Source organism: Pseudomonas sp. TSRC2-2, assembly GCF_049897785.1.
Taxonomy (GTDB): domain Bacteria; phylum Pseudomonadota; class Gammaproteobacteria; order Pseudomonadales; family Pseudomonadaceae; genus Aquipseudomonas.
This window is the reverse complement of sequence record NZ_JAFCWZ010000006.1, coordinates 57,672-284,644: the sequence shown is the minus strand read 5'-3', so window position 1 is coordinate 284,644 and position 226,973 is coordinate 57,672. Positions and strand designations below refer to the sequence as shown.

The 226,973-nt window shown below is 54.9% G+C and carries 214 protein-coding genes and 24 pseudogenes (1 of these 238 only partly in view); 110 read left to right on the top strand and 128 right to left on the bottom strand.

From position 1 onward, the window contains the following. Both ACP7D9_RS14555 and ACP7D9_RS14550 read left to right on the top strand, forming a co-directional pair. Positions 1-51: the end of a type II toxin-antitoxin system YafQ family toxin gene (locus tag ACP7D9_RS14555; RefSeq protein WP_011282522.1), read on the top strand. Its footprint begins 231 nt before the window's first position; only the last 51 of its 282 coding nucleotides appear in the window; its start codon lies off the left edge, out of view; it ends in the stop codon at positions 49-51. Positions 52-267: 216 nt separating this feature from the next. Beyond that, a complete protein-coding gene (locus ACP7D9_RS14550) occupies positions 268-552 on the top strand; it encodes a hypothetical protein (RefSeq protein ID WP_425311902.1) in 285 nt (94 codons plus the stop codon). A 55-nt stretch (positions 553-607) separates the two neighbouring features. Here the strand turns inward: ACP7D9_RS14550 and ACP7D9_RS14545 are convergent, their stop codons facing one another. Both ACP7D9_RS14545 and ACP7D9_RS14540 read right to left on the bottom strand, forming a co-directional pair. After that, on the bottom strand, positions 608-1,312 hold the full coding sequence (locus ACP7D9_RS14545) for a methyl-accepting chemotaxis protein (RefSeq protein ID WP_370588167.1): 705 nt from the start codon (positions 1,310-1,312) through the stop codon (positions 608-610). 228 nt (positions 1,313-1,540) lie between these two features. Continuing rightward, positions 1,541-1,651: pseudogene (locus ACP7D9_RS14540) on the bottom strand (hypothetical protein); the annotation flags it as partial. A 1,596-nt stretch (positions 1,652-3,247) separates the two neighbouring features. Between ACP7D9_RS14540 and ACP7D9_RS14535 the strand changes: the two are divergent. The 3 genes from ACP7D9_RS14535 to ACP7D9_RS14525 are packed head-to-tail and all read left to right on the top strand — an operon-like array spanning position 3,248 to position 5,349. Beyond that, positions 3,248-3,460: an NTP-binding protein gene (locus ACP7D9_RS14535; RefSeq protein WP_024015044.1), complete on the top strand. Its 213-nt coding sequence runs from the start codon at positions 3,248-3,250 to the stop codon at positions 3,458-3,460. After that, positions 3,457-4,674 carry a TniQ family protein gene (locus tag ACP7D9_RS14530; RefSeq protein ID WP_003465063.1) on the top strand — a complete coding sequence of 406 codons (1,218 nt, stop codon included), beginning with the start codon at positions 3,457-3,459 and terminating at the stop codon, positions 4,672-4,674. Before ACP7D9_RS14535 ends, ACP7D9_RS14530 begins: the two co-directional genes overlap by 4 nt. 60 nt (positions 4,675-4,734) lie before the next feature. Then, entirely contained in the window at positions 4,735-5,349 is a 615-nt protein-coding gene (locus tag ACP7D9_RS14525; RefSeq protein ID WP_000904941.1) for a recombinase family protein, read from the top strand. A gap of 52 nt (positions 5,350-5,401) precedes the next feature. Here ACP7D9_RS14525 and merE read toward each other — a convergent pair whose 3' ends face one another. Genes merE through merT form a run of 6 tightly spaced genes read right to left on the bottom strand, consistent with a single transcriptional unit; the run spans position 5,402 to position 8,549 of the window. Then, entirely contained in the window at positions 5,402-5,638 is a 237-nt protein-coding gene (gene merE / locus ACP7D9_RS14520; protein WP_001087809.1) for a broad-spectrum mercury transporter MerE, read from the bottom strand. After that, positions 5,635-6,000, bottom strand: a complete 366-nt coding sequence (gene merD / locus ACP7D9_RS14515) for a mercury resistance co-regulator MerD (protein WP_003465059.1) — start codon at positions 5,998-6,000, stop codon at positions 5,635-5,637. The genes merE and merD overlap by 4 nt, the downstream gene beginning before the upstream one ends. A gap of 16 nt (positions 6,001-6,016) precedes the next feature. Next, entirely contained in the window at positions 6,017-7,663 is a 1,647-nt protein-coding gene (merA, locus tag ACP7D9_RS14510; protein ID WP_000136268.1) for a mercury(II) reductase, read from the bottom strand. Continuing rightward, positions 7,660-7,905 (bottom strand): mercury resistance system transport protein MerF, encoded by a 246-nt coding sequence (gene merF, locus ACP7D9_RS14505; protein ID WP_000654684.1) that lies wholly within the window; start codon positions 7,903-7,905, stop codon positions 7,660-7,662. The genes merA and merF overlap by 4 nt, the downstream gene beginning before the upstream one ends. A gap of 2 nt (positions 7,906-7,907) precedes the next feature. Beyond that, entirely contained in the window at positions 7,908-8,183 is a 276-nt protein-coding gene (merP, locus tag ACP7D9_RS14500; protein WP_000735441.1) for a mercury resistance system periplasmic binding protein MerP, read from the bottom strand. A gap of 15 nt (positions 8,184-8,198) precedes the next feature. Further along, positions 8,199-8,549 (bottom strand): mercuric ion transporter MerT, encoded by a 351-nt coding sequence (merT, locus tag ACP7D9_RS14495; RefSeq protein WP_001294667.1) that lies wholly within the window; start codon positions 8,547-8,549, stop codon positions 8,199-8,201. 71 nt (positions 8,550-8,620) lie between these two features. On the opposite strand from merT, the gene merR reads away from it, so the two are divergent. The 4 genes from merR (at position 8,621) to ACP7D9_RS14475 (ending at position 12,450) form a co-directional block, all read left to right on the top strand. Beyond that, entirely contained in the window at positions 8,621-9,055 is a 435-nt protein-coding gene (merR, locus tag ACP7D9_RS14490) for an Hg(II)-responsive transcriptional regulator (RefSeq protein WP_000429838.1), read from the top strand. A gap of 216 nt (positions 9,056-9,271) precedes the next feature. Next, on the top strand, positions 9,272-9,847 hold the full coding sequence (locus tag ACP7D9_RS14485) for a recombinase family protein (protein WP_033902375.1): 576 nt from the start codon (positions 9,272-9,274) through the stop codon (positions 9,845-9,847). 4 nt (positions 9,848-9,851) lie between these two features. Beyond that, positions 9,852-11,489 (top strand): DDE-type integrase/transposase/recombinase, encoded by a 1,638-nt coding sequence (locus ACP7D9_RS14480; RefSeq protein ID WP_200876640.1) that lies wholly within the window; start codon positions 9,852-9,854, stop codon positions 11,487-11,489. Continuing rightward, positions 11,479-12,450, top strand: a complete 972-nt coding sequence (locus ACP7D9_RS14475) for an ExeA family protein (protein WP_024015038.1) — start codon at positions 11,479-11,481, stop codon at positions 12,448-12,450. The genes ACP7D9_RS14480 and ACP7D9_RS14475 overlap by 11 nt, the downstream gene beginning before the upstream one ends. Before the next feature lie 173 nt (positions 12,451-12,623). On the opposite strand, the pseudogene ACP7D9_RS14470 reads toward ACP7D9_RS14475, so the two are convergent. Further along, positions 12,624-13,343: pseudogene (locus ACP7D9_RS14470) on the bottom strand (chromate transporter); the annotation flags it as partial. A 381-nt stretch (positions 13,344-13,724) separates the two neighbouring features. Between ACP7D9_RS14470 and ACP7D9_RS14465 the strand changes: the two are divergent. Beyond that, positions 13,725-14,111: pseudogene (locus tag ACP7D9_RS14465) on the top strand (Tn3 family transposase); the annotation flags it as partial. 87 nt (positions 14,112-14,198) lie between these two features. On the opposite strand, the gene ACP7D9_RS14460 reads toward ACP7D9_RS14465, so the two are convergent. Then, positions 14,199-14,951 (bottom strand): hypothetical protein, encoded by a 753-nt coding sequence (locus tag ACP7D9_RS14460; protein ID WP_426158160.1) that lies wholly within the window; start codon positions 14,949-14,951, stop codon positions 14,199-14,201. Between the two features lie 59 nt (positions 14,952-15,010). Further along, positions 15,011-15,988 (bottom strand): DNA replication terminus site-binding protein, encoded by a 978-nt coding sequence (locus tag ACP7D9_RS14455; protein WP_426158158.1) that lies wholly within the window; start codon positions 15,986-15,988, stop codon positions 15,011-15,013. Positions 15,989-16,738: 750 nt separating this feature from the next. Here ACP7D9_RS14455 and ACP7D9_RS14450 point away from each other — a divergent pair. Both ACP7D9_RS14450 and ACP7D9_RS14445 read left to right on the top strand, forming a co-directional pair. Further along, positions 16,739-17,665, top strand: a complete 927-nt coding sequence (locus ACP7D9_RS14450; protein ID WP_426158156.1) for a hypothetical protein — start codon at positions 16,739-16,741, stop codon at positions 17,663-17,665. Continuing rightward, the gene (locus ACP7D9_RS14445) at positions 17,658-18,143 is read left to right on the top strand and encodes a hypothetical protein (RefSeq protein ID WP_426158155.1); all 486 of its coding nucleotides are present in this window, start codon (positions 17,658-17,660) and stop codon (positions 18,141-18,143) included. Before ACP7D9_RS14450 ends, ACP7D9_RS14445 begins: the two co-directional genes overlap by 8 nt. Positions 18,144-19,010: 867 nt before the next feature. Here the strand turns inward: ACP7D9_RS14445 and trfA are convergent. The 8 genes from trfA to ACP7D9_RS14405 all read right to left on the bottom strand — a co-directional run bounded on the left by trfA (position 19,011) and on the right by ACP7D9_RS14405 (position 28,190). Further along, a complete protein-coding gene (gene trfA, locus ACP7D9_RS14440) occupies positions 19,011-20,126 on the bottom strand; it encodes a plasmid replication initiator TrfA (protein ID WP_426158154.1) in 1,116 nt (371 codons plus the stop codon). 10 nt (positions 20,127-20,136) lie between these two features. Beyond that, positions 20,137-21,108, bottom strand: a complete 972-nt coding sequence (locus tag ACP7D9_RS14435; RefSeq protein WP_426158153.1) for a ParB/RepB/Spo0J family partition protein — start codon at positions 21,106-21,108, stop codon at positions 20,137-20,139. Further along, positions 21,108-21,914: a ParA family protein gene (locus tag ACP7D9_RS14430; RefSeq protein ID WP_426158152.1), complete on the bottom strand. Its 807-nt coding sequence runs from the start codon at positions 21,912-21,914 to the stop codon at positions 21,108-21,110. Before ACP7D9_RS14430 ends, ACP7D9_RS14435 begins: the two co-directional genes overlap by 1 nt. Positions 21,915-24,483: 2,569 nt before the next feature. Beyond that, positions 24,484-25,920 (bottom strand): 3'-5' exonuclease, encoded by a 1,437-nt coding sequence (locus ACP7D9_RS14425; RefSeq protein WP_426158150.1) that lies wholly within the window; start codon positions 25,918-25,920, stop codon positions 24,484-24,486. Position 25,921: 1 nt separating this feature from the next. After that, on the bottom strand, positions 25,922-26,695 hold the full coding sequence (locus tag ACP7D9_RS14420) for a FlhC family transcriptional regulator (RefSeq protein ID WP_426158148.1): 774 nt from the start codon (positions 26,693-26,695) through the stop codon (positions 25,922-25,924). A 10-nt stretch (positions 26,696-26,705) separates the two neighbouring features. After that, positions 26,706-27,131 (bottom strand): hypothetical protein, encoded by a 426-nt coding sequence (locus ACP7D9_RS14415; protein ID WP_426158146.1) that lies wholly within the window; start codon positions 27,129-27,131, stop codon positions 26,706-26,708. Next, positions 27,121-27,630 (bottom strand): hypothetical protein, encoded by a 510-nt coding sequence (locus ACP7D9_RS14410; RefSeq protein ID WP_426158144.1) that lies wholly within the window; start codon positions 27,628-27,630, stop codon positions 27,121-27,123. The genes ACP7D9_RS14415 and ACP7D9_RS14410 overlap by 11 nt, the downstream gene beginning before the upstream one ends. Positions 27,631-27,632: 2 nt before the next feature. Then, positions 27,633-28,190, bottom strand: a complete 558-nt coding sequence (locus ACP7D9_RS14405) for a transglycosylase SLT domain-containing protein (protein WP_426158142.1) — start codon at positions 28,188-28,190, stop codon at positions 27,633-27,635. A 447-nt stretch (positions 28,191-28,637) separates the two neighbouring features. Between ACP7D9_RS14405 and ACP7D9_RS14400 the strand changes: the two genes are divergently transcribed. After that, a complete protein-coding gene (locus tag ACP7D9_RS14400; protein WP_426158140.1) occupies positions 28,638-29,330 on the top strand; it encodes a LexA family transcriptional regulator in 693 nt (230 codons plus the stop codon). Between the two features lie 34 nt (positions 29,331-29,364). Here ACP7D9_RS14400 and ACP7D9_RS14395 read toward each other — a convergent pair whose 3' ends face one another. Continuing rightward, positions 29,365-29,868 (bottom strand): hypothetical protein, encoded by a 504-nt coding sequence (locus tag ACP7D9_RS14395; RefSeq protein ID WP_426158138.1) that lies wholly within the window; start codon positions 29,866-29,868, stop codon positions 29,365-29,367. Between the two features lie 10 nt (positions 29,869-29,878). Continuing rightward, positions 29,879-30,889 carry a ParM/StbA family protein gene (locus tag ACP7D9_RS14390; RefSeq protein ID WP_426158136.1) on the bottom strand — a complete coding sequence of 337 codons (1,011 nt, stop codon included), beginning with the start codon at positions 30,887-30,889 and terminating at the stop codon, positions 29,879-29,881. Positions 30,890-31,476: 587 nt separating this feature from the next. Between ACP7D9_RS14390 and mobI the strand changes: the two genes are divergently transcribed. Both mobI and ACP7D9_RS14380 read left to right on the top strand, forming a co-directional pair. Next, on the top strand, positions 31,477-31,944 hold the full coding sequence (gene mobI / locus ACP7D9_RS14385) for a conjugative transfer protein MobI(A/C) (RefSeq protein ID WP_282317797.1): 468 nt from the start codon (positions 31,477-31,479) through the stop codon (positions 31,942-31,944). A gap of 61 nt (positions 31,945-32,005) precedes the next feature. Further along, positions 32,006-32,329 (top strand): hypothetical protein, encoded by a 324-nt coding sequence (locus ACP7D9_RS14380; protein ID WP_282317796.1) that lies wholly within the window; start codon positions 32,006-32,008, stop codon positions 32,327-32,329. Positions 32,330-32,408: 79 nt separating this feature from the next. On the opposite strand, the gene ACP7D9_RS14375 is transcribed toward ACP7D9_RS14380, so the two are convergent. Together ACP7D9_RS14375 and ACP7D9_RS14370 are read right to left on the bottom strand one after the other, a co-directional pair. After that, entirely contained in the window at positions 32,409-33,680 is a 1,272-nt protein-coding gene (locus tag ACP7D9_RS14375) for a Y-family DNA polymerase (RefSeq protein WP_426158133.1), read from the bottom strand. After that, positions 33,677-34,153, bottom strand: coding sequence for a LexA family protein (locus ACP7D9_RS14370; protein ID WP_426158131.1), 477 nt, complete (start codon positions 34,151-34,153; stop codon positions 33,677-33,679). Before ACP7D9_RS14370 ends, ACP7D9_RS14375 begins: the two co-directional genes overlap by 4 nt. A gap of 268 nt (positions 34,154-34,421) precedes the next feature. Here ACP7D9_RS14370 and ACP7D9_RS14365 point away from each other — a divergent pair, with 268 nt between their 5' ends. Continuing rightward, the gene (locus ACP7D9_RS14365) at positions 34,422-37,664 is read left to right on the top strand and encodes an AAA domain-containing protein (protein ID WP_426158129.1); all 3,243 of its coding nucleotides are present in this window, start codon (positions 34,422-34,424) and stop codon (positions 37,662-37,664) included. A 137-nt stretch (positions 37,665-37,801) separates the two neighbouring features. On the opposite strand, the gene ACP7D9_RS14360 is transcribed toward ACP7D9_RS14365, so the two are convergent. Further along, a complete protein-coding gene (locus ACP7D9_RS14360; protein ID WP_426158127.1) occupies positions 37,802-38,923 on the bottom strand; it encodes a hypothetical protein in 1,122 nt (373 codons plus the stop codon). 556 nt (positions 38,924-39,479) lie between these two features. Here ACP7D9_RS14360 and ACP7D9_RS14355 point away from each other — a divergent pair. The 3 genes and pseudogenes from ACP7D9_RS14355 (at position 39,480) to ACP7D9_RS14345 (ending at position 43,877) form a co-directional block, all read left to right on the top strand. Further along, positions 39,480-41,189 carry an SEC-C metal-binding domain-containing protein gene (locus ACP7D9_RS14355; protein ID WP_426158125.1) on the top strand — a complete coding sequence of 570 codons (1,710 nt, stop codon included), beginning with the start codon at positions 39,480-39,482 and terminating at the stop codon, positions 41,187-41,189. 171 nt (positions 41,190-41,360) lie between these two features. Next, positions 41,361-42,018, top strand: a pseudogene (locus tag ACP7D9_RS14350) (SOS response-associated peptidase). 131 nt (positions 42,019-42,149) lie between these two features. Beyond that, on the top strand, positions 42,150-43,877 hold the full coding sequence (locus ACP7D9_RS14345) for an ATP-binding protein (protein WP_426158123.1): 1,728 nt from the start codon (positions 42,150-42,152) through the stop codon (positions 43,875-43,877). On the opposite strand, the gene ACP7D9_RS14340 is transcribed toward ACP7D9_RS14345, so the two are convergent. From ACP7D9_RS14340 to ACP7D9_RS14310, 7 genes are all read right to left on the bottom strand, one after another. Continuing rightward, positions 43,855-44,097: a hypothetical protein gene (locus tag ACP7D9_RS14340; protein ID WP_426158121.1), complete on the bottom strand. Its 243-nt coding sequence runs from the start codon at positions 44,095-44,097 to the stop codon at positions 43,855-43,857. The genes ACP7D9_RS14345 and ACP7D9_RS14340 overlap by 23 nt on opposite strands. A 308-nt stretch (positions 44,098-44,405) precedes the next feature. Further along, on the bottom strand, positions 44,406-45,824 hold the full coding sequence (locus ACP7D9_RS14335; protein ID WP_426158119.1) for a hypothetical protein: 1,419 nt from the start codon (positions 45,822-45,824) through the stop codon (positions 44,406-44,408). Positions 45,825-46,239: 415 nt separating this feature from the next. Beyond that, on the bottom strand, positions 46,240-46,464 hold the full coding sequence (locus ACP7D9_RS14330; RefSeq protein WP_426158117.1) for a hypothetical protein: 225 nt from the start codon (positions 46,462-46,464) through the stop codon (positions 46,240-46,242). A gap of 131 nt (positions 46,465-46,595) precedes the next feature. Then, positions 46,596-47,006 (bottom strand): hypothetical protein, encoded by a 411-nt coding sequence (locus ACP7D9_RS14325; RefSeq protein ID WP_426158115.1) that lies wholly within the window; start codon positions 47,004-47,006, stop codon positions 46,596-46,598. A 342-nt stretch (positions 47,007-47,348) separates the two neighbouring features. Further along, positions 47,349-47,579, bottom strand: a complete 231-nt coding sequence (locus ACP7D9_RS14320; RefSeq protein WP_426158113.1) for a hypothetical protein — start codon at positions 47,577-47,579, stop codon at positions 47,349-47,351. A 10-nt stretch (positions 47,580-47,589) separates the two neighbouring features. Next, entirely contained in the window at positions 47,590-47,781 is a 192-nt protein-coding gene (locus ACP7D9_RS14315; protein WP_426158111.1) for a hypothetical protein, read from the bottom strand. Between the two features lie 116 nt (positions 47,782-47,897). Then, positions 47,898-48,230, bottom strand: a complete 333-nt coding sequence (locus ACP7D9_RS14310) for a hypothetical protein (RefSeq protein WP_426158109.1) — start codon at positions 48,228-48,230, stop codon at positions 47,898-47,900. Positions 48,231-48,422: 192 nt separating this feature from the next. Here ACP7D9_RS14310 and ACP7D9_RS14305 point away from each other — a divergent pair, with 192 nt between their 5' ends. From ACP7D9_RS14305 to ACP7D9_RS14285, 5 genes are all read left to right on the top strand, one after another. Next, positions 48,423-49,244: a GIY-YIG nuclease family protein gene (locus ACP7D9_RS14305; RefSeq protein WP_426158107.1), complete on the top strand. Its 822-nt coding sequence runs from the start codon at positions 48,423-48,425 to the stop codon at positions 49,242-49,244. A gap of 438 nt (positions 49,245-49,682) precedes the next feature. Then, a complete protein-coding gene (locus tag ACP7D9_RS14300; RefSeq protein ID WP_426158105.1) occupies positions 49,683-51,389 on the top strand; it encodes a DUF4942 domain-containing protein in 1,707 nt (568 codons plus the stop codon). A gap of 138 nt (positions 51,390-51,527) precedes the next feature. Further along, positions 51,528-51,830 carry a hypothetical protein gene (locus tag ACP7D9_RS14295; RefSeq protein ID WP_426158103.1) on the top strand — a complete coding sequence of 101 codons (303 nt, stop codon included), beginning with the start codon at positions 51,528-51,530 and terminating at the stop codon, positions 51,828-51,830. Between the two features lie 355 nt (positions 51,831-52,185). Then, complete coding sequence (dsr1, locus tag ACP7D9_RS14290; protein WP_426158101.1) at positions 52,186-55,965, top strand: anti-phage defense-associated sirtuin Dsr1; 3,780 nt, start codon at positions 52,186-52,188, stop codon at positions 55,963-55,965. An 81-nt stretch (positions 55,966-56,046) separates the two neighbouring features. Next, positions 56,047-57,102 carry a tetratricopeptide repeat protein gene (locus ACP7D9_RS14285; RefSeq protein ID WP_426158099.1) on the top strand — a complete coding sequence of 352 codons (1,056 nt, stop codon included), beginning with the start codon at positions 56,047-56,049 and terminating at the stop codon, positions 57,100-57,102. A gap of 41 nt (positions 57,103-57,143) precedes the next feature. Here ACP7D9_RS14285 and ACP7D9_RS14280 read toward each other — a convergent pair whose 3' ends face one another. After that, a complete protein-coding gene (locus ACP7D9_RS14280) occupies positions 57,144-57,416 on the bottom strand; it encodes a hypothetical protein (protein ID WP_426158097.1) in 273 nt (90 codons plus the stop codon). A 116-nt stretch (positions 57,417-57,532) separates the two neighbouring features. On the opposite strand from ACP7D9_RS14280, the gene ACP7D9_RS14275 reads away from it, so the two are divergent. Further along, a complete protein-coding gene (locus ACP7D9_RS14275; RefSeq protein ID WP_426158095.1) occupies positions 57,533-58,126 on the top strand; it encodes a GNAT family N-acetyltransferase in 594 nt (197 codons plus the stop codon). Between the two features lie 50 nt (positions 58,127-58,176). Here ACP7D9_RS14275 and ACP7D9_RS14270 read toward each other — a convergent pair whose 3' ends face one another. Together ACP7D9_RS14270 and ACP7D9_RS14265 are read right to left on the bottom strand one after the other, a co-directional pair. Further along, positions 58,177-58,872 carry a hypothetical protein gene (locus ACP7D9_RS14270; RefSeq protein WP_397480349.1) on the bottom strand — a complete coding sequence of 232 codons (696 nt, stop codon included), beginning with the start codon at positions 58,870-58,872 and terminating at the stop codon, positions 58,177-58,179. 36 nt (positions 58,873-58,908) lie between these two features. After that, complete coding sequence (locus ACP7D9_RS14265; protein ID WP_426158093.1) at positions 58,909-59,208, bottom strand: hypothetical protein; 300 nt, start codon at positions 59,206-59,208, stop codon at positions 58,909-58,911. A gap of 300 nt (positions 59,209-59,508) precedes the next feature. Between ACP7D9_RS14265 and ACP7D9_RS14260 the strand changes: the two genes are divergently transcribed. The 3 genes from ACP7D9_RS14260 to ACP7D9_RS14250 all read left to right on the top strand — a co-directional run bounded on the left by ACP7D9_RS14260 (position 59,509) and on the right by ACP7D9_RS14250 (position 63,022). Further along, entirely contained in the window at positions 59,509-59,961 is a 453-nt protein-coding gene (locus ACP7D9_RS14260) for a hypothetical protein (protein WP_426158091.1), read from the top strand. A gap of 141 nt (positions 59,962-60,102) precedes the next feature. Then, complete coding sequence (locus ACP7D9_RS14255) at positions 60,103-61,260, top strand: Ig-like domain-containing protein (RefSeq protein WP_426158089.1); 1,158 nt, start codon at positions 60,103-60,105, stop codon at positions 61,258-61,260. A 1,219-nt stretch (positions 61,261-62,479) separates the two neighbouring features. Next, positions 62,480-63,022, top strand: a complete 543-nt coding sequence (locus ACP7D9_RS14250) for a hypothetical protein (protein ID WP_426158087.1) — start codon at positions 62,480-62,482, stop codon at positions 63,020-63,022. Positions 63,023-63,669: 647 nt separating this feature from the next. On the opposite strand, the gene ACP7D9_RS14245 is transcribed toward ACP7D9_RS14250, so the two are convergent. The 3 genes from ACP7D9_RS14245 to ACP7D9_RS14235 all read right to left on the bottom strand — a co-directional run bounded on the left by ACP7D9_RS14245 (position 63,670) and on the right by ACP7D9_RS14235 (position 67,634). Then, a complete protein-coding gene (locus ACP7D9_RS14245; RefSeq protein WP_426158085.1) occupies positions 63,670-64,686 on the bottom strand; it encodes a hypothetical protein in 1,017 nt (338 codons plus the stop codon). Between the two features lie 510 nt (positions 64,687-65,196). After that, positions 65,197-67,023, bottom strand: a complete 1,827-nt coding sequence (locus ACP7D9_RS14240) for a phosphoadenosine phosphosulfate reductase family protein (RefSeq protein WP_426158083.1) — start codon at positions 67,021-67,023, stop codon at positions 65,197-65,199. Between the two features lie 140 nt (positions 67,024-67,163). Beyond that, positions 67,164-67,634 (bottom strand): hypothetical protein, encoded by a 471-nt coding sequence (locus tag ACP7D9_RS14235; protein WP_426158081.1) that lies wholly within the window; start codon positions 67,632-67,634, stop codon positions 67,164-67,166. Between the two features lie 207 nt (positions 67,635-67,841). Between ACP7D9_RS14235 and ACP7D9_RS14230 the strand changes: the two genes are divergently transcribed. Then, entirely contained in the window at positions 67,842-68,780 is a 939-nt protein-coding gene (locus tag ACP7D9_RS14230; protein ID WP_426158079.1) for a restriction endonuclease, read from the top strand. 144 nt (positions 68,781-68,924) lie between these two features. On the opposite strand, the gene ACP7D9_RS14225 is transcribed toward ACP7D9_RS14230, so the two are convergent. The 4 genes from ACP7D9_RS14225 to ACP7D9_RS14210 all read right to left on the bottom strand — a co-directional run bounded on the left by ACP7D9_RS14225 (position 68,925) and on the right by ACP7D9_RS14210 (position 70,505). After that, positions 68,925-69,161: a hypothetical protein gene (locus tag ACP7D9_RS14225; RefSeq protein ID WP_426158077.1), complete on the bottom strand. Its 237-nt coding sequence runs from the start codon at positions 69,159-69,161 to the stop codon at positions 68,925-68,927. 151 nt (positions 69,162-69,312) lie between these two features. Next, positions 69,313-69,627, bottom strand: coding sequence for a hypothetical protein (locus ACP7D9_RS14220; protein ID WP_426158075.1), 315 nt, complete (start codon positions 69,625-69,627; stop codon positions 69,313-69,315). 106 nt (positions 69,628-69,733) lie between these two features. Then, complete coding sequence (locus ACP7D9_RS14215) at positions 69,734-70,051, bottom strand: hypothetical protein (protein WP_426158073.1); 318 nt, start codon at positions 70,049-70,051, stop codon at positions 69,734-69,736. Then, a complete protein-coding gene (locus tag ACP7D9_RS14210) occupies positions 70,017-70,505 on the bottom strand; it encodes a hypothetical protein (protein ID WP_426158071.1) in 489 nt (162 codons plus the stop codon). The genes ACP7D9_RS14215 and ACP7D9_RS14210 overlap by 35 nt, the downstream gene beginning before the upstream one ends. A gap of 236 nt (positions 70,506-70,741) precedes the next feature. On the opposite strand from ACP7D9_RS14210, the gene ACP7D9_RS14205 reads away from it, so the two are divergent. After that, positions 70,742-71,884 (top strand): hypothetical protein, encoded by a 1,143-nt coding sequence (locus ACP7D9_RS14205; RefSeq protein ID WP_426158069.1) that lies wholly within the window; start codon positions 70,742-70,744, stop codon positions 71,882-71,884. A gap of 180 nt (positions 71,885-72,064) precedes the next feature. Here the strand turns inward: ACP7D9_RS14205 and ACP7D9_RS14200 are convergent, their stop codons facing one another. The 5 genes from ACP7D9_RS14200 to ACP7D9_RS14180 form a co-directional block, all read right to left on the bottom strand. Beyond that, positions 72,065-72,403 carry an Arc family DNA-binding protein gene (locus ACP7D9_RS14200; RefSeq protein ID WP_426158067.1) on the bottom strand — a complete coding sequence of 113 codons (339 nt, stop codon included), beginning with the start codon at positions 72,401-72,403 and terminating at the stop codon, positions 72,065-72,067. 58 nt (positions 72,404-72,461) lie between these two features. Then, the gene (locus ACP7D9_RS14195) at positions 72,462-72,770 is read right to left on the bottom strand and encodes a hypothetical protein (protein WP_426158065.1); all 309 of its coding nucleotides are present in this window, start codon (positions 72,768-72,770) and stop codon (positions 72,462-72,464) included. 168 nt (positions 72,771-72,938) lie between these two features. Then, positions 72,939-73,451, bottom strand: coding sequence for an Arc family DNA-binding protein (locus ACP7D9_RS14190; protein ID WP_426158063.1), 513 nt, complete (start codon positions 73,449-73,451; stop codon positions 72,939-72,941). A 147-nt stretch (positions 73,452-73,598) separates the two neighbouring features. Then, on the bottom strand, positions 73,599-73,781 hold the full coding sequence (locus ACP7D9_RS14185) for a hypothetical protein (RefSeq protein WP_426158061.1): 183 nt from the start codon (positions 73,779-73,781) through the stop codon (positions 73,599-73,601). Between the two features lie 122 nt (positions 73,782-73,903). Continuing rightward, a complete protein-coding gene (locus tag ACP7D9_RS14180; protein ID WP_426158059.1) occupies positions 73,904-74,830 on the bottom strand; it encodes a hypothetical protein in 927 nt (308 codons plus the stop codon). Positions 74,831-74,942: 112 nt separating this feature from the next. Here ACP7D9_RS14180 and ACP7D9_RS14175 point away from each other — a divergent pair, with 112 nt between their 5' ends. Together ACP7D9_RS14175 and ACP7D9_RS14170 are read left to right on the top strand one after the other, a co-directional pair. After that, positions 74,943-75,542: a hypothetical protein gene (locus ACP7D9_RS14175; RefSeq protein WP_426158057.1), complete on the top strand. Its 600-nt coding sequence runs from the start codon at positions 74,943-74,945 to the stop codon at positions 75,540-75,542. 165 nt (positions 75,543-75,707) lie between these two features. Continuing rightward, the gene (locus tag ACP7D9_RS14170; RefSeq protein ID WP_426158055.1) at positions 75,708-75,944 is read left to right on the top strand and encodes a hypothetical protein; all 237 of its coding nucleotides are present in this window, start codon (positions 75,708-75,710) and stop codon (positions 75,942-75,944) included. A gap of 136 nt (positions 75,945-76,080) precedes the next feature. On the opposite strand, the gene ACP7D9_RS14165 is transcribed toward ACP7D9_RS14170, so the two are convergent. The 5 genes from ACP7D9_RS14165 to sppA form a co-directional block, all read right to left on the bottom strand. Further along, positions 76,081-77,784: a DNA cytosine methyltransferase gene (locus ACP7D9_RS14165; protein WP_426158053.1), complete on the bottom strand. Its 1,704-nt coding sequence runs from the start codon at positions 77,782-77,784 to the stop codon at positions 76,081-76,083. Positions 77,785-78,303: 519 nt separating this feature from the next. Beyond that, positions 78,304-78,606, bottom strand: a complete 303-nt coding sequence (locus ACP7D9_RS14160; RefSeq protein ID WP_426158051.1) for a hypothetical protein — start codon at positions 78,604-78,606, stop codon at positions 78,304-78,306. Between the two features lie 95 nt (positions 78,607-78,701). Beyond that, positions 78,702-79,436 carry a hypothetical protein gene (locus ACP7D9_RS14155; RefSeq protein WP_426158049.1) on the bottom strand — a complete coding sequence of 245 codons (735 nt, stop codon included), beginning with the start codon at positions 79,434-79,436 and terminating at the stop codon, positions 78,702-78,704. Positions 79,437-79,444: 8 nt separating this feature from the next. Beyond that, positions 79,445-79,759 (bottom strand): hypothetical protein, encoded by a 315-nt coding sequence (locus ACP7D9_RS14150; protein ID WP_426158047.1) that lies wholly within the window; start codon positions 79,757-79,759, stop codon positions 79,445-79,447. Positions 79,760-79,816: 57 nt separating this feature from the next. Further along, positions 79,817-80,755 (bottom strand): signal peptide peptidase SppA, encoded by a 939-nt coding sequence (sppA, locus tag ACP7D9_RS14145; RefSeq protein ID WP_426158045.1) that lies wholly within the window; start codon positions 80,753-80,755, stop codon positions 79,817-79,819. 281 nt (positions 80,756-81,036) lie between these two features. Here sppA and dnaB (ACP7D9_RS14140) point away from each other — a divergent pair, with 281 nt between their 5' ends. Then, on the top strand, positions 81,037-82,542 hold the full coding sequence (gene dnaB, locus ACP7D9_RS14140) for a replicative DNA helicase (protein WP_426158043.1): 1,506 nt from the start codon (positions 81,037-81,039) through the stop codon (positions 82,540-82,542). A 382-nt stretch (positions 82,543-82,924) separates the two neighbouring features. Here dnaB (ACP7D9_RS14140) and ACP7D9_RS14135 read toward each other — a convergent pair whose 3' ends face one another. The 8 genes from ACP7D9_RS14135 to ACP7D9_RS14100 all read right to left on the bottom strand — a co-directional run bounded on the left by ACP7D9_RS14135 (position 82,925) and on the right by ACP7D9_RS14100 (position 91,737). Continuing rightward, positions 82,925-83,302, bottom strand: a complete 378-nt coding sequence (locus tag ACP7D9_RS14135; RefSeq protein ID WP_426158041.1) for a hypothetical protein — start codon at positions 83,300-83,302, stop codon at positions 82,925-82,927. Positions 83,303-83,359: 57 nt separating this feature from the next. After that, complete coding sequence (locus ACP7D9_RS14130; protein WP_426158039.1) at positions 83,360-83,668, bottom strand: hypothetical protein; 309 nt, start codon at positions 83,666-83,668, stop codon at positions 83,360-83,362. Between the two features lie 325 nt (positions 83,669-83,993). Beyond that, positions 83,994-84,647: an antitoxin Xre/MbcA/ParS toxin-binding domain-containing protein gene (locus ACP7D9_RS14125; RefSeq protein WP_082069125.1), complete on the bottom strand. Its 654-nt coding sequence runs from the start codon at positions 84,645-84,647 to the stop codon at positions 83,994-83,996. Positions 84,648-85,056: 409 nt separating this feature from the next. After that, positions 85,057-85,407: a copper-binding protein gene (locus ACP7D9_RS14120; RefSeq protein WP_045058206.1), complete on the bottom strand. Its 351-nt coding sequence runs from the start codon at positions 85,405-85,407 to the stop codon at positions 85,057-85,059. Then, the gene (locus ACP7D9_RS14115) at positions 85,404-88,562 is read right to left on the bottom strand and encodes an efflux RND transporter permease subunit (protein WP_115146705.1); all 3,159 of its coding nucleotides are present in this window, start codon (positions 88,560-88,562) and stop codon (positions 85,404-85,406) included. Before ACP7D9_RS14115 ends, ACP7D9_RS14120 begins: the two co-directional genes overlap by 4 nt. Continuing rightward, a complete protein-coding gene (locus tag ACP7D9_RS14110) occupies positions 88,559-90,043 on the bottom strand; it encodes an efflux RND transporter periplasmic adaptor subunit (RefSeq protein ID WP_184336318.1) in 1,485 nt (494 codons plus the stop codon). The genes ACP7D9_RS14115 and ACP7D9_RS14110 overlap by 4 nt, the downstream gene beginning before the upstream one ends. Next, entirely contained in the window at positions 90,040-91,296 is a 1,257-nt protein-coding gene (locus ACP7D9_RS14105) for a TolC family protein (protein ID WP_090470168.1), read from the bottom strand. The genes ACP7D9_RS14110 and ACP7D9_RS14105 overlap by 4 nt, the downstream gene beginning before the upstream one ends. A gap of 99 nt (positions 91,297-91,395) precedes the next feature. After that, positions 91,396-91,737, bottom strand: a complete 342-nt coding sequence (locus ACP7D9_RS14100; protein ID WP_045058202.1) for a hypothetical protein — start codon at positions 91,735-91,737, stop codon at positions 91,396-91,398. A 361-nt stretch (positions 91,738-92,098) separates the two neighbouring features. Here ACP7D9_RS14100 and ACP7D9_RS14095 point away from each other — a divergent pair, with 361 nt between their 5' ends. The 4 genes from ACP7D9_RS14095 (at position 92,099) to ACP7D9_RS14080 (ending at position 96,584) form a co-directional block, all read left to right on the top strand. After that, positions 92,099-94,453 carry a heavy metal translocating P-type ATPase gene (locus ACP7D9_RS14095; RefSeq protein ID WP_426158035.1) on the top strand — a complete coding sequence of 785 codons (2,355 nt, stop codon included), beginning with the start codon at positions 92,099-92,101 and terminating at the stop codon, positions 94,451-94,453. A gap of 30 nt (positions 94,454-94,483) precedes the next feature. Beyond that, on the top strand, positions 94,484-94,900 hold the full coding sequence (locus tag ACP7D9_RS14090; RefSeq protein WP_311770672.1) for a zf-TFIIB domain-containing protein: 417 nt from the start codon (positions 94,484-94,486) through the stop codon (positions 94,898-94,900). A gap of 181 nt (positions 94,901-95,081) precedes the next feature. Continuing rightward, the gene (locus tag ACP7D9_RS14085) at positions 95,082-95,996 is read left to right on the top strand and encodes a cation diffusion facilitator family transporter (RefSeq protein ID WP_045058199.1); all 915 of its coding nucleotides are present in this window, start codon (positions 95,082-95,084) and stop codon (positions 95,994-95,996) included. Between the two features lie 72 nt (positions 95,997-96,068). Then, a complete protein-coding gene (locus ACP7D9_RS14080; protein ID WP_184336317.1) occupies positions 96,069-96,584 on the top strand; it encodes an ATP-dependent zinc protease family protein in 516 nt (171 codons plus the stop codon). A 249-nt stretch (positions 96,585-96,833) separates the two neighbouring features. Here the strand turns inward: ACP7D9_RS14080 and ACP7D9_RS14075 are convergent, their stop codons facing one another. Further along, on the bottom strand, positions 96,834-98,534 hold the full coding sequence (locus ACP7D9_RS14075; protein ID WP_045057964.1) for a phosphoethanolamine transferase: 1,701 nt from the start codon (positions 98,532-98,534) through the stop codon (positions 96,834-96,836). Between the two features lie 194 nt (positions 98,535-98,728). Then, positions 98,729-99,499 carry a hypothetical protein gene (locus ACP7D9_RS14070; protein WP_184336316.1) on the bottom strand — a complete coding sequence of 257 codons (771 nt, stop codon included), beginning with the start codon at positions 99,497-99,499 and terminating at the stop codon, positions 98,729-98,731. A 599-nt stretch (positions 99,500-100,098) separates the two neighbouring features. Between ACP7D9_RS14070 and ACP7D9_RS14065 the strand changes: the two genes are divergently transcribed. Further along, entirely contained in the window at positions 100,099-100,776 is a 678-nt protein-coding gene (locus ACP7D9_RS14065) for a heavy metal response regulator transcription factor (RefSeq protein WP_090470194.1), read from the top strand. Positions 100,777-101,061: 285 nt separating this feature from the next. Continuing rightward, positions 101,062-101,394: a DUF2790 domain-containing protein gene (locus ACP7D9_RS14060; RefSeq protein ID WP_045061364.1), complete on the top strand. Its 333-nt coding sequence runs from the start codon at positions 101,062-101,064 to the stop codon at positions 101,392-101,394. Positions 101,395-101,435: 41 nt separating this feature from the next. Here ACP7D9_RS14060 and ACP7D9_RS14055 read toward each other — a convergent pair whose 3' ends face one another. The 4 genes from ACP7D9_RS14055 to ACP7D9_RS14040 form a co-directional block, all read right to left on the bottom strand. After that, positions 101,436-102,848, bottom strand: coding sequence for a heavy metal sensor histidine kinase (locus tag ACP7D9_RS14055; RefSeq protein ID WP_115146708.1), 1,413 nt, complete (start codon positions 102,846-102,848; stop codon positions 101,436-101,438). After that, a complete protein-coding gene (locus ACP7D9_RS14050; protein ID WP_045061362.1) occupies positions 102,845-103,519 on the bottom strand; it encodes a heavy metal response regulator transcription factor in 675 nt (224 codons plus the stop codon). Before ACP7D9_RS14050 ends, ACP7D9_RS14055 begins: the two co-directional genes overlap by 4 nt. Positions 103,520-104,002: 483 nt before the next feature. After that, positions 104,003-105,430, bottom strand: a complete 1,428-nt coding sequence (locus tag ACP7D9_RS14045; RefSeq protein WP_045061361.1) for a heavy metal sensor histidine kinase — start codon at positions 105,428-105,430, stop codon at positions 104,003-104,005. Continuing rightward, positions 105,427-106,101 carry a heavy metal response regulator transcription factor gene (locus ACP7D9_RS14040; protein ID WP_045061360.1) on the bottom strand — a complete coding sequence of 225 codons (675 nt, stop codon included), beginning with the start codon at positions 106,099-106,101 and terminating at the stop codon, positions 105,427-105,429. The genes ACP7D9_RS14045 and ACP7D9_RS14040 overlap by 4 nt, the downstream gene beginning before the upstream one ends. Before the next feature lie 365 nt (positions 106,102-106,466). Here ACP7D9_RS14040 and ACP7D9_RS14035 point away from each other — a divergent pair, with 365 nt between their 5' ends. The 5 genes from ACP7D9_RS14035 (at position 106,467) to ACP7D9_RS14015 (ending at position 113,087) form a co-directional block, all read left to right on the top strand. Beyond that, positions 106,467-107,753 (top strand): TolC family protein, encoded by a 1,287-nt coding sequence (locus tag ACP7D9_RS14035; RefSeq protein WP_184336315.1) that lies wholly within the window; start codon positions 106,467-106,469, stop codon positions 107,751-107,753. Positions 107,754-107,841: 88 nt separating this feature from the next. Beyond that, positions 107,842-109,071 carry an efflux RND transporter periplasmic adaptor subunit gene (locus ACP7D9_RS14030; RefSeq protein WP_184336314.1) on the top strand — a complete coding sequence of 410 codons (1,230 nt, stop codon included), beginning with the start codon at positions 107,842-107,844 and terminating at the stop codon, positions 109,069-109,071. Between the two features lie 26 nt (positions 109,072-109,097). Next, positions 109,098-112,271: a CusA/CzcA family heavy metal efflux RND transporter gene (locus ACP7D9_RS14025; RefSeq protein WP_045061358.1), complete on the top strand. Its 3,174-nt coding sequence runs from the start codon at positions 109,098-109,100 to the stop codon at positions 112,269-112,271. Between the two features lie 143 nt (positions 112,272-112,414). Continuing rightward, positions 112,415-112,612, top strand: a complete 198-nt coding sequence (locus ACP7D9_RS14020) for a co-regulatory protein PtrA N-terminal domain-containing protein (RefSeq protein WP_017341679.1) — start codon at positions 112,415-112,417, stop codon at positions 112,610-112,612. A gap of 142 nt (positions 112,613-112,754) precedes the next feature. Next, the gene (locus ACP7D9_RS14015; protein ID WP_017341680.1) at positions 112,755-113,087 is read left to right on the top strand and encodes a DUF2790 domain-containing protein; all 333 of its coding nucleotides are present in this window, start codon (positions 112,755-112,757) and stop codon (positions 113,085-113,087) included. Positions 113,088-113,464: 377 nt separating this feature from the next. On the opposite strand, the gene ACP7D9_RS14010 is transcribed toward ACP7D9_RS14015, so the two are convergent. The 10 genes and pseudogenes from ACP7D9_RS14010 to ACP7D9_RS13965 form a co-directional block, all read right to left on the bottom strand. Beyond that, the gene (locus ACP7D9_RS14010; protein WP_045061357.1) at positions 113,465-114,790 is read right to left on the bottom strand and encodes an OprD family porin; all 1,326 of its coding nucleotides are present in this window, start codon (positions 114,788-114,790) and stop codon (positions 113,465-113,467) included. Between the two features lie 712 nt (positions 114,791-115,502). After that, positions 115,503-115,805, bottom strand: a complete 303-nt coding sequence (locus ACP7D9_RS14005; protein WP_045061356.1) for a hypothetical protein — start codon at positions 115,803-115,805, stop codon at positions 115,503-115,505. A gap of 375 nt (positions 115,806-116,180) precedes the next feature. Next, complete coding sequence (locus tag ACP7D9_RS14000) at positions 116,181-117,443, bottom strand: hypothetical protein (protein ID WP_115146710.1); 1,263 nt, start codon at positions 117,441-117,443, stop codon at positions 116,181-116,183. A gap of 2 nt (positions 117,444-117,445) precedes the next feature. Beyond that, positions 117,446-118,579, bottom strand: coding sequence for a nucleoid-associated protein (locus tag ACP7D9_RS13995; protein ID WP_045060514.1), 1,134 nt, complete (start codon positions 118,577-118,579; stop codon positions 117,446-117,448). Positions 118,580-118,863: 284 nt separating this feature from the next. After that, positions 118,864-119,115: a BPSL0761 family protein gene (locus ACP7D9_RS13990; RefSeq protein WP_409339150.1), complete on the bottom strand. Its 252-nt coding sequence runs from the start codon at positions 119,113-119,115 to the stop codon at positions 118,864-118,866. Positions 119,116-119,404: 289 nt separating this feature from the next. Continuing rightward, positions 119,405-119,797: a DUF6957 family protein gene (locus ACP7D9_RS13985; RefSeq protein ID WP_404942396.1), complete on the bottom strand. Its 393-nt coding sequence runs from the start codon at positions 119,795-119,797 to the stop codon at positions 119,405-119,407. Positions 119,798-119,901: 104 nt separating this feature from the next. Continuing rightward, a pseudogene (gene tnpC, locus ACP7D9_RS13980) lies at positions 119,902-121,449 on the bottom strand (IS66 family transposase). A gap of 62 nt (positions 121,450-121,511) precedes the next feature. Further along, positions 121,512-121,847: an IS66 family insertion sequence element accessory protein TnpB gene (gene tnpB / locus ACP7D9_RS13975; RefSeq protein ID WP_045062372.1), complete on the bottom strand. Its 336-nt coding sequence runs from the start codon at positions 121,845-121,847 to the stop codon at positions 121,512-121,514. Then, positions 121,844-122,161: an IS66-like element accessory protein TnpA gene (tnpA, locus tag ACP7D9_RS13970; RefSeq protein ID WP_082069254.1), complete on the bottom strand. Its 318-nt coding sequence runs from the start codon at positions 122,159-122,161 to the stop codon at positions 121,844-121,846. The genes tnpB and tnpA overlap by 4 nt, the downstream gene beginning before the upstream one ends. 152 nt (positions 122,162-122,313) lie before the next feature. Beyond that, positions 122,314-123,186 carry a sterol desaturase family protein gene (locus tag ACP7D9_RS13965; RefSeq protein ID WP_019816994.1) on the bottom strand — a complete coding sequence of 291 codons (873 nt, stop codon included), beginning with the start codon at positions 123,184-123,186 and terminating at the stop codon, positions 122,314-122,316. Between the two features lie 158 nt (positions 123,187-123,344). Between ACP7D9_RS13965 and ACP7D9_RS13960 the strand changes: the two genes are divergently transcribed. Next, complete coding sequence (locus ACP7D9_RS13960) at positions 123,345-124,238, top strand: cation transporter (RefSeq protein ID WP_032872266.1); 894 nt, start codon at positions 123,345-123,347, stop codon at positions 124,236-124,238. A gap of 56 nt (positions 124,239-124,294) precedes the next feature. On the opposite strand, the gene ACP7D9_RS13955 is transcribed toward ACP7D9_RS13960, so the two are convergent. From ACP7D9_RS13955 to ACP7D9_RS13945, 3 genes are all read right to left on the bottom strand, one after another. Beyond that, entirely contained in the window at positions 124,295-124,888 is a 594-nt protein-coding gene (locus tag ACP7D9_RS13955) for a helix-turn-helix transcriptional regulator (RefSeq protein WP_225568928.1), read from the bottom strand. A gap of 143 nt (positions 124,889-125,031) precedes the next feature. Next, a complete protein-coding gene (lspA, locus tag ACP7D9_RS13950; RefSeq protein ID WP_019816991.1) occupies positions 125,032-125,535 on the bottom strand; it encodes a signal peptidase II in 504 nt (167 codons plus the stop codon). A gap of 130 nt (positions 125,536-125,665) precedes the next feature. Then, complete coding sequence (locus tag ACP7D9_RS13945) at positions 125,666-127,738, bottom strand: heavy metal translocating P-type ATPase (protein WP_232392676.1); 2,073 nt, start codon at positions 127,736-127,738, stop codon at positions 125,666-125,668. A gap of 913 nt (positions 127,739-128,651) precedes the next feature. Here ACP7D9_RS13945 and ACP7D9_RS13940 point away from each other — a divergent pair. Continuing rightward, entirely contained in the window at positions 128,652-129,059 is a 408-nt protein-coding gene (locus ACP7D9_RS13940; protein WP_019816989.1) for a MerR family transcriptional regulator, read from the top strand. A 290-nt stretch (positions 129,060-129,349) separates the two neighbouring features. On the opposite strand, the pseudogene ACP7D9_RS13935 reads toward ACP7D9_RS13940, so the two are convergent. The 5 genes and pseudogenes from ACP7D9_RS13935 to ACP7D9_RS13915 form a co-directional block, all read right to left on the bottom strand. Beyond that, a pseudogene (locus tag ACP7D9_RS13935) lies at positions 129,350-129,573 on the bottom strand (hypothetical protein); the annotation flags it as partial. A 73-nt stretch (positions 129,574-129,646) separates the two neighbouring features. Further along, positions 129,647-130,585 carry a copper homeostasis membrane protein CopD gene (gene copD, locus ACP7D9_RS13930; protein WP_019816987.1) on the bottom strand — a complete coding sequence of 313 codons (939 nt, stop codon included), beginning with the start codon at positions 130,583-130,585 and terminating at the stop codon, positions 129,647-129,649. Between the two features lie 3 nt (positions 130,586-130,588). Next, on the bottom strand, positions 130,589-130,972 hold the full coding sequence (copC, locus tag ACP7D9_RS13925) for a copper homeostasis periplasmic binding protein CopC (protein ID WP_024014909.1): 384 nt from the start codon (positions 130,970-130,972) through the stop codon (positions 130,589-130,591). 359 nt (positions 130,973-131,331) lie between these two features. Beyond that, positions 131,332-132,720 (bottom strand): heavy metal sensor histidine kinase, encoded by a 1,389-nt coding sequence (locus ACP7D9_RS13920; RefSeq protein WP_019816985.1) that lies wholly within the window; start codon positions 132,718-132,720, stop codon positions 131,332-131,334. Beyond that, positions 132,720-133,406, bottom strand: a complete 687-nt coding sequence (locus ACP7D9_RS13915; RefSeq protein WP_019816984.1) for a heavy metal response regulator transcription factor — start codon at positions 133,404-133,406, stop codon at positions 132,720-132,722. Before ACP7D9_RS13915 ends, ACP7D9_RS13920 begins: the two co-directional genes overlap by 1 nt. A gap of 204 nt (positions 133,407-133,610) precedes the next feature. Here ACP7D9_RS13915 and ACP7D9_RS13910 point away from each other — a divergent pair, with 204 nt between their 5' ends. The 3 genes from ACP7D9_RS13910 (at position 133,611) to ACP7D9_RS13900 (ending at position 137,193) form a co-directional block, all read left to right on the top strand. Then, entirely contained in the window at positions 133,611-133,964 is a 354-nt protein-coding gene (locus tag ACP7D9_RS13910) for a co-regulatory protein PtrA N-terminal domain-containing protein (protein ID WP_024014911.1), read from the top strand. Between the two features lie 157 nt (positions 133,965-134,121). Then, complete coding sequence (locus ACP7D9_RS13905; protein WP_019816982.1) at positions 134,122-134,655, top strand: cupredoxin domain-containing protein; 534 nt, start codon at positions 134,122-134,124, stop codon at positions 134,653-134,655. A 180-nt stretch (positions 134,656-134,835) separates the two neighbouring features. Further along, the gene (locus ACP7D9_RS13900) at positions 134,836-137,193 is read left to right on the top strand and encodes a heavy metal translocating P-type ATPase (protein ID WP_024014913.1); all 2,358 of its coding nucleotides are present in this window, start codon (positions 134,836-134,838) and stop codon (positions 137,191-137,193) included. A 20-nt stretch (positions 137,194-137,213) separates the two neighbouring features. Here the strand turns inward: ACP7D9_RS13900 and ACP7D9_RS13895 are convergent, their stop codons facing one another. The 4 genes from ACP7D9_RS13895 to ACP7D9_RS13880 are packed head-to-tail and all read right to left on the bottom strand — an operon-like array spanning position 137,214 to position 139,056. Continuing rightward, positions 137,214-137,414, bottom strand: a complete 201-nt coding sequence (locus ACP7D9_RS13895) for a DUF1289 domain-containing protein (protein ID WP_019816980.1) — start codon at positions 137,412-137,414, stop codon at positions 137,214-137,216. Positions 137,415-137,416: 2 nt separating this feature from the next. After that, the gene (locus ACP7D9_RS13890) at positions 137,417-137,788 is read right to left on the bottom strand and encodes a hypothetical protein (RefSeq protein WP_045061253.1); all 372 of its coding nucleotides are present in this window, start codon (positions 137,786-137,788) and stop codon (positions 137,417-137,419) included. 39 nt (positions 137,789-137,827) lie between these two features. Then, positions 137,828-138,760: a CDF family Co(II)/Ni(II) efflux transporter DmeF gene (gene dmeF / locus ACP7D9_RS13885; RefSeq protein WP_019816891.1), complete on the bottom strand. Its 933-nt coding sequence runs from the start codon at positions 138,758-138,760 to the stop codon at positions 137,828-137,830. 20 nt (positions 138,761-138,780) lie between these two features. Next, on the bottom strand, positions 138,781-139,056 hold the full coding sequence (locus ACP7D9_RS13880) for a metal/formaldehyde-sensitive transcriptional repressor (RefSeq protein ID WP_019816892.1): 276 nt from the start codon (positions 139,054-139,056) through the stop codon (positions 138,781-138,783). Between the two features lie 361 nt (positions 139,057-139,417). On the opposite strand from ACP7D9_RS13880, the gene ACP7D9_RS13875 reads away from it, so the two are divergent. Continuing rightward, positions 139,418-139,618: a heavy-metal-associated domain-containing protein gene (locus ACP7D9_RS13875; RefSeq protein WP_019816893.1), complete on the top strand. Its 201-nt coding sequence runs from the start codon at positions 139,418-139,420 to the stop codon at positions 139,616-139,618. Positions 139,619-139,728: 110 nt separating this feature from the next. Here the strand turns inward: ACP7D9_RS13875 and flgB are convergent, their stop codons facing one another. After that, the gene (gene flgB, locus ACP7D9_RS13870) at positions 139,729-140,142 is read right to left on the bottom strand and encodes a flagellar basal body rod protein FlgB (RefSeq protein ID WP_019816894.1); all 414 of its coding nucleotides are present in this window, start codon (positions 140,140-140,142) and stop codon (positions 139,729-139,731) included. A 383-nt stretch (positions 140,143-140,525) separates the two neighbouring features. Here flgB and ACP7D9_RS13865 point away from each other — a divergent pair, with 383 nt between their 5' ends. From ACP7D9_RS13865 to ACP7D9_RS13840, 6 genes and pseudogenes are all read left to right on the top strand, one after another. Beyond that, positions 140,526-140,732, top strand: coding sequence for a co-regulatory protein PtrA N-terminal domain-containing protein (locus ACP7D9_RS13865; RefSeq protein WP_019816895.1), 207 nt, complete (start codon positions 140,526-140,528; stop codon positions 140,730-140,732). 177 nt (positions 140,733-140,909) lie between these two features. Next, a complete protein-coding gene (locus ACP7D9_RS13860) occupies positions 140,910-142,886 on the top strand; it encodes a copper resistance system multicopper oxidase (protein WP_019816896.1) in 1,977 nt (658 codons plus the stop codon). A 12-nt stretch (positions 142,887-142,898) separates the two neighbouring features. Beyond that, entirely contained in the window at positions 142,899-143,147 is a 249-nt protein-coding gene (locus ACP7D9_RS13855; protein ID WP_131670796.1) for a hypothetical protein, read from the top strand. Next, positions 143,119-144,093: a copper resistance protein B gene (locus ACP7D9_RS13850; protein ID WP_019816897.1), complete on the top strand. Its 975-nt coding sequence runs from the start codon at positions 143,119-143,121 to the stop codon at positions 144,091-144,093. The genes ACP7D9_RS13855 and ACP7D9_RS13850 overlap by 29 nt, the downstream gene beginning before the upstream one ends. Before the next feature lie 9 nt (positions 144,094-144,102). After that, positions 144,103-144,906, top strand: a pseudogene (locus ACP7D9_RS13845) (c-type cytochrome). Beyond that, on the top strand, positions 144,896-145,363 hold the full coding sequence (locus ACP7D9_RS13840) for a DUF411 domain-containing protein (protein WP_032872163.1): 468 nt from the start codon (positions 144,896-144,898) through the stop codon (positions 145,361-145,363). The pseudogene ACP7D9_RS13845 and the gene ACP7D9_RS13840 overlap by 11 nt, the downstream one beginning before the upstream one ends. A gap of 303 nt (positions 145,364-145,666) precedes the next feature. On the opposite strand, the gene ACP7D9_RS13835 is transcribed toward ACP7D9_RS13840, so the two are convergent. From ACP7D9_RS13835 to ACP7D9_RS13815, 5 genes are all read right to left on the bottom strand, one after another. Then, entirely contained in the window at positions 145,667-145,999 is a 333-nt protein-coding gene (locus ACP7D9_RS13835; protein ID WP_032872197.1) for a DUF2790 domain-containing protein, read from the bottom strand. A 187-nt stretch (positions 146,000-146,186) separates the two neighbouring features. Next, positions 146,187-147,818, bottom strand: coding sequence for a TniQ family protein (locus ACP7D9_RS13830; RefSeq protein ID WP_225568932.1), 1,632 nt, complete (start codon positions 147,816-147,818; stop codon positions 146,187-146,189). A gap of 378 nt (positions 147,819-148,196) precedes the next feature. After that, a complete protein-coding gene (locus tag ACP7D9_RS13825; protein ID WP_082060923.1) occupies positions 148,197-149,864 on the bottom strand; it encodes a TnsD family Tn7-like transposition protein in 1,668 nt (555 codons plus the stop codon). Positions 149,865-149,881: 17 nt separating this feature from the next. Continuing rightward, a complete protein-coding gene (locus tag ACP7D9_RS13820) occupies positions 149,882-151,342 on the bottom strand; it encodes an ATP-binding protein (RefSeq protein ID WP_019816907.1) in 1,461 nt (486 codons plus the stop codon). Further along, positions 151,339-153,507, bottom strand: a complete 2,169-nt coding sequence (locus ACP7D9_RS13815; RefSeq protein WP_045061251.1) for a Mu transposase C-terminal domain-containing protein — start codon at positions 153,505-153,507, stop codon at positions 151,339-151,341. The genes ACP7D9_RS13820 and ACP7D9_RS13815 overlap by 4 nt, the downstream gene beginning before the upstream one ends. Positions 153,508-153,761: 254 nt before the next feature. Between ACP7D9_RS13815 and ACP7D9_RS13810 the strand changes: the two are divergent. Beyond that, positions 153,762-154,615, top strand: a pseudogene (locus tag ACP7D9_RS13810) (IS5 family transposase). Here the strand turns inward: ACP7D9_RS13810 and ACP7D9_RS13805 are convergent. The 12 genes and pseudogenes from ACP7D9_RS13805 to ACP7D9_RS13750 all read right to left on the bottom strand — a co-directional run. Further along, positions 154,589-155,281 (bottom strand): annotated as a pseudogene (locus tag ACP7D9_RS13805) (TnsA endonuclease N-terminal domain-containing protein); the annotation flags it as partial. The pseudogenes ACP7D9_RS13810 and ACP7D9_RS13805 sit on opposite strands and share 27 nt — an antisense overlap. A 350-nt stretch (positions 155,282-155,631) precedes the next feature. Continuing rightward, positions 155,632-155,868 (bottom strand): hypothetical protein, encoded by a 237-nt coding sequence (locus ACP7D9_RS13800; protein ID WP_426158015.1) that lies wholly within the window; start codon positions 155,866-155,868, stop codon positions 155,632-155,634. A 225-nt stretch (positions 155,869-156,093) separates the two neighbouring features. Further along, the gene (locus tag ACP7D9_RS13795) at positions 156,094-156,867 is read right to left on the bottom strand and encodes a TIR domain-containing protein (RefSeq protein WP_426158013.1); all 774 of its coding nucleotides are present in this window, start codon (positions 156,865-156,867) and stop codon (positions 156,094-156,096) included. A gap of 141 nt (positions 156,868-157,008) precedes the next feature. Then, positions 157,009-157,284: a hypothetical protein gene (locus tag ACP7D9_RS13790; RefSeq protein ID WP_213547618.1), complete on the bottom strand. Its 276-nt coding sequence runs from the start codon at positions 157,282-157,284 to the stop codon at positions 157,009-157,011. 173 nt (positions 157,285-157,457) lie between these two features. Next, complete coding sequence (locus tag ACP7D9_RS13785) at positions 157,458-157,964, bottom strand: hypothetical protein (RefSeq protein WP_078828249.1); 507 nt, start codon at positions 157,962-157,964, stop codon at positions 157,458-157,460. 57 nt (positions 157,965-158,021) lie between these two features. Then, positions 158,022-158,654 (bottom strand): hypothetical protein, encoded by a 633-nt coding sequence (locus ACP7D9_RS13780; protein ID WP_078828250.1) that lies wholly within the window; start codon positions 158,652-158,654, stop codon positions 158,022-158,024. 189 nt (positions 158,655-158,843) lie between these two features. Beyond that, positions 158,844-159,062, bottom strand: coding sequence for a hypothetical protein (locus tag ACP7D9_RS13775; protein ID WP_078828251.1), 219 nt, complete (start codon positions 159,060-159,062; stop codon positions 158,844-158,846). Positions 159,063-159,285: 223 nt separating this feature from the next. After that, a complete protein-coding gene (locus ACP7D9_RS13770; RefSeq protein WP_078828252.1) occupies positions 159,286-159,615 on the bottom strand; it encodes a hypothetical protein in 330 nt (109 codons plus the stop codon). A gap of 94 nt (positions 159,616-159,709) precedes the next feature. Further along, positions 159,710-160,282 (bottom strand): hypothetical protein, encoded by a 573-nt coding sequence (locus tag ACP7D9_RS13765; RefSeq protein WP_426158009.1) that lies wholly within the window; start codon positions 160,280-160,282, stop codon positions 159,710-159,712. A 15-nt stretch (positions 160,283-160,297) separates the two neighbouring features. Next, positions 160,298-160,750: a hypothetical protein gene (locus tag ACP7D9_RS13760; RefSeq protein ID WP_426158007.1), complete on the bottom strand. Its 453-nt coding sequence runs from the start codon at positions 160,748-160,750 to the stop codon at positions 160,298-160,300. 342 nt (positions 160,751-161,092) lie between these two features. Continuing rightward, positions 161,093-161,932, bottom strand: a complete 840-nt coding sequence (locus ACP7D9_RS13755; protein WP_426158005.1) for an abortive infection family protein — start codon at positions 161,930-161,932, stop codon at positions 161,093-161,095. A 105-nt stretch (positions 161,933-162,037) separates the two neighbouring features. Then, positions 162,038-162,604 (bottom strand): tyrosine-type recombinase/integrase, encoded by a 567-nt coding sequence (locus ACP7D9_RS13750; protein WP_426158003.1) that lies wholly within the window; start codon positions 162,602-162,604, stop codon positions 162,038-162,040. Between the two features lie 166 nt (positions 162,605-162,770). Here ACP7D9_RS13750 and ACP7D9_RS13745 point away from each other — a divergent pair, with 166 nt between their 5' ends. The 7 genes from ACP7D9_RS13745 (at position 162,771) to ACP7D9_RS13715 (ending at position 168,462) form a co-directional block, all read left to right on the top strand. Beyond that, complete coding sequence (locus ACP7D9_RS13745; RefSeq protein ID WP_426158001.1) at positions 162,771-163,472, top strand: GNAT family N-acetyltransferase; 702 nt, start codon at positions 162,771-162,773, stop codon at positions 163,470-163,472. Between the two features lie 318 nt (positions 163,473-163,790). Continuing rightward, positions 163,791-165,188, top strand: coding sequence for a replicative DNA helicase (gene dnaB / locus ACP7D9_RS13740; RefSeq protein WP_426157999.1), 1,398 nt, complete (start codon positions 163,791-163,793; stop codon positions 165,186-165,188). 278 nt (positions 165,189-165,466) lie between these two features. Beyond that, entirely contained in the window at positions 165,467-165,652 is a 186-nt protein-coding gene (locus ACP7D9_RS13735) for a hypothetical protein (protein ID WP_426157997.1), read from the top strand. Between the two features lie 2 nt (positions 165,653-165,654). Further along, entirely contained in the window at positions 165,655-166,086 is a 432-nt protein-coding gene (locus tag ACP7D9_RS13730; RefSeq protein ID WP_426158337.1) for a hypothetical protein, read from the top strand. Positions 166,087-166,316: 230 nt separating this feature from the next. Continuing rightward, positions 166,317-167,285 carry a non-homologous end-joining DNA ligase gene (gene ligD / locus ACP7D9_RS13725; RefSeq protein ID WP_426157995.1) on the top strand — a complete coding sequence of 323 codons (969 nt, stop codon included), beginning with the start codon at positions 166,317-166,319 and terminating at the stop codon, positions 167,283-167,285. Positions 167,286-167,321: 36 nt separating this feature from the next. Next, positions 167,322-167,594: a hypothetical protein gene (locus ACP7D9_RS13720; protein WP_426157993.1), complete on the top strand. Its 273-nt coding sequence runs from the start codon at positions 167,322-167,324 to the stop codon at positions 167,592-167,594. 361 nt (positions 167,595-167,955) lie between these two features. After that, positions 167,956-168,462, top strand: coding sequence for a metallophosphoesterase family protein (locus tag ACP7D9_RS13715; RefSeq protein ID WP_426157991.1), 507 nt, complete (start codon positions 167,956-167,958; stop codon positions 168,460-168,462). A gap of 708 nt (positions 168,463-169,170) precedes the next feature. On the opposite strand, the pseudogene ACP7D9_RS13710 reads toward ACP7D9_RS13715, so the two are convergent. After that, positions 169,171-169,455: pseudogene (locus ACP7D9_RS13710) on the bottom strand (reverse transcriptase domain-containing protein); the annotation flags it as partial. 337 nt (positions 169,456-169,792) lie between these two features. Here ACP7D9_RS13710 and ACP7D9_RS13705 point away from each other — a divergent pair. Further along, entirely contained in the window at positions 169,793-171,556 is a 1,764-nt protein-coding gene (locus ACP7D9_RS13705; protein WP_256557689.1) for a recombinase family protein, read from the top strand. A gap of 169 nt (positions 171,557-171,725) precedes the next feature. After that, positions 171,726-172,506 (top strand): annotated as a pseudogene (locus tag ACP7D9_RS13700) (histidine kinase dimerization/phospho-acceptor domain-containing protein). Between the two features lie 157 nt (positions 172,507-172,663). On the opposite strand, the pseudogene ACP7D9_RS13695 reads toward ACP7D9_RS13700, so the two are convergent. Next, a pseudogene (locus tag ACP7D9_RS13695) lies at positions 172,664-172,912 on the bottom strand (EAL domain-containing protein); the annotation flags it as partial. Between the two features lies 1 nt (position 172,913). On the opposite strand from ACP7D9_RS13695, the pseudogene ACP7D9_RS13690 reads away from it, so the two are divergent. The 14 genes and pseudogenes from ACP7D9_RS13690 to ACP7D9_RS13625 form a co-directional block, all read left to right on the top strand. Then, positions 172,914-173,108 (top strand): annotated as a pseudogene (locus tag ACP7D9_RS13690) (EAL domain-containing protein); the annotation flags it as partial. Positions 173,109-173,270: 162 nt separating this feature from the next. Beyond that, a complete protein-coding gene (locus tag ACP7D9_RS13685) occupies positions 173,271-176,270 on the top strand; it encodes a molybdopterin cofactor-binding domain-containing protein (RefSeq protein ID WP_213553383.1) in 3,000 nt (999 codons plus the stop codon). After that, on the top strand, positions 176,267-177,073 hold the full coding sequence (locus ACP7D9_RS13680) for an FAD binding domain-containing protein (protein ID WP_017737798.1): 807 nt from the start codon (positions 176,267-176,269) through the stop codon (positions 177,071-177,073). The genes ACP7D9_RS13685 and ACP7D9_RS13680 overlap by 4 nt, the downstream gene beginning before the upstream one ends. Before the next feature lie 2 nt (positions 177,074-177,075). Then, positions 177,076-177,576, top strand: a complete 501-nt coding sequence (locus ACP7D9_RS13675; RefSeq protein ID WP_008060977.1) for a (2Fe-2S)-binding protein — start codon at positions 177,076-177,078, stop codon at positions 177,574-177,576. Positions 177,577-177,581: 5 nt separating this feature from the next. Then, a complete protein-coding gene (locus ACP7D9_RS13670) occupies positions 177,582-179,120 on the top strand; it encodes an AMP-binding protein (RefSeq protein WP_069556810.1) in 1,539 nt (512 codons plus the stop codon). A 19-nt stretch (positions 179,121-179,139) separates the two neighbouring features. Further along, positions 179,140-179,943 (top strand): enoyl-CoA hydratase/isomerase family protein, encoded by an 804-nt coding sequence (locus ACP7D9_RS13665; RefSeq protein WP_052229556.1) that lies wholly within the window; start codon positions 179,140-179,142, stop codon positions 179,941-179,943. Between the two features lie 194 nt (positions 179,944-180,137). Next, a complete protein-coding gene (locus ACP7D9_RS13660) occupies positions 180,138-181,556 on the top strand; it encodes a sodium:solute symporter family protein (RefSeq protein ID WP_426157987.1) in 1,419 nt (472 codons plus the stop codon). Positions 181,557-181,631: 75 nt separating this feature from the next. Continuing rightward, complete coding sequence (locus tag ACP7D9_RS13655; RefSeq protein WP_426157985.1) at positions 181,632-183,065, top strand: UbiD family decarboxylase; 1,434 nt, start codon at positions 181,632-181,634, stop codon at positions 183,063-183,065. A 77-nt stretch (positions 183,066-183,142) separates the two neighbouring features. Further along, positions 183,143-184,504, top strand: coding sequence for an MFS transporter (locus ACP7D9_RS13650; protein WP_426157983.1), 1,362 nt, complete (start codon positions 183,143-183,145; stop codon positions 184,502-184,504). Between the two features lie 11 nt (positions 184,505-184,515). Further along, a complete protein-coding gene (locus ACP7D9_RS13645; protein ID WP_017737792.1) occupies positions 184,516-185,274 on the top strand; it encodes an SDR family NAD(P)-dependent oxidoreductase in 759 nt (252 codons plus the stop codon). Between the two features lie 49 nt (positions 185,275-185,323). After that, positions 185,324-186,112: a fatty acid hydroxylase family protein gene (locus ACP7D9_RS13640; protein WP_426157981.1), complete on the top strand. Its 789-nt coding sequence runs from the start codon at positions 185,324-185,326 to the stop codon at positions 186,110-186,112. 71 nt (positions 186,113-186,183) lie between these two features. Continuing rightward, entirely contained in the window at positions 186,184-187,626 is a 1,443-nt protein-coding gene (locus ACP7D9_RS13635; RefSeq protein ID WP_017737790.1) for an aldehyde dehydrogenase family protein, read from the top strand. A gap of 20 nt (positions 187,627-187,646) precedes the next feature. Further along, on the top strand, positions 187,647-188,600 hold the full coding sequence (locus ACP7D9_RS13630; protein ID WP_426157978.1) for a LysR family transcriptional regulator: 954 nt from the start codon (positions 187,647-187,649) through the stop codon (positions 188,598-188,600). Further along, positions 188,584-189,207, top strand: a complete 624-nt coding sequence (locus ACP7D9_RS13625; protein WP_426157976.1) for a UbiX family flavin prenyltransferase — start codon at positions 188,584-188,586, stop codon at positions 189,205-189,207. Before ACP7D9_RS13630 ends, ACP7D9_RS13625 begins: the two co-directional genes overlap by 17 nt. Positions 189,208-189,223: 16 nt before the next feature. Here the strand turns inward: ACP7D9_RS13625 and ACP7D9_RS13620 are convergent, their stop codons facing one another. Continuing rightward, positions 189,224-190,003 carry an alpha/beta fold hydrolase gene (locus tag ACP7D9_RS13620; RefSeq protein ID WP_017737787.1) on the bottom strand — a complete coding sequence of 260 codons (780 nt, stop codon included), beginning with the start codon at positions 190,001-190,003 and terminating at the stop codon, positions 189,224-189,226. Positions 190,004-190,093: 90 nt separating this feature from the next. Here ACP7D9_RS13620 and ACP7D9_RS13615 point away from each other — a divergent pair, with 90 nt between their 5' ends. Together ACP7D9_RS13615 and ACP7D9_RS13610 are read left to right on the top strand one after the other, a co-directional pair. Next, positions 190,094-191,065 (top strand): XdhC family protein, encoded by a 972-nt coding sequence (locus ACP7D9_RS13615; protein WP_017737786.1) that lies wholly within the window; start codon positions 190,094-190,096, stop codon positions 191,063-191,065. Positions 191,066-191,251: 186 nt separating this feature from the next. Continuing rightward, positions 191,252-192,106: a helix-turn-helix transcriptional regulator gene (locus ACP7D9_RS13610; protein WP_426157973.1), complete on the top strand. Its 855-nt coding sequence runs from the start codon at positions 191,252-191,254 to the stop codon at positions 192,104-192,106. 104 nt (positions 192,107-192,210) lie between these two features. Here ACP7D9_RS13610 and ACP7D9_RS13605 read toward each other — a convergent pair whose 3' ends face one another. Both ACP7D9_RS13605 and ACP7D9_RS13600 read right to left on the bottom strand, forming a co-directional pair. Continuing rightward, positions 192,211-192,501, bottom strand: coding sequence for a DUF6388 family protein (locus ACP7D9_RS13605; RefSeq protein WP_213553364.1), 291 nt, complete (start codon positions 192,499-192,501; stop codon positions 192,211-192,213). A gap of 70 nt (positions 192,502-192,571) precedes the next feature. Then, positions 192,572-192,973 carry an SPOR domain-containing protein gene (locus ACP7D9_RS13600; protein WP_080758726.1) on the bottom strand — a complete coding sequence of 134 codons (402 nt, stop codon included), beginning with the start codon at positions 192,971-192,973 and terminating at the stop codon, positions 192,572-192,574. An 846-nt stretch (positions 192,974-193,819) separates the two neighbouring features. On the opposite strand from ACP7D9_RS13600, the gene ACP7D9_RS13595 reads away from it, so the two are divergent. After that, the gene (locus ACP7D9_RS13595) at positions 193,820-195,127 is read left to right on the top strand and encodes an OprD family porin (RefSeq protein WP_069556833.1); all 1,308 of its coding nucleotides are present in this window, start codon (positions 193,820-193,822) and stop codon (positions 195,125-195,127) included. A gap of 152 nt (positions 195,128-195,279) precedes the next feature. Here ACP7D9_RS13595 and ACP7D9_RS13590 read toward each other — a convergent pair whose 3' ends face one another. The 3 genes from ACP7D9_RS13590 to ACP7D9_RS13580 form a co-directional block, all read right to left on the bottom strand. Then, on the bottom strand, positions 195,280-196,299 hold the full coding sequence (locus ACP7D9_RS13590) for a zinc-binding alcohol dehydrogenase family protein (RefSeq protein WP_213553363.1): 1,020 nt from the start codon (positions 196,297-196,299) through the stop codon (positions 195,280-195,282). Positions 196,300-196,309: 10 nt separating this feature from the next. Next, positions 196,310-196,681, bottom strand: coding sequence for a putative quinol monooxygenase (locus ACP7D9_RS13585; RefSeq protein WP_260455480.1), 372 nt, complete (start codon positions 196,679-196,681; stop codon positions 196,310-196,312). A gap of 106 nt (positions 196,682-196,787) precedes the next feature. Next, the gene (locus tag ACP7D9_RS13580; protein ID WP_213553362.1) at positions 196,788-197,879 is read right to left on the bottom strand and encodes an NADH:flavin oxidoreductase/NADH oxidase; all 1,092 of its coding nucleotides are present in this window, start codon (positions 197,877-197,879) and stop codon (positions 196,788-196,790) included. 85 nt (positions 197,880-197,964) lie between these two features. Between ACP7D9_RS13580 and ACP7D9_RS13575 the strand changes: the two genes are divergently transcribed. Then, positions 197,965-198,279: an ArsR/SmtB family transcription factor gene (locus ACP7D9_RS13575; protein WP_017737778.1), complete on the top strand. Its 315-nt coding sequence runs from the start codon at positions 197,965-197,967 to the stop codon at positions 198,277-198,279. Positions 198,280-198,309: 30 nt separating this feature from the next. On the opposite strand, the gene ACP7D9_RS13570 is transcribed toward ACP7D9_RS13575, so the two are convergent. Further along, the gene (locus ACP7D9_RS13570) at positions 198,310-199,218 is read right to left on the bottom strand and encodes a LysR family transcriptional regulator (protein ID WP_034113320.1); all 909 of its coding nucleotides are present in this window, start codon (positions 199,216-199,218) and stop codon (positions 198,310-198,312) included. Positions 199,219-199,340: 122 nt separating this feature from the next. Here ACP7D9_RS13570 and ACP7D9_RS13565 point away from each other — a divergent pair, with 122 nt between their 5' ends. The 3 genes and pseudogenes from ACP7D9_RS13565 to ACP7D9_RS13555 all read left to right on the top strand — a co-directional run bounded on the left by ACP7D9_RS13565 (position 199,341) and on the right by ACP7D9_RS13555 (position 201,040). Next, complete coding sequence (locus ACP7D9_RS13565; protein WP_017737776.1) at positions 199,341-200,084, top strand: SDR family oxidoreductase; 744 nt, start codon at positions 199,341-199,343, stop codon at positions 200,082-200,084. A 67-nt stretch (positions 200,085-200,151) separates the two neighbouring features. Beyond that, a pseudogene (locus ACP7D9_RS13560) lies at positions 200,152-200,577 on the top strand (LysR family transcriptional regulator); the annotation flags it as partial. A 142-nt stretch (positions 200,578-200,719) separates the two neighbouring features. Further along, positions 200,720-201,040, top strand: coding sequence for a hypothetical protein (locus ACP7D9_RS13555; protein WP_256557692.1), 321 nt, complete (start codon positions 200,720-200,722; stop codon positions 201,038-201,040). A gap of 278 nt (positions 201,041-201,318) precedes the next feature. Here ACP7D9_RS13555 and ACP7D9_RS13550 read toward each other — a convergent pair. The 5 genes and pseudogenes from ACP7D9_RS13550 to ACP7D9_RS13530 form a co-directional block, all read right to left on the bottom strand. Continuing rightward, positions 201,319-202,239 (bottom strand): annotated as a pseudogene (locus tag ACP7D9_RS13550) (Mu transposase domain-containing protein); the annotation flags it as partial. 6 nt (positions 202,240-202,245) lie between these two features. Continuing rightward, positions 202,246-202,638 (bottom strand): annotated as a pseudogene (locus ACP7D9_RS13545) (amidohydrolase family protein); the annotation flags it as partial. An 81-nt stretch (positions 202,639-202,719) separates the two neighbouring features. Further along, entirely contained in the window at positions 202,720-203,028 is a 309-nt protein-coding gene (locus ACP7D9_RS13540; protein ID WP_426157969.1) for a hypothetical protein, read from the bottom strand. 351 nt (positions 203,029-203,379) lie between these two features. After that, a complete protein-coding gene (locus tag ACP7D9_RS13535) occupies positions 203,380-203,808 on the bottom strand; it encodes a hypothetical protein (protein ID WP_426157967.1) in 429 nt (142 codons plus the stop codon). Between the two features lie 515 nt (positions 203,809-204,323). Beyond that, complete coding sequence (locus ACP7D9_RS13530) at positions 204,324-205,229, bottom strand: LysR family transcriptional regulator (RefSeq protein WP_213553358.1); 906 nt, start codon at positions 205,227-205,229, stop codon at positions 204,324-204,326. A 157-nt stretch (positions 205,230-205,386) separates the two neighbouring features. On the opposite strand from ACP7D9_RS13530, the gene ACP7D9_RS13525 reads away from it, so the two are divergent. The 4 genes and pseudogenes from ACP7D9_RS13525 (at position 205,387) to ACP7D9_RS13510 (ending at position 208,449) form a co-directional block, all read left to right on the top strand. Then, positions 205,387-206,496, top strand: coding sequence for an S-(hydroxymethyl)glutathione dehydrogenase/class III alcohol dehydrogenase (locus ACP7D9_RS13525; RefSeq protein ID WP_110675892.1), 1,110 nt, complete (start codon positions 205,387-205,389; stop codon positions 206,494-206,496). A 43-nt stretch (positions 206,497-206,539) separates the two neighbouring features. Then, positions 206,540-206,938, top strand: coding sequence for a VOC family protein (locus tag ACP7D9_RS13520; RefSeq protein WP_110675894.1), 399 nt, complete (start codon positions 206,540-206,542; stop codon positions 206,936-206,938). A gap of 181 nt (positions 206,939-207,119) precedes the next feature. Beyond that, complete coding sequence (locus ACP7D9_RS13515) at positions 207,120-207,590, top strand: DUF3422 family protein (protein ID WP_256598373.1); 471 nt, start codon at positions 207,120-207,122, stop codon at positions 207,588-207,590. A gap of 79 nt (positions 207,591-207,669) precedes the next feature. Next, positions 207,670-208,449 (top strand): annotated as a pseudogene (locus tag ACP7D9_RS13510) (DUF3422 family protein). Positions 208,450-208,646: 197 nt separating this feature from the next. Here ACP7D9_RS13510 and ACP7D9_RS13505 read toward each other — a convergent pair. The 4 genes and pseudogenes from ACP7D9_RS13505 to ACP7D9_RS13490 all read right to left on the bottom strand — a co-directional run. Then, positions 208,647-208,766 (bottom strand): thioredoxin domain-containing protein, encoded by a 120-nt coding sequence (locus tag ACP7D9_RS13505; protein WP_256558072.1) that lies wholly within the window; start codon positions 208,764-208,766, stop codon positions 208,647-208,649. Between the two features lie 147 nt (positions 208,767-208,913). Continuing rightward, a complete protein-coding gene (locus ACP7D9_RS13500) occupies positions 208,914-209,126 on the bottom strand; it encodes a redoxin domain-containing protein (protein WP_256558075.1) in 213 nt (70 codons plus the stop codon). Positions 209,127-209,136: 10 nt separating this feature from the next. Next, positions 209,137-209,310 (bottom strand): hypothetical protein, encoded by a 174-nt coding sequence (locus ACP7D9_RS13495; protein WP_426158345.1) that lies wholly within the window; start codon positions 209,308-209,310, stop codon positions 209,137-209,139. A 36-nt stretch (positions 209,311-209,346) separates the two neighbouring features. Continuing rightward, positions 209,347-209,656 (bottom strand): annotated as a pseudogene (locus ACP7D9_RS13490) (TolC family protein); the annotation flags it as partial. Positions 209,657-209,834: 178 nt separating this feature from the next. Here ACP7D9_RS13490 and ACP7D9_RS13485 point away from each other — a divergent pair. Beyond that, a complete protein-coding gene (locus ACP7D9_RS13485) occupies positions 209,835-210,137 on the top strand; it encodes an antibiotic biosynthesis monooxygenase (RefSeq protein WP_213553356.1) in 303 nt (100 codons plus the stop codon). Between the two features lie 454 nt (positions 210,138-210,591). Then, positions 210,592-213,255, top strand: a complete 2,664-nt coding sequence (locus ACP7D9_RS13480) for an excinuclease ABC subunit A (RefSeq protein ID WP_426157964.1) — start codon at positions 210,592-210,594, stop codon at positions 213,253-213,255. Between the two features lie 128 nt (positions 213,256-213,383). Here the strand turns inward: ACP7D9_RS13480 and ACP7D9_RS13475 are convergent. Beyond that, positions 213,384-213,601: pseudogene (locus ACP7D9_RS13475) on the bottom strand (alpha-hydroxy-acid oxidizing protein); the annotation flags it as partial. Between the two features lie 231 nt (positions 213,602-213,832). Here ACP7D9_RS13475 and ACP7D9_RS13470 point away from each other — a divergent pair. Continuing rightward, positions 213,833-214,135, top strand: a pseudogene (locus tag ACP7D9_RS13470) (transposase); the annotation flags it as partial. A 122-nt stretch (positions 214,136-214,257) separates the two neighbouring features. On the opposite strand, the gene gloA reads toward ACP7D9_RS13470, so the two are convergent. Further along, positions 214,258-214,653 (bottom strand): lactoylglutathione lyase, encoded by a 396-nt coding sequence (gene gloA / locus ACP7D9_RS13465; protein ID WP_069558853.1) that lies wholly within the window; start codon positions 214,651-214,653, stop codon positions 214,258-214,260. Positions 214,654-214,871: 218 nt separating this feature from the next. Here gloA and ACP7D9_RS13460 point away from each other — a divergent pair, with 218 nt between their 5' ends. The 8 genes and pseudogenes from ACP7D9_RS13460 (at position 214,872) to ACP7D9_RS13425 (ending at position 218,851) form a co-directional block, all read left to right on the top strand. Further along, positions 214,872-215,732 (top strand): LysR family transcriptional regulator, encoded by an 861-nt coding sequence (locus tag ACP7D9_RS13460; RefSeq protein ID WP_069558848.1) that lies wholly within the window; start codon positions 214,872-214,874, stop codon positions 215,730-215,732. Positions 215,733-215,830: 98 nt separating this feature from the next. After that, entirely contained in the window at positions 215,831-216,028 is a 198-nt protein-coding gene (locus ACP7D9_RS13455) for a hypothetical protein (RefSeq protein WP_426158343.1), read from the top strand. 134 nt (positions 216,029-216,162) lie between these two features. Further along, positions 216,163-216,612 (top strand): Hsp20/alpha crystallin family protein, encoded by a 450-nt coding sequence (locus ACP7D9_RS13450; protein ID WP_426157961.1) that lies wholly within the window; start codon positions 216,163-216,165, stop codon positions 216,610-216,612. 120 nt (positions 216,613-216,732) lie between these two features. Continuing rightward, positions 216,733-216,999 carry an Hsp20/alpha crystallin family protein gene (locus ACP7D9_RS13445; protein WP_426157959.1) on the top strand — a complete coding sequence of 89 codons (267 nt, stop codon included), beginning with the start codon at positions 216,733-216,735 and terminating at the stop codon, positions 216,997-216,999. Between the two features lie 27 nt (positions 217,000-217,026). Continuing rightward, positions 217,027-217,179, top strand: coding sequence for a hypothetical protein (locus ACP7D9_RS13440; protein WP_426157957.1), 153 nt, complete (start codon positions 217,027-217,029; stop codon positions 217,177-217,179). Positions 217,180-217,260: 81 nt separating this feature from the next. After that, positions 217,261-217,308 (top strand): annotated as a pseudogene (locus tag ACP7D9_RS13435) (hypothetical protein); the annotation flags it as partial. Positions 217,309-217,324: 16 nt separating this feature from the next. Continuing rightward, on the top strand, positions 217,325-217,531 hold the full coding sequence (locus tag ACP7D9_RS13430; RefSeq protein WP_332261907.1) for an Hsp20/alpha crystallin family protein: 207 nt from the start codon (positions 217,325-217,327) through the stop codon (positions 217,529-217,531). A 498-nt stretch (positions 217,532-218,029) separates the two neighbouring features. Beyond that, a complete protein-coding gene (locus ACP7D9_RS13425) occupies positions 218,030-218,851 on the top strand; it encodes a CmcJ/NvfI family oxidoreductase (RefSeq protein ID WP_069558846.1) in 822 nt (273 codons plus the stop codon). An 87-nt stretch (positions 218,852-218,938) separates the two neighbouring features. Here the strand turns inward: ACP7D9_RS13425 and ACP7D9_RS13420 are convergent, their stop codons facing one another. After that, a complete protein-coding gene (locus tag ACP7D9_RS13420; RefSeq protein WP_256558068.1) occupies positions 218,939-219,193 on the bottom strand; it encodes a DsbA family protein in 255 nt (84 codons plus the stop codon). Between ACP7D9_RS13420 and tnpC (ACP7D9_RS13415) the strand changes: the two are divergent. The 5 genes and pseudogenes from tnpC (ACP7D9_RS13415) to ACP7D9_RS13395 form a co-directional block, all read left to right on the top strand. Beyond that, positions 219,174-220,322, top strand: a pseudogene (gene tnpC / locus ACP7D9_RS13415) (IS66 family transposase); the annotation flags it as partial. The gene ACP7D9_RS13420 and the pseudogene tnpC (ACP7D9_RS13415) sit on opposite strands and share 20 nt — an antisense overlap. A 387-nt stretch (positions 220,323-220,709) precedes the next feature. After that, on the top strand, positions 220,710-220,967 hold the full coding sequence (locus ACP7D9_RS13410) for a DUF6555 family protein (RefSeq protein ID WP_426157954.1): 258 nt from the start codon (positions 220,710-220,712) through the stop codon (positions 220,965-220,967). Positions 220,968-221,209: 242 nt separating this feature from the next. Then, positions 221,210-222,657: pseudogene (locus tag ACP7D9_RS13405) on the top strand (TrkH family potassium uptake protein). A gap of 285 nt (positions 222,658-222,942) precedes the next feature. Then, positions 222,943-223,476 carry a DUF488 family protein gene (locus ACP7D9_RS13400; RefSeq protein ID WP_426157952.1) on the top strand — a complete coding sequence of 178 codons (534 nt, stop codon included), beginning with the start codon at positions 222,943-222,945 and terminating at the stop codon, positions 223,474-223,476. A 163-nt stretch (positions 223,477-223,639) separates the two neighbouring features. Continuing rightward, a pseudogene (locus ACP7D9_RS13395) lies at positions 223,640-223,930 on the top strand (hypothetical protein). Between the two features lie 252 nt (positions 223,931-224,182). On the opposite strand, the gene ACP7D9_RS13390 reads toward ACP7D9_RS13395, so the two are convergent. Beyond that, complete coding sequence (locus ACP7D9_RS13390; protein WP_426157950.1) at positions 224,183-224,593, bottom strand: VOC family protein; 411 nt, start codon at positions 224,591-224,593, stop codon at positions 224,183-224,185. A gap of 131 nt (positions 224,594-224,724) precedes the next feature. Here ACP7D9_RS13390 and ACP7D9_RS13385 point away from each other — a divergent pair, with 131 nt between their 5' ends. Next, positions 224,725-224,901: a cytochrome d ubiquinol oxidase subunit II gene (locus tag ACP7D9_RS13385; protein WP_256557789.1), complete on the top strand. Its 177-nt coding sequence runs from the start codon at positions 224,725-224,727 to the stop codon at positions 224,899-224,901. Positions 224,902-225,091: 190 nt separating this feature from the next. On the opposite strand, the gene ACP7D9_RS13380 is transcribed toward ACP7D9_RS13385, so the two are convergent. Continuing rightward, positions 225,092-225,340 carry a hypothetical protein gene (locus ACP7D9_RS13380; protein WP_069557634.1) on the bottom strand — a complete coding sequence of 83 codons (249 nt, stop codon included), beginning with the start codon at positions 225,338-225,340 and terminating at the stop codon, positions 225,092-225,094. Positions 225,341-225,532: 192 nt separating this feature from the next. Between ACP7D9_RS13380 and ACP7D9_RS13375 the strand changes: the two genes are divergently transcribed. Next, the gene (locus ACP7D9_RS13375) at positions 225,533-226,558 is read left to right on the top strand and encodes a chemotaxis protein CheB (protein ID WP_426157948.1); all 1,026 of its coding nucleotides are present in this window, start codon (positions 225,533-225,535) and stop codon (positions 226,556-226,558) included. Positions 226,559-226,618: 60 nt separating this feature from the next. Next, entirely contained in the window at positions 226,619-226,873 is a 255-nt protein-coding gene (locus tag ACP7D9_RS13370; RefSeq protein WP_083263078.1) for a DUF1652 domain-containing protein, read from the top strand. Positions 226,874-226,973 lie beyond the last annotated feature (100 nt).

Genomic DNA, 226,973 nt, shown 5'->3' with positions numbered 1-226,973 from the left:
GCCGTGCTGCAACTCGTGCGTCTCGGATCGCATAGCGAGCTTGGCCTGTAACGCCGGGGTCTGCCCAGGACAAGGAAAGAAGCTACATGACAATCAGCATCACCGACGACGATTGGAACGAACTGACTCCCGAGAGTTTCGATACCACCGCACTGCTGCGGGCAGTCGATGCCGTGGACGAGCTGCGCGGCGATTGAGTGACAACGCAGACGGCGGGCCTCCGCAACTGCGCACCGACCTGTTGAAGCTGCATCAACTGGCGATGAGGTGATCCAGGTGCGGATTCGAGAGCACGTCATCGCCACCAATGACATGCGTCTGTTCGGTCTGCACCTACTGGGGCAGGCGTCGCTGCGCATGGAGCAAGCGCTGTGGCCAGAAGAATATGAGCGGATGACCCGCGAGGTCGAAGAAGCTCTCCGTGAGGCCGACGACCCCAACGCCAAGTCGTACACCCACGAGAAGTCATGCAGGCGATGCAGGAACGAATCGACCAAGCACGAGACAAGCCATGTTGATCGGCCCTGCCCCAACTCCCTCGAACTCGGATGAGTCGGACCTAGCAACGTGGTGACACCGATCATCTAGGGCCGGAGCAGAGCCTGTGTCAGCCCGCGAGGCGGTGCGTCACTTCGCTGAGCTGGGCCGACAGCGTATGCAGGTTCTGGCTGGCTGCCTCGGTACGCTCGACATTGTCCTGGTTGGTGGTGGCGATGGCGGTAATTTCGGTCAGATTGCGCGAGATATCTTCCGCCACGGACGTCTGCTCTTCGGCAGCGGTAGCGATCTGACGGTTCATGTCGCGGATCGCTTCGACTTCTTGGGTGATGCGCTGAAGCATGCTGCCCGCTTCCGTAACCTGTTCGACACCTTCGTTGCTGCGGGTTTGTCCATTTTCAATCGCACGCACCGCATCCACCGCGCCGGTCTGCACCGTGTCGATAATCTGATGAATTTCAGCGGTGGAGTCGGCGGTGCGCCTGGCCAGCGTGCGCACCTCGTCGGCAACGACGGCAAACCCGCGTCCGGCATCGCCCGCGCGGGCGGCTTCGATGGCTGCGTTTAGCGCCAGCAGATTGGTCTGGTCGGCGATGCCGCGAATAACTTCCAGCACCTTGCCAATGCGACCGCTATCGGTCTCCAGACGGCGTATTACCTCGGCGGTGTTGCTGATCTCGCCGCGCATGTGGGTAATGGTCTGGATAGTCGAACGCATCATGGTCTCACCCTGCTGCGCCGAATGATCGGCCGCATCCGCTGCACGCGCGGCTTCGGCGGCGTGACGGGCGACTTCCTGCGCCGTAGCGGACATTTCATGCATGGCGGTAGCGACCTGATCGGTGCGCGAGAACTGCTCGCGAGTGCCTTGGCCCATCAGTGCGGCGATGGCGCTCAATTCACCACTGGCGCTGTCCAGGTCCGAGGTGTTGCGTTGCAGGAGGGTGAACGTATCGGCAAGGAAGTCACGCAGGATATTCGCGGCAACTGCCAGACGTCCCAATTCGTCAGCACGGGACGCATCGACGCGCTGTGCAAAGTCGCCCTGGCTGAGCTTGGCGATGTGGTCGATCAGGTGACGGATGGGGGCGATCAGATTGCGGTTTACCAACCATAGGCTGAGCAAGGCGATGAAAACGCCAGCGGCTAGCATTACCAACGAGCCGACGACTATTTTACGATCTGCGGCTTCGCTGATGGTTTCCGAACGATGCAGCGCCGAATCGCGCTGCTGGATGACCAAACCACTGAGCTGTTCGCTGGTGGCACGGTCGATGCCTTGAACCGCCTCGTCGCCGGCGAATGGATCGTTTCCGCCGGCGATGTAGGCCGCACGGCCCGCGCGGTAGGCGGCGCCGAGGCGCCGGTGCTCCTCGTGCAGGTCGCGGAGCTGCTTTGACAGGGCAGGGTTGTGCTCGCTTCGCTCAACGAGTCTGCCCAGGATGTCCTGGACCTTTCGTTCCTGGTTCTCGAAGCTTTGCCAGTACTTGCTCAAGGCTTCAGGTGATTTGCCACGCAGCAAGACGTTCTTCCACTCCTGCACCTGCACTTTGAATTCCACGTTGGCTTCGTCGATCAGGCGCGACGTTTCGATCGGACCCTTGAGTAGTTGTTGATACTTGGAAATGTCATCCGACAAGAAGGAAAAACTGGCGAAGGCGATCAGCAATATCACCAACAGGCTGCCGCCGATCAGTGTGAGCAGCTGAGCGCGCAGGGATTTTTTCAAGAGCATCTGGGCGGTCTCGTATCGAAAGGGGGGCGCTTGAGTCATACGCAAGATTGAGCGAGCGGTCAGCCAAATGACCGTTCGTTCGCCCCCTTATGTCGGCGTACCGCTGCGATACTTGAACGCTTTCAGACCAGACGCAGATGGTTGTCCCAGAGCCCTGCCGGCAATTGCAGCGCGGTGCTGACGAAGCCCCCGCTGGCGGGGTCGACCGTTAGGACAAGATGTCCGATCCGCGCTCATCGAAGCCTCCGCGCCTGGCCGGGGCACTTCTACCCGTGTGTTCGCGCAGTTGCGACAGCCAACCCGCAGGGAGTTTTTGCGGTTCATCCGCGTGGCTTGAGGAGACCAAGTTTCCGTCGCGGTCAAATAAGCTCATGCGCTTGAAAACCGGGTCCTCGGCGAGCATTCGCGCGGCTCGTCTCTGGTTTGGCCTTAAGCTACCGGCGCCCCTATCTGCCTGGTCTGCACTCTTTACTATACCGAACGACGAATGTCAGATCGAGCGCTCGGCGATCGGGAATATTTTTCGCCAAGCAAGGGCTACGCATGTCGCGAGATTCCAGCGCCTACGACTGGTGTTTAGAGTCGGCCAATACTCCTGTCCGGCCGGTCAGCCATGCGTCCTTGAGTCGTCGTGAATCCTGGCGGGATCGGACCTGGGCCCACAACCGTTCCCACCGAACATTTTCCCCGCCGGCGAGCGGCTTTCTCGCGCAACAAATTGTTCGGAGCTCAAGGTCCTTCTCTACGTTTCGGCTGCATTGGCAGTGCGTTCGGCCCTCACCCGCCGATCGGCTCACAACAAGGACGCGATGGGCGCGACCATGAATCCGAAAGGAGAACACCATGGCCATCATCGGCATCTTTACCACCTCTAAAGACGGGGCTAGTTGCAGTTAATGTGAGTAGGGAACGATGGAATGCAAGCCGGCGCGGCTGAATGCAAGCTCGCTCGCAAATAATCTGAGCCAGACGGCTCCGTCAGTCGCAGTTAATCTGAGCCGGAAATTGCGCTGATTGCGAGCACGGCCGTTTTCGATTGCAAGCCGGTACAGCTACCTGCTCACCCGGAGCGAAGGCACCATCGGCGAGCTTGCACATCTGCTGGTGGCGGCGGCCGTCGCCGCCGTGGAGAGTGGCGAGGAAGCGATCAACCACCGCACGCTCAGCATGGCCGACTACATCGGCCCCAGTGAGCGGCGGCGACAGTTCGAGCGGGAACTGATGTGAAGTCCGCGCCGCGCTGGCCGCTGCATCCGGCACCCAAGGAAGGCGAAGCCCTGTCCTCATGGCTCAACCGGGTCGCCGCCTGCTACCAGATGGACGTGCACGAGCTGCTGGCCCACGATCTTGGTCACAGCCAACTTGATGACCTGGATACCGCACCATCCTTGTCGTTGCTGACGGCGCTCTGCCAGCGCAGTGGCGTCGAGCTGGAGCGGTTGCGCAGCATGAGTCTTGCAGGCTGGGTGCCGTGGCTGCTCGACAGTCTCGACGATTCGGTACCAGCAGCCTTGGAAACCTATACATTCCAATGCGCGGTGCTCCTGCCCAAGCGCACCCGCAAGGTGCGGTCCATCACTCGCTGGCGTGCCTGGCTACCGAGCCAGACGATTCGCCGGGCGTGTCCGCAGTGTCTGAACGATCCAACGAATCAAGCTGTGCTACTCGTCTGGCAGCTCCCCTTGATGCTGAGCTGCCCGCAGCATGGCTGCTGGCTGGAGTCCTACTGGGGCATGCCCGGCCGGTATCTTCAGTGGGAAATCGCCGATGCTGCGCCGCGCCCTGCCGATGACGCAATCGCCTGCATGGACCGGCGCACCTGGCAGGCGCTGACGACGGGTTTTGTGGAGCTGCCGCGTCGGCGTGTCCACGCCGGCTTGTGGTTCCGGCTGCTGCGCACCCTGCTTGATGAGCTGAACACGCCGCTCTCGCACTGCGGCAGTTGCTCGGCGAGCATCCGCCATGTCTGGGAGCGCTGCGGCCATCCGCTGCGCGCCGGGCAGAGTCTGTGGCGTCCCTACGAGATTCTGGCCCCGGCGGTGCAGTGGCAGATGCTGGAGGCGGCGGCCACCGCCATCACGCTGATCGAGTCAAAGGCGCTGATCCCGCGCGGGGAACAGGCCGCGCTGTTTCAGACGGAGCCGCACACTGGTTTCACCAACGGCCTGCCGGCGAAGGTGCCGAAGCCGGAACCCATCAACCACTGGCAACGAGCAGCCCAGGCCATCGATGAGGCCATCATTGAAGCGCGACACAACCCGGAGACGGCCCGCTTGCTGTTCACACTGGCGTCCTACGGGCGACGCGACCCCGAATCCCTGGAACGTTTGCGCGCCACGTTCACCAAGGAGGGCATCCCGCCGGAGTTTTTGTCACATTACGAGCCTGAATGGCCGTTTGCAGGTCTTAGACTAAATGACGGGTTAAGTGACAGTTTTTGACGGCGAGAACTTTCTGGCTCACACTGTCACATAATCGAACGTATATGTGACAGGTACGACATGCTGATAGGCTACATGCGGGTATCGAAGGCGGACGGCTCCCAGGCTACCGATTTGCAGCGCGACGCGCTGATTGCCGCCGGGGTCGATCCAGTACATCTTTACGAGGACCAGGCATCCGGCATGCGCGAGGATCGGCCCGGCTTGACGAGCTGCCTGAAGGCGTTGCGAACTGGCGACACACTGGTCGTGTGGAAACTGGATCGGCTCGGACGCGACCTGCGACATCTCATCAACACCGTGCACGACCTGACTGGGCGCGGCATCGGCTTGAAGGTATTAACCGGGCACGGCGCGGCCATCGACACCACGACCGCCGCCGGCAAGCTGGTCTTTGGCATCTTCGCCGCCCTGGCCGAGTTCGAGCGCGAGTTGATCGCGGAGCGCACGATTGCCGGCCTAGCCTCGGCCCGCGCGCGCGGGCGGAAAGGCGGCCGGCCGTTCAAGATGACCGCCGCCAAGCTGCGGCTGGCGATGGCGGCAATGGGTCAGCCAGAGACCAAGGTCGGCGACCTGTGCCAGGAACTTGGCGTCACGCGGCAGACCCTGTATCGGCATGTTTCACCCAAGGGTGAGCTACGTCCAGATGGCGAGAAGCTACTCAGCCGAATTTGATGCCGGCATGAGGCAACGTAGCGACAGCGTGGTTTGTCTCAATGGGAAGCGCTCATGATCGATCTTTGAAGGCCCGCAGCAGTCGTGTCACAGACAGGACGAACAAACCGGTCAGCGTGAGGGCTGCGATACCCCAGTACTCTCCGATGAACGCGCCGGCCGTCGTGCCGGCCAGCACAATGGCGAGAATCGGCAAATGGCAGGGACAGGTGAGCACGGCCAGCGCGCCCCACAGGTAGCCGGTGATCGGTTTGTGCGTCTCGGACGGCAAGCGCTCGGGGCTGTTCATGGCAGACTCTCCGCGTGCTGTGCCGGCTCGGTCGGCATGGTGGCCAACTGCACCTCCAGATCGGCCAACGCTTCGCGCCGACGCTCGACGAACTGGCGCAGAACGGCAAGCTGCGCGGCCGCTTCATCGCCGTCCGCAGCATCCAGCGCCCGGCACAGCCGCGCCAGCGCGTCCAGGCCGATGCCCGCCTCGAAGGCCGCCCGCACGAAGCACAGCCGTTGCAAGGCGGCATCATCGAACAGGCCATAGCCGCCCGGGGTGCACGCCACCGGACGCAGCAATCCGCGCAGCAGGTAGTCGCGCACGATATGCACGCTCACCCCGGCATCAAGGGCCAGCCGGGACACGGTGTAGGCGCTCATTGAAAACCTCCTTTTTTTATCCAGCGCAGCAGGAAAGCTGCTTCACGTCCTTGTTGAAGGTCTGCGCCGCAAGCTTCAACCCCTCGACCATTGTCAGGTAGGGGAACAACTGGTCGGCCAGTTCCTGCACCGTCATGCGGTTGCGGATGGCGAGCACCGCCGTCTGGATCAGTTCGCCCGCTTCCGGGGCCACCGCCTGCACGCCGATGAGCCGTCCGCTACCTTCCTCGATGACCAGCTTGATGAAGCCGCGTGTGTCGAAGTTGGCAAGCGCTCGCGGAACGTTGTCGAGTGTCAGCGTGCGACTGTCGGTCTCGATGCCATCGTGGTGCGCTTCCGCCTCGCTGTAGCCCACGGTGGCGACTTGCGGGTCGGTGAACACCACTGCCGGCATCGCGGTCAGATTGAGGGCTGCGTCGCCGCCGGTCATGTTGATCGCGGCACGGGTGCCGGCGGCCGCTGCCACGTAGACGAACTGCGGCTGGTCGGTGCAGTCGCCGGCCGCGTAGATGTTCGGGTTGCTCGTGCGCATGCCTTGGTCGATAACGATGGCCCCTTGCGCATTGACAGTGACCCCCGCCGCGTCCAGCGCGAGGCTGCGCGTATTCGGTGCCCGACCGGTGGCAACCAGCAACTTGTCAGCGCGCAATTCACCGTGTCCGGTGGTCAGCACGAATTCGCCGTTCACATGGGCGACCTGGCTGGCTTGCGTGTGCTCCAGCACCTCGATGCCCTCGGCGCGGAAAGCGGCTGTCACGGCCTCGCCGATGGCCGGGTCTTCCCGGAAGAACAAGGTGCTGCGTGCCAGGATCGTGACCTGGCTGCCGAGCCGGGCAAAGGCTTGCGCCAGTTCCAACGCCACCACCGACGAACCGATCACGGCCAGGCGTGCGGGAATGGTGTCGCTGACAAGCGCTTCGGTGGAAGTCCAGTAGGGTGACTCTTTCAGGCCCGGAATCGGCGGCACGGCCGGACTGGCACCGGTGGCGACCAGGCAGCGGTCGAACGTTACCTCGCGCTCGCCACCCTCGTTCAAACGGACGACCAGGCTCTGGTCGTCCTTGAAACGCGCTTCACCGTGCAAAACGGTGATGGCTGGATTGCCGTCCAGGATGCCTTCGTATTTGGCGTGCCGCAGTTCATCGACACGGGCCTGCTGCTGGGCCAGCAGTTTGCTGCGGTCAATCGCAGGCACAGTTGCCGCAATACCGCCGTCGAACGGACTTTCCCGGCGCAGATGGGCAATATGGGCAGCGCGGATCATGATCTTGGACGGCACACAGCCGATATTGACGCAGGTGCCGCCGATGGTGCCGCGTTCGATCAGCGTGACCGTCGCGCCTTGCTCGACGGCCTTCAGCGCCGCCGCCATCGCGGCCCCGCCGCTGCCAATGATGGCGATATGCAAACCGGCGCCCTCAAGTGCATCACGGATTTTTGGTTCATCTTTGAAATCACCAACCCGGATCGAGCCTTGATAACCCAATGCGGCGATGGCGGCCAGCAGTTGGTTGTGGCTCACGGCGGTGTCTGCCATGACTTGCGCGCGGCTTTCTGGATAGGACACCACAGCGGCATTCACGCCGGGAATCTTTTCCAAAGCATCTTTGACATGGGTGGCGCAGGATGTGCAGGTCATGCCATTCACGGTGATTTCGGTCATTTTTTTACTCCATTGAATTTCGGGGTGCAGCAGGCATCGGCTTGGCGTTTTCGTTGGATGGCGTAGATGGTCAAGCCGATGAAAATCGCCAGCGCAGGCAGCAGCACATAGTCCAGATAGCCGGTCAGCGCGGACAAGCCGACCACACCGAGCAAAATGACCAGAACAGGGGTGAAGCAACACAGCGCCACGAGGGTTGTGCCAATGATGCTGACCCGCAGCAGTGTCTTCGGGTCTTTCATGATCAGTTCTTGACTGATGATGGGTAGCCCGCATCCTCGGTAGCCTTGGTCAGTTTCTGCACGCTGGTCTTGGCATCATCGAAGGTGACCACCGCTTCGCGCGTCTCGAAGGTCACGTCAACTTTACTGACGCCATCGACCTTGGAAATCGCCTTCTTGACAGTGATCGGACAGGCCGAGCAGGTCATGCCCGGTACGGACAGCGTAACGGTCTGGGTGGCGGCCCACACGGGGGCAACAACGGCAGCGAGGGCAAGGGCGGAAAGCAGCTTTTTCATGGTGAACTCCTGTGATCAATAGAAAAATGGCACGACGTAGGGAAATCCGAGCGCGACCAAAACCAGCACGGCCACGCCCCAGAAAATGAGCTTGTAAGTAGCTCGCACTTGGGGAATCGCGCAAACCTCACCCGGTTTGCAGGCGGCTGACGGCCGGTAGATGCGCCGCCAGGCGAAGAACAACGCCACCAGCGCCACGCCGATAAAGATGGGGCGATAGGGTTCCAACACCGTCAAGTTGCCGATCCAAGCGCCGCTGAACCCCAAGGCGATCAGAACCAGCGGCCCGAGGCAGCAAGCCGAGGCGAGGATGGCGGCCAGCCCGCCAGTGAAGAGCGCGCCGCGCCCGTTTTGAGGTTCAGACATACGTTTGTCCTTTCGAATCTGAATTGGATAGCTTAAGCTTACTTCCGTAGTTATGTACGGAGTCAAGCGATATGGAAAACAATTTGGAGAACCTGACCATTGGCGTTTTCGCCAGGACGGCCGGGGTCAATGTGGAGACCATCCGGTTCTATCAGCGCAAGGGCTTGCTCCCGGAACCGGACAAGCCTTACGGCAGCATTCGCCGCTATGGCGAGACGGATGTAACGCGGGTGCGCTTCGTGAAATCAGCCCAGCGGTTGGGCTTCAGCCTGGATGAGATCGCCGAGCTGCTGCGGCTGGAGGATGGCACCCATTGCGAGGAAGCCAGCAGCCTGGCCGAGCACAAGCTCAAGGACGTGCGCGAGAGGATGGCTGACCTGGCGCGCATGGAGGCCGTGCTGTCTGATTTGGTGTGCGCCTGCCATGCGCGGAAGGGGAACGTTTCCTGCCCGCTGATTGCGTCACTGCAAGGGAAGAAAGAACCGCGCAGTGCGGACGCGGTGTAGCCCGAGGGAACTACGCCTTAGCGTGCTTTATTTTCCGTTTTCTGAGGCGACTCCAACGTCAGAAAAGACCGTGCGGTCGACTTTTGATATTTCGTGCTGTCGCCTTCTGAAAGTGACACAATTCCCACGCAAACCCGCATCGTTGGCATCCAACTACAGTCTCCATCTTTCAGTATCCGACTACACTGAACTATCGCTGAATAGTTGGACAACGCCATGTTGATTGGATATGCCCGCGTCTCGACCGACGACCAACTCCTCGATCTGCAACGCGATGCTCTGGCGAAGATCGGCTGCGAGCGGGTGTTCGAGGATACCGCCAGCGGTGCCAAGGCTGAGCGGGTTGGCTTGACCGCTTTGCTGGCCACGCTACGCCGTGACGACACCGTGGTGATTTGGCGCCTGGATCGCCTCGGCCGCTCGCTGAAGGATCTGATCCGGCTGGTTGAGCAATTGGACGCCGCCGGCGTCGGCTTGCGCAGCTTGCAGGAAAACATCGACACCGCCTCGATTGGTGGCCGCCTGGTGTTTCACCTGTTCGGTGCCTTGGCCGAGTTCGAACGCAACCTAATCCGCGAGCGCACCCAAGCCGGCTTATCCGCTGCACGGGCGCGAGGCCGCAAGGGCGGACGCAAGAAACGGCTCGACCCGGCCAAGCAGGAGCTTGCCCTGCGCCTCTACCATGAGCGGAAACATACCGTGGCGGAAATCTGTCGGATGATGGGCATCGGCCGCTCGACGCTCTACAACTATCTCACCGAGGCCGAGCGTGATGCCCAGCGGGCGGCGTAAAGCCATCCCGACCGATTCGCTGATGCAGTTGCGGCAGCGGCTCGACCGTCTGCCCAAGAAAAGCCCGGAACGGATTACTCAGGTGGCCGCGATAGCCGAGTTGTACGGCGTGTCCCCAAGCACCGTATACCGGGCGCTGAACCTCATCCATAAACCCCACGCGGCTCACCGCGCCGACCATGGTAAGCCGCGGGTATTGCAGCAGGCCGAGCTGGAGCGCTACTGCGAGCTAATTGCCGCGCTGAAACTGCGCACCACCAACAAACAAGGGCGGCACCTATCTACCCGCCGTGCCATCGAGCTGCTGGAGGGCTATGGGGTGGAAACCGAGCAAGGCTTGGTCAAGGCGCCCAAAGGGGTTCTGACCCGCAGCACGGTGAACGAGTACCTAAGCCGCTGGCACCTGGACCAGTCGCGGCTGTTGCGGCAACCACCGGCCACCCGCTTTCAGGCTGCGCACAGCAATGACTGCTGGCAGTTCGACCTGTCGCCCTCCGACCTCAAGCACATCGATAAGCCGGACTGGATCGATCCGGCTAGGGGCATGCCGACGCTGATGCTGTTCAGCGTGGTGGATGACCGCAGCGGAGTGGCCTATCAGGAGTACCACTGTGTATATGGCGAGGACGCGGAGTCAGCGCTGCGCTTCCTGTTCAACGCCATGACGCTGAAGGCGGACCCGACTTTTCCCTTCCAAGGCCGCCCGAAGATGATCTACCTGGACAACGGCCCGGTGGCCAAACGCCGAGTATTCCAGAACGTCATGCAGGCGCTGGACATCGAATGGCAGACACACATCCCGGCCGGCAAGGATGGCACCCGCACCACGGCTCGCTCGAAAGGCAAAGTGGAGCGCCCCTTCCGCACGGTGAAGGAAGCCCACGAGACGCTGTATCACTTCCACAAACCGGAAACCGAAGCGCAGGCCAATGAGTGGCTGCTGCGTTATCTGGTGCGCACCTACAACGTGCAGGATCATCGCTCCGAACCGCATTCGCGGATTGAGGACTGGCTGGCCAACCTGCCCGTCGAGGGCCTGCGCGAAATGTGCACCTGGGAACAGTTTTGCCGCTTTGCCCGCGAGCCGGAACGACGCAAGGTCGGCGTCGATGCCCGCGTCACCATCGACGGCACGGCCTACGAGGTGGAGCCCGACATGGCGGGCGAAACCGTGGTGTTGCTCTGGGGCTTGTTCGATGACGAACTCTATGCCGAGTTCGAGGGGGAGCGCTTCGGACCTTACTACCCCGTCTCCGGGCCAATTCCCCTACATCGTTACCGCGCCTTCAAACGCGGCAAGGCGGATGAGCGCTCTGATCGCATCCGCTTGCTAGCCGGCCAGCTTGGCCTGCCTATCGCCGCATTGGCTGGCGACGATGTGCGACTCACACCCTCTATTATTCCGACGGCACTGCCACGCCAACCCTTCGATGCCGAGGCGCACGAATACCGGTTTCCCAATGCCATCGCCGCCAAGCTCGCCATTGCCGATGACCTAGCGCAGCCGTTGGCTAAGCTCTCTCCCGACGATCAAGCCTTCATCCATCAGGTGCTGAGCGAAACCCTGACACGCCGCATTGTCTTGGAGCGCGTGCGGGGCTACTTCCGCCATAAGAAAACAGGAGAAGAACATGCGGGCTGAAGTAATGCAGCACTACGGACTGGCGTTGCCACTGAACCAGGCCGGCTATTTTGAAACCGCCCACCATCAGCAGTTGATCAAGGACATCAAGGGGGCGATCTTCGAAGGACGGCTGATTGCACTGTGCGGCGTCATCGGCAGCGGCAAGACCGTAATGCTGCGCCGGCTTCAACAAGCGATGGAAGAGGAAAAGAAGATCACGGTCTCCAAGTCTCTCGCCATTGAAAAGCACAGCATCAAGCTGGCCACTTTCATCGCAGCGCTCTTCTATGACCTCTCCACCGAGAAGCAGGTACGCATCCCCACCCAGGGCGAAAAGCGTGAGCGTGACCTACGCGAGTTGGTGAGGAAGAACAAGCGCCCGGTCGCCCTGTTCGTCGATGAGGCCCATGACCTCAACGGCCATACCCTGACCGGTCTTAAGCGTCTGATGGAGCTGGTGGAGGACGGTGACGGGCGGCTGTCGATCGTGTTGGCCGGGCATCCCAAGCTGCGTAACGACCTGCGCCGACCGACGATGGAGGAAATCGGCTACCGCACCGACATCTTCTCGCTCGATGGCATTGCTGGCAGTCAGCGGGAATACATTCAGTGGCTGCTGGAAACCTGCACTGCGGGGAAGGTCGAACCCGAGTCGATTCTGACCGAAGACGCGATCGACCTACTCGCCACTAAACTGCGCACGCCACTGCAAATCCAACTGCACCTCAGCCTGGCACTGGAAGCCGGCTACCTGACCGGCGAGAAACCCGTTTCGGCGGAACTCGTGCAATCGGTGCTGTCGCGCCAACTGGATGATCTGGAGCCAACCCTCACTCGTCACGGCTACCGCATCAAGGATCTAGTGGAGCAATTCGATGCCAAACCCACCGAAATCAAGGCTCTGTTCAGTAATGCGCTAGACCCGGCGCGGGCGGTTGAGTTACGTGACAAGATGCTGGCAGCGGGCTTGCCTATCTGAGTCCTGTCATTTGCAAATAATGCAGGCTGGCGACGATGGAATGCAGGTCGGCGCGGATCAATGCAGGCTCATTCGCAGTTAATGCTGGTTTGCCGGGCCGGTCAGTCGCAGTTAATTCCGGTCGAAAATCGTATTGATTGCAGGTCGGGACGTTTTTAAATGCAGGCCGCTACAACTAGTGACCCCACACGATAGAAGGCGTCCACTACCACCATCGTTGGACTTGGCAGCAATTTTGCCAAGATCGGTAGGCCAATCAGCAGGGCAAAAAATAACGATAGCCAAAGTGCGCCGGCCCGGTGACTGACCGTGATAGGTAGTGGGTCGTGCTCAACAGTATGTGCTGGCTTGAACAATAGTCGGCCTATGATGCCTGCGGCAGCAATCACACCAACCTGCCCCCACGCGGACGGTACGAGCAGGACAGCACAGGCGGCAATCGCCATTATTGTGACTCTCAGCCCATCCGTACACAGGTTGCGCGCCATGCCCCATACCGCTTGGGCGACTACGGCAACGGCCACCACTTTTAGGCCATGCAACGCGCCCGGCGAAACGGAATCCCCATAGTTGGAAATGCCCAGCGCGAACAGGATTAAAGCTACGGCCGAAGGCAGCGTAAAGCCTGTCCAAGCAGCCAGCGCCCCGCTATATCCAGCCCGTGATAGCCCCAACGCTATGCCGACCTGGCTGCTTGCTGGGCCTGGAAGAAATTGGCACAGCGCCACTAAATCAGCATAGCTGCGTTCAGACAACCAGCGCCGTCGTGTGACGAACTCGTCACGGAAATAGCCTAAGTGCACGATGGGGCCGCCGAAGGAGGTCAATCCAAGTCGTAGAAAAATAAGAAAAACCGACCATGGGCTGCGGTCATCGGTGGAGGTATTAGTCATGCGTTGGCCTACCTGATTTTCCACAGATTAATCCATAATAATCGAACTTCGATAACGAAATTCGATTTTATAGCTGCCCAAAACGACTGGAGTACCGTGCAATTCGTACTGGGTGTCGCAATGCAAGTAATCGATGTTGTGCTAGCCGCTGGTTTTGTCTGCTAGCACAGTTCATTAGCAAAACACGCTTGGCCTTAGCGTACGATTTTTTCCGTTTTCTCTATTGCCCCCCTCCTGGTCACTCCGAATGCAAATAACTGGTCAAGAATGCAGCCGGCTGGTCAATAACGGCGCCAATGGGTGGTCAAGTTGCGCAATGGTTTTATCGAGTCGGATGCCTGGGAAGAGGGCTCTGAACGGAGCTAGTCGGGCTTACGTTGGTTTTTGGTTCCATTGCTCCCCAAACCCCAACTGCGCCGCCGCGTGCATGCTGGACTGAACAAGGGTGAAGCGCGCAACTCCCTGGCCAGGGCGGTGTTCTTTAACCGCCTCGGCGAGATCAGGGATCGGAGCTTCGAGCAGCAGCGCTACCGGGCCAGCGGCCTGAACCTGGTGACGGCCGCCATTGTGTTGTGGAACACGGTGTACCTGGAGCGCGCCACTCAGGGGTTGGTCGAGGTCGGCAAGCCGGTGAACGGTGAGTTGCTGCAATACCTGTCGCCGCTGGGCTGGGAACACATCAACCTGACCGGCGATTACGTCTGGCGGCAGAGCCGCAGGCTGGAGGACGGGAAGTTCAGGCCGCTACGGTTGCCCGGAAAACCTTAGCGTACGATTTTTTCCGAATTCTGCGGGCTCCCCTAAATAGAACCCTTGATACTAAAAAAACCGGCTATGAAAGCCGGTTTTTTATTGTCAAGACAATCTGTCAATTGGCTCGCTCATATCGTTGCCAGTCGTCACCTTGTAGTAGTTGAATTCTTCTGCACGTAGTCCTTCCACTGGCTGGTATTCCTCGGGGAACAACTCGCCCCCGGTAGGACCATTTTTTGTATCGAACAGACTTAGAAACGACCCAGCCATGAAGGCGATTGCGCCTGCAAGCAAAAGAAGAAACCCGACATTAGGTGCGAACAGTGTGTTCAGCACACAGAAGGCTACAAGAGCACCAATCGTGTAAACCGGAACCCTCGTGCCGGCGTTACTGCTGTGTGTCAGGTGCAATGCTCCCGATGTAACGATCAGTGCCAGAGCGCCATAGGCAAACATCTCGTAACCCAAGGTCATGACTTTAGTGCTACCTACCAGCACGCCGGCGAACGCCAGTGCGATCGTCACCAAGTGCTTGAGCGTCCACAGTCCACCAGCAGTACGAATGCCCTCCTCCACCGCCCACAGTTTCTGGATGGGTGCAGGCAGTTGTGGCCGTTGCGCCAGTTCTGCAATGAGATCAACCACGTTTACGGCGTAGGCTGCATCAGCTTGCGAAGGGTAGCTTTTGCCGGCTACCTGGCGTAATGCGCTGATAGCGCGTCCAAAGTCGGCAGGAGCCTTGCGCAATGCATCCACGTTGAAGCAGAACAGATCGATCGTTTCTGGCGGCAGGCCCATGTAGCGTTCAACCAGTGATTCAGCACGTTTGACTTCTGACTCAATGATCATCTTCATTGCGAATTCTCCTTTCGACTGAATACATCCTACCGCACCTGCTGTAGATGCAACCCCTGTCACTGGCTTGTGTAAGTCTGCCCGGCCAAGCGATAAGTGGATGCGACTCCCTCCTCCGGACTCTGGCGATCAATGTCCTTCTTCTGGACAGGCTTGCTCTTGGCGGTAGGTAAGTACATGTCTCGCCCCTGCAGAACCTCCTGACGCGCCTTTTCGTCCTGTCGCTTGGCACGCCTTGCACTGCGGTCGAATGACTTCAGTGGCTTGATCGTAGGTCCTCGATCGCTAGCCAGCACAAACACCGGAAGATTGGCTTTGATCATTGCGTCCCATCGGCTGCTTTCGGAAAACCAAAGCATGCAGCGTGGGTGGGGAGCGACCATTTTGTGTTTGATAAGGATGTCATCGTCCGAAAGATGAACAATAGAGTTGAGGTCAAAATACTCCGGGGTTTGCTCCACCGGAATGTCCTCGGCGCCGGCGCGGATCTCTGCCTTGGCCTCGAGCTGAGCGCGGATCTTGCTGACGGTCACTCGCTCGTTGCCAGGTGAGTGACCAGCCCACGTAAAGGTAATTTGGCGTGGGGCTCCGTCGAACGCGTGTACGGATCGCTTCAGCTGGTTGGTATTGAAGCTCGCCCCCAGTGCACGCCGCATAATCCGCGGCCGCATCTCCGGCGTCAGGTTCTGCTCAATTCGCACCATCTCTATGGCGTCGACCAGGTTCTGTTTGCATGCGTTGATCGCAAGTACCTGATCGAGCACCGAGGTGGCCACCGTGAAATAGCCAGGCAGGCGCATGACTGTGCCCGGGGCCTGTCCTATGTCGCGTTCGAAAGTCCCGATCGCATCGATGGCCATCTTGATGGCATCAGCTCCAGTAACCCTCTCCACCAGCAAAATGTCTGGCGTTTTCTGCTCGTTCAGCAACGGCAACACATACACCACACCGTCGACCACCTGTGTCGGCCACGTTCGGTTGAATGCCTCGATGGCTGCCGTCAGTGTTTGGTGCGCAATCTGGATTCGTTCGTACATAGGACCCCCTATACATGAGCTCACATTATACCACCCCTGCATGGCTTCATCTATTTACAAACCAAACCCTACTACCGCGTTCCTCCCCCACTACCTCACCGAAGACTTACCCTCACCTTCATCTACCTTCCCTTTACCTTCCTCTTACCTTCCATCGCGCTTCGCGCGGGCCGATCAGGATAGGGGTCGCGCCCTGCGCCTGCTTTTGCGGTTTCAAGGCTCAGCGGAGCTCCTGGGAGGTGCGCGGCGTGCTTCGCATTTAGGTGTAGGGACAGGAAGGTCGCAGAATGGTCCCTTTAGCATATGCAGGGGTGGTATAAATTCGCTTCTTTGTCGCTTTATTGTCGACCTTTTGTTTTCGCGTTTTGAAGAGTCGAGTCTGTTTATGCCAGCCGCTATCGGCCGGGCCGTCCCTGTGTACTTCAGAGTTCCAGGTGACGTTGCCGGCGGCCATTTCCAAGGCTGAACCTGAACGTCCAAAACGGTGGCCGCAACGTCCGAGCCTCCTAGAACCTCTCGCAGATCGAGCCGAAAAATTGGCAGGGATGAGTTAGGGGCTGGTTCTGTTTATTACTGACTGTCGCTGACAACCATGGGGATCGTGGCCACTGCTCTCGGCCAAGTGTTCAGTGTTTTAACGGCCTAAGTGAGCGACTGTCTCAAGTCAGAAAAACCAATTGCAATGTATGTTTGTTTGTTTGTTTGTTACTAGTTACAATCAAAAGAACATTCATTGCAAGGTGTCTCGTTGTGCGCGAATCCCCTATCTCAAATCAAGACATCGTCGACGCTGGCAATTCCATTCTCGCGACTGGGCGCGCGGTGAATGGGTATTCGCTGCGTAACGCAATTGGCAGTGGCCGGGCCGATAGGCTGATGCGGATCTGGACAGAACACTTAGAGCTGAACGGCTCGTCTGCTGCTGGGACCATTAGCATTCCAGCTCGCGCACAAGCATTGATCTCTAGCTACGTTAAACGGACGGAAGCCTCGGTTAACCAGTTGCTGCAGGAATTGGCAGTTGTGCTGAACGAAGCCACTCAGTCCGCCGTTCTAGAGGAAATTGAGTCCTTGAAAGCGTCGCTTGAACAACAGCGCAATGCTTTGCTTGATGCGGATTTGCTGATCGATCGACTCGAGCAGACAAACAACGATCTTGAGAACCAAGTTCTTGTCGAAAAAGACAACTGCGACCAGGTACGTACTGCCCTAGCGAAATTGGAGGATCAGGCTCGGAAAGATTCTTCTGCCCTGGATGCGTTGAACAGCCAGCTTGAAGAGGCTCAAGAACAGGTCTCCTCTCTTCGTGTGTCGCTTGAAGATGAGAAATCGTTGTTGGGGCGCACTCGTGATGAAGTTTTAACGTTGGAGGAACGTGTATTCGGCCTAGTGGAGAAAGCGAAGCAGCAGGACTCGGCGTTGCTCGATGCGCGACGGGATTCTCAAGCGTCGAGGGAGCGTGAAGCCACTGTTAACGGACAGATCCTGCAGCTTCAACGCGATCGCGATGTGGATCTCGAAATAATAACCAGGTTACGGCTTGAAGTAGGTACCGCGTCTACCAGAGCTAGCCAATTTGAGGCCGAGGCCAATGCGTATAAGGAACAACTGGCTCAGCTGAATGATCGAGTTGGTGGCCTGCTCTCCACAGCTGGTCCCGGTGCTTCCCATGAATGAGGCGAACTACCAAGGCTTTAATGTTTACGCTACCTCCTGTGCTCTCAAATTTGAGATTGCCACAAATGCTGGTGGGGAGACTGTCCTGAGTATCGATGGCGCCAACAAAGCCGGCGCTGAATTCGATTGGGGTAACAAGCTAATTTTTCAGGTCACACCTAGAGAAACAACCTTGTTTCTCTGCGCGGTAATGGGCCTGGTTCCTACGTTCGAAGCGTCGAACCATGGTAAAAGCCGATCTAAATCTTTGACTTTGCAGAACCAGCTCGACAAAGGTGTTCTTCTGTTGAAGATGCAGGCGCCTCGCCGATCGGTCATGGTGCCAATTACCCCTGACAAGGTCTTCGAATTGGGCTGTTTGACAATGCGGGTGCTTTCCATCCAAGTCGGACTTGACCCCGGTACCTGCCTCTCAATGCTTCGCGCTACTGCTGCGCGCTTCTATCATTCCAAAGCAAAAGTTTCTGATCCTGGTTAAGAGCGGTTAGAAACCTGTTAGAAGCGGTTAAGGGTATGAGAAACGTGCCTGAAGCCCATGATTTACAAGGCTTTCCGGCAAATACTTAAAACCTCACCATGAGGTTTTTTTACCTGACTATCAGGTAAAGCTACCTCACTAAGAGGTAACAGTACCTCACTATGAGGTACGTCGGCTCTTTACCCTTTATTTAGCTTTAAATACAGTCTGTAAGTCATTGATATTTAATGAGATTCATAGACCATTGGATAATCTGACTATGGAGTAATCCTGCCTGATTATGGGGTATCTTTTTGGCTCGGCTCCGCTCCACAACCTAACCTATTGATAAATAAGGATAAATCCATCTATGGGCCGCTTTGACCCAACTGGAGATCCAACTTCTCAGGGGCACCTGATTTAGGAGTAAAAAAGTTCACCATGCTAAGCCTTCCTTCCTGTCCAGAGTGGCTAATTTGACCCGGTTGTAGGGTTTCCAAAGCGCCACTAGGGCCTATTTCAAGGGCTTGCAGAGCATTTCATTCTTTTTTCGTAGCGACGTTCTGAGCAGTGTTTTGACACTTTTCTCCGTTTTTTACTCCTTGGTGAGTTTCTGTGCCGCTCTATTTTGGTGGATCTACCTCTTAATCAGGTGGTGCTCAGGCTCATCTTTACTCCTTAGTCAGCATTATCCGGTTCAGGTGGGAACCTGTCCCAGCCTGCGGACAGAGCCAATATCAACCGAGCGCCGGCATTCATGGTCGACCGTCCAAGCAATTGGTAGTGCATCTCTCTGGTGATCAGCGGCCCTGGTGGGGAATGAAAACGTTACCCTCCCCTCCTACTTCTGCGCTCAGGGCGAGGTGATCTACAGGCACAAAAAACCCCCTAAGCGGGGGTCTTGGTATTTGTCTTGTTTCTCACGACAGTCACCTTGCCTGATCTGTCACAACTAGCCTCTTTTAAGAAGCCCACTGCAACGAGTTCGTTCAAGGCTTCCTTGACCATCTGTCTCGCTTTGCCTTGTGTAGAGACGCGCGATCCAGCGTGCTTTATCAGCGTGTCAACGTTCAGAGCATATGGCTCACTGTGCGAGGCATAGAAACCATGCAGCCATTTGGCTAGGTTTCCAGGCAATGCCATTCGCTGCTCCCATTCAATCCTGGTGCTATAAAAGCCCCCACCAAACAAGGTGGCGATCTCAGGTTCCAACTCCACGATCCATTCCTCATCAGCGCGTTTTCCAGCGACGTCAAAGTCATCACTGTATTCAAACTTTCTGACAAGAGAGAGAACAACACCGCGGCCAAGGCGTTCCGAGTGAAACTGAACCCCAGTTGTTTTCAGTCTGGTCAGGATCGTCATGAGCCTGACAGTGTGTTTCACGCCGTATGGCCACTGGAGGTCTTTTTTCATCTGAGCTGGGCTGAAACGAATAGGCGTCCCTAGTTCCTGAAGCCGCGCAAGATGAAGAACTTGCAGCCAAACGTCTAAGTCGTCTTGGCGTAGCTCCTCCCCCGTATAGATCACACGGGAATTGCCATAACTGGAAATCTCAACTGATTTGAGTTGTTCGCGTTTAACGTTTCGATTTCGAGCGGTGAACAGTGCGCATCGAAGCGCCTCGTTCGGAGCTTCTCGAAGTTCTTCTGCCCATTTGCCCAATCGCTTATCGGCGTTCTCTTTTGCTTCCTTGGCTCGTTGTTGTGCGGCCTTTAAGCCATCGCCTCGTCGTGTGGCAGGGGCAACTGCAGACTTTAAGTTTTCGGAGTGAGGTTTTGCCGCTTTACCCGATCCGTTGGTCGCATCACCAGCCTCCTGCTCTTGTTCGTCTTGAGCATCATCTTTGAGAGATGCGGCTTTCTTAGCTGCTTCGGCCCGCTCTCTTGCTGCTTTTATGCCATAACCTGGCTTTGATTGAGGTGTACCACCCTCCTCCTCTGCACCGCCCTGAGTGGCGAAGAGATCACCATTTCTGGGCCGTTCCGATTTGGTGTCGTTCACACTTGGACCCCTATGCCGATTTAAGGCTTTTCAGAAACTCTTCAAGCTTTTCAAGCTGCTCGTCAGAGAACTGCGAGCGTACCAGTTTCAGCTCGTAGAAATTTTTGCTTTTCTTCGCATGCCCGAGCTTGACTTCCCCGCTCTTGATTTCGGTACCAGCCATCGTTTGAGTGCTTTGCGGAAATTTTTTCTCAAGCGACCGAGCCAGATTCTTTATAGGCGCACCGCTGCTCAGAGCAGCCTGAATGATAGAGATGAGTGCTTTTTCCAAAGCCTCTAATGAGGTTCCAGACTCAACCTTCTCCTTAATAAACTTTACGGTTTTCTCGGCACTTGCAGCTGTGATCAGTGAAGGTTTTTTATCAAGAAGAGTATTCACCGCCTCAGGAAGGCTTTCGAACGCCATCATACGATAGTAGGTAGATTGCGTCAGTCCGAACTCTTGGTGCGTTGTACTTAGGCTTCCAAATTCAGCTTTGTGCCTGATGATCGCCCGTGATTTTTCAAAATCACATAAGTCTTTTCGACCAAGGTTTTCAACAATTCCCCTTACCGAACTTTCTTGGTCAGTGATGTTGACGACGTGGGCCAAGATGCGGGTCTTACCCAAAAGCTTATGCGCTTTAACCCTGCGTTCACCTGATACGAGCTCATAACGGTTACCTTTTAATCGAACCTCAATGGGAACCAACAAACCTTGTTCATCGATCAGTTTGGCAAGTTCCTCAATGCCATCAAAGTCTTTCCTTGGTTGCCATGGGTTGGGGTCTATTATTGAAAGGTCTATGGGGCGTGCCGCCCAGTATTCCGTTTCCGAAATACCGGTGTTTTCAATAATCAACTTATGATTCGAGAAATTTTCTTGCAGTGTGCCTGCAAGCCTTTCATTAATCCCTGGGCGGCGCGTCTTCGTCTCTTTGCCGCCTGTCGCCTTGCCAGTTTTCTGGGTTGGTTTCGGAGTGGTTTCGGTTTGTGCGCTCATTATCTAGAGCCCCCTGTTCTTTCGGCAACGTAGGAAGCAAGTTCCCCATATTGTTTCGTAACTTTGTTATTGCGATCAAGCATCCGCAAACTACTGCTTATTGCAATGGACTGATTCACTTTGCTTGTTTGAGAAATTTTAACTGGACAGACAGTTCCGAACATTGCAATCGCATCGCGCTCATTTTCTTGGCACAAGGTCAGCCGCGAATCATGTTTAACCAACAAAGCTCCAAGAAAACTTAACTCGGGATTGATTTTTTTAATTCTATTGATTCGCTCCTGGAGGTCGGCAAGTCCGTATAGCCCATATGCTGCACCCGATTCAACGGGAATAATGTAATGCGTCGCTGCAGCGAGTGCATTCATCGTGAGAAGCCCAAGATTAGGTGGGCAATCCAAAATGATGTAGTCGACCACGCCCATTAATGGAGCAATTCGGGCTTTCAAAACTTCGTTAGGTCTAGGATCTTCCTGTTTAATCATATCAGGCACAGTTTCGAGACTAAGAGATCCGTAGATCAGACTTACGCCTTCAATTTGTGTGTTCTCAAAGATAAACGCGCTGATGCTTGATGCCGGATTCAATAGCAGTTCAGCGAGGTTATGAGTGACCTTCGCTGGATGATCAGGTCCGATATGCTTTGACGCGTTTGCTTGCGGATCCATATCGATTAGCACGACGGTATTGGCCTCGTTGAGCTGTGCCAGATGATCTGCAAGGTTAATCGATGTGGTTGTTTTGGTGACGCCGCCCTTATGGTTGGCAATGGCAATGATCTTTGTTTTAACGACACGGTCTGCCATTTTTTACTCCTAATGAAAGATCTCAGGTTTACTACCTGTTCATACATCGTCATTGGCATTATGCAACATTACGTCGTCTGTGTTGTGGGGAAACGTCTTTTTTTTGGTGGTATCGTTTATGTTCAGCTCTCATTTTCCTAATCGTAACCAACGAGCATCTATTGGTTCGACTCGCTCTACCTTCTTCAGCCCCTGTGAAGTATGGTCCGATAGGTATCAACAGTCCGCTCATTCCCACGGTGGGAATGGATTGGAGTGTTGCAAGGCGCTGATTCCCATTGTCTTCTAGCACCCGTTGCATCTGCGTAATGTCGGAATCACCCTAACCGAGTCCCAACCTAGGTTAGTGATTCGCTTTCGGGCAACCGAAATCGTTGTGCTCGCGTTAGTACTGAAGCTCTTAGTCGCTCGGTGCCATCTGGTTGTGGGTTGATGAGTGCCTCTTTTCTTGTGCGTAGCATGCGATAGCCGGGTTACGATGCGAACGCTAAGCCTCACGGTTGGGCTGAAGCCCTCTACTATCTCAAGTTCATTCCCACAGTGGGAATCGATTTTGATCATGCTAGATGATGGCTCATACCCATTTGGTTAGGTTGCCCGGATGCCCCCTCCCCCCGCACAAAGGCCATGTATGTGTGGCGAGGCCCCTACTCTTGCGCATTGTCATAGTGGGAATTGAGCGGGTTATTAAGCAATTCTTGTGGCTGATCGCTCCCTTTAGGTGAGGCGATAACCGCCGGCATCAGGTACCGTGAATAGGTGATTGTCTCTTGACTAAATCATTGGGCATTCCCACGGTGGGAATCCATATTTCCAATTGTACCTGTGATGAAGTCGCCCTCCTCCAAGGATCTAAGTGCCTGAGCCCGCATCGTGGCCAGGAACTGGTGGCGGGCTCAACCCTTGCGTATTCCCATGGTGGAAATTGAGCAGGTTGATGAGGGTACCTGGATAGCAGATCTCTCCCTTTAGGTGAGGCCGGTAACGGGCGGCATCAGGTACCGTGGATAGGTGTTATTCGTCAGACCCAACTCTTGGGCATTCCCACGGTGGGAATCCATATTTCCAATTGGACCTGTGATGAAGTCGCCCTCCTCCAAGGACCTAAGTGCCTGAGCCCGCATCGTGCCTAGGAACTGGTGGCGAGCTCCACCCTTGCGTATTCCCATGGTGGAAATTGAGCAGGTTGATGAGGGTACCTGAATAGCAGATCTCTCCCTTTAGGTGAGGCCGGTAACCGGCGGCATCAGGTACCGTGGATAGGTGTTATTCGTCAGACCCAACCCTTGGGCATTCCCACGGTGGGAATACACTTTTCCATCGTCGGATCTGCGATGAAGTAGCGTTCCTCTCCCTGGGATCTATCTGGCGGCGACCTCGCACTAGAGCCAGGAACTAGTGGCGAGCCCGTTCCTTTCTTCCCATGGTGGAGATTGAGACCTGGGATGCAGATCGCCGCTCTAATGGGAGGCAGGTGACAGCGACGACATATACCGTGGATTGATGTTAGTCACCGACCCAACCTTCTGGCATTCCCACGGTGGGAATTGAGCTTTTCATCGCCATACCATCGATGTTGCGCGCACCTCTCAGGGAGCAGACTGGCTGACCCCAACCGTTCCAAGAATTTGCTGCGTGATATGCCAGTGCTCATTCCCATGGTGGGAATTGAGCTGGTCAGGAGCCTCCTAGATGGATGTCTCGCTCCTCTTGAGATAGAAAAGAAGTAATCGGCGGCGACAGTGGATTGGCTTGGCTTGGCTTGACCTGGAGCTATTCGTGATACTCAAACTTCGGGCATTACCACGGTGGGAATCGAGCTCTTTAATCGCCGTAACTGTAATGAAGGCGCGCGCCTTCAGGGATCAGGCAGACAGCGACCGGAACCTTCGTCTAGTAATTGTGGAGTGATCATCCAGTCAATGCTCATTCCCATGATGGGAATAGCTCTGGTCTAAGAGCAGACCTGGGATGCGATCTCAGGGCGCCCCTTCATAGTGGTCAGGTAATCGGGCAGCGGGCAGCAACTGAGCACGTCGCCAGCACCAGACCCTGCTTGAAGTGCTGTCGCAAGCGCGTTTATGTGGACGTGCAAAGGTTAGATCTGGCCAGCCGCGTTGGGCGTAGACCTGTGGCGCTCGCTAGCTGAAAAAGTTAGCACTATCCAACTCTCTCCCATGGCGGGAGCCGTTTATTCCGGAAGGAGAGGGTATGGCTTAAATTCTCTAAGTTGCACAGCCGGCGATGACAGGTGAGGTGGGGCGAAGTGCAATTGGAAAGGGCGACATCGGAATTTTCAGCGAACTGTATAAAGGTACAGCATGGATGATGCGTAGTGATGCTGGGCTTTCAGACTACGTACTCAGGTTTGAGTAAATCACTATCGAGCGACAAACGGACGACAAAACTCGTTTCGGATACTCGGGCCTGAACAGTAACGAGTTAGGGCCACTTTAATGGTCGACAATAGTGCGACATTCGGCTGACTATCGTCATAGGTTTTGACCTGAGACTTGAGGACAATAAAAAGCCCGCAACAAGCGGGCCTTTGACGGGGGAGGGGAGGGGGTCAAAACCGTATTTCCGAGACCTGAAGCTCAACAGTCTGCTTTGCCCTCGTAGTGGCGACATACAGTAGATTCAGCTCTTCGTCTAACTGGGCAATTCCCCGGCGTTTAGCGGTAGCTAGGCTATGATCGAAGTCATCTCGGACAACGACATTCAGAAATTCCCTGCCTTTTGCCTTGTGACAGGTTGTCAGCGTGATTCGTCCTCTATTCGATTGCCCTCGGCCAGCCAGCACTCGCAAGAGATCGTCCTCCCGCAGTTCGTAATCTCTTGCGAGATAGTAGATCTGAGCTATTTCTGTATCTGGATGGCCTGAAGCCCATTCAGCGAGTTCGTCGTGAGTTTTAAACGAGGAAAGCGCTGGGTGTTTTGCTTCTCTGGGCGAGTCTCTCATCAATGCAAAAACGGATTCAGCTTTGTCGCGAATATCTAAGGTATCGCCGACGATTGAAAATGATTCCCCAAGATCCTTTAGGGTTAAGGCATCTCGTATTAACGCTGTATTCGTGCGGAAAATGCGTGTGTGCTCATCGCTTGCCGCAATTGGCCCAACTCTTGAAGATTTTCCTGCGAGGCCCCGAAGTTTTATTGGAGGAGGGGACGATTTGCACTCCAATATGCGGTTCGCCAATTCGGCAATATGAGGGCCAAACCGAAAGGACAGAGTTAAGGGGAACTCACGGCCGGGAACCTTCAGCATAGCGTCCTGAGAGCCGCGAAATGCAAAGATCTGTTGTCCGGCATCTCCAACGTACGAGGCACGCTTAGCGAACGCCAGGCAGGAGAGCATGACATCTGATGCGTCCTGAGCCTCATCGAGGAACAACTGGTCGAAATGTGCAAGGCCTGGACATCCCTGCAGGTGCCAATCCTTGACATACAGATCGTGCGGAAGGGGTAGCCTGGTTCTCGACGATACGCGCATAGCGTCGAATAGTACTGTTGCGTAGCGCACGGCAAGATCGGCGACTATCGGTTCTCGTACCCATGCTGGAATATGTTTAGCCGATAATGTTGAGTCTGCGCTCGAGCAAAACTTGCCGACTGAGCCAATGATGATCTTGGCAAAGGCGTGAGCATCTATCGGTAATTTTTTGTTATGTAGATCAAATGCTTGTAGGACATGGGAAGGGTAGAGCTGCCCAATGGTACGGCCTTCTGAGCGGGATCCGACAGCCTCTAGAGCTATGCTGTTGAAGGTTCGGACGACAGCGAGATTTCCAAAGAGGCCTTGAGCCTCCGATACGAGCGGTTTGGCATACGATAGAACTAAAAGCCGGCTTGCGCCGGCTCGATTGCAGTCCTGGACTGCTCCCCTTAATGCGGTGGTCTTACCACAACCCGCTCCGGCCGTTGACTTTACTATTCCTCGAGGTGCCTCCAATAAGGCTACTGATGCTTTCCGAAAGGCCGCCTGTTCTTCCGTAGGCGCATGCATTTTAAGCCGCCTGCAGGCTATGGCCACGCACTGTAGGCGCCTTGATTAGGTATTTAACCAGTCGATCGCCGGTTTGAAATTTCAAGCAAAGCCGTTGGATTTCTTCCTCTGGGAGTGAAAGCAATTTCCTACAAGCGAGTAGTTCGCCATTAGAAAGAGAAAACTCGTTCCTGATTTCTTCGGACTTGTACCCCCAGTTCTCCCATTGACTGACCTTCATCGAAACTTCAATGAGCTCGCCGACGCTCCGAGCCGATACGGTTCGGTCTGCAACGTCACAATGGAAAGGATCACGTACTTGGACACCCTCGCACAGGGGGCAGGCATGACGCCGGTGATTGATGCTCGCTACAAACTCGATGTGACAATTACTGCAGGATCGCATGGTGACCTCCTGGCTCCGGTAATCACGTGCAATCAACCACGCGTCATCGAGCTCCAAGATATTCTCAAGGTCCAGGTTTCCACCGCGCAACGCTGAGTGGCTGTCAAGGTACTGAGTATGGGCAGCCATTACCGCATAGATATCAACTGCTTCACGTGGTTTCTCGGCAGTAATTAAATACGCCAGCATGAATAGGCTGGCTTCCAGAGAAACCGCGCGTTTGACCAGAAGGTTTTCTGCGTTAGGCAGGGGGCCGGATTCGGACGGGCCACAGACCCCCAATTTTTTCCGCAGGCTTGTGACCTGTTTTCGGGTCAGGCCGGTATGTAGCCGGATGATCGCCGATCGGAAACCGGCTTTAGCCAAAACGCTGGCAAGTGATTCGTCCATTTCAATGCCCCTATACGACGCTAGATATTATTTTGTTTAAGAGTGTTATCTGATCTGAGCTGCGAAGTTCTCTTGCGAGAACCCAGGCCTCATCCAGTGAAAGAGGGGAGGGCTGTACAGTCCGTTGAACAAGCCGGTATTCGCGGAGGTAGTCCTCATACGCGGCAACAAGCTTGTCGATGTCGACCTGCATCTCGGCACGGTCTGCCAGGGCGGTGTAAAGAAGCAGAAGTGCTGCGGCACCAGACGCCTTGTTAGGGACGCTCAAAATGTCATCCAGTGCGGGTATGTTATAAGCGACCAGGCTGCGGACTTGCGCCTTAACGTCGGCCGGTAACAGGATCTGTTCAGCCGAAAGTCCGGTTTGAATATTGACCAAAATGGGGCTAAGCCCCGCTTTGAGCAACCGTATGGCTTGTCTTTGCTTACTCACCACGACGCCCTCCGGAAAGTATCCGCATCAGGTTCGCAATACGTACCGTGCTATCAGGCGCGCCAACGATGATTTTGCTAAAGGAGGTTCGAGCGGCGAATGTAACTCGCCCCTGTGCAGCAAGCCTGACTCGATCTTTCATTTTGCTTGTCGCGAGCCAGTTGGCTTTGTCCGCGCAGGTGATGCCCCAGTCAATCATCCCTACACGCCCCCTGATGCGAAGATCATCTGCAATCGCGCCGAGGAGCTGGCTGATGGTTGAGACGGCAGGGGAGGGGGTTTGAAACCCGGTGAACTTTTCTTCACTCAACGTGCCGATGTTGACGAGTAGAATGGACGATGGAAGCGATGCAAGTTCGGCTAAATCGCTCTCAGCAGCTTGGACAAGCCATTGCCGATCTACAGGAGCCAGGTCGAAATATCGACCGTAGGCTGGGTCATTGTTTTTAGCCCAATCCTGAGCAACTCGGAGTGCAAGGTTCAACGCGAACGAATCCATCATGATCACCCCTCCTGCTCGAGAACAATGAGTCGGCGCCATACGCGCAGAACATTTACCCCATAATCACGTGCCACTTGCTCAAGATCTGGGTTTGGCGTGTGGTAACGGCCTAGCGCAAGAGCTAAGTCGCCTTTCCCTTCTTTGATGAACTCGCAAAATATCTGCGTGCCAACACGAACGTTCGTATTGAGATCAAGTAGATCAGCGGGATTTGAAACACGATGACCGTTCCAGCGCATGCTCACCTGCATGGCGCCTACGGCGATTGTTTTCGTTTTTGTCAGGGCCTTATTGAGCTGATCGGCAGCCTTTTCCTTCGTGGAGGGGTGATAGGCCTTGTTGTCGATGTTTAGCGCGTAAGGGTTCGGCTTTACCGATGGGCCATCATAATTTTTCGACTCGACCAGGGCGATTGCGTAGAGCAGTTTTGGGTCTACCTTGCAGGCGCGATTGGATTCTTGCTCCCACACTGTCCCTTTGAGGCTGAATGCCGATGCTGAGAGCGGTTGCAGCCATAAGGCTACTGCCGCCGCCAGTGCAAGTTTGAGTGTGCAATCCATCGAAATATGACCCTGTCCTAGTGCATAAATGGCCTATCGTTCGGGGCGCATTCTACCCATGGTTCAGGATGTTTCAAGATGGTTCACCATAATATGACCCTTATTCAGTGTAGATAGTTCACAGAAATCGGACGAGCGGCAGGACCAATGTCACATTTTTGACTAGATTTCTCGCAAAACATGCAAAAAATGGCCAAATGCCATGTTATTGACACTACTTTGACCTCAAAGTGATATTACAAGAATCTACACTGCGTGCTCATTTATCTACTCTAAAAGGGTCACATTTCGAGGTTTTGATTTACACCATTGAATGGGTGTAAATTGACACGGTATAAACGCCGTTAAAATTAACGCCTATAAGCTGCCGGGTGAGGTTTCGCCGAGGGTGGCGCGATGGTCGCCATTTAACAGAAACCAAGGTGGAAGAGCCGAGGATCGCATTACATGCAGTACGCCGCTGAAGCGACCACTCATGCAGCCTTTGTCACACGCGTGACCGAGCTGATGAAGGTTCGAGAAATTTCCGCAACGAAGTTGGCTCAGCTCCTAGAAGAATCTGAGTCTACGGTCAAGAATATGCTGTACAAGGGAACCTCGTGCACACGTGAGCGTCTTGTCCAATTGGCCCGTGTCCTGGAGACTACCGTCGAGTACTTAGCGACTGGATCCGACATTACGAAAGCTGATGACGTTTCTTTGATGGTTCAAAGTCCCGAACAATTAGCTTTCACGTTGGGAATTTTGGCCAAAGAACCCCCAGCGATTGTTGTCGAGTCAGTCCTTCGGACATTGCCGATGCCTCTCAGACTTTTGAGTGAGTATGGGTTAACGCCTGAAAGCACCAGGGCTGTGTTGGTGAATACAGATGCTTTAAAGTCAGTTGTGTCCCGAAATGACATCATTCTTGTAGATATTTCCCAGAAAACACTTCACGAGGGTGTTTATCTGATTTCTATCCGAGATTCTGTAGTTCTGCGGCAAGTGTCTCCGGTTATCACTGGTTTTGCCTTGACGTCGACGAACCCTAATATCTTAGGTACCACTGTTCCTATTGACTCTGATACTGGTCTACCTAAAAACGCTGATACACGTGTAATAGCGAAGGTCGTTTGTAGAATGTCATTGAGTGCACTTTAAAACAAAAGCCCGCTGATGAGCGGGCTTTGTATTTTCAGGCGAGCGACGATTTGAAAGCAGGTCTATTTCGGTTCAGCAATTGGGCCGGTTGGCTAGTTTCCAGGGCCGGGCTCACCGATGCCGATACGACTTCATCGGGCTGGGGTTTACCAATCTCAGTTGCCTGAATTTGCGGCTCCTGGTTGCCACTCGTTGAGTCCTTCATAGGCCTATCAATCGACAGAGACGGTGACGAAACTTCTGTAACCTCATCGCCAAATTTCACCCCGGTGAGTACTTCATCCTTTTGTCGTTCGTCCTGCGCATTGGCTTCCTTCACCTCATTGGCAGCCACGAGGGCCGACATGGTCATCCTTCCGCCTGGGGAATGTTCCCCTTCAAGCGTTTTCTCTGTCATCAGGCCGAGCTGAGCAAGATAGAGGAGACGCCTGGCTCGACGCATTTTGGACGTGCTCTCTAGATCCTTGTAGAGGAGCTTTGACTCTGATGTCAGCTTGACCAGCATTTTCAGAGTGTCGTCGTCGTCTAACTTGCCCATGCTCGTTCCCTTAACCGTGGTTCAGCCAATACCCGAAGGCGTTCGAAATTACTGGTCGGTCCGAGGTCAACGTTTTGGAGCGCGGAAAAACCTGTTGTGCAGCAGATTTGTAGCAGTTGCCTCCTCCACCCCCCAGCAGCACGAAATCGGCTGCTTCCCCGTCCAGAAAGCGCATCTGCTGCTTCATGTTCAGGAGGGCTTTGGGTGCCACGATGTTGGACGCCTGCTCGATGAATGGGCCCAGATCGACTTCGTCACCAAACAGGAAGACGTGGTTGCGACCGTTCTGCATCGCGATTTCAATCTTGTCGCGGCCGGGTCCATTACCCCCAAAATCCTTGGCGATTTCTACGTTAATTGCATCCAAAAGAGCGCTCATGGCTTCCATGGAGGAGTCCGATGAATCGCGGACAATGTCACCACGGCGGAAGACAACCCAGTCAACAGAGAAGAACCCAGGATCGAGCACGAGGAGGACGGACTCCTCAAGGATCTCAGGGTTTGGATGGGTTGCGTAGATGTAGTTCAGGGTGCCGACAGGTTGAGGGAGCACCGTGACCTTCTTCACAGTGATCTCGCGTTTGGGTGATACCTGGTGGGTGCCTGTGAGTTGTGCAGTCAACCGTTCAACCAGCTCCGCATTACGAGCTTGCTTCACCGGCAGGCCGGTGATCAGGTGGTCAATTACCGAACGGCCGTCTGCGCACACCTCGCTGATCGACGCATTGAAGAGGGCGCGATAGGTATCGGTCGATGGATAGTCTGCGTGGAGTTCACGCTTAACTCCTGAGCGGCCCGGGTTCACGAAACCGACCCACTGTTCGTTGTTCAAATAGACGTAGTGCTCGCCATCCTTCAGGTCAATGTTGCCATTGAGGCTGGTCACAGGTGCCGCTTGGGCAGGTCGAACCATCAGGCCAGGTTGATCTTGATCGGCATGACCGTACGCCATCTTCACGTTCGAATAGCCGATGTCGAGACCTACAACGAAGTCGCCGGTGGGTTTGTTTTTGCTGGCCATGTTGCTCCTTAAGCTCTCGCTTGGGTTTGCTATTGGTCCGAAGCTGTTTTTCATTCGGTCGACTATCGGTCGACTATCGAAAACAGCTGGCGGAATTGAGATTCTGTCTTGAGTGGCATCGTCCCTTCGCTCGAACTTTCGTCCCGGCACAATCGGACGACAAACGCACCTCACGCTTAAATCCTGCCATCGATTTCCAATATGCAACCCCCCAATTCGCCCCAATTTTCAGTTCCGGCAAAGGATGCGAAAGCGGTGTTTTTCGCTTCCGTGCGACTCCCCACCGATGTGGAGCTCATTTCGCTATAAATTCCCTTATAGGAGAAATGTAGCCGTCAAAACGAATGCGTCTGACAGAAAAGGCAATCTAGGATGGTAGATTTCCCCTATAAGGGATTTTGTTGTACTAGATTCCTGCCAATTTATTCCTTCAGGAAGTTGGGCTAGATTCCCCCTATAAGGGAATTTTCAATTCGTGTAGAGTTTTGCCGAAATTGGCAATTGCCCATGGATTTTGGCCCCTGCAAAACAGTTCGCTTTGGTAGGGGAAATCTAGTTTTCTGTATTCCTATTATAAGGGTAGGGTAATGATTGATCCGATTGAACACCCTTCGGTGCGTGGCAAGCTGAGCGCCAAGTACCTTGAGATGATTCGCGAGCTCGATACTATTCACTTCATGTTGAGGGATCAGGCAATCGAGCTTAGAGACGCATTCTTTGCGGACGCGAAACGAGAGGGGAAGATCCTCTACCGAACAGTGCAGGTGAAGGTGAACAAGCAGGACTCTGTGTCAATCATTTGGAAGCGAGTGAGCTTCGTAGACTTGCCAGGAGGTAAGAAGAAACAAAGAACGACGGCAATTCCAAAAGGTAAGGGGCACAGCTATAGGGAGGACGCGGTTGTGAAGAAAGCGGACTACTGGTTGCAGCAGCTGTTTCACACCTATGAACCTAAATTCGCAATCATCCGAGAAAGTCTCGTGTCGAACATGAAGGCCCGCAAGACGCTATTGGAGCTACAGCGTCGTGTGAATGCTAATCCTCCGATTGAGTGAGGGTTGCACATTGGCAAGAGGGTATAGAGTTGGGATATCCAATTAACGAGCAGGATTGACCATGAGCAATACGCCTCACGAGACCTTGATCACCATTGATAAGGTAGAGCTGGACCTTTGGGCCGACATCTACTGCAAGGCAAGACTAGCCAGCTTGATCGATGTGACCCTCTCTGAGTTTCTGCAGCGCCCCTACGATTTTCTGAAGGCGTCTGGTCAAGCGTCAGCGCTCGACTGCTTGGAGAACGGCTTCTTTCCGATGATGCCGGCACAGGTCAAGATTTCCAGGGATATTCAGCGCGCGTGGGATGGTGGAGAAAAGAGGCCGCAGTTAGATCGCCAGCATTTGCAACTTGTCCATAGTTCTTGCCGGAAGGAACGCTGAATCAGAAACGAAGAAAATGGACAGGGATAGCAGCAGCGCTGCTAGCAGTGACGCCTGACCTGGCGGTACAGAAGTGGGATCAGAAAACGACTTTCAGATCAGCTAATCGACACGAATACGCGGGGCTTAGGCTGTCCGGCCTAGCCCCCGATCGGGCGAAGCCGACCGTTCTCGCAAGTTGCACTGTGCCACGACCGAATCTGGAGTTGATCTCGTCAAGTGCGGACATCAAGCGACTTTGCGACTTGTCGTCGTAACCGAACAAGTCCTGCTGGCTCATTGCGTCCGCCGGCTGCATGCCCATCAGCAGAACACCTGCCTTGGAAAACCGAATTCCTGGCTTGAATATACTGCGCGCAGCTTGTGAGGCAGCTTTAGCGAACAATCGGACGTCAGACGCTGGCTGTGCAAATGGGACAGTTACCGTCTTGGCGTACGGGGCTGACTTAGTTTCAAAAGGGCTAGTGCGTGCATACACCCGGATAGCTGAGGCAGAAGACCCTTGTTTTCGAAGCCTGCTGGCTGCCATTGAGGCGAACGCCACCAGTGCAGCAGTCAAAGCATCCAGCGTCTCTATTCGCGATCCGAAGGATCTACTCACATTGATCATCTCACGGGGGCCATCGTTGCCCTGCAGATCAACAGCACAGATGCCATTCAACTCCAGTTGGGTACGAAGGACCGTCACTGGGAACTCACGCTCAATAACGTGCCGCGGGAGCCGGGCAAACTGAGCTGCGGTTGTTACCCCCATTGCGGCCAACCGAGCAGTCAAAGATGGCCCAATTCCCCAAATCTCGCCCACAGGCGTCAATGCAAGTAGCTGCTCTCTGTCGATCGGAGACATCAGGTTGCAGAGACCTGTCTTCAACACCCGCTTAGCCCCGTAGGAGCCAAGTTTTGCCAGGGTCGGTGTGGGGCCAATGCCGGCGCCGGTACCAAGACCGGTCCACCCGAGCACCCGTTCCCTCGCCTGAATTGCCAACTGGTGCAACTGTTGGTCTGACATGCCATGGGCATGAATAAAACATTCGTCTATTGAGTACGGTGTTATTTTCGGAGCAACTGTTGCAACAGTTCGCATAAAGCGCGAACTGGCATCGCCATAAAGGGGGAAGTTCGCGGAGCAAATAATTAACTCAGAGCGCCAATATTGTTGGCGTACTAAGTGAACAGCTTCTCCCATTTTAATGCCAAGTGCCTTGGCCTCATCGGAACGTGCGATTACACATCCATCGCCTGAGCCGGCAACTACAACAGGTTTGTTTGCAAGTTCAGGACGCCAAACCCGCTCCGCTGACACGTAGAAGTTGTTTGCATCTAATAAAATGAACGCTGGTCGTCCGTTCATACCGGGCACAGTCGGTGCAAATTAAAAGTGCACACACCCCAGATAATTAAACCTTCCTTGTCGGAAACTACGATTGGGGAATAACTTTTATTCTCGGGGCAGAGTAGGACAACGTCGCCGGAAATTACCAGGCGCTTGCACACGAACTCTCCCTCATGAATGGCAACCACGATCGAACGGTTGACCGCCTTCTTGGACCTGTCGACCACAATCACATCGTCGGGCCAGATGCCGGCATCGACCATGGAGTCGCCTCCACTGCGCACCAGGTAGGTCGCAGGCGGGTTGGCGACAGCAATATCATCCAGTGACGACATCTCCTCGATGAGGTCTTCGGCAGGGCTAGGAAACCCGCAACTGAGTCTTGATGTGAACACGGGGAGCAGCCCGGAAGCAGGCTCTACTCGGATGCGACCGATGACAGAAATGGCGCTCATTGGGTAACCTGTATAAACGTACAGTAAATGATTCATGATACACGCAGTCCAGCAAGCGACAACGATCTTGCGCCAGATGGCAGTGGCAAAAAAATGGACAGGGGGTGTGCCCGCAGCGCGGGCCCGGCGGAGCCGGAAAAATGGACAGGGGAGGATGGCCACCGCTGACGGAGCAGACTGAAGAAAATGGGCAGGGAGCGGGCTATGAGAAAAAAGACTCCCAGCAACACCGTCCGCCTCGTACGATGTGCGCCTATTCAGACCGCTTGATTCCCAGCAGCGCAAAATTCATTAAGGACACTGGATGACCTCTGCCGATATCGTCCGTTACTGGCGCTCAGTCGAATTGCTTCAGCCGCAGGCTGCCCCCAAGCTCAAGAAACGGGATATGCCTCATCAGTCGTATATTCACGACGTTTCCGTGGCTAACCCTGTGATGCCTTGGGACAAAACGAGCAATGTCCTAAAAGAACCACTGCCAAAAGGCAAAGTGTGGAGCCACCTACTTTTCGGGCATTGCTACGACTTCAAATACGCCGTGAAGGCATTGGAGGACGTATTTGGCGCCGATCATGGGTACAAGGAACCCCAGAGTCAGATCGTTGCCCTGTACGCGCTCAAATTAACGCACGCTGGCGTCATGGTGGCTGACAGTCTGGTGCTGTCCACTGCCGCTTGGCTGCTGGCAAGAGTGCGCGCAGGGGAGGATTGGTCGCGCAGTTTCGACGAGACCCAGGACCGGGTACGTGCCGTCGCGACAGAGCATCTTGCTGGGGTCGTGACTTCGGACAAAATTGTCCGGCTCACCAATTGGATCATCACATACCTGGGCCTGCGTGATTTCTTCGCGGAGCAGCAAAGCTTCCATCGCTTTCGCTCCAAACCGATCAAGCCTACACAGGTCGAAAACGACGACGACCCGTTGAACAGCTTCATTCTGGACGACTTGGCCAAAGTTGCGGACAACCTGGAGCGCAGCAACAGCAGCGCACCGCTGAATGCCTACCTCACAGCTCACACAGGGGGCGGTCGGATGGACGTCAGCGATGATCGGTTTTCACGTGACGTATTGGACGAGCTGGCACCGTCTCGCTACCCAAGTGGTTGCTGGCCGACAGAGGCGGACCAAGGGCTCGTCCATTCTCAGCAACTGGCGGTTAACCATGTCGTTGGATCACTCAGCACCAGTAAAGGACAGCGTGCGGTCAATGGTCCGCCGGGTACCGGCAAAACCACGCTGCTGAGGGACATCATTGCCTCGGTCGTTACCGGGCGGGCGGATGTATTGGCCTCGCTGCCGCGAGCTGCGGATGCATTTGTAGACAAGGGTGTACGCGCCGAGCAGGCGAGGGAAGGAGGCAAGCCTCAATTTTGCTTCCCCCTGAATCAGCATCTGCTGGGTCATGAAATTGTAGTGGCGTCCTCCAACAACGGAGCGGTTGAGAACGTCACCCTGGAGCTCCCCCAACGAGACAAGATCGACGAACGATGGCTGTCCGATCTGGATCACTTCGCCGACCTTGGCAAGTGGCTGACCGGTAAACCCGCCTGGGGGCTCTTCTCTGCCGCTCTGGGCAGCAAGGCCAACCGAAAGACCTTTGTCACGCGGTTTTATTATGGCGATGGACAGCCACTGGCAAAGACTGGCTCTGACGCGGTCGACCTTGATGATGAGCTGGACGAGCCAGACGACGCTCCGGAAAAGGCAGAGCATGTTGACGGTGAGCAGGCAGCTGACCTCGAGGAGGAGCGAAAACCGAAAGGCTTCCGCGAATGGCTCGATGAGCAAGAAGCAGCGGTAGAGAAGATCACCGTTAGCCGGCAGTCCATCTGGCAAGCGGCCGTGAAGCGTTACACCGACGCCAAGTCCCAGGCTGAAGCGGTGGGGGCTGAAGCCGCACGGACGACTCAGATGGTGGATGCCATGCTGCAGGCGCGAGAGCAGGTCCGGCTAAAACAGGAACAACTCGCTCTGTCCATTGAGGGCCGCAAACGCCTCAAGTCTAGGGTCGACGACATCATCGAGGAAGGCACCACCGCACAGGGTACGGTTCGAACACAGGCGACTCAAATACAGCGTCATAACAAGACCAAGCCCGGGTTTCTGGCCAACCTGTTCAGCCTGTGGGGTTGTTACCGACAATGGAAGCGGGAGCTGGATCTGTTGCAGAAGGTTCTCGATGCGGATGAACGGGCGGCGACACTCGTTGATGCAAAAGTAAAACGGATCCAGGAAGAACTGGATGAATTCGACAAGTTGATGGTCGCGAGCGAGGTCAGGTTGCTGCAATTACAACACGCGGCGAAAGCGCGTGAAGCGGAGGTGACCACGCTCGCCGAAAAGTACAAGGCAGCACATTTTCTTGCCTGGCTACGAACTGGCGGCATCGGCCGCGGGCCTGCGATTGAGTTGGCCGAACCTTGGATTGTCCCGGGATGGCGCCGGGCACGTGCGCGGGTGTTTATTGAAGCGCTACGCCTGCACAAGACCTTTTTCGAGCTTGAACCAAAGCGGGTCCGCGCCAACCTGAACTTTGTCACCAGCATGCTGCAGGGAACCCGGTACGGTGGAGTGTCTCAAGACGCCATCCGATCCGCTTGGGCAACGCTGTTTATGGTCGTACCGGTACTGAGCAGCACATTCGCATCCTTTGCCCGTACGTTTAGTACGCTGGGGGCTGGCGAGATTGGTTGGCTTCTGGTGGATGAAGCGGGGCAAGCGACGCCGCAGGCTGCGGTGGGTGCCCTATGGCGATCGCGCAGGTCTGTGATGGTCGGTGATCCCCTGCAGCTCAAGCCAATCCTGTCCGTATCTGACGCTGCACTTGAACACATGCGCCGGCCGTTCAAGGTCGACACGCGTTGGATCCCCAGTGGGCAATCGGCGCAGTCGGTGGCTGACCAGGGCAATGCGATCGGCAAGATGCTCGGCCCGGCCGGCATGAAAAGCTGGGTCGGATTACCGTTGGTGGTTCACCGGCGCTGCGACCGCCCCATGTTCGAGCTGGCCAACCGGATCGCCTATGACGGCGCCATGGTCTACGGGACCAGTACGCCATCCCCGGTAAAGGAAACCACCGCCACGCTGCCGACAGGCTGGATCGACGTGCGTGGGCCCTCGAGCGGCAATTGGGTCGAGGCGGAGGGCGTGGCATTGAAGGCGTTGCTGGCCAGGCTGGCGCGGGAGGGCGTGCAAGCCAAAGATGTCTCGGTGATTACCCCCTTCCAGGACGTGCGCAATCAATTGCGGGCGATGCTGCGCCAACCCATGGTCTTTGGCACCATCCACACGATGCAGGGCAAAGAATCTTCTGTGGTGGTGCTCGTCATGGGCGGCAATTCGGATTCGCCCGGGGCGCGTGAGTGGGCCGTGTCTGAGCCGAACTTGGTGAATGTGGCGGCTACTCGAGCCAAGCGCCGGCTGTACGTCATCGGTGACCGGGCGGACTGGTCGAGGCGGCCGATTTTCTGCAAGGTGATGGATCTGTTGCCGGCATTGACGCTGCTGGATGCATCCGTCGAGCGCCAAGTCTTACCGACTGAGTAGCTATCGCTGGAAGCTGTGGCGCGTCAGTTCGTTTGGGAAGAAGTGCAGGGGGAGGCAGGACGTGGGAAGGGGCAAGCCGTCCCTTCCAACATCATAGCGATCATAAGCCTGGCTCGCTGCCTCTCGGCGCGTCCGATTCAAGAAGGCGTTATTTGATCCTCTTGGGCGTGGTTATGTTTGTCGAGGAGATTGATCACATATTTCGAGTCTAGGAAGTTTATTTTTCTTGCTTCTGATCGCCCCCTGAGAACCATCCCCACGTAGTAGAACCGGTCGTCAAATTTGGCGAACACCGGCCCACCACTCATTAAATTCAGGTCGTGATCGATTTCTTCGATATCCATCACGTGGACACCATCAATCAATACCCCGGCGGCAACACCGGTGACGATAAGCGCAATATCATTGACCTTGAAATTTTCCCAGTCATACCGCCCGTCAAGGTCCGGGTATCCCGCAGCATAAAGCTGCTGCCCATGCGAAAGATCCGATGCAGGCTTACTCCACAATTCAAGATTCCACGCCCAAAAGCCGTCGTCGGACTCTGGATAGCCCCGGATGTGCCAGGCATAGATGTCATCGAGCTCATCTCTGTCTGGTGGTAGATCCCGGCTGGGAGATATGCCTCCATACATGTCCAGCGGAACAGGGCTATCTGGCAGTAACAGACGAAATTCCTTCCTGTTAGCGCCAAGATTTTCGATGACGTGCAGTGCGGTCACAGCAAAATCGACACCTCCCCAGCGGATGATAAAAAGCGAGCCTCCACCCCACTGTGCATTGTCATAGGACGATGGCCCAGGTTTGGTCTGAAAGATTACCGGTCGTGTTCCGGTCAGAATTGCGGTCCGCAGCAGATGGTCGTGCTTCTTTTTTACTATCGATGCAAAGAAAAAAGAATTTTCAGCATAGTTGGCGCGGCTCAGCCTCAAAGTCACGTGATCATATTTTTCGTAGAGCTCGTGCAGCTCTTCCACGCAATCTTGCAGCCGATAGAACGCGCGGGTAAAAAACTCATGAGCCAATGCGGGGTTGGTGTGTTTGACGGCCAGTCCTAGAAGGAGCTCGTGGCTCTGACGTTCTGTTGCATGTGCATTTTTGAGCCAAAACCGGGCATGATTTTCTTCGCCCTTACTCTCATAGAACGCAGCCAAGTCAAAGGCAGCTTGGCGATCGCCGCTCTTCCATTCAATGATCTTGGTTCCGATGAAGTCACCATCTGGGTCCGGTAGTTGTACGTCTTGGTAAATTGGCGGCATGGAATAATCTTAGCTATTGCGCGAGTTTGCGGCCGATTGACCGCGCTGGTAGTCGTATTCTGTCCGGGTACACGTGCCAGACCGGCACCCATACCCGTGACAAACGGTGGCGTCATACACGGCACGGTAGCCAGTTCCCCCGCACGCGTCCCCACATTTCGATCAGAGCGTCCGGCTTCAACTGCTGATCGAATGCAATGATATTAGGCGGCAGCTTGGGGGCTGCATCAACCATGTTGTGCCCTAGTCCCATAGCGTGCAGGTCCAAATACGAGCGGTCATGGACGCTACTACACCACCGACATCGCGCTCGATGCAGGCTGCGAGCAGCTATGTGAAACCCATTTCTGGGTATCCACCGCAATAATCTGGCCATGGTCGGGGTTTTATGCGTCTGGGCGGCTCTCGGCTTAGTACACAAAAGCGAATTTTTTTGGAAAGTATTGCGACTGGTTCAAACTGCTATTTAACCAGTGATAAAACGACAATTTATTGCCTCGCCCTTGGCATTTCTGCCCAAATGGGTAGACAGGCGTACAGACGGTCAAAGGAAAGCATGGACGACATCGAGTTTGCTAAGGGCGCAACGCCCGAAATCGGACGCCTCTACCAAGCTGGCAAGTCTTTCAGCGTGGATACGCCAATTTATGCGCTTACCTACCTCCGGGGGCTGGCGTCGGCTTTTTGCGGCTACCTTGATAAGGAATTCTCCGCTGTCGGACTTGATGCAAAAATTAAGAGCCTGGATGACCGCAGGCTGCTAAAACCGGCCGCGCTTCGGTCCCTTAGGACGCTTCAAAAGACAGGGAACATAGCGGCTCATCCTGAAGACTTCCAGTTCGAGGAACACGATTTCCATAAACTGATCGCCAAGGCCCTGGATGCGGCGCTAGACCTGATCAAGCACGTTTACCAGTTGCGACATGAGGAGGTACCCCGGTACGAAATTGCCGCCGTGGAGTCCAGCGCACTGCGTGATATGTGCTATCTCGCTATGCTGGAAAATGACGTTGAGGCCATGAGCCAAGCGGGGTCCTACTTCAAGGAAAAGGCAGACCAACTCACGAAGCAAAAAACCCCTTTGCGTTCTGACGGATACAGCATTGATGCCTGGCCCTTTATAGACCAGGCAATGTACTGGTTTAAGCGTGGAGCAGAAGAGAACCACCCCAACTGCATGTATCAGGCGGGCTTCTACGAAGTAAATCGAAGCGATGTCGATAAACAAAAAAAGTCGGATGGTGAACGGCTGATCTCACGAGCTGCGGATGCCGATCATGTTGATGCGCTTGTGTATGTTGCTCAAGGATACATCGACGGCACTGGAATTTTTATCGAAGACTTCAGTGTGGCCCGTGAGTTATTTGAGAAAGCAGCCAAGCAAGGCCATCCGCAGGCGCTTGGCCAACTAGGTGCGATGTATGCGAAAGGGTTAGGCGGCAAAGTTGACCCCGAAGCGGCTGTGCAATGCACACGCGTAGCAGCAGAGGCTGGATTCCCGCAGGCCCAATTCAATCTATTCGTGTTTTACCATGACGGTAACGTCTTGCCAAAGAACGATACAGAATCTCTCAGGTGGCTTACCGAGGCTGCAAGCCAAGATCATCCTGGTGCTGTCTATAACCTGGCTTGCTGGATTCAGGCCGGCAGAATCCCTGGTCGATCAAAAATCGATGCAATCACTCAGTTCGAGCGCCTCGTTCGTCACGGTAAATATCGGACTTATCGTGCTCGCGCCGCACTATGCTTTGCCGAGATAACTGAGGCACTTTCCCCAGATTTCAAAAGTTTAGTTAAGGCAGTGAACTATCTGCAAATTTGCTACGAAACAATATGCAAAGATGATGACCCCCACAGCCTGAGACAGGATTGTTTGGCAATTTCGTCAAGGCTGATAGGGCGGGTACGAGCGCATATTAGCCATAATGGCTCAGATCGCGAGACGGGCGTGGACGATTTAATGATCTGCACATTCTTCGATAAGGACGGTGTTCCTGTTGTCGACCGAAACGCCCGCCAGCAGGAAATAGAATCCACTTTGGAGAGCCGCGGCCAACACGCAAAAGAACAAAACACGAAATATCTTTATCGTGAGGCGTGCATAAACCCGCGCCGCACCGCTGTCGACGTGAAAAAAACTTCGCGTAGCTCATTTCAGCCTTCGGCTCCAGTTCTGACCCGCGAGCCTGGGGGGGAGAAATTGGGACGTAATGACCCTTGCCATTGCGACTCAGGCAAGAAGTTTAAGCATTGCCATGGCCGTTAGGGCTGCATTGGTGAGCATGGGGGCGATTCAACCAACCCTTACCTAATCTTGAGGGCGTGCAACTTTAGCGCGACCGTGGTGCCTTCGTAGAACTACAAGCCTAGCCGCTAGACGACCTGCGGGGATGGCAAGCGATGGCCTATGATGGGATTTTGTATCGGAGGTACGGCAATGTGTAGTCGATACGAAGCACCTTCGTCAGAAAGGCTCCTGGCCGGGTTCGGTGCAGCACCGGACCAGCCTTTCAAAACAGCCCTGTGGCCTGGGTACATCGGGCCTTTCCTGCGTGCTCGAGGAGCCGAAGAGGCCGAGGAGGGAGAGAGCCCTGTGGAGGCACTGGTCGGGATGTTCGGTCTGCTACCGTTCTGGGCGAAGGACACCAAGCTCGCGCGCAGCACATACAATTGCCGAAGTGAAACGGCCGCGTCCAAACCGTCGTTCCGATCGGCCTGGGCCAAAGCCCAGCATTGCATAATTCCGTGCACAGCGTTCTATGAGCCCGACTGGCGTTCTGGCAAGTCGATACCCACGCGCATTACCCGGGCAGATGGTGGTCTGATAGGCATCGCGGGTTTGTGGGAGCGTTGGGTTGATCCGGCGGGGTGAGGTGGTGCACAGCTATAGCATGCTCACTATAAACGCCGCGGAACACCAGTTGATGCGCAACTTTCACAAGCCCGATGACGAAAAGCGCATGGTGGTCATCTTGCCGAATGGCGTGCATCAGGATTGGTTACGGGCGCCGGCGGAGGAGAGCATGGAGTTTATGCGGCCGTATCCCGCTGACCGGCTTATCGCGGAGGCGGAGCCGGCACAGGGCAAGGCGTAATCCGGGCAGCAGCGATTTCAGGGCTCATTCGTGGGGCGGATTGAGACTTCATTCCCCTCAAAGGGACGAGATAGTAAGTGCCATGAATCATGGCCTCTTGCGCTTCCGTCCCCCTCCGCTGGAATTCCCATATGTCGCAAACCTCTTTTGAACACACTGAGCAACGCAGTTTTTCGGTTCATCCCTCGATCATCAAAACACTGATTCACGAACAGGCCGGCTCGCTGACAAAAGCAGTTGCTGAGCTAGTAATGAACTCCGTCGACGCTGAAGCCAGCCTGATTGAAATCGAGGTAAGCGATGCTGGTAACTTCGTCGTTCGTGACAACGGACGCGGCTTTACCTCGAAGTGCGAGATCGAAAGATTCTTCGAGACGTTTGGGACACCCCATGATGAAGATGACGCCCACTACGGACGCTTTCGAATTGGCCGCGGGCAAATCATGTCCTACGCGAGTACGGTCTGGCGCAGCGGTCGCTTTGAAATGCGAGTGGATTTAAAGGGTGATGAGCAGTTTTTTGGTTACCAATTGATTGAGCATGAGGAGGAGGCCCCAGGATGCACCATTACCGGGAAGGTTTATGACTCAGACTGTTGGAAATGGATGGGGATTCTTGAGCGCTCGGAGCTATCCAGTACGATCCGTTACGTTCCTGTTCCGGTGACGCTTAATGGTGTGCAAGTCAATGAGGTGCCGGCCCAGCAATCCTGGGATTACGAAGATGATCACGCCTGGTACCGCTTCGATAATCAGGCATTCGAGTTACGGTTATTCAACCGAGGCGTCCATGTGTGCAACCTCCCTGCTCGTGAGGTGGGTGTTGGTGGAGTAGCAACATCCAAAAGTGCGCTGCACGTAAACCTGGCCCGAAACGCTGTCATCACCCACAGATGCGAAACCTGGTGGAAAATCGCACAGACCATTCGTGAGGAGTTTACGCGACGGCTGTATCAGGTAACCAAGCTGAAGGGCGTGGAGGCCATGAATCTGCTTCATGAACTTCTTTTTTCAGAGGTAGAACTTGCGCCGCAGACTCAATACCTAGCTTGCTGCATTCGGTTTATTCCGGACGTGTTTGGCGAGTTGAAGGCCCCCAAGGATTTCCTCGCGCAAGAGAAATACACCCTTTTTGATGGGGTGCACATGGGGATAGCTGAGCGTGTGCAGCGTGAGGGTTTGGCTACGGTCATCATGCCGGATTTGTTCCACCTGTCTCGGGCAAAACTTTCAGAGGGCAACGCTCAACGTGTCATCCCGCAGTTGAGAGAACGCCTGGATTGTGCGAAGCATTTTCCCTTTATTTTTATTCCGTTCGCTCAATTGGTGAAAGCCCTCAGCGATACATCTTCGTTCGTTTCCGACAAAGATCTACCCCCAGAGGAGCTGCTGGTGCTGAAGCTGCTGCGCTCGATGAACCGAGAGGTGGCGCAACTAACAAACGGTAAGCGCAGCCCGACGCGGAAACTTATTGCCGGCGTATCGGATTGTATGGACGGTTGGACCGACGGGGTTTCATACATTGCGATCAATCGGCGAATGCTGAAAGGAATCCGCGGCCAAACAGCTGGCGGTAGCTCGGCCAAATTGATTGCCTTGCTCGTTCACGAGTACGCCCATCTAGATGGGACACTGGGTGAGCATCATCACGACCGTGAGTTTTACGTCCGTTACCACGAAGCAACAATGCGTCGTGAGTTCGGGCTCTTAATTGACAAGCTGTTTCAAAAGTACATCGCCGGCATCGCCAAACTGGAAATCGTACCGTCAGGCGAACACAGGTCGCATTTGAAGCGGCTAAGTCGCGATCTGGGACGGCTCAGGGGCCGTCTCATCGCTAGAACAGGCGAGAATGTTTAAACATGTCAGTTTGCTTGTCCGCTGGATCTAACTTAGGCGAGTTCAGCGGATGCCCCAACTGGCGACGAATCTCGCGCAGCCACGCCTTGTATGGAGTGTTTTCTCGCTCTCCCCAAGGGTAGGCGTCGGTTAAAGCCTTGCGCAGCGCTTTCATGTCGCTGCGGCCCACGTTGCGAATCACGTCTGCGACGATCGGCGCCGCTGCATCTGTCCAAGACATTGCCTATTTTCTCCTGCTGATCAACTTTAACGGCGGTACCAGTTGAGCTGATAGCATCTGGCATCCGGGGGAATTTGGTCCGGAACCCAGCGCAGGCAGTCCAGGTACAAACGCTCAGGCTTGCTCGGGCTGGGCCGAGTTGCTTGGACCAGATAGGCTGACCCACCAGATGTGACAATGTAATCGCCGGCGCTCAGGCCATCTGCGCCGTCGATGTACAACTTGCAAGGGGTGAAGGGCTGACGGCGGCTAGCCATGTCGGGTTTCCTATCAGAACTGACCAAACGGCTTGGTCGAGCATTACCAAGTCAGGTGTCGCGCCTCACGAAACGTGTCTCCAGGCTCAGTACCATATGCTTGAGTTGAAAGTACATCTCGAAGCGATCATCTACTCGCATGATCGGCTTTGAGGTGCGAAGCAAATTCCACGGCTTTGGCCCCAGCTCCGTCAGAAAATCTGAAGCTGCCGCTGATAGCGCCGCGTCAGTGATGGACTGGTTAAAGAAAGCTGATGTGAAATTCATGGTCGCGCCGAATTCGTCCGCAATCTCGTATCCCAGTTTGACGCGTTCGCATCGGCGAGTCCTTGATTCGAACTCTTCGGGTTCAATCTCGCAAACGATGCTGACCGGGGTTGGATGGTAGTCATGCCCTTCGTTTCCTTCACCCAGCGACAAGCCAACATAACCAATTGGTTCCCAGCCCTGGCTGAGTTTCTCGAGCACTGCAGCGTAAGACTCGAAGGACTTGCGTTCATTGTTTAGCACGCCATATCGAGGGCTCACATCATTGTAGAAAGTGAGCACACTCTCGACCTCGAATGTGCCAAAGGCAGGCTTCACATTCAATTTCCATTCAAGCGGGCTGAAGGGTTTGGATGTATGTCGCAGCAGGATCTGCTTGCTCGTCGGGTTAGCGAAATCATCACCGTAATAGAGCATCACAAAAGCACCAGCCTTTACGCCGCCTTTCAGAATTTCCCCAGTCTGTGGATTACGGGCGCTGATCTTGGCGAAGCCAAGACCAGACATCGAGCCGCGCTTGTGCGGCGGCCGAAGAAATTTCCCGAAGTGGACGGACCACTCTGCAATCACGTCTCGCCAGACCTGGTCCTCGATCTGCAATCTGCGATTCGCGCAAACCATCACCTCCCGAATGACACGACTGAGCGTTTGGGCGCTTGCGAGCGCGAATGATGCAGTTGGAAAGGGGATCTCGACCGTCGAATGAGCGATTTCTGTTCGGATGTAGGCCGCTTTGACTGCGTCAATGATCTTCTCCTTATCCAGATCAGGCAGGTGTTTGCGCACAATTCTGTCGAGTCGCTTCATGCCTATCGAGTGGGCCATAAAGCTGACGGTCGGATTTTGCAGCGCCAGGCTTTGAGCGAAAACTCGAACCTGCTTCATCTCCAGCAGGAGCTCAGGTGGATAATTAAGCTGAAAGGTATCAACTTTCAGCGCGTCATCGGCACAGAGCCAAATTCCATTCGACTCTGCTCTGATCTCCTTGTCAGTAAGGCCAACTGGTGGTCTTGGCCCCCCGGGAGAAGCTGCGTAGATGTGCGCAGCGACTGCTATTCCTTTCACTCCAACGCTACCGTCGCCTTTGATTTCGGGACCGATGGTGGGTTTCCCGCACTCATAGAAAGAACACATGTGGCCCGCGTTGCCTGCAAGGATTTTTCGCGTGGACTTTAAAAAATTGACACGGCGTGAATTGGACATGCGGCAATAACTCTGAGTGGGGTAGAAATACGATGAAATAGTCGCCGCCGAGGTTTGGTTCACTGGACCAAGTTGAGGTCCAGCCAGAGGGTAATCGCGACTAGGCGAACAGGTGTGCCAGACCAGCAGCCATAAAGCACAGACCTACGAGGAGCGCAGCTCTGAAGCGCGTCTGGTAGGGACGATAGTGGGCGCTTTCAATCTTCGAAAACTCGGCTTCACCGATGCCCGAATCGCTTCTCGCGTGCATAGCGGTCTGGAAGTTGCGCCTTGATTTTTCTGGGTCGCGCCTTGCCTCGGCAGAGCGCGAATAGTTCCAGCACGAAACCCCAAATGCTGTTGCGCACAGTGTCCATAGCACTGACTGGATAAACCATACGGATGTCACGTTGCTCTACCTCCTTGACCATAAATCCTATCTGTCTTCCGCGGCCCGTAATGCCACCTTGATGGTGTCGCGCCGAGATGTCGAGCGCCTCGATTTTTCCGCCTTTTCGATCACGCTGTGCAACGCAGCTTTGGCCGCAATCAAATGAGAAGCGTCACCCGAGGTACCCTCAAGCATCGCACTCAGATAGCCGGTAACGTCACGCAATCCTTCCAGTTCCTGGGCGGTAACGTAGGCACTCGATCCCTTCATAGCGGTATCCCAACTGTGGGAGGGGGCTCATACACCCCGAAACGTTGAAACTGTGAGATGGCCTTGCCGGCGGCGTGGCACCGCCCCTATACATCGATCGGCCCAACGTTGTAGGTCGGGCCTGGGCGGCGTCAGACCTTCTTTGGGGATGTCAGAATGCTCGGATCGAGCACGATCAGGATTGGATAAGTCACCCCGTCCTGCCGTTCGTTGCCGGCAACAGCCTGGTAGCCAGCAGCAATTGCAGCATCGACGATGTCTTCGATGCAGTCCCGCGTGATCTGCTGAACTAGATTCCAGGCATGCTGGCCGGCAGGGGTTTTACGCTGATTTAGAGCGAGATGGGCCATCAGTTCCATCTGCAGATCTCCGGGTCTGGGCGCATACTTCATGATATCGCCCGTCCACCAGCCGTTTACCCAGTATTCCAGGTATTCAGCTTGGATATTGCCCTTGCCTGGACGGCGGCTTACAACGAGCCGACGCAGATTCTCCGACTCCTCAGGAGAGCACGTCACTCCCGGGGCGGAGATATCAAGCACACGTGCCCCTGGTCTGACAGTTGCCTGATACACGTTTGGACTAGCTGTCGACCCACCAGCGCTGCCCAAAGCGCTGCCCAAAGCGAACACACGACTCGTCGTGAAAAATAAGCCTTTGTGGAGTGGTGCACTCCCCTTGAGGGCACCACGTCCACTTAACGTCCATTGAGCGATGGTAGAGGGTGTCCCATGAAACCAGTCCGTGAAGATGTTCACTGTTCTTTCCTTATCCTAAAAGCTCCGGCAAGCCGAAGTGACCTTGTAAAATTCCTCGACCGGCTTGAACTCAATAGGTCGAAACCTGCGACGTAGGCAGGTAGGTGTAGCTACCGGTTTTCCCGTTCAATTGCTGGCTTCGTCCGGGGCGATAAATGCTGGCAGGGTCACACCGGCTTCACGCAGTTGAGCATCAGCGGCCAGAAGCAACTGGCAGGCCGGGCAATCATCATCCCGAACAAGCGCGCCTTCTACTGTGTCAGGGCAGGAACCATAATTGACATGAGCAATCTGCCCCGTGGCGACTGCGAACAGCCCCGCCACAGCCTCGAGTGATATTGGTGCGTGTTGAGTCATGGTTTTTCCTTTAGCTGGGGAGCTGCCCAGTGAGCTTCTGGTACTTTCCTGCCAACTCGTTTACCTCAAGACGCAAATCGTCGCGTTGGCCGGGGTATTCTTCATTTGCTATGCCGTAATCGATCCGGTGGATTCGATCTTTAACGCCGACCCAAGCGCCGTAGAGACGATCAGCGTCGCTGTATTCGTGCTGCTCCTTCATGCTGTTTTCCCTGCTCGATCCTGGGAGGGTGAATCGCGCCTATCTCTACGTTCTTAGCCCCAGTTTTTAGGCTAGGGCTTGAGGGTGCAGATAAGCGATTGCTGACGAGATCCGGGTTACGGCTCTGCTCCGTAATACCGAAGAAAATCGTAGATGGCCGGCGAATAGTTGATAGCAAAGAATCGAGCGACCGTCAGGTAGCCCTCTGAGTCGGTCACTCCGCTGTCGGGGTACTTCTTGTCTATTACCGCCAGCGCTGGAAAAATCTGCTCCGCAACTTCCCCAAAAGTGACGTCTGTCCCGGATTTGGCGAAATGCAGCGCATTAATCAGGACGGTGTTCAGCTCGATAAGAACCGATGGGTTATCACTGAGGAGCTGCCAATCGCTTGCTTGTGGCATTGCCACTGTGTCCCAGAGACTTTTCTCTTTTTCGGTAATTGATTGCATTGGACATTCCATGATGAGGTAGAAAATGGTTCGAAGCGCCAGCGTGAACGGAAAAAGCTGGCGCTAAAGCCCGTGGGCAACTCGCTATTATTAGGTCGATATTATCAGCTCCTGGGGGATTGCAAGCCTACGGTGTGCACACCTCATCACCAACGAATAAACTCCCGATCCTGACCACTAGGGAGCATTGCATTGAACTTGTTCGATCTGTTGAAGCTGTGGGAGCCGTCATTTACGCCGGAACAGGCAAAGGTACACCTGGCCAGGTACAACGGCGTGGATCATCCGCTCGACGTTTTCATACAGGGAGGCTTCGACACCTGGCAGAGCGAGCAAACTAACCGCAATTTCAAGCTGCCCTACGTGGTATCGCTGATTCAGGCGGGCAGTCCAACCCGCTGGTTGTTTGCGGGTCTGTTTCGGACAATGGATTGTGTCGAAAGAGATGCCCCGAAGCCTGACTACATCTACACCCTGGTGCGTGTGCCAGCGGCCGAAGAGTGGGTGGGGCGGCTCTATCTGACCAGCAACTACACCAAACGTAACTCCTACCCTTACGGTGTGACCCTAGCTGGTGACTTGGCAGTGACCGAGCTGTTGGCCGAGCGCCTGAGCATTGGCCATTTCCCCGGGTTCAAAAAGGTCAACCTGACCAAAAGCCAGCTCGATGTGGTGGTGCAGCAGAACGTTGATTCCTGGCGATCGGCTCTGTCGAGCGTCAAGGGCATCTACCTCATCACCGATACCCATACCGGGAAGCTCTACGTGGGCAAGGCCGACGGGGAGACCGGCATTTGGGGGCGCTGGTGTACGTATTCGACAACCAGCCATGGCCACAACGTTGCGCTCAAGCGGGAGTTTGGAATTGATGCTCCGCCCGAACGCGAAAAGGATCTTCGATTCTCATTGCTGGAGATCGCAGATCTGCACGCGATGCCGGGGGAAATTGATGCGCGCGAAAACCATTGGAAGGAAATCTTGCTGACCAGGTCGCACGGTTACAACCTCAATTAATCGTTGTCCTTTTAGAACACTCAACGATCGCGCGATCGCTGTCCAAAATCCCCTACCAGATCCCACGCTTTTAGAGGCTTGAGCTGCTTGCGAGCCGCAGGATGACCCCTTGCATTCTGAAAAGTGGTGAGACACTAGGAACGAATGCAATGAGCCCAAGCGTTCTTCCTAGCCCCATGCAGCACACATCAGATTTGGGGACCTATAAAGAGCGCGACGTTTCAATATCGGTAATTGGGAGGCAGGCAGAGGCCTGGCACTCGCGAACAGGGCATTGCATTCGCACCAGCCACACCTCGGCTGAACATAATGCTGGGAAGTAATTAAGGGTCGAAAGTCTATCGATGAGTCCATCACTTAAGCGGTTGTCGTATCGCGTAAACGCACCTCCTTGACTGGGGGTTTCGGCAGTATCGAAAACTGTACGAGATCACCCCCATGACAGACCTTTCCCACGCAAAAATCGGCGATATCGTTGAGGACGTATCCGAGTTCTTCGCGCCGGCTTCAGCTGACCTGGTGGATGGTCTGATTGGCAGCTACCTCTCTGAGCGTGGGCGTATCGAGCAACTGCACGAAATGATGACTGGAGGGGGATACAGCGGCGCACTCTGGTACTTCATGGAAGGGAATACGAGCGATCAGGGCCGCTACTACACCACCGACATTGCGCGCTTGATGCAACTCGAACCAGCGATTGCCACGCTCAATGCTTCCTATTGGGGCAAAGCGCTGGCGCTCACTGACGTCTATGAGTGCATGCCTCAGAAACGCCGTTCCGAGTGGCAAGAACAGATCCGCAACCCCATGGGCAAGAAGTCATCATCTCGTCGACATAACAATGAAGCGCAGGATGAATGGGAGGTGCACCCGCTGCCGGACTTCGAGGAGAAGTCGGTTCGATCGACTCTGAACGACTTGCTGCTGGCCCGCTCCAAATTCTTCGCCGAGCGTGTGGACGGTATATTCCGCGCGCTCTCGGGTGAACACGTAACGAACAGCCCGGCCGCCTTCGGTAAGCGCATGATTGTTGCGGACATGATCAACAGCTACGACAACATTGATTACGAGCGTGCTGGCTACCTGAACGATCTGCGCTGCGTCATTGCCAAGTTCATGGGGCGCGAGGAGCCTCGCCACGGCGACACTGGGCCGTTGCTGGAGGTGTTCCGGCGTCGTACAGGGGACTGGTACGAGGTTGATGGCGGCACCCTGCGCATGAAAATGTACAAGAAGGGCACCTGCCATATTGAGGTCCATCCCGACATGGCTTGGCGCCTAAATGCGGTGCTGGCCAGCTTGTACCCGGCGGCCATTCCGGCCAGTTTCCGAACCAAACCCAAGGCCAAGGGCAAGCAGCACAAAGTGTTCGGTCGCCCGCTTCCGTTTGCGGTGATCACCATGCTGTCCAAGATGCGCTCCGAGCCAAACAGGCCAATCCGCTATGATCGCTGGGAAGAACCGAGGCCCCCGCTGACGGCCAACCCACACGCCCTTCAGTTCGATTACGGCGATCGCAGTGAGGCGGTTCAGTCTGAGGCCGAGAAGATCTTGGCCATGATCGGAGGGGTGCGCCACAACAAGAATGCCCACGTCTGGTTTGAATTCGAGTTCAGCCCACGCGAAGCCCTAGATGAAATCATCATCAGTGGCTGTGTGCCTGATCAGCGAGCTCACCAGTTCTATCCGACCCCCGATGAGCTGGCTATTCAAGTCGTTGAACTGGCCGACATTGGCGACGAGCACACCTGTTTGGAGCCTTCTGCCGGCATTGGCGGCATCGCGGATCACATGCCTAAGGGCCGAACCCGATGCGTCGAGATCAGCGACCTGCATTGCAAGGTGCTGGAAGCCAAGGGCTTCGACGTCACCCAAGCGGACTTCTTGACCTGGGCAGGAACCACGGTCGACCGATTCGATCGCATAGTCATGAACCCACCTTTTAGCGAAGGGCGCTGGCTTTCGCACCTCACCGCGGCGGCGGGCCTGCTCAAAGCCGGCGGACAGGTTACGGCTGTGCTGCCCGCCGGTGCGAAGAATAAAGACATGCTCCCCGGGTTCGATTTGGAGTGGTCACGTGTCATCGAGAATGCTTTCGCCGGTACCACTGTATCGGTGGTAATACTGGTGGCGCGTAAGGGATAAGCGAGTGCGCGCTTTGGATGCCCTGAGAGGGTTATGATCGCGCTTTTGAGTTTGCCTGTGCTGGCTGCGCACCTCTACTATCCTGATCCGCGCCCTCGATGCGCACCCAGCCAGACAACTTGATCAGGACGCCAGCAAATGAGCACTCAACGTTTCGCCAAGTCGCAGATGGACACCTTTTATCCTCATGCTCCCGCAAAGTTGCAAGCGGAGTGCATCGTCGAGATTTCTCCCCAGCAGCTGATCGTCAAATACATGAACGACGGCGAGCTTGTTGAGTACGCCGGAGAAGTGGAGGGGGAGGGGCATTATCTCATCAGGGGTAAAGGCTTCGAGGCGAGCGGAACGCTGCACCTGGCAGATGGTCGCCAGCTAGAGGGCAGTTGGAAGGAAGGCCAGCAGTATGGAATGTGGCGCATCTACCTGGAGTCGGAGGATTGATCTCCTGATCGAGGATGTACTGTCGAGAGGTTCTCCACCGGGAGATGAATCCGAAGCAGTTGCGCAGGCCGAAACCGGCGGCGCCGACTGCGCATGCCGCTGACTGTTGTGCCAGACTACTGGATTCGCTGCTGATGCCGTCTGGAAATTACTCAGGGAGAGCCAATGCGAGATGGACTCATCACCCTGACAGATGCAGGCGCAGCTCCCGTGGCATTGACGGCCAATCGAACTACCATCGACCGCCTGCCCGTCGATGTCATCTCCAACAAGGTCGAACATCCCGCCATTATCAGAAGCGGGCCGCCCGCTGCTGCTGGTTGCCCGGGTGCGGCTGATTTATGAGGTCCGCTGAATGCCACAATTTGTCCAAAATGGCCCCTACATTCCCGAACGTTTGCTGCAGGCGCATGAAGAGGGGCGCGTGGTGTTCTTCTGTGGGGCAGGCATTTCCTACCCGGCACGCTTGCCAGGATTTCGCGGTCTTGTTGAGGGGCTGTATAGACGCCTTGAGCCCAATGCGAGTGCAGTGCAGAAACTGGCAATCAAGTCCAAGCAGTACGACACCGCCGTCGGACTGCTTGAGGCTGTAGTAGGGCGTGAGAGAGTTCGGCGGACTATGGCGAGCATTCTCACGCCAGACCTGAGCTCGCCCAATGCAACCGCTACCCACAAGGCCCTGCTGAACCTGGGCAAGACTCGCGATGGGCGCATGCGGTTGATCACTACCAACTTCGACCGGTTGTTCGAAGAGGTGATTCCCGCTGCGACATTTCCGGTTCACGTCTTCCAAGCCCCCCTGTTACCGGTGCCAAAAAATCGTTGGGACGGGTTGGTGTATCTTCACGGCCTACTGAGCGAGTCCCCCACAGCGAGTGAATTGGATCGCCTGGTGATCTCCAGCGGTGATTTTGGCCTGGCTTATCTCACTGAGCGGTGGGCCGCGGGTTTCGTCAGTGAGCTGTTCCGCAATTACACCGTCTGTTTTGTGGGATACAGCATCGCCGACCCCGTTCTGCGCTACATGATGGACGCTCTTGCTGCCGACCGCCTGCTGGGAGAGTCGTCTCCGGAAATGTTCGCGTTCGGCAGTTACTCTCGAGGCGAGGAAGACGATCGAGCCCACGAGTGGGAGGCAAAGAACGTCACACCGATTCTGTACAAGGAACACCGCCGTCATACGTACCTGCACAAGACGCTGCAGGCATGGTCGGCAACCTACCGCGACGGTGTGCGCGGCAAGGAACGCATCGTTGTTGAAAGCGCGATTGCTCGTCCGCTGGCAAGCACCAAGCAGGACGATTTCGTGAGCCGTTTGCTTTGGGCGTTAAGTGACCGACACGGCCTGCCAGCCAAGCGCTTCGCCGATCTGGAGCCGGTGCCTACGCTCGATTGGCTAACCCCATTGAGTGAGGCGCGCTTCGGTCATATCGACCTTGCACGGTATGGTGTCCCTCCAAATACTTGCTTGGACAAAAAGCTTGCCTTCAGCTTGATGCGTAGGCCCTTGCCTTACCCGCTGGCCCCCTTAATGTGCGTAGTAGAAAGCGAGGGTGTCAGCAGTCAGTGGGATGCGGTGATGGGGCATTTGGCTCGGTGGCTGACTCGCCACTTGGATGATCCCGCGTTGTTGCTTTGGCTCATCAGTTGGGGTGGTCGTTTGCATCTCAATTTTGCCTCATGGATCGAGCACACCTTAGAGCAGTTGGCCACACTCGAGCGTGAAGGTAAAACCGCCGAACTGGCCCGAATGCGAGCCGGTGCTCCGAATGCGATACCCGGGCCTCTGATGCGTACGTTATGGGGGCTGCTGCTCGGTGGCCGCGTCAAAGTCGGTCCGCGGGCAATCGATTTATACCGTTGGCGAAATAGATTCAATCGTGATGGGCTTACGTCGTCCCTTCGTCTTGAGTTCAGGGAACTACTGTCGCCACGTGTTTCGTTGCGTGCTCCATCCGGCTTCTCCGACGAGTTTGGCGAAGGCCAAGAGCAACAAAAACTCAGGGATTTGGTTGGATGGGAGATCGTCCTGGTTGCGGATGACGTCCATTCCAACCTGAAGGATCTTTCCAGTAACGAACGCTGGCAAGGAGCACTGCCCGGGCTTCTCACCGATTTCACGGGCCTGTTACGAGACACGCTCGACCTGATGAGAGAGCTGGGTGGGGCTGACGACAGGCGTGACAACTCGTACACGCACCAGCCATCGATTGATGTGCACCCACAGAACAACGACTACTACGACTGGACAGCGCTAATCGAGCTGGCGCGGGATGCTTGGCTTGCCACGGCTGCGGTTTCGCCAGAGCGCGCAGCCCTCGAGGCGGATCTCTGGTGGACTATCCAATATCCTCTTTTCAAGCGCCTGGCTTTTTTTGCTGCAACTAAAGAGCATGTCATAGACAGTCGTCGTGCACTTGACTGGTTATTAGCTGATGACCACTGGTGGCTTTGGTCGTTGGAGACAGTGCGTGAATCCACACGCTTGCTCGTTGCCCTGGCGGAGCGGGGCGATCCTGAGATCGTCCTGGAGCTTGAACGCGCCATTCTTGCCGGCCCGTCTCTCACGATGTTTGAAGACGGTACAGACCACGACCGCCTGGCTCGTGTTCTAGATAGGGAGGTATGGCAGCGGCTGGCTAAGGTCGTCGGCGCCGGCGCCACGTTGAGCACGGCTGCGCAGGAGCGCCTGGATGCGCTCAGCCGGCAGTACCCGGAGTGGGAGTTGACGCAAGATCAGAGCGATGAATTTCCATACTGGACCGGAAGCGGCGATGACTGGCGAAAATTCACTGCCACACCACGCAGACGCAGTGAATTGGTCCAATGGCTAAAGCAACATCCAGACGCCGATTACTTCCAGCAGGATGATTGGCGGGAGCGTTGCCGCGACAACTTTGCAACTACAGCGTGCGCCCTGTGGGCCCTGGCGCAAGAGAATTTTTGGCCGGCAGGCCGCTGGCGCGAGGCGCTGCAGGCATGGTCTGAGGGCAAGCACCTCTCACGCGCCTGGCGTTATATGGCACCCGTATTGGCTGGAGCACCGGATGAGGCCATGGAGCCACTGACTCACGGTGTGAGCTCTTGGCTGAGAACCATCGCTAAAACCTTTGTTGGGCACGAGGAGGAATTCTTCACGCTCGGGCATCGCGCCCTGGAACTGCACAACCGCGACGGCAGTGAGACGGACGATCCCGTAGGACAAGCCATCAATCATCCCGTGGGTCAAGTCACTGAGGCGTTGCTCCAATGGTGGTACCGGCAGTCTCTGGAGGACGGGCAGGGGTTGCCTGTCGAGCTTAAGCCCACCTTTACGGAGCTCTGCGATGGCAGGATTGAGAAATATCGGCATGGGCGTGTCTTGCTTGCGGCCCATGTTATTGCATTGTTCCGGGTTGACCATGACTGGGCTACGGAACACTTGCTCCCTCACTTTGAATGGCAGATCTCTGAGCATGAAGCTCGCGCGGCCTGGGAGGGGTTTCTTTGGTCGCCCCGCTTATACCGCCCACTGATGGGGATGCTGAAGCGCTCGTTTCTGGATTCCGCTCGTCACTATGAAGCCTTGGGCAAACATCGTGTGCAATACGCCTCACTTTTGACTTATGCCGCACTGGATCCGGGCGATACGTTCACCCACTCCGAGCTTGCTGGCGCTGTCCGCGCACTTCCTTCAGAAGGGTTGAGATACGCCGCAAATGCGTTGGTTAATGCACTGGAAGGAGCGGGTGATCAACGTAAGGACTACTGGGCAAACCGGGTAGCCCCCTTTATCAATAACCTCTGGCCAAAAGACCATGCCATTAAGACGCCGGTAATTGCCGAAGCAATGTCCCGATTGTGTATTGCGGCGGGTGAAGCATTTCCTGAGGCTTTGGAAATGCTTGGTGCGTGGCTACAGCCATTGGGTCATCCAGACGCTGCGGTGCGTATGCTCCACAAAGCTAACCTTTGTAGAGTTTTCCCTGAACAGGCCCTTGATTTTCTGAGCCGGGTGGTAGGTGAACAAACCCAGTGGCCGCCTAGTGATCTTTCCACGTGTCTGGCAGCAATCCGGAACGCTACACCAGAGCTAGAGGGGGATAATCGCTATGAACAGTTGGTGATATTCCTACGCATGCGTGGGCAGGAATGAAGGTAAGAGCCAGGCAGCATATCTGGATTGGAGATACGGCCAAGTGAGCTGGGTTGCGCTAACAGCACAAAGGAGAACGGCATGGGGTGGTTTGACGCATTAAAGAATCTGCTGTCTGGAAATGGCGCGGATGACGTAAGCCCGGGTTCTCAGATCAGGCCAAACGTTTCGACATCTCCTCCTGCCTCTGCGGTAGTCGCTGCCGCTGAGCCAAATCGAGTGGATGCCGAAACTAACTCACCCGTTAAGGATAACCACATCTTTCGGCTGGGCGACTACGTCGGTATCCATTCAAGTTCTCCGAACGGCCGTTGGGTGCTGTCCTGGTCGGACTCTGTCCCGGCCATGGGAATTGGTGGTCATCGAGAAAGTGGCAACGGATCCTATCTGCTGTATGACGCTGAGGCCGGGCAGGTTGTTGTCCGTGGAGAAATGCCCCGCCCAAATGGTGGGCATGTAGCCGACAGTGGACATTTCAGTCTTGAGGATTGGCACTTCGGGTCTGCGTTGTCTGGCACGTTCAGAGTATTCGAGCCTAACGGCCAGATCCTGTTCACCAAGGGTGTGACAGCAAACATCATGAACAGTGAGATCTCAAAAAATGGGCTGTTTGCTCTGTTCCAGACTGCAAATAGCCCAACCGAGGACGGACGCAAGCTTTTTCTCATCGACGTAAGAAAAAGGGCGATTCGCTATTCCATTGATCCGCTTGCCGGATGGCCTGAACGATATTCGATTGATGAAGATACCTCGCAGGTAACTGCCCATCTCAAAGACCTCGGCGCGTTTCGATACGGCAGCGAAGGAGCCTTTATCGATGCGGCGAAGCTTGCGCATGCCAAGCTCGTCTCACCCCGTTACGAGTTTGCAATTCCGGCTGCCGAGGCGTTGCTAAAATCGCCGGATTTGACTGTAGTGACGGCTCGTCAGGTGCTTGACATCGTCAAGCGGGCCCGTGAACGCGGTGCCGATCAGATTGATGCCTGGAACGCCAAGTCTTTAAAGTTGCAGGGGCTGGCGAATGAGGCGCTCGGCGAGTTACATGAGGCGGTCAAAGCGTTCGATGAGGCATTGGCTCTTGACCCTAAGATTGGGGTGAAGAGAAAAAGGGACGCATTGTTTAAGAAGCTCGGGTAAGCGCCTTCCGTTCTCCGTGGGGCGCAGGAGCCATCGAACCCTTAATTTGGTCCTTCCTTCTTGATGAGTCCTACGAGGCTCGCGGCGGCGATCGCCTGCCCGGCGTCCCGATCTATGGCATGCAACTCTTGCGCGGTGCTTTCACCCAGACCGCTATTTGCAAGGGCAGCCAGCATTGTCAGACCGTTGAGCATCCAAAAAGATGACGAGATAGCACTGGTGCGATCCTGGCCTTCAGGCAGCAACAGCGCGTTACGTAGGTTCTTGAGCTCGTGGCGGGCCTGCTCAACAATGGTCATCTCTAAACGGGTCATGCGTTGATACTCCATAATCATGCGTACGGAAAATTTTTCCTACCGCGAGGCCGCAATGCGCGCTACGCCGGTAGGTCACGTATATTTTTTGTCCTCGTTACCGACAGAGAAACTCTATGACACAGCAGTTCGCAGCGCCCCAAGACATCGTCGAGAGCTTCATTCCGACGATCTTTGAAAATGATGCGAAAGGGATTTTGTCAGATTTATTGGGACAACCCGGGCTTGCTATGCACTTCATGGGCTTTACAGAAGCGCAGACATTGCGGGCGATCCGCCTGGTCGTTGGCATCCTAGAAGAGTGTTATCGCGCTGGCCACCTAAAGATTGCGATCAGTCATGAAAGCGGCCGTCTTTACGGCTATGCGATGATTTTTGTGCATCCGGACTCAACCATGCCGCGGTATTTGCACAAAATTTTCGTATTCAAGCCCTTCAGAGGCCATGGCCTTGGTAGCCAGCTGCTTGGGGGCGTGCTGGACGATTCGCTAGGCACTTGCTTGCTGTGCAGCCATGATTTGATTCCGTTCTATGAGCGTGCCGGCTTGGAGTTCAAGGGCGGCTTCACGCCCCCGAGTGCACAGCAAGGCTTTGCCCTCACAAGGGACATGTACGCTGATCTCGCGTTGATGGGGAGCCCTGGGGCCGAAGGGGCGTCACCGGTGTTCATGTTGAACGATGACGACATCAAGCAGCTTCTAATCAGCTGACCCTCGGAGCTACAGCTGAGAAATGTCGTCATGGGCGTCGAGCCGTGAGCCTAGCGCTCAAGCTGCTGAAGAGATGCTTCGTGCTCTACTGCAGCTTTGATATCGCGCACCGCGACCGCCAGGTCCTCACTGCTTCCCTCGACGTAGTCAGGCCATGGCGTGAAGGGCTGCTGAGAATGCTGATTGAAGAGAACGCTAGTGGGGCAGCGGTAGGCGAGGGGGTCAGTGTCTCTGAATTGAACCAAGGCTACCCCACTTGAGCATGTTTTCATGTCACCCAGCTCGGCCTCATTGCGCAGAAGTTCAACATTGGCAATGCCGTCATGGTCAGTGCTGAAAAAGGTTAGGTGCTTGTAGGCCGAAAGGATTCCAACCGTACCGGCGAGGAGAAAAATGACAAGGCGACCGGAGGCCCAGAAGGCGAGCTTTCCGTCAGCCCATGCCTTTTGAACTCTGATGAAAGCCGCGACCAGGATTACCAATGAGCCGGCAAGCAGCAGATAGATCTGCCACCGGCCACTGCTAGCATCGATCGGCACACTCTCGCCTGTGTAAAGGACTCCGAAGAACAAATTCATTACCGGTGCTGTATAGGCTGCGGCTACCAGAATGGGGATCAAGCCACCGGCAGGGTTGGGGCGTGCGCCTTCCGATGAGCTCAAATAATCGAGAATCTGCCACACGACTTTGTGGACTTCTATCATGGCGACAAACATCACCAGGGAACATAAGAGCAGGTACAACATTGGAAGTCCTTCAGCGATGCATTTTGAGTGGTACGCCTAAGCCTTAAAAATGCCCAGTCGTCGCAATTGGCTGCGTTCTTCAGCCCTCATCATGGCCTCATCAAATTGACTTTCAGGGAGCCAATAATCCTCATTGCAGCGCGCTTGCGAGCCCGAAGTAAAGAGCCACGAATCGGTGACCTTCCGATAGTACGGACGTAGGGCGTAAATAGTCATGATCCCGCCCGGGCCGTGTCTGGCGACTACATAACGAGCTCCGTCCTCCAGTTCCTGAGAGTGTTCGAACTCCTGTAGTAGGTCTTCGGCGGTAATGTAGGTACATAGTTCACGATTCATTATCGGGCCTTCTTCGCTTAATGCTCGACCGTAGAGCCATGGTCGGTCAATTCTCAGTATTTTTCGCCACGTCGCGCCAGGCGCGTTTCATGTGATCAATTGCCAATACGAGTTTGGTAAAGCCGGGATTGTAGGTGGAGCAAGCGTGTGTGGGTGCACTGTCTGAACCCAAAACTGGGATGAACTGGACCTATTTCTCACCCTTTCTCGTGAGACGCTTCGATCAGGCCAGCGACATGGTCAGGAGGATGTCCGACCCGTATGCGGCGAACTCCAATGTTCCCCTCCCAGAGTAGCGAGATGACAGGATTGAAAACACTAGAACGACGGGTGATCAGCTGGTTGCTTTCAGATGACACCGGCGCATCGAGTCTCTCGATTTGCGCCCACATGCTTGGCGAACCTTGCGAGGGTTACGCGCCGTCCGACTGCTCCGATCTTGGTCGCTGTCTGCGCTTGCTGGACCTGGTGCCGGAGTGGACGCCGCGGCTCCACGAGATGGCCACGTACGGGCCCGACTGGAAAGGCCTGATCGATCAATGGGAGCAGATCGTCCACCTGTACCACAACGAGGGTGGGGTCCCTTTCAACGAACGTCCCCGTTCTCCCGAGACTTACAGGGCCATGAAGTTGGCTATTGCCGAAGGCTACCGCAACGATCCCAACTACGAATGCGGATTCGGCGGCGATGGCACGCTTACGTGGTGCAAGCGGATCCCCGGTGAATCTGACGATGAAGACCTCGAGAGCTGATGAAAGCCCGAATTAGTTACATTTTCAGAGTCACGATCTGTTTTGGACGCAGATCTGGTGAGTGCCATTTTAACGAGATGTTTTTATGACGCGCAATTTATTGGCATTAAGCGCTAACCGAGCCCTAAACCGAGTGGAACAATGATCATGGCTTCACTTATGCGCTATTCCTTCTGTCTACTGGCCGCTTTGGTATTTTCGTTTACAAGTTTGTGCGCAAGAGCAACCATCTATGATGGTATTGTTTATCCTCAGACTCCAGGAACTACGATCAGCGCCGTATCGCCACAAGTGCCGGTTGGTTACACCACAATGGATTTCAACGTAACTTTCCCGAGCCGAATCGGCAATTCCTGTAGTGCGTCGGGCAGTGGCAGGGTGCCCTCCGTGGGTGCTGACCTTTTGTGGCGCCCTAAAGGCTCTGGTGGACTGTTCACTAACGCCCCACTTGTGATGGATGGGTCATTGTTTGGATTTGTCTCATGCGGTGGGGCATCACGGTCCTCAGTAGGTACGATGCACAGTGCAGTCAGCGGCCCAACGGCACCTGGCGAATACGAGATGGCCATAGTTGTTTATTGGCAGTTGTGTGCTAACTGTGCGACTGTCAATGACTATACAAATATCATTAACGTATCGGTAGGTGTTACTAATACACCTCCGACAGCAGGGAATGCTTCATTAGTAACTAATGAAGATACTGTTGGTGCAGTTGGGCTTCGTGTTTACGATCCTGATGCAGGTGATTACCAAACTTTCCAAATACTGGGCGGGCCGTCAGTTGGATCTGCGTGGTTGTCGGGTGGCGTGCTTTATTATTCACCGCCAGCAAACTGGAGCGGTTCCACATCTGTAACTTATAGTACAGTTGACTCAAAGGGGGCTGCTTCAAATGCCGCTACGGTCTTTATTACGGTCAACCCAGTAAACGATCCTCCTGTAGCAGATCCAAAGTTTCTGACCTTGAATGAAGATACCTCCGGCAGCGTGCAGTTGAGTGGTTCTGACATTGACTCACCGCCACCGACGGTTTTTCAAATCGTAAGTGCCCCCCCAACCAATCATGGAAGTGTGAGTATTGTTGGGAACGTGCTCACGTTTACTGGTTTTAAAGATTGGAACGGTGTCACCAGCCTCACTTATAGGGCCCAGGACAATCAGGGCGCTTGGTCGCTACCTGCAACGGTGCAAGTCACCGTTAACCCGGTCAATGACGCTCCTGTGCTGAGAACTCCCTTAAAGATCGAGGCGCGGGAGAACCGACCCGCGACGATCAAAGGAGTCGTGAGTAAGCAATAGCACCAGACAACCCGCTGCCATATTCTGACAGCGGGTTTTTTTTTGCATCAAGCTAATGGTCATGAGTAAGCTTTTCGGGGAATTACACGCCAAGTTGGTTCGGGAATATATAGGCCAGCGTGACGGCCATCAAAGCTTAGGGGGTCTGCGGATAGTTGGACATTTTTTGTAAATAATGTGAAACAGCTAAACATAATTTAATAAATTGCTATTAGTGTTATTCTAAATTCTTCTTAAATTGTATCAACAACAATTGTGCAGTCTTCACAAAAAATTTCGCAATGAGCTATACCAGTGTGGCGCAATTGCGCATAACTACCGCCAAGTGGAGAAATATCCATGTTAACTGCACAGCAAGTCGACACATTGAACACGGCTTTCGGCCAGGCCGTAGCGACCGCAAACAATCCGGAAGATGCAGCGCGGATTTTTGGGAAAGTAGCGACTGCGGCAATCGGCCAAGCTCTCGCCGACGCTCTCCTAAATGTATTATCGCAGGTTAGCGCGGCGCAGCCAGTTGGAGCTGTGAACCCAATTCAGGGATGGGAGAAATATATTACTGGTGCGTCACTGTGTATCAACTGGCCTTCGCCTGGGCTCTCCCCTGGTTCTATTCTCCCAGCGTTATCGTTTGTGGGGGCGGAAAGTGCTGGCTTAGTGCACCCGGCCGGAGTTGGCGTTAGTGTCGGTATCAGTATTACCGGGAATTTCTAAGCGCCAAAAAATACCATTCGGAGTCTATTGTCTCCGAATGGTGTCTATGACTTGCTGACGTGCTTCTTCGGCATCAGGTAAGCGAAGCGCCGATAATCGACTCGGGAATTGCGGACCTGATCCCGCTGGAGCCGTTCGTTAACGATCCCGCCGACAGGCTTCCTGAGGTGGTCTTTGAGCTTGTCAAAAACTACGGTTACCTTTTGCATTTAGCGGTTCTGGTCGGCCGGGCTATCCACGGGCCCGGGCCCGGGGCCAAGGCGAGGAGGGAGGTGATGCGACCTTTTTGGCTAGGGTTAATCACCCCCTTGTCGCCATCCACCACCAGGTTATACTTCCATCAGCCATCAGGCACCCTCAAAAAGTTTCTTTCAGATCGAGTGTTCGATCTGGATGAAAGGCAGTTCAACTGCCGCCATCAGCTGCTATGCAGCACGCCCAAAAACCCTCGCGGGAAGCCATCCCGCTTGGGGTAGCTCCGCGAGTAATACTCAGGAGCTTTACCATGCTTTCCAAAACTCAAAAATTTACAGCTATCCAAGGTGCCGTTGAACTGACAGCCGAAATCAGCCCATGCGTGTTTATGTATCCGGGCTACGGTTTGCAGTTGACCGTCTCGATACCTAAGGGTGGTAATACGATAGTCGCCCGAAAGGACATTCCGATCGAGACGGCTACCGAGCAAGACTGCCAAGCGCTGTTGGAATCCGTAAGGGTTTTGCCGTGCAAGGTCTGCCAAAAGCCTGCGTTTGACCCTTCATCCTGCAGCACCAATCGCGATGGTAAGTGTGAGAGCTGCTTCATGACCGAGCTCAACGCTTCCTTCGAGAAGGCCACGAAGAAGGCGGAAGATAAGCTCAAACGTGATGACGCTAAGTTCAAAGCTCGCGGCTACACGCACCGGGTTCAGGCTTGGATTCATCCGCCACGCGGTTCTGACTACGAGCTCATGATGTGGATGATCAATCCGACTCCGGAGGAGATCACCGCTGAATTGAAGAAAAAGAAAAGTGCCGATCCGACTGACTACAAGTTGATCGAGCTGTAGCAATACCCAAAGGCCATTCCCATCTTGGGGATGGCCTTTTTTCATAGGTGGTTGCATATTTTGGAGGTCGTGGAGAATAGAAATCAAAGAGGCACCGAAGGAGCACGAGCTCACCTGGTGCCGAACAGTTTCTAGACGACCAAATAGTGGCCACTACTCAGTGTGGCGACGTAGAGATACGTCCGCGGCGATCAGCTTCACCGCCGTGGGGGTCCGCAGAAGGTGCCCCGGATTCCAGGGATGAGAGAATCCGCAAAACAACTGCAGGTTAGATGGACTTGAGGTTCGTTCCACTCAGTAGTTGCCCAGTAATGGGCGGCAAACGGCACGGGCAAACCACCTCCACCCTCGCTGAGGGTCCGCTACGGGAACGTAGCGTCTCGGAAACGGGAGAGTCCAGGCAAGCCCGACCGCCCCTCCAGTCAATGGGGCAATGATTTGATGAAAAAGCCCGGCTTATAGAGCTGGGCTTTGTCGTTTCCGGGCGAGAGGCAAAGCGTTCGAGAATTAAATTTGTCGTAATCAGATCCTGAAAAATTGCACTGTACTTTGCCGGGTCTATTAGGTCTCAGCGAGCACTCGGCCCCGGTTACTTGCCAATAAATGTTTCGATATAGGCAATAGGGCACTTGGGAGTGGTCTCCTAGCTAAGCTACTAATATTGCTTCTGCAATTGCGGATGCCGAGGCAATAAGAGCATCCATATTTTTTAGATCTTGGTCAGGCCACATTTGGTTACGCAGCGCAGCCGACGCCTCGTTTAATACGCCTTCCACCATGTCTGGAATAAATGTCTTTCCGAGTGCGCGTGGCACTACGGCGAGCCTAGGGGAAGCCTCGTCATACCATATATACCCATGGGGAGCTTCATAACTATTATCCCTTGAGTAATCAAAATTAAAACCATCTCGCCAATTCCCTTCTAGGGTTGAAACCCAAAAGGTAGGGTAATGGATTTCAAGTATTAAATTTCGATGGATCGCATCCAGTTCTTGAAGATTTGCCAATAACGAAGAATTCTTGTTTGACATATTTTTGCGCTGTTCAGTTAAACCATCGCGAGCTTCCACTATATTTTCATAGACAGCCTTTCTCATGGCTGTCGGGTCTGCATAGCTCTTTCCGATAGCTCGAGTAATGAGCAGGTAAGTACTGTATCCATATGCGACTCCCAAATGGGCATCATACCCCCATCTTGATAGTTCAAACATTTTCTTAGATACTTCGTGCGCGTCATTCATCAAACGTAGGGTATCATCGTCGCTTATTTTTTTACGAGCTTTGCTTCCGCCTTTTACATAATTTGCCATGATGGTAAATAGCACAGACCTTACTGACCAAAAATAGTTTGTTATAGCTGTTTTCTCGTGATCTTTTAAAGCTCTTCCCATAATTGAATCTAAATTCGAAAGTATGCTGAGTATTTGGTCAACCTTTCTATTTATTTCATCAAGTTCTATCTTGATATCATTCAGGTCGCTCAGAACTTTGTTTTGAAATGGCAACTCACTAATTATTCCAAAACCTTTCACGACAACAATGGCGCCGGCTATGTAAGGGTTTTCTGGCAAGGCCATCAGCGTTTCTAAAATTTTTACTAAATCATTGGCAGCATTTTTATCGACCTGTAACGCTGGGTAATCTTTAGGTGCTTGGCTACTCATTGTTTTTACTCGCACTGCCAGTACAGTTACATGGGAGTGGGCAATTTGACCCTATTACACATCCACCCACGTCACGGCCGTCTGTGTAGCAATATTGCCTACACTGGGCTCCTCGGCAGTCGTCACGACAAAATCTTCCGCCCGGACAGGATGCGATGCCGGTTTCCGATTTTGGGCTGCTGCATCCGGCCATTACTGAAATGAATAGACTAAAGCCTATTAAGCACCAAAAGTTCATAATGAAATCTCCTCAGAGGTTCCGATTATTGTAGTCCTGCTTAGAGATCCGTTCCTCCCACGACGGCAAATCCGGACGAAGTTGCACTTAGCCGAATAGAAGGCTTACCGGCAGGCGGGTAGTTTCCAACAACTTGAAGTCGTCAAGCGGTAGTCGCGCACAGCTTTTCTATTATGAATCACAAGGAATCGCGATCATGATTAACTGCGCCGAATAAAAATACAGATTCTGATTTGGGAGAATTTGGAGCGAGCTGAGGGCGATGGCCGCCCTTAGAAGTCCATCAGGTATTGCCCGTTATCACAACGCGGCGCTAATCGTTGACGGTCCGCTGATGCTTGCTTGGAGCTCCCTGAAGAAGCTGATACGCCCCTCAGCTTGGCGATCAGGGCATCAGGGTTGTTGAGGATCTCCCGGAGCCCGTGGCGGTGCAGCTGGTTCCCGATACGTAGCATGCGGTCCCAGGCTGAGTGACCACCTTTCTTGAACGATACAACGCCATAGCGCAGCAGATAGTGCAGGGCCTGTGAGGGATATACGTCCTGGTGTGGGCCGTAGTACTCGAGGGCCCGGTCAAGCTCAAACTGGTAGAAGAGCTCAACCCCTTCATCATCGAGATCGAACTCGTTCGTCTCATTGACGTTGGTGTAGTAGATGCCCTTTTTCAAGAGGGTGCCCTGGCAGGACAATTCATCGTTTACCGATCGCAGACCCTCAAACATGCCGTTGAACTCTGCATCGGCAAACGGCACCTCGATGGACCTAGAAATGTCGAGGTCCGACCTTTGAAACTCCGCGTACTCAGTAGGAAGCGGGTAGCGTTTACCGTCTTCGAATATGGCTTTGTACTCGGAAAGGGCGGTGAAAGGCCGCTGATAGGAATACCTCGACCAGTGCAGATCGATGGCCAATACCTCTTTCATGCCAAGAAGCTGGAACCGGGGAGGGCACTGGTTGCGTTCAGACCACTCAGCCTCATTCACATCGATGGTCAGGGCGTAACGCAGGAGATCCAAACACAGGTCCGGAGAGTAGGCATTGGCGGCAATCTTGATATGCCCGTTCTCAGGGTTGATCGTGCGAGCCAGCCAGTTCCGGCCTTTGGGGTCGTAGTGACGAGCTTTGAGGTAATTGCGGAAGTCGTTTAGCGGCTTCATCCAGTCGTAGATGCCGTCCTCATGGCCCAGCATGTTTTCCATGCTTTTGTCCGTGCTCACGCGCAAGCACATCCAGCAACCATGGCGGGCACCGCACGAGGTTTTGCGCTCAGCACCGCCGTCTCGAATCATCACGTTCACCATGCAGTCACCAGCCGAGTCACGGTAAACCTCGGTCAGTTGAGAAAAGTCCGAGTAGGTCTGCAGACGTCCGTTGGTGACCTGAGAAAGGAACGTGAAAATGTCCATAGTCGTAAAGTCAGCTATGGGACTCATGATCCAGTTGGGCTTATCGCCCGGCTTTGCAATGTTCACAGGTAGAAAGGCGCTTTCGCCACGGGCGGCCATATTCCTCCCCCTAACGGCCGACTCGTCTCGGCGAGTGCCGATCAGCGTAACGATGGTATCGCTTGCGAAGTCGCGACCCATTTCCTGCTCGATGACGGATTTGATCTGGCGCTTCGTACGATCCATCGGTGACGCTTTGATTTGCTGTTGGCATTTGGCTGAGTTCCCGGGCAATGAAGCGACGGTGCGACCACCGATGATGGAAACCAGCCAATTTTCGGAAAGGTTGGGACTGCAAACCCAGATACGTACAGGAAGCGCGTGCTTTTCGGAGTAAGCCTTCAGTGCGCGGATCTCATCCTTGCTGTATGAGTGGACTCTGGGGTTCTCGAGGAGCGTGTCACTGTTTAAGACGTGCAGTTCCGGGACCTCGAAACCCTCGGCCTTCAGCTGCTCCATAGCCTTAAGCGCAATCGCCAGCGTGACCGAGCTATCTTTTCCGAACGAACTCGCCACGATTAATCGCTTACTGGCAAGAATCAGTGATTTGATCGCTGCAATGGCTTCGTCCACCTTCTCCGCAAATGAGCGCTCGATGATGGGCGACGCCACTGGGGCGGCATCCTGGAAGAGGGTGGAAGCGATCAATTGCATGGTCAGAGCCCTGAAGATGAAGAACACCTCCAGGGTATGCACGATCGCAAATATGCAAGTTAGATCCCGCCGGCTTCCTGCAGATCGAGGGTATCCAACAATTTGTTCTGGCTCGATAAGCTGATTACTGATGGCCCAGTTCAAGGAAGCGGAAGCAGCTCTTCAAACAGTCCGTCAAGGGAAATTGAGGTGGCCACGAATGCATCAAAGGCGGATGCGAGGGACGTAATGGGGTCATCGCTCTTCACGATGAGCTCAGATTCCAAATTGCCTGTCTCGCTTACGGCCAAGGTAATCGGATATCCGACGCTCTCTGCTCCAACCCGCGTGGCTTCGCGTGCAGCATCAAGCTGCTCGATCGGAAAGTCTTCGTGGCTCAAAACGGCTGAAAATTTCACCGCGCCATCAGGAGCATCGTAAACAAAGATTGAAAAGGCCCGGCCGTCCAAATTAGTGTCAGCAAGGTCGCGTATTTCGGCCACCAGCTCATGATGTTCCTCATCGAGAATGTCAATCGCTCCAATGCGGTATTGACCACTGACCTCAAATGCAGCGATAGCCCGTCTCATCCCTTCAGAACAAGGCTGTACATCAGAAATCTCAATCGCCATCGGTTTACTCCAGAGTTCGTTGATTTGCTGTCTGCCAATACCGCGCTGCTGAGCGCGCACGGCTATGCGTATACGTTACTCAGAAGTGAAAGGGAGTTCTCAGCTTCTTGTTGTTGCTCGCTTGTTGAGTCCACCACTAGGGGCTGATTGAAGCAAATGTTTTGTCGCAAGTGAGCATGATTGCCTCTTTCCTCGATGGAGCTTCGTATGACCAGACGGCGCAATACCTCAACACTTGATGACTTGTTCACTATTGCGATGAAAATCCCGCTCTGGGCCAGCTTGATCATTGCTGGTGGCTCGTTTGCCTGCCTTCGTTATTACGGCGGTACCGAATTACCGGTGCTGACAGTGCCGCTTGGCAGTGAGCTTGGCCCTGCGATTGCAGAATATGTCCTGCGGCTGCTCGCCTTAGTTGGACAGTACGTCATCCCACCGGTGTTTCTGCTGGGCGGAATCCTTGGGTGGGGGCAGCGAAAACTGAGGGCTCGGAAATTCAGCCGTATTGGAACGGCGCAGGAGCCAGGCGTAGCTATCCGCAACCTCACCTGGGAACAATTCGAGAACATGGTTGGCGAAGCCTTTCGAAAACAGGGTTTCACGGTGCAGGAGACGGATAAGGGGCCGGATGGTGGTGTCGACTTAGTGCTGCGTAAAGGCAGGGAGGTGTTCCTTGTTCAATGCAAACAGTGGCGAGCCTCGAAAGTAGGAGTACAGATCGTGCGCGAACTTTATGGGGTGATGTCTGCGCGCGGCGCGACTGGTGGGTTTGTGGTCACCTCTGGCACGTACACCAGCGATGCTTGGACATTTGCGAGGGAGACCAATCTCCAGCTAATCGACGGGAAACGGCTTATTCAGTGGTTCAAGAAGCCTGGCCTGAGCAGGGAAGCTCTTTCTGTAGAAGATTCTTTGGGAGAGGCCGATGGCGCGTTCGTCGGGCGTGGGGCGCCAGCGACTGGGCTGAAGGAGTGCTCACCCTCGTCAAACGCCAACAAACCATCCACCTGTCCCCTGTGCGGTGGTGGTATGACGGCTCGGTACCCTCGCTCCACCAATGGTGGAATGGCGAACAGTGTGTTTCTGGGATGCCTCAATTTTCCGTCGTGTCGAGGTACCCGGCCGCTCGAACCTGAGAACGTGTAACACAACGCAAGTTCGGCCAAATGAAGGGCTGGCCGGTAGGTAGTTGCTACATTGGTAAAGCGTTCATTGGACTGTCCCCTACCACCTGTTTTGGGCAATGAACGCTTTCCGATGCAGCTTCATAAAGATTTTTGCCCGCCGTTTTTATGGTTTGTCCTCGTCTTGAAGACCGTACCAAAGCACCGCTTGCGCAGCAAAACCAGTAGAACCGCACAGCGTACCAAGGGTGATAAGAGCGCCTGTAGATTGCCAATAGCCCAACAGAGCTAAAACTCCACCGATAACGCCAATCAACACCGGTGCTCGGCGTAACCACCGCGTTTGATGTTTGACCTGAGCGACCATTTGGCGCTGCAGCTCCTTCAAGTTCTCATCACTCAATCCCGTCCTGCTCCTGATCCCGATGTTGCGTCGCTCAGCGACTGTTCACTTAGCACCAAGTCGCGCGTTACTTCGACGGATGTGGCTGATCAGCCGACAAAGCCCTTACTAGAAGGGCTGCGCTGTGCGATCTTCAGGCTGCTCGGCCTGCTTATTCGCTCAATAAGGCCTGGCCGGCAAAGGAGAGGGTGACGGGTGAGCGCAGTACACCACCGTTGTCCATAGCGACGGAGCATGCGTTCAACAATTGTTGCGCCAAGTTCATCGCCTCTCGCGGATCAGTAATCTCGACCTGCAGGTAGTCGGGGTAATGAGACTTGCCATTGATGACCTGCTGACCCTCACCCTGGATAAAGAGAATCTGACAATCTTCCCCAGCCGCATTCAGAATCGCAGTCAGCCGCTCGGGTGTGAGTTCTGGAACTGCATCACAGATCTGGGTGGTAATCTCTTCGGTTGCCTTCATGGCTGCATCGACTCTCTGTGGGGTATTGATGTTGAGTTGCGCGGCAACTCCGCGGCACTTCCTAAGCCAAAACCCGCAAGCGCGGGTAAAAAATGGCAGTCGTTTGCTAATCTTCCAAGCCCGTGACGCCATCCCCTTTCCAGAGACGGTCAGCGACTCGACGAATGACGGCCAAGTCAGCCTCTTTGGTCGACGGGTTGTACAGATTGTCCACGAACTCATCCTGGGCAATCTCACGGCAGAGGTCAGGTCGAGAGAAGCCAGACTTGAGTAGATTGGAGTACTTCTCCTCTCCGAGCAGCCGTTCAGCTGCTTCGTCGAAATGGGCCTTGGTGGTCACGTGAATTTCCTTTTCTATCGGGTGGTGGATTTCAACAGTTTTCAGTTGATCATGCCATTCCAACTGCTTTATCAAGCGCTGCATTAAACAGTTCGGTTACATCTGTTCCGTCATCAAGGGTTTCGATGAACTGGCCTTTTTCGACCTTCAAGTACACCGTGATGCCGGTGGCGTTGCAGGTTACCGACTCGGGCATTTTTTCGTCATCGTAGGCAGCGCAATGCGCGGCAGAAATGGCTTTGATGAAGTCGCCGTTGGCGAAGGCATGATCGATAGTGAACCCGCCCGCCGGCTCAACAGGACTGACTTTGTTTTCGACCAAGTCGTAGATTTCTTCAGAGGTGAACGAAACGCGATACACAAGCCCCTTGTCGATCAGGGCGTTAAGGCAGTTTCGAACTTTCAGGCCGTCATTCGATTTTGTGACGTTGAGAGCGGTAACGGCTGGGACGATGCCTGTGATCCAGTTTCCCTTACCCGCGGAGATTGCTTCAAAGATTGCCTTTTGAATTAGTTGGTTACGCTGCGCTGTGTTCATCTCTGTTACCCCATAATCAGTTCAATGAGGTTATGATGAAGTGGGTAAACTGCAACATCATCGAGCTCGTCATTGATCACCGGAGAAGACCTGGGGTAGATCCAGCTCCGCGTTCTGCTTGTTCCGCCGAGGCGTTGTTGTCAGCAAGCTGGTGTCGCGCTGCTCTTTCAATTTGAACAATTATGCGTAATTATGTCGAAATTCCTAATTTATGGATTTCGGCATAAAGGTTCATAATGACAGCAGAAACCAAGGACACGCTTCTCTTCCCTCGAACTCACCTGGCTGAGGGCATCCTAGCCACGTTCGAGTCTCGCTTGCAAAATGCTGCGACGATATTCGCGCCTCGCCGAAAGGGGAAAACCACCTTTCTCATCAACGACCTGATACCGATTGCCAAGGCACACGGCTTTATCGTGGCCACAGCTGACCTGTGGTTTGATAAGGCGCATCCTGAGCGGGTGATTGCGGGCGCGTTATATGAAGCCATCCACGGAGCCGGCTTCTTGCGGCGCAACTGGCTCAAGCTCATGCGGCCAGGCTCACTCGTGCAGTCAGTGGAGGCGGGCGCCGGTACCGACGGCGTAACGATGAAAGCCGAGTTGGCTAAGGAGAATGGTCTGAATTTGATCGAGCTCTTCGAGCGCTTCCGCAGGCTCGGGAACGGTAAGGCGCTGTTGATCATCGATGAGGTGCAACACCTGGCGAGCAAAAAGGATTTCGAGGATCTGACTGCGACCCTCCGCTCGTTGCTGCAGCAGGCGCACGGTGAAGTTTTTGCAGTTTTCACCGGCTCCTCTCAGGACGGCCTACATCGCATGTTTCGTCGCACTAAAGCACCTTTCTATCAGTTCAGCCACGAGATCCAGTTTCCTAATCTCGGCTTTGAATTCGTGCAGCATCTCGGTCAGCGTTTTGAGGAGATCACTGGACGGGAGTGGGACGTAAATGCCGCTTTCGAGCGTTTTGCTGCCCGGGGGTACATGCCCAAGTACATCCGTGACGTGTTCCTGCTGTGCCTCACTGAGGGACTCAGTGTGCGTGACGCGGACCATCGAGCATGGGGAACCATGACGGACGAAGGCAACTTCGAGAACTTAATCCTGGAGATGGCTCCTCTGGATTTCACCGTACTTATCGGGCTAGTGAGGGGGCTTCCAATATTCTCTACCGAAGGGCGCGAGTGGATTGGCAGCGAGATGCCCGGTGGCCACGTACCCAGTGCCGCGACCGTTCAGACCGCATTAAAGCGCCTGCAGCGCCGTGACCTGGTTGGCAATCTGGGGCATGGAGAGTGGACGATTGAGGACTTCGCGTTGGAGAGTTACCTGCGTCGGAACTTCGTTGACATTGACCCTCAACTCGACCCGGACAGCTGACAATTTGCTGATCGCCGGCAGCCGCAGGTATCGTCATCTACTAGGGCCTACTGACGGCTGTCGAAATTAATGTCGCATGATCTTTGCCTAGCCAACCCTGCAAGGAGTCCTTGCGAAATGGACAATCCCGGCATGGCTTCTTGATGTGAGGGAACTTGGTCATTGATCTGCTTTTCCGTACTACTCAGGTTGATCGCTATAGGTACCAACAAGATTCGCTAATGCAGCCTGCAATTCTTTCTTAAGCAGCCGCAAAGCAGCCAATTCCATTTGTTGATCGTCACGCACTTCAAGGTATTCATCTAAAGCGTCAACGAGCACGGCGTTCATGCTCTGCCCGTCCTTCTGGCTGCGTGCATCCAGCCGCTCACGCATTCCGGTCGGGAGCCGAGCAACGAACTTGTCAGCGTCACGGGATACAGGCCCACCGGGAGCTTTCTTCACCCGCTTTTCGACGAGGGCGAGCGCGTCTTTGGCTATCTGGTGAGCATCTTTGGAGAAAACTTTGGTCATGGTCATTTCACATACGATTTGAGGGGGTAACCTTACTTAAAGACTGACGTACCTGAACAACCTTTCATTGAGACCTTTCGGCTTTGGCGGCCTGCGCGGCCAAGGCGGTCTCGATGGCGTGTTCTGCAGCGTAGGCTTCTGCGCGCTCATTGAGGGCAGTAGCCAAATCACCCACGGTGGGAAATGCCCGAGATTCGAGCACCGACCGCACTATTTCATTGGCCCAGGTCGCACGCTGCTCACGCAGCTTGAGCCGCGCCGGCTGGTCTTCGGCCCGCATCAGGTCGCGATCAAGGCGAGCCCACTGTGTAAGCATATTCACAACATGGGCGGGCAATGTCAGGTGGATTGGATCATTCTTCGGTTTAGTCATCGTGGTGATTCCTTTCCTTTGTGCTTGCTCGGCGGCCTTAAAGGTTACCAGTCCTGGCTTGTCGGCGGTTTAGTTCTAGTCGGCAACTCAAGCATCGACTGCGTTTTGGCGCCTCCCGAAGCACGCTTAGCTACAGGATCAGGCGCCCACCCAGGCGTCGTATTTACGTCAAGCTACGTACGAGCTGTCTTGTGGACGCGTTTCAACGCAGGCGTTTTGCAGTGAGTGGATGTCGCGTTGATCATTGATCCAGCACTGAAGAGCCATCAGCACCCACGTCATCATGGACACCTGCTTTAACCCAGCCTCGATAGCAATCGCATCGCGAATTCCGTCTGGAAATCGGACTGTGGTCGAATGGTCCCCGCGCATTGCGCAAAGGTCGATATGAGGAACCCCAACCAGAATCAAGCTGGCCTGGCGTTCACCGAGATGATTCACGTAGAGCTGACGGTCTAATGCACACCATTTGTTTCCGTCCAATGCCTCAGCTACGGCCATGATTATTTCTGAATTGATGCTCCGGCTATGGCTCCTCGCGATTTCATCCAGGGCATCAATGATGGTCGAGTGGGTGGTCAGAACGAATTTATCCGCTTTACGCGAGTTCTGCACCCGCCGGCAGGACCGTGGCGGTAGGGTCGCTGTATAGGCCGTGGAAGCTATGGATAGAGAGGTCATTGAAGCGCTCTGCGGTAAGGTTCGTCGAAGGTCATGCGAGCGGACGGCGACGCAGACCAAGTCTTTCTAGTGCGTGATAGAGCAATATTAGCGAGGAGGTGCCTTCGATGAAGTGCAGTCTGCCCCTTTGAAAGGGCAGAATCGACTCTACCTTTTGAGCGCTCTGGCAGAGATTAAACGCAATCTCAGCTGGTATTGCTCGCCATTGCTGGACCAGTCGATATTGGTTTGTTCACCAACAGCCATGGCCACATCCTTCACGACGTCCTGGTCCTTTGCTGGGCCGTCCTGGCCTTCAGCGAATTGATCAAGATGGAACTGGGTTTGCACTCTTCGCGTCGTTTCAAATTGGCCTAGCGTCAGCTTCTCAGGGGGGCAGTACAAGTTGAAAGTTCGAGTAAATTAGCGAATGACCGTCACAGAAAGTGGGCCATTGTTGGTGGACGAGGTCCTCAGGTTTGTGAGGCGTTTCGCGCCTGGCGATCGCTGACCTTGAGCTCATCTATCATTGCAGCTGCAGACCGTGCTGCATTCCCGAGGTGGATCAGTTTTTCGAGATTTTCAGCTTTGAAGAACCGGCGGCCGGCAGCAACGATGTCCTGAGCCTTGATGATTTCTTGTGGGACCTGGCCCACCCACTTTGCGGTTTCTGACAGCAGCCGAGGCTTCATCGCTTCGATCTCCGCCGGCTTGATCCTGCTCAGGTCGCGCATAGGTTTGCAAAGATTGGTAACTAGCATGTCCTTGAAACGTGCCTTGATGAACTGCAGTCCCTCCAGCGTGGCCAAGGGCACCTGCTTGTGAGGCCATCCCTTGCCGTCGTTAGCTCGACGATTAGAGGTTTCAAAGAAGACCTCAGCCTCTGCTGGGGTCATGGGTACGCTTCTCTCTATTACCGGATCGTCCCTGTCAGCTCGAACTTTCAGGGTAGAAAAAATCCCGGTGCCGACGGCGCCCATCAGTCGGACTTTAAGTTCCTGGAGCTCTCGATAGTCTCGCTCCAAAACTTCAATCACCGCGATCATCTGGGGCATGTTTTTGATCATCGCCATGACGGTATCAATTCGTCTGCGCCGCTCGAGAGCCTGGTCAACGCGTTGCCGTTCACGGGTGAACTTGACGCCAAAGTGCTTCCTACCGCAGTGACTGCCAATGCCAGTTTCAAGACCGTCACTGGTCGTAATCAGGTAACCGTGGAGGTGGGGAGTATGGCAACTCTCAATCCCGCAATTGGCCCGGTCAAGGAAACGGTAGGGCGCAACGACCGTGCCGAATCTCCGATCAGCCTTTGGATGGAATGGGAGCGATGGTGCGAAGTTCGGGCGGCTCAGCAGATCGTCATAGGTTTCAATCACTATCAAATCGGATTCCACCATCATTCACCTCGCACACCTGTTGAAAACTGGGCAAAATGCCATGTAGCTGTATTTAAACACAGTGTTCGGGTGAGGTGGAAAAACGACCAATTACTGATCACTCAAGGGGGAGCAAATGGCGAGTTACACCATTCAGGACCATGCCCATCATTTTGCCGTTTGGGCCGCCGGGCGTGCCTACTCGCGTAGTGGCGGCGACGGAGGAGGGTACTCTGTTAAGTACGCGCGGACGATGCTTGAGGCAGCCGGTATGCGGGAAATCAACACGCCAACGGATCTCCCAAGCGCGGATGGAATAGACGCGTTCATACACGAGCGAATCGAGGCCGTACGTACGGCGCGACCGGCGACCTATGTGCACCACAAAACCGGAGAGCACTTGAAGTTTCGTTGCACCTATGGACGTGCGCAGAAGCTTGTGAACATCTACCTGAAGTCCAAACTGGTCTGCGGTGGCTACCACGATGACAAACGCGTTGAGCGTCTGCATCCCCCAATTGACAGTGTACTGCTCAGGGGGTTGAGCGCATTCAGCGAGAGCGTCGCTGGCCAGGCTCAGTACGCGGAGTTTCAGAAAGATCTTCTCGATGCCCAAGCTCTGGGGAGCTCCTGGGTAATTTTCACGCAAACAACGTATGAGGCTTACATAAAAGCGTTCAAATCTTTGCAGAAGGATAAACCCTTGTGGGCGATTGAAGAGCACTGGGTGCTGTGAATGTCACAGCTCCGTCTGGGCCCTTGCCGGGGGCAAATTCCGTCCTTTCCCAGTATGTCGCTGAAGGAGAATTAACTGGCAAGTAGTCACGCTTGCCCTCTCCAGCTCACAAGCGGATATCAGGGCCTGAGAGCGATTGGTCAAAACACTCATAGGTAGTTCGGCATGCAAACCTTGCTTGATAAGCGACTTCAGCGCCTCAACCGCATTAAGCAGGTGTTGCTCGTAATTGAACTGGTGCTCCTTGTTGTTTCAGGGGTATATGTGTCTCAACAAGAAGGATCACCAACGGTCATGTGCGCGGTGAATTTTGGCCTGCTCATGATAGCTGCGGGCGCGCACTATGGTGTTTCGTCACGGATTGAGAAACTCAAATTCCAAGCGAGTGGGTACAGATTTTAAGGTAGGCCTGCAACCGCGATGAGCATCTGCTCGCGGAAGGGAAAAACGCTTCCCGCTGGGAAGAATGGCACGTTGAATTCTTGGAGGGGGAGGGCCTTAGAACGGCACCTCACAACCCTCCAGAAGGCTGGCTGCTTCAGGCAGCGATGGCCTCTCGCTGTCGAGCCTTCCATGGATCATTCGCACGAGCCAGTCTTGCCATTTGCAATGGGCTAACAGAGTTCCCGACCAGATGGCTTTGCTGAGTCTTGTTCAACTCCCGGCCGTCGTGTCCTCGATCGATGATATAGCTCTCGGGAAATCCCTGCGCACGATACAGCTCACGTGGTTTTAGCATACGCAAGCAGATGTCGATCATCAGGTACTTGGTGCCATTAACATCGACAGTTACCAGGGCCAGCTTATCTGCAATGGTTGGTTGAGGTGGGAGCGTCGAAGCCTTTCCATGCTCCACCATAAAATCTGCGACACGCAGAGCACCGGCCATTTGTTCCTCGGTGATTTGCAGACCAAGGTCAGAAGCTAGTTGCATCAGTGATGCGGTGGCCAGCTGCTGTTGACTGCCCGCGCTAGTGATGGTGCTGAACGGCGCCAGGGCGCTATGCGCGGGGGTCGTATTCTTGCCGCCGTTGGCCTGGACGATGATTGGTGCCACGAGCGAGAAATGACCACCTTTGACCTGCGCGCAAATAGTCCGCAGTGGACTGTCGGCCGGCATATTTCGCTGGTGTGTGGCATTAGCGTGTTCGGAGATGAATGGCGTCAGCACCGGTGAGCCCAACATCAGTTCACCACGGTTAGCGCCGGTAACGGTCCGCATCGGTTCGTCAATGCTGTGAAGGCGCACGGCACCCTGGTGAGTGACCGGGACAATAAATGGTCGTCCGTTCAGGACAAACTTCTCGATGCCAGTGGCGATCCGAACATTCGTGGTTTTAACCAATGGCCGGCTTCGCGCCCAGATGCTCGGACCAAGATCGTTCCAGTCGACACACTCAGCAGCGGTGCGGTACGGCAGTTGGCCCTTTTTCGGCTCCGCTGCGTGTGACGCCTCCGGCCACACAATTGGATGGCCGTCACATCGGGCCATCAGAAATAGGCGTTCGCGAGTGGTTGGCGCACCATCGTCGCAGGCGCGCGAAATGCGCCATTCGACCTGGTATCCCAGGCGTCGCAGGCTCGCGATGAAATGATCCCAAGTGCGATTCACCGGGCTGCCGTGACGTTGGTACTTACGACGCTGCTTGCGACGGTGAAGCGCATTGCCGGTGAGCTTGCCTTTATCCGGTACCAGAAACTGTTCGTGACGTGGGACGTGCTCGCCTTGATCGGCAACGGTGCCATCCAGCTTGATGACGCGACCGGTTTTAGCGCAGCGCTTTGCAACCAGTGGGCTCCAAAGCTGCATCTGGCGAACATTTTCCATACTGATCGCAATCGGTCGGACCTTGCCGGCCCATTTGATGATTACCCAACCAAGGTCGCGGATTTCCTTCTTTCGCGACTGGCCGCCGGCCGCTTGGGAGTGGTGGGTACAATCAGGACTCCCATGAAGAAAACCTACCGTACGACCGCGGCAAGCCTTAACTGGGTCGACGCCCCACACATCCGTTTGGTAGTGCTCAGCATGTGGGTGGTTCGCCGCATGCATGGAGATGGCGGTCGGATTGTGGTTTACGCAAATATTGACCGGCCTCTTCAGACCCATTTCCAACCCGGTCGAGGCTCCGCCTCCGCCGGCGAACAGGTCGACGATGATCCAGTTATCTGAGTCATCGAGAGCGAGTCCGTATTGCGTAGTGAAATCGATGGTTGGGAATTTTTTGGGAAAAGAACTCATGCTGTAAACACCGCTGCCAGGTCAGAGGAGGGCGCGACGCCCGTGTCTGATCCAGATCTTCCGTGTGTTTCGAAAAGTGCAACTCCAATCCCTTCTATGCGAAGTGCGAAGTGCGAATTGCACCCTGCACCAGTATCAAATCGGAACTGTAGTTTTCCTCGCCGGGTGAGAGAATGCCCGCATGATCTTTATGAGGTTTTCTCTGTGGGCAGCATCAGGTTTTTGGGATTTTTCGTTTGGCTTTGGGTCGTGGCGTTTTGGGCGTTCCCACGTGTCTATTCTGCTGTGATGGTGATCGAGGACGGAACCCTCATTGGCATGCCGCCGGAGGTCTGCCAAGCTCTCAGTCTTCCTGTTGAGAATGCACGCTGCAAATTCCGCGGAGCGTTACAAGGCACCCTGCGCCTCACTTGGGTTGTCGTAAGTGAAACAGGGGCGGCCGTGGAGTTGGATCAGGGCAAGTATCCACTGGTTTATGCAAAGTCGCATGTCGCCGGCGGTAAGCCCACGGAAGTTGCTCTATTCATGGGGTTGGGGATTTTGCTGCTCCTCCCGCTCATTTCCGAGGCAGTGCTGTATCTTCGCAGACGCGGGCCAGGAGGCGTTGGAAACGCGTAAGTCCTCTTTGTCTTGAATGGGACGTTCTAGACGACCGAAGCGATCAGCCAGCACCACACAAAGCGCAGTGAACGCACTCGTGTGCTGCGGGTTATTTCCTTTTCCCGAGAAGCTTTCAATTAACCAGCCGTGTCCACCCCATAGACCGGAAGACAGGGCGGCTAGCACTACAGCAATAACCCCTAGCACAATCACTATTTTCATTAATTGATTCCTTGGCTTTGATCGGTTTTCGTTGACGAGTTATGAGCTAGATGTTGTGTTAGACCAGCTTCGCCTGCATATATTTTGGGGATGCTCTAGACATCAGCGCGTTGATCGAAAAGACCTACGTGAACGCCTTCCTTCTGCATCCGACAAAGCGCTTCGAACAGCGGCGCCAGTGCGTCATATTGCTCTGGCTTGATACCAATGCTTGCTGCTTCTTTCACCTTGATTGCTTCATACAGGTCGCGCATGGTCGCGCCTTCTGGGAGACCCGAAAGAATCGAAAGTACAAGTTGTTTCTTTTCGTCGTTGAGCTTCACGCCTGCGTACTGCTCAAGCAGTTGCACGATAAACTCAGGGGAGCTGCGGGCCGCTTCAAGAGGATCTAACCTGAGCGGTTCAACACTGCCGCCGAGAATGATCATATGGCGAGCTTTGGCAAGATCAATGTCTATCATTTGCCCCTCGCTGTTCTTGAACTGCATGGGGAACTGCATTATGAGTGGTAGCGCAGTCGCTCGCTTCGCAGCTCGGGTGTCTCCTAAGAAGACGTGGTTTGAGGCCTGAGCGACGATGCTTTCGGCAGCGGTGGCGCGCCGGTTGTGTTCGATGGACGCTTTGAAATCGACACAAGAGTTATCGTTTATCACCCATTCGGGTAACTCCATCAGAGCTTGCAGGCCGCTCTCTGCGTTTTTGGCCCACTCCAGAACATCCTCGAGGTTTTTCAGATGGCCACCTTCGATGGCCAGTCGTAGATCGCAAGCCTCATACATGCGTCCGGCCATTTCGCTCTTGTCGTCCGAATCTGGAGTTTTCAATTTCATAGCGTTTCTCACTGGTGAATGTCGTGGGAGGGAGAACCCCCATTTCCTACCGACGCAGCCGGTACTAGCCGGCTTGAACTTTGCTCACGGCGTATCGAGTTCAAAAGCGATACAACTATCGACCGTTGAAGTGCGAATGCAAGTACGAACGTAGCCCCGATGATTCCAACGGTTACCCGATTGAAAGAAAGATAATCGCCAAACACAACGCCGAGCGCGGTGAGAGCTACGGCGATCAGGATTACGAATTGCGAAATTCGTCGCAGGCTTTCAAGCTTTTCGATAAGGCTCTCGCGTCCGCCCATTTGTTCTTCAACGCCCATGCGGTCTCCTCTTTAAGCACGCTGGTCCTTCCATTACGATTCTGTGGTCAGTGGCCATCATCGAAGGCTTTGTCCGGAGAAACCCAGTGACATCGAGAGTTCCTGAGCCGCAGATGTACCGATGCGCTTGGCGAATCGGTCGATCGGGTTGTCCTTGACCGAGAAGTCCACAACCTTGCTTGCGCCTACGACTTCGCGCGCCACATAGTCCACGTCGCCCAACTGATCGATAAGACCAAGCTGCTGTGCCTGTTGGCCCGACCAGATTAGCCCTGAAAAAAGCTCTGGATGGTCCGCTGACTTCAGCCTGTCGCCGCGGCCGGCTTTGACAGCCTCGATGAATTGATTGTGGGTTGTCCTCAGGACCTCGCCCCAGAAAGCGGTTTCTTCGGCGTTCCTGGGCTGAAATGGGTCCAGAAACGCCTTGTGCTCGCCAGCGGTGTAAGCCCGCCGTTCAACCCCCAGTTTCTCCATCACACCGACGTATCCGAAACTTGCGGCCGTGACGCCGATGGAGCCAACCAGACTGGCCTTGTCTGCGTAGATTTCGTCGGCCGCGCTGGCGATGTAGTACGCACCTGAAGCCGCCAGATCCGTTATCACAGCAAAGACTTTGATATTGGAGTGCAAGCTGCGTTGACGCTTGATCTCGTCATACACATAACCAGCCTGCACCGGGCTTCCACCTGGACTGTTGATCTTCAGCACGACGGCCTTAGTACGGGGATCGGTGAAGGCCTGACCAATGCTTTTTTTCAGTGTCTCAGCGCTGGCTGATTCGCCCTCGGCGATGGGGCCGTTTACATCGATCCGCGCCGTAATTTCTTTGGCGTCAGCGCCGTCGGCAGCGAAGTGCTCGACCGCTAGCGTGGCCGCGACGATCGCAATGGTGCCTATCCACATTACGTACTTGACGTACTTGAAACGGCGCCGGCTCCGTTGTTCTCGGACCAAATCGCGTACCAAATGGTCGAGCACCTCAATAGGTTGAGTCATAGGTTGAGTCATAAGTTTACTCGGTCGAGTTCTGAAAATTGGGGTGAGGATGCCCCAGCGTGTGTCAGATATGGGCCAGATTGGCCCCTAAACGCTGACCCAATTCCGGAAAACGTGTTCGAGAGCTTTGCGAATGTCCGGAAGTCGGCGATTCAGCTGTCGGCTATTGTCAGATGCTTGCGGTTTGCCCAACTGTGGCAAAATCGCGTGCAGCTTCTGGTAGTAATCGGAAGTTGAGTAGTGAGGCCGGCTATCCTGCCTCCAGACCATTGCAGGTGCCCTTGAATAATCCTTCCACCACATTGCCGGTTGATACGCTGAGCGAAGCGCTGCGGCAGGCCCCATATTCTCTGGAAGCGGAACAAGCTGTTCTGGGCGGCCTGCTGCTTAATAACTTGGTGTGGGAACAACTTTCGAACGTGGTGTCGGAGGGGGATTTTTACTTCGCCGATCACCGTCATATTTTTCGCATCATCAGTTTGCTCGCCGAACGTGGTCATCCATTCGACGTGGTTACCGTGCGAGATCGGTTGGTGCTGGAAGGGATGGCTGAGGGCTCACCTCACCTCGACTACGTCAATGCGCTGGCCAAGAGCACTTTAACGAACGCAAATGCACAAACATATGCAAGAGTCATCAGGGAGCGAGCAAAGCTGCGTGAGATCATCGCTACATGCGAGGATATTCAAGCTCACGCTCTGCGTCCGGAGGGTAGGTCGGCGTCAGACCTCATTGAAGAGGCCGAGCGGAAGATTCTTCTAGTCGCCGGTAAGCAACCAAAAGAGGGCGGCCCCGTTGGGGTCAACGAGCTACTGGTCAAAAGCCGGGAAAAGATTGAATCCCGCTCGAAGAGCCAGGTAGCCGGGTTGCGCACTGGGTTCGATGACCTGGACAAAATAGTCGATTCACTGCAACCCGCTGACCTGGTCATTGTCGCGGGCCGCCCATCGATGGGCAAAACGACCTTCGCGATGAACATCGTAGAAAATGCGGTGCTCAACTCCGACAAGGTCGTGATTGTCTACTCGCTGGAGATGCCCGGGGTCTCATTGATCAATCGTATGATTGCTTCGGTTGGCGGAATAGACCTGACCAGTGTCAACAACGGTCAACTCCAGGAGACGGATTGGCCGAAGCTGGTTAAGGCGGCCGACATGCTCAACCAGCCGAATCGCTTCTTCATCGATGACTCCTCAGGAGTAACGCCGTCTGAGATGAGGGCAGAGACACGGCGAATTTTCAGAGCGCATGGCGAGATCGGCCTGATCATGGTCGACTACTTGCAGCTGATGAAGATTCCTGGTTCAAGTGGGAAAAACCGGACCAACGAAATTTCCGAAATCTCACGATCCCTGAAGGCTCTGGCTAAAGAGTTCGGATGTCCGGTGGTTGCGCTTTCACAACTCAACCGAAGCCTCGAGTCGCGGGCCGACAAGCGCCCCCTCAATTCAGACTTACGCGAGTCGGGGGCCATTGAGCAGGACGCGGATGTGATCATGTTCGTCTACCGAGATGAGGCGTATTACCCCGACTCGAAATACAAGGGTACTGCCGAGATTATCATTGGCAAACAACGTGAGGGCGCCACTGGGTTTTGCAGGCTGGCGTTTGTCGGAAAATACAGTCGATTCGAAAATCTAAAGGCAGGAACTCACGAGTTCAGTGAACTTGAGATGGGACGAAAACCCCCGAGAATATCTCCCCGGGTTGGTCGAGTTCATGTCCCAGAGGTCGCTACCGTCGAGAACTTTAAGGCGTCACGTCGCAAGAATAAGCCCAAGAAATAGCTGTGACTGCCATACCCTGTTAATCCTGGATGAGCAAATGCTGAACATCAATGGCCGGAGCTTGCTCAGCATTTGAGTCGCCCGAATTCACAGCGTCTCGGCGGCTTAAAGGGATTGTGTCGGCTTCATAAATAAATACGAAATTCTGGAAATAGCTGCGACTACGAACACAGAAGAAGCCGCATGGCAGGCGGGTGGTGTGTAGCGATCTTTTCCCGGAACTCGATAGGTGCTAAGCAAAGTCTGCCAAGGATGCAAATTCGCCTTCGTACTTGAAGCTGATCAGCGCGTGCAGGTCGCGCTTTACGCTATCCCCACAGTGCGATTTCGCGTCCTCGTAGTAATAGAGTTCGGTCGACCTCAAGTCTTGGACAATGTCGATCTAGGACACGTCATACCAACCGCGTTCTTCGCCTGGTTCGGCGTCATATTGCGCCTTCAATACAAACCGGCTCTGCGCTTTCCACTTGTACGCACCGTTGCTGGGTTCAAATTGGTAAAGGAGGCCAATTTTAGCGTCGAGCTTCTGGAGCGCTTCTTGAGGTGTCGCACCGCGTGCAGATGGAAAAAGGGGATTATCCCCAAGGAACGCTTGGGTTTCCGTACCTTGAAAGTCGTCCCCTTCGAGCATGTCGAAAAGAAAATCAGTGGCCGAACGATGAGCGACGATTGCGCGGAAACCTCCGCCGTAACGTTCACCTTCCACGCCTAGATGGTCCTGCGTGGCTTCCAGATACTTATTGAGTGCATTCAATTCCATGTCTTCGTACTCGATCCAAGGGCTGATAGAGGGACTTTGGTAGGCATGGTCTTTTCCCTAACCTTTGGCTATGTAGTCTGCTTTGAGCCACATCGACCGCTCGCGGGTGTCGTATTGAGGGCCAGCAGAGGCATAGCCAGCGACCCGACGCAGTGGTATCTCAAATTTTTCGTGAAACCCACCGATAGGATTAGTTGTGCTGATGGCACCTTGGGGGAACGTTGTCGAGGTGTAGTCGATCACGCCTTCGTGGATAGACCCATCGTCAAGAAGGAACAGAAACACCTCACTGGCTGAGGATGGAATGCCTTTGGTGAACGTCAAAACAAAAGGCTTCCCCTCAGAATCTACTACTTGGTCACTCACGGCCTGTGCCTGGTGCCCAACATCATAGTTTGACACACGGAAACCAATAAAATCAGTCGTTTACGGAACCTGCCGCGATGCCATTTTTACAACATAGATTGACACAACGCATAACGATATCCGAATGACGGGATGAGTTTATAACAACATAGTTTGACACTACCCGCGGGAGCCTTTTTAAAGTCGAGATTGCAGCCGAACAAAATATTGTGACACCACCGGCTCAGTGAACTCAGGGGTAAACGGCTTAACGGAGCATGCCAGCTGAATGAATATTTTGACAAAAATGCCCTTGGGGGCGCGTACCCAATTGTGATGGTTCTACTTAGCTGCGGTTAGATCGAAATGACATGCCCTCATTTACCTCAATCAGCATTTGTTCGACCCGATGTGTGCCGTGAGTTGTAGTGAGCATCGCTGTTGGACTTTTACCCGAAAACCGGGATTTCGGTTTGGAAAGCCATTGTTTGGCCTTCTCTGCGTCCCCGAAGATCACATCGGCCATGGCGGTAATATGTGCAAAGCGGAACAGGCGATCACTCTCATCCACCGTTAAAAGCTGATTGCTGACCAATTTTGTTTTGAGCATTTTGAGTGGAATAATTCTGTCGCGTTCTTCCGGACTTATAGTTCCAACGTCGCAAAGCGACTGGATCAGGCTGGCCGAGAAGCCAGCTACGATAATGTCGTGAATGTCCTGGTCAGAGGCGTTTGAGGGGATATTAAGAGACGCCTCCAGCCGGATGCGGTAGGCATGATAAGCTTCATCAAGCAGGACTCCAGCAAACACGGGCTGCACTGATGTTGTTCCATGCGTAGGCTTCAGCACTATTGCGCCGTCCGCTACCGTAATCGTCAGATCGTCCCCCACACCTACTCCCATTTTGGCAAGCAGTTCTGGGGGTAAATCAACGATGACATCACCGCTACCATCCTCAGTATCCTGGCATTTGACTATCCAGCGCTCGCTCCCACTCATGATCGTCCGGTTCTCATTTCGTAATTAGAGAAGACGCATCATTATGCTCGCGCGCAGAGCAGATCCAGTCACTGGATAACCGTGCATAGAGGCCATTCCTGCCGGTTATTGCGACGAGCGGCTGCACTCTCCGGCGCATCGGCAAAGATGTCAGCTAAAAGCTCGACTACACGCCCGCTGTTTCACGTTCGAGCACCACATCGGACGGAAATGGGTCAACGGCAGCCATTGGTCTGGTCAGAAAGATATTCGCCAAAGGGAAGGAAAAGAAGCCCAACAGAGACCGGCCTCAACTTCGTCGCATCTCGACTGCTCGCGACTCAAAACGAGGCGTACATTTTTCTGACCTGCAGATTTAGTGATAATGGTCGGCTCGACAAGCGCGCCGGCCACTTTCACCACCGCTGTTTCACTTTTGAATGGACACAATCGTAGCTCTACCACCCTCTATCAGGAAGGAAAAAGATACACGGTCTCCGGCCGTCAGCCCTGTCAACTTATCTTGCGTTACGGAAAAGACCATGGTCATCGGCGGCCATCGCACGGCAGGCACAGCGCCGTGAGAGATAGTCACCGTATGCTTCACAGTATCGATAGCCTTGATCGTTCCATCGGCATTCGCGACTGGAGCCTGCTTTGTTTCCTCAGTCATCTGCTTGCTCTCCATACCGTCCATCTTCATACCCGGCATGTCCTCTGCCAGGGCAGAAAAAGACAACGCTACTACGGTGCTGGCAACTGCAATCAGGGTCAGTTTCATACGACACTTCCTTCAGGTTTGACGGTTTCAACGGAGAGGTGCCGGCGACGCATCAGGCGATAGGCTGCCGGAATGACAAACAGGGAAAGCAAGGGTGCCGTGACCATGCCGCCTACCATGGGCGCAGCAATGCGGCTCATCACCTCGCTGCCGGTCCCGCTGCCCAGCAAGATGGGTAACAAGCCGGCAATGATGACGGCCACGGTCATGGCCTTGGGTCGAACACGCTGCACGGCGCCTTCACGAATCGCCGCAACCAGACCGAGCTCAGTGCTGTCGCCGAGGTCTTCACGTTCGGCCCAGGCGTTCTTCAGGTAGAGCAACATGATCACGCCAAACTCGGCGGAAACACCGGCCAAGGCGATAAAGCCGACCCCGGTGGCGACTGACAGGTTGAACCCCAACAGATAGAGGAACCATGCCCCGCCCGTGAGAGCGAATGGCAGAGTGGCCATGATCAGCAAGGCCTCATCGAAGCGGGCAAAAGTCAGGTAGAGCAGCACGAAGATGATCAACAGCGTGGCAGGCACCACCAGTTTGAGTCGTGCGTTGGCCCTTTCGAGAAACTCGAACTGCCCTGAGTAGCTCAGGCTCATGCCGGGCTGCAACTTGACCTGCTCATTGACGACCCGTCGTAGATCAGCGACCACCGACGCAATGTCCCTCCCCCGCACATCGACGTACACCCAGCCCGAAGGTCGTGCGTTCTCGCTCTTGAGCATCGGTGGACCGTCCGTGACTTTGACCTTCGCCACTGTGCCGAGGGTGATCTGGCTACCTAGCGGGGTATAGATCGGCAATTGCTCCAGGGCGCCGAGCGAGTCACGCCACTCCCGTGGATAGCGCACGTTGATCGGGAAGCGTGCGAGCCCTTCAATGGTCTCGCCGACGTTTTCACCGCCGATAGCGCCGGCCACGATGGACTGCACATCGGCGATATTCAGTCCGTAGCGGGCGGCGGCTTTGCGGTCGATATCCACATCGATATAGCGACCACCGGTCAGACGCTCGGCCAGAGCCGAACTGACGCCGGGCACGTCCTTGGCCACTCGCTCAACCGCCTGAGTCGCGGCATCGATCTCCGTCAGGTTGGTGCCGGCAACTTTCACTCCGATGGGACTCTTGATCCCCGTAGCCAGCATGTCGATACGGTTACGAATCGGTGGTATCCAGATATTCGTCAGCCCAGGGACTCGTACCACTCGATCCAGTTCTTCCACCAACTTTTCCTGGGTCATGCCTGGACGCCATTGCTCGTGCGGCTTGAACTGGATCGTGGTTTCGAACATCTCCAGCGGTGCGGGGTCGGTGGCGGTTTCAGCGCGCCCCGCCTTACCGAAGACGTGTTCGACTTCAGGCACGGTCTTGATCAGACGGTCAGTCTGTTGCAGCAGTTGTGCCGCTTTCTGCGCTGACAATCCCGGCAGAGCTGAAGGCATATAGAGCAGGTCGCCCTCGTCCAACGGGGGGAGAAACTCGCCACCCAAGCGAGACATTGGCCATAGCGCACTGACAAAAACCAATAGTGCCACCAGCAGCGTGATCTTTGGTCGACGCAAGACTGCGTCCAGGGCTGGCTGATAGATCCGAATCAACCACCGGTTCAACGGGTTCTGATGTTCACTGGGAATTCGTCCACGAATCCAGTAGCCCATCAGCACCGGCACCAAGGTCACTGACAATCCCGCCGCTGCGGCCATGGCGTAGGTCTTGGTGAAAGCCAATGGGCCGAACAGCCGTCCTTCCTGAGCTTCCAGGGTGAACACCGGAATGAAAGACAGAGTGATGATCAACAAACAGAAGAACAGCGCCGGGCCTACCTCTGCCGCCGCTTCGGTCATTACATGCCAATGACGTTCACCCTTCAGTTCTTCCCCCGGATTGGCCGCGTGCCATGCCTCGATCTTCTTGTGGGCGTTCTCGATCATCACCACGGCGGCATCGACCATGGCGCCGATGGCGATGGCTATCCCGCCCAAGGACATGATGTTGGCGTTGATGCCCTGGTAGCGCATGACGATGAAGGCAATCAGCACCCCCACCGGCAGCGAAATGATCGCCACCAGAGATGAGCGCAGGTGCCAGAGGAAGATCCCACACACCAACGCGACAACGATGAACTCTTCGATGAGCTTGTGGCTGAGGTTTTCCACGGCGCGGTCGATCAGCTTACTGCGGTCGTAGGTGGTGACGATATCCACCCCGGCCGGCAGACTGCTTTTCAGTTCGTCGAGTTTGGTCTTGACCGCGGCAATGGTCTCGCGAGCATTCTTGCCGCTGCGCAAAATCACCACGCCGCCGACGGTCTCGCCTTCGCCGTCGAGTTCAGTAATGCCACGCCGCATTTCCGGTCCCAACTGGATCGTGGCGACATCGCCAAGGGTTACTGGCACTCCTCCCGAAGCCAGCTTGAGCGGGATCGCCCGAAAGTCATTGAGCGTCTTCAGGTAGCCGGAAGCCCGCACGATGAACTCGGTCTCTGCCATCTCCAGCACCGCGCCACCGGTTTCCTGGTTGGCCTTGCCGATGGCTTCGGTCACCTCAGCCTGAGTAATACCGAGGCTGGCCAGTTTGAGCGGATCAAGCTGGACCTGGTACTGCTTGACCATGCCACCCACGGTGGCTACTTCTGCAACGTTGGGCAGGGTCTTGAGTTCGAACTTGAGGAACCAGTCCTGAAGTGCGCGTAGCTGCGCCAGATCGTGTCCTCCACTGCGATCCACCAGTGCGTACTGATAGATCCAGCCCACCCCCGTCGCATCCGGTCCCAACGCCGGCTTGGCGCTGGCCGGCAACCGACTTTGTATTTGGCTCAGATACTCCAACACCCGCGAGCGCGCCCAGTACAAGTCAGTGCCGTCTTCGAACAGCACGTAAACGAAGCTGTCACCGAAGAAGGAATAGCCACGCACCGTCTTGGCACCCGGCACCGAGAGCATGGTGGTGGCCAACGGATAGGTCACCTGGTTCTCGACAATCTGCGGCGCTTGTCCCGGAAAAGGGGTGCGGATGATCACCTGAACATCCGAGAGATCTGGCAGTGCATCGATGGGCGTGCTCTGCACCGACCAAATGCCCCACGCCGTGACAAACAGCGTCGCCAGTAGCACCAGGAATCGGTTGGCCACTGACCAACGAATCAGGGCAGCGATCATGGCTGGCTCCCCGATTTTTCCAGGCGCTCAACACGCAGGCCATCGTCGGTCTGACTCACCGCAACCCGAACCTTGTCACCCGTTTTGAAGCCCTGCATCAGCGCCGGGTTGGCGAGTGGGAACGTCATCGTCATGCCAGGCATACCCAGCGTTTTGAAAGGACCATGGGCGAGCGTGACTTCTTTGTCGTTGATCTCAACGATCTGCCCATCCGCTTCATGAAAGCTGGAGGCTGCTGCGCTGGGTGGTGACTCTTCCTCCGAGCTTGCAACGATGCCCTTAAGACTGGCCTCCGAGTCGAGCAGGAACTGGCCAGAGGTCACCACCTTCTGGCCTTCTTCCAGACCTTTCACTATCGCCGTCTTGCCATCGCTTTCCTGCCCGAGTTGCACCGCCACGGGACGGTAGCGGCCGGCGTCTGCGGCGAGCATCACCAAGGCACGTCGGCCCGTGCGAATCACCGCTTCGCTCGGCACCCACAACACACTTTGCTCGGTCGAACGATTCAGGTGTACCTGCGCTGTCAAACCCGGTCTGAGGCGTCCGTCCGGATTGGGTAACTCGACACGTACGCGAAGCGTGCGGCTGTCCGGATTGGTCTCGGGCAAAATCGCGCTGACCCTGCCGTTGAGTATTGTCCCTGGGAAAGCTGGCAGGCGCGCTTCGACCGCCTGCCCCACGGTGATTGATCCGGCATCCGATTCTGGAACGGCCACGGCTAGCCAGACACTGCTCAAGCCATTGACGCGTGCCAGAGTATCGCCAGTCGCCACGGTCATTCCCGCACGTACGTTCAATTCTTGCAGTACACCGGCAATGGGGCTGGTCAGCGTCAGGTAGGGCTGAACCTTACCGCCACGCTCTACATCGGTAATCAGTGCTGCCGGCATCCCTGTGAGCCGCAGTCGTTGTCGGGCCGCATCCAACAGGGCAGCATCCCCGTTGCGTTTCAGGGCAAGGAACTCTGTCTGGGCAGCGGCCCACTCAGGCACCAGAACATCCGCCAGCGCCGCGTTGGCTTTGAGTACATCGCCGGGAGCATGGGCATAGACCCGCTCCACAAAGCCAGGGGTGCGCGCCTGAATCACAGCGACATCACGTTCGTTGAATCCCAACACACCTGTCACGTCGAGGCTGGAATCAAAGATCGCACGGCTGACTGTCGCAAAACGCAGGCCGAGATTTTGGGTCAGACTTGGATCGATACTGACGGTCGCTCGGTCCCCTGCGCTGCTGGTGTACTGCGGGACCAGTTGCATGTCCATGAAGGGAGACTTACCCGGCTTATCGAACTTTTGTTGCGGGTACATGGGGTCGTACCAATAAAGTGCTTTGCGTTCGCCCGGTGAATTGAGGCTCTGCTCTTGTGTGGTATTTGGTAGTCCACTCATACGCTGATGCGCCAACCAGTAACCACCGGCAACACCTAAGGCCAGCGAGATGCCAACCAGCAATGCCCCGTTCCCTTTTTTAAGGCTCATTGGCTGGACTCCCCATAAGCAAAATACAACCGCGCACTGGTCAGCGCTCGCTGCTCTTCCACGTCGATCTGTTTGAGGCGGGCCTCGATGAGTTCACGTCGGGCAGCAACAACGGCGTTTAAATCGCCTTTGCCCGAGCGATAACTGGCCATGCTGAGTTCGACCTTTTCCTTGGCCAGCGGCAACAGGCTTTCCTGGTTTCGGCGCACGGCACGATTCAGGCGCTCATAGTCGGCCAGTTCGCTCTCTAGTTGCTGAGTGTGCTCGCGTGACAGAGCTTCGCGCTCGGCCTCAAGCTGACTGAGTTCAGCCTGTTTGGCTGCGATTTTGGGGTTTTGGCGCGAGTCAGGAAACAGCGGCAGCTCCCAGGAAAATTGCACGCTGACCATATCGCCAAACTCACGGCCGCGACGCTGATAATCCAGCTCCCAGCTCCAGTCCGACTGCTTCTCCGACACGGCTTCACGAACCTTGGCTTGCGCTTCGCGGGTCATCGGCGCAAACGCTGCCAACTCGGGGTGGTGTTGCAGTTTATGGGCGTAGCCGGAGGTATCGACGGGCCAATGCGGCAAGCTGCCCACAGGCTTGTCGTTGGCGGCGGAGCCAATCCAGCGTTTGAGGGCTGCTCGGGCCTGCGCTCTCTGGAGAATCAGATCGTCCTGTTGCTCCGCCAGTTGAGCCGCTTCTTGCTTAGGCGTCACCGCATCGGCGGGTTGAGCGCGGCCACCGGCAATCTGGGCCCTGACGGTATCGGTCAACAGGCGGTTTTCTTTGTAGAAGTCCTGGAACAGCGCATCTTTGCGCTCAACCGAGTAGCTATTGATCCAGGCCAACGCCGTGGACTGGCGTACTTTCAGACGTTCGACTCGACGCTCCGCAGCGGCGCGATCAATGGCCGCATCGGCCACTTCTATGCGCGCTTTGCGCTTGTCGCTGTTGGGCATTTCTTGCCTGACCCCGACCACTTGCATGGTCATGAAGTCCTGATCGATGCTCCAGCGATCCGGACCGCCAATGGGGTAGTTCTGCACACCCAACAGTAGCCTGGGGTCAGGTAGTTCACCGGCTGGAATAGCCGCGCTGCTGGCAGCTTGAATTTTGGCGTCTTGTGCGGTCAGCGACGGTGCATTGTTTTCGGCCAGCCGCAACGCTTCATCGAGTGTCAATGCGGCAGCGAAGCTCGGCAATGCCAGTACGCTTGCCGCCAGACCGGCCACGAGGGACCAGCCTGTGCAATAGCACTTGGAGTTCATGTTTACGATTCCTGTGATCATCCACTGCACGCGTCAAAAGACATGCGCGCAGCTAGTCCATCCCGCTAACGCGGAATGAGGCTCAATGTGGGACAGGAATCAAACGCGAGGCGGTCGCCATACCCCGGACGGGGTCTGTACGGGTAGGGAATCGCTGAAGAAGTAAAGCACTACGGGGCTGAATACGGTTACAGGAGGCTTGAGGATCGAGACTTGCAGCATGCCGCCTGTCTTGCATTCCTGGCCCGGCTTACAAGGTTTGCCGTGCTCGGAAGGGCTTTTCATATCGTTGCAGCAGTCCATCCCCATGTCGTCCATTATCGCCATGCCCATCGTCTTCATTGGGCATGGTTCTGTCGGTGCCTGAACGCCCGCCATCCCGCTGAGGGGAAGCGCCAAGCTAATCATGAAGACGATGCAAAACCGCAGATAGCGTTTCATGGACTGGAGTGTAGACGGTGCAAATGGCCCTTACAATTGGATGCAGGGCATAAACGGCCTGCCGAGAGGCCTAAGTCAGGTGATAACACCGGAGCTGGTTTATAAATCTGAGTCAATTTTTATCTGGCCACATCTCATCTTTTACCTGAGTTTGTGGACAGATTGCAGCCAAAAATAGGCGAATAGGAGACCTCAAATCAAGTTTTTGAACCCTCTTCTGCCTTCCGAGGATTAGGTGATGTCCATGGAGGACCAAGCTATCCGCACACGAAAGCAGCTTCAAATAACTTCATTGGGCGCTTGACCCTGTAGTAGGTACAGGCTGTTGAATGGTGAAATTATCCCAAGCGGTAGAAGCACCATGAACCAGGAAAACAAGCTCAAGCCGGTCCTCCGTCTTCACGTACAGAAGAAAGAAGAGTGTTGCGGATCTGACCATCAACATGGGTCTGTTAATGCTGCTGAACCCAAGCATCACAAAGAACATGGTCACGACCATGAGCATGAGCATGAGCATGCTCACGATCATGCCGATGCGTGCTGTGCTCATGGCACGCAAGCTACTGATGGTGTTGCGATTACTAAGAGTAGCCCTGCCCCGAAAGGGACCAGTAGAGTTCGCTACCGCATCGATAAAATGGATTGCCCTACAGAGGAGCGCTTGATCCGCAACCGACTGGAGCCGATGGCCGGAATTGTTCGGCTCGACTTCAACCTCCTGAATCGTGAGTTGACCGTGCATCACCGCTTGGATGATCCGCAGCCAATCGTCACCGCATTAGTCGCGTTGGACATGGGGCCGAGCCTGATCGAAGCCGGTGCCGCGCCATCGGCGGTTCCCCCGGCCCTGAGCGCAAAACTAAAAGGATTGCTGGCCATCAGTGGCCTGGCTGCTATCGCCGCTGAAGTCATCGCGTGGACAACCGGACAAGAAGGTTCTTGGCCGGTTATGGTGCTTGCGGCTCTTTCCATTCTGAGCGCTGGTTTGCCCACCCTCAAAAAGGGTTGGATTGCAGTTAAGAACCTCACTCTGAACATCTATTTTCTGATGTCGTTGGCTGTCGTTGGTGCTCTCATCATCGGTAAATGGCCCGAAGCCGCGATGGTGGTTTTCCTTTTCGCCGTTGCTGAGGCTATCGAAGCACTTTCTCTGGAGCGCGCGCGGAACGCGATCAAGTCGCTGACCGCGTTGGCGCCAGAAACCGCTGAAGTCATGACTGATGGCGGCTGGAAAGACCATCCGGTGGCGAGTGTATTACTTGGTAGTCGTATTCGGGTTCGCACGGGTTCGCGAGTACCCTTGGATGCCCGCATAGACTCAGGTCGCGCCGCACTGGACCAAGCTCCAATTACCGGCGAAAGCCTACCTGTTGATAAGCAGGTCGGGGACCCACTTTACGCTGGCAGTATCGTTACCGACGGCGTGGTTGAAGCGACTGTGACGGCCGTAGCAGGAGAAAGTACTCTTGCTCGTATCGCGGCAGCCATACAAGACGCGCAGTCTCAACGAGCCCCTACTCAGCGATTTGTAGATGAGTTTGCACGTTATTACACCCCGGCTGTAGTGGTTCTTGCCCTCTTGGTCGCTGTCTTGGGCCCTGTACTGATCGGTGGAACCTGGGGCGATTGGCTTTATCAGGCCCTGGTCCTGTTAGTGATCGCCTGCCCATGTGCCTTGGTGGTTTCAACGCCAATTACCGTCGTCAGTGGGCTAGCCGCGGCTGCCAAGCATGGCATTTTGATTAAAGGCGGTGCATACCTTGAAAGCGGCCGACTACTTAAGGTTGTGGCGCTCGACAAGACCGGCACCTTGACCCAAGGCAAGCCGGTACTGACCGATAACGAGCCGTTTGGTGATCTGCCCATCGAGATGGCTTTGCAGATCGCAGCTAGCCTCGACGAACACAGTACACACCCAGTGGCGAAGGCCTTGGTCAGCGGATGGAAATTACAGCAACCGGATGCGGCGACTCTGCCGGTTGAGGACTTCGGCGTACTCAACGGTCGTGGCGTCAAAGGCAATATCGACGGTCAATCGTGGCACCTGGGTAACCACCGCTTGGTTGAAGAGTTGGGCGTATGCTCGCCGGCCCTTGAGGCCCGATTGTCGCTACTGGAAAACGCAGGAAAAACTGTAATCGTGCTCTGCGCGGCCAGCGGTCCAGTAGCGATTTTTGCTGTGGCTGACACCGTAAGGCCTGAAAGCTTTGCTGCCGTAACTGCTCTGAAAGCGTTGAATGTCGTACCGGTGATGCTCACGGGTGACAACCCTGCAACCGCCAAGTCCATCGCCGCTCAGCTCGGCATACAGGATGCACGCGGAAACCTCATGCCGGAGGATAAACAAGCCGCCGTCGCTGAACTCAAACGCCGCTTTGGTACTGTTGGCATGGTGGGCGATGGTGTGAACGATGCTCCAGCATTGGCGCAAGCCGACATTGGTTTTGCGATGGGGGCCGCAGGGACTGCCACAGCCCTTGAAACGGCTGATGTCGCCATCATGGATGACGACCCACGCAAGATTGCTGATTTTATTAGCCTGAGTCGTCGATGTGCCTCTGTTTTGAAGCAAAACATCGGACTGGCCTTGGGTATCAAAGTTGTATTTTTGGCGCTTGCATTGTCCGGCCACGCTACGTTGTGGATGGCTGTTTTCGCCGATATGGGAGCGAGCCTGCTGGTCGTATCCAACGGACTGCGGCTACTGCGTCGGTGATACGAAAGCTGCGACTTCGTGTTCAATTACATGCCCACACAAGGAAATCAAATCATGCAATGTCCGATCTGCAAAGATACTGCCCTCGTAATGACTGAGCGCCAAAGCATCGAAATTGATTATTGCCCTCAATGCCGTGGCGTTTGGCTCGACCGAGGTGAACTCGACAAGATCATCGAGCGCAGCCAACAACAGGAGGCCGTTAGGTTTCTTCCACAGAACCCAATTCCACCCGTACAGAATGCTCCTCCAGCAGTACAACCCGGTTACAGCCAGCATGGAGATAGCCAAGCTCATGGAGATCAGCGAGGAAGTCACGGTGGCGGTTGGAGAGAAGGTGGCCACCAGAGCGGCCATCAAAGTCATGGTGGACATCAAAACCAGAGTGGGCATCAGGGGCAACAGTCGTACCGCAAAAAATCATTTTTGCAGGAGATGTTCGATTAAGGCTGCGATTTCGCGCTTTGATCGGGATATACCTCGAACCAGCACCAATTCTGAAATAGGGTGTTTCATGAGATGGAACGGTTTTGGGTATTAGCTGGTCTTTATATCCTGCAATCGACTCGTAGCAAGGGTGCTACCTGGGTGGTTGGAGTTTCAGCGAGCGGCGTTTGAGGAAAAGGTTATGAGTTCAGGACACAGTCACGGCCAAGTACGCGCCGGTCACGAAAAGTTGCTGTGGATCGCACTCACCCTGACGACAAGCTTTATGGTCGCGGAGGTCATTGGAGCTTTTGTCACCGGCAGCCTGGCCTTATTATCCGACGCGGCCCACATGCTGACGGACGTTGCGGCTTTGGCGATATCCTTGGTCGCTATTCATATAGCCAAACGCTCTGCGGATAGGAAGCGGACCTTCGGGTACGCACGATTTGAAATACTTGCAGCCACCTTCAATGCGGTCTTGCTGTTTTTAGTCGCTATGTACATCGTTTATGAAGCGTATCTGCGACTTAAAGTCCCGGCGGAAATCCAGTCGACTGGCATGTTGGTCATTGCGGTGTTCGGGCTCATCGTCAACCTTGTTTCAATGCGCCTACTGAGTGCTGCCAGTGGGGAAAGCCTCAATGTGAAGGGCGCTTATTTAGAGGTCTGGAGCGATATGGTGGGGTCTATTGGCGTCATCATCGCAGCTCTTTTGATCCGTTTCACCGGCTGGACTTGGGTTGATTCACTTGTCGCGGCTGGCATCGGGTTCTGGGTGCTGCCCAGGACTTGGTCATTGCTCAAGGAAAGCATGAACATATTGCTGCAAGGGGTTCCAGAGGGCATCGATATTGAGAAGGTAGAGGCAACGCTTTATGGCATTGAGGGGGTCAAGAATATCCACGATTTGCATATCTGGGCTTTGACCAGTGGTAAAAGTGTTATGAGCGTCCATCTTGTCGCTGACTCGGCTTCCCGCAGCGAGCAAGCTATCTTGGCTGAAGTAACCAGCCTTATGAGTGATAAGTTCCACATCAGCCATACTACCGTCCAAATGGAAGGATCTGATTTTCACGATCAACTGGCTGACGATCATGAGGGTATGGTCCACTAACTGAGTCGTGGTATTTATTTAAGCTGGATGAACGTTTATACGTCGTGATACAGATCAAAAGGGTCGATTAAAATGGTCAGAAATATTTTAAGTTATTCTGGGCTGGCTTTGTTTTTGGCTTTTGTTGCGCAGCCAGCTTTTTCAACACCTGCTAATCCAGAAAGGGTATACGGGTGGATTGAGGAAGGAATACTTTTACCAGAAAATATTGCTGTGAAAGTAAAGTTAGATACAGGGGCTCTTACATCCTCGATGGATGCGAAAGACTTAGAACGATTCCGTAAAAATGGAGATGAATGGGTTCGTTTCAACGTTAAAGTAAAAGACACAAAAACTAAGAAGGTGAGTAACGCACTCTTCGAGCGACGCGTCGAAAGAAATGTAAAGGTTCGAGGCGCCGGTGGCGCTGAACATCGTCCAGTAGTCATGATGACGATGTGCATAGGTGATAAAATTTATAAGGAAGAGTTTTCACTGAAGGATCGAGGCGACATGAACTACCCCGTATTGATTGGTCGCAAAACTTTGGGGGTCTTGGGCGCGGTCGATGTTTCACGCACATTCACTAACGAACCAAACTGTAATTAAACACCTGAATTATACATTTTATCTATACGTGCAGGGTGAATGTATTGAGAAAATAGCTCGGCAGAATTTTGCAGCTTTTTTGATGCTTGATGTGGCTGACTAAATAGTCTTAAAAAAAGCTCACCCGGATGCCGATTTTTAGGAAGAGTTAGAAGTGGCGCCATGCAACGATTAGTATTTAGTTGCATGGCTTCTAATCAAAGTATGCTCATACTATAGGGTCATTTTAGATCTTTCTCGCAGCTCCACTTATTTCGGTGTTTTCATTGATTGACGCTCAAATGTCTGCGCGAGCTTTAACGGTGTTGACGCTTTGGACTGGCAGGTACTGAACAGATCAAGCTCTGGGCGATATGCTGTAGTTTGAATACCCATCAACCCCAATATAGAATGGAATAAGTTGTCATGGGACAGTGATACGTCTCGCTGATCCTTCAAACATTGGGAGTCGAGGGTTTGACGCGACTGCATGTTTTTGGAGATCCAGATTACCATGGGGATACTAGTCTGCTCGCTGGGAGCCATGGCATAAGGAAGTCCGTGCAAGTAAAGCCCATTCTCGCCGAGGGACTCACCGTGATCAGAGACATAAAGCATCGCCGTATCAAAACGCTCAGCGTTACGCTTTAGCAGGTCGATCGTTTGCCCAAGTACATAGTCCGTATAACCGAGGCTGTTATCATAGGCACTGACAATGCTTTCGCGCGTACAACGTTCAAGTTGATTATTATCGCAAACGGGACCGAATCGTTCGAACGCCGGTGGATAGCGCTTGGAATAGGATGGGCCGTGACTGCCTTTCATGTGTAGCACCACGATTGAATCCCGCTGCTGTTGATCCAAGTAGGCTTGTAAATCTTGCAATAAGACTTCGTCGTAACACTCGTCAGCTCTACATAATCCCGTCGATTTCTGATTGTTCAATTTTTCATTTGGTACTCGGTCGCAAATGCCTTTGCAACCCGAATTATTGTCTCTCCACAGGACCGATACGCCGGCCCGCTGCAACACGTCTAATAGTCCTTCTCTGCGCAACGCCATACCGTCTTTGTAGCCTTCTTTACCCACATCCAGAAACATGCAGGGTAAGGAAACGGCCGTAGCTGTTCCACATGAGCTGACATTGGTAAAACTTAAGACACCACGACTGGCCAATTCCGGATTGGTATCCCGGGAATAGCCATTGAGGGAGAAATTCGCGGACCTGGCGGTTTCACCCACCATCAGTACCGTTAGCCGTGGTTTGCGTACACCAGCAGTAGCTTCTTCACGGCGGGCATCAGCACCAATGGTTTTTAATTCGGCGGGAACTGCTAGCTGGCGACGCGTGTACCCATGAATTGCCGAAACCACATTCGACGGAACCAACATCAACCTGAGTTCGCGATGATTACGCATCAGCGATGCATAGGATTGATAAAGCGTAAATACGACGATCGCCAAGCAGGTGAGCGCTACCGCCACCCCCATGAATCGATGAGCAAGTGCGCGGGACCACGATCTTTGAATCAAACGGACTCGAGTGATAACCAGCACCGGCATAACACCAAAGCCCAGCATCCACAGCAGTAGATCCGAGTTCAACAGCTCCGTGGCTTCGGAGCTGTCCGTCTGCATCACATTCGTTAGCATGCTGTAATCAATTACTATGCCATAGCTATTCATAAAGTAACTCGTTGCTGCCGCAACCAGCAACACGATAGCTAGCACAGGTTTTATCAATCGTCCCCAAGCCATCACGCTGAGTAATACGTAGAGCCAAATCAACACGAACCAAGGCAGGCTAAGCACGAATATGGTGTTTCCGTCTTGTAGGCCTCCCACGCCTTGCCAGACAGCACGCCAAAATGGCCAGTTACTAAACAATAGAAGCCAAGTCGAAACTGCAAGAATTAACTGATTGCTGCCGAGTGTGATTTCCCAACTGCGAATTGGTACTTTGTTATTCATGGGTACTCCGGAAAATCTCGACGTATCCAGGCGCGAACTGCCACTGGAGTGTCACTACATTTTAGGTAAGAAAAAATCGCCAATAGCGCGGTGCAACTCGTGGATGCACCAGTGACCCTGAACGTTCTCGTCAGCTAGTTGGCGATCTGCGACTAGCCAAACCGCCAGACACCCCACGCTGATGAAAATCTTTTTCATGAGGTAGCACCCCAAGTAAGTGACGTGGCTGTAGATCCGCTCGATTCGTCCTTGAACGCCAGTAGTTGTGCTGAAGCGAGGTATTGGATACGGGTGCGCGGAGGGCCCAGAACACCCGTAAACTTGCGGTTGGATATTTCAAAGAAATTAGTGTTGGAGTCCTTGGCGCTTCGTGCGGCGGGAAGGATCACTTGACTGAAGAACTTCTTTTCTCTGTGGGCCATCGAGCGCTTGTCTACAGCAAGATGGATTTCGTACCGCAGGCGCGGTTCGGCGACGTTGTGCATATCACGAGACTGATAGGTGCGGCTAGCCTCCGACGAAATGCTTTTTAGTTTGCGGCCGAAAAACAAAATCGGCGTTGAAGCGCCCACCAGGTTCAACCGCTTCCGGATGCTGGTCATCGTTCCGCCAGACAGTGCGAACTCTGAGCTGAAATCAGACCTTGCTGTGCAAGCATGACGCCGTAAAAAACTTCGATCATCGGGGCGCAAGTCATTACGGCAGTGTTTAGACTCCAGCGCCACTATGCCTTTACTCTTAGATGCGACCTCAATCCATGCGTGACTTTTGCGGCACCTTTTCGGTGTCCGGCGGAGCTTAACGTTGGTAGTGTTCGAATTTTCGCGGAAGGCTTGGGCATCTATTATTAGTACTGGATTGGGGATCAAATCAGTCTGTTGCTGCCCGGCTTGGGCAGTTTGGATTTCCCACTGTGCATCTGCGAGGCTTGGGTTATTGGTCAATGCTATTTGAGGTTTGGTCACAGCCTCGGCGTGGGTTGCCCGAAGCAACGCCGTCATCAACGACGAAACACGAGACGGTGGGCCAGCCGCCCACAACATTTTTCTAATGCGAGATGGCATAACGAGATTTACGCCCCCAAAGTGCGCAGTTTCTTTGTTAACTCATAAATATTTGATGGTCTAAAAGACTTCTGATCGATTTCTGCCGGCTGAATTCGATCAGAAGTCGACACGACCGCAGGATCCTATGACGCATAGATTTTTTGCAGGCTCAATGTACTGCTGAACAGTTATCAGAAGGGTGACAGAAGAATTACAAATTTGTTATCCCCCCTCTGCCGCGGACAATTAGTCTAAGATCTACTTAGTGTGTAGGTTTGTATGTTTGTATGTTTGTATGTTTGTATATTTGCATATTTGCATATTTGTATATTTGCATATTTGTATATTTGTATATTTGTATGTTTGACGTCGATAACATAACGGAGCCACAACAGCGCGCAATAGCTCCTTACTGACTAAAATCGTACAACGCAAATATGTTGAAGTTTATCGGTAAATAAAATTTTCTATACGTGTGTAAGGATGATTTATTATTTAGTGTCGAGACTTTATGAAAAATGCGTATTTTGATAATAGAAGACGAGCCGAAAACTGCCCATTATTTGCACCAGGGGCTGACCGAAAGCGGATTTATCGTTGATTGCGTCGCCAGCGGAATCGATGGCTTACGCTTGGTCTGCCAACAGGCTTATGATCTTGTAGTGCTTGACGCAAACCTACCGCAACGTGACGATTGGGGCCTACTTGTAAGTATTCGCAAGGTCACTATTTCGCCCATCATGATACTTACCGTTAAAGGTAGTCTGGAGGAAAAAATCAAGGGTTTCGACCTAGGCGCGGACGATTACATGGTCAAACCAATTGAGTTTCCAGAGCTGCTGGCCCGAGTACGCACTCTGATGCGTCGCGCTGTATTGTCGGCATTGCCCGACGTGCTGTGTGTCGGGGACCTGGAACTCGATCTTGGTAGACACCGGACCTTCCGAGGCGAGCAGCGGATTGAGCTGACCACCAAGGAGTTCGCCCTGCTATACCTCTTGATGCGCCAGACTGGTACGGCGCTGTCGCGCACGCAAATCATGTCCTCTGTCTGGGGGCGGAGTGCTGATTGCGACACCAATGTTGTTGAAGTGTCGATGAGAAGGCTTCGGGCCAAGATTGATGATCCTTTCAACAACAAGCTAATCCATACCTTGCGCGGTGTTGGATATGTTCTCGAAAAGCGTGATCAATGAGCCCTCTTAATCCCTCGAATTTTGAAGTTATGTGAAATAATCGGCAACAACTTTATAAACAGAACACACAAATGCCACTCTAAAATCACAGTTCTATTAGATTACGAAAATCGTCTTCGGGGTGGGGAAGCACTGTGCTTGGCTGATTATGTTACTTCACTGAGCTTGTGAGGATAACGGTTGGAAATTACAAATAAGTAATTCTCATTAGACAATTAATAAAGATTTACCTCGTTAACGTACTTAAGTTTAACAGCTTTGTAACTACTTCAAAGAGACTCTGCTATGAGTCTGTTAAAACTAAGTATTGTTGCACTGACGCAATCATTGCCTTCGATAGAATTCGCTGAAAGCCGTGGTGATCGCAACGTTGTCAACGCCATGGAAGCAAATCAGAAAGCAATGGCCGCCTACGCTGCGCAAAAAGGCAAGACCGCTCCGGAAATTCAGAAATATCACTATAGAATGAAGTTTGATATCGCAAAAGTGGTGAGTATGACCCCACCAATTCGCTCTTGCAACATTGTACCTTTTCGAATGACCTATGAGGACTCAGCTGGAAAGCTTCACACTATTGAATACCAAATTATTGGTGTGTGTCGTAACACGCACGAATGAACGAATGACGTGAATAAGGGCTGTTTTTTCAATGGTTGGTATCACCAGTTGGTGTGTCCATGGATGTTTGGAAAACCCAGCTTGAAGGTCGTGATCTTACCCGGGCGGCTATTAACTTCTGCGACTCCCTGATGCAAACTCATGATTGATTTCACAATGGCTAAACCAAGCCCGGTACTTCCTCCAGCGCGCGAATGATGAGTGTCAACTCGATAAAAGCGATCGAATAAGTGCGGTAGGTGTTGAGGTTCAATACCTGCGCCTCGGTTGGCTACATGTAGCGAGACTTCTGTGGCATGGACTTCGATGGTGATTGTGATGGCTTGGCCTACTGGGCAATGGCGGATTGCATTGGACATCAGGTTGGAAATTGCCCGCTGAATCATCAACCGATCACCAATGGTCGACCCCCTGCCAGTAACGCTCACGCTGATCTGTTTATCTTCCGCCGACAGTGAAAACAGATTGATGACCTTCAAGGCTTCATCCTCCAGAGCAATGGTCTCAAACGGGACCAGCGCAGCGGGATGACTGACCTGTGCCAGGAAAAGCATGTCCGAGACAATCCGGGCTACGCGCCCAAGCTCTTCGGTGGAGGACTCCAAAACCGCTTTGTACTCCTCGGCCGGCCTCTCCCGGGACAACGTCACCTGGGCTTTGCCCATCAGGTTGGAAATGGGTGCTCGTAGTTCGTGGGCCAAGTCATCGGAGAACTGCGACAACTGCTGAACATCGCTGTCTAGTCGGTGCAGCATGAAGTTGATGCCATGGGCCAGTTCGCTGAGCTCCTGCGGCATCTTGACCACCGAGAGTCGATGGCTGAGGTCCTGAGCAGAGATCATGGCGGCCACCTTGCGAAACTCCCGCAGCGGCGCGAGCCCCCGTTTTACCACTGCCCAGGCACTGAGGCCGATAAGTAGCAGCAGCAACGGCAAGGCCATGATCGTCGAGCTTAGATATGTGCTGAGCAGCGCTTCATCGTTGGCGCAATCAAGCGACAGCAATACGGCGACATTCGTACCGTTCGGCAAGCGGATCAGTCTGGATGCAGTCAGGAAGTGCCGGCCCTGATCATCGGTGCTTCGGGAGTACGACACCTTGTCGGTGGCAGCCCCTGCCGCCTTCAACTCCGCCCTGGGGTCCGTCAAGCCAAAGCCTGACTTCAAGAGCGGCGTCCTCATATTTATCAGGTCATAAATGGTAAGGTTGAGGTGGTCATGCCCCATCACCTGATCCAGCAAAACGTGCGGTTTAATGTTGATGTCGACAGGTTTTTCATACAGCGAAAGACTGTGCTCGATTTGCCGCATTTTCTCGCTCAAGTTGTCTTTTGACAGTTTATCTAACTCATGCGTTAGCGCGAGGAACGCAAGAACCGCCAGAAATAACACCAACAATGCGCCCATGATACTCACCGCCAAACCCAGCCGCATCGACAGGCTTGCCGACTTCATTCCCGGGCCTCCAGTACATAGCCAACGCCGCGCAGGGTATGGATTAGCTTCTTGTCAAAAGGATCATCAATCTTGGCCCTCAGGCGGCGGATTGAAACCTCGACCACATTGGTGTCGCAGTCGAAGTTCATGTCCCAGACCAATGAAATGATCTGAGTGCGGGAAAGCACCTCACCCGACTGGCGCATCAAAAGGTGCAGCAAAGCAAATTCCTTGGTCGTCAGGTCGATACGCTGCTCGCCCCGGAAGGCCCTATGGCGGCCCTGGTCGAGTTCCAGATCGGCGACTTTCAAGACCTCAGGGACGGAAACTTGTTCGCTGCGACGCATTAAAGTTCGTACCCGGGCCAACAGTTCCGGAAATTCGAATGGCTTGACCAGATAGTCATCGGCACCCAGGTCCAGGCCGCGGATCTTGTCCGCCAGGCGCCCGCGAGCGGTTAGCATCATGACCCGGGTGTTACTGCTTTGGCGCAGTCGCTCGAGCACACCCCAGCCATCAAGTTGTGGTAGATCGACGTCAAGTATTACCAAGTCGTAGGTTTGTTGACGCGCAAGGTGAAGTCCATCCGTACCATTCGCCGCGCGGTCTACTATATAGCCGCTTTCAGTCAAACCCTGATGCAGGTATTCGGCAGTTTTAAGCTCATCCTCAACTACAAGCATTCGCATGGTAGTGCCGCCCTATGTAATATGAATTGAATAATAAAATTTCGAAGTTTATTTAAGTGCCCGACTAAGAAATGATGTAGAACTATTCGATCATAAAAATCTCAAAACCGCGCATTGCTCAAGTGATCAGTATCAAGCCTGAAGCTGCTACAGGGTCAACAGGAGGAGGACATTTTACGATAAAAGTATTTGCGACTATATGTCGCAGGCATGTTAATGCGCGACTCCCGTACATTTATTTCAGCCAGAAGCCAAGCTCCGCTCGGCTGATATCTATGGGGAATCGTTTCGAAGTGTTACGGCGCAGATAGTCAATTTAATGCTGCACGCATTTTTTGGGGAGACTGGCAGGATGTACCAAGGGGAGTTGATCTCGCTTTGCGATTTTTAAGTACCCCGCGCTATCCATGCTCTATGCATTTTCGGATTCGCGTTTTTGGACTATTGTTTATCGTGATTTTAGTTACGGCTTTACTAAAATCACTACTTTTGTTTTTGGGCTTTTAAGTTGCTTTGTGCATTATATTTTGGAAATGTAAGTTGAAAAACTGTCAGATGGCCCGGCATACTTTGGACCTCTGCCATTCCCTGGTGCAGGCTCATGATGGATCGGACAATGGCCAACCCTAATCCAGTACCACCTTCAGCTCGTGAGCGACTGTTATCCACACGATAGAAGCGATCGAAAATGTGAAACAAGTGCTGGTGCTCAATTCCTACCCCAGGATTGCTTATTGATAGGGAGACTTTTTCAGATTGCGTTTCAATCGCTATAGCAATGGACTGCCCTGCTGGGCAGTGACGAATGGCATTTGATAAAAGATTGGAAATAGCCCGTTGAATCATGAGCCGATCACCTAAAACTTTACCCCATCCGCTGACAGTTATACCAACGCTCTTTTCCTCAGCCGATAGCGAAAAAAGGTCGATGACTTTTAGGGCTTCATCCTCTAGTAAAATGCTTTCAAACGGCACGAGTGCGGCCGGATGACTAACTTGGGCCAAGAAAAGCATGTCTGAAACAATTCTGGTGACTCGTCCTAGTTCCTCGGTGCATGACTCTAAAACAGCCTTGTACTCTTTTGCCGGGCGTTCTCGAGAAAGTGTTACCTGAGCTTTCCCCATAAGGTTCGTAATCGGTGACCGCAGCTCATGCGCCAAGTCATCAGAGAATTGCGATAGTTGTTGAACTCCGCCGTCAAGACGGTGCAGCATGAAGTTTATACCGTGAGCAAGCTCACTGAGTTCTTGGGGCATCTTGACAACTGAGAGTCGATGACTTAAATCCTGGGCCGACACCATTGCTGCAACTTTCCGGAATTCCCGAAGGGGGGATAAGCCACGTTGCACAATAGCCCAGGCGCTGATACCAATCAGAATAAGCAACAGTGGAACCGCTACAATGGTCGAACTCAGGTAGGCGCTCAATAGCGTTTCATCATTCGAGCGATCAATAGACAGTAGGACCGATACGAACTCACCATCCTTTAATTTCATGAGCTTAGAGGCGGTGAGGATGTGGATTCCGGACTCTTCGGCTGGGGAATAGTACGACAGCTTATTACTGGCGGCTGTTCCGGCTTGATTCGTAGATACTTCAGGTATATCTGCTCCAAAACTCAGCAGAGGTTCACTCATGTTGTCATCATCAAAGATGGTCAGGTTAAGATTGTCGTGTCCCAGCACTTGATCTAATAGCACGTGTGGTTTTAAACTCATGTCGCGGGTACTAATATCCATCAGTAGACTGTGCTCAATCTGACTCATCTTCTTCTCTAAGCTATTTTTTGCGCGCGAATCAAGTTCGTGAGTAAGCGCTAAAAAAGCTAGTATCGCTAAAAGCACTACTAGTACCGCTCCCATAATGCTAACTGTCAACCCCAGCCGCATCGATAGGCTGACCGGTTTCATTTCCTCGCCTCCAATACATAGCCTACGCCACGAAGGGTATGTATTAATTTTGTTTCAAATGGATCATCTATTTTTGCTCTCAATCTTCGTATCGAAACTTCGACAACGTTTGTGTCGCAGTCAAAGTTCATATCCCACACTAAAGAGATAATTTGAGTGCGAGATAACACCTCTCCTGATTGACGCATCAACAGATGAAGCAGCGCGAACTCCTTTGTCGTCAGATCTATGCGTTGCTTTCCGCGGAATGCGCGATGTCTGCCTTGATCAAGTTCAAGGTCAGCGACTTTTAATACCTCCGGAACTGGAATATGTTCGCTGCGACGCATTAAAGTGCGTACTCTTGCAAGCAACTCAGGGAATTCAAATGGCTTGACCAGGTAATCATCGGCTCCCAAATCCAATCCTTTGATTTTGTCTGCCAGACGCCCTCTTGCAGTCAGCATCATTACCCGAGTGCTACTAGTCTGCCGAATATTTTCAAGAACGTCCCAACCGTCAATTTCAGGTAGATTTACGTCTAGTATTACCAGATCATAAGCTTGCTGACGTGCTAGATGGAGTCCATCAGCCCCGGTCGATGCGCAGTCTACAATATAGCCACTTTCAGTCAGGCCTTGATGTAAGTACTCAGCAGTCTTCAGCTCGTCCTCTATCACAAGGATTCGCATAGGATTTCACCCTCTGGTAAATGTATCGGAATGATTTGATGCTCGTTAAACATGGTTTAAGGGCATTATTAATCTGTATAAACGTTTCGATTCTGGCTACATCTTTAATTTTATTCGCAATATGGTCTTTTTAAAGCTTTGCAAGGTTCGTCATGTTTCCTTTACCTCCCAAAGTATTAGGTTCGGCGCCCCTTTTTTGTTTCGGGTTGTTTCTTGGCGCGAGCACTTATTGACTTCATCCTAATGCATTAATTGAGGTTTTTCCGCTGGATAACGTATTTGTAATTTTTCAGTCACCTTGTTGATAGGTGCGGAGAATTACATTTGCCTCATGGGAAATTCTTTTTGTTTTAAAGGTTTAAGGAATGATGGAATTACTTCGGTGTAGAAAGTTTATTGCTCACCCAATCACGCATAAGACCATGCTAAGAGCAGGTCTCATTTCGATCCTTGCGCTTTTTACTAGTCCTTTGTTTGCGGCGACCGCTCAAATGCTCACAATGGATCAGGCGCTTGAAACTGCTTTTGCCAATAACCCTGATCTGGCGGCCGCTCAATGGGAGACTGGTATTGCTCAGGGAGAGCGACAGCAGGCAGGGTTGATCCCTAACCCTGAGGTTTCCTGGGAGGCTGAAGATACTCGGCGAAACTCGCGCACTACGACGGTAATGATCAACCAGCCGATCGAGCTTGGCGGTAAGCGCGGGGCTAGGATCGAGGTGGCCAGTCGAGCTCAAGACGCGGCCGGGATTGAATTGGAACGCAAACGCAATGTTCTGCGTGCCGATGTCATTCAGGCGTTTTACAGCTCCTCGACGGCTCAGCAAAGGCTGCTGTTATCACGTCAATCACTTGAGCTCGCCGAGCGCGGTTTGCGTGTAGCTCAAGGTCGCATCAAGAGTGGTAAATCCTCACCCGTTGAAGGTACTCGCGCAGAGGTTCAGCTATCAGAAGTGCGTCTGGATCTGAGGCGGGCTGAGCGGGATGAGGCCAGTGCCTACCAGCGACTCGCTCAGGTCATGGGCGCGCCTTTGCCTGCATTCGTGTCTGTGGGTGATCCAGGCCGGTCGATGCCAACCGTACCGGATTCGTCACTGCTGCTTAATCGCATAGGTGAAACCGCGGAGCTACGATTGGCAAAACTGCAAATAGATCAGCGGGAAGCCTCCCTTGGCCTGGAGAAGGCTCAGCGAATTCCCGACCTCACCGTGAGTATCGGGAGCCAATACGACGAGCGCGAGCGCGAGCGGGTGAATGTTGTGGGGCTGTCTATGCCCATCCCATTGTTTAACCGTAACCAGGGCAACGTACTAGCCGCTGCCCGCCGTACCGATCAAGCCCGCGACCTTCGTAACGCCAGTGAGTTACGCCTGCGCACAGAAATCCAGACCACCCTGGATCAGTGGATGACGGCTAACACTGAAGTCGCGTCGTTCAATCAAACCATCCTGCCTGCCGCGCAAAGTGCCGTCGACACCGCTACCCGAGGTTTCGAAATGGGCAAGTTTAACTTCCTCGACGTACTCGATGCTCAGCGCACCTTGATTAGCGCCCGCACGCAATACATCCAGGCTATCGCCGAGGCGACAGACGCCTGGGTGCGCATCGAGCGAATTTTCGGAGATGTCGCCCTTCTCACTCGTACTCCGTGAATTTCATATAACGCTTTTTTTACCGCTGCTCAGCATCGCAATACCACGGTAATCCGTGACTGCCGACTGGGCTGCGCAGGGAGTTTCCATGGATAAAAAACTAATTCTCGTCACTGCACTGACCTTGACGGTGGGTATAGGCATCGGCTGGTTGTGGATGGGCAGCCCATCGGTGCCCTCAGCCGAAGCTCAGGCTCAGGCTCAGGAGGGCAAAGGCCATGACGATCACGGCGATGAAACTACTGGCAAGAAATCGGCCGAGGGCGAACACGCCGAAGGCGAAGCGGAAGAAGGTCACTTGACTCTGAGCGAAGAGCAGATCAGCTCAGCCGGCATCCAGTTGGTCGAAGCCAAGGCGCAGAGTATTAGCCTTTCATTGCCCTTTCCTGGAGAAATCCGTTTTGATGAAGACCGCACTGCGCATGTGGTGCCCCGCGTACCCGGTGTCGTCGAGTCGGTCCATGTCAATCTTGGTCAACCGGTGAAAAAAGGCCAGTTGCTGGCCGTGATCGCCAGCCAACAAATTTCTGATCAGCGTAGTGAACAAGCCGCGGCGCAACGTCGTCTTGAGTTGGCCCGTACTACCTACGAGCGAGAGCGACAGTTATGGCAGGACAAAATCTCTGCCGAACAGGATTTCCTGCAAGCCCGCCAGGCTTTGCAAGAAGCCGAAATCGCCCTCAGCAATGCTCGACAAAAAATCAGCGTACTCAGTGGCAGCTCGGTCACCAGCGGGGGTAACCGATATGAATTGCGTGCGCCGTTTGACGGGGTTGTCGTTGAGAAACACTTGGGCCTCGGTGAGGTTGTCAGCGAAACCACTAATGCCTTCACCCTCTCCGACTTGTCGCGTGTGTGGGTGACCTTTGGTGTCTCGCCAAAGGATTTAAACAAGGTACTGGTGGGCAAGTCGGTCACGGTCAGTGCGCCGGAACTGAATGCCGAAGTCACTGGAACCGTGGCCTATGTCGGCAGTTTGTTGGGCGAGCAAACTCGTACAGCCACGGTCCGCGTGACCTTGGCCAATCCACAAGGTGCATGGCGTCCCGGGCTATTCGTGACCGTGCAGGTTGACACTGATACTCGGCAAACAAAGGTCGCAGTACCAGAAGCGGCTATCCAGACGGTCGAGGACAAGCAAACTGTTTTCGTTCGAACGGACGACGGGTTTAAAGCTCAGCCAGTGGAGACAGGTGGCCGTTCGGCGGGTCTGGTCGAGATCACGGAGGGCCTGGAGCCCGGTGTTCAAGTCGCCGCTGCCGGCAGTTTCATTCTGAAATCAGAACTGGGTAAAGCCTCGGCTGAACACGCCCACTGATCCGCCACTTCCACGAGAAGGTTCTCATGTTCGAACGCCTGATCCAATTTGCCATCGAGCAGCGCATCATCGTGCTGCTCGCGGTTCTCCTCATGGCCGGCCTCGGTATAGCCAGCTACCAGAAGCTGCCGATCGACGCCGTTCCCGATATCACCAACGTCCAGGTGCAAATCAACACAGGGGCAGCAGGTTTTTCACCACTGGAAACCGAGCAGCGCATCACGTTCCCCATCGAAACTGCAATGGCTGGTTTGCCGGCTCTAGAACAAACTCGCTCGCTGTCACGCTCGGGTTTGTCGCAAGTCACAGTGATCTTCAAGGAAGGCACTGACCTGTTCTTCGCCCGACAATTGGTCAACGAACGGTTGCAGGTGGCCAAGGAGCAACTGCCCGAGGGTGTGGAAGCCGTCATGGGGCCGATCTCAACCGGTCTGGGTGAAATTTTCCTGTGGACGGTCGAGGCTGAAGAAGGTGCTGTCAAGGAGGACGGCAACCCCTATACGCCGACCGACCTGAGGGTGATCCAAGACTGGATCATAAAACCTCAGCTGCGCAATGTTCCCGGGGTCGCCGAAATCAATACCATTGGCGGGTTCGCCAAGGAGTACCAGATTGCGCCTGATCCAAAACGCTTGGCGGCTTACAAGCTTACGCTGACTGACCTTGTTACAGCGCTGGAGCGCAACAACGCTAACGTCGGTGCCGGTTACATCGAACACAGTGGCGAACAGTTACTGATTCGCGCACCCGGCCAAGTAGCGACCACCGACGATATCGCCAATATCGTCATGGCCAACGTCGACGGTACGCCCATCCGCGTCAAGAACGTCGCAACCGTGGACATCGGCCGTGAATTGCGCACGGGGGCCGCGACCGAAAACGGTCGTGAAGTGGTGCTCGGCACAGTGTTCATGCTGATCGGTGAGAACAGCCGCACCGTGGCCCAGGCCGTTGCCAGCAAGCTTGAGCAAATCAACCGCTCACTGCCAAAAGGGGTGGTGGCAGTCACCGTCTATGACCGTACCAATTTGGTGGACAAGGCGATTGCCACCGTTAAGAAGAACTTGATTGAAGGTGCGATTCTGGTAATCGCGATTCTGTTCCTGTTCCTTGGCAACATTCGCGCCGCTCTGATCACTGCCATGGTGATCCCGCTCGCGATGCTATTCACATTCACTGGCATGTTCACCAACAAGGTCAGCGCCAACCTGATGAGCCTCGGAGCGTTGGACTTTGGCATCATCGTTGATGGCGCGGTGGTCATTGTCGAAAACGCCATCCGTCGTCTGGCCCATGCACAGCAACACCACGGACGCATCCTCACCCGCTCCGAACGCTTTCACGAAGTGTTCGCGGCGGCCAAGGAAGCACGCCGACCGCTGATTTTCGGCCAGTTGATCATCATGGTCGTGTACCTACCGATTTTTGCCCTCACCGGCGTCGAAGGAAAAATGTTTCACCCGATGGCGTTTACTGTGGTGATTGCCTTGCTCGGCGCGATGCTGTTGTCGGTGACCTTTGTCCCGGCGGCGATTGCGATGTTCGTCACCGGTAAGGTCAAGGAAGAAGAGAACATCATCATGCGTGGCGCCCGTCGGGTGTATGCGCCAGCGCTAGAATGGGTCATGGGCCATCGATCAATGGCATTCGCCATAGCACTAGCCGTTATCGCGGTGTGCGGTGTGGTCGCCAGTCGAATGGGCAGCGAGTTTGTGCCGAGCCTCAGTGAAGGGGATTTCGCGTTACAAGCACTGCGTGTACCAGGTACCAGCCTGACGCAATCGGTAGAAATGCAGCAACGTCTGGAAAGACTTGTGTTAGCAAAGGTACCGGAGGTCAAGCGGATGTTTGCTCGTACTGGTACAGCAGAAATTGCCTCAGACCCAATGCCACCAAACATCTCTGACAGCTACGTGATGCTCAAGCCGAAGAATCAATGGCCTGATCCGAATAAATCCAGAGAGGCGTTGGTAGCTGATATCCAAAAAGCTACAGCCGGAATGCCCGGAAGCAACTATGAGCTTTCTCAGCCTATTCAATTGCGTTTTAACGAGCTGATTTCAGGCGTGCGCAGTGATGTGGCGGTCAAGGTCTTCGGTGATGACATGGCGGTGCTTAACAGCACCGCTGCAAAAATTGCCGCGTCCATGCAGAAGATCAATGGTGCCTCCGAGGTCAAAGTCGAGCAAACGTCGGGACTGCCGGTACTGACCATCAACATCGACCGTGACAAAGCCGCCCGTTACGGACTGAACGTTGGCGACGTACAAGACACCATTGCGGTGGCGGTCGGTGGTCGTCAAGCCGGTACGATGTATGAGGGAGACCGCCGATTCGACATGGTGGTGCGTTTATCCGACGCCATGCGTAAGGATCTCGAGGGATTGTCCACACTGCTAATCCCGGTACCGGCGCTGCTTAACACCAATGCCGATCAGATCGGGTTTATTGCTCTTTCAGAGGTGGCTAGCCTCGATCTAGTGTTGGGACCTAACCAGGTCAGTCGTGAAAACGGCAAACGTCTGGTGATCGTCAGCGCCAACGTGCGTGGGCGTGATATCGGCTCATTTGTACAGGAGGCCAGTAGCGCCATTGATAAAGAAGTGCAGATCCCGGCCGGTTACTGGACCAACTGGGGAGGACAGTTCGAGCAGCTCCAATCCGCTGCCAAGCGACTACAGATTGTAGTCCCGGTGGCCCTGCTCTTGGTGTTCGCACTCTTGTTCATGATGTTCAACAACCTCAAGGATGGCCTATTGGTGTTCACCGGTATTCCATTCGCATTGACGGGGGGAGTCATGGCTTTATGGCTCCGAGACATCCCGCTGTCGATCTCGGCAGGTGTTGGTTTCATCGCGTTGTCGGGCGTGGCGGTGCTGAATGGTCTGGTGATGATTGCGTTCATCCGCAATCTTCGGGAGGAAGGACATTCGTTGAGTTCCGCAATCAATGAAGGGGCTCTTACCCGTTTGCGCCCAGTGTTGATGACAGCTCTGGTGGCCTCTCTTGGCTTTATTCCGATGGCACTGGCCACCGGAACGGGGGCAGAGGTCCAGAGACCCCTGGCTACCGTGGTGATCGGGGGCATCCTATCCTCAACTGCGTTGACCCTGCTGATATTGCCTGCGCTTTATCAATGGGCGCACCGCCGAGACGAGGAAGAAGCCGAAGACGAAGACGATAAAATAGAAGCCGTATAATTCTTTAGTTTTAAAAGCCCACTATCGAGATTCGATAGTGGGCTTTTTTATGTGAGCTACATAACGAATCTGTAATCTTGGCGCCACCGTGTTGATAGGTTCGAATTGATACCCTACTAGCGTTAACTATATGAGGTGTCAGTATGAAAATTGCTCAAATCTGCGCTCTTGCGGGTGCTTTAATCCTTTCTTCAGTTGCTTTAGCCGAAGGTGGGGGGGACAGAACCTTCGAAAAAATGATGGCGGCGCGAGATGTGGCAATGGAGGCATATGTTGCTAGAGAAGGGAAGAGCGTTCCCGTGGTTTCAAGTGATGCTAAAGATGAGACAGGTAAAATGTAGTAGTACTGCGTATAAAAAACCGCTTCCGGTTTCCGGCGGCGGTTTTTTTTACGGCTTTATTACACATTCGTAACCTAGCCGCCACGCCATCGCAATGTTCGAATTGATATCCTTGTAACAGTTAATATATGAGGTACTAAATATGAAGTTCATGAGTATTATTACTTTCGCTGGAGCTCTGACGTTATCCTCTCTCGTACTGGCGGAAGGGGGAGGAGACAAAGCCTTTGAAAAGATGATGGTGGCGAATGCTAAAGCCATGGAGCAGTATGCAATTAGCCAGGGGAAAAGCGCCCCTGTGTCGAAAGAATACGAGTACGGGATGAAGGTGGATGTTGTGAAGGTTATCAGTGTGGTGCGGCCTGCAAAAGTCTGCGCAGTGGTGCCCGCCGCAATGACCTATGAAGATTCAAAAGGACAGCTAAATACAATTAGGTACACTGTGGCTGGAGAGTGTCGTAAACGAGGCGGCTAGCAGCTATGCTGCTGTCAGAGGGATTTATAACGCTCGATTAACCTCAATACTTAGAGGTATCGGGCGTTTTTTATATGCTCGTGTTTTAACGGTCATAAAAAAGACGCCCCGAGGGACGTCTTAAAAATTCACCTTTTTCCAAAGGAGCTTCTAAAGGTGAGCTTGGAGCTTTTAACTGAACAGCGATGAGTTTCAGATTTTCACATACTAGCTACTTGTCTATAGGACTCCAACCAGATGCGCTAGCTAGATTCCTATTAACTCCCACTCACTATAAGCAATTCAAGTTAACATGAAGATGATTGAAAAATTACATTTTTGAAATCTTTCTAGCGAAAACGGGATATTCGTGAAGAACGAATTATCCCGTTCAGGTATTACAAAATCGCTAGTGGGTACTCAACGATCACACGGACTTCATCCAAATCAGACTCAAACGCGGTTGCACGGGTGTTCATTTGTCGCAAGCGGAAGGACATATCTTTCAAGGAGCCTGTCTGAACGACGTATTTTACTTCGATGTCGCGCTCCCAACGTTTCTGATCGGTCAACGGGTTTCCATCCGCATCGCGCCGCATGTATGTGGCGTTGGCGTTGGAGTAGTCGGCGTCGGTGCCACGACCATAACGTGTCATAAACGACAAGCCAGGTACACCATACGAGCTCATGTCGAGGTCGTAACGCACCATCCATGAACGTTCTTTTGGCGAGTTGAAGTCGCTGTACTGGATTGAGTTGTCGAGAAAGATGGAATCCGACTGACGCAGATAGTCGAAGTCGTCGTTACCATTATTTCGCTGGTGAGAAAGTGCAAGTGAGTGTGCGCCATACTTCACGCCAACCTTAGCGCTCCAAATATTGTTGTCGAACTCGCCCAGCAGTTTTTTCCCTTCGTCAACGGCCTTGTAGTAATTCACACCGCCGAATACGGAAAGCTCATCAGAGAAGGAGTAGTTCAACCCGGTGCCAGCATAGTATTGATTCCAGGCGTCTTTGAGACGACTGGAGTAAAGACTAACGATAATATTCTTATTCACATTGTAGTCGCCACCAAAATAGCCGACCCAAGGTGAGTTAACTGGGCCTGCATAGAAGGTTGCGAAGTTGTCGCGCATATTGCTGGAGACTGGTTGACTCATAGCATGCAGGCGACCACCCTGAACTGTCAGCCCTTCGATGCTGGTATTGGTAGCGGTCACACCACGGAAACTTTCCGGTAAAAGCCTTGAGTCGCCAGAAGCCACGACAGGGTTGGCGGGAAATACATCACCTACTTTCACCACAGTGTCAAAAGCGCGAACTTTTGCCGCGCCACCGACTTTCGTGTATTCATCTCGAGCTTCGCCGTCGCCATTGACAGGTAGCACATCGAATGAACTACGACCGCCGTTACGACCGTCACCCGTATCAAGCTTCAAACCGATCATCGCGAAAGCGTCGACGCCCACGCCTACAGTGCCTTGGGTAAACCCGGATTCGAACTTACTGATAATCGCATGCGACCAAGCTTCGGAGTAGCCATTGCCCGTGGGGCTTGATTGACCGTTACGATGATCACGATTGAAGTAGAAATTTCGATTGAGCACGGTAAGGCTGCTGTCTTCGATAAACCCCCCAGTCTTTTCCTCCGCAAACACTATAGAAGGCCCAGAACTGACAACCAACGCCAAAGCGGCCATCGAAAATTTCGTATTGTTATCCATTAATCACTCCTTAGGTTCGGCAGAACTAGAAAGCTCTTCGGCTGGAATTATTGTTTACGGGAGCAGTTTCTGCTCCCGTATCGTCGCCGACTTGTATCGTTGCAATTTGAAGATAACGGGGAGATGATTGAAAAATTACAATTCTGTAATGTTCGCCTGTTTTTTCAAAATTAACTTTTGCGGCATGCCCCCAACCGATGGGTGGCTCTACCTTTACTAGGGCTTTTCTCAGGAATTCTCTTAACCAGCAGCACGAATCCACACCTGAAAGTGCGCATGCTCAGGAGCTGAAATCAGTTCTCGATGCATCGTCACAGTGAAGTCGAACCGAGATCGTTTAGATTTTTGGCTCACCTGACCAATCTGACCATCACACAGCTTTATATGATTCAAGCAGTGACCGCGGTCAAGTTGGGATGCGGTAATAGCTGTACCCGGAAGGCGGTGGCCGCTAACCAAAATGGGATAGCAATAGCGGAAATATTCCGGATGTAGTGTTGTGGAGTTCCCCATCCGCTTGTTCAAAAAACCGAGTATTTTTTAATACTGCTGGAGTTGTTGCTTTTGGACTTTATCAGCCAGTCCCTATTACGGCGCATACTGGTCAAGTTACATGCAAACGAATGTCTGCAAGAAAACAACTGGCTGGTCAGTGGTATTGCATAGGGAGCAAGAGCAGTGCAATGAAGCACGCTCTTTAACGACACGATAGTTACTGGATGGGTTTGACCGAGACCACATCGAAATATTTGAATTTCTTTTTTTTAGCTTCTTTTTTAGCCTCTTGTTCCGCGATAAGAGTACTCAGCGTGTTCGCATCATAAATGAACACGCTCACGTCGCCTTCGAAGTCCTTGGTAACGTGCAGTGTCACCCTCAGCTTCAGTGATAGCGGTTTAGAGTTTAGTCGGGACGTTGGACTCGGCTGCGGCTTTGCGAGTACTACGGGGTCGGATTGTTTTGGGGAGCCGAATAGCGCCAAGCGCATATCCTCCTCATTCAGTTCAACGCTCATCTGGGATTTCTCGTCGCTAATGTAAGACGCGGGACCTTCATTACGTAGACTACGTGGCAAGCTCCTGCTGACTGCCAACTGTGATGGCCTCAGGAGTTTCAAATGGTGGGTTTTCATCTCTTAACGTTCATCACTGAGCGATTGAAAACGACGTGGCCGAGGGATAAGCCAGATTTCCTGCAAAGCGCAGCCTTTATGAAAACCGCCGCACGCTCCAGCTCCGTTGAGGATGCTGCGTGCTCAGCTGCCATCTGTTTGTTGCGAGCATAAATTTTTTCCTCGATCAATTGTAGGCAGCGTGGATCATTATTCAACAGTTTGAACTTACTAATCCTATTTCACCTTAAAATTTTCCATAGAAATGAGGCAAAGCCTTTACGGGCTGAGAAAGTTCGGGGCTACGTTGAGCGCGGAAAACACGATCGACAGGATGGTCATCAATAGCCATACGAAACCATCCCAGTATTTTATCGCGGCCAGCAGCAAGGCCCCGACGATTGGCAGCAAGGACAGCCCCTTCAGCAAGCGAAAGGTCCTGGTTAGCGTTCGGCCCTGCTTGTCGACCTGGTCGATGGTGATCCTGAGCAAGCCCTGAAGTTTTGGGGGATAGGTTTTTATCTTGTCCTTAAAATCATCGAAGATGACATTGAAACTGTGTAGCAGGCGCTCTGTTTGCAGCATTTGATTGTGCAGGATCGCAAGCAGAACCACAGAGACCACTGCTAGCCCAAGGACAAGAATAAAACCTTCGAATTTTGAGGTTGTTTTCTCCAGCACGACCAGACCCGCTAACGATATCGGCAGGGCAAGCATCTTGCCCGCGATGTCGCCCAGTACTCCACTAAGCTTAGTGCCATAGTCGATTTCAGCCTGGGCCACCTCGCGCCGGGCCCGCTCAAACGAGAAGCTATAGACGTAGGTTTGCAGATTCGCACGGTACGTGGCGAGGACCTCCCGCCACTCCCGCACGATCACCAAGAACAGATTCGGCTCGCTCTCAAACTTCTCGATGACGCTCGCCACCGCCATCCGAATCATCAATTTTCGTTCGGAGAGGTGCGCCTTGTTTTCGTTTTTTCGATTGAGTATTTCTTCCAACAAACTCAGGTGGTTGAGCTCATAGTCAAGAACCTTGACGTCAACCTGGGTAGGCAACAGAAAAGTTCTCGGAGGCTTAGCCCCATCGGGAGGCAAGGCAAAAAACAGGTTATAACCATCTGGACTGCTGTCTTTGTCGACGCCGATCGCTAGCAGTGCAAGCAGCTCGATCATCCGGCAGACGCGCCTGAGCGCCTTAATCGCCGAAGGTTCGGTGTCATCACTATCCGCCCAACTGAGCTCAACAATGTACACGTTGCTCGGAAATTGGCCCTTGCCCAATGAGCCATTGCGAGCGACAAACTCGCCTAAGTTCGCGTAGAACCGGCCCGACTCGTTCGATGGCAAGCGAAACTCAATATCGAGAGAGTCAGCTTCTTCAGAGCAATGCTCGAACTTGCCATAAGCTGCGGGCAGGTCATCACACATTCGCAACGCACCGATAATGTCGGGCGTTGGCCTCCCCTCATAGCGGATGACCCCATCCTCAATGGTGGGCGCTCCGAGGGTACGGTAGAGAGCTACCACATTGGAAAACATTCTTAGCCAGCCCTAGCCAGCAATTCTTTCTCGATCACACCAACCAGTTCGGCAGTCAGATTGGACAGGGTCAACTTCTTCCGTCCCTCATCATAGTAAACGTCTGCGGCCGGATCCTTACCTAACGCTCCACGCTCGAATTGCAACGACCAGTTAGCAGCGTCCCCCTTGATACGGGTCTTCTCTTTCAGCGATTTCGCATTGACCGTAAAGTCGTCCGGCACCTTATGTTTCTCACTATTCAAATAGTCTTTCAGCCCAACGATTTCATCCACTAAGTCAGCGGGTACGTGTGCGACAGCGACGTGGCAGATGGCGTCCAGGCGTGCGGACTTACCTGCGGCCAACTGCTCCTCCAGATATTTGATCACCGCCTCTTTGGCCTTATAACCAAAGCTTTTTAACGCTTTGTTGTCGCGAAAAAACCGGGCAACGTTATCAATGGCATTTTTGGTAGCGCGTCCGGAGGCCACTCCTTTCGCACAACCCAGTGCAGAAATGAAATAGTCAGATGCCTGACTATCACGGCCGCGGCTGATGAAGCACAGGTAGGTTGAATCCACTTCATCCTCCGCGTCATCCTCATCCTGCTCAGGCGCAGCAGCGGCCGCAGCAGCCATAGCCTTTATGGCCACGAAGCTAGCCAAGTTGATCCTGGCGGCCTGCTGAACCTTGTTGAGATCGACCTCTTGAATTTCCTTCGGCACATAGTTTTCGTCCAGCTGAATACCACCGCGCTCCTTCATGCTGGCGACCAGGAAAAAGTCGGTTGCGCCCGAGGTGTACTGGGCGCAAAGGATGTGTCCACCAGTCGACAAGACTTGATTACCGGCTTGCTCCACCAGTTGGTCCATTGCCAAGTGGGTCAAGTCGATAAATTGCGCTTCATCATCTTGTACTTCTACGAACGCGGTGAAGCGCTCTGGAAACGGCCCCTGACGGTCATCATTGGCAAACTGTCCATAGACCACGCTGTTGCCTTCTTTGCCGATGAGGCCGTGGATGCCATTGACCAGAAAATGCAACGCAGGATTTTCAGTATCGAGCGCCACATCCTTCTTGACCACCTCGGAGATAAAGCTGGTCTTGGCCAGCTTCTTGAAGCTGTGAATAATGGCAGTTTTCAGTGTGATCATAGGTCGAATTCCGTTCCGATAGTATCAATATGGAATCACTGAAAATAACACCTTACCCAACAAACTTCAGGGCTTATCTCGGCACATGACACCGCCTAAGGGCTTCAACACTTAGGCAATGAGTAAGGCCGCAAGAACCCATTAACTGTACATGCATACAGCATAAGAATCTATGCCGTTCATCAACACGAGGGTCGGAGCGTTGAAGCGCGGACAGCACCATCGCGGATTGCCACAGACCATGGTCTCTATCATAGACTCAGTCTGAGGAAGTTTTTCCAGCCTTATCCGTCAGTGCTGGAGCTCAACTGGGGAGTGTGGACCACTATCGCGAACTCTCGCGTTGGATCGCTCGGACCCTTTGTTTGAAGCAGCTCTTCGAAGGAGCCGATCCCAAAGATCACCCATGGTTCTGGGTAATGCCGCAGGAGGCGTTTTGCCTGCTGACGAACAGATTCTGGGAGAGTCTGATCTCTGGACAGCTCACGCAAGAACTCGCCTGTTTGGACGATACTCCGGGTACGCTCGCAGGGCATAGTCATGTGTTGCCACTCCGCTAGAATTTGCGCTTAACCTTAGAAAACCAACCGCCATCGCCGAGGATTCTGGGGGTGTGAACCATTCGTTTGAATTATAGCAAGCACGCCGCTCGGCTCCTCTGAAGTAGACAGGCTACCCCCTATCAAGCCAAGTTCTAGGGGGCGATTGCTGATACGTGGCCAACACTAAGTCTTGGTAAGCACCGGAAAAATATAGGGATGGCTGAGGCGGACGAAACCTAAAACGCTGAACGTCGATGACTGCCACATTGCGCACCAGTGACTTTCAGTACAGGCTCTGCGCGACGTCCAGGTCTGTTCGTACCCTTCGACCGGGTCCCATCAACACATAAACGGTGTTTTTTGTCTCGAACAGGCAATCATGGGTGAACGAAACCCCCAATGAAGTTCTTACCCAGTGACCGCGAGGGAAACGTCCTTTGCTATCGTGGATAACACATAAAGCGTTGACCAAAGTAGGAGTGACTCCTCTTCTAGCAACGGCGTTTAACTGACGGGGGGAGACCGCTATATCAACCACTGTCCAGTCAGCGACTAGACAATAGGCGCGTCCAGGGAAGTAAAATCCGACCAGTGCCAAGGCGTCTGAATGAGCTAGCTCACATCCAGGTAGTTTTTCGCCACCGGAAAGCAGTTCGGCTAGGCCCTCAAGATTCATTCGTCCCTCCGACCCACTTCAAAAATCGAGTCGAACTATCAATCACACCAGTCAGCATAGCTGCCCGTAAAACGTAAGCGTCCGCCGAAGTCACCTTGCGTGACTCAGGCGGGCATCCACCGATGCGGCAGCAGTTGATCAATCTCACTGGCACGCTGCGTCGGCAGCCGCGTCAGTACATCTTTGAGATAGGCATACGGATCATGCCCATTCATGCGTGCTGACTGGATCAAGCTCATGATCGCGGCTGCCCGCTTACCGCTGCGTAGTGACCCGGCGAACAACCAGTTCGAGCGTCCAAGTGCCCATGGCCTTATCTGATTTTCGACCGCGTTATTATCGATGGGCACAGCGCCGTCCTCGAGATATCGAGCCAGTGCCGTCCAGCGCCTGAGGCTGTAATCCAGAGCTTTGGCAATAGCCGATCCTTCGGGCACAAGATCGCGCTGGGCCATCATCCAGGTATGTAGTGCGTCGATAATGGGTGCCGCTTTTTCCTGACGTATTCGCCAGCGATCTTCGTCGGTCATTTCCCGCGCTTGCCGTTCGATTTCGTACAAGCTGCCAATTGAGTGCAGCGCCTGTTCGGCCAGTTGGCTTTTGTTCGTCGCGTGCAGATCGAAGAACTTGCGGCGCGCATGGGCCATGCAGCCAATTTCGGTGATGCCTTGCTGGAAGCTTGCCTTGTAGCCGGCGAAATCGTCGCACACCAGCTTGCCATCCCACTGGCCAAGGAAGTTACGTGCATGCTCGCCCGCACGGCTCGGGCTGAAGTCGTAAACGACTGCCCTGACCGCCGAAAACGGCGTAGTGCAGTAGGCCCAGACGTAAGCACGGTGGGTCTTCTTCTGGCCCGGCGCGAGCATTTGCACTGGCGTTTCGTCGGCGTGGATCACGCCTTCGGCAAGTACCGTTTCGCGTAGCACATCGACCAACGGCTGGAGCTGCACGCCGGTCTGGCCGACCCATTGCGCCAGTGTCGAGCGGGCGATAGCCAGGCCAGCGCGGCCAAAGATTTTCTCTTGGCGATACAGCGGCAAATGGTCGGCGAATTTGGCCACCATCACGTGAGCCAGCAGCCCTGCGGTCGGTATACCCTTGTCGATTACCTAGGCCGGAACCGGTGCCTGAGTCAGCGTTTCACACTCGCGGCAGACCCATTTCCCGCGCACATGCTGCTCCACGGTGAACACGCCCGGCGTGTAATCCAGCTTCTCGCTGACGTCCTCGCTGATCCGCTGGAGCTGGCAGCCGCAGGGGCATTGGGTGTTGTCGGGTTCGTGATAAATCACGGTACGCGGAAACTGCGCAGGCAAAGGAACACGCTTGGGCTGCTTGCGTGGCTCGGCCGACGCAGCCGGCGGATTCAACGCCTTCAGCTCGGCGTCAATGGCCGCGATATCGGTGTCGAGCAGATCATCGAGCAGGCTGCCTTGAGCAGGGCTCAATTGCTCACTGCGCTTGGCAAACTTGTTACGTTTGAACCAAGCGATTTCGTGGGTGAGTTGCTCGATGATGGTTTGGTCGCGGTCGTTCTTCTTGCCCATCCTGTCGACTTGCAGCCCGAGAGAATCAACCTGCGACAGCAACTGCGCCGCGAAGGCGCGCAGTTGGTCGGGGGTCATCTGATCGAGATTGGGCGAGGAAGTCATGCCCTGGATTTTACCAAAGCAGGTCGCTTGCGGCAGTAGGCCAAGGCGCTAATTACAGCTTTTTAAAGCAGTGTGATTGCACCGCCAACCCCAACACGCTGCCAAGGTAGGCCGAGCACCAACGCTTGAAGTTGCTCAGCATCCAGCTCTATCTCGTAGCCATTACGAATGCCGGGCCAGTGAAACTTGCCTTGGTTCAACCGGCGAGCAGCCAGCCAGACGCCAATCCCATCATGCACCAGCACTTTCATACGAGTGGCGCGGCGGTTGGCGAACAGATAAGCGCAGTGCGGCTTCGCCGCACCGAACACCGCGATCACCCTGGCCAGCGCAGTTTCAGTGCCGGCACGCATGTCCATGGGGTCGGTGGCGAGCCAGATGGCATCGATGCGAATCATTGAGTGAGCCCACGGACAAAGCGGGCGCAGCCTTCAGGATCGGACGTTGGCCATTTCACTGAGATCGATTGCTCGCCAAATGGCAGCTCAATAACCGCCAACGCTTCCGTTTGCCGTTTGGGCGTAGCTCTCAATGGAATGAAAGCTGGCAACGCCGCTGGCGACTGATCTCGATAAAGCGGTAGCCACTTGCGGATAACGTTGGCGTTGATGCCGTGGCTGATGGCAACGCTGGATAGGGTTGCGCCCGGTTGCAGGCATTCCTGAACAACCTGGGCCTTGAAGGGTTTCGGGTAAGAGCTTCGTTGGCGCATGGAAATCCTGACGTTAAGGGCGATCGCGTCCGCTTAAAAATACGCGGACACCATCGCCCTTAATGCTGGAGTTCGGAAGGTGTGTTGGCTGGACGCTTACCCTACAACACATGGCAGTAAATGCGCGAATAGGCGTTTCGTGGTACGCAACTTCAGATCATATGGTTCTGAGGCTTGCGCCTAAACGGCGCGATTAGCTGCGCACGATAGCCTGTTGGAAAGTCTCGCTCTTTTAGCCCTACCTGCGCATCACCGAGCTTGTTTGCTGCGTCATAGAAGGTTCCAAATAGGTGATCCCAAATAAGTAAAAACTCTCCGAAGTTGACCTGGGCATCTTCGAACTCTCGCTTATGGTGCCAGCGATGTGTCTCGGCGACTCCAATCACGTTGCGTAACCAGCCCAACGAGTAGTCCAGGTTCGAATGCTGGAAGGCTAAATGAACGGTCAAGATGCTGAACCAAGTCGCGATAACGGCCGACGGCGCACCTGAGGCGAGCAGAACCACCAGCCCCGGTCCGGCCATTAGCGCCGCATGCAGCGGATGTCTGCGCTCCCCATTCATCCAATAAAGGCGATCAGCGCTGTGATGAATCATGTGCATACGCCACAGCCAATGCACCCGATGGCTGATGCGATGCATGACATACAGGCTTAAATCGAGGACGGTTGCGACCAGAACCAGCTGTAACCAGAGGGGACTCTCGCTGGGAAAAAGGCGAACTGATGCCGGCACCGCATCGCCAAGCTTGGCGAGGACTTCAGCAGTGAACTGAATGACAGAAAGGTTGACCAGCATATGCAATAAATCGGTCGAGGTGTCTTGATGATCTTCGAGCCAGGATTGACGAAAGGGTTGGAATTGCTCCAGCGCGGCGATCGTGAACAAGCTCACAATAGCGATCAGGAGTGTTGTGGGCCATGGCGGAATCCCGGTGTAAAGCGCCCAAACCATGAACGCAGCGGTGCCACCAAATATGAGCGGATAGCTCATCCAACGTATGACGTATCGGAAAATAATGATCATCGCTCACCTCCTTTTAGGAAGCGAAGACGATAAGTCACAGGCTGGCGTTTGGATTGAACGAAAGAGCTACAATCGAATGATGAATATCCTCGCTTGACCTTATAGCGGCTAGAAGGTTTGTAATCGACAGGATCAAGTGTATTTAGAGGAGCGGCCCCATGAGTTCGTGTGACAAATCCTGTGGCTGTGGCCCGGCTTCAGCAGGCCCAGAAGCAGCAGCTAAGCCATTAAATGAAGGGACATGGATCAGCAAATTTTCAGTACCAAAAATGGACTGTCCTTCCGAAGAACGGATGATCAGACTCGCGCTGAATGGCTTGCAGGAAATAGCTTCACTTTCTTTTGACCTATCCGGTAGACAGGTGAGTGTTTTTCACGAAGGGGCCGTAGAGCAGATCGCTACCAAGTTGGAGTCACTTGGCTTGGGGGCAAGGCTATTAGATACGCAGCCCATCAGCCCAGAGTCCGTATCAGCCAACAGTGCCAATGAAGAGCAAAACGCTTCAAAGGAAGCCAGCACATTAAAAATATTGCTCGGCATCAATGGTGCAATGTTTCTCGCCGAAATGAGTGCTGGCCTGATTGCCCAATCGACGGGGCTGATTGCCGACTCGCTGGACATGTTTGCTGATGCGGCCGTTTACGGGCTGGCCCTCTTTGCGGTCGGCCGCAGCGCGGGAATGCAAGTACGTGCAGCACACCTGGCAGGTATGTTTCAGATCATTCTAGCTTTGGGTGTGCTTTTGGAAGTTGCTCGACGCTTTCTCTATGGCAGTGAACCTGAATCGATGCTGATGATGGGGATAGGCGCCGTCGCGCTGGTGGCAAACGTCACTTGCCTGTGGCTGATCTACAGCCACCGCGAAGGAGGAGCACACATGAAAGCGAGTTGGATTTTCTCAGCCAACGATGTGATTGCGAACGTTGGCGTAATCGCTGCAGGAGCATTGGTCGCTTGGACAGGGTCTCCGTACCCAGACTTGGTGATTGGTACGGTCGTTGGCCTGATCGTTTTGAACGGCGCACGTCGAATCCTGGCTCTAAAAGCTTAACTATTCCAATCGGCGAGCGGCCTGTAGCTAAGGCCGCAAGCCTCTAACCTAGTCGCTTAATGCAAGCTCACTTCGGCGAGCGCCGATGAGGGATCTATACCCAACAGCGAGCGAAAGGTTCTGGAAAAGTGGGCTGAGTCGGAGAAGCCTGACGCGTGCGCAGCGGTGGTTATAGGTTCTCCGGATGCCAGATGTCGAACAGCTTGGGTCAGTCGTAGCCATTTAGCATAGCTACGCAGCGGCAAACCGGTTTGTTCCACGAACCAATGCGAGAATCGAGTTGGGGACAGGTGTACCAGTGCTGCCAACTCTTCACGTCGTACCATGCCCTGGTAAATGGCCGTGCTGACTATTGCCAGGCGAGGATCGGCGACTGGAGGTGCATCGGTTATCTGTAGGGCTTTTCGCACTGCGGACCGAGTGTCTCCCGCGCCTGCCTTCAAGGAGTCAGCAATTAGTGCGGCGTCAGCCGGGGCGATATTGATCGGAATCGGCGTCATGGTCTTCGGCAAAACCTGGCCCTCTTCTGCCAAGACGTCCAAGTAGATTGAAACGATGAGGGCTCCGCTGATTCGATGCCGAACACCGGCTGGAATAAACACTGCAAACTCGGTGTGCTGACGCGGCAGGCATTCCACTGTTACAGGCACGTCGATACCTATAGCTATTTGGTGAGCCTGATGCTGATGCCAATCTTGATGACCAGCATGCCCAGCAAAAACCGCTAACCCAGGCGTTAGCCATGCGCGACCAGACCACCTTAGGACACGTACTGGAAGGTGGCGCTCCATCGTCAACGTTTGCTTGGCGACGCGGGGCTAATCACGCTTATGACCAATAAAAACGATGCGCCGCTGACAATACATATATCTGCGAGATTAAACGCGGGCCAGTGCCAGCCTTGATAGTGAAAATCCAGATAGTCCACGACAAAGCCTCGCAAAGAACGGTCGATAAGATTGCCAACAGCCCCACCCAAAACGAGACAATAGCCCAAGGCTTCGCTCCAGTGACGTTCCCGTTGAAGGATCGCGACGAGCGTCAATGCTACGGCTAGCGCAACAACAACGAAAAGGTAACGCTGCCAGCCTCCAGCGTCAGCCAAGAAGCTGAACGCGGCGCCGGTATTGCGTGCATGCACTATGTTGAAAAATGAGCCTACGGCGACCGATGAGCCCAGCTCATAAAGGTGCTCGACGCCAAGCTTTAGACTTTGATCGATCAACGCCAGGACCGCTGCAATTCCCCACCACAAAGTAGGCGGCTGTACACGAGCTGTCATTGGGAAACCGTTCATTGGCTATTCCGTAGTAACCGTTCCAGTACATCTGAAACTGGTATTTTTTGAAAAGCACTGACTCTTGCTCGTGCGGTATCACCCACTGGGATCCAGGTCTTGGAACAGCAAAGCAGGCATCGTGTCCGTATCATTTGCGCAGCAAGCGCAGGCCATTCAGTACTACCAACAGGCTTACCCCCATATCCGCGAATACCGCCATCCACATCGTAGCGTGACCAGTGAGCGTAACGGCTAGGAAGATGGCTTTAACGCCCAGCGCGAGCGCAATGTTTTGCGTAAGTACTGCTCCGGTCTGGCGGGAGAGACGAATGAAGGCAGGAATCTTGCGCAAATCATCATCCATGATTGCTACGTCAGCAGTCTCGATCGCCGTATCGGTGCCAGCTGCCCCCATCGCGAAGCCCACATCAGCCCGAGCAAGCGCAGGGGCATCGTTTATTCCGTCACCGACCATGCCGACGGTGCCTTTATGATCGATCAAGGCTTCGATGGCTTTGAGCTTATCGATCGGTAGGAGATTGCCCTTGGCCTCGTCAATGTTTACCTGCGCGGCAATTGCCAGCGCGGTATGTGGGTTGTCCCCTGTCAACATCACAGTCTTCACACCTAACGCGTGAAGCTCCTCGATTGCGGCTCGGCTGGTGGCTTTTACCGTATCGGCGACTGCAAACAACGCCAGCGCCCGTTTGTCATCGGACAGAATGACTACAGTTTTCCCTTGCCGCTCAAGGTGGCCCAGGGCGGCTTCGGTATTAGGTGAGCAGAACCCCAACTCCTCCAACAAACGATGGTTACCCAACTGGTAGCGCTTACCCTCGATCTCGCCGCGGACCCCTCGGCCCAGCAGCGCTTCGAAGTTATCCACTTCCAGCAACCGCAGCGATTGCTGGGCCGTTTGTTTGGCAATAGCCCGCGAAACCGGATGATCCGAACGTTGGGCAAGGCTCGCGGCGGCAATGCGATAATCTCTAGATAATCCATCAGCTAGAGGCAGGAAATCGGTCTGTACGGGCTTGCCATGGGTAATGGTCCCAGTTTTATCCAAGGCCAGATGGGTGATCTTGCGACCGCTTTCCAGGTACGCCCCGCCCTTGATTAAAATGCCTTTTCGCGCCGCTGCCGCGAGGCCGCTTACAATGGTCACCGGGGTCGAAATCACCAGTGCGCAAGGGCAAGCGACTACCAGAAGCACCAGCGCCCGATAAATCCAGTCAGCCCATAATCCGGCCATAAACAGGGGCGGGAATATCGCAACGGCAAGGGCGAAGAAAAACACCGATGGCGTATAAACCTTGGCGAACTTATCGACGACCCGCTGGATCGGGGCGCGTGAACCTTGGGCTTCCTCCACAGCATGAATAATCCGGGCCAGTGTCGTATTGCTGGCCTCAGCCGTCACGCGGTACTCGAAGGAACCGGACTCATTGATCGAGCCGGCATAAACAGGGTCACCGACAGCTTTCTCGATGGGCAAGCTTTCCCCGGTGATAGGGGCTTGGTTTACGGTAGAGTTGCCGGAGATCACGTTGCCATCCAGACCAATGCGCTCGCCGGGGCGAACTCGAACCAAGGAGCTGATCTGGACGGTTTTGACATCTACGTCCAGCCAACTGCCGTCTGCCTGGCGCACCGTTGCATGATTTGGGGTCAAGTCCATCAGTCCTTTGATCGCATTGCGTGCACGATCCAACGACTTGGCCTCAACCAATTCGGCAACAGTAAATAAAAACATGACCATCGCCGCTTCTGGCCACTGCCCAATCAGGACCGCTCCCGTCACCGCAATGCTCATCAACGCGTTTATGTTGAGATTGAAATTTTTGAGAGAGATCCAACCTTTCTTGTAAGTCGCGGGCCCGCAGAGTGCTACCGAGATTAAAGCTACAGCAGCAATCACCCATTCGGGGGCTGCCTGGGTGAAATGCAAAATTTCCGCGCCTACCGCAGCAATACCAGACAGCGCTAACGGCCACCAGGTGCTTTTGCGCAGTGATTCAGCTTCAAACTGGCTTTGCTGCTTATCCGCGCCTGGTACGTCGACCGCGCCATTCAACGGTTCCGCCTGCATACCAAGCGATGACACGGCCGCTTCGATTCCCAGGGTATGTGGCAATTCGTGCCAGACACCTAGAGTACGGTTCATCATGTTGAATTCCAATTTCTGAATTCCAGGCATCTTTGCAAGCTTGCCCTCAATCATCGCCTGCTCGGTAGGACAGCACATTTGCCCAATCCGGAAACGACTCAAGCGAGCCGTGTCGTTGACAACGGCTGATGACACTTTGGATGGGCACGCGCTTGGGCCATCCGTTCCAGATGCAGAGCAACATGCATCGGTAACAACCGAGGTGGTGGGCTCGTTCGGTTCGGTAGGTGGATATTGAGAAGATGTCGGAGATGAAGTGGAGCAGCTTGTCTTTCCGCCGTTGCCTCCAGCAGAGCAGCCATCCGCACTTTTGGTTGTTGAAAGCGCAGGATTCACGTCCGAGGTCTTAGAAGAACAGCAACTGGTAGTTCGATCTCGATCGGTTTCGTCTTCACCCGATGTTGCGGAAGTCGCACAGCAGCTCCCGGATGCGACAGGGTCAAAAACGTCCACGCCCGCTGGCTTTTTTGGTGCTTGCTCGTCACCGCAACAGTTTTTCATGAGAACGCTCTCCGCTTTTCATGGCGAGAGTGAACACCTTATAGCCACTATAAGGTCAAGAGATTCTTCGATGCCTTAAGGCATCCACCAGCGACCATTCATGTTCAACGTGATCACAGTGAGTAAGTGGCCGGTAGTAGATAGGAAATGCTGCTTCCCCTCGCGCCTACGGTGTTGGCATCAACGGCGTCCTATTTCGTGACGCTAATATCAGGCGGCATCCCGTCCTCACAGCAAAGCACACAGGGCACTTGCCCTATGCGGCGGCCGACGAGCAGCACAGAAGCTCTGCTACGAAGGTAAGCAGCCATGTGCAGAGCAAAGCGTCCAAACTCGAGTTGAAGAGATCGGCGGGGAGGGTTTTCATCGATCAGAGGCCTGGCGATCGGTAGAACGGTGAGCAAGGATTTGCTTGTTGCCTGACGCGAGTAGAATGAGGATTCCAGCAACTATAGGGTCAAGAGAAATGAATGCGCCCACGTACACGATCGGTGCCTTGGCGAAGCTGACCGATACCAAAGCCGTAACCATCCGCTATTACGAGCAGTCAGGGCTGCTGCCTTCTGCTGGAAGATCACCGTCGGGTTATCGCTTTTACACAGATGAAGAGCGCAACCGGCTGCTGTTTATCCGTCGCAGCCGCGCGCTTGGGTTCAGCGTCGATGACATTCGCGATCTACTCGGCCTGGCTGACCGACGCGACGCTTCCTGCGCCGCTGTGGATGCGAAAGTGCAAGGGCAACTCCAACAAGTTCGAATCCGTATTCAGGACTTACGAGGTTTAGAAGCCGAACTGACACGACTGAGTGTTTGCTGCCACGGTGGTGTTATAGAGCAATGTCGCATCATTGAATCATTGTCGAATCGTAGTTAACGCGGCAAAAGACTCCATGTGCGTAGAGATTGTACGAGGTGAGAATCGTCATTGTGCAATAAAGTCCGCTATCTTGGTTTATTTCAGGATGCGTGCCTTAGGATTGTCCTGTGGTTCGCAAATTTGCCATCCCATTAAAACCGCATGCGGCGACATGTGGGAAAATCGATGGTAATAGCTCTAAGTTAACCGTGCTCAGTTATCATTATTGAACCACCGACACCTCCGTGCTTATTAAATTTCTGACGCAAAGTGCTTAACCGTGCGACAGGGTAAATTCATTGCCGCTTTGAAATGTGCAGCTTACCGCCTGTTTTGCACCCTTGCTCGGCTTACGGGGTTCACCGAGTTCGGGGGACTTCATGTCACGGCGGCAGCGTTGGCCCATGTTGTCATCCGCCATCCAAGGGTTTCATTGGACATGGCTCTCCGGCGCTTGAACACCCGCCATCCCGCTGAGGGGAAGCGCCAGGCTAATCAGGAAAATCAGGCAAAGCCGTAGACAGCGTGTCATGGGCTGAAGTGTAGCCAGTAGAAATGGTGCTAACAATCACGCTCCAGGCTTCTGGGTTAGCTGCCAGAAACCTCTATTGCGCGCTCATTTCCATTTCAGGACTTAGCGTGCCTAACCATGCGACAAGACAGATGATGAGGATTGCCATCAGGAATTCGAATTTCATGCTGCGGCGCAAGGCATTGACCGCTACAGAGTATTGACCATTGCGAACCGAGCGCTCCAATAGCGGGCTTAAGTGAAAGCGGTTCAGCGTCGCTAAAACGATCATCCCGGCAAAGAGCAGGATCTTCAAAAACAGCAACTGGCCATAGGTACTGAGCATGACCTCATCAAGGTTGGGACCGACGATGAAAAGGTAATTTACTACTCCCGTAACGCTTATGATCGCAACAATCACACCGCCGGCCGACTCAAAGCCAGTCAGCACGCGGGCAAGAATACGTGCTTCCTCCTCACCCTTCAGCGATTTCAACCGTAGCAGTAGAGCGAAGGCCGCTAGAGCACCCAACCAGCCACCTGCCGCTAATAAATGGAAAATGTCGCTGAGAAAATGCCAGTAGCGGCGGCTGCCTTCGTCCATGGCACCATGCCCCGTCCAGGCTAGCGTGGCCAACGCGATTGCTCCACAGACGGTGACGATCCAGAGGCTGGGTGTCGGATATCGTTTATTCAACGCGACGCCCAGAATTGCCCCCACCAAGGCGGCTATCCGAACCATCCAGGTCAGCCCAACGTCGGTGCCCATGATGACCATTTCAAAAATGTGGTGATGTAGCTCCATAAGCTCCGATACACCGCTCATTGCTTTTGCAAGCAACAACATCGCAGCAAGGGACAGAACTACACCTGCAACAGAAGTACCGTAGAGAAGCGACTCAAAGTTCAAGACCGTGCCCGATACCCTTTCCTTTCCCCTGAGGCTGTACAAGCCAAATATGGCCAGTCCAAATAACAACATCAGGTCAAAATAGAGAGCAAAGCGAACCACGATATTTAATGAGTCGCTCATGGATTATTTCACTTTGAATGAAAAGTTGCCGGTGATCGGGTGGGTGTCCGAAGACACTGCACGCCATTCAACTTTGTAGGTGCCGGTGGTCAGCGGTGCAGCCGGCGTAATCACCATGGTTTTCGGATCACCACCAGCAGCGACGGCGGCCTTTACACCCATGGGTGAGTTAGGCATGCCTGGCATGTCGGTCATGATCAGCTTTGCACCGGAGAACTGAGTGGTGAGATTCTCAGAAAAATGCAGTTCGATTTTCGACGGAGCCGCCGCATCCGAGCCTTCTGCCGGAGTGGAAGAAAGTAGTTTTGGATGTGCCTGGGCCACTGCACTCAGAAGCAAACCAGCAGTGATTGCAACAGCCACGGACGTAGTTTTAAGGAATGACATGCAAGACTCCTCACAGCAAGCGCTGTTGATTCGAGGTTTTTTGGGAGGAACTAGTTTTTAATTTCTTTAAAAACCACTGTTGATTAACTTGGAGCCCCCGTCCTCTTCGCCAGGTTGAACAGGAGAAACTCGCTAGCCCTAACGTCACAGTGCGAGAACACGATGCCACACGATCACAAACTGTTCGATTACATTTCAGTCAGCTTGATCCGATGTTTGGCATCTAATCGTTGAGCGTAGCAAGACCTGGAAAAGACACGGCGTACCGCAGGACAGGGGAGCTCAATCACTTTGAAAAATCCGCAGAGGCGTAGCAAACGCAGAACGCCAAGACGTCGTTGGTCCCAATGTTTTGTCGCTCAGCTAACCGTGGAATCGACGGCCGGAAACTCAAGATGAAAAGCCGTTTTCCCGTCGCCTGACGTACACCAGATCTTGCCATTGTGCGCTTCGACAATTGATCGGGTAATTGACAGACCTAGCCCTGCGTTGCTCGGACTTCCTTCTCGCCGCGCTGGGTCCACGCGATAAAAACGATCAAACAGCTTTTCAAGGTGTTCGGGGGCAATGGGCTCACCATAGTTTTCCACGACAACCGTTACCGACGCATCCTTGTGCTGAATATCGACACTGATTGACGTCCCTTCATAGGTGTAGCGCAGCGCATTTGAGAGCAGATTGGAAATCGCTCGGTGGAGCATAAGAACATCACCTCGCACGCTCCCCCGTCCTGAAACCTTGAGCTCGATCCCTCGTTCATCAGCCAACAGGCGGTAGTACTCAAGCAATTTTTCCACGACAGCCACCAGGTCTATTGGCTTGCTCTCGTGCGTAATTAGACCATTGTCAGATTTCGCCAGAAAAAGCATGTCATCAATCATCCGGCTCATGCGCTTCAAGTCATCAAGATTGGAGTACAAATTGTCTTCGTAGTCCTCGATGTTTCTTTTTCTCGAAAGCACCACTTCAGTGTGGGTCATCAAGTTGCTCACGGGGGTCCGTAGTTCGTGGGCAATGTCTGCCGAAAAGTTGGATAACCGGACAAATGCATCGTCGAGCCTGGATAACATGGCGTTGAACGACAACACCATCTGTTGAAGCTCTTTCGGAACGGGTGCCAGGGGAATACGCTCCTTGAGTGATTTTGCTGACATGGAGGCAGCAACCCATGTGACCTGGCGGATAGGCCGCATGCCACTGCTAGCTACCATCCAGCCGAGTGCAGCACTGACCAATGCGCTGATCACCAACCCTATCCAAAACCATCGTTCGAGCGTCTCGAAAAAGGACATATGCTGCGTAACGTCAAAAATCAACATGACAGTTAATGGCCTTTCTTGTCCCGTCACTACGGATTGCGCAGTCACACCACGGAACATCTGCTCTTGCTCCCGCCATTCCCAGACGGTTGTGTTTGTGGTTGTTCGAAACGCCTTCGGAACGTCGACCGGGCCGGGATCCGCAAACAGCACCTTGCCGTCGCCATCGATGATAAGCGCAGTCAAATCACGGTGTGCGCCCAGCAGCGCTTCTAACTCCGGTTTAGCCTCGCTGAATTGATCGATGTTGCTCAGCCCGGACAAGATCCGCTGGGTCGAGTGGAGTTTTTCGTACAATGCCTGCTGATCCAGCATCTTGAAATGATGCCGGCTGAGGTTATTGAAACTGAGTCCGGCGACCGTGAGCACGGCCGTTACCGCGAGCATAAACATCAGACTCATACGAGTCGTCAGGGACATCCGGTTCATCACGACTCCGAATCTGGTGCATCGAGCATGTAACCCATTCCCCTTGAGGTATGAATCAACTTGACCTCAAAATCGTCGTCTATCTTGGCCCTGAGCCGTCTCACTGCAACCTCGATAACGTTGGTATCGCTGTCGAAGTTCATATCCCAAACCTGGGAGGCGATAAGAGACTTTGGCAGCACCTCCCCTCGACGACGCAGCAGAAGCTCAAGCAACGCGAACTCTTTGGCCGTAAGGTCTATGCGTTTGCCTCCTCGGATGGCTCGACGCTTGAGCAGGTCCACTTCAAGGTCAGCCAGTTTCATAAAGGTTTGCGAAGGTGCGCTGCTACCGCGACGCAGCAGCGTTCTGACTCGAGCAAGCAATTCAGAAAACGCGAAGGGTTTGATCAGATAGTCATCCGCACCGAGTTCAAGTCCCTTCACTCGGTCTTCAACGCGGTCTCTGGCGGTGAGAAAAAGCACCGGGACGTCTTTCCCGGAAGCGCGCACCTTCTGCAGGACTTCCCAGCCATCCAAACCCGGCATCATGACGTCGAGAATCAGCAGATCATAGGCTTCGCTCAAAGCGTGCTGAAGCGCCTCTTTTCCATTCGTGAAACGGTCGACATTGAACCCGGCCTCGTTGAGCCCTTGCTGCAAATAGATACCTATTTTTGGTTCGTCTTCAGCGACAAGAAGTCTCATGAGGTCGTTCTCAGATAAAGGTTAAGCGGAGTCTGCAACGAAAACTGGCAGCCAACCAGCAACTGACAGAAAAGTAATCTTGGCTTCAGGTAGATGTCAGCGAGTGCTGGCTAGGGTTCAGACATGAGCACTTCATTGGTGCTCGACCGACCTCTGAGCGATGAATCGTATGGAAGTCGGATTCCCTCATGAGGAGCTACCCCGATGAACCACCTGAAAATGCTGTTTTTTGTAAGCTCGATACTGGTCTCGGCTTCTGTGTGGGCTGAAAGCGGCGGAGATCGTGTGATTGAGCGTATGGAAGGTTTGCGCGACAAGGCCGAGGCCACGTTGATGAAAGCTGAACAAGCCCCTGAAGGAGAGCGTCACGTCCACATGGCAGAACACATGAAGATGCTTGGCGACATCATGAGCCAGCTCCACAACGATCACCCAGATGCCTCAATGTCACCCCAACAGCATCTAGCCTGGATGGAGAAGCACGACAAAATTGTTGACGACGTTTTGCGCCAGATGCAGCGCGAGCACAAATTGATGCTTTCAGAAAACCATCAATAAACGCCCCCAGGATAAGTACTTGTCAGCATCTTGTTGCGGCGTCAATTGGACGCCGTATCTATTTAGAAAACTGACAAAGAAGTAATGCCCAAGTCAGTTAGCTGGCAGCTGAGCATCATTAGCATAGCCAATGTTCCCACGTATTCCTGAGGTCACCATGAAAACTACGCTCGCTACCCCGTTCATCGCAGCAATGACCCTTTTTTTCGCTGCTACGGCTATGGCTAATGCTGGGCATGGACAAGACGACATAGGCCAGCCTGGTGTGGCCTCTGACGTTACCCGCACTGTAGAGGTCGAGATGGGCGACATTTTTTTCAAGCCTAAAAGCATCGACGTAAAACCTGGTGAAACAATCCGCTTTGTCCTTCGCAACGAGGGTTCGCTGCTGCATGAGTTCAACATCGGCAAAGCCGCTGCTCATGCAGCACACCAGAAAGAAATGGCAAGCATGTTCAAGAACGGAACATTAAGCCCTACCGGTACCGGGAAGATGAGCGGCATGAGCCACGGCATGGGCGGAATGAAGATGGTCGCAATGGAGCATGACGACCCTAACAGTGTCCTGATTGAGCCTGGCTCAACCCAAGAGCTGATCTGGACCTTCAACGACAGTGCAGGGCTTCAGTTTGCCTGCAACGTGCCGGGGCATTACCAATCGGGAATGGTCGGCGAATTTGATCTGAAATAAACCGGAGTCGGCTGTTTCTGCCGGCCCGACGCAAGAGTTGGCTACGCTAAGTCGCAAGTAACATAGCAACGCTTCTCAGCCGGGGTCCGTGCGGAAACATCACCGCACCACTGTGGAGCCGCAAATCAGCGTTGTACTGAATATGCTCATTTCTAGTAGCACCTTACAAGGGGAATAGACATGCCTACCACCTCTGGCCATCACGACCATAATCACACCCATGCTGCTTCCCGGGATGATGCTGATCTACATGACCCGGTGTGTGGAATGGCAGTCACTTCGTCGAGTAAATTTGCTGAGACTTACCAAGGACAGACGTATCGGTTCTGTAGCCTGAAATGTCAGGAGAAGTTTCGAGCGGACCCTGAGCGCTACAGTGGCCACGTGGTGCGCAACGAGTCAGGCAGCACAACGCCGGAGTCTGCGGTACAAACGGGCACTGAATTTACGTGCCCGATGCATCCTGAAATACGGCAGACCGGGCCCGGTAACTGTCCTAAATGTGGCATGGCACTAGAGCCTGTCATGCCGGCGCTTGATGAAGAAGAAAATCCTGAACTCCGGGATTTCAATCGCCGCTTCTGGTGGTCGCTGCCCTTAACCGTGGTCGTAACCGTGCTCGCGATGGCGGGTCACTCGTTACAACTTCTTCATGGTTCGGCTCAAAACTGGATCGAGTTCGCTCTGGCGACACCCGTGACCTTATGGGCAGGATGGCCTTTTTTTGTAAGGGGACTGGCCTCGGTTAAAAATCGCAGTCCCAACATGTGGACTCTGATTGGGTTGGGCACCGCCGCAGCTTATCTGTACAGCGTCATAGCAACGCTCTTCCCCCAAAGTTTTCCCTCCAATTTCATGCAAGATGGACGTATCGGCGTTTACTTCGAAGCGGCAGCGGTCATCATCTCGCTCACGTTGCTTGGCCAGATCCTTGAGCTCAAAGCCCGATCACAAACTTCCGCCGCCATTAAGTCTCTTCTCGGCCTTTCGCCCAAAACTGCACGCCGGATCAATGCCGATGGCCAGGAGGAAGACATTCCTCTCACACATGTGCACCTGGGAGACCACTTACGGGTCAGACCGGGTGAAAAGGTGCCAGTTGATGGTTCGGTACTTGAGGGTGAAAGTGCGGTGGATGAGTCGATGCTCACTGGCGAGCCAGTCCCGGTAATGAAGAAAGCTGGAGATAGCCTGATCGGCGCCACGCTGAATACGCATGGGAGCCTGGTGATGGAGGCCCAGAAGGTCGGTGCCGAAACCATGCTGTCCCAGATCGTACAGATGGTCGCGAGAGCTCAGCGTTCCAAGGCGCCGATGCAACGAATGGCCGACTCGATTGCCGGCTACTTCGTGATGGGTGTTATCGCGATTGCGATAATGACATTTATCGGTTGGGGGCTTTTCGGCCCTGAGCCCAGTTGGGTGTTTGGTCTAATCAACGCTGTCGCCGTGCTGATCATCGCTTGTCCCTGTGCGTTGGGACTTGCTACGCCTATGTCGATCATGGTGTCGACAGGTAAAGCAGCCAGCATGGGTGTTTTGTTCAGAGATGCCAGTGCAATTGAAAGCCTTTGCAGAATCGACACGCTGATTGTCGACAAGACAGGCACCCTGACAGAGGGACGGCCCGTGTTTCACAGCGTGGAGGCCACTCCCACCTTCAATCCCGACGACGTCCTTCACCTGGCTGCCAGCCTTGATCAGGGCAGTGAGCATCCTTTAGCACATGCGATCGTCGATCACGCCCGAGCCGAGAACATAAAGCTCACCAAGCCCGAATCCTTTGAGTCGGATTCGGGTATCGGCGTCAGTGGCGTTGTCGATGGCAAGAAGCTCCAGCTGGGGAACACAGCGTTGATGGAAGCCGCAGGCGTGAGCACCAACTCCCTACAAGAGCGCGCTGAGGTGTTGCGACTTGACGGCATCAGTATTATCTACCTCGCCGTCGACGGCGCATTGGCAGGTTTGTTGGCCGTATCAGATCCGATCAAGCCAACCTCAAAAGAGGCCGTCACCAAGCTTAAGGCTCACAACGTGAAAATCATCATGGCTACTGGGGACGGGCTTACTACCGCTCGGGCTGTCGCCAGGGAGATGGGGATTGAAGAGGTCCACGGTGAAGTCAAACCCCAAGACAAGGAACGTCTGGTGGCAGACCTACAGCAACACGGGCGAAAAGTGGCCATGGCAGGTGACGGTATCAACGATGCTCCGGCCCTGGCGCGAGCAGATGTGGGGATAGCCATGGGAACGGGGACTGACGTGGCGATGAATAGCGCGCAACTCACGCTGGTCAAAGGTGACCTGATGGGGATCTTACGAGCACGAGCTCTTTCGGTCGCCACAGTTAAAAACATGCGCCAGAATTTGGGCTTTGCTTTTCTCTACAACTCAATGGGTATACCTCTTGCCGCTGGTTTGCTCTATCCATTGACGGGACACCTCCTGTCGCCAATGATCGCTGCCATAGCCATGAGCGTCAGTTCCGCGTCGGTAGTTTTCAATGCATTGAGGCTGAGGAATACCCGAGTTGACTGACCTTCAAAATTGCAGCGGTTTTAACTCGGGGGGAATGGCGATCCATGTGCTTTCTTCAATCCCTTTAAGCGCGCATTCGCCCTTTGCACAGCGGCCATTTTTTCGGGCCGCTTCATGCGCTTCCACTTTCTGATGTCTTCCTTATTCCGCCCGCAGCTCACACACAGATCACCACTGAGTTGGCAAACCGAGATACAAGGATTCTCGATTTCTTTTGCCATGGTCAGTCCCCCTTAGCTTTATGTAGTTGAGCCACGCGACGTTTCCAGTCGCCTATGTGCGTGCGTTGGCACTCTTGCTCCGAGTCAAAGCGGACATTGCGGTCTGAAACAGGCAGGTCAAGATTGGCCTCTTTCAAGGCGATCGCCGTCAACTCAAAGATGCGGGCCTTCGCGTCAATCTCGGCCCGCTTCCTGTCAGCCAGGGTTTCGAACACCCAGATGACCTTCAGGGTTTCAGCCAACGCACTTAGGTCAGCGGTGTGAGTGAGCCAAATAAACCCCTTTATCTCGTCCTTTGCTGTTTCGCACGCGTCGGTGAGCGTGACGATCAACTGGCGCTCGATCCGAGCCAGTTCACGTTTACCGGGCGGCATCGGTGTGTCCTATAGAGGTTGTGCTGGACAGGCGCTGAGTCATGTCTGCCGGAACTCGACGGTCAGGTGGCTGACTTCGTGAACTGTTTTGAGACGCTCACGAATGCTCTCGGCGTTCACAGTGGCTTCACCTAGAACGCTGACGATCGCCGCGCACGCTTGAGGTCCCACCCTCCAAACGTGCAAGTCTGTAATGGTAGCGCCACCAGGTTTCTCAACGAGTTCGCGGATTTCCTCGGCAACGTGCGCGTCGGTCTGATCGAGCAACACGCCCGCAGTTACCCCCATCAAGGTCCAGGCCCAACGCGCGATAACGATAGCGCCGACGATACCCATGACCGGGTCGAGCCACACCCAACCCAGATATCGACCGGCAAGCAAGGCAGCGATGGCCAGAATCGACGTCAGCGCGTCTGCAACGACGTGGACATAGGCGGACCTCAAGTTGTTGTCGTTTCCGTTGTGGGCATGAGGGTGATCGTGGTCGTGCCCATGTCCATGTCCATGCCCATGCCCATGCCCATGACCCAGCAGCAGGGCACTGACAATGTTGACGAGCAAACCGACAACGGCGATGAGGGTCGCGGTGCCAAACTGAACCGGTGTTGGCTGCAACAAACGCATGAACGATTCAACGCCAATGCCCAACGAAATCATGCCAAGAATCAGCGCCGAGGCGAACCCGCCCAAGTCTCCAACCTTTCCTGTACCGAAACTGTAGCGCTGGCTGGTAGCGTGGCGTTTTGCGTATCCGTAAGCGGCCGCCGCGATGCCCAATGCGCCGGCATGGGTTGCCATGTGGAAGCCATCGGCCAGTAACGCCATCGAACCCGTGATATAGCCGGCGGTGATCTCCCCGATCATCATTACCACCGTGAGTGCTACAACCCAAAGCGTACGCTTGGCATTCTCGTCGTGCGCTGAGCCTAGAAACACGTGGTCGTGTGTGTAATCGATGTCGGTCCTGCTCATACGTGTTTACCTGGATGCATTCACTTGGAGTACCGGCGGATAGCTTCAAGAAGCTCTTCGACGCCCTTGTTACGCTCTTCTTCGCTGAGCGCGGGGTTCGCGACATGTGCTCGTGCGTGATCCTCGATGATCTCCTCCATCAGCCCGTTGATGGCACCCCGAGTGGCCGCAACAAGATGTAGTGTCTTGGCGCAGTCGAAGTCCGATTCCAATGCTCGTTCAACAGCTTGAATTTGCCCGGCAATACGTTTTACACGTTTAAGAAGATCGTCTTTGTGTGATGCGATATGACCCACGCTATACCCCCCCTACCTATATAGGGTCGCATGATAGGCCTCCCCCCTATACCTATGCAAGGTTCGCGGGAGGACAGATCAAAGCCGTTGACGAAACGAGAGGCATACAAAATCGTTGGATCAAGCGAGAGAGCCGCAATGTTGCCGTTAGCCGACCTTTACCGACGAGAACAATAGGGCGCACTCCTGGAAACCGTTCAAATGGTAGCGAGCTAATTAGCAGCCGAGTGGTCAAGTCCCGTAAAACTTCTCGAAATCTGCGCTCACGGCTTTGATTAGATAATCGTTGACCTTGCCATGGTGTCAACGTCGATGCTGTCGCTGCGGGGAAAAGACACCGCTCAGCACGAGGGTAATTCACATGGTCGTCTTAGATGTATCAGGCATTGGTTGCGGCAGCTGCGTCGGCAAAATCACCAGAGCGATCCAGGCACTGGACGACAACGCTACGGTCTCCGTCGATCGATCAACCGGTAAGGTGAGTGTTGAAAGTAGCGAAAACGCTGAACAGCTCCGTAAAGCTGTGGAGGCTGTTGGTTTTCCTTCCAAGATCAGCCATTGAATGGAGACGCCTGCTCCTGAGTAGAGCGTCGTCTGATGGTGAATACCTTTGAATCCGAAAGTACCTGAGCCGCTGTATCGGCCAAAGTTGGCTCGCATGCGCCTATGCTGCTAGTCACCGCGCAGAGCTTTGAGCAAACCCTTGAATGCTCCATTTAGCCGAGTAAAAGCGGCATCGAAACGTATCGCGTTTTCCGTGTATTTCGCGACCTCGACCTGCTGATCGACAGTATTTTGGTCCAAGGCAGGCTGAGCCGGCGTGCTGTAAAGCAAGTCGCGCCCGTATATAGCCACCGCCGATTCTTTCTTAAGAAAATGCTTTGCGTTTGTTGTTTTCAAAGAAAACGCAGTGGTAGCAGGTTCTTTGGTTTGGCTGGCGAGCACAGTAGAAAAATCCAAGTCTTGGGCTTTGAAGTTCGGAGTGTCAGCGTTCGCGATATTGTTACTTAAGATCTCAGCTCTTTGGCCACGATAAACTAACGCTCTTTCTGCGGAGCCTAATGCTTTCTCAAAATTAATACTCACAATTAATCACCCTCGGTGGCATTACTATCTTCTTTGATCATTGAACACCCAGCTGTTGCAGCAGAGCATTCAAGTCTCCTATTAATTTTAATGCAGAGACCTAGAACATCGCCTCCGTGAGAATTAATGGAACCCAAAGCAATGATTACACTTCAATCTTATATTCAATAAAAGTCGCGCAATGCGAAAAGATGGAGACCATACGTATTAAATAGCGTGTACTTCAAGAAAAATATTCCAAACTGACACAACTGTAATATTGGCCTAAGCTTCCTGACAGGGGGTGTCTCTTATAGTCCAACTGAGTCTTTTGCTCACCCCCAAAGAGTCCAATCCATGATGTGATTCAGAGGGGATATTTTCACACATCTGAGGTAGCCCATATGAACACCATCAAAACCTTGTTCGTCGTCGCAGCGCTGACTGTTTCCACTCTGGCCATGGCTGAAGGCGGTGGTGACCGGACTTTCGCACGTATGGAAGTGGCCAGGACGAATTCGATGGAATCGTACCAGGTAGCTCAAACGCAGAGCGCTCAACCGCCTGTCGCTGAAAGCAAAGCCAAAGCGATGGACCATAAAAACTGCTGAACGATCAGGCACGCGGCCAAGCTGACAGAAATGTAATCACGAAGGTGGTTTAGATGTGGCAATTTCTGAGCTCGCTTGCAATGAAAAATTCGTCTTTTTTTCGGTACGCGAAGCTCATCTTGCCAACTCACGGGTTGATTTGAACGGCTCCCTTTTGACTGATTGGAAATAAACGGCATGCATTCCAAAACCTCTAGACGGACATTCGTTAAAGGCCTGGCCGCCGGCGGCATCCTTGGTGGCCTTGGTCTGTGGCGCACTCCTGTATGGGCAGTGACCAGTCCCGGCCTGCCGAGCGTCCTCACCGGCAACGAATTTGATCTGTTTATTGGTGAAACGCCGGTAAACATCACTGGCTCGCCGCGCACAGCCATGACCATCAATGGCTCGTTGCCGGGGCCTTTGCTGCGTTGGCGCGAAGGGGAGACGGTCACTCTGCGCGTGAAGAACCGTCTGGATCAAGACACCTCCATCCACTGGCACGGCATTATTTTGCCTGCCAACATGGATGGCGTACCGGGTTTGAGCTTCCACGGCATCGCGCCCGACGGCATGTACGAATACAAGTTCAAGGTGCATCAAAACGGCACGTACTGGTACCACAGCCATTCTGGGTTGCAAGAGCAGGCAGGTGTTTACGGGCCAATAGTCATCGATTCGAAAGAGCCTGAGCCGTTTCAATACAATCGCGACTATGTGGTGATGCTGACTGACTGGACCGATGAGGATCCTGGGCGCGTCATGGCCAAACTCAAGAAACAATCGGACTACTACAACCACCACAAACGTACCGTGGGCGACTTCATCGACGACGTCAGCAAGCAAGGTTGGTCTGCTGCCGTCGCCGACCGGAAAATGTGGGCCGAAATGAAAATGAACCCAACTGATCTGGCAGACGTCAGCGAGGATACTTACACCTACCTCATGAATGGCCAAGCGCCGAACGGCAACTGGACCGGTATTTTTAAGCCTGGCGAGAAGCTACGCCTGCGCTTTATCAATGGCTCAGCGATGAGCTATTTCGATGTTCGCATTCCTGGTTTGAAAATGACCGTGGTGGCGGCCGACGGCCAATATGTCCAACCAGTCAGTGTCGATGAATTCCGAATCGCCGTGGCAGAAACCTATGATGTGATTGTTGAGCCTGCCACCGAGGAGGCTTACACAATCTTTGCCCAGTCCATGGATAGAACCGGCTATGCGCGGGGGACCTTGGCAGTTCGTGAAGGACTGAAAGCACCGGTACCGGCGATCGATCCGCGTCCGCTGTTGACCATGGATGACATGGGCATGGGCGGTATGGCTGGCATGGACCATGGCAGCATGGCTGGCATGGGCGGCGGCGATATGAAACAGGGTGACATGTCAGGTATGGCTGGCATGGATCACAGCAAGATGCAGGGAATGGACCAAGGTGACATGACCGGGATGACCGGCATGGGCAGTGGTGACATGACCAACATGGCCGGCATGGACCATAGCAAGATGGCAGGTATGGACAAAGGTGACATGTCCAACATGGCCGGCATGGACCACAGCAAGATGGCGGGGATGGACAAAGGCGACATGTCCGACATGGCCGGCATGGACCACAGCCAGATGGCAGGGATGGGCGGTATGGGAGGCGAGATGCAATCTCACCCAGCGTCCGAAACCAACAACCCGTTGGTTGACATGCAGGCCATGAACCCAACGCCAAAACTGAACGATCCAGGTATCGGTTTGCGGAACAACGGTCGACGGGTGCTCACTTACTCAGATCTGAAGAGCACTTTCCAGGACCCTGATGGCCGAGAGCCCAATCGCACCATTGAGCTGCATCTGACCGGTCACATGGAAAAGTTTTCCTGGTCCTTCAACGGCATCAAATTTTCTGATGCTGAGCCCCTTCGTCTCAAGTACGGGGAGCGTCTTCGCATCACCTTGGTAAACGACACCATGATGACGCACCCCATCCACCTTCATGGAATGTGGAGCGACCTTGAAGATGAAAACGGCAAGTTCATGGTACGTAAGCACACAATCGACATGCCACCGGGTACCAAGCGCAGCTATCGAGTAACCGCCGATGCTTTAGGTCGCTGGGCCTATCACTGCCACCTGCTTTTCCATATGGAAATGGGCATGTTCCGTGAAGTACGGGTTGATGAGTAAAGGAGACGATCTGTGAGCACACACCTAAATCGTAAATCGCTGATCGGTTGCCTCTTTGCTTTTGGCCTGATGGGTGGATTCTCCTGCGTAGCATTGGCAGTCGAAGAACGTGGTGATCCTTCACCTGCTACTTCTGCGGATGCGCCGAACAAGACTGCGACCACGTCAAACGAGGCAACGCCGAATCACGCGACGATACCTCATACCAAGATGCGCCATGAGTCGATGGATCATGACCATGAAAACAAGAAGGCGGATTGAGATCATGACCAAGAATTTTTTACGCCCAACGTTGATGGTATTGGCAGTTTCTACGAGTCCTGTCTTCTTTGCCGTGGCTCACGCCGCTGAAGAGATGGATCACTCGAAGATGAACCATGGCTCCATGGGAGCGATGGACCATAGCAACATGGGGGCTATGGACCACAGCAAGATGAAAATGGACGACGGTCAAATGACCGGCATGGAAAGTATGGATGAAGGGACGACGACAACCAGTCGAACCCCTGTCCCCGTACTTACCGATGCTGACCGTGCAGCCGCCTTTCCAGATGTCGCTGGTCATGGTGTCCACGACAAAACAATCAACTCTTTCATGCTGCTGGATAAGTTTGAATACCAGGATGCTGACAACGGTAGTGCGTTGGCTTGGGATGCGAAAGGATGGATCGGCGGTGACATTGATCGACTGTGGTTGCGCTCGGAAGGCGAACGTACCAATGGCGTGACGGAAAGTGCTGAATTATCCGCGCTCTGGGGGCACTCCATCGGACCGTGGTGGGACGTCGTCACCGGTGTACGACAGGATTTCAAACCAGGGTCTCCTCAAACCTGGGCCGCACTCGGCATTCAGGGCATGGCCCTCTACAACTTCGAGGCCGAAGCGACTGCCTACATCGGTGAGAACGGTCAATCGGCTGCTCGACTGGAAGGCGATTACGACATTCTGCTGACGAATCGATTGATCTTGCAGCCGACGGCCGAGGTCAATTTTTATGGGAAGAATGACCCTCAGCGCGGCATCGGGTCCGGATTAGCCAACACCGAAGTGGGGCTCCGATTGCGTTATGAGATTGTCCGCCAATTTGCCCCTTATATCGGGGTGAGTTGGAGCCGTTCCTATGGCAATACGGCAGACTTTGCACGTGAGGAAGGTGAAGATGCCAGCGAGGCACGCTTTGTCGCCGGTATCCGGATGTGGTTCTGAGAACCGGGCATGAAGATTACACTGAAGGCACTGATAGCTGCTGGTCTGGCCACCGTAGCAGCGACTGCCGGCGTGGTATATTTCGGCGTGATCAATGTCGGGGCGGATGATCCCCACTCTGCCCCTGTCTACGCGCTACTTTCTATTGCTCGGGATCGCTCGATCGAAGTGCGCTCGCGCGACATTCAGGTCCCCGACCTGAGCCAAGAAGCCCTCATCCGTGAAGGTGCTGGCAACTACAACTCGATGTGTGTCGGTTGCCATTTGGCTCCGGGCCTTACAGGCACCGAACTGAGTAACAGCCTTTACCCCGCACCTCCGAACCTTTCAAAACTGGGCGTCGATGGGCACCCAGCCGCAGCTTTTTGGATCATCAAGCACGGCATCAAATCCACCGGCATGCCCGCGTGGGGCAAAAGCATGGCCGATCCGTACATATAGGGGATGGTCGCATTTCTCCAGCAGCTTCCGTCACTTGATACAGAGCAATACAAAGCCCTGATCACGAGTAGCGGTGGCCATCAACACGGTGGTGGCGAAAGCGTGATGCACAACCATGAGGGTCAACATGGAACGACCCAGGGGCAAAGTGGCGCAGGTGCTGCCAACCAAAGGGCGGAAGTCCGCGCTAATGATGACGAGAAAAACACGGCACATGCCCATGGCCCCTCCGCAGCGCCGTCTGCAAAGGAGCCTGCGGACCACGCCGATCATAAGGGTAGGGAAGCTTCAGATGACGCGGCCCCGACTCCAACCGTACAGCCCAAATCACATACACATACTGATGGGAAGGAACATACCCATGCGAAATAATTCTCTTCGTCGCAGACGGGCACTTCGTCTCGCTGCTCTCGTGGCTCTGTTCATCAGTTCAGCCAGTCACGCAGCAGAGCCATTGACGATCGATGTACATCGCGACGCTAATTGCGGATGCTGCAAGAAATGGGTCCAGCACCTTGAAGCCAGCGGCTTTACCGTCGTTGATCACGTGGAAACCAACATGAGCGCGATCAAGCGCGGTCTCGGGATTTCTCCTGAGCTCTCGTCCTGTCACACAGCAACCATCAACGGAAAGTTTGTTGAAGGTCACGTGCCCGCCGAGCAAATCATTGCGATGAGCAAACGTGATGACCTGCTCGGGATTGCCGTTCCAGGCATGCCGGCCGGCTCCCCAGGAATGGAAGTGGACGGGAAACATGACGCGTATAACGTAATCGGCTTGTCAAAGGCAGGCACAGACCACGTCGTTGCTGAATACCCCGAAAACTGATCTTCTAATCTCACTCCTGCATGGTGAAGGTCATGGCCGTGCAGAGGACATAGCTCATTTCGAACGTAAAAAAGGCGCCACTAGGGCGCCTAAACCACCTCCCAAACCAAAGGAAAAACAAGGAGGCGGGATGTATCAGGTGGTCGAGCAATTGTTTACTGCACGTTAGAAACCCTTCGACTGACGGAATGATTTCATAAAATGGATAACTTCAGGCTTTCCTGAAAATTACTTCTACGTCAGCGAGCAGTAAGCTAGTTTCGGACAAAGGAGAATTATGCAGTTCTTAAATAATTTCATTGTCTAGCTTCCATGGGGGCAGTTGTCGGCCATGACCTTATATTCCACGGTGTTAAGCTTGCCCGTAGAGTCTTCATAGGTCATGCGCGAAGGGGCAACCCCACAGGTTTTATTGGCTTGCGTGACACTGACGACCTTGTGGATATCGAGGTTCATACCATATTCATAATGAACAACTTCAGGAGGAGTCTTGCCGTTCCTTGAGGCATATTGCTCCATTGCTTGTTGGTTCTCTTGCATCATTCGACCATACACGCGGTCACCGCCACCTTCAGCCATGGCTAATGAAGATAAGGTCAAAATCGAAGCGGCGCAAAACGCTTTCACTGCTGTCATTGCTTTCATGATTTTCTCCTAAAGCTCAATTTACTGAGTTAAAGAGTAACAAGTGAAAGCTTTCAGAAAGCTGCCGCGAAGGTTACTAATGTGAAAGGTGGACGCTACCCCGCATTTACGCTTTCAAGCCAGATGGGATTTTTGTTAACACCAAAGGTTGGCAGACGCTGACGGAACAAAGATGCCCTCAAAAGCTTATTTGAACCGGTGGTCCCTCCCAATTCCTCGATACGCCGGTAGACCTGAGCAGGGCCTCCGCGTCGACCCCGGTTCTTGCCAGGCTTTCCAGATCCCACTCGAAGAAACTGCAAAAAACCAGGAAAACCTTGCTTGATACCGCTGAGGTCAATCTTACCGTCGAGTAATTCACGGGGAGCTTCATCCTGATGAGTTCAGAGACAGTCCACACCAAAGTTCTTAGACGAAAATGCCATACTGACTCCTGATGAATTTTGATCTGTTGATAAGTAAGAGGGAACCTCTGCTTGCGTAGATCCAGCTCATGAGGTAACGAACCTGGGAGCAGCGATTGCAAATTCCGAATGTTCACTCTCTTCGGATCTTTCGTAACTTTATACAGCTCATCTACGCCCGCTTCGATAAGGGCTGCATAGGCGTCGTCTCTTGAGTCGACGGACTTTTCGACCTTAACTGTAGCTTTTTTAGGGGCATGGAGTTTTGCCATTAACCATGCGTTATCATTTTCTAGAATCCATTGCGTAGGTTTGTACGCCTTCTTCCAGAGGTACTCGATATTGGCATCGGTACGTAGCGCTAAAAGCAACTCGATTTTTTGGCGATATCTAGTTTTTTGACTAAGACGCGATTCTTCGACTTTGGGCGCTCGCGGAGAAACAGCGGCACTCAGCAGAATAGACTCATTCTTCAGAGCCTCTTCAAAGCCATCTGCACTGGAAAACAAATGAAGAGCAATGATCAAATGCCGCGCGAGCGGCATATTTAGCTGACCTTTATCTGATTTGAGCCGGATCCATTGCTCATGCTTTCCGGTGTTGTAGGCTGGATCAATCTGCGCCAAAAGCTCATCGCCGTAAGCGCTTTGGATGCTGTCGAATAGTTTTGCGATACCCGCATTTTTTCCGAAAATGAATCCGCGTTTCTTGCATTGGCGGACGTAGCACGAACTTAATACCGTACTGCCTATCGGAGGGATATTGCGTTGCAGGATATCGTGTGCGAACAGAGCGACTTTCTGTTCCATCTTTGACCCCTTGTGTATTGCTGCGCTGTTTAACGGGCTCCAGCCGCATGCGCATGGCTCAGTCAGATTGGGAAGCAGCTTCAATTTACGGTAGAACGGGCGAGAGCACTCGGGGCAGGCATGGATCAATGCGTCGCCATGACGCCAACAGACGGCAACACCGGGTATCTGGTGAGATCGATGCCAGTAGGCAGAACCCCGCTCAATCAAATCTTCCTGAACGCAGGTAGGACAAAGCTTAGCCTTGCCATGGGTGGACTCTTCTCTGCGGGGCACCCGTACCACCCCGTCATAACCCAGTGGCCCTACGTCGTTCTCTGGCCCCTGCTTAACCCCAAGAAACGGTCGGTAAGCAGGAAAAGTAGTATTGCTTCTGATCAACTCTGCGAGATTGCTCTCCGATTGCCCCGGCAGCCTGTGCGCGAGCCTCTCGATCTGCTTGGGTACGATGCCACCGATGCAAAAGGGTTTCGATGCGAACAAATCGCGATAGGTTTCCGTCGCGGTTCTGTTACCTGACAGATAGTGATATCGGGTGACACGAGAGTAAAGCATTTCATCCGGCATCGAAACGGGGAAAAATAATAGATCAGACATCATTTACCGATTAAAGGTAGGGCTCGAAGAGAATGTGCATCCGGGGGCAGTATATATGCAACCCCTAAAATTCTGCATCCGGTCTGGATTTGAAATGACAAGCCGCTCAACTTTGAATCGTAGTGAATTCATCTAAATCCTGCCGCGCCCGTATTCCTCGAATACAAAACACGTATCGATAAACCCGCGTAGGTCAGCCCATGCCGGTTGCAAAACTATTTCCGTTGATCGCGGGTTAGTACGTTTACATGCTGATCGTGATGATCCAGCGTATGCCGGACCTATTCTGGAGGGGAATTTTTTCATTAACAGAAAAATAATGGGTTTATGGTGAATTGATTTAGAACTTTTTAGATGGAGGGGGAATGCCCAGCTGGATTACAGCATGGGTCGAATGCTCGCGACCCTGTAGAGCGAAGAACGTGATACAGCCTTGCCCTCTGAGAGCAATTGGCGTCTAGCCCATCGCAGACGCCTATCGTGAAAGCCTTCGATTGGTTCACATACTTTTTCGAGCATTGCTGCACACAGAGGAAGCTTGCAAAGCTGCTTTTCGAAGCGAGAAAGAACATGAAGCTCCCGACCTATCCTGGTACGCGAAATGCGGACAGGCTTACCCGCAAGAGCATAAAGCGCGTCGGCACACTGACGGACTTCGCCGGCCAGTCTCGCATCGAGGGCAGCGAACATTTCGGTGCTATTTAGACGAGGCGTACGATGGGGGCTTGGGTTTGCAGTTGACTCCGAAAGCCACTGCTTATCGTGGCGATACAGCCACGCATACCCCCTGCATGCATGTGCTTTGTAAAATCGATAATCAGCCTCGAAAGCCGCGCGTCTTGCGCATAGCTCAGTGTGAAATCGTGCCTCCCTCCAAGCATCTTGCCCGCCGGGTACATTTCTGATGTGACGATAGACATACGCTGATGAAACGCCTAGAACGGCAGCGATCTTTTTGGCATCAGCTCCTTCAAGAGCATGTTGCCACACAGCGGCTGACGAACAGTCCAGGCCTTCACCAGGCATCACCGGAGAAAGGCGCGCGTGAAGCCGAATGTGAGCTTTCGGATCACATGCCACCGCCTCTTTCACTGGGCATTGACCATGAAGCAAGCTCACCATTTCAACGCCCAGAGCACCGGCCAATAAAATGTATTTGAGCGGATGGTGAGAGGTTATAGGCGTACGAAGCAGCTTCGTGACCCATGAGGCGGGTGTACCTGCACGAACATCTCCGAGTATAGAAAACTCCCATTCTCGCGGGAGTGCAGCAAAAAAATCGGCCATGTGCTGCGCCAGCATGTGCAGGTGCAAGCGATGGTTATCAGAAGCAAGGTTGAGCTGCGTTGCCCTGTGTAAAAGCGTGAAGCGCACCGCCTCCGCCGACAAAGCAGTGACGTCAGACTCGAGGACCTGAAGTGAGCGCAACGCTATTTCGTGAAGCGGTGGCATGCACCGCAACGGGGTGTCGAGAAGTACTGTGTGTGCTTGCACATTCTCATCATTGGGCAGATTGAGTTGTCGAGAGCTGCGGCTGGACCAGCGAGGATCAAGGATCCTGAGTGACGTACCGTGATGCGGACATACCAGCACGCCTGGAAGCATGTGGACCCTGTGCCAGTAAGCGACTCCCCGTTGAGCCTGATCTTGTGCGATACATTCTGGGCATAACCGCACTCGGGAGGCGAATCCAATACGGCTCGCGTTGACGCCCAGCTTCAACATCAAGCCTTTCCCATCAGCGGTCATCAGCGTCCGAGCGTGTTCGACCTGGCTCATCCTCAAAAACGGCGCATAGTAGGGTAATAATGTGTGGCGCATGAGGACCTCGGCTACCGATAGCTCAGTACCGCTGGGTAGCGCATCGACAAAATCCCCTAAATGACTCGGGAATGCCACATTTTGCGAAAAAGCTGCCGCCGATTTCAGTCCGGCAAATGCTGCTTGGCAATTACGAACACCGCAAAGACGGGCATAACGAGAAATCACGCTGTGCAGCGTCTCGTCGGGAAACGCGGCGGGGAAGAAATGGAGTTTAAGTTGCACTTCACCCCCCCTCCGACTCACGCTTTGTGATACATCGGTGAGAACTCAAACAGGTCCTCGTTGAGCCAGCCCGCAGCGCGCAGAGCGTCGAGGGGAGCGTCATGTTCGCTAAGCGCTTTAGCCTCTGAGTTTTCCACAGCAGTAGCAATCGGCGATGGGTGATCTTTCGCAAAAATGGTCGGAGATGGGTCTACCGGCTTCTCACGGGATACAACGCTTCGAAGCAAGGTGAGGCGATCCTCTCGTGCCAATCCATCGAAAACCATCATTTCGCTCAGCTGATCCTCAATCGGCAGCAAATCGTCAAACTGTCGCATCCGCTTCGGATCACGGCTACGCAGAGCTGAAAGGGCTGGCTTTAGAATCTGCATTTTTGAGTTGCTTACCTTCACCAGGATCTCGGCAGTCAAACACTCCGAGCCACTCTGGACCGCATAACGCTGACTCAATACCAGCAGCTTGACCAGGAAATCCGTGACGCCTTGAGTGTGCTCATACAGCGTGTCAAAAATCTCGTCGGTCAGCTCAGCCGTCTGTTTGCACCACTGATAGCTCCAGAGATTTTCGACCAACAACCGCCACTCCTCATCATCCTTTTCGAATCGTTTGAATTCGAGCGTACCAGCACCACAAACTCGGCGGGCAGTCCGCATGGCTTCTGAGAACAGGCTAATCGTCGAGTTCGTGCCACTGAAAACCACCGGGATACCGATGTTGTTTACCAAGTGCAGGAAAAAATTCAGCATGCTCTCCTTACCACCGGTTTTCGCCAGGTGGAGGTTTTGCAGCTCGTCGATCAACAAGGCGCCGATGAAAAACGTGCTGGCCACCTGCTCCATCTGTTGCAGCGCATCATTGATGTTTCGATGCCGGTAGCGCTTGTGGTAGTCCTTGTCTCCTAGAGCGTCTCCAACCGCATAAAAAAACTGCTGGCAAAATCCAGCCAGCGATCCATCCCGAGGGCAGTCAAGCTTCAGCCATGTGATTTGGGTATGAACAAACTGCTTTCCCTCATAGCGCTCATGACGGATTGTCTGTGGATAAAGGCTCAAGATGGCGTGGAGTGCCGTTGACTTGCCAATGCCGCTCAGGCCGACGACCGTAAACGTTTCTGCAGTGGACTTGAACGCATCGTGGTAACGCTGAGCTCCCGATAAAGAATGCAAATGCCGGACGGTAGCGGGCGACATCGGGTTACGCCCGACATACCCTCGACGGATGAGCAGTGAGAACAGGGCCTCCAGTTCCAGATGTAGCAAGAACGGCTGTACGACGGTTCTCAGCCTGTCGATACAGTGAATTCGAGTGGCTCCTTCGAGCGTCAGCTCTTTCGGATCCACCGGCTGAGGAAAGTTCGAAATCAGTTCAACAGCCGCCGCCTCCGACAATATCGGAGGCAAAGCTTCGATAAGCGGGTTACCCGCATACTCACTAATGTCCTGTCTGACGTAATTGGCAAACGTCTGTGCACCTTTCATTTTGCCTGTCCTGGCCGAATTCTTTTGAGCAAATCGATAACCTGAGCGGTGCGCTCACCGGCATATGAATCATGCGCTTTCTGTGTCGTTTCAGATTGAAGTGAAGCTGGCTCCACCCTGACGCCTTCAGGAACAACCGCATTTTCACGCTCGCGGAGACGTTCTTCTGCGCGGTTCTCGCGGATGTTTCCAGTGGCCTCTGCCTTAGTAGGCGGAGCAGGTTCCTGTTTTCGTTCTGCGAGCGCGTGACTGATGATCTGGTGGACCTGATCGCTAAGCTGCACACGGCTTTCCAGCTCAGCTCGACGGCGAGTAGGCGGTTTTTGGCGATAGGCTTCGAGCAGATCAAAAATCTCGTCCGAGCGATAATTCGCGTAACCGGCATCCGATCGTCGAAGATCACAACGGATAAACTGCTTGGCCTCTCCTTGAATCCAAATGTGTGCCGCAGAGTTCGGATCGAACCAACACTCTATTGACCAAACGCCCCCTTTGCGAGCCTTGGCAAACCAATCTTTCTCTATGGCCATATCACACACGTAGTGCATGCCGCGAAACATCACTCCGCCCTTTTGAACGGTCGCGCGCTCACGCGGTAAAAGGTGGAGATAAACCAGCTCGTCGGGACGTTTGTTGGATTCGATCAGGTCGTTGTCGCAGGCCCAATTCCATATACCGTTAGGCGTAGGTTCTACGCCGTCATTCATCATCGCTTGAGTCAGTCGGTCAGGCTGTCGATGGTGACGGTTATAGTGGAGCACGCAATTGATGAGGATTTGGGTGAACTCTTTGAGGTTCAGCGTGGCATCGAGCCGGTAATCTCGCTCGCCGCGCTCTTTGTCCCGCGCAGCTACCCCGCCAGGTAGCCACCTGATACCCGTCAAATCATTCAAAATGCCAAACCGACTTTCTACCATAGGCTTCCAATCAGGCCGATAAGGTGGGGCAGTGCCCATCTCAATTCCCAACCCTGAGGATAACCCCTCTGCTGCGAGTGACAGCATCTCTCCCCGGTCGGCGTAAATCTGGTGGGGCAGGTGGTGACAATTCCAATCATCTGCATTGATGTCAACGCCGTTCTGAGCGCAGAACTCGACTTTGGAGGTAAACGCGTTGAACAGCGCTTGTCTCGCCCCATTCCAACTAGGGCCCTCCAATCCTACATAGAGACCAGCAATTATTCCGGAGAAACTATCCACTACGATATAAACAACGGGCCGACCAATGAGCATCCGTCTAGAGTAGCTGTTGACCAAATAAATATCGGCAATCGTTGCGTCGATTTCGAACTGATGACAGGGTCCACGCAGCCAATCTCGAACGGTACCTGAAAGCGGACGGCAATCCTTTAACCACCTCCTCAACCCTTTACGGCCACGCTCGGTTTCAATCTCGTCGAAAAAAATCTGTCCCCAATATTGGAACTGCCTCAAGCTGGGGAGTTCTGAACCAGGCAACAAACGAAGCTCTTCTTCACTGTTTTTAGAGATGTCTCGAACAGAGTAGAATCGTCTCAACATTTCGTCATATGCGCTCGAAATAGATGATTTCTTATCTCTTACATAAAGAGCATATCCAACACGGATGCATCGTTTATCAACTGCACTGAGCATCTTGGAAGGCGAAGTAAGAACGCCTTGAAATTTAGGCTTTCGCCCTGGTGGCCTGCTCGGATCATATTTTCTATCGGCAACACCTACCGCCGTATAATTATTAAGCAATGAGTTGCGAACTTGACCATAAAACCAATATCGGTAAAGAAGCCGATAGATCGTTTTCCGCTGGATTCCGAGCTCTGACGCCCGTCTGCTAACAAGCCGGCCTAACTCACCTCGTACAAATATTTGTCCCGGGTATTCAGGATCTAATAGAGGGGCGATGACGGCCCACTTTTCGTCCCGGCCTTGCTTGGCTCTCTCATCCAACTGTTCCTCAAGCACAAGCATAAACTCGGGCGTGGTGATGGCTGCTGGTTTGGTGTGACCAGACGCTATCGAGCGACGCAGCTCATCCAGACCAACCGCGTACGGCTGCCGGGGTGGGTCAGCTAGATCCATCAAAACTGCTAAGTCATGCGTTTCATCCTGGTAAAGGAGCCTGGCTATCGTAGCAATGACCGACAGATCGGTTACAGGCTCGAAAACGTCATTAACGAGAACAGTCATGATAATTTCTCCTTCAACGATACTTGGACAGGGCCCGGTGAAACTTCGAAGCCAGGAACTAGACCAGTAAGGTGGAGAGGAGTGTTAACCAAATCGATTTTCAGTATCTTGTTCCAAACCAGATGAAAGAAAATTGCTTGAGCGTCTATATAGGAAATGGACAGAAGTGATGCTATTTTTCTTAGGCTCTGTACGTAAACCCAAGAAATACGATTTTCTGTAAAATACACCGCCATTAAAGCCAGGAGGCCAAGATGGCAAAGCGGTATGAACTTCCCGACGCAGCCTGGGATCTGGTTGCAGATATCTTCACCAAAAATCAGCGCACCGGGCGCCCTCGGGCCGATGATCGCCTGATGCTAAACGGTATTCTCTGGGTGCTTTGCTCTGGCGCAGCCTGGCGAGACATGCCCGAACGATTCGGCCCTTGGTCAACGATCTATCAACGGTTCCGGGGATGGCGTGATTGCGGAGCTTTTGATCAGATGCTCAAGCGTCTTCATATCCGATTGAATGAGCAGGGTTTGATTGACTTGGAAACATGGATGATCGACTCCACTGCCGTACGAGCAACCCGGGCCTCATCAGGTGCCGGGAAAAAAGGGGATTTGAAGAACCGCAAGACCACGCGCTCGGGCGCAGCCGGGGTGGCCTGACGACCAAGATTCACATGCTGTGCGACGCCAATGGTGTGCCTCTGCGTTTCCTGTTGTCAGGCGGACAAGCCAGCGATATAGCCTATGCCCAACCGCTACTCGATCAGGCTTGCATACCCAGCCTGCGCGGTCGCCCACGCAAGCGTTGCCGCTGGTTGCTGGCTGACAAGGGTTACGACGCTGAAGCGCTGCGCCAGTATTGTGATCGTTATCGCATGCAGCCAGTCATTCCGTTGCGAAGCATGAAGCGCAAAACCAAGCCAGGATTGCCTCGACTTTTTGATCGCCCCAAATATCGGCAGCGCAACATCATCGAACGCATGTTTGGCTGGCTGAAGGAGAACCGTCGCATCGTGACGCGCTTCGACAAGCTCGCAACAAGTTTTGCGGCGATGGTCTCATTGGCCTGCGCTATGCGGTGCTTGCGACAATACTTTACGTACAGAGCCTAGACAGGTGGCCAAGGTCCACGAATATTCCCGGCTGTTTACAAGGCACTCGATAAAACTCGAATGCAACGGCGCTTTCATTAAATCACGAGAGAGCTTCGAGTACCTCCTGATTAGTCCAAGATTTTTAATCAAATCTCGTGTAAAAAACTCGTCTGTTACGATTTTCCAATCAACACCTTGGCTTTCCCAAAAACGCTTTTCAATTTCAAGTTTTTCAAGCGTTCTTTTACTTCCATTGCCAATTAAATCGGAACGATACTTCACCGTCCTAGCTACCGATTTGAAGTTTCCGCTCGGGTCCTTAACAGTTAACAGGAAGTCTGTTGTCATCACATAAGGCAGTGTTGTTCTAGGGTATCTTGGATAGCGTACATCGATCGCCGACGCTATCGCTTGCGCACGCTCTGTGGGTAGTAAAGGGTATTGCTCCCGTATATCCACGACGTCTTCAGAAAATTCACACACAAGGAAGTACGAACGCTCGAGATCTGACAGGAGGTGATGAATCCTCTCGATCTTCACGCCTTGAATCTTGTGCGAACGACCTATCGACGGGACATCTTGTACCCGCAGCCAAGGCACGTAGCTTGCCCCGGCGCCTTCGCCAAATCCATTTGCAATGTGCCGTTCAATGTCCTGCTGTGATGCAAACTTACGACCTCGCAACCCACGCCTCCTCAGTCGATGCGGACCGCTTCACCTCGCGCCGAGAAAAAGTCGTAGAAGGACACGACCGGCAAAGCGGCCGTATACAAAACGTTTTCTAGACTACACCCGCTGAAAGTTGAAGCGATGATTCCAGACCAAAGGGAAAGCCTGGAAAGGAAAACCCCCGTAGATACGGGGGTTTGAGCCTTGTGTCAATCTATGTTCGCCAGTGTCAAACTTTATTGTTTTGTGTCAATCTTTATTGTTAAAAACCAGTGCCATGGTCGCTCCTTCGATCATTGGACGCGAAAAGCGCGCCCTGGTACTGCAAAAGGCCCAATCAAGGGCCGGTGGTGTGCAGCGTTTTCCTAGGCTTGCTCGACGTTTTGCCAGTGCAGCTCTACACCTGCTAATTCGCTTGCCGCTGCCTGCGCATCGCTCAGGTTTGAGAAGTGTTTTGGTAACCCTGGATAAACTCGAACACCTGCGCGATTTGAATTGCATTGCAACGCAAAAGGCTTGAACAGACGATTAAGAGTCTCGATTCCCAGCATTCTTTGCGCATCCACTTGGGCGATGTATTTGCATCTCGGGATCATGTGCATAAATTTCCTATGCAAGCGGCTTCGGAGCGCGAGACATCACCAATCCGCAGGCAGTGCACAGGTAGGTCCCTTCTGGTCCATCCTTCATCCCTTTGGTTGATACCTGTTCCCAGCTTTTTGAGTAAGGCTGATCGTTCTCTGAAGTCTTTTCTTCGCCTTGATGGCCATTAGGGCAGGCGAAGTACTCGTATGTGCGCATGGTCATATGTGAATTACCTGGATCGTTTAGTCATAGCTAGCTAGTAGGTCGTCATATGCCTCGATCATGCAGTGCGCCTCTTGCCACTTGTTGTGCATTGAAAGCAGCGCCTCTAGAACGTGAGCTCCCGTTCTCATGGCTTTCCCAATACCCCAAAGCAGGTAATCCAGAGTTACCACGGTATTACCAACCTCAAAGGCGTAGGTGTTATTGATTGGCGCATGATTCGGAAATTTCTGGTTAGCACGGTCAACAGCTTCAGCTAGTAGGGGACTCTTATGCATCAGCGAAAAATGCTGATGAGCTTTATTCTGTTTAGAAAGATCATCTAAAGCATGCTTCATGACGGCAAGTTCGCTCCTTAGAGCTTCCATCTCAGCGTCTGCGGGTTTTTCTACCGGCGTTGCGGGGCCAAGCGCGCGAAGTAGCAGATCAAGCATTGGTTTGTAAGACGTGGGATCGGTGAAGTCAGCGTAAAATTTCCCTTTCAGAAAACCTGGCAGCGCCACTTTTTGCACCAACAGTGGCAGAACAACCACTCTGCGCTCTTCGATCTCTCGGTTTGACGCGATCTCCAGTTCCCTCTGCACCCAAACACTACCAATGGAGTGCTCACTTAGAACCGCTGCCACAAAATCTACTTCATCAAGACCTTCACGAATTTTCCCTATGAGGGAGTCACCGATGTTTATTTCGGCTTCATCAATCCAAACAGAATGACCAGCTTGGCGAAGATCGCTCGCGAGACGCCTTGTAAAAGGTTTGTCCGCATGGTTATGACTTAGGAACACCTTACTCATCGGCTAACTTCCATCAAATGATTCTCCGAACTATGTCGCCCAGCCGCGCAGGATCGCCCGCGCAGAGCTTCTTGACCGCTGCAAGGCTCTCAATGCCAAGTATCTCACTGATGTGTCGCAGGTCTTTTCCTACGGAACCGTTCAGTTCATCTGCGCACGTTCATTAGTGGCTACAGCGTGGAAGAGCGTCCCAACTTCGGCGCCTTGCTGCGGAGTCAATACCAGCCCATGTATTAGCCCTCTCAGAAGCCCGCCGGCCTCTGCCATTACCAGATCCAGGTGACGTTGGTCATTCACTGAATCTATTGTTTCCAGCATGCTGACCAGGAGCGGTAAATCGACTGGTGCGAGATTGAGTGAATCCAGTTTGCGTTTGGCCGCATCGCAGTCCAGCGGAAGTGTTGCGATTTTGCTCATCAAAAATACCCTCGTTTGATAGAGGCGAAATGCCCCCTTTACTACGTCCTCGGCCCCGCGTTTGACGGCAGGGCTTGGGGTGTACCTGGGCGACTTTTCCTCGTTACCGGCGTTCGCCACGTTCTACACGCAAAAGGCGGTCGTAAAGTCGTCAAGCGACAAGCTGCCGTCGTTCAGCTGTCCGCCCCGAAGTCTCTCAACATCTTTCGCATTTTCCGCTTTGCCACTTCAAGCTTGGCAGTGTTGGCTTGAAGGTCGGAGGTAAACCACATCACGCCTGCTAGGAAGCTTCCGAACAGATCCTCGAACTTAATAACGGCATATTCCGCCGGGTTTTTCGCTGTGAGCTTCGCATCCCCGGCTACATAAACGAGCTTTCTTAGTGATGAGTTTGTCGTATGACCCGCCGCCTCGGCAGTGCCCATGTGCAAGATGCCGTTACGCGCAACCCAAAGCTCATCAGCGGTGCAGGGCAGAGGATTTTTTGACAGCATGTAATCGTTCACCCAGGCAGCGAAGTCCCTCGGGCCATGCTTATCTGGCTCCACTGAAAGCCAGGACATCTGGTCTATCGCTGTGTAGGTCAGCATCACAGCAGCAAGGTTATGCCCACCGTTACGAAGGTGGGTGATGCTGTCCGCTAGGTTTGCCGCAAACTTGAAAACAGTGTGCTCGTTCATATGACATCCAAGCTGTCGCAGGTGGTGGGAGGGTTGAGGTATTCGCTCATGGGTTGCCTAACGACTAACCTTGCCCGAGCGCACGTCGAGGTACAGTCGATTGGCTTTAGTCATGCCACCGCAGTACATGAAATACATACCTTGACCTTGCGCGGGGGATGACATCCACCCTCCGACTTCCTCAAAGTCCCGTGCAGTGCAGGTACCATTATCTATGAGCTCACGGGCTGTTTTGGCGAACTGATTACGGTAGAGACGGTAATCGTCCGAGCTTTTGATCAACGCGTTGTCACCGCTGGCATCCTCACCTGGATCGGCGGGCCTATCCTTTGTAAGTGACTTTGTTGGTACCCACTCTGCGAACATCCCGTTTACGATGCCGTTGCTGGCAACGCACGTGGAGTTCCCACTCTTCACATATTCACTGGTACCGCCTGAGCAAGAGCCTGAGTAGGGCTTTGTAACGCGGACCCAAGCGCCTTTCGTCTCCAAAACCTCTACTCCCTCGCGAAACATTAGCTGACCGGTAACCCCGCATTTAACGGACGGACAGGTATGGCGCGACACTCGGTCGGCAGACACCCAGAGATTTGGTTCTGCAACAGCAATGTTTGTGGTCATCAAGAAAGCCATGGCCGTGAGCAATACGGGTGGGGTAATACAGCGCTGCATTTTGACTATGATGGTCATGTCGTTTTTTCCTTCCTACGACCAATCGTGATGATTAGGGTCGATCAATGCCCTTCCAGGTAAGATCATTTCCTTACCTGAATCGATGCGAGCGACGACCCAGTTGCCGCGACCACCGTAGGTGGTTGCAGCAACCGTAAGGGTTGTTTATCAAGATTTTCCAGTCGGTTGCACGAGGATAAGGCTTCGTTACCGTCGCCCGGCTTTAAGCTCGGCCAAACGCGCCTTTTTCGCGTCACTAGCTTCATGATCCAGCATGTCTTTCTCAGTTTGGGTGATCAGATCAAAGTCCCCGAGAGCAAGCTGATAACCCCACGCGGTGTTATAAGCACCCTCAGTGCTCTCGACGTCCACCGCTGTTTTGATTGATTTGATGTACTGGCGAGCCTTTTCTAGTGCATTCGGCATGTGTCGTCCTTTTTTTTGAGAGCGCGAAAACCGCACTCCTAAACCGCCGAAGCCCGTAAGGAGGGCTTTTAGGCGCAGTTATTTTTCCTGTAATTCGGCTTAGATCTTCTTGACCCTATCGGTCGCGTACGCATTCGTGAGGGTGTCCGGGGGAACGATCTGTCCGGGTCGAGACTGGGGCGCCTACAGGTGCCCCAGCTCACGCATCACGTCAGCGCATAAATCAAGCCGGCATAGGGTTACCGTCAAAGCCATGAGCTTCTTCTTGATCGCGAAGAACTGCACGCGTCGTCTTGTCCGAGATTGGAGTACCACTCAGGCAGTCGTCGTACAGCTTGACCATGGTCGGAATCTCGCTCTCGGAGTATTCGTTGTTCTTGCCCAACCGCTTGCTGCTAGCGGTCAGGATCGAAGCGATAGCGTCATGGGGAACGTCTGCCTGATCCAGCTTGTAGGCGCGCTCAATAGCGTGGCCGGCGCGATCAGTTGGACCCGAGAATTTCTCCAGGCCGTCCGTGATCGCCGCAATGGTGTTATCGATGGTTTTTTTCATTTGCTGTCTCTGTTGAGTTGCCATCCGCACGTCGGGATGGTCGTTCCGACTATACGAATCTCGTGATGGCCCGCAAGGTGGTGGCGCTTTTTTTCTATGGCAATTGGCAGTAGAGCGGGAGCTGATAAATCTCAGCCTTGCTGACTTCCCCTAGCCCCTTCCCAGTCATTACCTTTTTGGTCAGCGCATCTGCCAGATCGCATATTGGTTTCATGTTGAGGGTGACCAGAGTGAATGCTTCATTCTGAAGCGAAATCAACAAATCCCTGGACGAAAAGCTTTGGCTGAACGGCAACGAATTGTGGAGCAAAACGGTTAGCTCTCGTGTAATTGCATAATCCTGGCCGGCGCCTGTTTCCCCGGCCTCAAGAATGAGTTGTGCTGCTTGGGCATTAACTTTCTGTTGCCCCCGATCTATGGCTTCACCCATCGCTCCGGCTAGCTTGATTAGCGCTCGCCGCCGTACAACAGCACGCATCTCTTCGATCGTCTCGAACCGCGCATCAAAAGTAGTGTTGGCTTTGCCCCTATGGGCGTCTAACGATTGGATTTCCAACTTGATTTCTTGCGCGTCAAAACCCAACGCAACCGCAATAATCCAGTGTGCCGCCTCATGCTGGGAAAGAGCGACAACTCGCTGAATAAGCTCAATAGGCTCGATGGGCATCGTCTTTTTCTTAGTTCAGAGAGCCTTTTGGCTGGGTACAATTTCAGAAACCCAATCGTATTGAGTTCCCTTCATCAATCGTGTCGTCGGCTTGTTGAAAAGGGTTGAACGCCACCGAAGTATCAGAAACTCCTCGACTTCTTTTCGCCCAAAAGGTACCAAAACGAAGGAAAGCATGTAGGTTTTCGAAAGTATGCTGATCAATCCCGGCTGGTCACCAACGTCAATGCTGAACTGCCTGCATGTGAGCCGAGCGAAGGTATGATTTTCGACCCGAGTCAAGTCCCTCATTCGCGACCTTAAAGATGAAGTTTCTCCAACGTAGATAGGGGTGGCATCTCTCCAGAGAACATAGACACCTGCATCCTGTGGCACGTCGCTCGCCCATTTCTGGCCTTCCGCTACGATTCTGCGCGGCGCGACATAGAGGGCGGCTTCATAATCGCGGAGTGACTGTTTAACGCTCATTCGGCTTTTCCTACCTTAGTGGGACTGATGCTTCTCCATATAGCGAAGCACCTCGAATCGATCAGCATGGACCAAGGCGCATGCTGAATAATCACCTTCCCAAACAGCCGTAGCCCAAGTTCCCTCTAGCCCTGCATGCCAGAATGCTCCCCATTTCCCATTTGGTAGCTCCAGCAAAAGCCATTCTGGAAATGGACACTTCCGTGCCAGGCTCAAAACATATTCGTCATGATGCGGTTCGCTCGGCATTCCCATACAGTGTTGCTCCTGTTTCCTATGGTGCATCAGGATCAATGGCGACCCACGCTTTCGTGCCGTTGTAGTCATTGCCGCCTATTACAATCAGCCTTCCACCTTTGCGGCTCGCTCGTCCCAGGTTTCAAGAACGAAAGCGGCAATGGTGTGCGCTGCATGCACTGCTAACCGAGCGTGTCTAGGTTTTAATCTGTAAGGTCGCTTCACCGGACCATGTGCTGAGCTTCCATGGGTGCGCAGCGCACCGATTCCATTCACTGTGGCCATGATTCCACTGATAATTTCCTGAAGATCTCGCTCCTCTATAATCGATGCGTCTAGTCCAAGATCTGCTTTGACGACCTTCCATACTGCTTGAAGGTCCTGCTTGGCTGGCATTGAGAGGTGTGAGTGTTCCTCAATATAAATTTTGAAAATCGTTTCTAATATGTTGCACGCCGCTGATACTGCTTCTCTTGGGCTTGCCACGACATTTTTCAGAGCGCGATCGAATTCAAATTCAATCACGTCTAGGTTCCGAGCCTTAACGAGCTCTGCCAGAGATTTTGTAGCGATACCTTGTCCATGGCTAAGAATTCCGCCAGAGCTATATGAGAAACCAGCTCTGGCCAGCGCGTCCTTGATTTTTTTCACCCTCAACTTATGCGCCTCAACGGCAGCTTCGGGTTGCCAAAAGGAGGCACTGGGTTCCGGGGCATCCAGATATTTTTCGACAATTCGCCCAATAATCGAAAGCGCGCGGTCGCCACTCTCCTTGTTTATTCGTCTCAACCAGTCAAGCGCCTTTACCGGCTTGCTTCCCTCGGGAGGATCGCCAGGTGCTTCTGCGTACATAAATAAGCTATCTAAGCTTGCGTGAGTTTCGGCCTCTGCTACCGCGTCAGCGACCGCAGCGAGTACGAAGGCGGGTACCGGAAACTTATTCATAATCAGAGAACTCGGCCATACAGTGGGTGATCGATTTCTTGCCGCTCCATCTCCAGCGCAGGTACTCGGCTTTGAAATCCTCCGGGGTCAATCTTTGAACCGACATCAAATAATTCTCCGCACTATGTCGCCCAGACGGGCTGGATCACCTGCGCATAGCTTCTTGACCGCTTCCAGACTCTCGATGCCCAATATCTCGCTGATGTGCCGTAAGTCGATGCCGCGGCGTTTCAACTTGACCGCAAGTGTGCGGCGTCCAGACTGTGCGCTGGCCCCCTCGATCCCGGCCATGCTGAACAGGCGTGTATAGAGTCGGCTGAGCTGGTTCGCGCTGTAGTACGTTTTACCGTCACGCTTCTGAGCGCTGATCTTCAACCCCTCGCCAGTGCGACCGGACACGAACAACGGCGAGTCAGGATCAAGTCCACGAAAGGCCATCACTCTGGTTGAAACGCCGTGACCACGTGCGAGGCGTTCGGCAAGGTGCGCGTCTATGGCATTAGTCAACTTCTTGCTGGTCCAGCACAACGGCCTGGAGCGATGGTTGTAGGCGATTTCTGCACGCACCAGGGAGTCGATCAGCACAGTGCCGGATTCTGTCAGGTAGTCGCTCACGCGAAGGCGGCAGATCTCTGTCACGGTCATGCCGGTGCCAAAGCATGTAAGCAGCATTTTCAGTACCGTCTCCACGTCGCTGGTGGGTGCCCGGACTCCGGCTGGCCAAAGAACGCCGCGCGACCGGAATTTTGCTGGCGAGCTTGCTTCAACGCTTAAATCCTTCCGTGGGTATAATCGGTCAAATTGAGGAAAAACTCTCCTTCTTTGACAGGCATTTTTCATGATCCGTTTTGGTCTTTACAACGACGCGGTACCTGAAGCTCTTGCACAGCAAATTATCGGTATGGCAGCCCGTTATACGACGGATCTCGCGATGGATGCTTGCCCATCCGACCATCCTCTTTACCCGATTTCACAGATCTATCTACAGTTTGAAATTCACGCATACCTAAGCGCGATCGGACAGCCTGGTGGGGGGAACGGGGAGGTGCTCGTAGCGTTCGATGACGATGAGTATCCAGGTTTGCTAATTGGCTTTTTGCTTTACATGCCGCTCACCGGTTCTCAAGAGCATTGTGGGGTCAACTACGGTGCGGTTCATGAGGGCTTTCGAGGACGAGGTGTCTTCTCAGCATTAATCCATCACATGCTTCAACGATATCCATCAGCCACATTGACGTGTTTTGTAGAAAGCGTCCCGCTTTATGAGCGGTTGGGGTTTAAGGTGGAGCTGGCGCGAAGCAGTCAGGTGCAGATGTATTCTTCCCCAGCACCGGATGACATGGGTATGCCTGTCATGGACATGTCGCGGATTAAAGATCACCCCGCGGTCATACAGGCCCGTAAGGATGCGATTGCGACACACGGCATCGAGGTCATTGATTGGGCGTACAGAGACTCTGACGAGCGTATCAAAGCGCTTTGCCTGAAGGCCGAAACTTACGTTGCGAAACGTCTAGGTTGTCATGCCCCGCTTGAATAAGCGGGGATGGCGCACGTCGTCCCGCACGCTCGACAACAGGGGGGCGAGTTGGAGCTCAATAGACCTATATCAAGGAAGCTTGCGGTTTTAGGAAGTGTGAAACATTTTTGGCTCTGCTGGGATTAGGTCTAATCGTCCCATGGCCTTTGTTGCCGGCCGCCTAAGTTACGGTAGGATGCCACCCACCTAATTCACAGAATGACGCGGAGGCCTGTCTAGGGTCAATTGCGTGCAATCAATAGCAACCGGGCCGTTCGAAATCGATCAGAACCGGCGGTAACGGGTTTTCATTTCACCAGATGAAGATAAAGCGAGCCCATGAACGAATTGTCCGCTCCTGAGCAATACGACCTCCAAACAGCATCTTTAAAGGTTCCACCGCACTCCATCGAGGCTGAACAGGCTGTACTCGGTGGTCTGATGCTGGACAACAACGCCTGGGAACGCGTGCTCGATCAAGTCTCCGATGGCGATTTCTATCGACACGACCACCGTCTGATTTTCCGCGCGATCGCCAAACTGGCCGATCAGAACTCGCCGATCGACGTCGTGACCCTTGCCGAGCAATTGGACAAGGAAGGCCAGACGTCGCAAGTTGGCGGCCTCGGTTATCTTGGCGAACTGGCGAAAAACACGCCTTCCGTCGCCAACATCAAGGCCTATGCGCAGATCGTCCGCCAGCGTGCGACGTTGCGCCAACTGATCGGCATCAGCACCGAGATTGCCGACAGCGCCTTCAACCCGGAAGGTCGCACCGCTGAAGAAATCCTCGACGAAGCCGAACGGCAGATATTCCAGATCGCCGAAGCGCGGCCCAAGACCGGCGGCCCGGTCGGCGTCAATGAGCTGCTGACCAAGGCCATCGACCGCATCGACACGTTGTTCAACACCGCCGACGCCATCACCGGTCTGTCTACGGGTTACACCGACCTCGACGAGAAGACCAGCGGCTTGCAGCCGTCCGACCTGATCATTGTCGCCGGCCGACCGTCGATGGGTAAAACCACCTTCGCGATGAACCTGGTGGAAAACGCCGTGTTGCGCAGCGAGAAGGCTGTCCTGGTTTACTCGCTCGAGATGCCAGGCGAATCGCTGATCATGCGTATGCTGTCTTCGCTCGGCCGAATCGACCAGACCAAGGTGCGTTCCGGCCAGCTCGAAGACGACGACTGGCCGCGCCTGACGTCGGCGGTCAATCTGCTCAACGACCGCAAACTGTTCATCGATGACACCGCCGGCATCAGTCCTTCTGAAATGCGCGCGCGCACTCGTCGTCTGGTGCGTGAGCACGGCGATGTCGGCCTGATCATGATCGACTACCTGCAACTGATGCAGATTCCCGGGTCCAGCGGTGACAACCGCACCAACGAGATTTCCGAGATCTCGCGATCCCTGAAAGCCCTGGCCAAGGAATTCAACTGTCCGGTAGTGGCGCTGTCGCAGCTCAACCGTTCCCTCGAACAGCGCCCGAACAAACGCCCAGTGAACTCCGACTTGCGTGAATCTGGTGCAATCGAGCAGGACGCCGACGTGATCATGTTCGTTTACCGCGACGAGGTGTATCACCCGGAAACCGAGCACAAGGGCATCGCCGAAATCATCATCGGCAAGCAGCGGAACGGCCCGATCGGCTTTATCCGCTTGGCGTTTATCGGCAAGTACACCCGCTTCGAAAACCTAGCTCCGGGCAGCTACAACTTCGACGACGACGAGTAGGGCTATATGGTCTTGGCAATGAGACTTTGCTCGCGTTGAGCGCTTGTTTTTGACCGTGCCCAAAGCTACCTTAGAAACTGATTTGGCCTGCAGTATGAACTGCGACCAAATAGGAAGCTGGCCCATCTGCCAGCAATTCGCACCACAGGGAATTCCCAGTCCTTTTATGGACTGATTCTCGTCTAAACCTCCCGGCAACTGGCCGGGTTCTTCGCCTACCGGGCACATTCACCCGGTAGGGTGGGTGTGCCTGCAAAGCTAATTTGGGGGTACACAATATGTCGCTTGAACCAACTTTTTCCGGCTTTGAAACCATTGAGGCGGCACGCGCCTACCGTGAGTCTGCTGGTGGCTGGATTTTCGAGGCTACCACTGGAGCGGTGGTTTGGTTTCACTACCGCTATACACCGACGGTCATCCTTGGGCACCACGCAATTTCCGGTCTGACCGGAAGGTTGGTGTGAAGATGAAAGTAGAATCGGTCGTTCAGCTTCTTCCCGAGGACTGTGGGCTGCAACACTCCATCGTCCGGCTGCACAACAGCAACATCGATTCCAAGAGGTTGGACCGCGGAAGGTTTTTCCGGCGGGAAGCGGTGGTCATATGCAACTCTAAAAATGGCTCGCGAGTACTCCGGTACGCGATGGGTACACCAGGCGGTATCTCAATCACAAAGCGGGCTGTTGCCCTTGATTACGATGCTGTCGATGTGCTCGGCGTCAAATTTAAAACCGACGTCGATCTGGAAATCAGGCGAGCATCGACCTTCGAAATCTACCAATGGTTTTGGAACCATCCTGATCTTGGAATTCGTCTTTCGACTCGACTTGGGGTGATGGGTGGCGTTCTTGGGGTAATGGGGTTTCTCGTTGGCTTAACGCCATTTCTTCACTTATAGGCATCCGTTGCTCATGAGCTTTTAACCTCCAGTCGTTGCACTGGATAGGAAAAGGAAAGACCCGGCATTGTCCGGGTTTTTTTTTGTTCGGGTTTTGAGGCGTGTTGTCTTTTGGTTGGCTGCATTGGCTTTCGGCGCCGATGAAATCTTTGATCAAAGTCTAATTTCAATGACCTTTTGGCCTTCTTACGAATCCACAGACTAATTACCTTGCCTATGAGTTTGGTGTCATGGCTTCGCCTAAAGTCTTACCGTGCCCAGAGCTGATAAAGCCGCAATTGCTGACCATGGCCAGCCGTCCACCGGACGGAGACGAATGGCTGTATCAGATAAAGTTCGACGGCTACAGGCTGATGGCGCGAATTGAGCAAGGTGCCGTTACCTTGTTCACCAAAAATGGGTATGACTGGACGAAACGCATGCCGGTGCTCGCCCACGAGTTGCTCATGCTCCCGGTGCGTTCAGCATGGATTGATGGGGAGGTCGTCGTGCAGGACGAGGATGGTCGCCCTCTCTTTTCGTCGTTGCAGTCGGCTTTCAGTAGTCGCAAAACAGATGACTTGCGCCTTTTTGCGTTCGATTTATTGTTCGAAAATGGCCGCGATTTGCGCTCGCTGCCGATCGAGCAACGTCAATTGCGACTGAGCAAACTCCTCAACCGGGTAGAGCTGCAGCATGTACGCTTAACCGACACACTGGATGTCGATCCTCGTGACTTGCTACACAATGTCTGCGCTTTGGAGATGGAAGGCATCGTCTGCAAGAGAGCGGGCAGCCCTTATGCCTCCGAGCGCAACGGCAACTGGGTTAAGGTCAAATGCTCGCCACGCCAGGAGTTCATCATCCTTGCCTTTACCCGTTCTGCCGGCGGCATCGGCTCGCTGCTGATCGGCCTGCATAACGATGACGGTCAGCTAGTGTATGCCGGCCGTGTGCGCTCCGGCTTTGACAGTCGTACGCTCAAACGCTTGCGCGCCTTGCTTGCGCCATTAGAGCAGGCTGATTCATCTCTTCCATCACCGCCCAAACTATCCAAGGACATCACCGCGGTCTGGGTGAAACCACAACTTGTTTGTGAGGTGAAGTACACCGAAATTACCCCTACAGGTAGGGTAAGACACGCTGTGTTTCTCGGGCTACGTGAGGACAAACCGGCATCTGAAATCAACCTTGAAACAGACACGCACGACGCGCCGTGATCGCTGCGGCAGCCCACTGCATGTCAGGAGGTCACTGTGTATGAAGTCGCTTTCGAAGGCTTTGTGCTTCAGTGCGAATTCACGGTGATTAACGCTGACCCCAACCCGGGGGCGTGGATCGGCGACTGGGACGCCCAGGGATATCAGGAGATAGTGTTTCGTGTGGTTTCTGGGGTGGTCTTCGACGAGAACGAGAGGCCTTCGGATCTCAGTCGAAAAGGCTGTGCGGAGCTGTCCGAGAAGTATGCGGAGTTCATCGAACGCGAGTTGTGGCGCCAGATCGATGCGCAGATGCCTGACGTGGCATAGGGATTTAAGCTGCAAGTGTAGTTTTCAGAAATAAATGCGACTACTTCGAAATAAATGCGACTGACACCGCAGTAATTCACAGCCTCAGCCACTGGCAAGGCAAGTTTGAGGCGGTATGAGTCGACTCTCATTACTCAAACAGACAACGAGAGAAATTATGAATCCTTGCGTAATTCCACATAAAGACAATTTTGTGATTTCGTAGCGTGCCAGCTCGGTGAATGCGCACAGCTGCCTAGATCAAATCGAGCGTTTCTCAGTGTTTACTTGAATCGGAATCACCTAAGTATTCATTGATATCGACTGACAGCTCTTGGCCGAAAACAGTCACTCCTACGCGAAATCCACAGAGAACTGGCCCATGAAAACCGCCCTGATATCCGACACTCACAATCTCCTCCGCTCCGAAGCCATCGGCGCGCTCCAAGGCTGCGACCTGATCATCCACGCCGGCGACATCGGCAACCCGGACATCCTTGCCCAATTGTCCAAAATTGCTCCCGTCCACGCCGTGCGCGGCAACAATGATCTCCGCAGCCTATGGGCCAAAGACTTCCCCGATCTTCTGACCTGCACTCTCAACGGTTGGCAAACACTCCTTATCCACGACATTGCCGAAGTCCCCGCTGATCTAGATCCAGACATAAAGCTCATCATCACCGGCCATTCCCACAAACCGCGCATAGAATGGCGCGGCGATCGTCTATACGTGAACCCTGGTAGCGCCGGCCCTCGGCGTTTTAAATTGCCGGTCACGCTGGCAATTCTCGAGGTACAACCCGACAGCATCGAGCCGCGCCTGATTTCCCTGCTGGATCCCCCCGCTGAAATCACTACGATTACCGCGATCCAGGGAAACCACGCATAATCTGCAGCGCCAACAGTTTACGCAGCGTTTTGTAGGAGGCAGCCAGCCTCTGAAAAATGCTGAATAACGCCCTTGGCGCCACGCTGCCATCGTAGGTTAAGTCAGATACGACTCCAATCTCCTGTGGCCAAACATTGTTCCTTCGCGCAGCGCCTCTCGCGTCTCTAAGTGTTAGCAATCAATGAAAGCTACACGCGAAGGTGTCAGGGGGATTATGGTAAAACCCAAGGACTAGCCCATCAGCTGACATCAACATTTTTGACCGAGGCATCCTCACTTGTTGCTTGGGCAAAGTCCGCTTGTGTAAGTGATTTCTTGGTTCGCCCCCAGCCATTTCGTATGATGCGCAATCTAAGTTTGGGATGCTTGGCGTGAAACCATCATCAAAAGCTCTTGGATCAGGTGCGTATCCCCGGAAAGTCGGGACGGCCTACCCAAGCCAGGACTACCCCGACTGTTTGATCGTCCGAAATACCGGCAACGGAACATCATCGAGCGCCGTGTGTTACCGGGTACGTGATAGTAGTTGCAGTAACCTTTAAACAGACGGCTCGACCATTGTCCGATTACCGGGACGGGCTCATGTCTGCGCTTGTGTAACTGCGCCCGTATCTCCCTGATTGTCGTTCTCATACGCTTGGCGATGGTCACGCGTCTAACCACAAACATCCCGTTCTTGGTTTTGTCACAGATATGCGTGAACCCGAGAAAATCGAAAGTTTCCGGTTTTCCTTCTCCGCGCTTCTTGCGATCTTCGATCGCGAACCAGCCAAACCGTAGCAAACGTGTTTTCTCTGGATGCAGTGTCAGGTTGAACTGGGCTAGTCGAGCCTCCAACGCCTGGCGAAAACTCCATGCATCTTCATGCTTTTCAAACCCAAGCACACTGTCGTCTGCGTATCGCACAGCAATCATCTGACCTCGTGCAGTACGCTCGCGCCATTGCCTGATCCACAAGTCCATCACGTAGTGCAGGTAGATGTTGGCAAGCAACGGTGAAATAACGCCGGCAACAATAGAGCAAACTCTTGGATAAACTGGGGGCTGCGCATTGCCAGGGAGAGTTTTGCTCCGAGGTATGCAGGATGCCCCGACGTCGAGATTGTTCTCGTCATTGAGGTCATCGCCTCCACTGACGGGAGACTTCAGTCATGAGCCGAAAACCGCGGATCTGGCATATTCGTCTGGCTTTCGAGCCAAATCGATTCTCTTGTGAGCAGTTCGAGAGGGTCTACGAGCAGCTAAAACCGACAGATGCGCGCGGTTCCTCAGAATTGCCACAACCCCAATCCTCTGTGACAAAGCATCGTGCTGCCAAGCGAGGTGAACAATGAGCCAGGCTGTGATGGTGGCGTTCTATGCTCGCGTATCCTCTGATCAACAGGCTAAACGCGGCACGATTGAAAGCCAGATTGCCGCGTTGACAGAGCGGATCGTGGCTGATGGTGCCCACGTTGCTGAGGACATGCGCTTTGTCGATGCAGGCGTCAGCGGCGCGACGCTGATTCGCCCACAATTGGAACGGCTCAGAGACCGCGCTGCACTTGGCCTGGTGGAACGTCTCTACGTCCTGTCCCCAGACCGGCTGTCGCGAAAATATGCTCACCAGGCCTTGCTGATGGAAGAACTATCGGCGTGCGGCGTACAGGTCGTCTTCCTCAATCATGCCATTGGCGTCACGCCAGAGGAGTCGTTGCTGCTGCAGATGCAGGGCATGATCGCGGAATATGAGCGTGCCAAAATCATGGAGCGCCATCGTCGCGGCAAGCTTCATGGGGCCAGACGTGGCAGCATCAATGTGCTGTCGACTGCGCCGTACGGTTATCGCTACATTCGTAAGCAACTTGATGGCGCACCCGCACAGTACGTTATCGACCTGCCGCAAGCGGCGACGGTCAGAACCATCTTTCAATGGATTGGGATGGAGCGACTGAGCATCGGCGAAGTGGTGCGACGCCTTGGGGCAACCGGCACCGTCACCGCCTCAGGTAAACCGTATTGGGATCGCAGCACTGTATGGGGAATATTGCAAAATCCAGCCTACATGGGCCGGGCCGCTTTCGGTAAAACACCGGCGCGTGATCGTTTACCTCGGATACGCGCACAACGCCACAGTGCCGAGGTGCCCAGGAAGGGCTACTCCACCGTACGTACCGATCCGAGTCAGTGGATCGAGATAGCCGTACCGGCGATTGTCAGCGAAGGGTTGTTTCAGTCGGTTCAAGAGCAACTTGCTGAGAATCGCAAAGCGACTCGTCAGCGCCGTCATGGTGCGGTCTACCTGCTTCAGGGCTTGACCGTTTGCGGCCATTGTCACTACGCCTATTACGGTAAAAAGGTCAGCAAGGCAGCGGCCAAAGTCCAACGTCGGGACTATGCCTATTATCGTTGCATTGGAACCGATGCCTACCGCTTTGGTGGCGAACGCGTCTGTGACAATCAGCAAATACGAACGGACCGTCTCGATGAACTGGTGTGGCAGCAGGTTGTTGAGCTGCTCGCCCACCCTGGAAGGCTAAAGAATGAATATGAACGTCGGCTGGGAATCCTCGAAGAAAAAGAAAAAACAAACCTTGATACGGCCGCACTGGAACGACAACGACTGCAGCTGGACAAAGGCAGGTCGCGGCTCATCGATAGTTATGCCGAGGGTATGATCGACAAAATGGACTTTGATCCGAAGATGCGGCACTTGAAGAGCCGTCTGGAGCAGCTTGATCAGCAGATTCAGGACTCACGGCGTCATCAGGTGGGGCAGCGCGAGCTGTTTCTCGTGATTAATCGTCTCGAAGAGTTTGCCGCGGCTGTCCATGACCGACTGGGCACTGTCGATTTCGTCACCAAGCGCGAGATCATCCGCGGTCTGGTCAAACGCGTCGAGATTCACAAAGACGAGATTTTGGTGGTGTTCCGGGTTGATCCGGATCCCGGGTTCAACGCCAGCGAGACGTCGACTGGCTCCGGCACCAGAGAAAAAAGTATGCAAGATCGTACGCGGCGTACTGGGCGCACCTTGCGGCGTGCCCTGCTTCGCAGGAATGCGCTTTCCATTTTCGAGAACACCTGTGCGCAGCCATCGAGCTATCAGCGCTAACATTCGCCTATCCGCAATTCGGTGTTGCAGGAAGCACATCATCCATTCGTGATGGTTGTACTGGATAGCTGCTGGTTTTATCGTGTTTATCCTCATAGTGTTTTTTACTCTGTCGCGACAGTTGCGCTCGCGGGTCAGCACCTTGTTACAGGGCGCTCATCAGTTGTCCATGGGCGACCTCAGTTATCGCCTGGCTGAACAGCCCCGTGACGACGAAATCAACCATGTAGCGCGGGCGTTCAATGTAATGGCCGCGCGCTTGGCGGACATGTTGGAAAACACTGTGCGGACAGAAAATCTCGCGGTACTGGGGGCCTTTGCCACGGGCGTGGCCCATGAGGTGCGCAATCCCCTAACAACCATGAAAACTACAGTGCAAGCCTTACTGCGCCGAGAAGAAGAACCCGAACGACGTTACTTGCTGACCGACCTAGGCAAGGAAATCGACCGCTTATCCCATGTCACCAGCGATCTGTTGGAATATGGGAGGCCTCACCCGGCTCAACCCGAGGTGGTTGCTGTCGCGTCGTTGTTCGAGCAGATCGTCCGGCTGGCAGAGCCGGACGACCCGCAATTGCTGTGCGAAACAGAACCAGGCTTGCAGCTTTACGTCGACCCGGACCAGATCCGGCAGATCCTGGTCAACCTTTGTTTGAATGCGTTCCAGGCTTGCGACAACCAGAGCCCCGTGCGCCTGTGCGCCCAAGTATGGGATGGGCAGGTGCGAGTCATGGTCATTGACCAGGGCTGCGGTATCTCCGAGGCGGACTTGCAGCGCATCCGCCAACCGTTTTTTTACCTCCAAGGCGCGGGGTACAGGGCTGGGGCTGAGCATCAGTCAGCAACTGCTGGATGCCAACGGTGCGCGCATGGACATTATCAGTACGCTTGGCGTAGGAACTCAGGTGATCCTGGACTTTCCCGCGCCCCCAGGGAACGAGGCGAAGTAAACCACCGATGTCTGACATTCACGTTTTGATAGTAGATGACGAAGACACACTGGACGAAATTGCCACGCTGAAAATGCATCGGCGAAATATTCACCGCCATCGAGATGCCGGTGATGCCCTGCTCGCCTAACTGGCGCAAGTGCGCGCAGGCCGTATCGAGTACCGCATCGTGAGGGTCGGTGGCGATTTCCTGGATGAACGAGCGATCAATCTTGATCTTGTGGATGGGCAAACGCTTGAGATAACTGAGGCTGGAAAAGCCGGTGCCGAAATCATCGAGCGCAATGCGCACCCCCAACGCCTTGAGCCGGTGCAACGTATCGATCGCGCTATGCAACAGAAGCGACTCGGTGATCTCCAGCTCTAACTGCTCACCACGCAGACCATGTTTCTCCAGGGTGGCTTGGGCGATCACCCAAGGCATTATTTCCATGGCCCATCACCTCAGCCTGACGGTGGTCGCCGAAGGCGTGGAAACGGCGTCTCAGGTGGATTTCCTGAAGGGCAGTCGCTGCGATATTTTTCAGGGGTATTACTTTGCCAAACCAATGCCCTACGCAGAAATCGAAGCTTTCCTGAGCCATCCCGCGTCCCTTCCCTGAGCGGCCATTCTGTCGGGTCCCAGTCCTGTAAATCAGACGCTAAGGCAAATTGTCAGACTCCAACGCAGAACTCCCTCTCCCCAGGCAAGGCGCTCCCTGCGCCTTTCTCACACACTCGGCTCTAACGCTATCGCGCTGCATAACAACAAGAGCCGCGAAAAAATGACTAGTTTCCAACCTGCTACCGAAAATCAGACCGGCCACATCGGCGCCCGTCAGGCCCGTGTCGAGGACGCCGCATTGTTGCGCGGTCTCGGCTGCTATGCCGATGACGCTGCGATCCCGCCGGGGACGCTCCATGCGGCGATCATCCGTTCACCCCACGCTCATGCGCGGATCACCTCGGTGGACTTTTCCAGTGCGCTGCTGATGAAAGGCGTGCACGGCGTGCTGGTCGGCGAAGACGTCAAACGCTGGGCGCTGCCATTTCCGGTGGGTGTACGTCAGCCGATGGAGCACTGGTGCGTCGCCGTCGACAAAGTGCGCTACGTTGGAGAGCCGGTGGCCGTGGTGATCGCCGAGAGCCGCTATCTGGCCGAAGACGCCATCGAAGGTGTGCGCGTTGAATACGAGCCGCTGCCCCCGATCATCGATCCAGAACGGGCCACCGCCGAACAGGCGCCTATCCTGCACGAAGCCGTCGGCAGCAACGTGGTCAACGAACGACGCTTTCGTTATGGCGAGCCGGAGCAGGCCTTCGAGCAGGCGCCGCACAAGGTCTCGCTCAAAGTGAAGTTTCCGCGCAGTTCCTGCACACCCATTGAATGCTATGTGGTGTTGGCTCAGTACGAGCGCGCCACCGGCATTTATGACGTGCTGGCCAATTTCCAGGGCCCCTATGCATTACACACGGTCATGGCCCGGGCTCTGAATGTGCCTGGCAACCGCTTGCGTTTGCGCACACCGAAAGATTCCGGTGGCAGCTTTGGCATCAAGCAAGGGGTTTTCCCTTACGTGGTGATGATGGGGCTGGCGTCACGCAAGGTCGGCGCACCGGTGAAGTGGGTCGAGGACCGTCTGGAACATCTTCAGGGGGCTTCTTCGGCGACCAATCGGGTGACCGAAATTGAAGCGGCGGTAGAAGCAGACGGGCGCATCACCGCTTTGCGTTATGACCAGATCGACGATTGTGGTGCCTACCTTAGAGCGCCTGAACCGGCGACTTTCTACCGCATGCACGGCAACCTGACGGGTGCCTATGCGATCCGCAATCTGCAAGTGCGCAACCGCGTGGTGCTGACCAACAAAACCCCTTCCGGCCTGAACCGTGGTTTCGGTGGCCCGCAGGTATATTTCGCCCTGGAGCGGCTGCTGCAACATATCGCCGTGCAGTTGAAGCTTGATCCGTTGGACGTGATCCGCCGCAACCTGGTGCCGGCCGATGCCTTCCCATATCGCGCGGCCGCCGGTGCGTTGCTCGATTCCGGCAACTACCAAGCTGGCATTGCCTTGGCGGCGGCTGACGGTGGACTCGACGAGTTGCTCAAACGTCGTGATCAGGCGCGGGCGGAAGGTCGAATCTATGGCATTGGCTATGCCGCCGTCATTGAACCCTCGATTTCCAACATGGGTTACATCACCACCGCGATGACACCCGAAGAGCGGCGCAAGGCCGGTCCGAAAAACGGCGCTGTCGCCACCGCAACCATCAACGTCGGCCCGTTGGGTGACGTCAGTGTGCATGTGTCCTCGACACCGCAAGGGCAGGGCCATCAAACCACCGTCGCTCAGGTCGTCGCCGAAGTGCTTGGGGTTGCATTGGAATCCATCGTGGTCAACGTCGAGCTGGATACTCAGAAGGACGCTTGGTCGATTGCCTCGGGCAACTATTCCAGCCGTTTCGCCGGCGCTGTGGCCGGTGCCGTCTATAAGGCCGCGCTGAAGATCCGCGATCGCCTCGCCGTGATTGCCGGCGAGCAATTGCAGGCCAGTCCCGAAGATATTCGTTTCGCCGGCGGCAAGATTTTTGTGGTCAATGGCGGGGCGGTGGCGCCATTCCATCGGATTGCCGGTGCGACCCACTGGTCGCCGGGCCTGCTACCGGAAGGTGAAAGTGGCGGTCTGCGCGAAACCGCGTTCTGGAGCCCGCCGCAATTGGTGGCCCCGGACGACCAGGACCAGGTCAATAGCTCGCTGTGCTACGGCTTTGTCTTCGACATCTGTGGTCTGGAAATCGACCGCATGACCGGCGAGATCCACATCGATCGCTACGTCACCTGCCATGACGCCGGCCGCCTGCTCAACCCCGCGCTGGTCGACGGCCAGATTCGTGGTGGCTTCACCCAAGGCCTCGGCGCGGCGCTGATGGAAGAATTCGCCTACGGTGAGGACGGCAGCTTCCTCTCCGGGACCTTCGCCGATTATCTGGTGCCAACCGCACCGGAAGTGATCGAACCGGTGATCCTGCACATGGATACGCCATCGCCCTTCACCCCGCTGGGCGCCAAGGGTGTGGGCGAGGGCAACAACATGAGCACGCCGGTGTGCATCGCCAACGCGGTGGCCGACGCCCTCGGTCGCTCGGACATCCGTCTGCCACTGACACCATCGAAAGTACGCACGCTCATCGGGATCGACGAGCCCCCTCGGCCCGCCGGTATGGAGCCCGACGAAGACCTGGACGCAGCACCTGCCGGTGGACCCGCGTTGCGGGCCAACGACTCGGTGGTGATTCCTGCTTCGCCGCAACAGGTCTTCGATACCTTGCTCGACCCGCAGACGCTGGCGGCGATCATTCCCGGTTGCCACGACCTCGTGCTTGAAGGCGAGAACCGATACCGCGCAGACGTCACCGTCGGCGTCGGCATGATCCGTGCGCGCTTCGAGGCCAAGGTGGCCCTGAGTGATCTGGACCCACCGCATTCGTTGCGTCTGTCCGGTTCCGGCAGCAGCTCGATGGGTTCGGCCCAGGGCCAGGCCAAAGTGCGTTTCGTCGAACTGGAAAATGGCCACACGCGTCTGGAATACCAATACCAGGTGGCGGTCAGCGGCAAAGTCGCCGCGGTCGGCGGCCGAATGTTGCAAGGGGCCTCGAAAGTGATCATCGGACAAATCTTTACTCGCCTGTCGCAACGGGTCAGCGGCCAAGCCATCTCCACAGGCTGGTGGGCGCGACTGCGCGCCTCGCTTGGCGCGCTGTTTGGCAAGGGGGGTGCGCAATGAAACCGGCTGCTTTCGATTACGTTCGGGCTGAAACCCGTCGTCAGGTGGTTGAGTTGCTCGCCGAGTATGGCCAGGAGGCTCGCATCATCGCCGGTGGCCAATCGCTGATGGCGGTGCTGAACATGCGCCTGGCTCAACCCAAGTTGCTGATCGATATCAATCATGTGGCCGAGCTGGCCTATATCGAGCTGCGCAAGGATTGCTTGGCGGTAGGTGCCGGGGTGCGACAGGCGCAGTTGCTGGCGCGTTCGACCCTGATGGACGAGGTGCCTTTATTGGCACTGGCGATGCCCTGGATCGGCCACTTCCAGACGCGTAATCGCGGTACGGTCTGCGGTTCGGTGGCTCACGCCGACCCCAGCGCCGAGTTGCCGCTGTGCCTGGTGACACTGGGCGGCGAGATCGTTCTCGAGTCCAAAAAAGGCAAGCGCATCGTCAAGGCCGCCGACTTCTTCCAAGGCATTCTCACCACCGACAAGCGTGCGGATGAGCTGGTCGTCGAGGTGCGTTTTCCGCTCAAGCGCGAAGGCATCACCTATCGCTTCCGCGAAATCGCCATGCGCCACGGCGACTTTGCAATTGTCTCCCTGGCCGCGGCCATCGGGACGGACCAGGTCGAACTCGGCATCGGCGGGGTCGCCGACCGTCCGCAACGTCGCAGCCTGCCACGGGGTGCGGCGCTGCCTGACGCGCTCAATCAAACCGCCTGGTCGCTCGATGCACAAGACGACGTGCACGCCAGCGCCGCCTATCGCCGCCAACTGGTTCGCGAGCTGGGTCATCAGATGATCGAAGGAGTCTGAACATGCGTGTAACTGCCGACCAAACCTTTCCGATTCGCCTGGAACTCAATGGCCGCTCCCGCGAAGCGCTGGCCGAACCGCGGACCCAACTCTGCGACTTCCTGCGCCACGACCTCGGTGCCACCGGCGTCCATGTCGGTTGCGAACACGGTGTCTGCGGCGCCTGCACGGTGCTGGTGGACGGGGTCGCCATGCGTTCCTGCCTGATGCTCGCGGTACAGGGGCACGAACGGCGTATCGAGACCGTCGAGTCCCTGGCCGACGACGACACACTGAGCGATCTGCAACAAGCCTTTCGCCGTCATCACGCCTTGCAGTGCGGCTTTTGCACTGCGGGCATTCTCATGTCCTGCGTGGATTTCCTCGAACGGGTACCCAACCCGGACGAGACCCAGGTACGCGACATGCTTTCGGGGCATCTATGTCGCTGCACGGGCTACACCGGCATCGTCCAGGCCGTGCTCGAAGTCGCTGCCCAGCGCCAAACGAACAAAGGGGTATAACAATAATGTTCGATCTCGGACGCAGTTTTCTCGCTGCCGTTGAACGCCGACCGCACGCCGTGGCGGTCAGTGACGGTGCGTTGAAGAAAACCTATGAAGACTGGTTCGTCGATATCCAGAGCGCAGCGCGGGGCTTGCAACGCCTTAGGCTGCAACGGGGTGACCGACTGCTGGTAGCGATGCAGAACCGCTGGCAGATGGCGACCCTGCATTGGGCCTGTCAGTTTGCGGGCGTGGTCATGACCCCGTTGAACTGGCGTTCGACTGCCGATGAACTGGGCTACTGCATCGAAGATGCGCAAATCCGCGCACTGGCTTACGACGACGCGACCGTGGCCGCGGTGGCCGGTTGCAGCGCCGCCACCAGGCTGCCACGGATCGCCGCCGGTATCCGTGCCGCCGACACCGACCTGAGTTTCGAGGAGCTGTGTTCGCAGACCCCCTCCGACATCATTTTGCAGGCCGACGCCGAAGACTTTTCACTGCTGCTGTACACCTCCGGAACCACCAGCAAGCCCAAGGGCGTGCCCCGTCGGCACCGTAGTGAACGCGCCGCGGCGGTGGCCCACGTAGCGCAAAACCTCTACCGCCAGAGCGAGTGCACGCTGGGTGTCATGCCGCTTTACCACACCATGGGCGTGCGTTCGTTGCTGTCCATGGCGCTGATCGACGGGCATTTCGTCTGTGTGCCGAAGTTCGACGTGGAAGCCACGCTGCAGGCCATCGAGCGGGAAAAGGTCAGCAACCTGTACCTCGTACCGACGCTCTACCACATGCTCATCGAGCACCCGGCCTTCGGCCGCGAGCGAGTAGCCAGTGTGGAGAAAATCGGCTTTGCCGGCGCGCCGATGAGCGACGGCTTGATGCGTCGCGTCGAGCAGGCGTTCCAGCCGCAGTTGTTCGTCAACCATTACGGCAGCTCGGAAATCTACACCTTCACCATCGACCAGCAGGCCAGTCGCAAACCCGGCTCCTCAGGGCGCAGTGCAATGAACCAGCGCGTGCGCGTGGTACCGATCGATGCTGAAACGGTGGACGTGCAGGCCAACCCATTGGAGGAGGGCCAGATCATCGCCGACCTGGCGAGTGACGAGGCGTTCGAAGGCTACCTGAACCGCCCTGAGGCGAACGCCAAGGCGTTGCGCGACGGATGGTATTTCACCGGTGACATCGGCTACTTCGATCTGGAAGGCGATCTGTTCGTCACGGGTCGTGTCGATGACTTGATCATCACCGGCGGCGAAAACGTCAGCCCGGCGGAAATCGAAAACATGCTCTCTCTGCACCCGGCAGTGGAAGAAGTGGTGGTGGTCGGTCTGCCTGACGAGCAGTGGGGCAAGATCATTGCAGCGTTTATCAAGCTGCGCGCCGAGGTGTCGGAATGCGACCTCGATGCTCATTGCATCGCTTCGGGCCTGGCCAAATTCAAGCGGCCACGGCGTTACCAGTTCATCGATCAGATTCCCAAATCTCCAGTTGGCAAGGTGCTGCGGCGCGTGCTGCTGGCCCAATTTCAGGAACAGGCCTTGAAGGCCATCAGCTAATCATCCAGAGGACACTCCAATGCAACAACAAGCGATCCAGCAATTTCTCGACACTCAGTTCGATGGCTTCCAGGTTGAAGTCGATGTGTCCCGCGAGCGCGCTGACATCATCCTCAACCGGGCGCCGTTGAACGTCATTTCCATGGGGCAGCGCGATCAACTGCGCCTGGTCTTCGAAGCCCTCGATGCACACAAAGATGTGCGCGTCATCGTGCTGCGCTCGGTGGGTGAACACTTCTCCAGCGGTGGCGACATCAAGGGTTTCCTTGAAGCTTCGCCGGAGCACGTTTCGAAGCTGGCCTGGAACGTTGCGGCACCGGCACGTTGCGAAAAACCGGTAATCGTCGCCAACCGTGGTTACACCTTCGGCGTCGGTTTTGAATTGTCCCTGGCCTGCGATTTCCGCGTTGCTTCGCAAACCACGCGCTACGCCTTGCCGGAGCAGAACCTGGGTCAGATCCCAGGCTCGGGAGGCTCCGCACGCCTGCAGAAAATCATCGGCATCACCCGCACCAAACACATGGTGATGCGCGCCAAGCGCATTACGGGCGACCAGGCCTATGCCTGGGGTATTGCTACCGAGGTCGTGCCAGATACCGAACTGGAAAACACCGTCGATGCGCTGGCTGATGAACTGCGGCGCTTCTCGCCGCTGGCTCAGCGCACGGCGAAAAAACTGATCAACGACAACGAAGATGCGCCGCTGACCGTCGCGATCGAAATGGAAGGTCACTGCTACAGCCGCCTGCGCAGCTCCAAGGACTTCAAGGAAGGCGTCGAAGCGTTTCACAGCAAGCGTCCGGCAGTGTTCACCGGCGAGTAAATGCGTACCGGCGAGCAGGCCCGGGAGCATGTCGGCAACGGCGTGCCTCCCTATGGAGCAGGGCCTACTGCCCCTTCACTGAAACTGATAGGGCGCATCAATATTCGTTAATGGAAAACCTGTCGCGAGGCTCTTAGGGTGAGATCGGCTGCACCGAAATCCGTCCAATAAATATAAGAATCGGAGTTCCACTTATGGCTTCTAGCTGGCTGGTTTTAACCATCGTGGCCGTCTACATGGTGGTCTTGGCGTTGATCAGTTTCTGGGTTCGACGCTCTACACAAAGTGCGAAAAACTTCACCACCGGAGGCAAGGACTTCCCGGCGGTGCTGATCGGTTTTCTGATGATGTCCGAGTTCATCGGCACTACCGCGAGCATTGGTACGGCACAGGCGGGTTACACCTATGGCATTTCCGCCGCCTGGAACATAGCCGCCCTGGGCGTCGGGTTCGTGATCTTCTCCATGCTGTTGGCGAAGAAGTATAAGGAGCTCGGCGAGAACACCATTTCCGGGGCGCTGGCCCGCACTTACGGCGAGCCGGTACGTTTTGCCACATCGGTGATCATGATCTGCGCACTGTCGATCGTCGCGGTCTCGATCTACGCCAGCGGTGGGGCAGTGCTCGCGACCTTGCTGAGCATCGAGCGGACTTCGGCGATCATCATCGTCGGTATTGTCTCGGTGCTGTACGTCGGCATCGGCGGCATGCGCTCGGTGATCTATACCAACGTCTTGCATGCGTTGATGATGTACGCCGGGATCATCCTCGCCCTGGGTTTTGCCTTGAGCAAAGTGGGCGGCATGGGCGAGTTGGTGGCGCGACTGCCAGCGCCGATGTTCGAAGTCGGCAACGTCGGTTGGCCGAAGATTTTCGCCTGGCTGGTGGCCGGCATCGGCGCGACGTTCGCCACCCAGTACGTGGTGCAGGCGGTGAATACCGTCAGCGACGGGCGCAAGGCCCAACACGCGAGTTTCTACTGTGCATTGATGTTGATTCCCTACGGCCTGATCGCGGCAATGGTGGGGATGTGCAGCGCGGTGCTGTTTCCGCAGATTCCATCGTTGCAGGCCTTTCCGCAAATACTTGGACACATGCACGAATGGATGGCCGGGATCGTCGTCGCAGGACTGGCCGGGGCGCTGTTCGGCACCATGGCCGCGCTCACCATGGGCATCGCCACACTGTTGCTCAAGGACTTCTATCAGCCGTTCTTCAACCCCCGAGGGGATGATCGCAAGAACCTCAACTTTGCCCGGACCGCTACCATCGTCGCCGGCTTGCTGCCTATCACGCTGGCGCTGTACGCCTCCGACGTTCTGGTGGTGACTTTCCTCGCCAAGGCCTTGCGTGCCTCACTCGCGGTACTGGTGCTGATGGTGTTTTACGCGCCGACATTCGGCACGCGGCAGGGTGCGTTCATCAGCATCATCGCGTCACTGATCATCACCATCGGCTGGTTCCTAATGGGCAATCCCTACGGCATCGACAACGCCTACATCGCACTGGCCACGCCACTCGTGATCATGACCCTGAGCCATTTGCTGCGAGGTGGCAAACCCGAACATGCCGACAGCACCAGGCCCGTCGGTGCGAGCACTACCGGAAACTGAATCCCGACGATTCAAACGAGCATGCCATCGGGGTGACCGGGCATGCCACCAAAACAATAATGACGAGGTAAGGCCATGCAGCCTGTGACTCTTTCCACCCCCGAAGCCGACAGGGCCGGGGACTTGCCAGCAGGCGCCAGCCTGCGTGGCTGGCTCGACCATTTGCAACGCCAGCAGCGTTTGGCAATGATACGTCCCGGCGTGGACCTGCGTTTCGGCGTTGCAGCGATTGCTAATCGTCTGGACGGCAAGAGCGCTTCACTGTTTCCCCAGCCTGGCGGCCACTCGATTGCGGTGGTTTCCGGCCTGCTGTCCGACCGGCAGTGGATGGCCGAGGCGATGGGCGTGGAGTCCGCTGAAGTGTTGGCGCGTTTCGAGGCGGCCAGCCTCAATCCGCTGCCGTGGCGGGAAGTCAGCGATGCAGCTTGTCAGCAAGTGGTGCATCGCGAGATCGACCTGAACAAACTGCTACCAATTCCCACCCACAACGAGTACGACAGCGGCCCTTACATCACCGCTGGCCTGCTGATTACCCGCAACCCGCGCACCGGGGTGCAGAACGTTTCGATTCACCGCTTGCAGGTGAGCAGCCCAAATCGACTGGGTGCATTGCTGCTGCCACGCCATGCGCTGGCCTTCTTTCAGGAAGTCGAGGCGCTGGGTGAGGATCTGGACGTGGCGGTGGTAATTGGTGCTGATCCGCTGACCTTGCTGGCGTCCCAGGCCATCGTGCCGATCGATCACGACGAACTGGAAATCGCCGGCGCTCTGCATGGCCGTCCGCTGGCGGTAACGCGCTGCGTGACCCATCAGATTCGCGTGCCTGCCGACGCCGAGATCGTCATCGAGGGCCGGTTGCTGGCCAAGGCGCGGGAGATGGAAGGGCCGTTCGGCGAGTTTCCGCAGTACTACGGCGAACGCGCCGAGCGACATGTGATCGAAGTCGACGCCGTAACCCATCGTCACAACCCGATCTTTCACACCATCGTCGGCGGCGGCCTGGAACACTTGCTGCTCGGCGGCATCCCGCGCGAAGCGACCATGCTCGCGCACTTGCGCCGCAGTTTTCCGTGCGTGCGTGACGTGCACCTGAGCAAGGGCGGAGTGTGTCGTTATCACCTTTATGTGCAGATCGACAAACGCTCCGAAGGCGAGGGCAAGAACGTCATCCTCGGCGCGCTGGGCGGTCACTACGACATCAAGCATGTCACCGTGGTGGATCTGGATGTGGACATTCATGACCCCACCGAAGTCGAGTGGGCGATTGCCACCCGTTTCCAGGCCGACCGCGACCTGGTGCTGATCCACGAATCCCAGGGCTCGAAACTCGACCCGTCCACCCGTGACGGTGTTGGCTCGAAGATGGGCTACGACGCCACGGTGCCGCTGTCGGCACCGACCATGCGCTTCAAACGAATCCAGGTGCCAGGCCAACAGGAAGTCGAACTCGACAAGTTGGCGGACGCGGCCCCGCAGGACTGGCAGCGCGTGCTCCAGATGCACGATTGAACCCGGTGGCCGCTGGATTCGGCGGCCTGTTTCCGATAGTTCCAACCAACTCAAGACACGTCTTGCGTGAGGCAACCATGACCACAACAACAACAACAACAACAACAACTGCATCGCCAACCAGCGCCGCTATCGATACACCGCAGATTCCACCGGGCAAGGCCTTACTGGCGGCATTTGCCTCAACATTCGGCTGGGCGCTGGATTTGTTTGACCTGTTCATTCTGCTCTACGTGGCGCCGATCATCGGCCGCATGTTTTTCCCCTCGGACACCCCGACACTGTCGCTGGCCGCGGTATACGCCTCATTCGCCGTGGCCCTGCTGGTGCGCCCCCTGGGTTCGGCAATCTTCGGCGCGTATGCCGACAAGCACGGCCGCAAGCGAGCGTTGATGGTGTCGATGGTCGGCGTCGGTATTTCCACGGCACTGTTTGGCGCGCTGCCGACCATTCATCAGGCCGGCTTATTGGCCCCGATACTGTTTCTGCTATTGCGGGTGATTCAGGGCATTTTCGTTGGCGGCATCGTGGCCTCCACTCACACCATCGGCACCGAATCCATCTCGCCGCGCTATCGCGGCCTGATGTCCGGGTTGATCGGTGGTGCCGGTGCCGGCATGGGCGCGCTGTTGGCGTCGTTCACTTACCTGGTGTTGTCGGAAATTTTCCCCGGGGATGAATTTGACGTCTGGGGCTGGCGCTTCATGTTCTTCTGCGGGCTGCTCAGCACGTTTTTCGGGCTGGTGATGTTCCGCTATCTGGAAGAAACCCCGGTCTGGCAGCAACTGCAACAAGCGCGCAAGACCAAGGGGCCGGCGGTAGTGGTCGTGTCGCCGCTCAAGCGTCTGTTTGGTCGCGAGTACCGCAGCGTGATGCTGGTCAATCTGCTGATTACATTCGGCGGCGGAGCGACGTATTACCTGGCCTGCGGTTATCTGCCGACCTTGCTCAACGTGGTCGCCAAAGTGCCCCATACGCAAACTTCGCAGATGCTCATGTACGGGTCGGTGGCAACCATTGTCGGAGCACTGGCCTTCGGTTACCTGAGTGACCTGATCGGTCGCAAGAAGACCTTCATGCTACTGGGTGTGATTAACCTGGTGAGCTTGCCGATGATGTTCCTCGGTGTCGCCGAGCCGGGTTCCCTGACCCGCACTGCGCTGTATTGCGTGGGCATCGCCTTCATGGGCGGGGCGATCATCGCGCCGATCCTGATCTTCCTCAACGAACGCTTCAGCACCGAGCTGCGCGCCAGCGGCACAGGATTGTCCTGGAACATCGGTTTCGCCCTCGGTGGAACCATGCCGACCTTTGTGTCCCTGTTCAGCAGCAGCCCCGCGCAGATCCCCATGGTACTGGCGATTTTCGCCGCCGGCCTGTCGGTGATCTACCTGATCGGCAGCGTGGTGATTCCGGAAACCCAAGGCAACTTCAAGTGAAGGAGATGGCAATGAACAGATTGACCGGCAAGGTCGCTATCGTCACCGGCGCGGCCCAAGGTATCGGCGCCACCTACGCCAAGGCGCTGGCGGCCGAGGGCGCGAAGGTGGTGCTCTGCGATTTGAAGGCGCCTGACGAAACCGCTGCCGCGATCCGCAACAAGGGCGGTACGGCCCTGGCAATCGCTTGCGACGTGACCGACGGTGCCGCGGTGCAAGCCATGGTCGAGGAAGCCGTGGCGCAGTTCAGCGGTGTGCACGTGCTGATCAACAACGCGGCGTTGTTCGCCACCCTGGAACTCAAACCTTTCGAGCAGACCAGCTCGGCGGAATGGGACCGGATCATGGCAGTCAACGTGCGCGGTTCCTTCGAGTGCGCGAAGGCGGTAATGCCGGTGATGCGCCGTCAGGGCTACGGCAAGATCGTCAATATTGCCTCGGCAACGGCTTTCAAAGGCGCGCCGATGATGGCGGCGTATGTCGCGTCGAAGGGCGCGGTGATTGCCCTGACACGCTCGATAGCGCGCGAAGTCGGCGACGCAGGCATCCGCTGCAACTGCCTGGCCCCCGGCCTGACCATGAGCGCCAACGTCCAGGCCAACGCCGCCTGGGCCGGCGACATCGTGCGCAACAACATCGCCAGCCGCTGCATCAAGCGCGAGGCGGTACCGGAAGACCTGGTCGGCGCGCTGCTGTTTCTGGCCAGCGCCGACAGCGATTTCATGAGCGGCCAGACTGTGGTGGTCGACGGCGGCTCGGTGACCCACTGATAGGGGGAGTCCATGCGCAGCCGATATTTCATTGAAAGGGTAAACCGTTATGAATCGTGAACAACAAATCGTTGAGCGTTCGCACGCATACCGCGAGAGCTATCGTGCGTCCACACCCAGCTGGTATCGCGGCGAAATGCACCTGGCTTTCACCCTGCTGTTCACCGGCGGGGTGCTCTTGTACTGCGCCAGCCAGATTGTCGATGCGAGCTGGCAGGAGTGGTTGCTGGTGGTAGTGCCGATGTTCCTGTTCGGCAATTGGGCCGAATGGGCGGGCCACCGTTATTTGCTACACAGCCCGAGGAGCTGGCTCAAGCCGGCCTACAAGCGGCATGTCGCCACCCACCATCAGTTCTTCTCGCACAAGACGCTGGACTATCACGGCCATCAGGATTGGCGCGCTCTGCTGTTTCCCCCATTCGCTCCGGTGTTGTTCGTGATGGCCGCGCTGCCGCTGGCCCTGCTGCTGGGCACGTTATGGACGGCCAACGCCGGCTATATCGCAATGTTGACGATGGCGGCCTACTTCCTGATGTACGAAGGCCTGCACACGCTGTCGCACCTCGAGCATCCGCTGCTCGATGCCATGCCGCTGGTCAACACGGTGCGCCGCATGCATGTCCTGCATCACAACCCGGACTTCATGCACACGCGCAATTTCAACCTGACCTTTCCGATCTGCGATGCACTGTTTGGCACCAGCGACTTGAACAAGGGCGTGCTGGGCACGCTGTTCAATGGCATGTCGGATGCGGCGCGCAAACCCGAGGACCAGGCTCGCGTTGATGCGCAGCAGGTCGAGCGCGCGTCCAAAGCGGCTACCGAACACCAGCTCTGACAGCGACTCAATGAGCGGTCGGTTCTGGTGGTCGACCGCTGCTCGCTGGCCCACGGAATACCGGAGGACTCATGCAAAGCAGACATTTCATCGATGGGCAATGGACCGACGCGGGACATTGGGCGGACAGCTTCGACCCGGCCAGCTGCGAGTTGATCGGCCGCTTCGCCGATGGCGGCGAAGCCGAGGCGCAAGCGGCGGTCTCCGCCGCCGCGCGCGCCTTCGCCAACCCGCAGTGGTCACAGAATCCGCGCCTGCGTCAGCAATTGCTGCTGGACTGGGCCGCAGGCCTCAAGGCACGCCAGGAGGAACTGGCGCAGCTGCTCACCCGCGAGAATGGCAAGGCCCTGGTGCAATCGCGCGGCGAGATAGCCGGAGCGATTTCCGAGATTGTCTATTATGCCGGTCTGGCCCGACACAACCCCGGCCATGTGATGGAGGTGGCGCCTGGCGAGTTCTCCAACATGCTGCGTGAACCGGCCGGGGTCGCGGGGCTGATCATTCCATGGAATGCCCCGGCGGTGCTGCTGGTGCGCGCCCTCGCCCCGGCATTGGCGGCCGGCTGCACCGCGGTGATCAAGCCGGCGCCGCAGACCGCGCTATTCAACGCGGCCATGCTCGAGCCGCTATTCGCCCTACCGGGCCTACCGGCCGGCGCGGTCAACCTGTTCGCTGAAACTGGGCATGTCGGCGCGGCGTACCTGGTGGCTTCGCCGCTGGTAGATGTGCTCAGCTTTACTGGCTCCACCGCAACCGGCCAGCGCATCATGCAAGACGCCGCAGCGACCATGAAGAAGCTGTCCCTTGAACTCGGCGGCAAATCCTGTTGCCTGGTCTTCGAGGATACCGACGTCGAGGCTATCGCACCGAAACTGGCGGCAGCAGCAACCATCATTTCCGGCCAACAGTGCACCGCCGCACGGCGCGTGCTGGTGCAGGCCAGCCGTTTTGCCGAGATGAAACGTGCGCTCAGTGCCGCGCTCGGCGAAATCCGCCTGGGCCACGGTTTGGAGGCGGCGACGCAAATGGGCCCGCTGATCGACTGGCAGTCGCGCGACAAGGTCGAGAGGCGCATCGCCGAGGCGCTGGACTGTTGCGACGAGGTGCTGCTGGCCGGCGGCCGCCCGGATGGCGCGCTGAGTCAGGGCGCCTTCCTCGCCCCTGCACTGATCGCCCACCGCGACAGCGGCGCGTTCTTCTGCCAGGAGGAAATCTTCGGCCCGTTGCTGGTGCTGGAGTCCTTCGAAGATGAAGCCGAGGCAGTAGCGCGCGCCAACCATACCGAGTTCGGTCTGTCGGCGAGTGTCTGGACCGGGCAGGGCGCTCGCGCCTGGCGTGTCGCTCGGGCACTGCGCAACGGTACGGTGTGGCTGAACGACCACAACAAATTGTTCGCCGAGGCGGAAACCGGTGGCTACCGCAAGAGCGGCCTGGGGCGCTTGCATGGCGTCGATGCGCTGCTGGATTTCAGCGAGCTCAAACACATTTATCAGAACGTCGGCACGCTCGGTTGAGCGCGCACGCGAGGGTGACCATGGAGCTGCGCCATCTGAAGTATTTTACCTGCCTTTATGAGGAAGGCTCCGTCACCCGGGCTGCGCAGCGCTTGAATATCGTGCAACCGGCGTTGTCGATGCAGATCGCCAGGCTTGAGGAAGAACTCGGGCAGACGTTGTTCGAGCGCAGCTCCAAGGGCATGGCGCCGACCGAGGCCGGCGATCAGGCTTATCGTTTGTTCATGCCGATTCTTGGCCAGCTGCTGGCGGCGCGTCAGGCCCTGATCGACCGTAGCGGCCAGATCGGCGGACGCATCAGTGCCGGGCTGATCGCGTCTGCCGCCAACAACGCGTTGGCCAGCACCCTGGCGCATTTCGTCGAGCATCAGCCACAGGTTGAATTGAGCGTCACCTCGGGCTACAGCCAGGAGTTGATCGCGAAGGTCCTGACCGGCGTGCTGGATTTCGCGGTCATCAACCAAAGCTTTCAGCATGAGCACCTGATCGGCCACGACATTTTCGATGAGGAGCTACTGATCGCCACCGGTGCAGCCAATCGCCTTAACGGAGCGTTGCCCTTGCCGTTGGCCAGTCTGGCGGGATTCAAACTGGTGCTGCCCTCGCGTCGTCACGGGCTGCGTATGGTCATCGACCAGCACCTTGCCGCCCAGGGCATTGAAGTCACCCCGCAGTTGGAGGTGGACGATCTGGCGGTCATTGAGGACTTCTTGCGTCGCAGCGACTGGGTCAGCGTGCTGCCGGCAACCGTCTTGCATCGCGGATTGCACGAAGGCGCGTTGCGCGCCTATCCGCTGGCCGCGCCGGGGATCAGCCGGCGCATGGTCTGTGTGCACGACGCCCGTCGACCACTGACCCCGGCGGCAATGCTGTTCATCGAGATGATCGGCAAAACCATGACCACCGCACTCGACGCCATCCATTTCTACAAAGAAGGCCCGATAGAGGAAGGCGACCATGAGCGTTCCCAGTAATAGCCGGCCGCAGCGGCTGATCGTAGGAATTTCCGGTGCCTCCGGCGCCGTTTATGGCGTACGTCTACTGGAGCTGTTGCGCGACACGCCGATTGAAACCCATCTGGTGGTCAGCAAGTCGGCGCTGATTACTTTGGCCCATGAAACCGAGATGTCCTGGTCTCAGATCAAGACCCTTGCTGACGTTAGCTACATCAATCAGGACATCGGCGCGGCAATTGCCAGTGGCTCGTTCAAAACCATGGGCATGATCATCGCGCCGTGTTCGATACGCAGCCTGTCAGAAATTGCCAGCGGCGTGACCTCAACGCTGCTGACCCGCGCCGCCGACGTGGTGCTCAAGGAGCGCCGGCGCCTGGTGCTGATGGTTCGCGAGACGCCACTGCACCGCAATCACCTGCGCAGCATGACCGAGTTGGCTGAACTCGGTGCGGTGATCGCGCCGCCAGTGCCTGCGTTCTATGCCAAGCCGGCCAGCCTGGATGACATGATCGATCACACTGTAGGAAGGGTGCTGGATATGTTCGATATCGAACTGGGTGTCGTCCGTCGCTGGCGCGAACGACCGGAGCGCGTAGCAACGCTGGATGAGGTGATCGATGGTTGAGTCACATTCGGGGCATTCAGGCGGGGAGGCGCTCCAGGAATTCGCAGATCAGCTGCAAGGTCCGCTCGGTCGCTTCGGTCTGGGGAAAGTGCCGGCAGTTATCCAGCAACACACAGCGGCACGGCCCAGGCACCTGTCGCTGGATGACCATCAGTTGCTCGGGCGTGGCGTAGTGGTCTTCGCGACCCTGAATGACCAGCAGCGGCCTTTCGATATAAGCCAACTGCGCTTCGAGATCGTCCAAGGAAAAGTCCGGGTGCAACCAGCTGTCGCTCCAACCGTGAAAGGCGCCGTCGACATTGGTCCCATGGTGGCGTGCCAGGCGTTCGCGCAATTCGCCCTGATGCCAAACCTCGGTGGTATGGCGAATGCCATCGAGGCTCTCGGTCTCGACAATCACGTGAGGCGCCAGTGCAATGCTGCCCAATACGCGGGGATCATTGGCGGCGGCATAGGCGAGGACAATGGAGGCGCCGTCACTGTGACCGAGCAAAACTACTTGCGGCAGTTGCAAGGCATCGAGCAATTGCCGCAGTTCACGAGGGCCGTCGCTGCTCAGGTAGTTCAGCGGACGCGGCAGGGTTACCGGGCTCGATTGCCCATAACCCTGACGACTGTAGGTGACCACACCGCAACCGCTGGCCTGGGCCAGGCGCTGGGGGAAGTCTTTCCATTGATCGGCGCTGCCGAGGCCTTCGTGCAACAGCACAAGCGTCGGTCGCGATGGGTCAGCCGCAGGAATTTGGCGATATTCCAGGCGCAGCGGCCCAAGTTGCAGAAATTGTTGTGGCGACATGTTGAATCAACGATTGAACAAGGTTGCTCGCAGGTTACCGTAAACGTAACCCTGTCTGCAGCACCACGCTTTGCTTGAGGTACAGAAAACATGCGTCATCTCGATGTTCAGGTGATCGACCAGGCACTGCAATGGGCTCGCGCCGGGCAGGCCCAGTGGCTGTGTACGGTGCTCTCCACCTATGGCTCGGCGCCGCGTGCGCCGGGGGCGATGCTGGTGACCAATGGCTCGGGCGAACACGTCGGCTCGCTGTCGGGTGGCTGCGTCGAGGAGGAGTTTCTCGAAAGCCTGACGCGCGGTGAATTACGCGAACCGGCGCAGATCGTCAGTTATGGCGACAGCGTCGAGCAACGCCACCGTCTGCGATTACCCTGTGGTGGCGTGCTGATCGTGCTGGTCGAGCACCGCGCTGCGAGTCTCGAATGGATCGAGCACCTGGAGAGTCTGCAAGCGGCGTTACTGGGTCAGCGGCGTCTGCTGCGCCATGTCGAGTTGAGCAGCGGAGCCTTGCGCCTGGACGCAGACATCGGACACGGCAGCGAGCGGGTGCAAGTCGTCGACGAGACGGTGCGCATCAGTGTTGGCCCTGCGTTGCGACTGATTCTGGCCGGGCTGTCGCCGGTCGCTGAAGTTTGCGCCAGTTTCGCCCGCGCCATCGGCTGCGAAGTCATCGCCTGCGACCCCCGGGATGAGATGCAGCATGTGCAGCTCGAAGGCGTGGAGATGCAACGCGTGCTGCCTTCGATGTACATCGCCGCTGGTGGTTGCCATGCGGCGACTGCGGTGGTGGCGCTGACTCACGATCCTCGAATCGATGATCTGGCGCTGATGGAAGCGGTTCACACCCCGGCGTTTTACATCGGTGCCATGGGTTCTCAGGCAACCTCGGCCAAGCGCGCCGAGCGGCTCAAGCGCATCGGTGGTCTGACGGATGAACAGATTGCCCGTTTGCACATGCCCATCGGCCTCGATCTGGGCAGCAAGGCCCCGGCGGAGATCGCTCTGGCGGTGGTGGCCGATATCCTGCGCGTTTATCACGGCAAAGAACGCCATGCCTTGTAAGGCGGTTTTTCCGACGAACGTGGGGGCTGCGAAAGTCGAGGTAGACGCTCGGTCATTCGCGCGCGATAGTGGTCAGCCAAGTCTGGCTGAACCATGGACCGATCGACGGGCTTGAGAAATAGATAAGCGCCCCGATGATATGCATTGAGGCCGATAACAATATCGCTTCAAGCGAGGAGGAATCTGATGTCGATTGCCCAACGGGTTTTCCACGGCAGGTTTGGCCGGGTCGCCTTGCTGAATATGGATCATTCGCTGGTCACCCATACCCATTCCGAATGCCATGTGCTGGTCAAAGTGTCCGGCGAGGATACTTACTTCAACGTTAACGGTCGACGGGTTCCGCTCAGTGATCGCACCGCGGTGTTGGTCAACGCCTGGGAGCCGCATTTCTACGATCCGCAGCCGGGTGCCGGTGCCACTGTAATCCTGGCGCTCTACATCGAGCCCGCCTGGCTGGCCACTGCCCAGCAGTCGCTGGCGCTCAGCGGTCGGCCGGACTTTTTTGCCCAGTCGTGCATCGAGCTGTCGAGCCGTAATCGCACCTTGGCCGACATCCTGGTCGCCGAAGCCCATGGCTGCGGGATCGTGCCGAAAGAACGCATGGAGTTCATGCTGTTCGACTTCCTGATCGAACTGATCGAGGACTTTTCCAGCTGGCGGCATTTGTCGCTATTGGGGGCGCCGAGTTCAGGTGAGTTCCGGGACGCGCGCGTGCGCCGTGGCACCGCCTGGTTGCTTGAGCACCTCGATGATCCGCACCCGATCGACAACGCCGCGCGGACTTGTGGTCTGTCCCGGGCGCACTTCTTTGCGCTGTTCAAGAAAGATACCGGCATGACGCCGACCCTGTTGCTTAACGACGCGCGCATGCGCCGGGCTTTTGCCTGGCTGGAGCGTGAGCGCAGTGGAACGTTGGGCCTGTTGTCGGAGAACCTCGGGTTCTCCGAGCAAGGTCATTTCACACGGTTTTTCCGTCAGCACATCGGAGCTTCACCCAGCCAATATCGGCGCGTAGTGGATTGTTATACGACGGCTTGAACCGAGATGAGGGCGGGGGGTATTGGGCAATACTCCCGCCGATGAAGTTAGTCTTTCATCTTGAAATTGCCGGTTTTTATAGACGACCAAACTTGTAGAGTCTATTAATTGTCGAGAGAATCATAGATCTCTTTCATGCGTTCTTCGCGCATCAACTCAAGTTCTTCTTTGGTTTCAGCTACCCACTGCAGGATAAAATCCCAGCAATCGCAGTCGTGAGCATCCGCTTCTGTTTCAAATGCTTCTTTCAGAAATTTAAGGCTATATTCTTCTGGCGAGGGCCCGCAGTTTTCAGCGAGGCTGTAATTCAGCTCGCTGAGTTCAAGCTGAATCCATAGATTGGCGTCCAGGAATTTCTTCAGAGCAAATTCGGCTCTAAGTTCTTTTGCGATCATGAATGCTCTCTTGTGGCATGCAATAAGTAGCTGGTTGTTCAAGGTCGGCCCAGCGCTAAATTGGACTATGTCAATTTCCTGCCATCATCCATCCTCGAACGCCATGACTTTCACTCAGCTCTTTCACGACTCGAGCCGCGTCCTGCTTATGTTTATATGGGCCTATGACGACAAAATTGTTTTCTTTACGCGCTACCGGCAACTCCAGTTGCTGAATGGCTTTTAGTGCGCGATGGCGGCTGGGCGTATTCAATGCGGGCGTGAATTCGTCGGGAAGATTTGTACTGATTTCTGTCGCAACTTTATTAGCGATGTCGTCAAATTCGTGCTCGAAGTCTGTCACTTTTTGCTGGATGTATGAATTGTCGACGTTATTTTCACAAGTTGGTCCTGTGGACGTGTAGGTCCATAGTAGAGCTGATAGTTGCCCTAAAACGCCAGTTACCAGTAAGCCCAAGCCAAGCTTTCGCACGGCGCCCTCTCCAAATCAAGTGAATAGTTATTTGTGCCATTTCTTTTTATAAAGAAAGGTTTTATTTCTGATCCTGAGATGGTCTGAGTTCTCGAGCGCGTCAGTGTGCCCAAGCGCCAAAATTAGTTGGCTGCTTTTTGTTGTTTTAGAGAACATCTGGCGTGCACTTTATAGACTACTGATTCACGAAAAAGGCTCAGATAGTCGAAAAAAACCATATCAGAATGGGAGAGGTTAATCCTATGAAATACTTGTATTTAAGATAAATATCGTGGCCAAAGTGCCTTGTGGAAAACCGCGAAGGATCTGCATTCGCCACTTATGTGATGAACGCTCAAAATTAAAAAGTTATAGAGCCCGGTCGCTATCCATAAAGTCATCGAAGTCGTCGAACATGACCGGAATTGTGTCGGGTCCCAGCCCCTTAAATCAGACGCAAAGACAAATTTCCAGACTTCGGTGCAAAACTCCATCTCCCCAGGCAAAGCGCTCCCTGCGCCTTTCACACACACTTGGCTCTAGCGCTCTCGCGCTGTAAAACAACAAGAGCCACGAAAAATGACCAGATTCCCACCTGCTATCGAAAGGCAGACCTGCCATATCGGCGCCCTCCGGGTACGCTACATGCGACGATCATCCGTTCACCTCATGCTCATGTGCAGATCACCTCGGTGGTTTTTTCCAACGCGCTGCCATGGAGCAGAATGTTCAGAAGAATAAGATGGCGTGCCAATTATCGGGCTAGTTGAAATTGACTAAGTACCGGTCCTTCGTGTGCGTTGCGTTGACCTCTAAGATTTTGCGTTGCTTCTATTACTTTAAAATAACAAAGGGAGCGCTATACAATTGAATAGGAAAAAAATTGCTGCAAGTTCGGTGTTTCTTGGTATCACCCTGAGTGCACAGGCGCATGCTGACTTTCTAAGTGATAGCAAGGCCACCTTGGGGATGAGGAACTTCTACTTCAATAACGACAACCGCGATGGCACTGCCGCCCCTTCCAAAACCGAAGAATGGGCGCAGGGTTTCATGTTGGACTTCAAATCGGGTTATACCGATGGCATGGTTGGCTTTGGTGTCGATGGCCTGGGATTGCTGGGGGTTACCCTGGACAGCGGCAAAGGACGGCATGTCGGCAGCACCATGATGCCTTCTGACAGTGACAACCGTGCCGTCGACGAGTGGAGCCGGGTGGGGCTGACCGGAAAAGTCAAAATGTCGAAAACTGAACTTCGCTACGGCACCTTGATTCCGAAACTCCCAATTCTGGTTGCCAACGATGGGCGCGTACTTCCACAAACCTTCGAGGGCGGTCAAATCACCTCGAGCGAGTTCAAGGGGCTGACCTTGACTGGAGGTCGGATCGAACATGCGACAGGGCGTGGTTCAAGCGATCAGACGGGGTTGGCCGTTGCTGGTGGTACGCGTGAGAGCAATCAGTTTGACTTCGCCGGGGGCGATTGGAGTGTCACCAAGGATCTGACAGCTCAGTACTACTACGCAAACCTCGATAACTACTATACGCAGCATTTTTTTGGATTGATTCACACCCTTGCGCTCTCGGACAATCAGTCCCTTAAAACCGACCTGCGCTACTTCAAAACTGACTCGTCAGGTGCAAATAGCTCCGGTACGTCAGGCTACAGAATTAATGGCTACACCAAAAACGGTGATGGAGAGATCGACAACCGTACCTGGAGTGCCGCGTTGATTTACACGCTGGGTGGCCACGCGATTACTGCGGGGTACCAAAGTGTGTCGGATGGCAGCAACTTCACTCAACTCAATCAGGGCAGCCTGATAGACAAGGGCGCCGGTGGAGCAAGCCTGTATCTGTATACAGACCGCCTGATCCAAACGTTCACCCGCGCAGGCGAGCGCACAGCTTTCGGTCAGTATGCTTACGACTTTGCCGCTCTGGGAGTTCCTGGCCTGAAAGGCTCGGTCATGTACCTCTCCGGCGATAATATTAAAACTACGTCCGGCGACAACCAAAAGGAATGGGAAAGAGACATTAGCCTGGACTACGTCCTTCAGTCCGGAGCGCTTAAAGGTGTCGGGTTCGGCTGGCGTAACGGCAAGTCCAACAGCGAAGCGGCTCGTAACGTAGATCAGAACCGAGTTTTTGTAAGCTATAGCATTCCGCTTCTCTAACGAGTGTCATGAGGACGAATAGCCGCTTTCAGTCCGGCCACGCTGAGGAAGGCACCCGATAACACGGGTGCTTCTGTGCAGGATTATCCGCCCGACGCTCAGGACATTAGGTAGGTGGTGCAGCCGGTTTGATTTATTTTGTCTACGCCCTCTTAGAAGCCTTCCAGCACGATCTTGCCCTTCGCCTTGCCGCTTTCCAGCAGAGCATGGGCTCGACGAAGATTTTCTGCGCTGATGCGCCCGTAGTTTTCGCCAACGGTGGTGCGCAAGTCACCCGCATCAATGCGCTGCGCAATTTCGTTGAGGATGTTGTGCTGCTCTTGCATGTCCTCTGTCTCGTAAAGCGAGCGGGTGTACATCAGCTCCCAGTGCAACGACAGGCTCTTGCGCTTGAGCGGTACGGCGTCAAGCGTGGCCGGGTCATCGATCAGGCCCAGCTTGCCCTGAGGCTTCAGTGATTCGATGATTTGCTCGTAGTGCCGATCGGTCTGGGTCAGGCTAGCGACATGGCTGACTTGTGCGATACCGATGCGCTTGAGCTCCTCGCTGAGTGGCTTGGTATGGTCGATGACATGATGCGCACCAAGCTCGGTGACCCAGGTCTGGGTTTCAGGGCGCGAAGCCGTACCAATGATCGTCAACCCGGTTAGCTGACGCGCCAGCTGAGTCAGGATTGAACCCACCCCGCCTGCAGCGCCGATGATCAGCAGCGTTTCGCCCCGGTCGGTGGTATCGCGTGCAACACCGAGGCGATCAAACAGCAATTCCCAAGCGGTCAAGGAAGTCAGTGGCAATGCCGCAGCCTCGCTGAAATCCAGCGACTGGGGTATTGAGCCGACGATACGCTCGTCCACCAGTTGCAGCTCACTGTTGCTGCCCGGGCGGATCAGCGATCCGGCGTACCAGACCCTGTCACCGGGCTTGAAGAGCGTTACGTCGCTGCCGACCGACTTGACCACGCCGGCAGCGTCCCAACCGAGGATGCGCGGCTGGCTTTCGTCCTCGTGCGGTACGTAGCCCTGCCGCACCTTGGTATCGACAGGATTGACCGATACGGCCTTTACCTCTACGAGCAAGTCGCGCGGCCCCGGCACTGGCTCGGGTATATCGATCTCCACCAAGGCGTCGGGATGTTCAATAGGCAGGCATTTGAAGTGTGCAATGGCTTTCATTCGAAGATCCTCAGGAGATGCGATACATTTTCGTGATGGTGAGCTTTTCAGCAGCGCGTTCGATGAAAGGGAGCGCTGCCTGAAAATGCGGTGTCGCTTCGTGAGCAGTCAGCGCCGCTTCGTCCCGCCACTGCTCGATCATGTGGAAAGTGCGAGCCTGCTCGGCATCACGGTGGAAATCGTACTGGATGCAGTCCGCTTCGCTTCGGCTTGGGCCTTGCAGGCCCTGCAGCGTCTGCTCGAGCTCGACTTCGAAGCCGGCCTTGGCGACCAAGGTGGCAATCAGTGTCAGAGGGGTGGTCATCAAACCTCCTGTCTGTGTGCGATATGAAGAGGGAGCATTGGCTGGCACGGGTGTATCGAAGATGTCCATGCCGGCCATGCGGCAACCTGAATCCGGGTGAGAGCGCGACAACAATCTTGCCCACTTGGGCATTCGACCAAGTTGATAGCCCTAAGGCCACGCGAGCGCTCTCGCTCCGGCGGGATCACCTGTAGCGTTCAAGCCAATGGGCATAGGGAGCGGGCAAGGTCCAGGCAGCACGCTCTACACCCAGCGCCTGGGCGGCTGAATAGGACCAGTTAGGATTGCCCAGGTGCGCCCGGCCAATCATCGCCAGGTCCAGTTGACCACTTCTCACCGCTTCTTCGGCGACGCTCGGCGTGCCGAAGCCCCATGCCGAGGCCACCGCAATCCCCGTCTCGCGCCGTACCCGCTGGGTAACTTCGCCCATGAAACCGGGGGCCCAAGGAATGTTCGATTCAGGGATGGTGAACCCGATACTGACGCTGAGCAAGTCCAAACCACCGTCCTTGAAACTACGTGTCAGTTCGATAGCCTCTGACAAGGTCTGTTCATCCCGGCCGTCGTATTCGATAACACCCAGGCGAGCGGTCAGCGGCAAGTGCTCTGGCCATACTTCGCGAACCGCCGCCAGTGTTTCCAGCAGAAAGCGGCTACGGTTATCGAAGTTTCCGCCATAGGCGTCGTCACGAAGGTTGGAGTGTTCAGAGAGGAATGACTGGGCCAGATAGCCATGGGCGAAATGCAGCTCTAACCACTCGAAGCCAGCTTCACGTGCACGGCGAGCGGCTGAGACAAAATCCTCGCGCACCCGGGCGATATCCTCCAGCGTCATGGCTTTCGGCTGCTTGGCGAGCTGAGCGCCAAAGGCAACAGCCGACGGGGCGATGGTCTGCCAGCCACGCGAATCATCCTCGCCGATATGATCGTCACCTTCCCAAGGACGGTTCGCACTGGCCTTGCGCCCCGCGTGGGCAATCTGGATACCTGGCACTGCGCCGGCAGCCTTGATCGATTGCACCACCGGCACGAAGGCACGGGCGAGCTCATCATTCCAGATACCAGCGCAGCCAGGCGTGATCCGTCCTTCGGGTGACACGGCAGTCGCCTCGACGACCACCAGTCCTGCGCCGCCACGCGCGAGGGTGGCATAGTGCACAGTGTGCCAATCGTTGATCAGGCCATCATTGGCCGAGTACATGCACATGGGGGGAATCGCGATCCGGTTGCGAAGGGAGACATCCTTGAGCGTGAAAGGTTGGAACAGCGCAGACATTAGGTTTTTCTCCGAGGGATACTATTTCTCTTGTTCGATAATATTCGAACTATTGACATAGAGCAAACCCGTGTATGATTCGCTCATGCGCCCCTTCAAACACCTTCCTCTCAGTGAATTCGTTCTTGAGCGTCTGTTTTACGCCTTGAGCGACCCTGTACGCCTGGAGATTGTCCGGCGCCTCGCCGAGCTGGGAGAGGCCAGCTGTGGCGAGCTGGACGGTGGCCGTGCGAAGTCCACCATGTCCCACCATTTCCGGGTGCTGCGAGATGCCGGACTGGTTCAAACCCAGACCATCGGCACGACCCACATGAACTCGTTGCGTAGGGAAGACTTGAGTCACCGTTTTCCGGGCCTGCTGGAAACGATCCTGTCCCAGTACGACGAAAAAGGAAGATGAGGCTCACGGGTGTTTTTCCACCCAACTCTTTCAGCGCGCGCTCTGCGCAAAAACACGCGGATCTGAGAAGCAGTTGACCAGGTGGTCGTACACCAGCCTCACTCTCGGTGCCACGGGCCCTGATTGCGGGCGATACATGATCAATTCGGAAGGCGGCGGGGCATCGTGTTGCATGAGCTCGACCAGTCGCCCTTCAGACAGATAGGGTTCTGCCAGATAACCGGGCATTTGCCCAAAGGCGATTCCCGCCAGAACAATCTCTCGCTCGGTTTCTGGATCGTCGCAGGTAAATGCCGGGGAGGCAGGCAGGAACGTTTGCCCCTCGGCAAGCACCCACGGCCAGGGGCGGCCGTTTTTGCGATCGATCAGCATCGACAGGGGCAAGCGTTTCAGATCCTCGATGCTGCCAGGGCATTGCACGGTGTCGAGGAGTGACGGCGCCGCGACGATTTTCAGGTCGACATGGGCCACCGTTCTGGCGATATAGCGCCGATCCCGCACAGCTCCAACACGAATACCGATGTCAATCTTGTTGGCCACCGCGTCGGTGAGCTGGTCATCCAGGCTCAGGTCGATGCTCAGGCCGGGATTCTCCCGCATCAGCGGTTTCAGAAACTCAATCAGATACAGCTTGCCAATGGCGTGGGGGGCCGTGATGCCGACGACGCCTTTTGCCTCCTGTTTACTGTTGGCGATAAACAACTGATCCACCCGTTCCAGGGTTTCCCGGGCTTGCAAGGCGAGTTTGGCACCAAAAGCGGTGACGTGAACCTGCCGCGTGCTACGGTGGAACAACAGCTCCCCAAGCGTGCGCTCCAGTTCTTTGATGGCGCGTGTCACGGTCTGCGGAGAGGTGCCGAGGCGGGTGGCTGCATCGCGAAACGTGGTCGATTGCGCCGCCACCGAAAAGATCCGAATCAGCTCCATGCGATTGAGCATTGGCGTCAACTCCCGTTCCAGAAAATGGAATTCTCAAATCCGAACTCTTCCATTTTCTGACGAATAAAACCAGCGCAGACTGCACTCATCAACCCAAACAGGTCTCAACAGGTGCGCTGAACATGAGTAAAAACATCCAGGGTAAAGTGGTCGTTATCACCGGTGCGAGTAGCGGTCTGGGCGAAGCAACGGCGCGTCATCTGGCAGCGCTCGGCGCCCATGTAGTGCTTGGCGCCCGTCGCCAGGATCGTCTGGACGCGATTGTCCGGGAGATCGCCGCAGCAGGCGGCAAGGCGATTGCCCATCCGATCGATGTCACAAACAAAGAGGACTTGTCTGCGCTGGTCGCCAAGGCTGTCGAGGCATTCGGTCGCATCGATGTGATGATTAACAATGCAGGGCTGATGGCGATCTCTCCGATTTCGCAGCTGCGCGTCGAAGAGTGGGATCGCATGATCGACATCAACATCAAGGGCGTGTTGTATGGCATCGCGGCCGCGTTGCCGCTTTTCGAACAACAGGCCAGCGGTCACTTCATCAACATCTCGTCGGTTGCCGGCATCAAGGTGTTCAGCCCCGGTGGATCGGTGTACAGCGGTACCAAATTTGCGGTGCGCGCTATTTCCGATGGCCTGCGTCATGAAGTCGGCGGGAATATTCGCACGACGACCATCGAGCCGGGCGCGGTGGATTCCGAGCTCAAGTTCGGCAGCGGGCACCAGCCGAGCGCCGAGGTCGTTGGCGAGTTTTACAAGAAGGCCATCCCGGCTGATTCGGTGGCACGGGCCATCGCTTACGCGATCGAGCAACCTGCCGATGTCGATATCAACGAGATTGTTCTGCGTCCGACGGCGCAAGACTTCTGATAGTTAACCTGTGCCGTTTGTGCCCTTGCGCAAAGGCACGGGCGCGAGCGACTAAGCTTTAGCACTATTGAATACTTCGAATGTCTGGCCTGGAGCCAAACTTCCACGCAAGCCAACCAATATCGGTGATATCAACCCGTTTGTTTTTACCGTGAAGGCGGGAAGCTTTACCGCCGCGGCGATTACACTGGGCATGGACCCGCATTGTTCGCTTGGAGGACCGGATGGGCGCACGGTTGCTCAATCGCACGACGCGCAAACTGAGCCTGACGGACGAGGGGCAGATTGCGTATGAGCGCTGGCGGCAGATTATCGAGTATCTTGATGAGGTCGAGGTGACCATGGTCCGGGCCGTGGGCGGCCGACCGGTACCTTTAAACTCACGGTCCCGCTGTCCTTTGGTCAGCGCCATGTCCTGCCGATCCTTGATGCCTATCTGAAGCAGTGGCCTGAGCTGCACGTGGAGTTGTGGTTTACCGATCGCTTTGTCGACGCCCTTTTTACCACAGATGTAGTCGACTCCTCATCCTTCCCAGGAGCGTCATCCCGTTTTTCAACGCCTGTTTCAACCAGAAGCACTCACTATCGGTCCGATTTTGCCGCTGGAAACCCATCCCGGCCGAGCGGCCCCGACCATGCGCGGTCATTTCGAGATGGCGCAACGCGTCGAAGCGCTGGACTTTGGTGCGCTCTGGATGCGTGACATTCTTTTCTACGATCCGGATTATGGCCACGTGGCGCAGATGTTCGAACCGCTGGGCCATCCACAGCCAGCCAAGCGCCTATGCCAACAGCCAGCCGATGATGGTCCTCACCGACACGGCCGTGTTCCCAATAATGTGAATATAAGCAGTTCGCATGTTGTGGTCACGGCTATCCACTTCAAGGTTGTTGTGAGCATGCTCCGTGAATTCGACGGTCCGTTCACCAGATGGCAGAGCAACGGCTACTTTTGAACCCATGCGGCTCCGGAATTTCGGTGGTGATTTCCAGAAAGCCGGCTGTCTGCATAGTTAAACACTTGCCGCGAACCGTCCTGGCGTATCGTCGTAACAGTGACATAGCCGGCCGAGAGAATACCATTCATCCGGAAGTCACTGTCGATGGGGGGGGGGCGAGCCTGTGAAAAGCTTACCATTGACTGGTCTAATCCCATTCAGTCTGGAATCTTCAGCATGCGAACTGTCGACATCCAGCAGGCAAGAATAAACCTGTCCCAGCGTTGATGAGGCTGTCAAAGGATGTCATTCCTGATTTCCAAGTCCGGCAGGCGGCTCTCCTCATCTGTTGTACGGAGTTGGTAATATCGGGCCGTGTTGGCAACGGGTGCCACCTTAAGTTGTAGGCTGGTTTCTACGGAGAGCGGCGGTGCAGTGGCGGTGAGTCGGGCGAGAACATTTAGGATGTGATCGGCACTCAGGGCGCCAGACAATCCTCGCAAGCGCCAATCGATTTCGCGCGTGCCGCGCTCAGCGTTTCACACAGGGGGACCGAAGGTCCCGACTCAAGCACCAGTTCTACTGCTACCAGCACCGGGTCGAGACCAGCGATGGGCACAGCAGCCAATACCTACGTCATAATTTGATCACCGTTGCTGTGATGTCTCAGGCCCCGCTTGAGAAGCCGCAACGGAGTGGGCAGATCAGCAAACGGCGTGCCATTGCACAGTGCACTGGGTTTGCGTTCGATGAGTGGGATGTAATGCTGCCAGTCAAACCTGACCTGATCTCAATCAAATAGGCACTCGTGGCTGGCAATCATCGTGTCATCGGCGATGACCCTGATCCGGGAGGGATATAGACGGCTGCTTACCCATTGGCCGACTCGCTCACACGGCACCGAATCGCGATTTCGTGCCACGCAGATCAGGCAGGTGCTGGAGACCCTTACGGTGTGCTCGACGTAGCCATCAAAGGCGGTCGGCATCCATTTCGACCCGCTCCAGCTCCAAAACGTCCGCCACCGTCAGCCCGTTGCACTAGGGGTGTAGCAGCTCGCTCCAGAGCGCACGCACGACAGCGTTGGCCCAGCCAGGCATTCAGTTCCTCGAGGGTGTGGAACATGCAGTTTGAGCGTCAATCCTGATGCGCCGTCGACTGCCTTGAACGTTCTTATCGACAATGCCCTTTTTCCAGCCAGAGGCTACGTTGCAGAATTTTGCGAGTTTGCCGGGCACGATGCTTCCGACGTCCTTTTCCAGCTGGAGCGAGTACGCAGCATCCAGCGTCACCGCTTTCAGGGCGCCGAGGCGACTAACCCGTTGTTCGGGGCCGCGCAGGTTGCCATCGTTGGTGATGCGATTTACGCCGGTCCACATCAGGAAAAGCGGCTGGCCGGGGGCCATCGGCATATCGGAGTGGAAAGAGTAGGAAATGCCGGCCCTCTCGACATCACCCATGCGGGCCAGGTTATCCGCCCGCGCGGGGTCGAGCCCGTTGGTACGGTAATTGTCTGCAAGTGCCACTGGGTAGTACGGGTTCCCGCTCACGATGGCACCCAGTCGTTTAATACGCGCAACTTGTTCAGGCGTCGAGACCGCGAAGTGAACGATCACAGTGCGGTGGTCGGGGGCGAGGGTGACGGCGCATATTGAGCTCAAGCTGGTCGAGCAACATGTCGAGGCCGGCGTCACCGTTCACGTGCACATGGATCTGGTACCCGAGGTCCCAGTACACGCGGAACGACGGGCAAACAGATCGGGATCCATCATCCACTCGCCTTTATGCCCGTCGGTGTAGCCATCCTTCACCTGCATGAGCTGGGAGAAGATGGCGCCGTCCGCGAACAGCTTCACTTGCTTGGGAAGATACGCGGTCATACCCTGTCCCCAGGTCAGGATCTTCTCGCTTTCCTCGGCGATCTTTTCATCGGAGTAAACGCCGGTGATCGATTTGCCGTCAACGATGTAATAGAAGCAGAAGGGCGACGAGGAACTGCTCAGCACTGCATTTTGGGCTTCCTGCAACTTTTTCGACGAATGCCGCCCGCCGGGCTCGCACCCAACGTTACGCCGTTGGCGTGGTAGTAGGTCTGAACGAACTCGAGCCCTGCGCGTAACCGTTGCGGCGAGGCGATTACCGGACCGATCAGCGGCAGGACAGCGAATCCGCCCGGTTCCCAATAGTGGCCATTGGCAAAGTCCGACTGTCTTTTTGCGCTGTCGGACAGCCTGTCGTGCCAGGCTTTCGTTACACCATACTTTTTTCGGCAGCGGAGTTCACGTAAAACTCATGACCCGACCGGTGCCAGATGATAATCGGTCGAGTCTTGCTGATTGTATAAAGGTCGGCCTTCTTCAGCGCACCATGGAAGTATTAGTATAGCCCCAACTGATCAGAGGCGCATCTGGATCCTTCAGCGCAGTGTTGGCAGCCTTCAGGCGCGCGAGGTATTCCTCATGGTTCTTGGCTGCTTTCGATGTTCCCTTCGGCAGCACCAAGTCTTCGATGGAGATGATCTCGCTGGTCATTGTCAGTGCGGCCAGCAATGGATGATCGTGCTGGGCAATGAAGCCTGGCACGATGACCTGGTCGGCAAAGGGGTTGTTGACCGTGTAGGACTGCTTGCCAGCCGCGGCCTTGAGTTCGTCAAGCGATTCCGTCTCGAGAATGCGATCGCCGACGACCGCCACGGCCTGGACGGTGGGTTTCGCCGGGTCAAGGGTGACGATTTCCTTAGCCGGGTAAAGGATGATTTCGGGCAGTGTCTCCACCGCCTCGACCATATCCTGCAGCGATGAGGTGGTTCCTGCGGTCGCCGTACTCGCACCCTGCCGCCAAGAAGATGGCAGCTAATAGACCTGACCGAAGATGATGGACAGTTGGCATGTTCGCTCCTCGCTCACTCATTCCTGACCGTTAGGGCCGGTGGCATTGTTGAACCCACTAAGTAGGTAACGAAGTTAGTTTCCGTATCCAAAGTCTGTGCCCGACAGCATTCCTTGCTCTTTCCTAGTGCCAAAATATAACTTGAGATGAGCAGGAAGCACGACAGCGTTTTGGGGCGCATCACCGAGTCTAGCAGCGACCCTCCAGCCTGCTGTTTTATCCCCAACGCAGAGTTATCTATGATCAAGAAAACCCTATCCGTTGCGTGGACGGTAGGCAGCGACTGCTACCACCTCCAACAGGCTCGTAAAAGCTTCCCCGAGCCCGAGTAACTATTCAACCGCAAAGGCGAGCCACCAAGGCCCAGTGCCTCGCTTTCCACGACGTAGGCCCTGTAACGCCAAGCTGCGTGTCAGCGCAAAGCTGGCAGCGCCCCAACGGCGGCCAGCATTTCATCAAATACCACTCGAACCCGTCCCGGAACGGGGCCACGCTGGGGTCGATAGACGTACAACCCCCATGCCGGAGGCTCTTCGTCTTGCAACACTTGCACGAGTTTCCCGCTGGCAATGTAGGGGGCCGCCATGTAGTCCGCTAGTTGGGCGCAGGCGACCCCGGCCAGTGCGGCGCCTATTTCCATGTCGGCATTGTCGGCAATGAGGGTGGGAGCTGCGGGTATCCACTGCTGCCCCCCTTTGAAGTGCCAAGGCCAGGGGCGGCCGGTATTGATATCCAGGGCTGCGGCGATCGGTAGGCCGGCCAACGCATCGATATCGCCAGGTGCGCCCACTTTCTCGATAAGACTTGGAGCGGCAACGATTGGCAACCTCATATCGGCTGCCTTGCGCGCGACGAAGCGACTATCGCGCATGAAACCAACTCTGATGCCAACATCGATCCCGTCGTCAACCGTGTTGCTGATGCGATCGGACAGGCGCACATCCAGGTTGATCCCAGGATGACGTGCGACAACGCGCTCCAATGCAGGTAAAACTGCTCTGGTACCCAGGCTGTGCGGTGCAGTGATGCGGACCGTGCCCGACAGGGTAGTCTGCTGGTCGGCCGCAGGCGTTCGCCATAGATCCTCGAACCGCTCCAGCACAGGGCGCACCTGTTCCAGCAGGCCTTCGGCAAAGGCGGTGATGCGCACCTGTCGCGTGCTGCGATGGAACAGCACCTCGCAGTAGTGTCTCTCCAGTTGTTGGATAGCTCGCGTGACGCCTTGAGGGGAAGTCCCCAGACGCACGGCTGCGTCGCGAAAACTGCTGCTTTCGGCCGCCACCCGAAATATGCGCAGCAGTTCGATATCTTTGGTCATTACCCATACCTCATGTCCAGCTTCGTTGATCGTTAATTGTTCCACAAATGGAATTATAAAATCGAAAAAATTCCATATTTTGCAGCTTTGTCGTCTCCTATACTGACAACTCAGCGGAATGCTCCGCTCCTGTGCCCCCTGATAAGGAAACGACATCATGAAATCCCGTGCAGCAGTCGCCTTCGAGCCTGGAAGGCCGCTGGAAATCGTCGAGATCGACGTTGATCCGCCTCGCAAAGGCGAAGTGCTCGTAAGGATCACAAATACTGGCGTTTGCCATACCGACGCCTTCACCCTGTCGGGCGATGACCCCGAAGGTCTATTCCCGGTCGTGCTGGGTCACGAGGGGGCGGGTATCGTCGTGGAGGTGGGTGAAGGTGTGACCAGCGTGAAGCCTGGCGATCACGTCATTCCTCTTTACACCGCCGAATGCGGCGAATGCCTGTTCTGCAAGTCCGGCAAGACCAACCTGTGTGTCGCTGTTCGCGCAACCCAGGGCAAGGGGCTAATGCCCGATGGTACGACCCGCTTCTCGTACAACGGCCAGCCGCTTTACCACTACATGGGCTGCTCGACCTTCAGCGAATACACGGTAGTGGCTGAGGTATCGCTGGCCAAGATCAACCCCGACGCCAATCCCGAGCACGTCTGCCTACTGGGTTGCGGTGTGACCACGGGCATCGGCGCCGTTCACAACACGGCCAAGGTGCAGCCAGGTGACTCGGTGGCCATCTTCGGTCTCGGCGGCATCGGGCTCGCAGCGATTCAGGGTGCGCGCCAAGCCAAGGCAGGTCGCATCATTGCCATCGATACCAATCCAGCGAAGTTCGAGCTGGCTCGTACCTTCGGCGCGACCGAATGTCTCAACCCGAAGGACTTCGACAAGCCGATTCACGAGGTTCTCATCGAGATGACCGGTTGGGGTGTCGATCACACCTTCGAGTGCATTGGCAACGTCAACGTGATGCGCTCGGCACTGGAAGCAGCACATCGTGGCTGGGGCCAGTCGATCGTCATCGGCGTGGCTGGTGCAGGCAAGGAAATTTCGACGCGCCCGTTCCAGTTGGTCACCGGTCGCACCTGGAAGGGTTCGGCTTTCGGTGGGGTCAAGGGCCGCACTCAGCTTCCCGGCATGGTGGAAGACGCAATGAAAGGCGAGATCGATCTCGCCCCGTTCGTCACCCACACCATGGGCCTCGACGACATCAACAAGGCCTTCGACCTGATGCATGAAGGCAAGTCGATTCGCACAGTGATCCACTACTGATCACTCACTGTCCATTCAACACCAACCACCAAGGAAATTAACCATGTCCAATCCTGTCATTTCCGGCGACGGCATCTTCTCGCATGTCTTTATCGGCGCCGCCGACGTTCAGAAGTCGGCAGCGTTCTACGACGCCGCTCTGGGTGCTCTCGGCATCAAGAACCTCGGTCCTTTCGGCAACGGATGGGTGCTTTTCGGTCGCGAAAAGCCGGCTTTCATCATCGCCCGCCCGGGCAATGGTGAAGCGCCTTGCAGCAACGGCGTGACGATCGGCTTTGCGGCCGCCACTCCCGCTGAAGTGGATGCTTTCCACGCCGCCGGCCTTGCCGCAGGCGGCACCGACGAGGGCCAGCCTGGCGCACGTGGTCACCTGCCGGGTGCCTATGCGGCCTACCTGCGTGATCCGGCGGGCAACAAGGTCTGCTCGTACACCTTCGTCTGAAAGCAAGGCAGCTGAGGGCGTTCTGACAGGGCCAGCACAAGCCTCTGTACGGCGAGCCTATTAGACAGACCGTGCAGGCGGTGCCTGCTCATGAAGGTCGGCCCGCAGCCATGTGCGAAACGCATGGCTGCGGGCATTTGCCTTGAAACGCGTCTTTCATCTAATGAGAAATGAGGTCGTTATGAAAGAGCCGGCCAACATCAATACGACGACCATACCACCCGCCCCGACTGCCATCGTGTACGGCATGCCGGCCTATGTCGATCTTGCTGCAGCCGTTGACGAAGTGCACGCGCGCCCGCATCTGTTGCTTCAGGCCCCCCGGAGCATATTGCAGCTCGCTTTCATGACCGAAGGCGACGTGGCCAAGGATCAGATGGCGATCAGCACGTTATTTCATCGTTTCGGCGTTGCCGAGCCCGACCACGCTACGCTGCTTCACGACTTGACATGGGATGAGGGGGACCTGCACTGCGAAAAGCACGCCGAGTTCTCGACGTATCTCTGGTGTGCTTCGCTGGATTCCGAGACGGAGAGCCGTGCGGCGAAAACCCGTTCAAGCATGGATTGCTCCAGGCCCGGTCGTCTCTGGCATCCATTTGAGACTTTTTCCATGGACGCCGGAAACGGAGAAGGAGGCCAATCATTTTGATCCTGGCAGCATGTGCTACTCAATTGTGGAGAACGGTTCTGCCGTCATCCTGACCGATTTCCGATAGGATGAGGACGGCTTGACGCAGATCCTCATCCTCACCCGCGATTTGACCCCGGCGCGGGCGGGTGCGCTGGTTCAGCGTCTGCTGGAGATCGAGACTTACCGTACCCTGGCGTTGCTGTCTCTGCCGTTGACACGATCGATGACGTCGCAACTGCGACGTATAGAGTCGCGGCTCGCCGCGATCACCGACGAGATGTGTACGAGCTTGGTGGAGCGGCGCGACAGCGACGTGCTGCTGTCCGAATTACCCGGCCTGGCTGCCGAGTTGGAAGCTGGCGTTGCGGCGAATTTCTATCGAATCGGGGCTAGCCGCGCCTACTACTAGATCGTCGAGGAAAGGCTGGCAGCGCTTTCGGAAGAGGCCGTATCCGGGTACTGCACCTGGGCGGAGTACCTGCAGCGTCGCATCGCTCCAGCCATGCGGACATGTCAATCCGTAAAGGAGCGCCAAGCCAAGCTCTCCGACAAGTTGACCCGGGCCATAGCATTGCTGCGTTCCTGGGTCGACGTCGAACTTAAACACCAGAACCGCGATCTGCTGGCGTCGATGAACAACCGGGCCAAGATGCAATTGCGCCTTCAGCAAACCGTCGAAGGTCTGTCGGTCGCGGCAATTTCTTATTACGTCGTGAGTCTTCTCGGCTATTTGCTCAAGGGCATTCCGATCGTTCACGACAATGTGGCGCAGGTGACGGCGGTTCTGCTGCCTGGGGTGATGCTGACGATTTGGTGGATCGTGCGCAGGATCAGACACGCCCACGGCGACACTTCAGCGGAAGAGAAATATTCCTGACGAGCTGCCGTCCTGGAGCGCGAAAGCTGCGCCGTTCGTTTGAACATAGCAGAGCAACATGGAACGCATCGTACATCACGCCAATACTCAGCAGTGACAGCTGCACCCAGCGCATGCGGGTGAGCGGTGGTCAGTGGAAAGTTACGGAACACGAACTGCAAATCATCGCGAAAATGCTGTTGTAGCTTTTTGACCACTCAATACGCTTCACCGCAATAGGGACATTGATAGTCACCAAAATCCACCAGTGTGACCTTGGCTTGCGCACTTCCCTGGCGATGGTCGGTTGCACATACCGGGACTTTGAGATTGGCCATGTGATCACCTATTAATGTTAGGTTGGCGTGCTTTGTGATGAATTCGCCAGAGCATCCAGAATGCCGTCCGCCCCGGGATTGATTGCCATCGGGGAGACGTAGCTCCAGGCGACCACTCCCTCCTTGTCAATCACGAACAGCGCCCGCTTACAAGCCCCCAGGTGGGACTCGTACGCCCCACTGTCGTGCCACAGCCCCTTTGGGCTCGAAATCGGTCAGCAGGCTGAAGTGAAAATTCCGATCTTTGGCAAAGGCCTGATGACACCGGGCGCTGTCAACTGAGATACCCAGTAGCGCCGCACCGTATTCTCTGAATGTGGGTAGCAACTGGTTGTACAAATTCAGTTGGTCACCGCACACCGAAGTCCAGTCAGCGGGATAAAACGCCAGTATCACGGGGGTTTCCCTTTAGCTCGCGCAGCGACAACTGTTGATCAGGGGTTGCGTACAGAGTGAAGTCGGGCGCGACAGTGCCGGCCGGCAGCGGCCCTTGAACCAGGTCGCCATTCGTTTCTTTTGCATCATCCAATTCTGAAGTGTGCATTGCTTGAGCCCTAATAGATGGGCGGTTGGGGTCTGCTCAGCGGGATACGACTTGCCCGGCGGGATAATTCCATCCACCGCAAAGTGGTTTATAAATGGCGACGATGCCGCGATTCACCTCGATCTCAGCCTGAGCCTGAGCCTGATTGTCTTCGGCTGCGAGACGTTCACGTTCCGCATCAAGAAGCAGGAGGAGATCCGCCGTGCTTTCGCGGTATTGGATTGAGGGCCAAGTGTGTAGCAGAACCGCAGGATTCGCTCTGGCTCATTGATGACTATAGTCGCTGGTGACGCTTACCGTAGTCGCTGAACGAATTTTCGATATCCTCCAGTGCCAGCAACACTTCGGGCGCTTATTTTGCTGCCAATTTAGGCAACTGTTTTACCCGATGGTTTGGCACCTGACTCGACGCTACCCTTCATCCCCGCCACGCTGGAGCTGGGCGGCATATCGGCGAATATTGCGTTGCGCTTACTGGAAAGCATGGGGCATGATGATGTAGTCCTAACAACAGGAGGCACGTCATGGTCAACGTAGCGTTGTTCGTTCGTCTGGAAGCAAAGCCCGGGAAAGAGAAAGAGGTAGAGAGCTTTCTCTTGGGTGGCCTTCCAATAGTGGAGGAAGAACCAGCCACTACGGCTTGGTTCGCCATCCGCTTGGGGCCGTCCACCTTTGGCATCTTTGACGCCTTCCCGGATGAAGCAGGCCGGCAGGCTCATCTTTCAGGCAAGGTCGCAGCGGCGCTTAAGGCCAAGGCTGCCGAGCTGTTTGCCACACCGCCGTCAATCGAGAAGGTTGACGTCCTCGCGGCCAAGCTACCCGGCTAAGCAAGTCCAGTAAGGCGCTCCAACCAACACTCCTGCCGCCACTTTGCAGCGTCAGAGGCGCGGCTGAGTTTGGACGTGTAGCGATGCCAACTGGGATAAAGCCGTGGAGGGGGGACTGGCGATCCTGCTTAAGCCCGTATCCACACCACTGTGCAAGCCGAATTGCCCGATGCCCTGTGATGGGATATGGAGCCGGACGCAGCACCGAAACCCATCAAAACGCGAGCCTGACTCCGGTTTTCTACATCTTCCAGCAACGAATTCACCAGCGCCTGGCACATCTACAGCGAATGTTCGGTCGCTGGATTGACAGCGACAGGCGAAAGGTTCCCGGGGCAGGGCAGGGGATTCAACGCGGGCGCCGAACTTGCAACACTAAACTCCGGTCAACATGAGCGTTCGGCCCACCCGGATCAACAGCACGTTGCCATCACGAACAGCGGGACGGGAGCCCATGCCAAACCCTTCATTCGGTGAATCCTCCTGCAACACTGCGGCCAGCGGCCTGGTGGAAGTGCGCGGCGCGCGGGAAAACAATCTCAAGGACGTCGATGTCGCCATTCCACGCAATGCGCTCGTGGTGTTTTCCGGTGTGTCGGGTTCCGGCAAGTCCTCGCTTGCCTTCGGCACGATCTATGCCGAGGCGCAGCGGCGCTACTTCGAGTCGGTTGCCCCCTATGCGCGGCGATTGATCGACCAGGCGGGCGTTCCGGATGTCGATGCGATCGACGGCCTGCCGCCAGCGGTCGCATTGCAGCAACAGCGTGGGGCGAGCAATGCGCGCTCTTCCGTAGGCAGTGTGACCACGCTGTCCAGTTTCATACGCATGATGTACTCGCGTGCCGGCGCCTATCCCGCCCATCAACCGATGTTGTACGCAGAGGACTTTTCGCCAAACACGCCGCAAGGGGCATGTCCGGCGTGTCATGGCCTGGGCCACGTGTACGAGGTGACGGAGGCGAGCATGGTACCCGACCCGTCGCTTAGCATACGTGATCGGGCCATCGCCGCCTGGCCACCGGCCTGGCATGGTCAGAACCTGCGCGACATCCTGGTCACCATGGGCTACGACGTCGACCGCCCCTGGAAGGACCTGTCCAGGAAAGACCGTGACTGGATCCTGTTCACCGAGGAGACGCCCACGGTACCCGTCTACGCGGGCTTCACACCTGCCCAAACCCGTGACGCACTCAAGCGCAAGCTCGATCCCAGCTACATGGGGACCTTCACCGGCGCGCGACGCTATGTGCTGCACACCTTTGCCAATACCCAGAGCGCATTGATGAGAAAGCGCGTGTCGCGCTACATGGAAGGCAAGCCATGTCCGACCTGCCACGGCAAGCGGCTCAAGGCCGAGGCGCTGTCGGTCACCTTTGCCGGGGTGGACATCGGCGAGTTTATGCAAATGCCGCTGGACCGCCTGGCTGCGCTGCTCGAGCCCATCGCCCAGGGCGATTTTCGCGCGCACGCAGCCGGGGAGGGCACCGACCTGGCCGCGACCCGTCGTGATCGATCCGAACGCGCCGCGCGCGGTCGTGCGGTGCATGCCGAATCGCCTGACGTGCGCCGGACCTCGGCGCTCTCGGAGGAGAAGCGCCTTGCCGCGCAGCGCCTGGTCGGGGGTGTGATGGCGCGACTGCGCCAGCTGCGCGGATTGGGCCTGGGTTACCTCACCCTGGATCGGGCCACCCCGACGCTGTCGGCTGGCGAGCTGCAACGCTTGCGCTTGGCCACGCAACTGAGCTCCATGCTGTTTGGCGTGGTGTATGTGCTCGACGAACCCTCAGCAGGCCTGCACCCCTCAGACAGCCAGTCGCTGTACGACGCTCTGGACAAGCTGCGCGATGCCGGCAATTCGGTGTTCGTGGTGGAACACGACCTCGACTTGATGCGCCGCGCGCAATGGCTGGTGGATGTGGGGCCGGATGCGGGAGAGCGGGGCGGCCATGTGCTTTACAGCGGTGTGCCGCAAGGGCTGCGTGAGATTGCCGAGTCGCGCACCGCACGTTATCTGTTCGATGAAATCCCCGCGCCGGCTAGCCGTGGGCGCGAACCCGCCGGCTGGCTGGAGTTGCGAGGTATTCGGCGGCACAACCTGCATGGCGTGGATGCCAACATCCCGCTCGGCGTGCTGACGGCGGTGACCGGCATCTCGGGTTCGGGCCAATCCAGCCTGGCCGCTCAGGCCTTGCCGGAACTGTTGTTGTTGCACCTGGGGCACGAGCCCGAGGACGATGCGGCCGAAAACGCCAGCAGCGAAGGGCCGGCGATGATCGAAGTCACCGGTGGCCACCTTGCAGGCGATGTGGAGGTGATCCAGCGCCTGGTCCAGGTCGACCAGAAGCCGATTGGCCGCACGCCACGTTCCAACCTGGCCACCTACACCGGTCTGTTCGATCACGTGCGAAAACTGTTTGCCGCGACGCCGGACGCGCGCCGTCGTCGCTTCGACGCCGGTCGGTTTTCCTTCAACGTGTCGAAGGGGCGCTGCGAGACGTGCGAAGGCGAGGGTTTCGTCAGCGTTGAGCTGCTGTTCATGCCCAGCGTCTACGCACCCTGTCCCACGTGCCATGGCGCGCGCTATAACGAGGCTACGCTCGCCGTGCGCTGGAATGGGAGCAACATCGCCGATGTGCTGAACATGACGGTGGAAGAAGCCCAGGACTTCTTTGCGAGCCAGGACGCCATCGCGCGGCCGTTGCAGCTACTGCGGGACATCGGGCTGGGTTATCTGCGCCTTGGGCAGCCCGCCACGGAGTTGTCGGGGGGCGAAGCGCAACGCATCAAGCTCGCCACGGAGCTTCAGCGAAGCCAGCGAGGTCGCAGCCTGTATGTGCTCGACGAGCCGACTACCGGCCTGCACGCGTCGGATGTCGACCGCTTGCTAGTACAATTGCAGCGCCTGGTCGATGCTGGCAATACCGTAGTGATGATCGAGCACGACATGCGCGCGGTGACCCAGGCCGACTGGGTAGTCGACGTCGGGCCCGGCGCGGGAGAGGCGGGCGGCCGGATCGTGGCGGTCGGCACGCCTCGGCAGGTAGCGGTCGCGCCAACAAGCCAGACAGCTCCCTTCATGGCTGAGGCGCTCAGGCGCGTGCCACAGTCAGTCGACTGATCGCACAAGACCGACCTTGTTCTCGTTACGATCGCGCAAGCCACGGTTACGTGTGAAAAACCCACGGGGGCAGCCAGGCCTGATAGATTTAAAAGCCAATTTTCATAGTCTTCTCTTCGCAGTGCCGTTCAAAAAGTGCCAGTGACCAGAATTGTTCGATCGACGTTTCTGATATCGGTGTGACCGCATGCGCCATCGACACATCCAGCTCCTTGTGCAGGATCTGCAACGCCTTACTGACACCTGACTCGCCCATTGCGCCGAGTTCGTAGACCATGGCGCGAGCTATCAATGTGCCGCCTGCGCCAAGAGCCCATGCGTTGAGCACATCCTGGCCGCTACGAATGATCTGGCGTGTTGCTGGGGCGGTTTAGCTCACCAGGAAGGGACATCGTACCCTGATCAGGCTACGAAGCCGGACAGCTACTGGCCTTGGAAATCGAAACGGGATTTAGCGTCTTTAAACACTCTGTGCCGATTGCTGCCGATCAATCCGAGCCGGAGTCGACCTGAAACAAGCGCTCCGCGTGCGCCACAAAACTTTAAGTGATTCAGTATTGAAGAGTCTGACTTAGGAGAGAAACGGCCTGAGCACGACGGTCGGCAAGTGATCTGGCAGATCGCTGCGCGACGCAGCACCTACAAGCATTTGAGCAAACGCAGTGCGCTGTACAAGGCCAGGCGCAAGATCGAGAAGGCCAAAGCCCAGGTACGTGCGAAGGTCGAACATCCGTTTCGGGTGATCAAGCGTCAGTTCGGTTATGTGAAGACCCGCTTCCGTGGCCTGGCCAAGAATACGGCGCAATTGACCACACTATTCGCGCTGTCGAATCTGTGGCTGGTGCGCCGGCAATTATTGTCTGCTGCGGGAGAGGTGCGCCCGTGGGGGCAGAAAACCAAGGCTATGCCTTGGTTTTCCAATAATCAGCGGCTGAAAATCGGGGTTTTCGGCATCTCCAAGCCGTCCATTTGCGGCTGGTGGGTAACTTGTTCGGAGAATCCTTAGTCGAATTGTGTGCCTTTTTGAATCAGCTCGACTTTGTAACCGTTGGGATCTTCAATGAAAGCGATTATCGTGCGTCCATGTTTCATGACACCTGCTGACCGAGGAACGCGATATCCCAGGATTGCTGCGCGGTTGCACACCGCCTCTGCATCCTCAACCTCGATAGCGACATGCCCATAAGCATCGCCAAGTTCATATCTATCCTGTCCCCAATTTAGCGTCAGTTCCAAGACGGCAGATTCTGTCTCTGGGCCATACCCGAGGAAAGCAAGGGTGAATTTCCCCTCCGGATAGTCTTTCCTTCTCAAAAGGCTCATGCCGAGCACTTTGGTGTAGAAGTGAATGGTTTTATCCAAATCTACTACGCGTAGCATGGTATGTAGGATGCGCATTAGTTTCTCCGCTGCTGCATCGGCCCGCAAGGCCGACATCTCTTAGAAGGCTTTCTCTAACAGAGACGAAAGCCGTGCGTCCACGCCCTATCTACCGCGAGCCCTTGAGGCCAGAAGATTAAGGTCATTGGATGCCTTTGCGAGACCTATGTTGCGCTTACACTGGGCTCACTAAAAGTGACAAAAAGTGACTAGTGCCATCACAAAAGGAAAATGTCTTGAAGCTTTCACAGCTCGGTTTTTTTTGCGCCGTCGTAGAGTGCGGCACAATAGCCGCCGCCGCGGTACAGCTGCATTGCGTACCCTCGAACATCACAACACGGCTGCGAGAGCTTGAAAACCAGCTGGGTGTCGTCCTGTTCAACCGAGAAAAAAACCGGTTGCTGGTTACACCCGAAGGTAGGCTGGTTTACCGCAACGCAAAATTGCTCGTCGATCTCGCAGCTGAAACACGCTCGCTGTTTTCGACCGATTCCATTAATGGCGTGCTTCGAGTCGGGGCGCTGGATGTAGCGCTGGCTAATCATCTACCCCAGCGTCTCGTACGGTATCGTCTTGAGGCGCCAGGAGTAGAGCTCCACATCCGCCCGGAGCACTCGTTACGCTTGGAGCGACTATTAATCGATGGCGAGCTTGATCTGATCCTCACTGATGGCCCAATCGAGCATCCGTTGCTTGAAAGCCGCTTAGCCTTTCGTGAGCGCTTGCTGAGAGTGGTACCGAAGGCTTTCTCCTCGCCCACCCTCGAAAACCTGGCTGGACTTGAGCTGTATGTATTTGGTCGCACCTGTCACTACAGACTCCAGGTTGACAACTGGCTTGAAAGCAACGGCATCCATCCTCGGGCGATTCTGGAAATCGAGTCGTATCCGAGTATTTTTGCATGTATAGCAGAAGGGCTAGGATTCGCTTGTGTGCCGGAAAGTTATGTCGACCGTTACGCTAGCCGAGCGGATACATTTCAGGCCGATTATGTGCCTGGTCTGGACTCGAGCGATATCTATTTCGTCTGGCGAAAAAGTCAGCAGTCCCCCTTAATCAAAAACTTCATCGAGATAATTGATATGCAGAGCAATTGAGCGTTAACGAGTCCAGAAAGCCGCGCTGGTGCTGATTGTACCCCGCACAGTAAAAATACTCTGTTAAGCAGAAACCAGCGAATACCTTTCTGACGAAAATGAAGGGGGCCGCTATTCTTGTCAATGCCAAGACCCTAATTTGGAGTCGCGAGGAAGAGTTCCTGCAGGACGTGCTCCGTCAGGTGGCCGCAGTGAATTTCCGTGGTGCGATCGATAACGACGGCCGGCCGCTGTCAATCGAAGCGATCAGTGCCACTGAACGGGCCGCCGAGGCCATCGCGGGCAAGCAGGGTTAAAAAACTCACCCCACGACGCTCGGAGGGTTGTCAGGCAAGTCCTACAGTTTGACCGCATCTTCAAGCCTGATCGAGCTCGCTCGACAGATTAAGAAGGGACTCGTACATGACAATCCTCCTTTCAGCTGACTGACATGATCTCGAACAGAAGACACAGAGCGCCCAATGCTGGACGGTGTGCTTCCTACGTTAATGGCAGGAAAAGCGCCACTGGCCAAGGCGTGAATGCTGCCCGGGCGCCCGAGACCCGGTCGCAGAGCTTGTTGCAGTTCGCGCTGCAGTCTCTCGAACTTGACAATGGTGATCTTCGCCTTCGTTCCCGGCGTCGATCCGAACGATCTCGATCTGCAGATCACCGAAGGTTGCTATCGATTTCTGGCGAACGCCGGCCGGTGCGCATCGCAGATGAGGGCAATTGCTCCGTGTATGCCAACGAGCGTTTTTCCGGACGCTTCAAGCGTACTGTGAGCCTCAACGATGAGGTTGATACCAACAAGGTCGAAGCTCACTGTTGCGACGGTGTTCTGTGCATCTCGCTACCTCGTCGTGAGGTGGTGCAGCCCAGGCGTATAGCCATTCAGTAACAGCATCGGTTTGAAGGAGGAATCACCATGAACGAAAAGCAAGCAGTCGTGCGCAATGAGACTGAACCCCAAATACTGCTGCCGCGTGTCGATGCATTCGAAGACGACAACGAAATTTAATTGTTTGCGGACCTTCCGGGCGTGCCCAAGGTGCATCTCGTGGTCAATGTGGAAGATGACACGCTTTTGCTGGAAGGGGAGATCATGCCGCAGATGTCCCAACAACTGGAGGTCGTTTACGCCGAGATCCAGCTGTCGCGATTCAGGCGAGAATTTACCTTGAGCTCTGAGCTGGATACGACCCGGATCGGCGCTGAGCTACGGGACGGCGTGCTGAGCTTGCGCGCGCATGCCCAGCCTCGTAAGATCGTCGCGAAGAGCGAGTAGGGCCTTGAGTGTGCGGAGGTCGACCCCATGGACAAATTAGCTAAACTCAAACATGGACCGGTGGAAACTTTGTATTCGCTGCCCGAGGGCTGGCGTCAGCTTCGTGATATTACCAGCGAGGCGCTGACGCGCTTCACGCCCGTCAACCGGAGCAGGAGCTCGTCGGAGGTTCCTTCCTAGTCACTCGCACTTGCGTCGAACTGGGGATTGCTGGCCAGCGATCGTTACGAGGATGGCGACCAGATCGTCGTTCGCCTTGATATGCCGGAAATGGTGAAGGAGGATCTGAATATGGAAGTGCGGGGAGGAGCCCTGATCATTAGCGATGAAAAGCACATCGAGCAGGAGCAGGGTAATGTGGCGTTATCGCGTCCGGCAGTACACCTTCGGCAGTTTCCGGCGCACCTTTCAGCCTCCCGCTCCGGTCAATGCCGAGCAGGCGAGAGCTAGATGCAGCAACGGCGTGTTGCGTGTCGAACTGCCCAAGGAAGAGCGCGCGCGTGGCAGGCGGATCGAGGTTCGCTCGGGTTGATACTGCGCTTCATCTTGTCTGTCGCAGGCAAGGGACACCCCTCGTCACCTGGAATGCCCGCCCGCCGCAAACTCGCGGGCGGGCAGTTCTTGAACCGGGGAAGTAGAGAGTGTCAGCGCTCACCACGCCAGATTACTTTGTGCCATTACGCAGCGTCTCAGGATCACGGCTTGAGACGCTGTCAGCAGCGGGATCCGAGACAACCAAAGCAACGAGTGCTCCAGCTGCAAACTACGGGGTATGGATTCCATGTGCTACTCGTCGTGCGCCTAGTAGTCGCCCTGGGCGCGGGCCTGGAGTCCGACGCGCCAGTCCTGGTCAAGCTGGTCGTCGGTGCCGAGTTGAGAGATGTCCTTTTCTACCGGTCGGGGACCATGCACCTCGAGGAGCATTTGAAAGTGTCCGTTCGAAGGCATACGATCGAGAGTCTACATGCAAGCTACAGCGCCGCCACGGTGACACCACGCCGGATGCGGTCAGCAGACCGGGAGGTGTTACTTGAAATGCACAACCGATATGCCCGCCAGTGTCATCACGACACTCACCTACCTGGTCAAGCACGATGCGAAGCCCTATGTGCATACCGAGGCTCTGACCGGCGACAGTGAACCGCATTACTTTGCCGAGCAGGAGGAGCGCGAGGTCACGATACACAACGGTCGTCCGTTGGCAGACAGCCTTTCTCTGGACAAGCAGGGGTTCGAATTCCATCGGCGGGATACGGTGGTCGACGACCTCTACGACGATACCTCAGTGGAAAACGTCTACTATGAAGAGGTCAAGGCCTTGATCAAGGAGTTGACGGGCGCGAGCCGGGTCATCATCTTCGACCACACCAGGCGCAGCGACGCCGAGGGGCGGGATGTTCGCGGCCCAGCCAGCCGTGTGCATAATGACTACACAGAGCGCTCGGGGCCTGAACGTATCCGCGACGCGCTGGGCATGGATCAGGCCGCCACACTGGCAGCGGTGCCGGTGGCCCAGATCAACCTCTGGCGCCCGATGAGCGGGCCCGTTAAGCGCTCGCCGCTGGCCGTGCTGGACGCCTCGACGCTCGACCCCAATGACCTACTGGCCACCGCCCTGGTCTATCCGGATCGTATCGGTGAGATCTACCACCTGGCCTACAATCCGCACCAGCGCTGGTACTATTTTCCGGACATGCTCCGTGACGAAGTCTTGCTGATCAAGGGGTATGACTCGCGTCACGACGGCCGAGCCCGCTTCACGCCCCATACCGCCTTCCGGGACCCAAATACGCCGCCGGGAGCCCCACCGCGCGAGAGTATCGAAGTTCGCACCCTGGCCTTCTTTGATTAAGTTTTTGCCACCTGGCGGATAGCTGATCCACCCATGACTGCAGAGCCCTCGGCTACGGTGTGGGTGATGCCAAACCGATGTCGCTCTCTAGCGATTTCGTCCGCGCACCAACGAAAGCTCAATCATCCGACTCATCTCGGCGAGCTCTGGAACCCCGTCATAGCGAAGCCCGTCAATGTAAAACGCTGGGGTGCCATTCACGCCGCTGCGTTCGCCGCCATTAAAGTCGGATTGTATTTTGGGGAGGTAAATATCGTCCTGCATGGCAAGAACGAGTTCTTCGCTGGAGAGGCCGTGTTTTTGAACGATGGCCCGAAATAGCGGCTGCGCACTGAAGCGCATCGGTGAAGATGTCAGCGAAAAGCTGGACTACACGCCGGGCGTGTTTACCGTTGAGCGCCATGTTCGTGGCAAGTGGGTTTGTGATGACTGTGAAACGCTGATCCAGGCGCCGGTACCTGCGCAAATTATCGACAAAGGCATTCCGACTGCCGGATTACAGGCCCACGTCATGGACGCGAAGTTCGCTGACCATCTTCCGCTTTACCGTCAGGAAACGATTTTCGGTCGAGCTGGCTTGGCGATTCCACGTTCGACGTTGGCCCAATGGGTTGGCATGACGGGTGTGCAGTTGCAGCCGCTGGTCGACGCCCTGCGTGACGTAGTGATCGGGCAGCAGGTCGTGCACGCGGATGAAACACCCGTGCAGATGCTCGCTCCGGGCACGAAGAAAACCCACCGCTCTTATGTTTGGGCTTACGCCACCAGCCAGTTCTGCGAAACAGCCGCTGTCGTCTACGACTTCAGCCCCAGCCGCGCCGGCGAGCATGCTTGCAACTTCCTGCAAGGCTGGAAAGGCAAGTTGGTCTGCGACGATTTTGGCGGTTACAAGGCCAGCTTCGAACTCGGCGTGACCGAGATCGGCTGCATGGCCCACGCCCGGCGCAAGTTTTTCGAATTGCATGCCACCAACAAGAGCCAGCTCGCCGAGCAGGCCCTGCGTTATATCCAGTTGTTGTACGAAATCGAGAGCGAAGTGCGTGACCTGGACTCGGATTTACGGTGCCGAATACGGAAAGAAAAAGCCGCGCCAGTGATGGATAGACTACATACCTGGATGATCGCCCAGCGTGATCTTGTCCCCGAAGGTTCGGCTATCAGCAGAGCACTCGATTACAGCCTTAAACGCTGGGCAGCGCTGTCGCGCTACCTCGATGACGGGGCTGTACCCATTGATAATAATTGGGCGGAAAACCAGATCCGACCGTGGGCTCTTGGGCGCAAGAACTGGCTCTTCGCCGGGTCGCTACGCAGCGGAAAACGGGCGGCGGCGATCATGAGCTTGATCCAGTCTGCGCGGCTGAATGGTCATGATCCGTATGCCTATTTAAAGGATGTTCTCACGCGCCTGCCGACGCAGCGGGCGAGTGAAATCGAGCAGCTGCTTCCGCATAAGTGGCAGCCGGTTTAATCACGCAAGGCGTGATGCCCGGACGCATACGATTTTGCCCCCAAATTTCTGCAGCTTTACGATTGTAGGCAACCAACACGCCGAGCTGATCACAAAGGTACACCCCCACGGGAAGGTGTTCGATCAAGTCATGATTAAGGTGACTCGCGATTGTTGAGCCCGCTGGCACGCGTAATCTGATTTGACTCATTAAATTAGGCATTTCAGACTCAAAACGTAGGGTTGGATTCTTTGAGCCTACGCCTTTGCGCCCCGAAAGTCGTGGCACATCTCAGCGCCCGCTTTCCTACCGGAAAACAACATGCCGCCAGTCGGGTAAGCTCTGACGCGGTCATGGCGGTACTACGCTTTCGAAAATGTTGTTGTACTTGAGAATGGAGGCCATTGATGAAGCACATAAAGGTTTTCGAAATCCGCTACCGATTCAACGCCCAGCGTAAAAGGTTTTTCATGCAGATGGCTCATCTCTGCGACAGTGATGCATGTCATTTCGCCGCTCTCCATGCAGGAGTAGATTCAGTGACCGAGACCGCTTTTAGGCCTATGTGCCAAGCTAAAACACAAACGGAAAAACTCGGCATAACTGATGTGTGGTGGGGCTTAGCACGAGAATTCAGTCAGGAAAATGACAGCTCGCTTACCTAAAGCCTTAGCATTCGTGCTGTGATGATTCTAAAGCAATTATTTGACCGCTATGGCCCACACATCTTTTAGTGAGCTTCGAATTTAATAGATTCCGCATCTGTAGGATTTCTTGTCGATCATGCATTGCCGCTAATGTCATATCTCAGTCTGCGTTAAGTTTTTTTGTAGAATTTCTACGGAAAATTTGCAGGGGTGAGGGTTGCCCACACGATACAGTGCGATTTCGTTAACAAGCTTCTTTCATGTCCATCGCGGCAATGCGGCTCATTGGTTTTTTCTTGGGTTTTTCCTGATCACGTTGGCCGTAAGCATGACGATCTCCCATGATTACGCTAGTCGTTTATGAGCGAAGCGGCGAGCTCTCTGTCCTCCTCTGGTCTAGCCTGATCACGTTGATTTCTGGACTCATGCTCATTGTGCGGGGACGGCCAGAGACGCCGCAGTTTAGACCTGAGACATGTACATTCTGGCGACCGCCAGTTGGGTTGTCGTCTGCTCCGTTGCCGCTTTACCGATGGTATTCGTCCACCATATCAGCTACACCGACGCGTTTTTCGAAACGATGTCGGGCATCACTACAACGTGCTCTACCATCCTCGCCGGTTTAGACACTTCCTCCTCTGGTTTGCTGATATGGCGCTCAATGCTTCATTGGTTGGGTGGTATTGGCTTTATCAGTATGGCCCTGGCGATCCTTCCATCCTTCCACTTCTGCGAGTGGGCGGCATGCGTCTGTTTGAGATTGAGTCTTCAGACGGGTCAGGGAAAGTAACGCCCGTTCCCATGTGGCTGCCATGTATATCCTATGGATATACCTTGGGCTGACTCGTGGAGTGGTCTTGGCCCTTTGGTTAGCAGGTATGACGCCGTTTGAGGCCATCGATCATGCGATGTCGTTGATCTCTACAGGTGGGTACTTGACATCAGATGCATCGCTGGCTCACTGGCCGCAACCGGCTATTCATTGGACGGCGGTGATCGTCATGATTTTGGGCAGCCTACCGTTCACGCTGTATGTCGCGACATTGCGTGGCCATAGGAGCGCGTCGATAAAAGATCAACAGGTACGAGGATTCATCAGTTTTCTCGTGATTACTTGGCTAGTTGTTGGTACCTGGTTGAGCTTTAGCAGTGACTACAATTGGTGGGACTCCGTACGTATCGTCGCCTTTAACGTGACCTCTGTCGTGACCACCACAGCGTTGCATTGGGTGACTACACACTGTGGGGCAGTTTTGCCGTTCTGCTTTGTTTTACCTGACGGTTGTTGGGGGATGTTCAGGCTCTACAGCTGGTGGCCACAAAATCTTTCGTTTTCAGGTGGCAGGAACCCTGCTGTTGAGCAGCCTAAAACAACTTATCCATCTGATTCAAAAGAAGTACGACGGTAATTCTATAGACGAGGAGATTGTCCGCTCGCTTTTGACGTTTTGCTTTTTCTTCACCGTCACGATTGCAGCAATCGCCTTAGGCCTTGCTCTCATTGGACTCGATTGGACGACGGCTTTGAGTGGCGCAGCAACTGCTGTGTGCAACGTTGGGCCGGGCCTCGGCGACATCATTGTCCCTCCAGGTAATTTCTCATTACTGCCGGATACTGCAAAGTGGCTTTTGACGATTGGGATGCTCTTGGGCCGGTTGGAAATTCTCACAGTATTGGTGCTTGACGCCGGTCTTTTGGAGATATTGAACTGAAGTAGCCACGTTTAGTCACAGGAATCAACGTTGCCGATCTTGCAGCAAATGTAGACCCCTGGTTGGTAGCTTGACCAAAGCCAACCGGCCGGACAGGCATTGCTCTCAGTTGGCGGATTGTACGAAATCGAACGCTGAGCGAGGGAGATGATCGAAGATCGCAGGCGAGTACGCTAGGGAAAAGCGGCACCGTTTAGCCTACAACACCGAGATTTCATGCGCGATCATCGAAGACGATCGGGCTGATGCATTTCAGTTTCTGACCATTGAGGACGAGGGGATGAGCAAGGTAATTTTCACAGTGGGTCATTCGACTAAGCCAATTGACGTCTTCGTCCAGATGCTGCAGAGCTTTGATGTGAACGCTGTGGTGGACATTCGGACTGTGCCACGCTCCCGAACGAATCCCCAGTACAACCTGGATGTCCTGCCAGAGCTACTGGCCCAATCCGACATCTTGCATTACCAGATTGCAGCTCTAGGTGGATTACGCAAGAAATCGAAAAACGTCCAGGATGAGGTCAATGCGTTCTGGGACAATCGAAGCTTCCATAATTACGCTGACTACGCTCTCTCGGACGAATTTGAGGAAGGGTTGCGCCAATTGTTGGAGCTGAGCGACACCGCGCGCTGCGCCATCATGTGCTCCGAGGCGGTTTGGTGGCGATGCCATCGTCGAATAGTCGCGGACTACCTGCTGATCCGAGGGGTCGAAGTGCTCCACATCATGGGCATCGGAAAATCTACGAGGGCGGCGCTTAATCCTTCTGCCGAAGCATCTGGCATAAAACTCTCATACTCTCGATCAAAATAGAAAGGCAGACTTGAGAACCTATGCAGGATCTCTAGCCTTGTACAGGAGTCGCGGACAATTTTCCGATATAGGAGTCGATTTTGAAGCAGTCCGTTGCGCCATCGCGTCTCTGCGCTATGGTTAGTTCTCTAACATCCATGACTAAAGTGTAGGAGGGCTGGGCATGCGAATTCGAGGGGGCGTATTCTGGCAATGGGCTGATCCGACGTTTCACCATCGGACACACGACGAGACGTTGGACGACGGCACCTTCATCGATGTCCAGGTGAGGCTTTCGCCCACGGGAAATACGCAGATGTTCATCGGGGTATATGCGGCAAGCGGCATGCCTCTTCATGAAGAGGCCTTCGATTCCCGGCCAGGCGAATCGATGACCCGCGCTTTGGCTTAGGGTGTGGGATGTGCAAGGCGAGTCGCCATCGGCCTCAAGCCTACTGAGAGGCACGTGGCGTAGGCTTGCTAGCTCCAGCTTGGATATGTTGGAGGGATTCATTTAAGGGATTGCAACCGGCGGCTGAAGCGGACGGCGGCCACAACAGGCTGCTCTCAGCCAACGCGGCAAAAGACCATAGATGAGTCATCAGCTGGCGAAAACGCTTCTGGATCTTTTCTACTGTTCCCCCGGCCCGGATGAATGGGATCAGGGGACAGCACGTAGAGTAATTGTCGTAGCAGCTCCCGGATGGAGCTGATGTGAATTTCAATATCAAGTTGTTACTTGGCAAACAGCTTCTATATTCACCCCGTCAGGTGTCAGCACATAAGCTGCGTAATAATTGGCGTGGTAATGAGGCCTAATGCCCGGCGCTCCATTGTCTTGTCCGCCAGCAGCTATGCCAGCCGCATGGAAAGCATTGACCGCCTCACGGCTCTGCGCAATGAGTGCTACGTGCGCCCCGTGACTGGGAACGGCCGCGTCATGCAACCAGAGAAATGGCTTTGTTCCAGAACCGAACCCCAGTCGGCGAGACTTCGAACGTTGAGAATCTTGCTTATTGCTCATCACCAATGTAATCCCTAATGGTCTAAGCATTGATTCATAGAAGGCTTGAGCATGCGAGATGTCACAAACACCGATACCCATATGATCTATTGTCGAACCAACGAAATTGCTCATGGGATGACTCCATAAATGCAGATTGATCGGCTGGCATAGTTTGTTATTACCATCACGTGGCTGCTCGGTGCCCGACTAGACCTGGGATGCGCCCCCGTCGGCGAATAGCTCGGCGCCGTTGATATAGCTCGATGGCGTTGTTTCCACTAATCGTTCCACCGCAGTTGACCCTGCAAGCCGCCGCTTCCAGTCCGAGCAGTCAAGTTTTCATGTTGGTCGGATTCGCGGTTTTGATACCGGTGACTCTTTTGTACAACACCTATGGCTTTAGCGTCTTTAGTGGAAAGGTTCATCCCGCTGGCGACTGACTACTTTGTTCTGAGTCGCGAAGAAATCGTGTTCACGAATCCGTCGATTGTCAAAAGTCGGGCTGAACCAAGCTCTCATCGCCCCGGCTGCGTCAAATGAATAGCAGGCCGAAATTCTCAGCGGCGCGACTGAGGTTGCTTGAGGCCTGATCGTCCCCGATTAGCTGCTGTACCGGTTGTCTTCCGGGAATCAGGCTCCCCGTTGGTGCTGATCAAGCCAGTCTTCGGCGGCCCTAATTGCTTCAGACGCAGCCTGTTGGTAATCGTCCCAAGGCCCTGCCAATTCAAAAGCAATTTCTCCCAGACCCTTGATGTCACCTTCAATAACCACTCGGGCCGCTGCTGGGATCTGATCGTTAGGTTTTTGCCAACCGAATTTCACAATAAAATTTCTCCCTCGGTAGTTGTGAACTAAGGGCAAATCCATCAGATGGGACACGACGCCTCCGATTACGCAGGGAAATAGGACGCACAGTTGTAGGCACTTCCAACCGTTTTCGCTATCGAGGCATCTAGCCATCATTGGCCTGCTCTAGCTTTAAAGCTCTTGTCATATGAGCAGCCAAACAGAGGGGGTCGCCCGCTCTGCGAGAAAAGCGTCTACAGTGAATGCGAGACTATGGAGGTAGACGTGACGGATGGGCTGGATGTTGACGTACGAAACGTCGTGGTCATTGGTGCCTCGGCAGGAGGCGTGCAGGCACTCATTTCGCTGTTTGAAAATTTGCCTTCTCATGTGCCCGCTGCGTTTCTCGTGGTACTGCATATCCCTGCATACGAGCCCAGCGTGCTTCACAAAATTCTTTCCAGATCGACCAGCATGCGAGTGGTTGCAGCGCGAGACGGCGAGCGCATCCAGCCGGGTACCGTCTATGTCGCCGTTGCTGATCGTCACCTAATGCTGATGCATGAAGGCATACGACTGACGCGCGGGCCAAAGGAGTGTCGCGTCCGGCCTGCGGTCGACGTATTGTTCCGCTCAGCGGCGGCCAGTTACGGCGCCAGGGTCATGGGCATTATCTTGTCAGGTGCTCTAGATGACGGCACTGCGGGTCTTTGGGCCGTAAAAGATCGAGGCGGTATGACCTTCGTTCAGGATCCGTCGCAAGCCATGCTCAGCTCCATGCCTGAGAGCGCAATCCAACACGTCCAGATCGATCTGATAGGTTCGATTGCGACCATCGCTCAGCAGATCGCTGAAACGGTCGGAAGTCGCGCTGACCGTTTGCCTCATAATGGGCAAACACCTCACGAGATCGAAAATACCATTTCCTTGAAAGGCAACGGTCTCGAAGCAGGCGTAATGGGGCTCGGTAAAGTGTCTCAATTCACCTGTCCGGATTGTCATGGCGTGCTGGTGCAAATCGAAGAGGGTTCCATCGTTAGATTTCGCTGCCACACGGGACATGCTTTTTCTATGAAGTCGCTCATTTGTGAAGTCAATGCCGCCATTGATATCGGACTTTGGGATACCTTGAGAGCCGTGGAAGAGAGGATTTTGCTACTGCGTCAGATGTCCGACCAGGCGACCGTCGTCGGCGCATCTCACGATGCCGCCGATTGCCTCAAACAAGCTGATGCAGCCGAGAAGCGTCTGCAGCCACTACGCGCGTTGGTGCTTGATCCAACTTTCTTCGGTCACGACGATGCGAAGTGACGTCAAGCCGCAGACCGCAAAACATCCATAAATGGCTTACTTCCAAGGACGAAAAACCTGATGATATCCACACTTGAACTCCGCCATATAATTGAGTGTGGGTTCCTGCCGCTCTCTTGCACCTGCACCTTGAATTCGGACGGCTCGCTTATGGTGAGAGTTTTTGAGGCTTCTTCGGGTCGCGTAGAGTTATTGGCCACGGGAATCTCAGTGACAAGACTTTCTTCAAGTCGTGCGATAGCAAATTTGATCGGCGAACTTCGGAGTGAAATGGTGGCTCGCCAAACAAATTTCGATAGATCTGCGAACCGATAAATAGACAAATATTTACATATAGTTCTCAACAGAGCGAACTCATATGATGGCAGTCATGGCCATCGCTCATCGAACAAGCCTCCTGCGATCATAAGCGCCG

Bases quoted from the DNA above. Each gene is read 5' to 3' on its own strand.
- ACP7D9_RS13400 (WP_426157952.1), top strand. From the start codon at position 222,943: ATGAGCAAGGTAATTTTCACAGTGGGTCATTCGACTAAGCCAATTGAC.
- ACP7D9_RS14085 (WP_045058199.1), top strand. From the start codon at position 95,082: ATGAGTTCAGGACACAGTCACGGCCAAGTACGCGCCGGTCACGAAAAG.
- ACP7D9_RS14110 (WP_184336318.1), bottom strand. From the start codon at position 90,043: ATGAGCCTTAAAAAAGGGAACGGGGCATTGCTGGTTGGCATCTCGCTG.
- ACP7D9_RS13945 (WP_232392676.1), bottom strand. From the start codon at position 127,738: ATGATTGAGGGCAAGCTTGCAAAGATGCCTGGAATTCAGAAATTGGAA.
- ACP7D9_RS14090 (WP_311770672.1), top strand. From the start codon at position 94,484: ATGCCCACACAAGGAAATCAAATCATGCAATGTCCGATCTGCAAAGAT.
- ACP7D9_RS13530 (WP_213553358.1), bottom strand. From the start codon at position 205,229: ATGACCAAAGATATCGAACTGCTGCGCATATTTCGGGTGGCGGCCGAA.
- merT (WP_001294667.1), bottom strand. From the start codon at position 8,549: ATGTCTGAACCTCAAAACGGGCGCGGCGCGCTCTTCACTGGCGGGCTG.
- ACP7D9_RS13735 (WP_426157997.1), top strand. From the start codon at position 165,467: ATGTCGCTTGAACCAACTTTTTCCGGCTTTGAAACCATTGAGGCGGCA.
- ACP7D9_RS14355 (WP_426158125.1), top strand. From the start codon at position 39,480: ATGGACGACATCGAGTTTGCTAAGGGCGCAACGCCCGAAATCGGACGC.
- ACP7D9_RS13760 (WP_426158007.1), bottom strand. From the start codon at position 160,750: ATGAGCGTTAAACAGTCACTCCGCGATTATGAAGCCGCCCTCTATGTC.
- copD (WP_019816987.1), bottom strand. From the start codon at position 130,585: ATGAGCGACTCATTAAATATCGTGGTTCGCTTTGCTCTCTATTTTGAC.
- ACP7D9_RS14005 (WP_045061356.1), bottom strand. From the start codon at position 115,805: ATGAGCGTTGAACTGAATGAGGAGGATATGCGCTTGGCGCTATTCGGC.
- ACP7D9_RS13770 (WP_078828252.1), bottom strand. From the start codon at position 159,615: ATGAAAAAAACCATCGATAACACCATTGCGGCGATCACGGACGGCCTG.
- ACP7D9_RS14400 (WP_426158140.1), top strand. From the start codon at position 28,638: ATGCAGTACGCCGCTGAAGCGACCACTCATGCAGCCTTTGTCACACGC.
- mobI (WP_282317797.1), top strand. From the start codon at position 31,477: ATGATTGATCCGATTGAACACCCTTCGGTGCGTGGCAAGCTGAGCGCC.
- ACP7D9_RS13940 (WP_019816989.1), top strand. From the start codon at position 128,652: ATGAATGCGCCCACGTACACGATCGGTGCCTTGGCGAAGCTGACCGAT.
- ACP7D9_RS14200 (WP_426158067.1), bottom strand. From the start codon at position 72,403: ATGACCATGACCAAAGTTTTCTCCAAAGATGCTCACCAGATAGCCAAA.
- ACP7D9_RS13535 (WP_426157967.1), bottom strand. From the start codon at position 203,808: ATGGTCGAGGCGGTGGAGACACTGCCCGAAATCATCCTTTACCCGGCT.
- ACP7D9_RS14000 (WP_115146710.1), bottom strand. From the start codon at position 117,443: ATGTTTTCCAATGTGGTAGCTCTCTACCGTACCCTCGGAGCGCCCACC.
- ACP7D9_RS13755 (WP_426158005.1), bottom strand. From the start codon at position 161,932: ATGAATAAGTTTCCGGTACCCGCCTTCGTACTCGCTGCGGTCGCTGAC.
- ACP7D9_RS13565 (WP_017737776.1), top strand. From the start codon at position 199,341: ATGAGTAAAAACATCCAGGGTAAAGTGGTCGTTATCACCGGTGCGAGT.
- ACP7D9_RS13745 (WP_426158001.1), top strand. From the start codon at position 162,771: ATGATCCGTTTTGGTCTTTACAACGACGCGGTACCTGAAGCTCTTGCA.
- ACP7D9_RS14445 (WP_426158155.1), top strand. From the start codon at position 17,658: ATGAATGAGGCGAACTACCAAGGCTTTAATGTTTACGCTACCTCCTGT.
- ACP7D9_RS13990 (WP_409339150.1), bottom strand. From the start codon at position 119,115: ATGCCCTGCGAGCGTACCCGGAGTATCGTCCAAACAGGCGAGTTCTTG.
- ACP7D9_RS14020 (WP_017341679.1), top strand. From the start codon at position 112,415: ATGAAAATTGCTCAAATCTGCGCTCTTGCGGGTGCTTTAATCCTTTCT.
- ACP7D9_RS14180 (WP_426158059.1), bottom strand. From the start codon at position 74,830: ATGATGGTGGAATCCGATTTGATAGTGATTGAAACCTATGACGATCTG.
- tnpB (WP_045062372.1), bottom strand. From the start codon at position 121,847: ATGATTCGCATCGATGCCATCTGGCTCGCCACCGACCCCATGGACATG.
- ACP7D9_RS13860 (WP_019816896.1), top strand. From the start codon at position 140,910: ATGCATTCCAAAACCTCTAGACGGACATTCGTTAAAGGCCTGGCCGCC.
- ACP7D9_RS13790 (WP_213547618.1), bottom strand. From the start codon at position 157,284: ATGAGCAAAATCGCAACACTTCCGCTGGACTGCGATGCGGCCAAACGC.
- ACP7D9_RS14545 (WP_370588167.1), bottom strand. From the start codon at position 1,312: ATGTCCGCTACGGCGCAGGAAGTCGCCCGTCACGCCGCCGAAGCCGCG.
- ACP7D9_RS13610 (WP_426157973.1), top strand. From the start codon at position 191,252: ATGTCGATTGCCCAACGGGTTTTCCACGGCAGGTTTGGCCGGGTCGCC.
- ACP7D9_RS13570 (WP_034113320.1), bottom strand. From the start codon at position 199,218: ATGCTCAATCGCATGGAGCTGATTCGGATCTTTTCGGTGGCGGCGCAA.
- ACP7D9_RS13450 (WP_426157961.1), top strand. From the start codon at position 216,163: ATGATCTCGAACAGAAGACACAGAGCGCCCAATGCTGGACGGTGTGCT.
- ACP7D9_RS13800 (WP_426158015.1), bottom strand. From the start codon at position 155,868: ATGCACATGATCCCGAGATGCAAATACATCGCCCAAGTGGATGCGCAA.
- ACP7D9_RS13865 (WP_019816895.1), top strand. From the start codon at position 140,526: ATGAACACCATCAAAACCTTGTTCGTCGTCGCAGCGCTGACTGTTTCC.
- ACP7D9_RS13665 (WP_052229556.1), top strand. From the start codon at position 179,140: ATGCAACAACAAGCGATCCAGCAATTTCTCGACACTCAGTTCGATGGC.
- ACP7D9_RS13520 (WP_110675894.1), top strand. From the start codon at position 206,540: ATGTCCAATCCTGTCATTTCCGGCGACGGCATCTTCTCGCATGTCTTT.
- ACP7D9_RS14040 (WP_045061360.1), bottom strand. From the start codon at position 106,101: ATGCGAATCCTTGTGATAGAGGACGAGCTGAAGACTGCTGAGTACTTA.
- ACP7D9_RS13785 (WP_078828249.1), bottom strand. From the start codon at position 157,964: ATGAACGAGCACACTGTTTTCAAGTTTGCGGCAAACCTAGCGGACAGC.
- ACP7D9_RS13895 (WP_019816980.1), bottom strand. From the start codon at position 137,414: ATGGCAAAAGAAATCGAGAATCCTTGTATCTCGGTTTGCCAACTCAGT.
- ACP7D9_RS13815 (WP_045061251.1), bottom strand. From the start codon at position 153,507: ATGACTGTTCTCGTTAATGACGTTTTCGAGCCTGTAACCGATCTGTCG.
- ACP7D9_RS13650 (WP_426157983.1), top strand. From the start codon at position 183,143: ATGACCACAACAACAACAACAACAACAACAACTGCATCGCCAACCAGC.
- ACP7D9_RS14475 (WP_024015038.1), top strand. From the start codon at position 11,479: ATGCGGGCTGAAGTAATGCAGCACTACGGACTGGCGTTGCCACTGAAC.
- ACP7D9_RS14425 (WP_426158150.1), bottom strand. From the start codon at position 25,920: ATGCATGCGCCTACGGAAGAACAGGCGGCCTTTCGGAAAGCATCAGTA.
- ACP7D9_RS13965 (WP_019816994.1), bottom strand. From the start codon at position 123,186: ATGATCATTATTTTCCGATACGTCATACGTTGGATGAGCTATCCGCTC.
- ACP7D9_RS13615 (WP_017737786.1), top strand. From the start codon at position 190,094: ATGCGTCATCTCGATGTTCAGGTGATCGACCAGGCACTGCAATGGGCT.
- lspA (WP_019816991.1), bottom strand. From the start codon at position 125,535: ATGAACGGTTTCCCAATGACAGCTCGTGTACAGCCGCCTACTTTGTGG.
- ACP7D9_RS14205 (WP_426158069.1), top strand. From the start codon at position 70,742: ATGACAGCAGAAACCAAGGACACGCTTCTCTTCCCTCGAACTCACCTG.
- ACP7D9_RS14155 (WP_426158049.1), bottom strand. From the start codon at position 79,436: ATGAAATTGAAAACTCCAGATTCGGACGACAAGAGCGAAATGGCCGGA.
- ACP7D9_RS13455 (WP_426158343.1), top strand. From the start codon at position 215,831: ATGAAGGGGGCCGCTATTCTTGTCAATGCCAAGACCCTAATTTGGAGT.
- ACP7D9_RS13685 (WP_213553383.1), top strand. From the start codon at position 173,271: ATGACTAGTTTCCAACCTGCTACCGAAAATCAGACCGGCCACATCGGC.
- ACP7D9_RS13750 (WP_426158003.1), bottom strand. From the start codon at position 162,604: ATGCTGCTTACATGCTTTGGCACCGGCATGACCGTGACAGAGATCTGC.
- ACP7D9_RS14335 (WP_426158119.1), bottom strand. From the start codon at position 45,824: ATGTCCAATTCACGCCGTGTCAATTTTTTAAAGTCCACGCGAAAAATC.
- ACP7D9_RS13915 (WP_019816984.1), bottom strand. From the start codon at position 133,406: ATGAGACTTCTTGTCGCTGAAGACGAACCAAAAATAGGTATCTATTTG.
- ACP7D9_RS14025 (WP_045061358.1), top strand. From the start codon at position 109,098: ATGTTCGAACGCCTGATCCAATTTGCCATCGAGCAGCGCATCATCGTG.
- ACP7D9_RS13675 (WP_008060977.1), top strand. From the start codon at position 177,076: ATGCGTGTAACTGCCGACCAAACCTTTCCGATTCGCCTGGAACTCAAT.
- ACP7D9_RS14190 (WP_426158063.1), bottom strand. From the start codon at position 73,451: ATGACCTCTCTATCCATAGCTTCCACGGCCTATACAGCGACCCTACCG.
- ACP7D9_RS13765 (WP_426158009.1), bottom strand. From the start codon at position 160,282: ATGCCCATCGAGCCTATTGAGCTTATTCAGCGAGTTGTCGCTCTTTCC.
- merA (WP_000136268.1), bottom strand. From the start codon at position 7,663: ATGACCGAAATCACCGTGAATGGCATGACCTGCACATCCTGCGCCACC.
- ACP7D9_RS13780 (WP_078828250.1), bottom strand. From the start codon at position 158,654: ATGACCATCATAGTCAAAATGCAGCGCTGTATTACCCCACCCGTATTG.
- ACP7D9_RS14345 (WP_426158123.1), top strand. From the start codon at position 42,150: ATGTCGCAAACCTCTTTTGAACACACTGAGCAACGCAGTTTTTCGGTT.
- ACP7D9_RS14045 (WP_045061361.1), bottom strand. From the start codon at position 105,430: ATGAAACCGGTCAGCCTATCGATGCGGCTGGGGTTGACAGTTAGCATT.
- ACP7D9_RS14320 (WP_426158113.1), bottom strand. From the start codon at position 47,579: ATGACTCAACACGCACCAATATCACTCGAGGCTGTGGCGGGGCTGTTC.
- ACP7D9_RS14120 (WP_045058206.1), bottom strand. From the start codon at position 85,407: ATGAAACTGACCCTGATTGCAGTTGCCAGCACCGTAGTAGCGTTGTCT.
- ACP7D9_RS13730 (WP_426158337.1), top strand. From the start codon at position 165,655: ATGAAAGTAGAATCGGTCGTTCAGCTTCTTCCCGAGGACTGTGGGCTG.
- dmeF (WP_019816891.1), bottom strand. From the start codon at position 138,760: ATGAGCAGGACCGACATCGATTACACACACGACCACGTGTTTCTAGGC.
- ACP7D9_RS13960 (WP_032872266.1), top strand. From the start codon at position 123,345: ATGAGTTCGTGTGACAAATCCTGTGGCTGTGGCCCGGCTTCAGCAGGC.
- ACP7D9_RS14435 (WP_426158153.1), bottom strand. From the start codon at position 21,108: ATGAGCGCACAAACCGAAACCACTCCGAAACCAACCCAGAAAACTGGC.
- ACP7D9_RS13840 (WP_032872163.1), top strand. From the start codon at position 144,896: ATGCGAAATAATTCTCTTCGTCGCAGACGGGCACTTCGTCTCGCTGCT.
- ACP7D9_RS14095 (WP_426158035.1), top strand. From the start codon at position 92,099: ATGAACCAGGAAAACAAGCTCAAGCCGGTCCTCCGTCTTCACGTACAG.
- ACP7D9_RS14315 (WP_426158111.1), bottom strand. From the start codon at position 47,781: ATGAAGGAGCAGCACGAATACAGCGACGCTGATCGTCTCTACGGCGCT.
- ACP7D9_RS14195 (WP_426158065.1), bottom strand. From the start codon at position 72,770: ATGACTAAACCGAAGAATGATCCAATCCACCTGACATTGCCCGCCCAT.
- ACP7D9_RS13620 (WP_017737787.1), bottom strand. From the start codon at position 190,003: ATGTCGCCACAACAATTTCTGCAACTTGGGCCGCTGCGCCTGGAATAT.
- ACP7D9_RS13525 (WP_110675892.1), top strand. From the start codon at position 205,387: ATGAAATCCCGTGCAGCAGTCGCCTTCGAGCCTGGAAGGCCGCTGGAA.
- ACP7D9_RS14295 (WP_426158103.1), top strand. From the start codon at position 51,528: ATGAGCACTCAACGTTTCGCCAAGTCGCAGATGGACACCTTTTATCCT.
- ACP7D9_RS14365 (WP_426158129.1), top strand. From the start codon at position 34,422: ATGACCTCTGCCGATATCGTCCGTTACTGGCGCTCAGTCGAATTGCTT.
- ACP7D9_RS14230 (WP_426158079.1), top strand. From the start codon at position 67,842: ATGACCAGACGGCGCAATACCTCAACACTTGATGACTTGTTCACTATT.
- ACP7D9_RS13660 (WP_426157987.1), top strand. From the start codon at position 180,138: ATGGCTTCTAGCTGGCTGGTTTTAACCATCGTGGCCGTCTACATGGTG.
- ACP7D9_RS13835 (WP_032872197.1), bottom strand. From the start codon at position 145,999: ATGACAGCAGTGAAAGCGTTTTGCGCCGCTTCGATTTTGACCTTATCT.
- ACP7D9_RS13440 (WP_426157957.1), top strand. From the start codon at position 217,027: ATGGACAAATTAGCTAAACTCAAACATGGACCGGTGGAAACTTTGTAT.
- ACP7D9_RS14080 (WP_184336317.1), top strand. From the start codon at position 96,069: ATGGTCAGAAATATTTTAAGTTATTCTGGGCTGGCTTTGTTTTTGGCT.
- merE (WP_001087809.1), bottom strand. From the start codon at position 5,638: ATGAACAGCCCCGAGCGCTTGCCGTCCGAGACGCACAAACCGATCACC.
- ACP7D9_RS14275 (WP_426158095.1), top strand. From the start codon at position 57,533: ATGACACAGCAGTTCGCAGCGCCCCAAGACATCGTCGAGAGCTTCATT.
- ACP7D9_RS13705 (WP_256557689.1), top strand. From the start codon at position 169,793: ATGAGCCAGGCTGTGATGGTGGCGTTCTATGCTCGCGTATCCTCTGAT.
- ACP7D9_RS13485 (WP_213553356.1), top strand. From the start codon at position 209,835: ATGGTCAACGTAGCGTTGTTCGTTCGTCTGGAAGCAAAGCCCGGGAAA.
- ACP7D9_RS13605 (WP_213553364.1), bottom strand. From the start codon at position 192,501: ATGATCGCAAAAGAACTTAGAGCCGAATTTGCTCTGAAGAAATTCCTG.
- ACP7D9_RS13515 (WP_256598373.1), top strand. From the start codon at position 207,120: ATGAAAGAGCCGGCCAACATCAATACGACGACCATACCACCCGCCCCG.
- ACP7D9_RS13580 (WP_213553362.1), bottom strand. From the start codon at position 197,879: ATGTCTGCGCTGTTCCAACCTTTCACGCTCAAGGATGTCTCCCTTCGC.
- ACP7D9_RS14330 (WP_426158117.1), bottom strand. From the start codon at position 46,464: ATGAAGGGATCGAGTGCCTACGTTACCGCCCAGGAACTGGAAGGATTG.
- ACP7D9_RS14165 (WP_426158053.1), bottom strand. From the start codon at position 77,784: ATGAGTTCTTTTCCCAAAAAATTCCCAACCATCGATTTCACTACGCAA.
- ACP7D9_RS14460 (WP_426158160.1), bottom strand. From the start codon at position 14,951: ATGAAGATGATCATTGAGTCAGAAGTCAAACGTGCTGAATCACTGGTT.
- ACP7D9_RS14270 (WP_397480349.1), bottom strand. From the start codon at position 58,872: ATGTTGTACCTGCTCTTATGTTCCCTGGTGATGTTTGTCGCCATGATA.
- ACP7D9_RS14380 (WP_282317796.1), top strand. From the start codon at position 32,006: ATGAGCAATACGCCTCACGAGACCTTGATCACCATTGATAAGGTAGAG.
- ACP7D9_RS13655 (WP_426157985.1), top strand. From the start codon at position 181,632: ATGCAGCCTGTGACTCTTTCCACCCCCGAAGCCGACAGGGCCGGGGAC.
- ACP7D9_RS13630 (WP_426157978.1), top strand. From the start codon at position 187,647: ATGGAGCTGCGCCATCTGAAGTATTTTACCTGCCTTTATGAGGAAGGC.
- ACP7D9_RS13795 (WP_426158013.1), bottom strand. From the start codon at position 156,867: ATGAGTAAGGTGTTCCTAAGTCATAACCATGCGGACAAACCTTTTACA.
- ACP7D9_RS13850 (WP_019816897.1), top strand. From the start codon at position 143,119: ATGACCATGAAAACAAGAAGGCGGATTGAGATCATGACCAAGAATTTT.
- ACP7D9_RS13890 (WP_045061253.1), bottom strand. From the start codon at position 137,788: ATGCCGCCCGGTAAACGTGAACTGGCTCGGATCGAGCGCCAGTTGATC.
- ACP7D9_RS13390 (WP_426157950.1), bottom strand. From the start codon at position 224,593: ATGAGCAATTTCGTTGGTTCGACAATAGATCATATGGGTATCGGTGTT.
- ACP7D9_RS13590 (WP_213553363.1), bottom strand. From the start codon at position 196,299: ATGAAAGCCATTGCACACTTCAAATGCCTGCCTATTGAACATCCCGAC.
- ACP7D9_RS13905 (WP_019816982.1), top strand. From the start codon at position 134,122: ATGAAAACTACGCTCGCTACCCCGTTCATCGCAGCAATGACCCTTTTT.
- ACP7D9_RS13830 (WP_225568932.1), bottom strand. From the start codon at position 147,818: ATGTCTGATCTATTATTTTTCCCCGTTTCGATGCCGGATGAAATGCTT.
- ACP7D9_RS13670 (WP_069556810.1), top strand. From the start codon at position 177,582: ATGTTCGATCTCGGACGCAGTTTTCTCGCTGCCGTTGAACGCCGACCG.
- ACP7D9_RS13575 (WP_017737778.1), top strand. From the start codon at position 197,965: ATGCGCCCCTTCAAACACCTTCCTCTCAGTGAATTCGTTCTTGAGCGT.
- ACP7D9_RS13645 (WP_017737792.1), top strand. From the start codon at position 184,516: ATGAACAGATTGACCGGCAAGGTCGCTATCGTCACCGGCGCGGCCCAA.
- ACP7D9_RS14100 (WP_045058202.1), bottom strand. From the start codon at position 91,737: ATGAAACGCTATCTGCGGTTTTGCATCGTCTTCATGATTAGCTTGGCG.
- dnaB (WP_426157999.1), top strand. From the start codon at position 163,791: ATGAACGAATTGTCCGCTCCTGAGCAATACGACCTCCAAACAGCATCT.
- ACP7D9_RS14105 (WP_090470168.1), bottom strand. From the start codon at position 91,296: ATGAACTCCAAGTGCTATTGCACAGGCTGGTCCCTCGTGGCCGGTCTG.
- sppA (WP_426158045.1), bottom strand. From the start codon at position 80,755: ATGACTCAACCTATTGAGGTGCTCGACCATTTGGTACGCGATTTGGTC.
- ACP7D9_RS13370 (WP_083263078.1), top strand. From the start codon at position 226,619: ATGATATCCACACTTGAACTCCGCCATATAATTGAGTGTGGGTTCCTG.
- ACP7D9_RS14215 (WP_426158073.1), bottom strand. From the start codon at position 70,051: ATGCAGCGCTTGATAAAGCAGTTGGAATGGCATGATCAACTGAAAACT.
- ACP7D9_RS14420 (WP_426158148.1), bottom strand. From the start codon at position 26,695: ATGGACGAATCACTTGCCAGCGTTTTGGCTAAAGCCGGTTTCCGATCG.
- merD (WP_003465059.1), bottom strand. From the start codon at position 6,000: ATGAGCGCCTACACCGTGTCCCGGCTGGCCCTTGATGCCGGGGTGAGC.
- ACP7D9_RS14485 (WP_033902375.1), top strand. From the start codon at position 9,272: ATGTTGATTGGATATGCCCGCGTCTCGACCGACGACCAACTCCTCGAT.
- copC (WP_024014909.1), bottom strand. From the start codon at position 130,972: ATGTCATTCCTTAAAACTACGTCCGTGGCTGTTGCAATCACTGCTGGT.
- ACP7D9_RS14285 (WP_426158099.1), top strand. From the start codon at position 56,047: ATGGGGTGGTTTGACGCATTAAAGAATCTGCTGTCTGGAAATGGCGCG.
- ACP7D9_RS14065 (WP_090470194.1), top strand. From the start codon at position 100,099: ATGCGTATTTTGATAATAGAAGACGAGCCGAAAACTGCCCATTATTTG.
- ACP7D9_RS14150 (WP_426158047.1), bottom strand. From the start codon at position 79,759: ATGGGCGTTGAAGAACAAATGGGCGGACGCGAGAGCCTTATCGAAAAG.
- merR (WP_000429838.1), top strand. From the start codon at position 8,621: ATGGAAAACAATTTGGAGAACCTGACCATTGGCGTTTTCGCCAGGACG.
- ACP7D9_RS14250 (WP_426158087.1), top strand. From the start codon at position 62,480: ATGCTTTCCAAAACTCAAAAATTTACAGCTATCCAAGGTGCCGTTGAA.
- ACP7D9_RS14360 (WP_426158127.1), bottom strand. From the start codon at position 38,923: ATGCCGCCAATTTACCAAGACGTACAACTACCGGACCCAGATGGTGAC.
- dsr1 (WP_426158101.1), top strand. From the start codon at position 52,186: ATGCCACAATTTGTCCAAAATGGCCCCTACATTCCCGAACGTTTGCTG.
- ACP7D9_RS13480 (WP_426157964.1), top strand. From the start codon at position 210,592: ATGCCAAACCCTTCATTCGGTGAATCCTCCTGCAACACTGCGGCCAGC.
- ACP7D9_RS14430 (WP_426158152.1), bottom strand. From the start codon at position 21,914: ATGGCAGACCGTGTCGTTAAAACAAAGATCATTGCCATTGCCAACCAT.
- ACP7D9_RS14010 (WP_045061357.1), bottom strand. From the start codon at position 114,790: ATGGATAACAATACGAAATTTTCGATGGCCGCTTTGGCGTTGGTTGTC.
- ACP7D9_RS14340 (WP_426158121.1), bottom strand. From the start codon at position 44,097: ATGTCTTGGACAGATGCAGCGGCGCCGATCGTCGCAGACGTGATTCGC.
- merF (WP_000654684.1), bottom strand. From the start codon at position 7,905: ATGAAAGACCCGAAGACACTGCTGCGGGTCAGCATCATTGGCACAACC.
- ACP7D9_RS14175 (WP_426158057.1), top strand. From the start codon at position 74,943: ATGGCGAGTTACACCATTCAGGACCATGCCCATCATTTTGCCGTTTGG.
- ACP7D9_RS14210 (WP_426158071.1), bottom strand. From the start codon at position 70,505: ATGAACACAGCGCAGCGTAACCAACTAATTCAAAAGGCAATCTTTGAA.
- ACP7D9_RS14050 (WP_045061362.1), bottom strand. From the start codon at position 103,519: ATGCGAATGCTTGTAGTTGAGGATGAGCTTAAAACTGCCGAATACCTG.
- ACP7D9_RS13680 (WP_017737798.1), top strand. From the start codon at position 176,267: ATGAAACCGGCTGCTTTCGATTACGTTCGGGCTGAAACCCGTCGTCAG.
- ACP7D9_RS14240 (WP_426158083.1), bottom strand. From the start codon at position 67,023: ATGCAATTGATCGCTTCCACCCTCTTCCAGGATGCCGCCCCAGTGGCG.
- ACP7D9_RS14300 (WP_426158105.1), top strand. From the start codon at position 49,683: ATGACAGACCTTTCCCACGCAAAAATCGGCGATATCGTTGAGGACGTA.
- ACP7D9_RS14310 (WP_426158109.1), bottom strand. From the start codon at position 48,230: ATGCAATCAATTACCGAAAAAGAGAAAAGTCTCTGGGACACAGTGGCA.
- ACP7D9_RS13920 (WP_019816985.1), bottom strand. From the start codon at position 132,720: ATGAACCGGATGTCCCTGACGACTCGTATGAGTCTGATGTTTATGCTC.
- merP (WP_000735441.1), bottom strand. From the start codon at position 8,183: ATGAAAAAGCTGCTTTCCGCCCTTGCCCTCGCTGCCGTTGTTGCCCCC.
- ACP7D9_RS14035 (WP_184336315.1), top strand. From the start codon at position 106,467: ATGATGGAATTACTTCGGTGTAGAAAGTTTATTGCTCACCCAATCACG.
- ACP7D9_RS13985 (WP_404942396.1), bottom strand. From the start codon at position 119,797: ATGAATCTTGAGGGCCTAGCCGAACTGCTTTCCGGTGGCGAAAAACTA.
- ACP7D9_RS14115 (WP_115146705.1), bottom strand. From the start codon at position 88,562: ATGATCGCTGCCCTGATTCGTTGGTCAGTGGCCAACCGATTCCTGGTG.
- ACP7D9_RS14170 (WP_426158055.1), top strand. From the start codon at position 75,708: ATGCAAACCTTGCTTGATAAGCGACTTCAGCGCCTCAACCGCATTAAG.
- ACP7D9_RS13820 (WP_019816907.1), bottom strand. From the start codon at position 151,342: ATGAAAGGTGCACAGACGTTTGCCAATTACGTCAGACAGGACATTAGT.
- ACP7D9_RS13900 (WP_024014913.1), top strand. From the start codon at position 134,836: ATGCCTACCACCTCTGGCCATCACGACCATAATCACACCCATGCTGCT.
- ACP7D9_RS13555 (WP_256557692.1), top strand. From the start codon at position 200,720: ATGCGCGGTCATTTCGAGATGGCGCAACGCGTCGAAGCGCTGGACTTT.
- ACP7D9_RS13640 (WP_426157981.1), top strand. From the start codon at position 185,324: ATGAATCGTGAACAACAAATCGTTGAGCGTTCGCACGCATACCGCGAG.
- ACP7D9_RS14405 (WP_426158142.1), bottom strand. From the start codon at position 28,190: ATGGATTGCACACTCAAACTTGCACTGGCGGCGGCAGTAGCCTTATGG.
- ACP7D9_RS14235 (WP_426158081.1), bottom strand. From the start codon at position 67,634: ATGGCGATTGAGATTTCTGATGTACAGCCTTGTTCTGAAGGGATGAGA.
- ACP7D9_RS14265 (WP_426158093.1), bottom strand. From the start codon at position 59,208: ATGAATCGTGAACTATGTACCTACATTACCGCCGAAGACCTACTACAG.
- ACP7D9_RS13385 (WP_256557789.1), top strand. From the start codon at position 224,725: ATGGCGTTGTTTCCACTAATCGTTCCACCGCAGTTGACCCTGCAAGCC.
- ACP7D9_RS14260 (WP_426158091.1), top strand. From the start codon at position 59,509: ATGACAGGATTGAAAACACTAGAACGACGGGTGATCAGCTGGTTGCTT.
- ACP7D9_RS13635 (WP_017737790.1), top strand. From the start codon at position 186,184: ATGCAAAGCAGACATTTCATCGATGGGCAATGGACCGACGCGGGACAT.
- ACP7D9_RS14245 (WP_426158085.1), bottom strand. From the start codon at position 64,686: ATGAGTAGCCAAGCACCTAAAGATTACCCAGCGTTACAGGTCGATAAA.
- ACP7D9_RS13585 (WP_260455480.1), bottom strand. From the start codon at position 196,681: ATGGCCGGCATGGACATCTTCGATACACCCGTGCCAGCCAATGCTCCC.
- ACP7D9_RS14255 (WP_426158089.1), top strand. From the start codon at position 60,103: ATGATCATGGCTTCACTTATGCGCTATTCCTTCTGTCTACTGGCCGCT.
- ACP7D9_RS13875 (WP_019816893.1), top strand. From the start codon at position 139,418: ATGGTCGTCTTAGATGTATCAGGCATTGGTTGCGGCAGCTGCGTCGGC.
- ACP7D9_RS14055 (WP_115146708.1), bottom strand. From the start codon at position 102,848: ATGAAGTCGGCAAGCCTGTCGATGCGGCTGGGTTTGGCGGTGAGTATC.
- ACP7D9_RS13625 (WP_426157976.1), top strand. From the start codon at position 188,584: ATGAGCGTTCCCAGTAATAGCCGGCCGCAGCGGCTGATCGTAGGAATT.
- ACP7D9_RS13420 (WP_256558068.1), bottom strand. From the start codon at position 219,193: ATGCGCTTCAGTGCGCAGCCGCTATTTCGGGCCATCGTTCAAAAACAC.
- ACP7D9_RS13505 (WP_256558072.1), bottom strand. From the start codon at position 208,766: ATGGCCAATCTCAAAGTCCCGGTATGTGCAACCGACCATCGCCAGGGA.
- ACP7D9_RS14280 (WP_426158097.1), bottom strand. From the start codon at position 57,416: ATGACCCGTTTAGAGATGACCATTGTTGAGCAGGCCCGCCACGAGCTC.
- ACP7D9_RS14060 (WP_045061364.1), top strand. From the start codon at position 101,062: ATGAGTCTGTTAAAACTAAGTATTGTTGCACTGACGCAATCATTGCCT.
- ACP7D9_RS14220 (WP_426158075.1), bottom strand. From the start codon at position 69,627: ATGAAGGCAACCGAAGAGATTACCACCCAGATCTGTGATGCAGTTCCA.
- ACP7D9_RS13910 (WP_024014911.1), top strand. From the start codon at position 133,611: ATGAACCACCTGAAAATGCTGTTTTTTGTAAGCTCGATACTGGTCTCG.
- ACP7D9_RS14395 (WP_426158138.1), bottom strand. From the start codon at position 29,868: ATGGGCAAGTTAGACGACGACGACACTCTGAAAATGCTGGTCAAGCTG.
- ACP7D9_RS13430 (WP_332261907.1), top strand. From the start codon at position 217,325: ATGAAAAGCACATCGAGCAGGAGCAGGGTAATGTGGCGTTATCGCGTC.
- ACP7D9_RS14370 (WP_426158131.1), bottom strand. From the start codon at position 34,153: ATGAATCATTTACTGTACGTTTATACAGGTTACCCAATGAGCGCCATT.
- ACP7D9_RS14455 (WP_426158158.1), bottom strand. From the start codon at position 15,988: ATGTACGAACGAATCCAGATTGCGCACCAAACACTGACGGCAGCCATC.
- ACP7D9_RS13495 (WP_426158345.1), bottom strand. From the start codon at position 209,310: ATGCACACTTCAGAATTGGATGATGCAAAAGAAACGAATGGCGACCTG.
- gloA (WP_069558853.1), bottom strand. From the start codon at position 214,653: ATGCGCATCCTACATACCATGCTACGCGTAGTAGATTTGGATAAAACC.
- ACP7D9_RS14015 (WP_017341680.1), top strand. From the start codon at position 112,755: ATGAAGTTCATGAGTATTATTACTTTCGCTGGAGCTCTGACGTTATCC.
- ACP7D9_RS13995 (WP_045060514.1), bottom strand. From the start codon at position 118,579: ATGATCACACTGAAAACTGCCATTATTCACAGCTTCAAGAAGCTGGCC.
- ACP7D9_RS13410 (WP_426157954.1), top strand. From the start codon at position 220,710: ATGAAGCACATAAAGGTTTTCGAAATCCGCTACCGATTCAACGCCCAG.
- ligD (WP_426157995.1), top strand. From the start codon at position 166,317: ATGGCTTCGCCTAAAGTCTTACCGTGCCCAGAGCTGATAAAGCCGCAA.
- ACP7D9_RS14390 (WP_426158136.1), bottom strand. From the start codon at position 30,889: ATGGCCAGCAAAAACAAACCCACCGGCGACTTCGTTGTAGGTCTCGAC.
- ACP7D9_RS14375 (WP_426158133.1), bottom strand. From the start codon at position 33,680: ATGAACGGACGACCAGCGTTCATTTTATTAGATGCAAACAACTTCTAC.
- ACP7D9_RS14160 (WP_426158051.1), bottom strand. From the start codon at position 78,606: ATGAAAATAGTGATTGTGCTAGGGGTTATTGCTGTAGTGCTAGCCGCC.
- ACP7D9_RS14135 (WP_426158041.1), bottom strand. From the start codon at position 83,302: ATGGAATTGAATGCACTCAATAAGTATCTGGAAGCCACGCAGGACCAT.
- ACP7D9_RS13775 (WP_078828251.1), bottom strand. From the start codon at position 159,062: ATGCCGAATGCACTAGAAAAGGCTCGCCAGTACATCAAATCAATCAAA.
- tnpA (WP_082069254.1), bottom strand. From the start codon at position 122,161: ATGCGCCAACGAAGCTCTTACCCGAAACCCTTCAAGGCCCAGGTTGTT.
- ACP7D9_RS14075 (WP_045057964.1), bottom strand. From the start codon at position 98,534: ATGAATAACAAAGTACCAATTCGCAGTTGGGAAATCACACTCGGCAGC.
- ACP7D9_RS14410 (WP_426158144.1), bottom strand. From the start codon at position 27,630: ATGATGGATTCGTTCGCGTTGAACCTTGCACTCCGAGTTGCTCAGGAT.
- ACP7D9_RS13715 (WP_426157991.1), top strand. From the start codon at position 167,956: ATGAAAACCGCCCTGATATCCGACACTCACAATCTCCTCCGCTCCGAA.
- ACP7D9_RS14525 (WP_000904941.1), top strand. From the start codon at position 4,735: ATGCTGATAGGCTACATGCGGGTATCGAAGGCGGACGGCTCCCAGGCT.
- ACP7D9_RS14125 (WP_082069125.1), bottom strand. From the start codon at position 84,647: ATGAGTGGGAGCGAGCGCTGGATAGTCAAATGCCAGGATACTGAGGAT.
- ACP7D9_RS14030 (WP_184336314.1), top strand. From the start codon at position 107,842: ATGGATAAAAAACTAATTCTCGTCACTGCACTGACCTTGACGGTGGGT.